Source organism: Priestia sp. SRI_019 (assembly GCF_057586255.1).
Genome location: NZ_JBYCZN010000003.1, coordinates 288,358 through 519,043, shown reverse-complemented (window position 1 = coordinate 519,043; position 230,686 = coordinate 288,358). Strand labels below are relative to the sequence as shown.

Genomic DNA, 230,686 nt, shown 5'->3' with positions numbered 1-230,686 from the left:
GGCGCTGCTTTATCGTTTATTTGATAAACTTTAGCTCCTTGGGAATAATAGATTTCTCCACTATCAGTTGATATAAATTGTACTTTTGAAAAATCACCTGATGTCTCCCATGCTTTTTTACCATTTGACTGTACAGCTGTTAGACTTGTTTTTCCTGCTAGATAGACACTTTGATTAACAGATTCCTTGATGGAAACTAATTCATTTGTCTTCAATGTCCACTTTACTTTTCCTTCTTTGCTAATGGCTTTAATATATGTTTCTTTTGGTGCATAATCGCCTCGGTGAGCCGAATAATAAGTTGTTCCGCTTTTCCCTGTTTCTATAACAGGAGTAGCAGAAGGTCGATAATCACCCATTCCTACTGGAAAAGGAGCATCGCTTTTTACGTTCCACTTTGCTTGTCCTGTTACTCCATCATAGCTGTATAAAATGCCTGCTTCGTTATCTGCTACTAAAAGATTTTTATTAATAGAATCATAAATGGGTGCTGGCCACACATCAACAGTCATTTTTTTTGTCCATTTTGTAGAGCCGTTTGCATTTAAACCATATAAGTTTGACGGATACCCTTCCTGAAAATAGAACATGTTATTTTGTGGATCTGTTGCAAACACAGAGCCTCCCGATTTCTTCCATTTCACTTTTCCAGAAGGATCAAATACCGTTACACCTTCTATACCGTTAGCATACAGGTTGCTGCTTTTATCCACTAGCAATTCAGCAATTCCTATAGCAACAAATTCATTATGCCACTTTAGTTTCCCTTTGGAATCAAAGGCATAAAGGAAGTTTTTTTCTTCAGGCTCTCCTCCTGCCATATAAATCATGCCATTTGGAGCGATAACGCTTTTGCTTAACACAAGTTCTGGTATATTAACCGTTTCTTGTTTCCACGTTGTCTTGCTTATAATATAAAGCTGTTTGGAATTATTATCGTTTCGCTTATAAAAATATAAACTATCTTTTGTATCTCCAATATAGAATAACGTTAAAGATTTAATACTCCATTTTTTCTGTCCATTAATAATGACGCCAAACTCTTGCTCATCGCTATAATTCTCTTGCTGCTTTTGATAAAGTACTCCTCCGTTATCCCACGCATCTATTACGTTATAATTTTGACCTTTTTCTATTTCATAAATAAGCTTTGGTTTTGAAGCTTCAGCATAAGCTGATTGATTGAGTGGAAAAATTGCAGCTCCTACTAATAAAATGAATAATCCCCATACACTTTTCTTCATCATTTTTCTCATAGATATCCCCTTTATTTTTAATTTACCTGCAAAACTATTACTTCCCTCCCTTTAGGTATATGTAACTAACAAATCTATAATATAACAATAATTGGATTTTAGTAATACTAAAGTTTTATTTATTTTAAATATTCTAACTATAAAAGGCCGTTGAGATAAATATCAACGGCCTTTTATAGTTTATACCTCTACACCAATCTCTTTTAAGATTTTAGTAGTACTTCCTTCTAAGTTAAAACACTCCACGTATTGATTTAACGAACGTTTAATTCGATTAATAACAAAGCGTTCTCCGTCAATATTGCACTCTCGTAAATTATGAAATAACGTTTGAATCTCCGCTTTTACTTCTTCATGGTTAAATGCATAGTGACCGGCAATATCTAAAATTTTATCAGTGAGCTCTTTTTGCTGGAGGATATCTCCGATTTGCAGCTCGCGCTGATCCCCTACCATCCACTTTCTCCATCTTTCACTTTTAATCGCTTGAAGCGTTAAGACGTATTCAACATTTGATTGATGTTCAATGAGCCCATCTTGAGCGAGCTGTTCTTCTACTTTCGCTAATTCAATATATGCACGCGTTTCTTCGGTACCAAACTGCGGAGCAACGTTTGTGGCGGTGATGCCAAGCGGCAAATGTTGCAGCAAAATATGATCATCAATATAATCTCCGTTATGTTCTTTTAGACCTACTCCATACTGTTTGGCGATGCTTGCTAGCTCTTGAGCATTTTTAGAATTAAATGTCCCTACATTTTCTGTCATTTTTACAAGCGTTCCTGTTTGACCTACAATAAAGGTTGGAGTAGGCAGCTGTCGTTTCGTTAGCTCGCTGTTTAATGTTTGAATAAACGTTTCATAGGTTTCTCTTGAAGTTAACCCCCCGTTCGTTTCTTCTGTCCCTACTTCATAGCCAATTTCAGCTAACTCTAAGCGCTTTCGTTCATTTTCACAGTACTGAATTAATTCAATTGTACGACTCAACACACTTTCCATTGGAACCACTTTTCCCATTTCATAAGGATCTTTTGTTGGATCAATATGAAGTAAATCAAACCCGTTAATCAAATCCTCTAAGTATGACTGCTTACCTAACTGCATCGCCAGCTCTTCTTCTAAATGATCATTTCTTTCATTGTCTCGCTGCCACGGACCTCCGTGATCTCGGCACGTGTAATACAAGCCGCCAAACCCTGTTTCAGCCGCTGTTTCAGCAATCGTTTGAGTGAACGTTCTTTGATTCCAGTTACAAACGTAGCCTCCGCCTAGTTCTGTTGCATCTACTTGGTTGCGGCTAGCAATAAATAACAGCGGAAAATCTTTTTCTTTTCCTAATTCAAAACAAGCTTTTAATAAAGTTTTAGACATGGGTCCAATTCCTAGAAGCGTAACCGCCTCTCCTTTGTCTTGCATGTTGAGCATTACTTTTACCACTTCGTTAATGTTTACTTTTTGCATGATACTTCCTCCTTTTATGGTTAACACCCCTTTAAAATGGAACGAACAATATGTATACACATATTGTTCATTCGAGGGATTGCTATTGACTTTTAGACGCTGATGCTTTGTTGATCCATCGGTTCTTCTTCAGGCACTTCTTTTGTTACATCTTTCTTTAAAGCATTTACCATAACCGCTGTTACGACTGTTCCTGCTAAAATAGCTCCTATATACCAAAGCTTATGATCGACAACCAATAAAACAATAGGTCCTCCATGAGGTGCATGATCAGTTACTTTAGCAAGGGCGCCAATGACGGCTCCTGTGGCAGACCCTACCATGATAGAAGGCAGCACTCGAAAAGGATCGGCTGCGGCAAACGGAATGGCTCCTTCTGTAATACCTATCATCCCCATGGCGAGAGCTGCTTTTCCCGCTTGTCTTTCTTGATCGTTGTATTTTTTCTTGCTTAATAATGTAGCCAGTCCTAACCCAAGAGGAGGAGTACAAATCGCTATTGCAATAATCCCCATAATGGTATACACGCCTTCTGCCATCATTCCAAAGGCAAACATACAGGCTACTTTATTAATAGGTCCTCCCATATCAAATGCAATCATGCATCCTAGAATAACCGCTAATAAAATCAAACTTGATCCATTCATTTGTTTTAACGTTTCCGTCATAGCTGTCATAAAATACCCAATCGGCTTGGCTAATAAATAGATGTATCCTAAACCAATTACGAGTGAACTAGTAATCGGAATGATAAAAATAGGCATAATTGGCCGAAGCATAGTCGGCACTCTCCAGTTTTTTACCCACTGAACAAAACAGCCGGCTAAAAATCCTAAAACAATTGCTCCGAGAAATCCTGCTTTTACTTCACTATCACCAATCGGTGTATTAGCGATGTACCCAACAATCATCCCCGGCACAAGACCGGGCTTACCGGCAATCGAATAAGCAATATAGCCTGCTAAAACCGGAACCATCATTGTAAATCCAGCTGTACCAATACTTAAGATGTTATTCATTAAAGGGTTGGTGACTTCCATTCCATTTTCTCCAGGTGTTCCTGTAGCTAACGCAGCTGCTATGCAAATACCTCCCACTACAACCGCTGGAATCATGTAGGAAACACCCGTCATTAAATGATTTTTTAAGATCTTAAAAAACTCTTTCATAGCACCACTCTCCCGCTTTCTTTTATACTTCTTGCGTCATAAGCTTTTCTGCTTGTTCCAGTACTTTCTGAGGATTGGAAATGGCTTCTGCTACTCCTACTTTTAATATTTTTTTGCCGTTAAATCTTTCTTCTCTTTCAATGGCACAGCCTACAGCTAAAATAACAACATCCGCTGAGTCAATCTGTTTTTTCTTTAGTTCATTTTCAATGCCCATTGCTCCTTGCGTTTCTATCATCACCTTATGTCCTAATTTCTTTCCAGCCTTTTCTAAAGCAGATTGAGCCATATATGTGTGTGCAATTCCTGTTGGACAAGCCGTAATTCCTACAATATTCATGTTTATTCCTCCTCAAATTTTATAGTGCTATTGCTTTAAGTGTTGAACATACTTCTCTTACACCAGGAGCGTGAATTAACTCTTCGCGGAATTCTTCATCCATAAGCTCCCGGCTAATATTAGCTAAAATTTTCAAATGAACATCCCCGCTTTGAGCTAAAGGAACGCCTATTAAGAAAATTAATTTCACTTCTTTATCATCGTCTTCATCCCATTCGACATGCTCGCTTACTCTCCCAAATACAATAAATGGCTCGACTACTTGATCGGACTTTCCGTGCGGGATAGCTATTGAATATCCGATAGCCGTAGAGAACTCTTCCTCTCTTTTTAAGACGCTATCAATATACTTATCGATTGATTTGATTTTCCCAGACGAATAAGCTAAATGCCCTAGCTCTTTAATAATGTCTAATTTATCTTTGGATTTTAAGTCAAGTGCTACTAAGCTTTCACTAATAACCATTATGTCCCCTCTCCCAACAGCGCCATCACTTCTTCTGCCGTTGTACATTCTGTTAATCTAGTAAGGGTGTTCTCAGAATCAAAGATACTGTACAGATCTGTAAGTATATCTTTGACAACAATTTGTTCACCAAATTTTAAAGCAAGCAGAAAGATAATTTTCACTTCTCCTTCTTCCCAGTCCAGCGCATTTGAGCACGTGGCAATAATAATTTTAGAACGCTCTACATACTGATCTTCTCCGTGAGGGATTGCTACTGTATTTCCCAGTGAAGTAGAAGCTATGTTTTCACGTTGAACAACTGATTGTTGGAAACCTTCCTTGACGTATCCTTTGCTTTGAAGCTGGTGACATAAATAATCAATCAGCTGTTCTTTATGCGTAAAGTCCAACTTAGGAAAGATCAACTGCAGATCTAGCATTTTAAATAAATTGGCACATGTTATACTTGCTTCTTTTTTAGAAAATGTATCTTCCCAAAAAAAGTTATTAATATTTTTAATGTCCACTTCACTTACGAGCGAAGAGATCGTAATGACCGGCTTCACTTCAATATGTAAAGGAACGGTTGAAATAATAAAATCAATGTTGTTTAAATCAAAGCGAGATAGCCTGCCTAAGGAGATAACTTCTGCTATTTCCAGCTGAGGAATAAGCCGCTTGATTCGATTTGCGATTAGCTGAGATGTGCCAATACCTCCAGGACAGACGACAATTGCTCTTTTTAGCCCTACGCATCTTTCGATTGCTGCTTGAAAATGAAGCGTCACGTATCCAATTTCATCTTCATTTACTTTTACATTCAATTTTCTTTCAATAATGGAGCAAACAAGCCACGTCATGCCAAATGTTGCGGAATACTGATGCTTGATTTCTTCTAGAAGCGGGTTTTTGATGTTAATTTGATATTTTAAGCGGTTAACCATCGGTTTAATATGCATGAGCAGACCTGTGTACAGCTCTTTATCACCTTGCAGATTCAGATTCATTACCTTGGTCGAAGTTTGAACCATCTCGTCTACTAACTCTTTTAACGAACTATCCGCGTGGTTTACAAATAGTTCAACATTACTTGGTGAAATATCTTTTTCCATCCCGGAACATAATAAATACTGCTTTATATAGTGGATTTCATTTTCCGGTATATTGATATCGAAACATTCAGATATTTCCCCACTTACTTCTTTAGCAATGGTATACATTTTCAAAACATGATCGGTTTGATGATGCAACTCTGGCTCATTAACAGCTGCTATACGCTGATGGGAGCGAACACGCTTAATCAAAATTAAAATATGAGTGACTAAATTCAAAAAATACGTATGACTGATGCGATACTGAAGCTTTTTCTCTGCACGCTCAATGATGTGTTCTACCTGTGTGACTTCAAGGTCTTCAAACAAGTTGGATAGTCCTGAGAAAGTCGCGGCATCCAGTCTGCTGCTTGATTGAATATCGTAATCCTGCTGATAATTTAAATTTAAAAGTTCATTTGTAATACCAGCAATTGCTCTTCGGGTGCTTTCTTCATTTCCTTTTACCCTTGTGCCTTCGTGATTTTTTACTAAAAGTAAGCCATAGGGCTTTAACCATTCTTTTACTTTCTCTAAGTCTTTTACAATCGATGTTTTACTTACCATAAATTCTTCTGATAACTTTTGAAGAGAAGTCGACTGATTTGCATATAACAGCTGCAGTATAATTTTCATCTTTCTTATTTTAGTTGATAGAGGATCGATTTCTTCTTTTTTTAAATCTAAATCATTTAACAGCATGAGTTTATAATCTGGTTTGGCCTTGATTTTAATTCCTACTCCAGGTTTTTTATGAAGAGTGGCGCTTCCTTTTGATAGATAGCCGGAAACTAGCTTTAAATCATTATGCACCGTTCGCTCTGAAACCTTCATTTTCTGAGAATAGAAATCAATCGTTTTGTACTCTTCTTCGCTAATGATTAACTGTAATAACTTCTTTTGTCGTGTTGTTAACATCTCCATTTCTACAAACCCCTTTTTTATAAATCATGGATTGTAACTGTACTTGTTTTTATTTTTTGTAAACGTTTTCTTGTTAGTTAAATCTTATCACCTTCTTTTGATAACGGGTATATCAATTCTTTGCAACTTCACTGTTGAAGAAAGAGCACAGAACTATGATAGAGAGTACCTTGTAGCTTAAATAAGCCTACTTCATACAAAAAACATGGAGCTAGTGCTCCATGTTTTTCTTAGATTTTAAATCTCCCAATCAATTCTTGCAGTTCCTCCGACATATTTGCTAAATCCATCGCAGATGAAGCAATTTCCTCCATAGAAGCAAGCTGTTCTTCCGTTGTAGCTGATACATTTTGCGCCCCGGCTGCTGCTTCTTCAGCGATACCGTTGACTTCACGAATCGCCTGCTGGACTTCAAGCGTATCTTTGGCTAGATTATGAATAGCGCTTCCGATTTGCTGAATTTGATTCACTACGTGCTGTACCGCTTCGTTAATTTGTATAAACGATGTACCCGCTTGTTCGACTACTGCTAGGCCTTCTTTTACTTCTTTGGTTGTGGTTGTCATCGACTGCAGCGTTCGAGCTGTTTCGCTTTGAATGAGTGCAACTAGATCTTTAATTTGATGCGCTGAGTTGGATGAGCCTTCTGCTAGTTTTCGTACTTCACTTGCCACAACAGCAAAGCCTTTTCCGTGATTTCCTGCTCTTGCTGCTTCAATAGCTGCATTCAAAGCAAGCAGATTCGTTTGATCGGCAATGGTTGTGATGACATCGTTAATTTGACTAATTTTCGCTGAGTGTTCGCTAAGGCCTTGAAAAACAGATGAGAGTTCAGTGACATTTTCGTTGATTGATTTCATTTGTTTGGCTGCTGTTTCAACGGTCGCTGCTCCGCTATTTGAGATTGCAGCCGTGTCGAGAGCTCGCTTAGTGATTTGCTCGACGTTTTCAACAACTTCTGACGTTTGGTTCGTAATGCGGTGAATAATGGTGGAGCTTTCTTGAATTTGATTCACTTGATGGTTGGATCCTGAGGCTAGTTTTTCAGTAATGCTTGAAATATGTTCAATCGCACTGTTGTTTTGTTCTGCACTGGCGCTTAGTTCTTCTGAAGAAGCTGCCACGGTTGATGAAATGTTTCCAACGGACATAATCATTTCTTTTAATCCGCCAATCATTTTATTAAATGAAGCTGTAAGTAAGCCAATTTCATCTTTGGATTCGTAGGTGCCTTGCACTTGAAAATCCCCGTCTTTTGCTGTTTCCATAAGGTTTTTAATATCATTTAACGGTTTTGTAATCATGCGTGCAATCAGAAGTCCAACGGCTATGGTAAGCAGAATAACCAGTGCGCTAACGAGTAATAGAGTGGTCACGGCTGACTTTACACTTTGCTTATTTTTTTGATAAATGCTTTTTGCTTCGTCATTATTTATCTTTTGAAGATTATCTAGCGTGTTGTTTATGGTCGTACGAAGAGTCACTACGTTTTTTGAAAAAACGTTGTAGGCTTTATCTCCTTTTTCATCTTGAGCAAGCTGTATAGCTTCACTTCTTGCTTGTGTTAAGTCGCCTATATTTTCTTCGTATAGAGCCAGTTTTTCTTTTTCACTATCTAGCAAAAATGTTTTTTTATACTGTGCCATGAGCTTGTTATTTTCCGCTTCTTTTTCTCGAATTTCATCGAGGCGCTTACGCTGATAGTTTTCATCTTTTGATAAAATCATTTCAAGCGTATTGGCATCAATCGCACGGTTATTCGTACGAATTTGCCCTAACTGCCTGATTGGCTGCAGGCGGTCATTGTACATAGACTCCGAGCTGTCAGCAATTCGCTGTGTGTAAAAATAGCTGATCACGGCGACTGCAATAAGTGAAATTGTCGAAATTATAACCATGACTAGCAGCTTTCGATAGATACTCAGATTTCGTAATGCCCCCATAACATTTCCCCTTTTCGCTGATGTATTCTTCTGCTTTCACTTTTACACTTCGTTATATCTATCGGTCATAGGGGGTGTTCTATCCATAGTACGCTCGTGACTTTTTATCGGCATAAAAAATAGCTTCTTATAAAAAGAAGCTGGTTTAAAAATAATTTCTCCACTTAGATTTTTGTCCCTGATACTTTCCCTGTGTTATCGACGCTTAGCTTCCAGCTTTGTCCGTCAGGAGATTTAAGGATCAGGCTGTTTCCTTGCTGAAACTCAAGGTTTCCATACATTTTGCTTCCGGACGTTGCAACCCAAGAGGAACCTGGCATTATAGAAGACGTACCGAAGATGCGGTTAATTCGAAAACGCTTGTGGTCTTTTGTGTATTCACTTAGCGTAAGTCTCATTTTATACAGCGTATTGGCGCGCACTTCTGCCGTTACCGTGTTTCCTAAGTTGTTTTTTACGTCTTTTGCTGTTATCCACGCGCCGTCTAGTACTGTTAGATATTCAAATTTAATATTTTTAGGTGACTCACCCCATCCAAATGAAACGCCGGCCATATTCAGCATTTTAATTGGATTTGCAGTAAAGTCCATTTCAATCACAACGGGAGCTGAAGCCGGCACATCAAGGTAGTTCATGCTTTGTTCATCAACTAAGCTGAAGCAGTTGCTGATGCTACCTCCGTACGGGGCTTTTCCAGCTGTTTGTTTGACGGTGTATTTTTTATCAGCTTGTACGAAAATATCGTCTTGATTGCCGATGATATCAGGTTTTCCTGGAAGACCTGGAGCAAATATATTTCGGGTTTGTTCAAAAGGAGACGTAATGTCATTATACTGTCCGTTGTTTAAAATCGATGTGGATAAAAGGTTAGAGGCAAGCTGATTTCGATGTGAGATACTCGTAAATTCTACAGGCGGTTCTCCTCCGTTCATCAAATACGTATCCCAAATATGCCCTTCAAACGTATTGTAAGCACCTGAACATTTAATTGCTCGTTTCGTTTGGCTGCGGCACTGCATTTGGAAATGAACAAAGCTGTTTCCTGACGTTTCATACGGAACGTCACTGATACCGGCTACGTCAACTCCGTACTGACAGCCGTCAATCGATAAATAGCTAAAGTTATTCGCGTTAATCCATGCAGGTGTATTGATGTTGGTGATTTTTTCAGTTTGCAGCAGCACGCCTCTTTCAAAGTTGCGAAGGTGTACAAAGGATACGTTCACAAAGCTGATAAAATCCCACGCTTTTTGGCAGTAAAAATAAATGCCTTTTCCATTATAAGCGCCTGACGTATTGATCATGCTGATGTTGCTTATCGTCGTTTTATTTCCTGTTTCCAATTGCTGTGATCCGTGAAGGTAAATGACTGAAGATATAAAGGAAGGATCGGTCACTTCAACCGTTCCACCTGAAATGGAGGCATCTTTTTGAAGGGTAAATACATGATAATTTCCCGTTACTTTAAGTTTGGTTCCGCTGTCCATTTCAAACGAAATAGACGGTTTAATCACAATGGGTGATGCGATGGCATACGTATAGTCTCCTGTTAGTAGTACGCGTGATAACTTGTTAGCCTCTGCGTAATCGATTGCTTGCTGTATCGCAGGTGCATCATCCGTCACGCCGTCTCTTGTCACACCAAAACAAGCGGCGTCGACTATTCTTTCTTCACTGCAGTTTTCCATTAAACTCATCTCGCTTTCTCAGCAGCTGTAAAGCATGTACTGCTTCTATTACTTTATGCGTTTTGACTACCTGTGGTTCACTGTTTTCATAGAAAAAAAGCTTCCGGTTTAGAAGCTTTTTCCGCTCATGTTTACGTATTGATTAGCAGTTGATGCAATCATTTGACTCGACGTAAAGTGCTGTTCGACTTTTTTTCTCGCTCCTTTAGCAAATCGCTGCTTTTGTTCTTGCTCAGCATACAGCTCAGTGATTTTCTCAGCAAATGCTTGAGGTGAATAAGTCGGGATTAAGTAGCCCGTGTCTCCGTCTGCTATTGCTTCTTTCACGCCTCCTACATCAATTGAAATCATCGGTGTACCAACGGCCATTGCTTCTAAAACAACCATTGGAAAGACTTCACGATGAGAAGTTAAAAGAAGCATATCCATGTTCGTAATAAATGCTTCTGGGTCTTCTACTTCTCCCCATATCTTTATCTTTTCGGATAAGCCTTGCTGCTGGATAAGCTCTTGAATTCGCTGCAGCTCAGGCCCTCCTCCTCCGATATGAAACTTCATATGTTCGTTACCTTTCAGCAGTGAGGCAATTTCGATAAACAGCTCGTGATTTTTTTCTTTTGAAGCTCGTGCCAACAGGCCAATATGACAGTCGAGTGAAGCAGCTTTTTCTTTAAACACAAACTGATTCAAATCCACTCCGTTATAAATTGTTGTCACTTTGCTGCTATTTACGCCAAGGTGCATTAACTGCTCTTGTTCAAAGCGGCTGACGGTAATCACTCCATGTACAAAAGAGTTTACGAGTTTACAAAATAGACCCTTTGCTTTTTGTTCAAGCACCGTTACATTATGCTTTGTATAAAGTATTTTTACTTTTTTTCTTAGCATTCGATTTACGCATACTGCATACATCACCATACGCAGGCTGTTGGCATGAATGATATCAATTTTACACGTTCGCACTTTTTTCCAAAGCACATAAAGATTGTGAAGATGATTTTTCCTGCTTAAAGGCGTAAACCGCTTTTTATATTGAATTTTGTTGTACAGCTCTCCCATTGCAGCTGCTGTATATACGGTAATATCCGGATGATTCAACTGATTTTCGAGCTTACAAAAATACGTTTCTGCTCCGCCTGTAATCAATTTATCCGTGATCAAAAGTACGTTTTTCAAGACTTCACATCCTTTACGATTTTGAGAGGTTTTTACTTTTAGCGTACGCATTTACGCTGTACTGCACAAAATAAGTTGCGCTTTTCCATAGAGGCAGCCGCTCTTGTTTGCGCAGGAGCTTCCAATACCTTGTCGCTGCTTTCAGCTTGTTTCTAGAAACGGAGCGAGATACAAGACGATAATAAGCAAGTGACTCTTGAAGGCCGTAAGCAGTATAGCCTTTTCTCAGCAGCGACAGCCACAGCGCCGTGTCTTCAGGCTGAATGTTTGGCATTGAAATCTCGGAAATTTGTTTTTTATCCAGCATGACCGTCAAACAGCCGATAATGGTGTTCCCCGCTAGCATTCTATAGTTAACGCTTTTCGGAACGTTTACTTCAACGCTCGTTTTTTCACCTTTTTCGTTCATTATGCTGTACCCTGTATAGGAAAAAGCGCAGTTTTTTTCAAGCATGAATGCTACTTGTTTTGTAAGTTTTTCCGTGCGCCACACATCATCACTGTCTAAAAAAGCAAGGAAACGTCCGCTTGCTGCGCTTATACCTTCGTTACGCGCGGCTGCGGCTCCTGAATTCTTTGTAAGCTGAAGCAGCTGAATACGATGATCTTTTACACTAAACTTTTTTACTACTTTAGCCGTTTCATCTGTCGAACAGTCGTCAATCACAAGCAGCTCCCAGTTGAGGTAGGTTTGCTGCTGAACGGATTTTATGGTGGATGAAATAAAGGCTGCACAGTTATAGGCAGGTGTAACAATTGAAACGAGGGGCTGATCCGGTTGAGATTTGAAGTTATTCATTTTGCACTCTCCTCACTTTGGTGATTTCGTAAATAGCCTGACAGCAGCGCTAAGTATAAAAAGAACAGCTCATTTACAATTAACGAAAGTGACATCATTTGAAGCAAAAAACCAACAAACGTTAAAAATAAGTAAGGTTCTTGTTTATGAATTTTTTGTTTTAAAAGCTGAAGCAACACAAGAAGCAAAAAGCTAAAATATAAGCAAAAGCCAATCATACCCGTCTCTGATAAAATCTCTAAAAATGTGTTATGAACGTACAGTGCTTCGCCGTAGTAAAACAAGTTATACTCTGAAAAGTTAAAAGCGCCGATTCCGGCAAACGGATGCGATGAAAAAAACTCGAACGCCCGGCTCCACAGCGAAAACCTTCCGCTTCCTCCGTCGTGTAAAAAATCATCGGCTCGTTCCGTTAAAATGGTGAACACGTTAAAGTTCGTCATAAAATGAGCAATAAGAGCAAGCAAACCAAATAAAAACACAAACGAAAGAGCTGTTTTAAGACTGTTAAGCGAACGAGTAATGAGCAAGTACAGAATCAACACAGCGACCATGGCGATTAATCCGCCTCGGGAAAACGTTAACACGCTTGCTAATGTGCTAAGTAAAAGTCCGACTTTATTTTTAGCACTATAGCTATTCGTTAAAAAGTAAGTAAAAAACAGCGTATTATAAAATACATAAATATTAGGATCATCCAGTACACCAATCAAACGCGGATAGCTGCGGTCAATCATGACGCCCCATTTAATGATTTCTACATCGGAGGCAAATTGAAAATGAACGGCTTGAAGACCTGCAATATAAAGCAGCAAGCTCACGCCGTTAAAAAGTATGCCGGCTCCGGTTAACGCACGCTTGATGCTTCCGCTATGAAACTCTGCTATCACATATTTCATTAAAAAGTAGCAGGCAAGGATAAGCAAAACGCCTAGCATAATACGAAGACTCGCTTCTGGGTACAGAGAAAACGCTCCGGTCATACAGTAAAAAAGATAAAATAAAAGCAGCAGCACTTCATACGCCTGGAGCTTATAGACGTAAAAAGAAGCAAAGCTCAGCAGCAGAAGCGCAAATAAAAAAATCATGTACGGCTTTAATGAAAAGCCAATATTCACGTTATATTTACTTAACGTAACAAGAACAAAAAGGCAAAACAAAACGGTCGGTTTTCGATTTCGCACGTATACACTATCCATTTTGCGCCTCCTTTCTGTTCTCTACGTTTACTAACTTACTTTTTTGCACATAGCTCAGCGCTTGATTTCTAATCTCTCTATCTAGCAGCGTTAGTAGTAACACAAGCAGCATGTTTACACACAGCGCAATACACGGGTGTTGCGAAAATAGCAGCGTGGTAAGCACAATCGTACTGCCAAATAAACAAACAAAGATTGGAAAAGTTTTGCGCATAATGATGACTCTTTCTGGATTGCATAACCAGCAGCCGATAAATAAAATTCCTTCAATTAAAAGCGCGGCATACACGGCTCCCATCACAGAATAAGCAGCGCTTAAAAAATAGTAAAAAGCAATTCCCGATACAACAGCAACTAGCTGAACCCCCGTTCTTCTTCCTTGAAGTCCTTTTGTTGTTAAACCATCTGCTAGTGCTACGCTTAAGCCTTGGAAAATCAGCATCAGCGACAGCCACTTTAACGCATCTCCGGCTGCAGCCCATTTATCTCCGAACAATAACGACACGGCAAGATCGGATAAATGATAAAAAGGAAGCGCCGTTAGCATCCCTACTAAACTCATAAGCTTCACTTGAAGAATGTTTAACTTTAAATGTTTGTCTGTCTGCTGGTGATTATAATGGCGAAATAACACCGGATAAAAAGCACCTGCCACAATTCCCGGAACCTGATACAGTGCCGATGGAATGCGGTACGCAACGGCAAACACGCCGACGGCTGCAAGCGGAATTGTATTTTCTAATACGATTGGGCCAAGCTGCGGCAGCAGCATAATCAGCAGTCCACTTACAATAAATGAGCCGATATTTTTTAGCAGCCCGCGTTGAATTTTCTTTTTTAAATTAAACGATACTCTTTTCCCCACCATCCACAGACTGTACACTCCTGCTAAAAGATAGGAAAAGCCAAACAAAAACGAAATAAAAAACGCGCTTGTATGCATCAGCATTCCAATTGTCAGCAGAACCACCAGCAAAAGAGCTGAATAGATGCGAATAGCTCCTAAGTGATGCATTTGTTCAGTAAGCTGAAAATACGTAATCCCGATGCTTTGCATTGCAAGGCCTGTTACCATCGGCACAATCAAGTAGTACATCATTTTTACAAGTGATGCTTCGTGATAAAACAAGGAAATTACTATATATGCCCCTGCAAACGTCGCAAGCAAAAGTAAAATTCTCATTTTCACATACGAGGATAAAATATGATCCACGTCAGCTCGCTTTTTAGAGCCTTCGCGAAGCACAGTGTTACTTAAGCCAACGTCTGTAAAGTAGCCTAATATCATCGCAAAAGCTAGCGCTACGCTGAACCTTCCGTAACTAGCTGCGCTTAAATACTGTGCCAGTACGATAAGCGCAGCTGCATTTAACAAACGTGATACAACGGTACTAATAAATAAGTGAACAATGTTTTTCCAAATGGAATTTTTCTTCATACATTCCTCTTACTCCATCGTTTTAGCAAATCGCTGAGCTAGCGTTTCATGATAATAGTCATACGTTTTAGCTAAGCCTTTTTCAAGCGTAAAAGCAGGCGACCATTTTAATAATTTGATACTTTCTTTGTTGCATAGTCTGCTGTCTGCAATATCACCTTCACGCACGCTGTGATAAGCAGGTGTTAAGTGACTGCCGGATATGCTTTTCATCGTAAAAAAGAGTTCGTTAATGCTGATGCTGCTGTTATTGGAAATATTAAACGTCCCGCACCCTTCATACTGAATGGCACGTAAACACGCCTGGCTCACGTCTTCTACGTAAATAAAATCTCTTGTTTGACGGCCGCTTCCGTAAATAATCGGCTGCTGGTTCGTAACAAACCGGTCAAAAAAGATTGAAATCACGCCGCCTTCCCCCTGTGAATTTTGCCGTGGACCGTATACGTTGCTGTAGCGAAGAATAACGTAGTCAATATCATACAGCTGTTTGGCAAGCTTCAAATATTCTTCAGACGTAAACTTGGACAGTCCGTAAGGTGAAGCTGGACTCGTTGGGTGAGTAAGCGTAATTGGAGTAACGTCCGTATTTCCGTACACGGCAGCTGATGAAGCAAAAATAATTTTTTCAGCTCTGTGCTTTTTGCATGCATTAATAATGTTGATCGTTCCTTGAATATTAACATTGGCATCATGATGAAAATTAGTAACGGAATGAGCCACGCTCACTTGAGCCGCTTGGTGAACAACATAATGAGGTTTAAACTCGGCAAATACTTTATCTAATTCTTCACTCACAATATCTCCGTAGTGAAAAGAAATGCCTCGATTTTCTAAATTTGCTATTTTCCCCGTTGAGAGATTGTCAATAACCTTTACTTCAAATCCATTTTGATAAAGAAGCTCTGCCATGTGGGAGCCAATAAAACCGCATCCGCCTGTAACTAATACTCTTTTCATGTTATCTCTCTCCTATCTTGATCCGTCTCCTGTTACAATGACTCTTAGCGTTTTTATCATAATTTTCATGTCAAACCGTATATTCGTATGTTGAATGTAGTAAAGATCGAGTTCCAGCTTTTCTGCTGGCGTTAGCTCATATCCTCCGTTAATTTGCGCCCAGCCTGTTAGGCCCGGCTTAACAGCAAGCCGCTGGCCAAATGCAGGAAGTGTTTTTTGGAATTCTTCTATAAATACGGCTCTTTCAGGTCTTGGACCGACAATCGACATATCACCTTTTAACACATTCCACAGCTGAGGCAGTTCATCAATTCGCGTTTGGCGAATCAGCTTTCCTACTCTGGTAACGCGGCTGTCATTTTTAACGGCCCACTGCGCCCCATTTTTTTCCGCGTCACTGTACATCGAACGCAGCTTCATGATGGTAAATGGCCTGCCGTTTTGACCCAGACGCTCTTGAAGAAAGAAAGGTGAACCCGGTGTTTCAATCATCACAATAAGCGCAAATAACAAAATAACAGGCAGTAATACCACAAGTGCCATAAGCGAAATTGCAATATCACATACGCGTTTACACAGCGAGTAAAAAAGCGGAAATTCTTTTTTTAGCACATCGGAATCACCTGTCGTTTTCGAGACAATTTGATTCATCGTTTCACTTCCTTCTATATAAAGTGAGGAGCTAGTGAGACGGACTCCAAATAACGCCTAGCACATGAATGCGCGCTTTTTCCAGCATATTTTTCGTTTTGACAACGGCATCTAGTTTCGTTTTGCGTTCTTCCACAACAAGCATGGTTGCATCACATTTTGCTGCAAGAATATGAGAATCCGTCTCTTCCAAAAACTGAGGCGTTTCAAAAAGAAGCAAATCGTATTCTTCTTTCCATCTTTTTATGAGCTCATCAAAGTACTTGGAAACAAATAGTGTGGATGCGTTTCGAAAGTGAGATCCGGCCGGAAGCACGTCCAGTCCTTTGTATAACGTTTGTTTAATGGGTACATACCGGCCTTTCCCGTTTACTAATACATCCGTTAATCCTTCTGAACTTCCAAGATCAAAGAGCTGATGAAGAGAAGGACAATGCACGTTTCCGTCAATAAGAAGAACGTTTTTTCCTTGTTCGGCAAATGAAATCCCTAGCTTTGCCGTTATAAGAGGCTTTTTATCGTTCACTTCCGCTGATGTGATTGTCAGGCATTTGACTTCATTATTCAGCAGCACCTCAACATTTTTTCGAATCATATTTGTTTGGTTAATCGTTTTGGCATCTTGGTACAGTGAAAATGGATACTTTTTTCGTTTAAAACTCAAGGTTCTCCCTCCTAGTCTTTGCCTCATCACTGCCTTGCTTTTGGTTTCGCTTCATTTTTCGAGGCTCAAGCTCGATATGTCCAATAATCGGAAGTCCGATAAGTTCTTGAATATCTTGTTCGTTTCGTACTGTACTATCAAGATATTCTCTCAGCATTGCTCCCGCTATTCCTACCAACAGACTGACCAAGATAGTAATAGCTGCAACCGGCAGCGGCTTTGGAAATACTTTAAGGCTCTGCGACGGCTCGGTTAATACTTGAATGTTGCTTCCTTTCATTAGCTTCATCGCTTGATCTTTTGAAAGAAGAGCTACTTTATTTGCGATTTCACTTACTGTTTTCGAATTCTCGTTTCTTACGGTAATCGTGACAAATTGAGAATTTTCGTTATGATCAATCGTAATTTGTTCACTCAGCTTTTTGTTAGAAATAGTTAAATTTAATTCGTCTTTTACACCGTTTATGATCATCGGACTTTTAATAAAATCGATATACGAAGAAATTAACTGGGTATTCAGCTGCGTAATATTAGCAATCTCATCTACATTCTTAGATGTTGCTTGATTAACAAGCACTTGAGTAGATGCTTGATACGTAGGTTTTAGTAGATAGAAACAGATAGTTGTGATGCTCATACTCGCAATGACTATGACTAAAAGCATCGTAAGCCATCTTCTTTTTAAAATTCGAAAAAAATCCTTTAGCTGAATTTTATCCTGCATCGTAGACTCACCTCCATACGCTTTATTTCTCTGTTACTTACGACTCACTGCTCCGCCGAAAACAACTTTGTTTCTTGTGAGGAATTTCCCTAATTTGCTGGAAGGCTTTTCAACAAAATGATACGTGACGGAAGCCATCGCCAGTGATACAAGGAAACAAATGCTTAAAATGCTCCAGTACGGCAAAAGCCCGTGTAACAAATACATCAACGAAAACAACACAATGAGATGAGTTAAATATAAGCTGTACGAAACTTTACCTAGAAACGACAGCACTCCTGTGCGTAAAACCTTTGAAGCTGCCGGCGATGCTAAAGCGATAATAATGAACATACAGCTCCCTACCATCACTGCCAGATTGCGGCATAAAAAGTTATTGGTAATCGCGTAATTTCCCATAATGCCTTCAGATAAATAACAGGTAAATGCAATCAGAACGATAAGACCCTTTTTAAATGTGCCAATTTTCAGATAAAGTCGAATAAAAAAATCTCGGTATTTCGCCGTAACTGCACCCGCGGCGAATAAAAGCAAATAATGATAAGAAAGCAAGAAGTTCGTAGGCTCTAAGTTTGATTGATTAAGCAGTAATAGCGCTGATGATGAAACAAAAACGAAAAACAATAGCATTACGATTTTTTTTGCGTCCATTCGCAGCAAAAGAATCATCAACAGAGGAAAAATAATGGAAATTCTCATTTCATGAACAAGCGACCAAATAACATTGTTGTAAGCGTCTGTGTTAAATGTGCCAATTAAAAAGAAGTGCTGAAGAAGTAAACTTGGCGACTCGTTTGTGATCCATGAGTTATTAAACCAGTGGCTTACCTGTGAGATCCCGCCTTGGCTAAATAAGATTTTACATAGAATAGCCACACACACCGCAAACAAGTATGGAAGATAAATTCGGCAAATTCTTCTTACAAGATAGTTCTCATATCGAAAAGAAGAACGTCCATAAAACGGCAGTGCTAAAACAAATCCGCTTAAGACAAAAAACAAAACCACTGATTCATTTCCACTGCTGAATAATAGCCGCAGCGGACTCTCTTTTACCATGGACAGTAAAAAAGAAGAATCACCGTCATACCTATACTCACTGAAGCTTGGATAAATCATGAGATAATGATTTATCACAACAAAAAGAGCTGCTAATCCTCTTAACGCATCAAGTTCTACATATCTTTTTTCCATGTAATCTCCTATCCAAAATGTAATAAATGATGTCATCCCTTCATCGCACAGCGCTCATCTTAAATAGTGCTAGCATACTATACAAAACGTTCACTATAACGAATAAAAAGGCGATTAATCGACAAATGTTCTTAATAAAGAACAATTTGTAAGTGAAGTATAGCATAATATACCTGCACCAAAAATAGGTATTTGAACTCATTTTATTCTTTATAAAGAACAAAATATTATTAAATTTATATTTTTTATCTACACAACGTGTACGTTTATGCGTTATAATGAACAAAAAATCCATAAGCAGAGGATGAACTGAATGTGATAGGGAAAAAGATTAAGAATTTGCGACTGAAAAAAGGCTATTCTATTACACGCTTAGCTGAAGAAGCTAATATTTCAAAATCATATTTATCTCATTTAGAAAAAGGGTTAAACAATAATCCTTCCCTTCAAATGCTTGATAAAATTGCGTCTTCTCTTCATACAACGATTGACGAATTAATCGAAGGAGACATCAGCTGTCCAGCTCTAACTTCAAAATCAGTCCTCAATCTAGAGTGGCTTCATTTAATTGAGCGAGCCATTCAAGACGGCATGACCAAAGAAGAATTTATTGAATTTCAGTATTATTTAAAGTTCCGTAAAACAACCTGATAGGTCCATTCATGAACGTTTAATTTTTTTGTTATAATCGACCTATTTCGACATCTTTTACAAATATTATCTTGTAAAATAACTGTATACTAAGAATACTATTACAAATTATCCAGATAAGGGCAAAACTATTGAAAAATAGTGACGCAAAGCTTCAGGTCTAAGGCCGCTTTTGGCTACGATAGCTGGGTTCCCTGGCAAAGGGTGGATGAATCGTAATGAAAAAAGAACATGTACTGTCAATCGATCAAGAGTGGGTAAGTCTTATGGAATCAGCTCGCGCGCTGGGGCTGACTATCGAAGAAGTCCGGAGGTTTTTGTCGGAGCTTAAGCGGAACTAAATTTAAAAAGCACGCTCAAATTAGAGCGTGCTTTTTTTAGTTATTATTATTCTTCTAACATTTTCTCGTAGAACTGATCGTCCTTATCGAGCTGATCGAAAAATGCTTGAAGAGAGTCTGAGATACGTATATCCATAAAGTACACCGGTGAAGCATCTGCTGTGCCCCACCTTACTTCAAAATACAATCCTTCTACAACTTCAAAGAAAATAAAGCCTTCTCTTTCATCATACATATCTAAATCAGGATCATGGTCATAAAAGTCTTCACGTAAATGCAAGTCTACTGCGCTGTCTGGATCCATAATTCGCTGAAAAGCAGTTGTTTCATCCCTATTTGCAAAGCCATATCCTATTTCCAAATAAAATTGACGGAGCTCTGCCGGGAATTTCGCTCCTAATCTTTGCTCCGCGGCTTCTATCTCTTTTTCTTTCAACGTAAGAAATTTATGCTTTCCATTATGAAGAAAGTCAAATACAACACTCCTATTAAATACGCATTCCTTTTGGCTTGCGTTGATCAAACGTATAAACATGTGTAAATCCGCACTGTTTTGCCATTTCAACTGCTTCTTTCATATGTGCTCCTACCGTTTCGGAAAAGTGTGAATCAGATCCAATCGTTAAGATTTCTCCGCCCAAATCGCGGTACAGACCAACAACTTCCAGTGCCGGCAACGCTTCGCCCAGCTTCCCTCTCATACCTGAAGTGTTAATTTCAATTCCGATATTACGATCAATTGCTTTTTTCAAAATATCTGCAAGAATATCTTTGAACTGATGAAAGTCGTAAATGCCGTACTGTTCAAACGCATAGCGCTTCATTAAATCTAAGTGAGCCAACACGTCAATGTCCGCTTCGCTTACTAGCTTGTACATTTCATTAAAATAAGCGCGGTAAATTGCTTCTTTATCGTTCAGCTCCAAATGTTTACGAAGCTTGATGTTATTAATGTTATGAACCGATCCTAAAATAAAATCAAAGTTCTCTTGTTTCATCGTTTCTTGATACTTCTCTTTTAAATAGTGCGGCTCACAAATTTCAATTCCTTTTTTAATTACTAGCTGGTCTTGAAATTGATCTCTGCATTCCGCTAGTTCTCGTTCATATTTATCAAAATCCATATGACCATACGTTGGCGCTAATGGATTTAATGAAAAGTGCTCGGTAAAACAAATTTCGTTTATGCCGTTTTCTACAGCTTGTTTGCACACTTCTTTCATGACTGCCTGAGAGTCAAATGAATTATTCGTGTGATGATGGTAGTCTACTAGATACATAATTTCGTCACCTCTAGGTTTATTATACATCGACTAATGTCATTCTGCATTTTCACGACTAAAATACCGGCAAAAAAATACCAATGTCTATTTTTGTCGAAAAAATTAAATTGCTATATATTCATAGTCAAATTAAAATATAAAAATGGAAATTTTTTTATTTAAAAGGAGACTATAGTATGAAAAAAGAGTTAAAGTATGGATTTTTTTCTTTTTTTTTGATGGTTACGCTCATTCTTTTTGGAGGCACTTTTCTTCAAACAGCTTCCGCAAGCAGCGACACGTTTTTAAGTTCACTAGAGCCTGTTGATTCTCATGGTTTTTACTCATCTCAGTGGAGCTCTAATCCTTTTTCCGACTCATCCGGAAAAAAAGTTTCACATGCTGTGGGCTTAAGTAATGATTATAGAGGAACTGCTTACGCTACATATAAACTAGAAAATAAAAGTTTTAAAACTTTCCAAGGAAAAATAACCCTCGATGCAAAATGGCTAAAAGGTGATTATGGAAAAACAACAGTTGCTTTCTACTCTGATGACCGATTACTTTATGGGAAAGCTTTAACAAGTACGACACCTAGCGCTGATTTAAAAGTTTCATTACCTAAAAATATTGAGCACTTCTATGTCATTGTAAGGCAACAAGCCGGGAGTAAAGGAACTCATGGAGTAATTGTACAAGAAGGTAAATTTCTAACGTCAGGTTCTTATTTAAACACTCCAGAAACTGCTTATGACTCAGCGTTAACTGTTAATGCATCATACAAGAGTTCTAATTATTCTGATACCAACAACTCTTCTACTGACTTTAAAGATATAAACGGAAATTTAATAACTGAAGGAATTGCATTCTCAAGACCATATGGAGGAGGAGAATATGCCACTTTTGATATTAAAGATGCAAGTTACACGAAATTTGAAACGAAGCTATCGTTAGATGCAGATTATATCAAAGGAAACTACGGACGTACCGTTGTGGGTATCTACGCGGATGATTACCTACTATATGAAAAAGAACTTACCTCTAAAACAAGCGTTCAAACCGTGAAAACAAACATTCCAAAAGGCACAAATCAACTCACACTAGTAGTTAAACAGTTAGGAGGTTCTAAGGGGGTCCATAGAGTAGTTTTTATTAACCCTGTTTTTAAAGCGATAGGAACACCTATTACGGTTCCTTACACAATCTCTCCTATGACCGTAACTGGTGAGAGCAGCTCCTATTTCCAAGAAGGAGGCATATACAACACAGATGAGAGTTCAATCCCACAGTATTCCAACCGTTCTTTAGCTACAACTGGTATGATATTTAATCAAGGTTATAGCGGACAAATGTACGCTAGTTATAATATGAGCGATACTGACGTTAACTTCTTTAAAGCAAAGTTATCTGTAGATAGTCGCTATATTAATGGAGATTACGGTACTTCCGTGATTAAAATTTATGCAAATAACCAGATAATCTATTCAAATACTTTAACGAAGAAAACCGGCGTCATAGATCTTAATTTAAAATTACCTTCACATTTAAATACCTTTAAAATTGTTACCGACCAAAAAGCTGGTACTAAAGGTGACTTACGTGTTACGCTTGGCAACCCAGTGTTTCAGAAAATGCCTACTTCAGCTAACTTAGCTGCTAAACAAATTTCAGTTGTCAATAACTATAATAAAGCTGATACTGTAACTGTTAATTCACTGTCAAAAGGCGACAAAGTCAAAGTATACAATACTAAAGGGCAGCTACTAGCTACTTCGGCTGCGGCGGCTAAAGACTCTGTCACTGTATCTATTAATCAATTAGGCACTGGAAAAGGTACGGTTTTAGTGTCTAGAATTACAGGCAGTAAGTTGGAAAGTGATAAAACATCCGCAGCATATGGAGCTGAAGTGAAACCGGCTGTTTCTTCTGCTATTGTAGCAAAGAATGTAACAGTCGTGAATAACCGTGGCAAAGATGATGTAATTACCGTAAAAGGGTTAATTAAAAACGATATAGCCAAAGTATATGATAGTAAAGGCAAGCTTTTAGCTACTTCAAAACCAGCTGCTAAAGATAGCGTAGTTATGTATGTTAAACAACTTGGAACAGCTAAAGGTACTGTATTAGTATCCCGTACATCTATAAACAAACTGGAAAGCAGCAAAACTTCTGTTAATTACGCTGCAGAACCATCAGTTTCTACCAAGTTAGTAAACAGTCAAGTTAAGGTCATCAATAACCGCAATAAAAATGACATCGTCACTGTAAACAAACTGGCTAAAGGAGAAAAAGTAAAAGTATATAATGCAAAAGGCCAGTTATTGGCTACTTCCGATGGGGCCGCTAAAGATACTGTAACTGTTTCTATTAAACAATTAGGAACAGGTAAAGGTACAATATTGGTGTCACGAATTAGTCCAAGTAAACTAGAAAGTGATAAAGTATCTGTTAACTATAACGCAGAATAAAACTAGTAAAAAGACGTTTCCTTATAGGTGACGTCTTTTTATTGCTACCTTTTCGTCATTTTAAGATTCACTTTCTCCTTCACATAGAGACCCTTTTCACAGCCTAATTCACCTTTTTTCGTTCACCAAAAGTATTTCCACTAAAAAAAGATATTTTTCCTCTTCCAGTAATCCTTCTTTTCTTATAAACTAACTTAATATAGCAGATGTTCTGACATACAACTTGACAAACAACTTTCATTTACAAAAGAGAAAGGAAAGAAGAAATGCAGATTGAAAAAAGTTTCTCTCAAACAAAAAGTCCCTTTCTATCTTACTTAAGCTCTTATGCTAAAAAGATGAAAGGAGAACTAAAAGAAGAACCGAAAATCAATTATAGAGATGCGGTCGTTTCTTCTATTGGAGGCTTAATTGCGATTATCATCAGCAGCGCGATTGCACTAGCGCTTGGTTATCCAATGGCGCTTGCTCCGATTGGTGCAAGCTGCGTACTTGTTTTCGGGGCACACAAAGGTCCTTTATCACAGCCGCGCCACGTGCTTGGAGGGCACTTGCTCGCAACAGTTTCCGCACTTATTATTTGGAGCTTATTTCATCGAAGTCTAATTACGATTGCGATTGTGCTTGCTTTTGTTCTTATTTTAATGATTCTTACAAAAACCGTTCACCCTCCCGCTGCAGCTAGCGCGATTGTCGCCATTAATACTCAGGCAGGCTGGGGATACTTAGGTATTATTATGATTTGTGCATGTGTGGTCGTATTGATTTCTACTGCGTATAACAATTTATTTCAAGATCGGCAGTATCCCAAGTATTGGGTTTGATATTGGACTCATACATAAAAAAGACGTCTTCTCATAGAAGACGTCTTTTTTTATTTGTTTTTACCTACTGTGTTTTTTGCTGTTTCAGGGTCTACATGCAGCTGAATATCAGACGTTAGCTTATGCGTTAAGATTCGTTTTACTGACTCATCAATTCGCTTCTCTGATATCTTTCCTTCTTTTACTGCTTGCAAAATACCGTTATACATCTTTTCCTGGCTGTCGAGCGTATGACAGACTAACAGAACATCTGCGCCTGCTTCTACAGCTCGTACGCCTAGTTCTTCATACGTAAAGTATTTACTCACAGCGCCCATCTCAAGGTCGTCAGTTACCACAAGCCCTTTATATCCAAGCTGTTTACGCAGTAGCTCTTGGATAATAACCGGTGAAATACTTGCCGGGTTTTCTTTATCATAAGCCGGATATTTGATATGTGTTACCATAACGAAGAAGTTATTGTTATCTACGTTTGTAATCATCTGTTTAAACGGATAAATATCTCCATTCTCTAAATCCAGTTTATCTGCTTTAACAGATGATGTTTCTAGATGAGGATCAATATTGCTTCGTCCGTTGCCCGGAAAATGCTTGAGCGCAGCAGTTAAACCGTTGGCATTTAATCCTGACACAGCAGCTTCTCCAAACTCAGTCGCCTTTTTGGGGTCTGTGCCGAACGAACGCGTGTCCGTGTCAGACAAATCTAATACAGGCGCAAAGTCTATGTTAAAACCCATCGCTGCAAGTTCTTTTCCGTTGCGGTTTGCAGCCTGATATACTAGGTCTTTATCATTCTTCTGCCCTAGTTCTTGCTGTGAAGGAATCGGTGATACTTGCTCCTTCATGCGGACAATATCACCGCCTTCTTGATCAACTCCCATCATCAGCGGTATTTGATTGTTGGTTTCCTGCGCTAAATCTTGTAAACTATTTGTTAACGTCGCTACTTGCTTTGGCGTTTTCATATTTCGATCAAATAAAATAACGCCACCTGCATGATAAGTTGAGATCATCGTTTTAATATGCTCATCCACTTCTTCTGTTTGAAAACCAACGACCATCATTTGACCGATTTTTTCTTGAAGCGTCATGTTACTCATAAGTTCTTGTACTTGCTGATCTGTACTTTTAGGCTGACTTTTATTTTTTTCTGCCGAAGCTTTTATTGGTTTTGTGCTGATTTTTTCTGTAGTTGGCGCTTTTACGGCAGAAGAAGCAGGCTTTGACATAGACTGATAAGCCCAAACTGCTCCTGTGATTAATACAACTGCGATTACTGCGTATAGAACGCGAAAGATAGGTTTTTTCATTTTTATTCAGTCCTTGAATCTACTTTATCAAGATGAGCTTCACTTAAACGCCATTTTCCATTCTCTTTTACAAGATCCCAGCTGCCTTCCCAATCTTGAACTAACGTGCTTCCATCTTCATTATCGTCGTAAGACGTCATTTCGATATAAGCAGTTGCTTCGTTTCCATCTACTTCTGTTACTTGTACTTCTGTTACATCATCTCTAGAGTTCGCTTGTAGCCCTTTTGACCAGTCTGCCAAATCCACTGAGCTTTTTCGGCTCGAAGCAAAGTAATTATAAGCTGATGAAAAATCATCACTGGTAATAAGGTTGTAGTGAGACGTGATTGCATCTTTAATATCTGCTTCTTCTGCAGCCGCTGTATCGTTTTTAGCTTCAATTTCCTCATGGTTTCCAACATCATCTGAATCATCAATGTTTACTTCATTTTCCGAATCAAACATTAAATTGACTTCACTCGTATTTTTTCTAATCTCTACAACCTTCGTCTTCTTTGTACCCGATGCAAAATTTCGTTTTGCATACACTTTGACAGATCCGTCTATTGGTAAAGGTCCTAAATAATCAAGGTCTCCTATTTCAGTATCGGTACTTTTTCCGTTCACATACAGCGTTGCATCATCGTAATCTGAATAGACGTACACTTCATAATCAGACCAATCAAAATCAACTCTTGCTGCTTCTTCTTCAGACGTATCAATGCTTTGCTCATTAGACACTGTTCCATATTCGTTTTTAATGACCGCTTTAATTTTATGAGTTCCCGGTAAGAAAGGACCCACATTTTTCTCTTCTTCATCGCTATTGACTTTACCCACTTTTTGGTTGTCGACATACACAGTAGCGCCTTCTTCATTTGACGTTACAGCCGCATAGGCAGGATTTACACGAACGGTATAGTGGTCAAAGATGCCCCATTTCTTCCCGTCTTTTTGCAAATGCGCATATGGTGAAGACATGTCATCCGAATCATCACCAAGAGGAGCTTTTGCTTCATAAGATGCCGTTTCTTTTAATAATCCATCATTAATAGATGAAAGAACCTTTGGATTATGATGTAAATATTCTACAAAAGACTTAGTTTGTTCATCATTTGCGCTAAGCTCAATTTGTCCTTCATTTACATAGCTTTTTACCTTGTCAATATCCTTCTCTTTGACCGCGTTCACAAATCCTTCCGAAACGGCTCGAGGTGACATCACCATTTTATCTACTGCATAATATCCCCCACCTAAAACAATAGCTGCTGCCAGTATAGAGGCAGAAAGAACCTTTGTTTTTTTACTCATAGGCTTGCGTGGATTCGAACGCTGCTGTTGCTCATAGTGAGGCTGCTGAGCAGATGTCACTTCTTTATTTGTCGAAATGCTTTGACCGCATTCTGGGCAAAACCCCTGTTCTTTTGTTAATTTATGTCCACAGTTACTGCAAAAATCCATCTTTACTCGCTCCTTTATTGTGCTATACATAGCTAAAAAGCATCGCGCTAACGATGCTTTCTAGTGCTACTTCATCCTTTAAAACAAACTATCGATTGCATCTCCTGTTATATTAAGAACAATGGTTTTGATTTCTCCTACGAAGCCTTTACTTACCATGTATAAAACGATGATTGTTACCACGTAAGTAAGAAGAATGCCATACACTTTATCTAGACCTTCTGCCACATTGCTTTTAAAGCTCGTAATCGTAAGTGGTATAACAAATAAAATGCCTAACAACCCTACTAGTAAGAAGTATAGGAAAATATCAATATGTAAAAGTGATAGAACAATTCCCACAATAAATAAACCGGTCGGCACAATTAAAAATGTACCAAAGCGTGCAAAAAAGGATTTGAATGAAATATCTAACTTAGCTAGTTTCATAGCACCGTAAGCAACTGCAACGATTACTGCTAAACCGATAAACATAAAAATACTTTGTTTTAATACAACATCCACAAAGCTGACCTTACCTGCTTCTCCGACCAAATCTGAATCTAAAAGCCCTGAAACTAGACTATCACCAGCATCTTCACCTGTTATCGCGCTAGAAAGTCCTCCAAAGATCTTAACAAGCATCGTCTTCCATCCAAAATACATCATAAGAGGAATACTGATAGCGTATAAAATAAATGTAATAAGAGCATTAATAAACTGTTCTTCTCGTACTCCCTGAGCTGTAGCAAGAGGTGCTTTTAATCCTTGCATAAAATAACCGATATACATTTTTGAAATATGTTTAGCATTTTCCACATGCTGATTTGGCTGAGCAGGTTGACTGGCAGGCTGAGAATATGTATGAGTGGCTGAATGATCGGCTGTTGCCGCTACTTGCTCTTTTACACCTTCCTCTCCTAATTTTGAACCGCACTTGACGCAAAACTTGCCACTTTTATTAAGATGGCCACAATTTGAACACTGCAAATTTCTTTTCCTCCTTTTAAAATTTAAAATTTTTCCTAGAAATGTAGAAAAGCTAAAATCTACCTTTCTAAAAAAACACATACTTTAGGATTATACACTATTTCCAGTTATTTAGTACTATTTATTTTATTTTTATGTATTTTTTTCTTTTATTTTAGTAAAAATAAGAATTTGTTAGTCTTTTATATCTATGTTTTTAACATTTTATTATTCCCATGATCTTAAAGACATATTATAATGAGTGAAAATACTTTGTAATAATTTCCACAAAACTTCGCATCATGCAGGATAGAAAGGGAGAAAACACTTGGGAAAATTAGATAACGGGCAAACAATTTATATTCAAAAAGAAACAAACGGAGCTGCTGTTACCGCACTTGTTTTAGGAATTATTGGGTGTGTAATAGGCTTCCTTCCCTATTTAGGGTGGTTTATGGCACCCGTATGGGCACTGGCTGTTTTATTTGGACTAATTGGGCTTCGTAAAAAATATCGCAGAGGGATGTCAGTATTAGGCCTTCTATTTGGGGTAGGAGGAGCTGCATACAAAATTGGCTTTTGGGTAGTGGCAGCTGGTGGATTTATGAGCTTTCTTAGCGGTGCTGCCGACCTTGACAGTACTTCTTCCACTTCTGTTTCCGAAGAAGTATCAGCAGCAGAAGAAGATACGGACGATTCTACGGCACCTTCTGCAGAAGAATCTTCAGAACAAGCTGATACAAGTATTGTTAAAAGAAAAGATGCCGCTTCAAATGATAGCAAGGAAAGTGGAGAAGACTCTGAAGAAGACAGTACAGACACTGAATCTAAGCAAACAGAAAATGAGGCTGAGGTGTTAGAACTTACATCTTTTGACTTTAGTCGTACTAAAGACGTCATTGCTGGACGATCTAATCAACTATTTTTATTTGTATATGTTACTGCAGAATTTGAGGCAGAGGAACCTTTTTTAAGTGAAATAAATAGTCAAATGTCTAGATTTAGAAAAGCAGACATTGAAGTGATTGGAGTAACAAACGCTTCAGCCAAATATGCAGATAAACAGGCTATTCAAAGAGAATCTTTAAAATTCCCCGTTTATTTAGATAAATTAGGTCAGTATGATGAACGAAAAGGTTCTTTCTTTGTTCCTGCCGTATACTTACAAAGAGGAGATGGGACAGAACTTTTAGATATAGGCGAAAATGGTATTGAAGAGATGACAACTGAAGAACTAGCTTTAGAGATCATTGACAAATCCAAACAGTAAGAAGAAAACCCTCGAGTATGACCGAGGGTTTTCCTGTGTGTTTTACTTTGCTTCAGTTGAGCTAATTAGCTGGTAAACTCCTAAGCTTCCATCGTCTAATACTTTTACTTTATGAATACTGTTGAACTTTTTGTATTTAACAGATCCATCTCCGTATGAAATATCATACTCTTCTGATGTATATACTTTATACATAGAATCATCAAGTTTTGTTACTCTATTTACATTGAAGCTTAATAAATCTTCTGTTATTCCTTTGTTGCTTAAATAAGATGTATACTCTTTCTGCTCTTTATACTTGGGGCCATTTGGATCGATAAAAGGCTCTGCGATAGAAAAATCTTCGTTGTCAATCGATGAAATTGTAGCATCCATATATTGTTCCATGAAACTAGACACATCACTATCGGACACTCCAGAAGTTGCTTCGGACTTTTCATCACTCGACTCTTCTTCCTCAGAAGAAGCCGATGCTTTTGCCGCAGCTTCTGTTGTATTTTCTTCGTCAAAATTAAGTGCCACATCTTCCATTCCCTTTTTGATTGACACTTCTTCCGTTTTCTTTTCCTTAGAATCAAATTCACGTTTGGCATATAGTTTTACAGAACCATCCATTGGCAATGGACCTAAGTAATCAATATCGCCAATTTCTGTTTTTGTATCCTTATCATTAACGAATAGGGTGGCGTCATCATAATCTGAAGAAATGTATACCGCGTAATCTGACCAATCAAAATCTACATTCACTTCTCCGTCAGTGGCGTCAATTTTTTGTTCATTTTCAACTTTTCCATAATCATTTTTAACTTCACCTTTTACAGCATGTGTTCCAGGTAAGAGTGGCCCAATTTTTTTAGAAGAGTCACTGCTTACCGATGCAGCTTTTTGACCGTCAATGTATACTGTTGTTGCATTTTCTGTAGACTGTACTTTAGCATACACTGGGGCTATTTGTACGGTGTAATGATCAAAGATTCCCCATTTCTTTCCGTCTTGTTCTAACTTAGCGTATGATGAGTGGTCTTCGTTTGGGACACCTGAACTGAGCGCTTTGCTATCTGCGGCGAGTCCTTCAGAGATAGATTTCATTACATCGGGGTTTTCATTTAAATATGTAATAAATGATTTTGTTTGCTCGTCATTGGCTTTTAGCTTCGTTTGACCATCATTTACATATCCCTTTACTTTTGAAACGTCATTTCCTTTCACGGCTGTGACAAACCCTTCTGATACTGCTTTAGGCGCCATAATTGTTTTATCTATTCCGTAATAAGCGCCTCCCAGTATAGCAGCTGCTGCTATAACTGAAATTGTTATAACCTTTGTTTTTTTATTTGAAGGCTTTACCGATTGTCTCGTATCCTCTACTGAAGAGGATACAGGTTCTACGTGACGCTGTGATTCCACTTCTTCGCTAGAAGCAGCTTTTCTTTCTACAGGATGTCCACACTCTGGACAAAATTCATGCTCATTTGTTAACTGATGGCCACACTCTCTACAATATCCCAATTTCTACACTCCTTTTTTCGTATTCGTAATGGTATGAAAAAGCATCGTTAAAAACGATGCTTTTTGTCAAATTAAAAGAAGTCACTCAATTCAGTGCTTTCTCCCATTCTTGTAATAATTGCTTTTGCTTCTTCTCCTAAGCCATTTGCAATGAATACCGATACAATCGTAATGACTACGTATACAATAAGAGTACTATAAATACGATCAAGCCCATTTGTTGCACTTGGCTTGAAGCTTGCAATAGTAAATGGAACTACAAGGAAAATGCTCAATAAACCAAAGTTCATAAAATATGAAAAGAATTCAACGTGAAGAAACGCAAGTACAAGCCCAATTAAAAGAAGAGCTGTCGGAATAATTAAAAACGTGCCAAAGCGTGAGAAAAACTCTTTAAAGGAAACGTCTACTTTTCCAAACTTTGCGGCCACATATGTTGCTCCAATAATGACCGCGAGTCCAATAAAAATAAAAATCCCTTGTTTAAAGACAAAATCAGTAAAGTTGAAATGAATAATACTATTAATGTCCGTAGCTTTTATAAAACTAACTCCCATATTAAATTCCTCTATATCAGATGGATCCATCTCTGCACTGATAACAGGCAGTTTAAACATACTTCGAACGAATTGAATCAATAGTAGCTTCCAGCCCACATACAGCATAATAGGTATACTAAGAGCATAAAGAATGACTGTGATAAGAGCATTGATAAATTGGCCTTCGCCTGCTGCTTGTGCTGTAGCTGTTGGATTTTTAATTCCTTCTACAAAATAACCCAAAAATGATTTTGACACCTTTTTCGCCTGCTGCACACGCTGATTAGGCTGTTGAGGCGCATACGCTGTTTGCGGCTGAGGTTGAGGCTGATATTCAGATGCAGCTGCCGTCTGACTTACAGCTGCTTCTTCTTGCAGTTTATGACCACACTTCACGCAAAACTTTCCGCCATCATTAAAATGGCCACAATTCGAACAATTCAAATGTTCCTTCCTCCTTCAATAAATTGTTTAAAATATAGTTATATAGATTCACCTAGACAAAATCTATATAATTCTATATTCACACCTTTTAGCATTATACACCATTTTTGGTATTTTAGGAGTGTTATTTTCTAAATATATCCGCTAAAAAAGCTCTGTATAAACTTTGATACAGAGCTTTTTTAGCTATGACTTTATATTTAGTTCACTTCAGTCGAGCTAATTAATTCATTTACGCCTAAGCTTCCGTTAGCCTGCTGCTGAATTTTGTGCACACTTTTGAATTTTTTATGCTTCACGCTGCCGTCACCATATGTAATGTTATATTCTTCTGAAGTATTTACTTGGTAACCGTTTGGTATAGGTTCTACTTTCGTCACCTCAAAATTTAATAAATCTTCTGTAATATTCTTTTGATTTAGATATGCGGTATACTCTTTTTGTTCGCTATACTTTTTCCCGGCTGGATCAATATACGGCGCTGCAATTGAAAAATCATGACTTTTAATCGATTCCATCGTTGCATCCATATACTCTGTCATAAATCTTGTAAGGTCGGCTGTATCGGAAACATCTTCCTCTTCCGCCGCGGCCATATCTTCTGTGTCTGTACGAACACCTTCATCCGCATTTTCAGCGTCTGTATCATCATCTATTACTTCACTATCATCATTACGACTTTCCTCAGATTTAGCTGTTTTCATTTGATATACCATTGGATGCTCTTCTTTAACTTCCTTCACATTCTCTGAAAACGGACCATATGCGTCTTCTACATCATCAAGCAGCCATTTCTTTTTCGTTTCATCGTACACTAAACTGTATTTAAGAACTTTTTCCTCGTTTTCAAACCCTGTACCATAGTCAATACCGTACAATTCTTTACCGACGATGGTAGCTTCCCAACTTCCTTCATCCGTGTAATTCAGTTCACCTGTATTCAAATCAAACGTTGAACCTGCGTATTTAACTTTTAAGTACTCTGTGTCCATTCCATCGCCAATAGATTGTGCGACTGCACGCTTGTAACGATTCGTAATGTTCTCTAATGCATTGGGCTTACCCGTGCTATAAACCTTAAATAAGTTTTTATTTTCAGCAGCTGCTATTTTTATTAATGCATTTTCTAAATCTTTATCTCTACCAAAGTTGTAATAGATTTCATCGCTATCAATGGGAATATCCTTACTTGTCATTTCTCCCCAAGGAAAGTTAGCTGCTACTTTCATACTCATTGAACCATCCGTTACAACAGGACCAAATTCAGGTGTTTTAAAAGGATTAAGCTTTACCTTTTTCCCGTCAATTAACAATTTCCCTTTCATATCTGGAGGATTTTCTCCCAAATCAATGGCAATGTCTTCGCCTTTCAAATCCAGGGAGACTGTTTTTTTGTTTATATTATCCATAAATGAGACTGTGTCTTTTGTGACCAAATCGACAAACTCAGTTTTATATCTTCCTTCTACTTTGTGCATACCAGGTACGTAAGGTCCATACGTCTTCGAAAAATTATTGGAAGAAGCAGTCCCAACTTTTTTCCCGTCTACATAAATGGCTGTATTTTTATAATCCGTTTCTACTTGTAGATACATGGGCTTTACTTCAATCGTATATTTATCAAAAAGAAAAGCTGTTTTCCCGCGTTGTGCTAACTGAAAAGGAAGAACCTCCGGATCATCTTCGTAGCTGCTGCTTAACTCTTTATCTAGATTAATTCCTTTATCTAATGCTTGAGACTCTACTTTTAATACGTCTATCATGTCATTTATTTCATCAGGATGCTTTTGAAAATATGTCATAAATCCTTTAACATTTTCTTTACTTATTTCCAAATTTGAATCCTGAGAACTTAACAAATGAGCAACAGTTTCTTGATCATTATTATGTACGGCTGTTTCAAAGCGTTCAATAACTCTATCTTTATCAGTAAAATGCTCCCCTGCTTTATATCCGCCTATTAATAGGACAATCGCTACTCCTGCAGCAATAAGTTTTCCTTTTGTCTTTTTAGACATTTGCTTAGGTGGCTCGGGTGATTGATTTGATATTCGCCCACCGCTATAATTCCCTTGAAGCGAAGTCTGTTGTGCGCTGTTTTGCTCAACAGGTCGCCCGCATTCCTGGCAAAATTCCGCTCCTTTCTTTAGCTGCTTGCCACATTCTTTACAAAATAACATGTATGTATCCTCCTGATGAAAAACTTTATACTCCTCTATGTTTATCGGTTTGCTTTTGCTTATGTTTACTTTTTATATAATCGATATAAAAATATATAATTCTATATTCATACCTTTTAGCGCTATACATCATTTTTGGTATTTTAGGAGAAGTATTTTTAAACCACTCGAAAAATTATCTTATACAAAACTTATCTGTTTCTTTGAATAGACAACCTGTTAATAAAGTTATAAAAAAGGCTTCGGAATCGTAATTCCAAAGCTTTTTTTAACATTATTTATTCATGGGCAACTACTCGTTATGCTGCTTGTTTTTCAGATGTAGTTTTTGCTTTTTTTCTCTTTCTGACTACAAAAACAATTCCTATTCCTGCAGCTGTTAGAAGTGAAACTGTCAGCGACTCTTTAAAATAAGGCGTTGTATACTTCATCGAAATTTCATGATTGCCTTTAGGCACTCGCACTCCGATAAATGTTCCGTTTACTTGTTCAAAGTCAGCCTCTTTTCCATCTACTTTTAGATGCCAGCCTTTGCTGTATGGAACAGATAGAAATAACATCCCTGCTTTTTTAGCATGTATGTCACCCTGTAAAGAGTTTTCATCATACTTCACATGTTGAAGCGCAGACTGTTTTAACTCATCAACTGATGCTGCATAGTTTTTATAGGAGTTAAAAAGCACTTCCATGTCATCAAACTCATACTGCCCAGGTGATAGCCCAATTGTAATTTCTCCGTTACGCTGAGCATTTTGAATATTAAATGCATAACTGTCTTTTGGATATGAATAAATGTTATTGACCGAACGTTTTTCAAAATTCCTTCCGTTGATTACTAAGTTTAAAGAACCCGTTGTAAGGTTTTTAAAGGTCATTTTAAGAATCGTTTCGCCTGAATTTGTTTCTTTTGTTGTTAACGGAATTCGCATAACTGCATTGTCGCGTGCTGTGTACACATTTCCGTTTTTATCGATATTTTCAAGCTTTACATGTTCCATTCCTTCAAACAGCTGCTTGCTTTTAAGCTTTTTCACATCAAACTGCGGTAAGTTCCCTTGCTTTTCAACTACTGCAGCTTTTAACATCAGCTGATCTTTTTGTACTTCATTCAGTGTATTAAATTGATTTGTCGAAACTGCTTGATTGTACATAAATCCAACAGGAAGAAAATGATCATTTTTATAAATTTTATATCCGTTTAACTCTTTTAGTAACGTAAAACCGTACGGCTGGAAGGCATCACTGCTTTTAACGATATAGTATTTGTTCATAAGCGCTGTTTCTAAATACAGGCGCTGATCTAAATTACTGTACCGGCTTGGTGAGTCCATTTGCGCGATATTATACGTTTCTTTAAAGAAGCTGTGGACATTATCTGGAATCAAGCTTTGATAGCTGCTGAATCCATGATAATTATAATACAGCGGGATATTTTCTTTATTAATTTGATTCCACATCACGCGATAAAATGAATCATCTCTTTGCGTAATATAGTTAATGACTTCTTGATCCGTTTCACTGTCATATCCGCTTCCTGAAAACGTTTGAAGCGTCGACTCTTTTTGAACAAGCACGTCTCCCAGATCCTGCGTAAACATCATAAAGTTGTTGTAGCCAATACTGCCAATAGCAACGGCTGTTACGCATACAAAAAAGACAGCTTTTTTCAGTTGAAAACGAAGTAAAAAAGCAACCAGTACAATTACAAAAAAGATAATTTCAACGCCATCGTTCGGAAGCTCTTTTGGTGATGGCACGTAGGTTGTGTACCATAAAAAGCCCAGAAGAAGCAGCAGTAAATAAATCGTTCGTACTTTTGATCCTTTTTTATCATAGTCAATTGCATATGCCGCTACCATTCCACAGGTAAAAATCAGCATGTAAATCCATCTTGGCTGCATAGCCGACAAACCGTTAAAGAATGAATAAGCATACGGAAAGAAATACAGTCCGATCATAAAGAGTAATAAACATACTCGAATCAGCATTTCTTTTTGTTTGATATACAGTACGCTTAACAAAATAGCAATCAAACCAACAATCGACATTCCAAGCGTTTGCGAAGCCGAGTAAGGATAAAAGAAGTTATACACCACATTATGATAAAAAATATTTGTATAAAATAGTGGAATATCATACTCTTTATCAAATCGTCCTGCATGTAAAAATGCATATACAGTTGGAACAAACGCAAAAGCTGAGAGTAAAAACCCAACAATATAGTATTTAATGAGCGTTATATAATACTTTACAAAGCTTTTAAATGAATAAGATGACGAAGCTAAAAAGTATTTGAACACGGCATAAATATTTAAATATACGCTGCTCATGAAGCCAAAGTAGAAATTTGTTGTTATCACGACAAATACTGCAAAAATGAACAGCCCTTTTTTACCTTGATCCACTAAGCGGTCATATGAAAGAATCAACAGCGGCAGCCATACAAATGCTTCTGCCATAAAATCAAAACGGTTGGAATAGCCGGCAAAAAAGCTAGAACCTCCGTAAATCATTGCTCCTACAATGGAAGCAGTGTACGAACGCTTATTGTATTGAAGCAAAGCATACATAAACATCATGGCGCAAAAAAGCTTTAATGCGCTGATGATTGTATTTAACGCTAGCACATCTTTTAACGTATCTAATTTTAGAAATAAAGTAAGGAGGAAAAAGACGGACGTTGAATAATAATAGCTGAAATTGGCAAACACATCTCCTCCTAAACCGTACTTCCATGACCAAAAGAAATCACCATGTAAAAACTGTTCATGTAAAAAATAACGAAAGAACAGCAGTTGAACCGTTGCATCCGTATTTCGTGTGGTCATATAACCTTCGGATAAGTAGAAATAAAAATACACGCTAAAGATGGTCAGCATAAAAATGACAGCTGCCACAACGTGCACCCCAATTTTCTTTCGATCAAACATAACTAATTTACCTGCCTTTTATTTTTAGCCAAAGCTAACACTGCATATAAAAATCTGACAAAAATACGCCCTTTGTCAGATTTCTACTACTCTATGCTTTTTGAACTAAGATTTTTTTTGAAATAACAAACGTAAAAGGAATAGCAATAACCGAAGCCAAAATAGGCGATACGGTTTCATTCATATGCATTAAATCAACCAATAAATAGAGCGCGCTAGTTGATACTGTGATGTTCACGACATAGGTTAAAGGGAATTGGAAAAACTGCGCTAGCGTCGGTTTGATCTTGTATGTAAAATAAGAATTCAAAAAGAACGAGCCAATCATACTAATCACAAAGCCAATAATATGCGAAACTAAGTATTCAAAATGAAAAAGATAATTGCAAATTAAATAAATTACGTAGTAATTAAATGTATTTAAAAATCCTACAATCACAAAACGTATAAACTGAGCATTAAGCATGGGTATGCCACTTTTGATGATTTTCATGTTTGGCCGTCATTGTCTCCTCTTCAATAATATAGTGCGGACGTTTTTTAGACTCATAGTAAATGCGTCCAATATATTCCCCGATAATCCCTAAAAACGTCAGCTGCAAGCCGCCGATAATTAAAATAGCGGATATTAATGTAAAATAGCCTGGTACGTCAATTCCTGCAAACAAGATTTTCACAAGCATCGTCAGGACATATACAAACCCAAGAACCGTTACACCCATTCCCATATAAATCGATGCGCGCAGCGGCTTATTATTAAAAGAAATCACGCCGTCAATTCCATAGTTTAATAATTTACTAAACGTCCATTTGCTTTCGCCTTCTTCTCTAACTACATTTTCATAGTTAATCGTGTATTCTTTAAATCCGATCCATGAAAACAATCCTTTTGAAAATCGGTTATATTCATTTAAAGAAAGCAAGGCATTCAGCGCTTTTCTGCTTAAAAGGCGAAAATCTCCCACTCCATTCACCAAGGAAACATCAACAAATTTATTCATCATTTTATAATACAGCTTAGACAAAGAAGACTTAATGACCGCGTCTCCTTTTCGATTTCTCTTGGCAATGACTTGATGATAGCCTTTGCTATAATAATGAACCATTTGTGGAATTAATTCTGGAGGATGCTGTAAATCTCCATCCATTAAAACGACCGCATCTCCTTCTGCGTACTGCAGCCCAGCCAGCATTGCCGCTTCTTTTCCAAAGTTTCTGCTGAATGAAATATAAGACACTTCCTCGTATCTATCTGAAAGTTCTTTTAAGCAGCTAAGCGTATCATCCGAGCTTCCATCATTCACAAAAACCAATTCATACTGAAAATCTTCTCTTGCTAAAATGTTGGTCGTATATTCATAAAATGAATGAACGTTATTTCCTTCATTAAAGCAAGGTACTACTACTGACAAAAGCATATCATTCCACCTAACTATGTAATTTCTCGTATTGCCTACATGACAATACATGCCCCTTCCTTCACCAGCCAACACAACTATTTACCTTATATTTCAAAGAAATACTCTGATTATCAGACAAATAGATAGTTCTTTCTCTCTATTTTTTACTAATCCACTAGAAGGAATATTCATACTGGATAGATTTATTTTAGAAATCCAGTTATCATTTTACTATTTATTCATTTTTATTCAATATGTATATCGTTTTTTTCTTTAAAAAAGTATCCCCCTCATTAGTACAAAACCCTTTAATTTCCATTTAAAAACTTCTTTTTTCTACAAAATTATGAATTTCTAGTCAAGTAGACAGCCAGCGGCCTTTAACAGCCAGTTGTTTTTGTTTTACTGTTTAAATAATTTTGTGCTTTAAGCATCTTGTTTTAATTTTCAGAATTGTTTATACTCAAAACATCTTTGTTTTTTTAGAAAAGCAATGGAGGTGACTTTGCAGCACGGTCTATACATACTGGAGGGGGATTTTTTATGTTGAAATTAATTGGGGTTTTGCTAGTGGCAGTGGGATTTTTATTTCGTTTAAACACGCTGCTTGTAGTGACTGTTGCAGGCATCGTGACGGGCCTTGTATCAAGCTTGTCACTGCATGAAGTAATCACGATGTTTGGACAGTTTTTTGTAGATAACCGCTATATGTCTATGGCTATTTTACTTACTCTTCCTATCTTTGGCGTGTTAGAAAAATACGGATTAAAGGAACAAGCGGAAGTATTAATCAAAAAAGCCAAAAACGCTTCTTCTGGAAATGTTTTACTTATATATCTTTTTATCCGTGAAATCTCAGCCGCAGTCGGATTAAATATCGGAGGGCATGCTCAGTCCGTGCGTCCGTTAGTGGCACCTATGTCTGAAGGCGCAGCACGTGCTAAATACGGAGAGCTTCCTCCTAAAGTAAAAGAAGATATTCGCGCTCACGCAGCGGCAGCTGAAAATACGGGCTGGTTTTTCGGAGAAGATATCTTTATCGCAACGGGTGGAATTCTTTTAATGAAAGGATTCTTCGACTCTGTAGGCATTCACGTTGACGTCTGGGATATGGCGCTTTGGGGTATTCCAACAGCCATCGCAGCGCTGTTGATCAGCGCCATTCGTTTCCGTCAGTTAGACCGACGTATTCACAAAAAAATGACGAAACACAAACCAACATCATCTTCAAAGACGGAGGCGAGTTAAATGAAAAGCATCCTGACGCTTGATACGATTTACTACTTACTCGGTATTATTGTTGCTTTTATCGCGATTCGAATCGCACGCGACCACAACCATCCTAACCGTTTAGGTTCTTCTCTATTTTGGGCGCTGTTCTCTATTACGTTTTTATTTGGCAACGTCATTCCGCCTTTTTATGTAGGATGTTTAGTCATTATTATGGTGCTGCTTGCTTCATTTAATCGTGTAACTAAATCGAATGAAGCCGAAACACCTGCTGAAGAACGAGTGGCTCACGCGCAGCGATTAAAAAACAAAATCTTTTTACCGGCTTTATTTATTCCTATTTTTACGATTATCGGCACTCTTCTTTTTGGAAAGATCAAGTTTGGAAACTGGGCATTGATCGACCCAGAAAAAGTCACGTTAATTTCACTAGCAATCGCTGCTGTGATTGCGTTTATCGCTTCAATGGGCGTTACCAAAGCAAAAATGGACGTGCCTGTTAAAGAAGGAAGCCGCTTGCTTCAAGCAGTGGGCTGGGCGGTTATTCTCCCGCAAATGCTCGCAGCGCTCGGCGGTATTTTTTCAAAATCAGGCGTTGGAACAATCGTTTCAGATATTGTGAGTGACGTGCTTCCAACTAACTATGCGTTTGTTGCTGTGCTTGCTTATTGTCTAGGAATGCTGCTATTTACAATTGTTATGGGAAATGCCTTTGCGGCGTTTGCTGTCATTACTGGAGGTATTGGACTACCGTTAATTGTACACATGCACGGAGGTAATCCGGCGATTATGGCAGCGCTCGGCATGTTTGCCGGCTACTGCGGCACGCTTCTTACGCCAATGGCAGCCAACTTTAACATCGTACCTGCTATGCTACTTGAATTAAAAGACAAAAACGCCGTAATTAAAGCTCAAGTGCCGATTGCGCTATCCGTTTTTGTTGTTAATACGTTATTAATGTACTACCTTGTATATCACTTTTAAAGGAGAGTAATAGAATGACAACTGTATTACTAACTGGCTTTGAACCGTTTGAAGGTGAAAGTATTAACCCGTCTTTAGAAGCTGTAAAAGCCTTAGACGGTGTAGCTGTTGAAGATTATCACATTATCGCTAAACCCCTTCCTACTGTTTTTGGTGAATCAATCGCAAAGCTTCATACATATATAGAAGAAATTAGCCCCTCTATCGTCATTTGCGTTGGACAAGCAGGCGGCCGAGAAGGAATTACCGTAGAACGCGTTGCGATTAACGTAGACGACGCGCGAATTCCTGACAACATTGGCCAGCAGCCCATTGATCGTCCTATTATCCAAAACGGCCCCGCCGCATACTTTTCGACACTGCCCATCAAAGCAGCTGTCGAAAACCTGCGCCAAGCTGGCATTCCAAGCAGCGTCTCTCAAACTGCTGGAACGTTTGTCTGTAACCACGTGTTTTACGGACTCATGAACATGATTCAAAACTGCTGTATTAAAGGTGGATTTGTCCATATTCCTTACCTTCCTGAACAGGCTGTCAATCATCCAGGGAAAGCGAGTATGTCGTTGGATTTGATTGTGCAAGGACTGCTTTCTATTGTAAAAACCACAATTGTAACTGAAGATGATGTTTTAGTTTCAGGCGGCGCTACCCATTAATGCTAAAAACCAGTTCATATAAAGAACTGGTTTTTTCTATATGAACTGGTTTTTCATTAAATAAAATCAATAACAGCTATAAACAACCTTCCCTCTCAGTCGATATATAGTATGAACATATTTTCCAATGATGTTCAATAACTTTTATCCCGTCTCAAAGCGGGACACTTCTTGCATACAAGGATGTAAACCAAGAAGTAAAACCATTATACGGAGGTAAGGAAAATGAGAATTAATCACAACATTACAGCTTTAAACACGTACCGTCAGTACAACACGGCAAATAGCGCTCAAGCAAAATCTATGGAGAAATTATCTTCAGGTCAGCGTATTAACAGTGCCGCTGATGACGCAGCTGGTTTGGCTATTTCGGAAAAAATGCGTGGACAGATTCGTGGATTAGATCAGGCGACACGCAATGCTCAAGACGGTGTTTCTTTAATTCAGACAGCCGAAGGTGCTCTAAATGAGACTCATGATATTCTTCAACGCATGAGAGAGTTATCAAACCAATCCGCTAATGGAACAGCTACTGATTCTGACCGTACAGCTATGCAAGATGAATTAAATCAACTAACATCTGAAATTAATCGTATTGGTAACACTACAGAGTTTAACACTCAAAAATTACTCAGCGGAGGGGTTAATTCAAACTCTGGAGGAAAAATCACCAAAACTACAAGTGCTACAAGTGCTACTATTACTTTAGGGACTGTAGCTAACGGAAACACAGCTGCAGGAACATCTATTAAAGTAGATGGTCAAACTTTTGATATTTCAGGTATTACAGTAGGTGGTACTACGGATGCTGATGCTCAAGCAGCCGCTTCTGCACTAGGTGAAAAAACTTCTGGTGGAACAAAGTTATCTGATTTAGTTGACATCCAAACTGACGGTACAGGAAAATTAATATTCACGGCTAAATCACAGGGTTCAAACAGCAGTATTGAATTCAGTTCAACTGCTTCTGCCCCTATAGGTTTAACTGCTTCTACTGCAGCTGTAAAAGGAAATGATGCAACAGTTGAACGCGCTGGTTTACAAAGCTCTGCAACACTTGCAGGTGGTGCTATAACTATTAGCTCTGGTAATGTTCTTAAGATTGCAATTGGAAATGAAAATGCTGTTGATGTGAAATTTGATGCAACAAAGACTTACACAGATACGGAGTCTGGACGCAATGATTTAGTTAAAGACTTAAATGTAGCTTTACAAAAAGCTGGTTTGGACGGAAAAGTAACAGCTGCTTTATCTTCAGATAACAAGTTGCAGCTTATCTCTGAAACTGGTAAAGACTTAGATACTACTGGTTCCACAGCTCCTTTATTAACATCACTAAAACTTACAGGGCAAAAACCTACTAACGTTAACCAAGTAGTAGGACCGAGTGTACAAGGAGCTGGTTATAATACCAAATTCCAAATTGGTGCTAATACAGGACAGAGTATTTCTTTATCTATAAATGATATGCGTTCAGCTGCTCTAGGAGTTGCAGGCACTGCTGGACAATCAGGTTTTACAAAGACTAATTCAGTGACAAATGGAACAGATAATAATGAATCAGAAGCTGCTTTAAATATCTCAACCAAAGAGGATGCAGGAAAATCGTTAGAAAAACTTGACAAAGCCATTGCTTCAGTTTCTAGCGAGCGGGGCAAATTAGGTGCTGTTCAAAATCGTTTAGAGCACACAATAAATAACCTAAGCACATCATCAGAAAACTTAACAGCTGCTGAGTCACGTATTCGTGATGTAGACATGGCAAAAGAGATGATGGAACAAACAAAGAATTCAATTCTATCTCAAGCTTCTCAAGCTATGTTAAGTCAAGCTAACCAACAGCCACAAAACGTACTTCAATTATTACGTTAATTAATAGGTTAAAAGAGTCTCTGTGAAGGAGGCTCTTTTTTATGAAGCTATTATATTTTACTTATTAGTTTATCGGGATCTTATTATTTCTAAATACCAACCATAAAATTGAATAAAAAGGAAAATAAAAGTTACTTTTTAACTATTTATAAGGTACTATATTAGTTGTATTTTAACTTCTTATGAACAAGAAAGATTATTGTAAGAATTAGGATTTAACCCTATAAATCACTACTATTTATAATTAAAAGGAGAATTATATGAAAAGAAATTGGAAAAGTTCGGTGATTACATATTCTGTGGCTGCTTCTTTACTTGTATCTATGTCGGCTTCAGTGAGCCCTGCTTATGCAGCGTCAAATGCTAAAAGTTCATCTGCTGAAACACCGTCGGTTAAAAAGGTTAATTTGTTTAAACGAGTTAGTTCAAACTCTCAAACTGTAGGTATTGCAAATAAACTGCTAAACAATGAGCTTTACGTTAATAGCAACTGGGCTCCTTATAAATTTAATGGGAAGTTAACATGGAAAGAAAATCCTTATAAAGATGACACCTGGTCTTTTTATTTTCAAAGCCTCGATATGGTCGGCTACTTGACGACTGCCTATGAACAGACTCATTCTCAAAAATACTTAGAAAAAGCACAGTGGTACATAGAAAGTTGGATGAATGCCAACCCTTCTCCTCAAAAGCAAGCGAGCCGCTTTGCATGGAGAGATCACAGTACAGCAAACCGAGTAGTTAATATGGCGCAATTTTTGGACCAATATAAAGGTTCTTCTATTTATAATAAAAGTTTTGAAAATAAGGTATTAAAAATGTTAGAAAAGCACGGCGATTTTTTAATGGACGACAAAAATTATTCGTTTGGCAGTAACCACGGCATCTTTCAAGATCGCTCTTTAATTGAATTAGCGTTACTATTTCCAAACATGTCTCACAGTCAGCAATGGTATAAAAAAGGTATGGATCGCTTGCTTGTACATGTAGAAGAGGATGTAACAAAAAGCGGGGTTCACAAAGAGCATAGTCCTGCTTACCACCTGCTTGTCCTTAATTTATTTAAAAATATCAATGGTTTTATTAAACAATTTAATGTGAAAGAACCTAGACTCACAAGCGGTATTTCGAAAATGGAGGATTATTTAGCATACCTTGGGGATCCATCTGGACAGTTACCAAATTTGGGAGATTCCGAACCTTATGACCTTTATTCTTTAAGCCCTAAGGCTCTTACAAGTGATAAACTTCTATATGTTGTTACAAAAGGCAAACAAGGAAAAAAACCTGACAAAGATATTGTATATACAGATGGCGGCACTGCTGTTTTTAAAAATGATTGGAGCAAAGAAACACCTTTATATCTTTTATTTACATCTGCCTTTCACTCTACTACTCATAAACATGCAGATGATTTATCTTTTCTTTTAAGCTATGGAAAAACAAATTTCTTTGTGGATTCAGGAAAGTACAATTACAGCTATACAGACCCTTACCGAGAATATGTTAAGAGTTCCTTGGCACATAATACGGTAACTGTAGACAAAAAGTCTTTTCCTATAACAAAAGATCAAGTAAATAAATCTAAAATTAATACGTCTGAAATAAGTAAAGCGTACAGCTACGTTACCGGCAGCCATGAACTGTATAAAGGAGTAAAAGTAAAAAGAACGCTTATTTATTTAAAAAGCACCAACAGTATTATTGTGCGTGATGTAATGGAATCAAATAAAAACCATACATACACCGATACATTTAATATTGGAAAAGATGTAGATGTAAAAAAATCTGCAGCCAGAGTGTTCACTCTGACTAGTAAGCTTGATAAAAAACAAATTGAATTAATTCAACTCACGAAAATGAACACTATCAAAAATTATAAAGGCTCTTCTTCCCCTATTGCTGGATGGCAATCTTTAGAGTTTAATAAAAAACTGCCAATTACTCAGCTTCAGTTTACGAATAATAATCAAAAAAATGCTGACTATAAGTTTATCATTAACACAGATACCACAAACGGGATAAAGAATTATACGGTTAAAAGTACCCCTACGCATGATATTTATACAATTGTATTAAAGAACGGGAAACGTACAAATGTACAGGTAAAAAAATAAATACAAAATATAATTATTAAAACCTCTCTAATCAATTTAAGTTTATTAGAGAGGTTTTTTACGTTTCTTTTAAAAACCTTCCCCATTCGTTTTCTATTGTACAATTCTGCCCAAACCGGATTTAAGCTCTGGTCATTAGCAAGTAGCCTATCTGCAAGATTATATAGAGTCAGAAATCAACCATCACCTTTCTTATTTTCATCGCTTCTTCTCTCCAACTTTTAACTTACATAAACGAGACTATATACATAACCAATATAAGCCCCTATCTGTATTTTTTAATTTACTTCTATCGAAATTTGTCGAACATTTTTAGGGTAATTCAACCTATTTTTATGGTAAAATCTAAAAAAGATATTCGTTATATAGTATCATTTTAGGTATTTCGTTCTTTAAAGAAAACAAAGAGTAGTGAAGTTAACTTGTTCAGTTAAAGGCAAACCAGTCGAAAGGCTGGGACGCAAAACCTCAGGTCTAAGGTCTTTAGGACTAGGATGGCTGGGTTTCCTGATACATCAGGGGGTAAAGGAAAACATGAACAATCAGCGTGTTGTTACTGGAAGTATTGGAGCTTCGTATATGAGGCCGCGCATTGTGGCTTTTATTCCGGCGCACAATGAAGAGAAATCAATTCGCGACTGCTTGGCGGGGTTAGGCGATCAGCTTCTTCCGAATAATGTGGAGCTTGATGTATTTGTAATTGCAGATAACTGTACGGACCGCACAAAAGAAAAAGCGGAGCTGGCCGGAGATGAATTTGATTTAAATGTAAAAGTACTAGTGACTGAAGGCAATAAACAACGAAAAGTCGGCGCGTTAAATACGGCTTGGAAAAAGATATATGGAGATACACTGGACTTATATAATACGACGCTGACGAAATATCAGCAGCTGTATAAAGAGTCGATTAAAGCGATTTTAGGGATGGATGCAGACAGCCGCTTAGCTCCGAAAGCACTCATTAATTTATGGGAAGATTTAATGACGTCGCGAAACATCGGCGGCGTGATGGCCAAATATACCATGAGAATGCCTAAAAAGAAAAGCTCGCTGTCAAAAGATGATGTGCACTACGAGGAAAAGCTTGCAAGCGGCGAGTACGGCGGACCGATAGCCCGGTGGTGGACCCATCAGCAAAAGCAGGATATGGCAAGCTGGCTGTTGGATCTTCAGTACCACGGCGGAAGCACGTACGTACTCGGCGGTCAGGCTACGCTGTTTCGTCCTGAAGCGCTTCAAAATATAGTAGAAGAAAATAAGCTTGACGGTCCTTGGCAAAATGACAGCGACGTTGAAGATATGTTGCTGACGTGGCAGCTGCAAAAGTCCAACTGGAAAACGTTAATCAGTCCAGGTGCTCGATGCTTCGTGGACTCAATGAGAAGCTATCACACGTATCGTGAACAGCGTAATAAATGGAAGTCGGGAACCGTTGATTTACTGACAAACGGAAACTTGGACGTCAGAACCAAGCATAAAGGAAAGTTGTGGCGTTCACAGGTTAAAACGCTGTGTGATTTACTTATTCGCCTGCTGTTTATTGTATTGTTATCGGCTGCGCTTGCGACCGATCAATTTTACTGGTCTTGGCTTTGGGTCATTCCAATTGCTTTAGCTTCTGTCTTAAATATTATGCTCGCTGTCAAAACGCCGATGCACAGGCCGATTGATGTAATACTGGCCGGTCTTTTGATTAGTCCGGAAATTTATTTATGGGTGAATTTAATTACGTTTGGTCAAGTATGGATGGAAAGGCTTGCGGCTAATAAAAAAGACGGCTGGGCGAATCAATACAACGCAGAAAACGGGAAAACGCGCAGTAAATTAGGGCAAGGGATTTTAACGGGCTTTGCGTTTACAGGCATGATTGTTGTCCTGTGTATTTATTTCCGTGACTACTTAACGAGTCCTTCTGTACAGCAAGCTATTTACCCGTACTTAATGAACGGCTGGATCTTACTGACGTATTTGACCATCTATCAGTCTCTTTATATGTTTTACCAGATTTGGACGCTGCGAAAACGAATCGAAGCTTAACAACAAGGGTGATGCCTCTATGAAGAAGCATCACTCTTGTTTTACAGAAATCTGACTCTTAAATACTCTTCTATTTTCTCTTTCCCAACTGGTTTACTAAAAATAAAGCCTTGAATAAACGGACAGTCATGCTGCAGTAAGAAATCAAGCTGTTCTGTTGTTTCTACACCTTCTGCGATGACTTTCATGTCAAGTGCATGTGCTAAGTATAATAGACTTTTTGTAATCGCTTGATGCTTTCCTTTATCACCGATGTTCTGGATAAAGGTTTTATCAATTTTCAGTACATTAAACTCTAAATCTTTCAGGTTTGACAAAGAAGAAAAACCGGTGCCAAAATCATCTAAAGCGAAGGTAACCCCTATTTTTTTTAGTTCTTCCATCACTTTTTTTACATGTTCTTCATGTTGAATGATGGAGCTTTCCGTAATTTCAAATTCAATAAATGAAGGCTGTATTTCGTATTTTGCCAGCGTCTTTTCTACGTACTCCACAAAATCCCGTTTTAATAATCGTTTGGAAGGTACATTCACAGAAACCGGTACCACTTTTCTCCCTTGTTTCTTCCATCGCTGCAGCTGCTTACAAACATGTTCTAATACCCAATCGCCAAGATCAATGATCAAATTGGTTTCTTCCGCTAAAGGAATAAAGTCTCCTGGCGATACACGGCCCCATTCTGGATGATTCCAGCGAATCAACGCTTCTAAACTATCAATCTCTCCGCTTTGTGCATGAACTTTTGGCTGATATTCAATAAAAAATTCGTCTTGAAGAAGTGCATTTCTTAAGCCTTTTTCTAAATGATAACTTTTGTATGCAGCGCTATCCATTAATGGAGAATACAGCTGCCAATCGCTTCTCCCTAATTCTTTTGCGCGGTGCATGGCAATATTTGCATTTTTATATAGCGTTTTAGCATCTTCTCCGTCATGCGGGTAAATACTGATCCCCATACTTGCTGTTACGCAAAGCGAAAAATCGTCAATCATGATTTCTTTTTCTATTTCTTTAAACAGGATGGCAGCTATTTTTTTACACTCGCCAATTTGTTCAAGCGATGTGGAGCAAACGGCAAATTCGTCTTCACCTACTCTGGCTAATATGGCAGTTGGTTCCAAACGTTCTTTTAGGCGTTTCGCTATGTTCATTAATAACTGATCACCTATATCGTGGCCTAACGTATCGTTGATATGCTTAAAGCGATCTAATCCAAAATGAAAAACAGCTAATGAACCGTCGTTTTCTTTCATTTTACTAATGGACTTTTTCACTTCTCTTTCAAACTTTATTCGATTAGGCAGGTTTGTCAAGTAGTCATGAGTAGCCAGATATTCAATTTTATCTAAATACCTTTTTTCCTCCGTTATATCTTCTATAATCCCATCAATACGAATTAAGTTACCATGCTCATCACAAGTAGGGATACAATGGTCTCTCACCCACTTGATTTCTCCTTTTTTCGTTTGAATTCGATAGTGGGGACGAATGGATTTTCCTTGCATTAGTTTTATGTACTCTTTTGTAGTAGTCGGCCTATCTTCTGGATAAACAAAAGCTTCCCATAGATGCCTGTTTTCAAGAAATTTTGCAGAGTTCTCTCCGTAGATGTTCAATACGGCATCTGAGCATAAAATCACTTTGTTGCGTGTCACATCAACTGACCATATTCCTGCATCTAAGTTATTGTAAATAGTTTGAAACTGATGCTCTTTTTGTTTTAATTCATTGGTAATCACCTTGGATTCCGTGATGTCATGCACAACGCCAAGCAGCTGTACTACTTTTCTCTTCTCATCAACTACAGCATCTGCTTGTTCGAACACCATGCGCTTTTCCCCATTTGGCCGTATAATCGTATATTCAATTTTATAACTTTCTCCTGTAGCTAATGAATGACCAACTGCATCCTCCAATCTTTTTCGATCACGTGGATGAATAAAACGAGCGCCTTCTTTAAAGGAAGGAACGAATCGTTGGTCATGCTTCACTCCGTAGATTTTATAAAGCTGATGAGACCAATAACTTTCATCTTCCATAACGTCATAACACCAGCTTCCTATGTTTGCTAGCTTTTGTTCCATTTTCAAATGAGTTTCTAACTTAGATAGTTGTGCAAACTGCTCTTGCTCTTTTGAATAATCCCGGCACACTGCATAAACACCTAGTACTTGATCGTCTACGATACTTGGCAGAAGAGTAATACATAAGTGCATTTCATTGTTTGTCTTATGATAAATAGTTGTACCAAATTGAACTTTCTCTCCCTTTAATGCACGTTGAAAGTAAATTCTCACTTCTTCTTGCTTTGCCTCATGTATAAACTCTGTTAACTGCTGACTTTTTTCTTTATAATCATTTCCTATCAGTCTTAGCGCAGCTTTATTGCTAAAAATAACGTTTCCTACACAATCTATAAAAAAGATGCCCTCATTATATTCTTTTAGAAGCTGTGTATTCATACCGTCAAAATGCTTAATAATCTGTTTGTCAATTGACTGTTTCTTCAACTCTCGTTTATCTTGCAAGACGCTTTTCTCCCTCCTTTGTTTGCCTTGTCTCTGTAAATCATTAAATAAAAAACCCCTTTACTTCTTCTTATAAGCTACTATTGGTAACATTCGACATATATTTTACCCTAATTTAACCAAATGAGGAACTTTCGAATCAAATATATAATAAGGGCTCATTAGCGTAAACACATTTGGTAAAATAAAACATATATTTACCTAGTAAAAGGAGGCCCTGAATGAACAACCAACGAAAAAACCTTCGTCTATTTTCTAGAGGTTCGTTTCAAATTCTTACTTTTTTGCTTCTGTTCTCCCCACTTTTTACACGGATGTTTCGAGAAAACGTATTGCTTTATGTCATGTTTTCTTTAATTATTCTCCTCTTTGATCTTATCATTGAATATATTCTCATCAAAAAGCGAGGATCCGTCCCCCAAAGCTATATGGCTTTTTTTCAAACCGTTTGTATGCCGGTGAACGTGTTTCTTTTATGTTTATTTTACATTGCAAGCTAAAAAGCATCTATCGCTAAAGATAGATGCTTTTTATTTTTATATCCAAGGCTTTGTAAGATATATCTAGCAAAACGTTAGATATTGAACATGCTCGATAACTGTTTAGCTACAATCGCTCCTTGACCGGCTGAAGAGCTGATACTAGAAAACAAGGGAGTCGTGCAGGCGTCTCCAATGGCATAAATAGCTGGATTGCTACTTTGATGCACTTCATTGATGACGATGAGCCCGCTTTGCGTAGTGGTGACTTTTTCTTTAATAAGTTCAACATTGGGCGCTATGCCTAGTCTAATCAGCACTGCGTCTACCAATAAATTCTCGCATTCACTGTTTTTACTTTTTAAATCGATCGATGTGACGTGATTTTTCCCGTGGATAGCCGTCACTTCGGTATCTGTCATCACTTTAACACCGGGGTCGGAAAGAACTTTTTCAACGTATTGCTCTCTTGCTTTAAAATGCGTAGAACGATGAATCAGATATACTTCTTTTGCTTTTGATGCTAAAAGATGTGCTCCTTCAAACGCCCGGTCTCCTCCGCCAATGAGAGCAACCCTTTTACCTTTTAACCGTTCTCCGTCTGCTGAAGCAGAATATACTTCTCCTCGGTCAATCATTTGCTGCTCACCCGGCACTCCGAGCTTTCGCTGACTAGAGCCCGTTGCTAAAATAAGATACGTATAGCCAATTTCTTTTTCCGTTTCTTGCTGCTTTACTTTTACTGTTTTAGAACGTTCATCAATGGAAATTACTTTTGTATTCGCTTCATATAAGCAGTCCATATCGATAAAATGCTGAACCATTTTACGCTGCATTTCGATTCCATTTTCCGCTTGTATTCCGGGATAATCAATAATTTCATTATAAATCTTAAACAGCTGTCCGCCTAACTGTGCCTGCTCTTCAAGAAGCAAGCACTCAACGCCTAGCCTCTTACACCACACGGCAGCAGAGATGCCAGCGGGCCCTCCGCCAATAATCAGTACGTCAACATGTTGCATACAGCTCACCTCGCTTCTGCTTCTCAGCTTATATGGCTTTGTGTTTCTTTACATTTGTCGCTGTAAAAGAGATAAAAATTCTCCTCGAACCTCTGGTTTTTCCATAAATGTTCCTCGAACGGATGAAGTGGCTGTAGAAGCTGAGGACTTTTTGATTCCTCTTCCGCACATGCACATATGCTTCGCTTCAATAATCACCATAACTCCTTTTGGCTCTAACACTTCTTCGATTGCATCTGCAATTTCATTTGTTAGACGTTCTTGAACTTGAAATCTTTTTGCATATCCTTCTACCGTACGAGCAATTTTAGATAGACCTGTGATTTTTTTATCCGGTATATACCCAACGTGCGCAACGCCAAAGAACGGCGCAAAATGATGTTCACACATTGAATGAAACTCAATGTCTCGTATTAACACCAGTTCGTTGTGATTCACATCAAATGTTTTTTCCAAATGAGCTTTCGGGTCTTCTCGGTAGCCTTCCGTGTATTCTAAAAACGCCTTTAACACGCGGTACGGCGTCTCTTCAAGGCCGTCTCTTTCCGGATTATCTCCGCATAAATCAATCAGTTCTTTCACCGCATTCATAAATGTGTCAGCTTGACCGATTTTTTTATCTATTTCAGTTGAATTTGTGCCTAGTGTTTCTAAAAATTTTTGAGCAATTAAATTTTGTGTACTAAGTGCCATCTCTTTATGTCCTCTTCCCTTTTCTTAGTAAGTTTATTTTCAAATGATGGTTTTGTTTCAGCTATTTAAAAACGCTGCTTCAAAATCTTCCGCAGCAAGAGGCTTGCTAAACAAGTATCCCTGCATATGATCACAGCCATTTTCCATTAAAAACGCTTTTTGATATTCTTCTTCCACACCTTCTGCGATTACCTGCAGCTTTAAGCTTTGAGATAAGCTGATAATCGCCTGCGCAATTTCACTATTGCTGTAATCTTCTTGAATATCCTGGATAAAAGACCGGTCGATTTTCAAACAATCGATTGGTAATTTTTTTAAATAGCTCAATGAAGAATATCCGGTTCCAAAATCATCGATAGAAATTGATATACCATATTTCTTTAGCAGATGTAAAGCTTTAATCGTTTCTTCCGCGTTCATCAGCAATGTACTTTCCGTAATTTCCATTTCAAACCATGTGGGATCAAATCTATGGAGCGAAAGAAAGTGCTGTATTTCATTAACCAACACAACTGGATCTTGAAACTGCCGCGGAGAAAAGTTAACTGCTAGCGTCATTTTTTCGTTTCGTTCCTTGTTCCATTTGCTGACTTGAGAACAAGCTTTTCTCATGACAACTTCCCATAGAGACTGAATCAAACCAGCTTCTTCTGCTATAGGGATAAATACTTCCGGAGAAACAAATCCAAGCTCTGCGTCATTCCAGCGAACTAATGCTTCTACTCCGGTGATTACATTGCGATGCGCTTCTATTTTCGGCTGATAGTAAACGTCAATGTCACCTTTTTGAATTGCTTTTCGCAAGCGCGTTTCGATGTGAACTTTCTCAGCTTGTTTTTGATTTAACGAATCATGATAAATACTTACTTTGCTGGCGCCTTGTCTTTTTGAAGCATACATGGCGACATCTGCATACGTAATAAGCGTGTCCAAATTCGTAGAGTGCTCCGGATAAAAGCTTAACCCGCTGCTGATACTGACGAAAACTTCATCATTGTCAATGTAGCAGGGCTGTTGAACATACGCAATGATCTTCTCAGTGATACATTTAACTTCTTCCGGTGTAAAATCACTGAATAAAATGACAAACTCGTCTCCTCCTTGCCTTGTAAGAAAGCTGTTAGCAGGAGGCAGACATTCTTTAATACGGTTGGCTATCAGCTGTATAAGCTGATCTCCTTTTGAATGCCCTAGCGTATCATTAATATCTTTAAACCGGTCTATATCCATAAATAACACGGCTACGTGACGAATGGACTTTTCCTTCGACTCAATTAAGCGCCTGTTTAATTCTTCTTTAAAATATCTTCTGTTTGGCAACCCTGTCAAAAAGTCGTGGTAGGCATGGTACTCACTTTCTTCCTGACTTTTCTTTAAATCGTCCACATATGTTTTTAAAAAGTGAGAAAGGTGGTTGATGTTTGCTACAAGTCCTCCCAGCTCATCTTTTCTTCTTACATTCAGCACCTTGCCAAAATTGCCTTTGGCGATTTGATTTACGTGTTCCATAATATGTTTAATCGGCCGCGTAATGGATGTAGAGAAGACAAAGCTGATAATAAGGACAATAAAGATAAACGGAAGAGACAGCAGTAAATGTTTGATTAATTCTTGCTTCAGCTCTTTTTCAATAAGCCCGTAGTCATACACTACGCCTATCACGTAAGCTGGAGAGTTTTTTTCTTTAATCGGTACCAATGTTTTTAATACTTTTTTATGGTTGATTTCAGCAGTATAGCTTTGTGATTTCCCCGTTTTTAAGGCCTTTTGAATAGACTTTTTATCACGTTCGGTATTTCGATACGTGTAGGTACCGTACCAAATTGGCTGATCTTTTATTCTAATATATTTATTACCGTTTAAATATACGTTTTGATTTCTTTTTCCGAAATTTTTCGGGTTAAAAGCCGTTAGTTCAAGAACGCCTTCAAGATTTTCCGTAAAACGGTCCATCACGTTCGTAGGGCCAAACTTTTTTTCAAAATCGAGGACGTGCTGATCCCGGAAATAAGGATCAATAATATAATTAGTAGACCCGTCGTAATAATAGCCCCATTTGTCAATGTGATTAGGGTTGCTAGAAGCTACCTCAATCGGCCCGCTCCAATAGTGAGGTAAAGTCAGTCCTTTTGTTGTCGTGACCGGCTGCTGAGAAAGCAGCTGCTGAAAAGATGTATACCAATAGCCCCACTCTTTTGTAGACATATTGATTTCCTTAGGGTCAGAAGATTTTACCCCTATAATATCACCTGCTACGGGTGCTAATAATGTAATATGAGATACCATCAGTTTTTTAGCCAGTTGTTTTAACTGGTCGTTGCTGATGTCATGATAATCAGCAGGCAAAGACTGTTGAATCGCAATTGAAGCCGTTCGTAATTCTTGTCCCATTCGATCTTCCATATAGGAAGCACTATTTTTGGAATTTTCGACTTCGTACGCAATTTCTTCTGTGACCAGCGTGATTTCCCTTTGGTTAAATTCTGTTAATCTATTTTTTGATCGAATGTAGTGCAAGGTGTTATTCGCTAGTAGAATACACAATACCAGCAAAGTAAAGAATACGGACAACTTTTTCTTTATCGACACTAGTGATGGCCTCCTGTTTAAAGAACTGATCCGACAGTTTTAAAACCTGCCTATATGCTCTAGCTTTACATCGGATACTATACTTCAATTTCCACAAAAAAAGAATGAACTCATGCAAAAAACCAACCGCTTTGGTTGGCTCTATTCATAGCTAGTATAAAACATATTAAATAAATACTTTTATTTACATGGATAGGGCAAATTTGTATTCTTATAATATTTTAACTGCTTCTGTCAAAATATCAATGCGTAAATTTTAACTTTCTTTATCGATGCTGCTACTTTTTAAACTTCTTCAAAATCCGGTGATACCAATAGATTCCGACTCCCGTTAGCAAAATAATGAGGCCCCACTGATGCGGTAAAAACTTCAGCAGCCATATGGACATGATAATAGTCGCTACCGTTAAGTTACTCAGCCACTGTTCTCGGCTTAGCTTTTTCTTATTCACGATTACCGCCACATAACCAATGGGTGGCGCAAAAAAACACAGCAGCAGCAGAAACTTTTCTGAACGGTACCAGGGCTGTTTTTTCATGTTCTTTTGCTTACACTTCTTCTATTTAAAATGAACTGATAGCCAAACGTCACAATGATCCCTGTCCAAAACATAGAAGATGACGACACTAACTCGGCACCATTATAGGCATACATTATTGTGTTCACAAACAGCAGCAATAAAAGAATATAAAAACCTACCGACACAGCTTTATTCCAATTTTGATGCTCCTGCTTAGAAGCATCTTTAAACAACTTCATCAAAACTCTCCTTTTACATCTGATACATCACTTGTCCATTTAGGAATTCTATATTTATGTTAGCATATTGGGTAGTTTTGGAAAATAGATAAAGGGAATTTTATGGAAAATCCATAATCAATAACATTAGAACTACAAAAAAGATAATAAATGTAAATAAATAATCCTTTTTGGCTATTGTTTTGCACACAAAACGTTCATATTAGTATACAATAATCTCAAAATATGTTTTTTAAGGAGATAAAAGGATGACAACAACTCATAATCAGCTAACAAACGCTTTTCACCGTACGCCGCACGATCAAAACACATTTCATTTTCTTGATGAAAAAGTAACGCTTCTTGTATCAGGTGAAGACACAAACGGAGCTTACGCCGTGGCACACGTAGTGAAACCAGCAAACCAAGGTCCCCCGCTTCACCTTCACGAACATGAAGATGAAACGTTTTATGTAAAGCGCGGCTCCATGATTTTTTACGTAGGAGAAGAAATAATTGAAGCAAAAGCGGGCGATTATGTTTTTGCTCCTAAAGGTATTCAGCACCGCTTTGTGACCGGACCAGAAGAAACGGAATTCATCCTTACTGCTTCTCCTGCAGGCTTTGATTCATTCGTTAAAGAACTCGGTACTTCCGTTCCACAAAATGCTCCTCTGCCGCAAGTGGGACCACCTACTGAGGAAGAAATTATCGGTTTAGTTACCGTCTCTAAAAAATACGGCATTACCTATCCTGAAATTGAAAAAGCAATGAATAAAAAATAAACCAATACATAAAGATCTGCTCTTTACCGAGCAGGTCTTTTTTCTATTTTGATCCCAATTCATCAATGGAATAATTTAACACAATCTTGTTCACACTATACTTATCTGTTTTTTATAAATACGTACCATTTTTATAGATAGGAGGAAAGCCAATTGAACGCAGAAAGCAAGCGTTTGACTTCGCCTGAAATAACGAGTCTATGCGCGCAGTATCAGCAGGATACGCTGGCGGTTTGTGTAGCAAAACACGTTCTTGCAACCGTAACAGACGACGAGATTCGGGCGCTGTTTGCCTTTTCTCTGGAGTTATCGAAAAAGCATATTGAGCTGCTGACTGCCATTTTTCATGCTGAACATTTTCCGCTGCCGAAAGGATTTACAGATGAAGATGTGGACTTGCACGCACCTCCGCTTTTTACAGACTCTTTTTGGCTGAAGTATCTTCACGACATGACCATTCACGGCTTGTCAGGGTACGGCATTTCATTTAGCGTGTCAGTTCGCCGAGATCTTCGAGATTATTATCATCAGTGCAATTTAGATGCCATGGAAATCTACAATCGATCGCTCGACCTGCTTTTAGCGAAAAATCTTTATGTGCCAGCTCCTTATTTTTTAACCCCGAAAAAGCAAGAGTCGATTACAGAGTTGACTTACGCTCTTGATTTTGTAGGGAAGCAGCGTCTTTTAAACGCAAATGAAGCTGGAAATATTTATTTTAATTTACGCAAAAGCATGGCAACCAAAGCGCTTTTAATTGCGTTTAAACAAGTGACCAAACGAAAAGATGTACGGAAAGTAATGGAGGCAGGGCTTGATGTAGCACACAAGCATATTGAGCTTTATTCTTCCATTATGCACGAAGAAAACCTTCATACTCCTCCGCTTTTGGATAATGAAATCACAACGTCTACGCACGCGCCTTTTTCAGAAAAGCTGATGACGTTTCACGCAGGCGCAATGTTTAAAGTAGCCATTACCTATTACGCAACGGCAATGACTACCAGCATGAGGCTTGATATTGTCGGGCACTGTGAAGCATGTATTTTACGAGACTTAAAAGTAGCCGGGCGCTGCAGCGAAGTGATGATTAAAAACGGCTGGATTGAAAAGCCGCCTGAAGCAAGCGATCGTAAGCAAATGTAAGTTTTTTCATAGCAGCTCTTGACCTGAAACGCGTTTCATACTTTATGCTGTATTTATTCCCATCAGCCGGCGTGACACGAACGGTGGCGTTACGGCTGATATATTATCCATAAAAAAATCCGGTATGTTCACCGGATTTTTTTGTATGCTTACATATTCATTTCTTTTTTATACGCCACGTACGAATACAGATAAGGAACCGCCACGCACAGAACGATACTACCCCACATGATAAATGACTTGTATCCATTAGGTAAAAAAGCGCTAATAAGAATCAACAGGCCGCCGATAAAAAAGATCTTTCCAGATAAACGATGCGTCTTTTTCCATACGTTTTCATTGCTCAATGTCCACGGTGTACGAATCCCCATAAAGTAGTTAGAGCGCACGCGCTGCAAGTAGTTTCCGATAATGATAAAAACGAGTCCAGCCATAATCGGAGCAATGTACGACATCGGCACGTTATAGCCCAGCCCCTGTAAAATAGTGCTCATATTTACAAAAAAGAATAATAGCAGTACGGCGTTTAACACGATGTTATACGTTTTTGAAAAGTACTTATAATTTTCTTTACGCGGGTCAATTCGCGGAACAAATGCGATGATAAAATAAATAAGTACCATGATGCCTATTGTTAAGATCATTGCATTGATCTTCGTTGCAAATCCGTCTGCTTCTCCATTTGCTCCCCAGTGAATGGGCATCGTAGCTGGAAGATGCGGCAGTGCAATCAGCCAAGCAACCAGTGTTAAAAGAGTAATGCTTAAAGGAAATACGTGTTTTTTCATTTAACTCTCTCCTTTCTGAAAGCTGAAAAACCAGCCGATTAAATCTTGAAAAACGGTTGTATTTAACGAATAAATCACAAACTGCCCTCTTTTTTCATCTTGAACGAGGTCCGCTTGCTTCAAGATTTTTAAATGATTTGAGATGCTTGGTTTGGTCATATTAAAATACTCGGAAATTTCTCCTGCGGTTAAATCCCGCTCTTTTAGCAGCTCTAAAATCTTTCTGCGAGTGGGATCCGCTAAAGCTTTAAACGTTTCATTCAATTGAAGTTCATCTCCATCACATTTAAGTATTTAGATAATTATCTAAATATTAAACTATAAAGTATAATATGTCAATATCTTGAAAAGGAAACACCTTTGACTCATTTTTCTGTTTTTTCAAAGCAGTCCATGCATACAAACTGCGCTTCTTGATGTAGAAAAGCTTTAATTTCGGTCATGCCTCTTTTACTCGGATACTTCCTCCGCATCCATACTTCTTCATTCGGCTGAATTTCTTTTTGACAAACAGAACATCGCTCTTTTATTTCAAACATACTATCCCTCCATTTCTTTATCTAACTATACGTTTGACTAGTCAAAAAGTTTCATAAAAAAGAGGCTGGAACGTACCCAAATCAATTCCAGCTAAAGACAAACAAATGAGAGAATGAGCTGAGCCGCTTGTGACACCGCTGGTGATTTCCATGCAAGACTTCGCTTTCCGCGGGCGGACGATGAGCCTCCTCGTCGCTTGTGCTCCTGCGGGGTCTCACCTGTTCCGCTTTTCCCGCAGGAGTCTTCGTCTTGCCCTCCAATCACCAACTAAAAGCAACTAGAGACATGAAACCTACGTTCACTTTACCAATAAAAAAATCCGAACGAGTCGGATTCTCTCTCAAGAATCTCAATTCATCGTTCGGATTTTTCTTCAACTAAAATACTTGTGTCCTAGCCTTTTTTAAACATTATAGCGGCGCTACGTCTTCCTGCTGTTTTTGCTGTATTCTCTGTTTTTTCGATTTTCTGAAATGAAGCAGTTCATATACAACCGGAATAACTACGAGCGTAAGAAGAGTCGCAACGGCCAATCCTCCGATTACAACGACTGCTAGACTTTGAGAAACGAGGCTTCCGCTTTCGCTTTGTTTAAATAAAAGCGGCAGCATCGCACAAATCGTAGCAGCAGACGTCATGACAATTGGACGCATACGCGTAGCGGCTGCTTCGACAATCGCATCTCGCATAATCATTTTCTTTTCATTTTGCTTCACGCGGTCTAATAGTACAATGGCGTTGGTTACAACAATACCAATCAGCATCAGTGCTCCCAGTAGAGCCGTTACGTCTACTGGAATACGGCTGATTAATAATCCTAAAACGGCACCGATTGCAGCAAGCGGAAGTGAAAATAAAATGGCAAACGGCGTGCGGATCGTTTTAAACGTGATCACCATAATTAAGAACACAATACCAATCGACACGAGCATTGTAATGAACAAGTCAGAGAAGTCTTCTCCTTGCTGCGTGCTTGCTCCTCCGATTACAACGTCAACATCTTTTGAAATCGACAGTCCTTTATTCTTACCGTCTCCAAAAATCGCTGTTTGGATGTTTTTATTAATCTCTGAAAGATTTTCTGGATTGACATCCGCTGTTACTTGAATATACGGGTCTCCATTTTTATGAAACTGATTTGTTGGCTTTTCAGCTTGCGTTAGCGAAGCTACTTTTGAAACAGGCGACGGTCCTGTCTCTGTCATAATGGAAATATCTTTTAACTCTTTTGGTGATGTGGGATTTAGGACAGATTCAAGAAGTACGTTTGCTTGCTTGCCTTCTAAATCTATCGCTCCAATCGGCGTTTTGTTCAGCATAACGCCAAGCTGCTGTGCTACTTGCTGCGTATTCGCTTTTGTTGGATCTACGTTTAAAGAGTAAATCGTTTTCTTTTCGTCTTGGTTCGTAGAAACTTTGTCTACTCCTTTTATATTGCTGATTTCTTTCTTAATGCTGTTTGCCGTCTTTTCTAACTTGTTCATGTCATTTCCAATTACATCAACGGTAATGGAAGTAGTAGACGCTCCCATTAGTGAAGCAGCACTTACGCTAAGATCTCCTCCGTCATAGAGCTTCTTTTGATTTTGGATTCGTTTCATTAGGGAATCCGTGTTTCCACTGTCTTTTACGGTAATCGTATACGTAGCTTCAGTAGGTGAACCAACGTCTCCCCACTTGGCTCCTTCGTCCGTATTACCAAGCTGCATGTATACTTCTTTTACTTCTTTTTGAGCTAAAATATAGCGTTCAAGCTGCAGTGATTTTTCTTCTACGGTTTTAATTGGCGTGTTATTTGGATAGCTTAACGTTGTGCCTACAAAGTCAGATGAAGAGTTATCAACCGCTCCTTTAGGCATCATCGTGTACGCGCCAATAGATCCGACAAATAAAAGCAGCGAAAGCAGCAGCACAACCCATTTATGATTAAGCGACCACGTAATGACCTTTGTAAAACGAACCGGCTGCTTGTGCTTGCGAATTTTTTCATTTTTTAATAATCCCGCACTCATTACCGGTACAACCGTAAGTGCCACAATTAGTGAAGACAGCAGTGAATACGTCAGCGTTAGAGCAAATGGAAGCATAAAGTCCTGAAGCCCTCCGTTTACAAGGCCGATTGGTAAAAAGACGGCTACTGTCGTTAGCGTAGAAGCGGTAATAGCAGAGCCTACTTCTTTTGTCGCATCAATAATCAGTCCAAGCGAAAACTTTTCTTTTTGCATTTTCCGGAAGATGTTTTCAATAACAACGATACTATCATCTACCAATCTCCCAATCGCTACCGCTACTCCTCCAAGCGTTAAAATATTGAGCGTAACGCCTGATTTAGATAATAGGAAAAGCGTAAAGCAAAGTGATAAAGGAATGGATACAATTGTGATAAACGTAGAGCGAACGCTGCGTAAAAACAGCATGATGACAATAGTCGCAAAAAGTGCGCCTAGCAACACTTCTTTCATCATGGAATGAACAGAATTTTGTACGCTGTCCCCTGTTGCAAAAAATACAGAAGCATTCACATTGTTATAGTCTTTGTTAATTTGCTGAGACAGTTTTTTTACTTCTTTTGTAATGCTAACGGCATTTGAGTGACTGTCTTTTGTCACAATAAGTAAAAGTGCATCTTTTCCGTTAATATGCGTCACGACGCCTTCAGGCTTTTTGACCTCTACTTTTGCAAGGTCGCCTAGCGTTACATTCTGTGCAACCGGCAGCTTTTTTACTTTGTCCAAGCTGTCAATTTTACCTGTTACATTGATGTTGCTCGACTTGTTATTAATGACTTTTTCTCCAACTGCAAGCGACGTATTTTTTCCTTCTAACACGCTGATGACTTTATCAATAGTTACGTTCTTTTGTGACAATTTTTTATTGTCCACTTTAATAGACACGTAGGAATCCGCTGTTCCATATGTTTGAACACTGGCAATGCCTTTAATGTCTTTATATTTAGGGATGAGTTTTTTCTCTGCAAGATCCAGATTGTCTCTTGTTAATCCTTCTTTAAATGTGAGTGAAATATCTGCGATGGGAATCATAGAGGTATTTAATTGAATAACATTAGGCTTTGATACGCTGGCTGGAAGCTGCACCGAAGACAGCGCTTCTTGGACGTTTGTTCTTGCTTCTTTCATATCCGTTTTGGATTCAAATGAAAGATCGATTTTGGAATAGCCGTCTCCCGTCGTTGAATACACGTTGCTTTTTCCTTTAACACCGGCTACCGCTTCTTCAATCGGTGACGTCACTTGTTTTTCCATAGAATCCGCATCCGTTCCTTGCCCCATAACCACTACTGATACTTGAGGCTGATCAGCGGTCGGCAGGAACTCCATCGGAAGTGTAAAATAACTAATGACTCCTAAAGCTAAAATTAAAATAGACATAATGGTAATAGCCGCTTTATTTTTGAACGACCATTTGGTGAGCCAAGACATGAAATATCCCCTTTCACTTTTTCGTACAAACTTAGCCAAACATTTCTAAAATATGCTAAATGACTACTAAATTATACCTAATGTTTTTTGCCATTTAAAGACTTATTTTTGTAAAAAGTCCCATTATTTGAACAAAATCGTTTATGTATATGCTTTTGCTTAGATAATCAGTCTCTTTACAGCACAAAAAAAAGACGCCGATACCCGGCGTCCCACATGTAGTAAGTGAAAGAAGAAGAAGAATATGCCTACGATTTCTCAGGCAATTCTATGACCTTATTTGGTTTTTTCCCGTTTTTTTATGAAATAAACATATTTAGCATAAATTCCCTTAACTAGCAGCTCGACTGTGCTTTGTTTCCGTATCGTTTTGAATCTTTAACGACGTTAATAAAGCCACGATACTTCCGGCAAAGCCAAATAAAAACAAGTGATGAATGCCTGCCATAAAGCTTCCGCCTGAAGTCAGCAACGCACCCATAATCGTAACGCCGATGGCTGTTCCCATGTTTCTGCAAAACATAAAAAATGACGTTGAAATACCTCTTTCATGTCCTCCTACTAATTGCTGTACACCAATGACGCCAACCGTAGACAGCAGACCAAACGATAGCCCTTGTACAATCATGACGCAAAACACGTAGAAGAAACCGTGGCTTTCATTTAGCATCAGCAGAAGTGTTCCTGAGCCAACGAGCAGCACATTCCCGATTAACAACAGCTTTCTGTAGCCATGTTTTAAAATCCATTTACCTGCAGGTACGGACACAGACATCCATCCGACCGCTGTTCCTAACAGCGCAACTCCGCTCATAAACAGTGACAAATGCGCTACTCGCTGTAAAAATAACGGAATGTAGCTTGACGTTCCGAATAAAGCTACCGTTCCAATAAACGCATTGATATTAATCCATGACAGCGTTTTGTTTTGAAACATAGACAGCGGTACAATCGGAGAAGCATGTTTTCGTTCATGGAGATAAAAAATCACTAATAAAATAAGTCCCGCTACTGCATACACAACTCGGTTTTGTTCCACTACCGTCACAAGCAGCAGTGACGTAACGCCAGCTCCAAACAAGATAGCACCGATGTAATCGACTTTTGCTCTTTTCGGCTCATAGCTTTCCTGATACGGCATTAACGCTAGAAATGAGACGATACATACCGGTAAATTAATAAAGAAAATCCATCTCCACGTTAAATAATCCACAAAAAAAGCGCCTAAAAGCGGAGCCAACACAGCTGATAATCCCCACATCGTTGTAAACAGCGCCTGAATTTTCCCTCGTTTCTCAACTGGAAATAAGTCTCCGGCAATAATAGCGGGAAACGCCACCATAAAACCGGCTCCTATTCCTTGGACCGCACGAAAAAGAACAAGCTGAATCATCGTATTCGCCACGCCGCAAAGCATCGAACCAATTAAAAAAGCAATAATTCCAAACCCAAATACTTTTTTGCGGCCAAATAAATCCGATAATCTTCCCGCTACTGGAGATAAAATCGTACTTGCAATCATGTACGAAGCAAACGACCACGCGTACAAATCAAATCTTCCAAGCTCTTTTGCAATAACGGGCATCGTCGTATTCATAATCGTTGAATCAAGCGAAGCCACTAGCATTGCCAGCACAATACTAACCATTACAGACGTTCTGCTTTTCATGTAACAATCTCCTTATCCCTATAATCTGAGCGTCTAGTGTACTCCTCCTTGCCGTTTGTTGTCTATACTTATGCATACAAAATGCTAAAAAGCTTCTCACTTTACTATGAGAAGCTTTTTAACCCCTTATTCACATATCTTCTTGAACCTTTTCTTGATCAGACAGTTCTTTGTTTCGAGCCATAACCGCAAATCCAGCCATTACAATGATGCTGCTTGAAATTCCGTATAGGATTGGCGTAGTAGAAGAAAGTCCTTCAATCAATAGACCTCCAAGTACTACTAGCGTACTGACAACAATCGCTGAAACTCCGGCTTTTGGATGAATGTCTTTCCAAAACAGCGACACAACAAATGGAACAAAAATCGCTCCTGATAAAATGGCATACGCCACGTCTAAAGCAACAAGCACGTCTTGAATCCAAAGAGCAAAAATAATAGCAAGCACGCCAACAATAAGTGTATTCACGCGCGTTAAAATTAAATAATTTTTCTCTGAAATATTCTTAAGCCACACTTTTTTAATAATATCATTACTAATCAGCGTAGAAGACGCAAGCAGCGTTCCTGAAGCAGTGGACATCAGCGCCGAACAAACGCCTGCCAGTACGAGACCTAATAATCCTTGAGGCAGGATTTGAACTGCAAGCGTCGCAAATATGCTTTGACTGCTTTCTGCGTTTGGCAGCAGCAAATATGCACACATTCCAATTACACTTCCAGCAATCGCGTAGGCAATGCTGTACACACCTGCAAAAATGGAGCCGTTTCGCGCAATTTTTTCTGTTCGCGCCGTAAATACCCGCTGCCAAATATCTTGAGAAACTGCCATACCAAGCGTATACAAGAGGAAATACTGAAAGATTTGACCGTATCCAATGGATGAAAAATCAAAATAAGATGATGGCAAATCTCCGGCAAGGGCTTTGAAACCTCCTGCTTCTGATACGCTCATTGGAAGCATAAATCCAAAAATCGCCACCGTCATCACAACAAACTGAATAATATCAGTGACCGTTACGCTCCACATTCCGCCTAAAATCGTATAGAACAAAACAATTGAACCGCCAATTAGCATCGAGGCCGTCATGTTCCATCCAAGCAGCGCATGAATGATCGTTCCCATGCCAATCACTTGAGTGACAGATACCATGAGTGTATAAATAGCGGCAACAACGGCGCTGATAATTTGCGCTTGAGCGTTATATCTTTTTCCTAACAGTTCGCTGATAGTTGTCACTTTCAAGGACGAAATCCGCTTGATAAAAATCGTGCCAAGCGTAATGATTCCAAGTCCAATCATCGTCACAAACCAAATGCCGGACAGCCCGTGCTCATAGCCAAGCTGAGCCGTTCCAATCGTTGAAGCTCCGCCTAAAATAACGGCAGACAAACACCCTAAATACATGAACATCCCTAAGTTTCGTCCGGCTAAAATAAAATCTTCTGATGACTTTGCTTTTAACGAGCCAATAATACCAGCTACAACCAATACGCCAAAATAGACAAACATAACCGTCATATCCAGTCCGTTCATAACAGATTCCTCCTTATTATGGGTCAATCTATCTTTCATTGAAACAAAGAGCTTCTTAAAGCTTTAGATCACGTGAAGACTTGTGATTTCTGTTAATGCTTCGTCTAACACGCGAAGCCCGGCATCAATTTCTTCTTTTGTAATCGTTAAAGGAGGAATCATTCGAATCACTTCTCCGCTATTTCCGCAAAGGTAAAACAGCACCCCTTTTTCCAAACATTTGTCTAGGATCTCAAGAAGAAGATTTCCGTCACCTTGCTTTGTTTTTGGATTAATAATTTCAATTCCAATCATTAGTCCTACTGAACGAATGCTTCCGATAACTTCATGCTTCGCTTTTAAATGCTGAAGGCGATCCGCTGCATATTTCCCCATTGCTTTTGAGTTTTCAATCAGCTTTTCTTCTTTTAATACGTCTAGTGTCGCAAGTGCTGCTGAACAAGCAATGGGATTGCCTCCAAAAGTTGTTCCGTGTGTACCAATCGGCCACTTTTCCATTAGCTGTTTGGAAGCCACGGTCGCACTTAACGGAAGTCCTGATGCTATGCCTTTTGCGATTGCCATAATGTCCGGCGTCACGTCAAACGTTTGAGCTGCAAACCACTCGCCGGTCCGTCCAAAGCCGGTTTGCACTTCGTCAAAAATAAGCAGAATGCCGTGTCTGTCACACACTTCTCTTATTTTTTGCAGCCACGCTTTCGGAGGGATCACGTAGCCGCCTTCTCCAAGAACCGGCTCTACAATCATGCATGCTACTTCTTCCGGCGTTACTTGATGCTTAAACAAAGTGGCAAAATCTCTTTCCAGCTTTTCCACGCAGTAGATTTCCGGATCTTCTCCTTTCGGACACTGAGTCGCGTCTGCATAAGGCACTTGATACGTTAAGCCCCATGGCTGAAGAAATTTCCGGTATTTGCTTTTTGACGTTGTCACACTAAGCGCTCCGAGAGAACGGCCGTGAAAGCAGCCCATAAACGAAACCGTATAAGGTCTTTGCGTAACGTACTTTGCCAGTTTTAACGCTCCTTCAATTGCTTCGGTTCCGCTGTTGGCAAAGAAAAAGCAGTCCAACCCTCTTGGCAATACTGTTTTTAATTCTTCGGCAAGCTGTAAAATAGATTCGTACATGATTACACCCGACGGGCCGTGCATAAGATGGTCAACGCTATTTTTAATCGCTTGTACAACTTTAGGGTGACGATGACCTGTATTCGCTGTTGCAATACCTGATGTAAAATCTAAATACGTTTTTCCGTCAGCTCCGTAGTAGTAGCAGCCTTCTGCTTTTACCACCGGTAAATTAGGGTGATCTTTCGCCATGCTTGGTGCTAGTAAATCGGGTAAACTGTTCATTAACTGTGTAAGTGATGCCTGCGTCATCTGACTTCCTCCTCGCAATCTATCAAGTAATGTGTTTGTACTTGTTTTACATGCAAAGAGCGTGCCAAAGACGTTAAAAAACGGAATGTTTTTTTAATTTTCTAACAACTGAAGGCTGACTGATTCCAAGTGCTTCCCCTATTTCTGTTGTCGTTTTATACTGTTTTTTGGCTTTCACTAATATCTCTTTTTCCAGCTCGTTTAACGCGTCATTAAGCTTTATTTCCCCATGTTCTTCAACGTGCTGAATCCGTTTTTTTCTATGCAGAGAATGCGGCAAATGCTCCATTGTAATCAGCGTTTGCGAAGACACAACCACAGCGTGTTCAATCACATTGATTAACTCTCGTACGTTTCCTTTCCACTCATGTGCAAGCAGTGCGTGAATAACCGCATTATCAAACGTTCTTTTTCGGTTGTATTTCTTTTCAAACTGCTCGGCAAAATGTGTGAGCAGCGGAAAAATATCTTCAGGGCGCTCGTTCAAAGATGGAATGGTAATCGGTACGACGCTTAGACGAAAGTATAAATCTTCTCGAAATTCTTTTTCAGCAACGGCTTTTTCTAAATCTTTGTTCGTCGCTGCAATTAAGCGAAAGTCCACGGTTTTAGGCTTTCTTCCTCCAACGGAATAAAACTGTTTCTCTTGAATGAGCTTTAAGATTTTTACTTGATGCGCCGGTGACAGTTCTCCGACTTCATCTAGAAAAAGCGTACCTCCATCTGCTAATTCGACCAGTCCCACTTTTCCATTTTTAGATGCACCGGTAAAAGCACCCGCTTCGTAGCCAAACAGCTCAGCCTCAAATAAATGATCTGGAATCGCTCCGCAGTTCACTTCAATAAATGGCCCTTTGCTTCTTGTACTTTTGTTATGTATCAGCTTGGCTAAGTGCGTTTTTCCTACTCCTGACTGCCCTAAAAGTAAAATATTTACGTCTACATTCGACACGTGAACAGCCGTACGAAGAACGTGCTGCATCTTTTCGCTGTTGCATACAATTCCTTCTGTTGATAGATTTTGGTTCCGCAGCAGCATAAGCTCGCTCTTTACGCGCTGCATTTCGCCTTCCATCGCATCAAGATATGTTTTCATTTCCATCAGCTCCGTCACATCATGAGAATAGCTGACGATTCTTTTAATCTCTCCTTTTTCATCTTTGACCGGAATGCCCGTGACGAGTACCTGCTTGCCTTGTTTAGTTGTTTGTACAAGCGTAATTTTCTTCTTTGTTTCAAGCACAATTGGGGTAACGATTGGGGTAAACAACCCTTGTTTTTCAAGTTCATAAACAGACTTTCCCAGCAGTTTTTCAGCTTTTACATCGTAAATGTTTCCCGTTCCTTCATGGATTCGGACAATAATGCCTTTTTCATCGGTTACAAGCAAATCATCTTTTAATGAATGAAGGATCCACTGATTTTCATTCCATTCTGAATTCATATATGCTCCCCGCTTTCTATTCATTTTTGAATAAAATACAATTCGTTTTTGAATAACAGCATTTATTTTTGAATAATCAATTTATTATATCACGAGGGCTTCTTTTTATTTTGAAACAGCAATTGAAATGAAGTTAAAAATGCATTAATATGTTTTTATGAAGTTATAACTTCTTTTTTTAGGAGGCTATATGAATCCATCATTTCAAGAATTAATTAAACATAAATTCCCTGACCTTTCTCGCGGTCAAAAAAAAGTGGCGGAGTTTCTCGTCAATTTTATGGAAAAAGGCTCGCTGTACACGGCCGGGCAAATTGGCAAAGAAGCAGGTGTCAGTGAAACAACCGTTATTCGTCTAGCTTACGCACTTGGGTTAAATGGTTTTTCCGATTTGCAGGAGCTAATGCGAAACGAATGGCTTTCATCTACTGAATCAAAAGAAGCAGCTAGCAAGCCTGCAGCGGAAGAAAAGAAACCTTTTAGTGAATGGCTTTCCCCTGTTGACGAAAAGGAATTATCTCAAGCTGTAGATGCGCTTATCAAAAGTGATCAAGTGTATATTGCAGGTTTCCGTGAATCTCATACGGCAGCCTACTGGCTGTATTATAAAATGAATCAGCTTCGCAATCATGTTCTTTTATCTTTTCCAACTGGATTTTTGCTTGAAACGCTATGCAATCTCACGAGCGCATCAGCCGTTGTTGTATTTTCACTGCCGCGCTATACAAAAGAAGCGCTCGAAGTAGCTCAGCAGGCTAAAAGACAAGGTGCAAAAGTAATTGCCATTACAGACCGCCGTCTGTCTCCGGTAGGTCAAATCGCTGATATCACGCTTTTAGCCGGCACAACCGAACATATTTTATCGCTTCTTGCCCTATCTCAAATTGTCATTAGCAGCATGCAAAAAAGAGATGAAAAAACGGCTGGAAAACGACAAGAACACTTGGAAAAACTCTATGCCGAGCAAGGCATCTTTTTAGAATAAATGATTAAAAGAAAGGAAGTAAACAAATGACTGAAGCTTTAACGATTCGTTCACTCAAAACAACGGCTGAACTAGAAGACGTACGCGCATTAGAAAGCCGCGTCTGGGGAGAAGAAGAAGCAACGCCCGTTCATCAAACCTTAACCGCTGTTAAAAACGGAGGTCTTGTTCTCGGTGCGTTTCTAAATGAAAAGCTGATTGGCTTTCAATATAGTTTTCCAGGGTTTGACGGAAATTGCGTCTATTTATGTTCTCATATACTAGCAGTTGACCCTGCCTATCGCAGCATGGGTATCGGTGCCAAACTTAAGCATGCACAGCGCCAGGAAAGTAAAAAAAAGGGCTATTCATATATCAGCTGGACGTATGACCCTTTAGAAAGCGCCAACGGGTATTTAAATATTGGAAAGCTTGGAGCCGTTTGTTCTACCTATATTGAAAACTGCTACGGAGACATGAACGATCCGTTGAATGCTGACTTGCCTTCAGATCGATTCGTTGTGGAATGGGCATCCGCAGAAGATACAAAACAAGCTCAGCTTCTTTATACGCCAGATCAAATAATGGACGCATCGCTCATTCAATGGACGTTAACGGATGAAGGGTTCCCTTCTGTTACAGATATTGATGAAAAATGGTTGGATCATGACGTCGTGTCTGTAGCTATTCCGTCTGCTTTTCAGCAAATGAAAGAAGTCTCTCCTTCTCTGGCATTAGACTGGCGTATGCGAACAAGACGCGTATTTCAAACGTGTTTTGCTAAAGGATTCCAAGTAACAGACTTCATGAAGTCTCCAGAAAGCAGCGCACCCGTTCATTTTTATATTTTAACGAAAAAAGAGGTGCAAAAATGAACATAAAACGCGTCATTTTACGGCATTTAAAAATGGATTTACTTCATCCGTTTACCACAAGTCTTGGAAAAGAAGTGGATCGAGATTTTATTTTAGTTGAAATTCAAGACGAAGACGGACGATCGGGCTGGGCTGAATCCGTAGCGTGCGCCGATCCTTTTTATAAAGAAGAAACGCTCAAAACAAACTGGCACATTATGGAGGATTTTTTAATTCCTTTGCTTCAACAGAAAGAAATTCAGCATCCTGACGAAGTATCTGAACGCTTTGCTCATATTCGAGGCAATTACATGGCAAAAGCGGCGTTAGAAGGCGCAGTTTGGGATTTGTATGCGCGCAGGAAAAACCTCTCTCTATCTAAAGCGTTAGGAGGCAGTAAAAGTCAAATTGAAGTTGGTCTTAGCGTTGGCATTCAGCCTACGATTGACGAAACGCTTCGCAAAATTGACGCCGGCTTGAATGAAGGATATAAGCGGATCAAAATTAAAATTAAGCCAAGCTGGGATCTTAACTTGACGCGCGCAGTTCGAAACGAGTTCCCTTCTATTCCGCTGATGGTTGACGCGAACTCTGCTTATACGCTTGCAGATGCTGATCACCTTGCTCAGCTTGATGAATTTGATTTAATGATGATTGAACAGCCGTTGGCTCATGATGATTTAATTGATCACGCTGAACTGCAGGCCCGCATGCGCACGCCCATTTGCTTAGATGAAAGCATTCATTCAGCTGAAGACGTTCGAAAAGCTATTAAACTTGGAAGCACACAAATTATTAACATTAAAATTGGACGAGTAGGCGGACTGACAGAAGCCAAAAAAATTCATGACCTTTGTCAAACTCACGGTGTGCCCGTATGGTGCGGCGGTATGCTGGAATCAGGTGTCGGACGAGCACATAATATTGCCATTACCACACTTGCCAATTTTACGCTTCCCGGAGATACAGCCGCATCCTCTAAATACTGGCCGCGTGATATCGTTCATCCGGAAATCACGGTCGACAACGGGATTATTTCCGTTCCTGATACACCAGGCATCGGCTACGAACCTAATCACGATCAGATAAAAGCGCTAACTTTACACGAAAAAATCTATACTTGCTAATCTTAAACAGGCTGGAACAAAAGTATGTTAGTTAAAGGAAGATCCGAACGATGAATGGTTCGGATTTTTTTATTGATATGGTGAGCGTAGGTTTCATGTATATAGCGGCTTTTATCTGTGCAAGACGAAGACGCCTGCGGGACAAGCAGAAAGCAAAGGCTGGTATGAAAATCAACAGCAATATAAAAAGCAATGCCTGCTAACTCCTTTCTCCAATTGATTTTTCTTTAGATTGGATAGATTTAGTTATGTCCCAGCCTCTTTTTCATAGGCGTCTCTCCCAATATGACACGTGCCTTGGCAAGATAAACAAACATATTAGTAAAAATGGTCTTATGCACAATCCTTCTAGTAATAAATGAATATAAATAGAGTGTAAGGGACATGCAAGGGTATATTCATTACAAATTTTAGAAGAAAGGAGCATACTGATGAATATTGAAATTGGAATTGCCATTTTCGTGTTTACAATGACAATGCTCGTCATTTTTTGGAGGCCAAACGGCATCAACGAAGCATGGCCGGCATCCATAGGAGCAGCCATTATCCTGCTTACAGGCATTGTATCCAAATCAGACATTGTTGATATTTTCGGAAAGATAAGCGGCGCTTCTATCACCATTATTGCCACCATTGTCATGGCCGTCATATTAGAAAGTTTCGGATTCTTCCACTGGGCAGCTGCACGACTAGTGAGTTTATCCAAAGGCTCAGGGTACCGATTATATTGGTACATTCAACTGCTTTGCTTTTTAATGACTTTACTATTTAATAATGACGGCAGTATTTTAATTACCACTCCAATTTTAATTCTACTTTTGAAAAACCTTCAGCTAAAACCCCACCAGCAGATCCCCTACCTTTTAAGTGGAGCGCTTATTGCTACCGCTTCCAGCGCGCCTATAGGTGTAAGTAATATTGTCAATTTGATTGCCTTAAAAATTGTTCATATGTCGCTTTATATGCACACGGCGATGATGTTTGTACCGGCGACACTTGGTTTATTATTTATGTCTTGGCTCATGTATACGGTCGTAAAACGCCATTTGCCAAAAAAACTGCCGCATGCTTCAAAAGATATAGAAGAGAGTTTCTTTACGAAACAGTTTCACCCCTTAAAAGGAAGCATTTCTGTTGAAACAAAACGTAAACGCACACAATTTATGCTGAAAGTTTTATTATTTGTGTTTGTTATGCGCTGTCTCCTATTTGTCGCCTCTTATTTCGGCATACCAATCGAATTGGTTGCTGTACTGGGCTCACTGATCTTACTTATTTGGAGATGGTATCACTTACGTACAAACCCGATTGATATTTTAAAGAAAACGCCGTGGCACATTTTCGTTTTTGCATTTTCAATGTACGTTATTATTTACGGATTGCATAACGTAGGATTGACAGATCTACTTGTGAAAATTTGCGAACCAATTGTGAATCGAGGGCTTTTTGAAGCAAGCTTTATCATGGGAGGACTTGTTTCCATTCTCTCTAACTTGTTTAACAATCACCCTGCTTTAATGGTCGGAACCATTACCTTGACTGAAATGGGGCTCGATCCTATTACTCTCAAAACTATTTACCTTGCTAATATTATTGGAAGTGATATGGGCTCGCTTTTATTGCCGATTGGAACACTGGCTTCTCTTATTTGGATGCATATTTTAAAAGAAAATCATATCAAGGTAAAATGGAAAGATTATTTAAAAGTATCACTTATCGTTATTCCGCTTACCACCATCGTTACGCTTTTCCTCCTATTCTACTGGGTTCAGCTCATTTTTTCTTAATACTGATTTACAGGACGGATTGTACTCTTTCGAAGCTTACAGTCCGTCAGAAACAAACAAATGTCTCTCATAAAAACCCACTATATTTTTCTATTGTTTTTTATAGATACACATTCACCCAATAAAAACATTTTTTTACATTCACTAATTATTTAGAACAATTTAAAAAGAAAATCAATAAATATATTGAATCGAATTTCGTTCATGTGATAAGATATGGTTATATTGTTACTTTAACAATACATAGAGCGAATGAAGTAGAAAATATGCAATTGCATAGAACTTTCTAAACCCCACACGCAACATTTAGAGAGTGACATTCATTTTCTCAGTAACACCCATACCTTTCTGAAAAGAGTGAGTACATTAGACTTGCTCTTTTTGTCTGTTTACTAGTAAGGTGCACCTCTTATGTAAGGCTTTGTTTTGCAATAAGACGACAAAAAAACAGGTAACTAAGCATGCGGCTTCTTACCTGTTTTTATATGCTAAAATGATAAAATCAAATTCTATCACGCGAACGCCCTTTACGAAATTGATTTTAATTCTTCAATTAATTGAAAAAATTTCTCTTTGTTTCTTTCTTCTAATGTTTGATCGACTTCACGTAAAATTTGATCTCTTCTAAAATCTCGGATAGCCTTATTTAATACCATTTTAGCAAATATAGAATCGAGGATATCCATGCGGATGGGCTGCGAGTCTGTCGGGTGCTTTTCGATATAAATCAACTCCTATCCTTTCCTCTATTATAACAAATTCTAGCAATGTATCAAAATTTCATTGAGATATGCGCTGCTGTGCAACAGCTTCGTATTCTGATTCTAGTTCTTGAAGCGTAAGCTCGTATAGCTGCTTATTTCCTTTTTTATAAACCCCTGCATCCAGCAATAAATCAATCATTGATGTTTTTTTACATTGTATGTGAGAGTAAGCTTGTTTTGTCATCGTTACACCGCCTATTTTACACTTAAAAATGAAATGATTTCTCTACCTTTCACGACCTTTCTTTATGATACGGCCCGTCCTTTAGCTTACTGTGAAGAAAATGTTAAATTTATGTAATAATGCATAAAAAGAGGCCGGGACATAACTAAATGAATCCAATCTAAAGACGAACAAATAAGATACATGAGCTGAACCGCTTATGACACCGCAGTTGATTTCCCTGCAAGGCTTCGCTTTCCGCGGGAGTCTTCGCCTTGCCCTTCAATCAACTGCTAGAAGGCACAAAACAGATGAAGCTGTATTCACCATAACAAAAAAAACGAACCACTCATCAAACTAGTTGATCAATGGTTCGTTTTGCACTTGGGCTAAAATACTTTTCTCCCAGCTTCTTAGTTCTTCTATTAAAAATCAAAGTTGTCCGGATCTGGACCTACTCGGTGATTTTGGTTTAATTCATTAATTTTACTTACATCTTCAGCATCCAATTCAAAATCAAACACAGATGAATTTTCAACAATACGATGTTCTTTTGTCGATTTTGGAATCGTTACAACTCCGTTTTGCAGATCCCATCGCAGAATAATTTGAGCAACTGTTTTACCGTGTTTTTCAGCAATTCCTTTTAACACATCGTTATCTAGCAATTCTCCTTGCATAAGCGGAGACCATGCTTCTAGCTGAATATCGTGCTTTTGACAAAAAGCATGCAGCTCTTTTTGCGTCAAACGAGGATGATACTCCACTTGGTTAATAACAGGTTTAACGTCTGTATCTTTCATTAAGTCTTCTAAATGATGAATTTGAAAATTACTTACGCCCACGGCTCTTACTTTTTCTTCTTTATAAAGCGTTTCTAATGCTTTCCACGCTGCTTTATACTTACCTTCTACTGGCCAGTGAATTAAGTATAGATCTAAATATTCTAAGCCAAGCTTTTGTAAGCTTGTTTCGTAAGCAGCCAGCGTCTCTTCATAGCCTAAATCTGCGTTCCAAACTTTTGATGTAACAAAAATGTCTTCGCGTGAAAGATCTGCTTCTTTCAGACCTTGGCGAATTCCTTCTCCTACACCTTCTTCATTTCCATAAATAGCTGCCGTATCAATGCTGCGATAGCCTTTGACGATAGCTGTTTTCACCGCGTTCACTAATTCAGGCCCTTCTTCTACTTTAAATACACCTAGTCCAAGCCAAGGCATTTTGACTCCGTTGTGAAGTGTTACTGTATCTTGCAAATGATTACTCATTATAAAAAACCCCCTGCTAATTTCTTTACATTTGTTATTATGAAACAGAAAAAAAGAAAAAGATAGAACCCACTTTAAAGTAAGTTAGGCACTTCAAAGTTCTAAGGTAACTTTTTAGTAACCTGCTATTTTACTTAAAAACCGCTAGAAGCACTTACCTACATGATGCCTACGTTCACGATAATCATAAAAAAAACACGAACTATCCATCAGTTTTCGATAGATAGTTCGTGTTTAACTTTAACTAAAATACTTTGTCTCAACCTCTTTCTATTTAACACTTACGTTCGTTGCTGAACTTGTATTTCCAGCGGCATCTTTTGCCGTCACAGCCAGCTTTACGCCTGTTTTTTGTTTTGGAATAGTTACTTTAAACTGCCCTTTGCCATCGGCTTTGCCCGACGCGATCGGCTTTGTACCGCTTTTAATCGTAATCACGGCATTTGCTTCCGTTTTTCCAGAGATAAAGGTGGACAAAGACGTAACGGCATTCACTGCCGGAGGTGCCGGCGGCGTTGTGTCTTGTACTTTTACAATTTTATACGGACTGTATCCCACTTTATTTTGCAGCACGGCCGTCACTTCTGTTCCTGCTTTTTGAGCAGGAATTTTTACGCTGAACTTGCCGTTTCCATCAATTTTCCCGCTCGCAATAATCTTTCCGCCTACTTTAATATAAATAGACGCATTTTTTTCTCCTGTTCCCGTTACCGCTGTACTTTTTTCAGTAAGCGTATTAACGGTTGGAAGCGCTGGTTTTGTCTGCGCAGCACTGACTGTTACAAACGTATTAGAGCTGTAGTTATTGGCTGCATCTTTTGCCGTCACAGCCAGTTTTACGCCTGGTGTTTGTTTTGGAATAGTTACTTTAAACTGTCCTTTGCCATCTGCTTTGCCTGATGCGATCAGCTTTGTACCGCTTTTAATCGTAATTACGGCATTTGCTTCCGTTTTTCCAGAGATAAAGGTGGACAAAGACGTAACGGTATTCACTGCCGGAGGTGCCGGCGGCGTTGTGTCTTGCACTTTTACAATTTTGTACGGACTGTATCCTACTTTATTTTGCAACACGGCCGTTACTTCTGTTCCTGCTTTTTGAGCAGGAATTTTCACGCTGAACTTGCCGTTTCCATCAATTTTCCCACTCGCAATAATTTTTCCGCCTACTTTAATATAAATAGACGCATTTTTTTCTCCTGTTCCCGTTACCGCTGTACTTTTTTCAGTAAGCATATTAACGGTTGGAAGCGCTGGTTTTGTCTGTACGGCACTAACCGTTACAAACGCATTGGAGCTGTAGTTATTAGCTGCATCTTTTGCAATAACAGCTAATTTTGTAGCAGCAGGCTGCTTTGGAATGGTGATGCTGAACGTTCCATCCGATTTGGCATTTCCTTTGCCAATTACTTTTTTATCAATTTTCACATGCACTTCCGCGCCTGCTTCTGTGCTTCCCGTTACGACTGTATCTTGATTGCTTACAGCGTTCACTTTTGGTGTAACGGGTGCTGTTTTATCCTGCACGGTTACCGTTACAACTGGACTTACGCCCGCTGCGTTTCCAGCCGTTACAGACAGCGTGCTTCCTGCTTTTTGTTTTGCAATCGAGATGCTGTAATTTCCTTTAGCATCTGCTTTACCAGCTGCAAGCTGAAGACTTCCGTTTTTAATGATAACCGCCGCATTTGCTTCTGCGGTACCCGTAACGGCTGTACTTCGATCACTCACTTCATTAACTGTTGGTTTGACCGGAGCTTTTGGCTTTGCCGTAACGGTTATAGTCGATACAGTACTGCTATTTCCTGCTGCATCTTTTGCTTGTAAGCTTAGCTTTGTATTCGCTTTTTGCAGAGAAATGGCAACAGAAAACGCTCCGTTTGCACTTGCTTTAGCCGTTCCCACAGTTGTTGTTCCCACTTTTACAGTAACCGTCGCATTTGCTTCTGCTGTACCTGTAACTTTTGTATCTTGATCACTTACTGCGTTTACTTTTGGCGCAGCTGGTGCCGTTTTATCCTGTACGGTTACCGCAGTGGCTGAGCTTGTTCCACCTGCATTTTGAGCCGTTACAGAAAGCGTGCTTCCTGCTTTTTGTTTCGCAATTGAGATTCTGTAATTTCCTTTGGCATCTGCATTGCCTGCTGCAAGCTGAAGACTTCCGTTTTTAACGATGACCGTCGCATTTGCTTCAGCCGTTCCTTTAAGCATTGTGTCTTGATCACTTACTTCATTTACTTTTGGTGCAAGCGGTGCTTTTAACGTAGATTTAACCGCAAAAGAAGGCGCTTGGCTTTCGTTTCCTGCTTTATCTTTTGCACTTACCGCTATTGTTGTTCCACCTATTTGTACTGGAATTGAAACAGTAAATGTACCGTTACCATCCGCTACTGCAGAGAACGTTGCATCGCCCGCTTTTACCGTCACGGCGGCGTTTGCTTCTGTTACGCCTGTTACGGTCGTATCTTGGTCACTTACTTCATTTACAATTGGAACAGAAGGCGGCGTTTGATCCGTTACCGTCACTACTGTGGCCGTGCTTTCATTTTCAGCTGCATCTTTAGACGTTACAGACACTTTTGTATCTGCTGGCTGCTTGGCAATCGTAATTGCAAATTTTCCAGCTTCGTCAGCAAGGCCCGTTCCAATTACTTCATTTTCCACTTTTGCAATAACAGAAGCATTTGGTTCTGTCACGCCCGTAAGCGATGTTTCGTTGTCTCCTAGTGCATTAACTGAAGGTGCATCAGGTGCAACCGTATCTTTCGGTGGTTCTTGCTCCTGCTCTTTTCGCGGATATTTTGTTGTATAAAAACTTAAAAGAGTAGTTGTTGGATAGTAAAAATCTAAAATTTCACGATAGTCTTTGCCTAGGCTTGCCATTTTTTGAGCACCGTATTGACTCATTCCAACACCGTGTCCATTTCCTTTCCCATTAAAAGTTGTGGATGTGCTTGTTTCATTTGTTTCCGTTACAAGCAGGCTAAGCATCGCACGGCTGTTTAACATCGATTTTAGCTTCGTCGATGTTAAATTCGTTAATTCCAAATGATGAACCACTAGTTTTTGCGAACTGTCTATATCTCCTTTAACGAGGTAGTCCACTGTAATCGCACCTTTAGTCACACGGCCTCCTGATGAAGGAGCATAAAAACTCACCTTTGGAATAGACGTAATTTTAATCGTTTTACCAGGATGCTTATTGGCTACTAACCATGACTTCAAATTATCCGTAACGGTTTTATCTTTTTCAGAAACCGTATTCCACCAAGCGCTATAGTTAGCTAAATCTTTTCCGGTTAAATCAATTTGCGTTTTTTGAACAGCTAACGTCCACGGCGTCTGCTTATCGTATGGATCTTCTTTCACCGGGAAATAAGAAAGCTGAGTTCCTCCCCAAGCGTTGCTGTTTGATTCGGTTCTCCCACCGTTGCTTGATGAGAAAACGGCGTTGATTAATTTATTGTTGTATGTGACTACTTGTCCGAATGTCTCATCTACTGCTTTGTTTGTGCTGTCGTACCACGTATAGCCACCGTATACTTGATAGCTTACCGTGTCATTGATTACTTTTCCTGCATAGCTCATTGCGTATGTTCTCGCTGCTACTGCCTGAGTTTTTAAAGCTTGCAGATTCCAAGATGTATAGACTTCATTTGGCACAACGCCTTTTAAATAGTCTTCAATCGGCAGCGTATTAACAGGTCTGACGTACGTTCCTTTTTCATTTGTAAACGCAACGTCCCCTAAGTACTGTCTGCCGTTAATAGATACGGGATTTTTATAAAGAGACGGTGTAATTTCAAAGCTTGTAAAATCACCTAAGACAGTGCTTCCTTGTTTTAGAGTGACACCTTGAGTTGTTGCTGTTACCGTATACTCTGTATTTGCATTTAAGACCAAATCCGAGTTTTTAATAGTGTATAAATAAGACGGCTTAATTGTAATTGCATGATGATCTCCTAAATAGTTTACTAATTTTACAGACACAACTGGTTCTACCGTTTCAGCTTTCACGCTAGCAAGCGGCGTGAATTGAAACAGCAGTACGCTTAGTACTAAAGCAAATGCCGTTAACTTTCTCATCTTGTTCCCCCATTTTCATGTACTGTCTAACGCATTTTAATATCACTCGTTATATCGACACAGTTTTATAAAAATTAAAGCATTTTACCTAGTTTTCTTTTCTGCTCGTCCACTTTTTTGTCGAAAAAACGCTTTTTTATATCATATGAACGACAAAAAAAACGTGTGACATAAATCAATTGATTTAGTCACACGCTTTTATAGGTCTTTTCACCTTTTATTTTTTCATTTCTTCATATGCCGCTATACCATCTGCAACATGATTCATCAGCTTTGTAAGGTAAGCTCGATCGGACAGGTTACGGTCTTCTTCTGGATTCGTCATATACCCCAGCTCAACTAGCGTTACGGGTACAGTCGACCAGTTAAATCCTGAAAGATCACTGCGATAGCGAATGCCGTCTGCTTCGACAAACTGATCTTTTTTCACCTCTGTCAGAATAGCTTGAGATGCCTGCAGACTGCGTTGATAAATAGACTTTGTATAGGAATTATCTTCTGCAGGAGTAAGCACAGAAAATCCTTTTACAGAAGCATTTTCAGAACCATCCGCATGTATACGTACATGTAAGTCAGCTTTTGAATTATTCGCAAGCTCCGCTCGTTCCCGGTTGCTGATATCTACATTATCAGCACTCCGAGTAAGCTTTACGGTTATGCCTTTTTCTTCGAGCAGCTGTTTTAATATCATGGAGGCTTCCAACGTCAGCTTGTATTCCGGCTTCTTGGTCACTACGCCTGATGTGCCTCCGGAAACCTTTATTTTTGTTTCTGCTGATCCCGGTCCGATTGGCTCTTTCTCCAGGTTAGCCTGAGATTGATGACCAGGGTCAATGTAAACTAAAAAAGGAGGAGGATCCGCTTTTTCAGGCATGTTGTTTTTTACATTTTTCACTTCATTACCTGCTTCATGAGGCTGTACTGCTTGGAACTGTGAGATGGGGTGCTTCACTCTTTCTCCCTGCGCATGAGCTTTTGGTACATTTCCGCTAACGACGGGTTTCTCTGTTTGACCTTTCATCATAAAGAAAAATGAGAGTACTGCTACTATTGCAACAATACCTATTCCATAACTCCATACTAAGCGCTTCATCTTCGCTCACCAAACTTTCGAATAAAGTGGGATATTCCTTATGTTAAAGTACAAAATGTGTTAACGTTATTATCTCACAGAATATGGATTTTTTTGTATAAAACGTTAAAAATAATATTGGCAATATGTTATGTATATGCAAACAAAAACAACACTACATAATGTAGTGTTGTTTTCCAAAAAAATGACGGATGATTAAATCCGTTTTGCACCAATATAACGTGCTTTCCAGTAGCTGTTGCTAAGAGATGTAATCGTCACTCCTTTAGACGTAGAAGCTTGAAGAAACTGATTATTTCCTAAGTACACACCTACATGTGAAGCACCTTTTTTATACGTTTGAAAGAAAACTAAATCTCCTTTTTGAAGCTTTGCTTTTGAAACGCTTGTCCCTACTCGATACATTTGTTCCGTTGTGCGCGGAAGTGTTTTTCCAGCCTTTTTGAAAATGTATTGAATAAATCCCGAGCAGTCAAAACCTTTTGTTGTTGTGCCTCCCCATTTATAAGGAACACCCATTAATTTTTTACCAGTAGCAATAGCCGTATCTTTGTATGAATATGACGCTGCTTCTACTGTTTGAGCAGGTGCAATAAACGGACTGGCTCCGCTAAATAAGACTGTCGCTGCCGTTATAGACCCAATGATGGCTTTTTTCATTTTTCTCCTCCATTATGTAACCGAACGTTACGTTTCTATAGAACTTATTTTTCAATATGTTCGGTTTAATTATAATGAAAAAAGCCTCAAAAACTATTACGCTATGATTAAATAATGTTACAAAATGGTTACTAAGGTATTTTTATCTTTAGATATGTATAAAAGAGATTGAAACATACCTAAGTCAATCGAATCTACAGACGAATAAACGAGCTAGTATGAATCGCTTGTTACGCGGCAGTTGATTTCCGTGCAAGACTTCGCTTTCCGCGGGCGGCCGCTGAGCCTCCTCGTCGCGTAGGCTCCTGCGGGGTCTCACCTATTCCGCTTTTCCCGCAGGAGTCTTCGTCTTGCCCTCCAATCACAAGCTAGAAGCAACTATAGAAATGAAACCTTCGTTCACTCTGCCAATAAAAAATCCGAACGAGTTGGATTCTCCATCAAGAATCTCCATTCATCGTTCGGATTTCCCTTCAATTAAAACACTTTTGTCCAGCCTCTTTTTCTCTTACTTTTCTTTTTGCTGTTTCAAAATTAAGTCCTGTTTCGCTTTGGCATCATGATGCTGCGCTAACTCACGTGAAAATTCTTCATTTGCTTGATCCGGAGCAATTTTTAACTCTTTTGGTGTTTGAGGCAGTGACCCTTTGTTGTTATGTGATGATTTGTGATTATTTGCTCTTCCCATGTTGAGACCTCCTTGTATCAATCATTTGTTTTTCATCTTTAGTTACTATTCCCAATTTTTCAAAGCAAATTCAAACGAAAAAAGATCCGAACGAATAATCGTTCGGATCTTTTTTCAACTACAATGCTTTTGTCCCAGACTCTTTGTTGTTACGATACTTTTTTTGTTACTTCGTTAATGTAAGCTTCCTTGTCTTTATCGTTAAATTGACCTTCCCACTTCGAAATGACAATCGCACCAAGTGAGTTTCCAATTACGTTTACCGCTGTACGTCCCATATCTAACAAACGGTCGATTCCAGCGATAAAAGCAAGCCCTTCTACCGGAAGTCCTACAGATCCAAGCGTTGCAAGCAGTACAACAAACGATACGCCCGGAACTCCTGCAATTCCTTTAGATGTAACCATTAAAATTAATATCAGTGAAATTTGCTGTGTGATGCTCATATCAATACCGTACATTTGCGCGATAAAAATCGCAGCAAGCGCTTGATAAAGAGTAGATCCGTCTAAGTTAAACGAATACCCCGTCGGAATAACAAAAGATGTAATGGCTTTAGGACATCCGAACTTTTCCATTTTCGCAATAATACGCGGCAATACCGTTTCTGAACTTGCAGTTGAAAATGCTAACAGCAATTCATCTTTTAACACTTTTAATAAGTGGAAGATGTTAACGCCTGCCCATTTAGCTACAAGTCCTAGTACAACTAATACAAAGAAAATCATTGTGCCGTAAGCAACAATTACAAGCTTACTAAGCGGAATTAGAGACGCTAGTCCAAATTTTGATACGGTTACACCGATTAATGCAAATACGCCAAACGGTGCAAACTTCATAACTAAATTCGTTACCCAAAACATCGCTTCTGCCGTGCCTTCAAAAAATCTTAAAACCGGCTTGCCTTTTTCACCGATTGATGCAATTCCAAGTCCAAATAGGACCGAGAAGAAAATAATTGGCAGCATGTCGCCTGCAGCAATTGACTCAAATACATTCGTTGGAACGATGTGAACAAATGTTTCTACAAATCCTTTTTGCTCTGTAGCTTCTGCCGTTGATGTGTAGCTGCTGATATCTGATTTTTCAAGACCGCTGCGGTCCACACCAGTACCAGGGTGAAGCAAGTTAGCTGCTAATAAGCCTACAACAATGGCAACCGTTGTAATGATTTCAAAGTAAAGAATTGTTTTTCCGCCTAATTTACCAAGCTTCTTAATATCACCAACACCCGCAACGCCCACAATGATACTAGATATAACAATCGGCACCACAATCATTTTAATTAAATGAATGAATACGTCTCCAATTGGCTGCAGCACTTCAACTGCTTTAGGATTTCCGTAAAAAATGGCCCCTACAATAATACCTGCAATCAAACCAATTAAAATTTGTCCTGCTAATCCAAGCTTTTTGAACATATCTTTGCACCTTCCTTCTTTTTTCTAACAGCTCGAAGCTGTTTATTTGCACTTACTGTATTCAACAGATACAATTCCATTAAGAACTGTTTATTAAGTAGTTCTTTTATTCATAAGATTACATTATCATAGGCATCACAAAATCTAACAAAAACCTACTGAAACTAACAAAAAGTTTTTAGAAAATTACAAAATGAAAACGCTGTAGTTTTTTTACTACAGCGTTTGTTTGACTTCATAATAGAGCATTTGAATAAATTTTTTTACGTTTATACGACTCGGAGTGCTGCTTTTTCCCGTCCCTTTTTCTATATCTCTCATGCGCTGATGCACCATTGAAAAATCGAAAAACTTAGAAGCGTAATTTTCAAATTTAGGATTAAAGAAGTCAACCATACCAAGAGAGGTCAAATGATTTAAAGACTGATAAATAGCTCTTCTTACTCGCTGCTCGGCTGCTTTCATTTCTTTTTGCAGCACGTCTTCTGAAAAAGATGAACCAAGCTTTCTCACGGTAATTTTCTCAAAAATCTCTTTGAGAGAAGGAAAATGCTGTTCATACATCGTGCTTTTTTCCGTTTGATGCAAGTAATTGATGATTTCAATCAAATCTTTACTTCCGCTTTCTCCTAAAATCCCAAGTTCTCTTAAAACAAACCTGCAAGCTTCTGCCGGATCGCTTTCTTTTTTATCAAAAGAAGGCGTTTTTTGCTGATTTCCTACATTAAGTACGGTATTTAACGATTCTTGAATTTTCTCCATCGATTGTTGAACATGAATTCGTTCAATTACTTTTTGAATGACCATGAGCACTTCCATACGATTAAGCGGCTTCGTGATATAGTATTCAATGCCAAGCGAGTAGGCTTTTCCAATCAAATCTTTCGTTTCTACCTGTGACATCATAATAATTTTCCCTTTAAAACTATCCTTTATTTTGCGCACGGTTTCAATTCCGTCTTGAATCGGCATTAATAAATCAATAAATAAAATATCGATCTGCTGCAATAAAGAAACTTGATCATTTAACACGATCCCGTCTTCTCCTTCTCCTATAACCTCCCCCAGATCATTATCTTCAATAATTTCGGCTAACATTGAACGAAAGACTTCGTCATCATCTATGATATAAAATCGCATATTAGTCCTTATCCCCCATTAACGTAGAAATAGGTAAATCTATAGCAAATTGAACACCGGGGCTTGGAGACAGATTAACAAATTGAATATTCCCTCCCAGCTGCTCGGTCATTTGCTTAACGTAGACAAGCCCAAGACCCGTAGAAGGCGTTCCGTCCTTTGCATATTTGGATGTAAATCCCGCTTTAAAAATGAGACGTTCATGCCTTTTTTTCACTCCGGGACCGCTGTCTCTTACATACAATAAAATGCGGTCTTCTTCTCGACATACATCGATAATAATCGCGCCTTCTTCTTCAATCGCTTCGACCGCATTCGTTACTAAGTTATTAATTAATGATAAAAACAAGTACACGTGATAGCGAGGATGCTCTCCTAAAATCGAATATGAAAAATGAATATCTTTTGCTAACATCGCCGCATATTTTTCGTTGCTGCGCATGACGATTTGAAGCAGACTTTCGATTTCCATATACTCAGAAAATTCTTCTTTTGTAATGACCTTGGACAGTCCTGCTGATATCCGCTGGTTGTCTTTTTTAATATCATGTACTTCTCCTGCAATTTGTAATGCTTTTTGGCTAAAATCGTGCAGTGAAGTAAGCTCGTGGATATCCGCTTCGTGTAATTCTTCATACAAATCATACGACTTTTTCGTAATTCTTTCAGCGTCCTGCAGCGTTTTTTTCAAATGAATGGATTCCTCATATAAATTTGAAAGCACAACAAGCAGCTGATCATTTTTTTGAGAGATTTGTCGTTCTCTCAGCTGCCCTTCGTAAAGTTTGATCATGCTAAACAGGCATAAAACAAAGAAACTTCGAAAGACGCCTACAATAAAAATTTGCATGAACTCTGGAAACACAATATGATGGTGAACCATCACATACATACAAAGCAATTCCATCCCGCCTGAAACCGTTTCGATAATGATGCTCCATATGCCAATAATCCAAGGCTTTGAATGAAAATCGTTAATTTTAAACCACGAAAAAGAAATGGCATAAACGAGATAATAAATCCCCGCTGAACACCTGATCTGCAAAGAATGCAGAAAATCAAATGATTCGTAATTATACCAGTCAAGGTACATCCGAAAGCCCACTATAGCACTCGCAACTAAAATACCTGGTATTACAGGAGAAACTCTTCTTAAAAGAAGCAGTGAAAAGAAAAAAATGGGCACAGCAAAGCTAACTCTATACGTATCATGAAAAGGATAATATTTAAGCTCTCCTGCTAGCGGCACAACGACTATCATCACTAGAATGAGTAAAACATCTTTTTTTACTACCGTATCAACTTTCATCGTTCACTTCCTGCACTTTTTGAACATAAGTATATAGTTTAGCAATCTAAAAGACAATCGCTCTTCTCTATATTTTTTACATTCCTACTTTCATTTATAAATATAGCCCATATATAAACAGTTATTTATTCTCTTTCATTATTCTCTGTAGTTTTTTAGATTTTCTTGTTTTATTTTGTAATTTTTGTTGTATAGTAGAAGTACCTTTTAAAATGTGAGGCTGTATCACAACTATTCAATTATTATTACATCACCTGATAGCTACACTAAAAAGGAAAACTATTATTTTATAAGGGGAGCTTATTTTACAATGTGGATCATTACCGTTTACTCGAAAAACCAAAGTCCGACTATGTTTGAATTTGAATCAGAGGTAGAGGCAAAAAAGACGTTTCAGGAGATTAAAGGGTGTAAGATCCTATCGGAAGTTATTTACTATAACGACCGAGTTCCCGCTTTAGCGTAAATCAGTTGATGTAGGAAATTTTACAAATTATCGGTTAAAAGCCACGTAAAGAGCCAAAGGATGGAACTATTCCTTTGGCTCTTTGCTGTTTGATTAGAAAAAACGAGGCTGAGACATAATGACATGAGCTGAACCGCTTTTGACACCGCAGTTGATTTCCATGCAAGGCTTCGCTTTCCGCGGGCGGCCGCTGAGCCTCCTCGTCGCTTGCGCTCCTGTGGGGTCTCACCTGTTCCGCTTTTCCCGCAGGAGTCTTCGTCTTGCCCTCCAATCAACTTCTAGAAGGGTCTAACGTTGACCCTAATAAAAAAACGAACCACTAATCAAACGTGTTGATCAATGGTTCGTTTTTCACTTCGTCTAACATACTTTTGTCCCAGCCTCGTTTTGCTTTGTGAGCATACTGACTGCCCACATTACAATAAAGTTGACAAGCAGCGCAATAAATCCGACATTGATATCCTTCATTTGCTGAGGCAGTGACGGGAACAACGTCCCAATAGTAGATCCGCTGATTGTAATATAGGCTACTACAATAATTCCAGCAACAATCCCCCACGCTGCTCCTTGTTTCGTTACAAAGTTATTTTTCTTCAAGCTGAAAAGCAGAGATGGAAACAGCTGTGTCATTAGACTATAGCCCATTAAAATAATTGTTGACAGCGTCGTTCCTCCGTTTAACGTAAAGTAAACAGAAATAAGAGCCACAACCGGTACAAAGCTTTTCGCTAAACGAGCAATACGCGCTTCGCTTGCTTGAGGCGCAAACGGTTTGTATATGTTTTTAGCCAGCAGCGTTGACGCACTCATTAACAGCATCGATCCCGGCACAAGCGCTGTCAGCAAACCCGCTCCTCCTATAATTCCAATAAACCAAGGGTCAAAGGTTTGGATTGAGATCCGTAATAGCGCAAGATCCACGTCTCCTCCGCTTAAACCAGGAACTTTTAAAATAGCTGCAAATCCAACAAAAAATACAAAGAGCAGCATCAGCGTATAAAGAGGACTAATGATTGCATTTTTACGAAATACCTTTGCATTTTTCGCTGTATAGCTTGAACTAAACACCTGCGGCCACATATAAAAACCAAGTACTAGTAAAATAACGGTCGAAATAAACCACGAGACGCTTAATCCTTGCTCAGGAAACTTTAAAAATCCTGGCTTCGCTGTATTCACGGCTTCAAACATCGGACCGTATCCTCCGTAATAATGAAAAGGTAAATAAATGCCTAAAAATCCAATCACAGCAAGCATCATAATATCTTTAATAACGGCCGTCCATGCAGAACCGTGGATACCGGATATCATCACATACAGCGTTAAACTGATAGCTCCCATCCAAATGGCTGCCGGCATTGAAATGGCTCCGTAGGATGCTTGTGATACAATAATACCCAATCCTTTTAACTGCACAACAATAACAGGAATGACAGCAATCACTCCTACAGCAGCTACAAGCACACCAAGGTAAGGGCTTTTATATTTGCTTACAAAAAAATCAGGCTGCGAAACGAGCTTATGATCTCTTGCATACTTCCAAATAACAGGAAGAAGCCAATATGATAAGACATATGATAAGCTAATATAAATTAAGACATAAAGTGCAGGAGCTCCTTTTCCATAAGCCCATCCGCTTCCGCCTAGAAACGAAAACGTTGTATAGATTTCTCCGGCCATCAGCACAAACACTAAAATAGCCCCGAAACCGCGGCCGCCTACCGTCCACTGCTCCAAGTTCATATCCTTGCCTTTGGTTGATCGTATGCCAAGAAAAATAGCGGCCACTAAAAATAGTAAAATAATAATAAGTGCACTATTCATTCTTCTTCCCCTTCCCGATTTCTGGGATCAAGCTTGTACATAACCCCTAAAATAATGGACGTAAGCACCACCCATATCACCATCCAAAACATATTGAACGGCATACCGAGAACAAACGGAGTGACTCGATTAACAAAAGGGAGAAAACCTAATATGCCTACGAACGGAAGGACAGACAAAATATAGATAAATTTCATGACTAAACTCCTCCGACTTTCTAAAACTAACTTCTTTATATTACCACATATTCCGTGTATTCAATGAAGGAATGCTTGCATTTAAACTGAAATAATCTCCAAAAGATAAAATATTCTGTACTATTTTACAAAAATACTGTTTTCATTTTTCTGAATAAATAGTATAATTTCTTCTTATAGTTCGCAGGAGGTATCGTACAGATGAAAACAATAGAGAAAATCAGTACATTTGCAGGAAAAACATTTACGCTTTGGGTTATTTTAATTTCCGTTATTGCCTACTCATTTCCAGAGCATTTTGTATGGATTGGAAAGTACATCGTTCCGCTCTTAGGAATTGTCATGTTTGGAATGGGATTAACGCTGTCAGCGTCTGATTTCAGTGAAGTGTTTCGAAGACCGAAAGAAGTAGCACTAGGCGTGGTGGGACATTTTATCATTATGCCGCTTCTCGCATTCGGTTTGGCGATTGGCTTGGATTTACCAAAAGAAATAGCAGTGGGCGTTATTTTAGTAGGCTGCTGTCCAAGCGGCACATCATCAAACGTAATGGTCTTTTTGGCTCGAGGAAACGTTGCGCTCGCAGTTGCTATCGCTTCTGTTTCAACCATTTTAGCACCGATTGTTACACCGCTTCTTATTTTATTATTTGCAAGCAAGTGGGTCGATATTGATATCATGTCTCTTATTATTTCCATTATACAAGTTGTCATCATTCCGCTTGCTCTTGGATTTACGATCAAAAAGTTTTTTGGAAAAGCTGCAGAAGCAAGTTCCAAAGCTCTACCCCTTGTTTCAGTAGTCGCGATTGTCTTGATCGTATCTGCCGTTGTGGCAGGAAGCCAAGCTCAGCTTGCTAAAACAGGCGGTATCATTTTTGCCGTAGTCGTGCTTCACAACATTCTTGGTTTCACAATCGGCTTCTTCTTTGCCCGCTTATGCGGAATGGATCTAGCCAAACAAAAAGCAGTGGCAATGGAAGTTGGCATGCAAAACTCAGGGCTCGGCGTCACTATCGCTTCCACTCACTTTTCGCCGCTAGCCGCTGTCCCAAGCGCCATCTTCAGCGTCTGGCACAACATCTCAGGCTCAGTTCTTGCCTTTATCTTCAGCAAACTAAAAGACAAAAACCAGCCCTCTTCTAACAAAAAAATGGCTGGCTGATACAATAAACTTATAAGGGAAGCACAAAAAGCTCCCTTGGCGAATGCCACCAACCGAAAGGGGGGTGGCATTCGCTTAGGTATAGAAAAAAGAGACATGGCGCTTTTGCCATGTCTCTTTTTTCTGCATCGATTAAAAACTATTAGCCTCTTCCTGCTTGGAAAGAAGGGTATTTCGTCATACCGCCATCAGCAAATAATGTAATACCTGTTACATAGCTTGCTTGTGATGATGCTAAGAATGCTGCAACTGCTGCTACTTCTTCTGGTTTACCGATGTAACCCATTGGAATCATGCTTTCTACGTCTGCACGTTGTTCTGGATCTGCAAATTTCTCTGCGTTAATTGGTGTGTTCATCGCACCTGGTCCAATGTTATTTACGCGGATACCTTTTGGCGCATATTCAAGAGCCAATGTTTCCGTCATTAGTTTCATACCGCCTTTACTTGCTGCGTAGTGAACAAATAATGGCCAAGGAATCATTTCGTGAACGCTAGACATGTTAATAACGTTTCCTTTAATGTCGTTTTCAACGAAATATTTAATTGCTTCACGGCTTCCTAAGAATGCACCTGTTAAGTTTGTATCAATAACTTTGTTCCAGTTGTCTAAAGATAGCTCATGAGAAGGAACTGGGTTTTCAACACCAGCATTATTAATCATTACGTCTAATGTACCGAATTCTTTAATAGCTGTTTGAACAAGATTTACAACGTCTTCTTCTTTTGTTACGTCGCCTTGAACGATGATTGCTTGTCCGCCTGCTTCTTCTACTTCTTTTTTCGCATCTAAAGCTTCTTCTTCATTGTTATAATAGTTAATAACAACTTTTGCTTCTTCTTGACCGAAACGAACAGCCATTGCACGTCCTAAACCTGTTGATCCACCTGTAATTACAACTACTTTATCTTTTAAATCTGTATACATAATAAAATCCTCCTAGTGTTTTCATTTATTCATACATACTATCATTAACTTTTACGTAAACGTTAACTTTTAGCCATTCCGAGGAATACGCCACCTAAAATGATGAGCACAATACCAATCGTAATTGAAATAAGCTGACGCTTTGTTTTCTTTTCTCCAAGTAAGAAGATACCGCCAAGCGTTGAAATAACGATTCCCATTTGTGATAATGAGAAGCTTGTTGCAACCCCTACTTTAGGTTGAGAAATAAATAAGAACATGTTACCAGCTGCCCAAATCAGGCCTGGAATAATGTTGCGAATTGCGTATTTATTAAACGGTTTGTGTTTATAAGTAAGTATAAGTCCACCAATTAACATACCAATTGCTTGTGGGAATAGTGCCGACCAGCCGTCTACATTAAATAAACGCGCGACAACTACATACACTAAGTATCCAATTGTTGAAACAATAAGGGTAATAATCCCTTTTTTGAATTGTCCAGATTGCTCTGGGTTTTTTTCGCTTTCTAGTGATGTTAGCACGATACCAATAACAATGAAAATAAGAGCTAACACGCCTAAAATAACGGTTGTTGTTGTTGACCACTCGTGAAATACGATAACACCGAACAGTGATGTTGTCACAAGCTGCATACCAGTTGAAATTGGCATGGTTTTTGAAACACCAATATAATCAATCGTTTTCAACTGATTACTTTGCCCAACTGCCCAAAATAATCCTGAAACGATTCCGACAATAAAAATAAGCGGCGTCAACACTGGATGAACTACGAAATAAATAACGGCTGAAAAGATCAGCGCACCAATTGTAGTTCCAAGCGTTTGACTGTAAGGACCTCCGCCCAATTTAACGTTGAACAGGACAATACTTCCCCAGAAAATCGCAGGAAGAATAGCCAAAAGGATATCCATTTGATACTAACCTTCTTTCTCAAACTCTTGATGTAATTGTAAATTTAAAGTACCTTTTATTTAACTAGGTAACTTTATGTAACCAATCTTAGACCTTTTTTCTTGATACGTCAATAATAATATGTCGATTCTGTGACTTTTTTTAAAAACTTTACAATACAGCGTTTTCAAGCTACTGAAAGTTTTGAAAATAAAAAAAGATAGCCTTTTCATTATCCAAATGCTAGTATATAATAACATTATAAGGGTTACTTTTAATATCCTATATACAATAAAGTAGGTGGCATGAATGAATGAATTTGATGAGTTATGTCCAAAAGTGTGGAAAACGTTTGATATAATAGGAAAAAGATGGAACGGACTAATTATTTATGTCCTGATGAGCGGTCCTAAACGCTTTAGTGAAATTCACAGCAGCATTCCCTCTTTAAGTAAACGAATGTTAACCGAACGAATGAAAGAGTTAGAAGAAGAAGGAATTGTAATCCGGCACGTTATTCCTGAACGTCCGGTTCGTATTGAATATATCTTAACTAAAAAAGGATCAGAGCTTGGTATGATCTTGGGACCCGTCAGCAAGTGGGCAAAAACATGGATAAAATAAAAAAGCCTCCAGTGAGGCTTTTTTTATGTTTGGTAGAGGATATAATTATTTTTCCCTTCTCTTTTCCCTTTGTATAACGCATCATCTGCATTTTTTAATAATAAAGCAGCCGATTCCCCGTCCTCTGGATAAATAGAAACTCCGATGGTAGTTGTTGTGCGCAAACAATAGCCCCGTACGTTCCAGCTTTGCTGAAGAGATACGTGAATTCGCCTAGCAATTTGTTCAATTTCCCGTCCATTTGTTACATTTAAAATAATGATAAACTCATCTCCGCCCAAACGATAAATGCGATCGCCTTTCCGTACACAGCTTTTTAATCTCTTCGTGTATGCTTTTAGAAATTCGTCGCCTATATGATGGCCATATTCATCGTTAATCTGCTTAAAATTATCACAGTCAAGAAACAAAAGCGCAAAAAACTCATCGCTTTTTTGCTGCCCTTTTTCAATCACTTTGTTTAACTCTTTTAATAACATCGCCCGGTTGGGAAGACCTGTTAAACTATCGTGAGTGGCTTCAAAATGAAGTTTATTTTCTAGCGCTTTTTGTTCTGTAATATCATTATGAATCGAGACATAATAAGTAATATTTCCGTCTATATCTTTTAACGGCACAATTGTGTTCGATACCCAGTATGACTGATGATGCTTCGTCCACATTTCAAGCTCCCCTCGCCATACTTTTCCGCTTTTTATTGTCTCACGCAGCTCAGAAAGGTCATGACGAAGCCCTGCATCTCGATAATACTTCCCCAATAAATCTTCTTTTTGATAATCTGAATAACGTATATACATATCGTTTATATAAGTGATAGTTCCATTTGCATCTAGAATCATAACGCTAGCTGATTCATCAAGCGCATATTTTATATTTTCAAGTTCTTTCAGCGTATAAGCCAGCTGTTCTTCTGCTTCTTTTTGAGGCGTAATATCGTGTAAAATTGCGTAAGCACCAACCGTTTGATTATTGACCTTGACAGGAATGGTTGTAATGTACACATGTTGTATAGAACGTTGGCTTCTGCGGAATGTTAGTTCTGTACTATAGCTAATTTCTTCATATACATTCCAAGACTTGTAATTACAGACTCCCAGCCTTTTAGCAATATCTCGGTAATTTCGGTGCAGCACATCGCTTGCAGAAAGCTGCAGCGTTTCTAAGAATGCGCTGTTAATATTTAAAATCGTACCGTCCATATCCAGCATACAAACTGCGTGGTGGTGGTTGGTAAACAGCGACTTGTACCACTGTTTACTTTCAATAAGCTCCAGTTCTAACTTTTTAATCGGTGTAATATCTCGGTAAATCACCGAATAGGCGACCAGTTGATTTTGATCATCATAAATCGGTGAACAGCTGACAGATACACACACGCTTTCGCCGCTTTTGGTGTACCTGACTGTTTCATAAGGAGGGAGCGTCTTGCCATTTTTTAATTCTTCGATTAATTTAAGGTTTTCTTTTCCCTCTTCTTTTGATACGATGTCCATCTCTTGACGGCTTTTTCCTATAACTTCTTCTTTTCTCCACTGAAATAGCTTTTCAAATGCTCCATTGACTGTTAAGACCTTCTCATCACAATCAGCAATTAGAATGGCATCTACCGTGTTTTCTAGAAACGCATCGAGTAAACGCGTACTCTCTTCCTGCGTTTTTTTATAATGAATTTCTTGAGCCATGACAAGGACATGTGAAGGGGCTGTCGCTTGATTAAAAAGAGGGGTAAATGTTACTTCATATGCATGCCTGTCGGGCTGAAAAAGCTGTATGTATTGATATTGAATCGGTTCTTTCGTGGCAATAGCTTTTTCACAAAGTGTGTAAAAAAGCAGATTTTCTTCTTTATTGATTATCTCTTTTTCCATTTTGTCAAAGAATTGCTGAGCTGCTTTGTTACATTCTTTATAATACAGCTGATGTTTTTCTTGCTGAATTAAAATAACAGGCTGCGGCATATTCATAAAATAAAATTGAAATACCCCTTCACTATACATACTAAATATCCTCCATCTGCCTTTGGAATTTCACTAAACGTCTTGTTTTGATATGCAATTCACTCATTCTACCAAGCCAACACATCTTCTTTATCCCTTAAAATATTTTAACAATCCCACAAAATCACATAATTTTATAAAAATTCAAGACATCTGCGTTGCATGTAAGTCTAATTTTACCCGTTCTCATATTACGTTAAATTATCTATTTAGTGAATTGTATGGTTTAAGAGTTCAGCAGCCTTTCTCGTCTGAATAAACTGCGGTACTTATTATAAGTTAAGTAGGAAGAGATCGACTGCGGCGTGCCTAGTAAATAGCCCTGAGCAGCATGTAGGTTTAACGAAATCGCTGCGGCTAAATCTTTATCTCGTTCAACGCCTTCTAAAATAAGATTCGTATGCGGATAATAGTTAACAAGCAAATCAATCAGATCTTTCTTTTGCTTGCAGTCGGCTAGCCCTTCCGCATAGCTTCGGTCCAGCTTCATATAGTGAGGCTCATACATGCTCACTTGTCTCATCGCTGCGGCTCCTGCTCCAAAATCATCAATCGCAATTTTGAATCCTGCCTCTTTCAAACTCACTACGCGGGCAAAAAGAGCAGGCGATTCCCATAATATCTTTTCATGAAGCGTTTCATTTAACTCCCATACAACGCGATGCTTCGCATTTTTATAGGTGTTCAACAGATACGTTAAAAACAGTTGAAAATGCGGATGGAGAAGAGTAGATGGAAACACATTGATAAATACATCCTCTGATTTCAACACATCAAACGGAAAGTGCTTGATCGCTCCTTCAATTGCCATCGTATCAAGCTTGTACAAATAATTATGGCGTCTTGCCAGTGAAAACAACTCTTCAATCTGCCCTTTTGCGAAAGCCGTGCGCAGCAAAGCCTCAAAACCCAGCGTCTCCCACGAATTCAACGCATAAATAGGCTGATATACAAACTGAAAGTCTTCATACGTCAGTTCCTTTAACACATGAGCATCCATTCTTTCGTTTAATCACCTTTCGTTTTCAATATACTATTTCTTCCATAACCTAAACTTATAAAAATATATCCTAAAAAAAGATAATTGTCCATTAAAAGTAAGATATTCCATTAGGCGATTTAGATGTTTTGAGACTTGCTGGAGGCTTATGATAGCAACAAAGAAGTGTTTTAGAGGCTTTTATGCTTTTGATAGATAGGCTGTAAAGGATGTTTCAAAAAAGAGATTAAGACATAAGTAACTCACCCCCCATCTAAAGATGAGTAAATTAGATAAATGGACTAGTGTAGATTGCTTGTAACACCGCGGTTGATTTCCGTGCATGGCTTCGCTTTCCGCGGGCGACCGCTAGAAGCACCTAATATGTGAAATTTACGTTTACCATAACAACAAAAAAATTCGAACGATTAATTAATCGTTCGAACATCTCTTCGACTAAAATACTTTTGTCCCAGCCTCTTTAAAACAAGCGGGATTTACATGTCAATCTTTATACACTCGAGGCCTGAAGCAAGCCATGAATGAAACAATAAGGGCCCCGACCTCAAAAATAAATATGTAAACAGCTATTTGATTTGTGTTAGGTTCCCATTGTTGCTTAGAAACTAATAGCATCATATACGTTAATACAAGAAATAAGTTTGCTTGTATTAAGCTTTTCAAGCCGCGATATACTGAGAATTTTTTTAATAACGACGTTCGCTTTACTTTATTAGGAGAATACGAGGATACTTCCTTTTTAAGCAGTTCAACTTTTGCATTTTCAATCAAACTTAAAAAATCATCCAATTTAGCACTTACAAAATGGACTTCTTTACTTTCCTCTTGAACATCTGGAAGCCAGCAATAACGGTTCCCAGGAATAAAAGAAAGGACAGTTTGGACGTGCTGATCGTTTTGGAACATAACGTGGACAATTTCTTGACCATTATCCTTAAAGTCTTGTAAAAACTTTTTCATTTGTATCTCTACTGAATCATCCTCAATCATTTTATTTAAAGCTTTTGATGACATATGATGAAGAGAATCATATGTACTATCAGATAAACTAACTTTAGTTTTGAAAACACAATTCTCTCCCTGATTTAACTTATAAAAATTTGTAACCTCTTCTTCAAAACCTAGAAGAGAATGAGTAAACGAAAAAATATGTTTTTTCTGGAATTGTTGCTCTATGATTATATGATTATTATTTATCCAATAGAAATTCAGACTCTTACCTTTGTGCACAAACTTAATTTTCTTAGGTGCCTCTACTATGTGTTGAATGAGGCTGACCATTGTTTCATTTATTCCTACATCAGTTTCGTCATCCCATAAGTTAAATTTTTGCATAATAAAGTCCGGCCCATATAATATCTGGTCAAGCTCCATTTTTTTGATTTCTTGTTGTTTTCCTACACTTTGCGCTTCTTTTTCATATCCGCATAAGGTTAAGGCTGCGATTAGTTGATTCGTGCTTAAAGTAATAGGGCTCTGTGTCATTTTTTAAACTACCTTCCTTTATCAAATGTTATAAATCATCCCCGTTGTAAAGCCTAATATCCAAAAGCAAATGACAAAAATTAAGGCTAATAAACGATTCACAATAAATGGAGCTCTGTTAATCCTTTTTTGCACGTAATAGTTAGGTGTAAATACAGCCATAACTAAATATTTAGCGCAATAACCTCTTATCGTTGGCTTATAATCATAGACAAATTGCTCATATTGATAAATAGACGCTCGTTGGAAAATTAACGATAATAGCCCATATAAAGCATTACAAAAAAACATGGCAAATAAATAGGCTGACAAGAAAGGGAAACCTCTTCCGTTTCCCCAAAAAAACATTGTACCTACAGCTAATATACTGACAGCTAAAGCAAATCCTATAACTTTCTTCATTTAATGCGCTACCTCTTCTTCTCTATAAATTCACTACTATTTCTCCTAGCTAAAATGTATATTTTCTAGCATTTTCAAAAACCATTCTTGTTTTTTGTCTTCATCACTGCTTTTATATTTATCGCTGCTATCGAAGGAAATCTGTACTATTTTATTAGAACGTTTATCTGCTACATATGCCAAGTATGTATTAGGAATATGTTTCTTTTTATCTACTATTACACGCTTTTCTGTTCCTTTGAAATAAATATAAGCTGATTGGTAGTAAATCCTCGTCTGTGAATTTTCAATCTTATTAGGAACACTTAATCCAAATCTTCTCTTAAATAAAGCCTCCACGTGAATACTCTCATCTGCAGGATTACTGGTCAAAAACTCAGTTTTTATGTAATTTACTTGTGTTTTACCTTCAATTTCTTCATTGTAAACAGCCCACCAGCTCTCGTAAGAATCATTATTTACAGCATAATCCTCTCTATTTTTATGTAAAACTTGATACTCTTCCGGAAACCACATCGTATACTGACCTGTCTTCGACTTAAACTCATAAAACCCGCTGTCCACTTTTTTATCTTTGTTCAAGAACTTGCGCGTAAAGTGGTCATCAAACGCTGGAACGTTGGGGTAGCGGCTTTCGTTTATTAGCCATACGGCTCCTATTAAAATTGATGCTCCTGTAATAACTATCATGATAACTTTCGAACGTTTTTCCATCGGCGTCCCCTCTACTTTATCGTTTGGAACAAACTTTAATCTTTATATATTGAATAGTCTTTAGCATTTTGATTTGCTGCGCTTATGCTAAAAAAAGCTTTTGCTTATAATTAATTCTCCTTAACAAATTTAATATTTTGCAACATTTTTAAAAACCATTTCTTTCTATCCATTTGATTTGTTTCTGTATTTTCTCCTACACTATCGTATATTAATTTGATTACCTTATCAGAGCTTTTATCTGCTACATATGCTACATAAAGGTTGGGTGGATTTTCTTTACTGTCATGTACTATATGTTGGTTAGTACCATGAAAATATGTATAGGCTGAATCATAATAAATTCTTGTATTAGAGGTTTCTAACTGTTTAGGTTTTTTACTGTCTAATTGTTCTTCAAATAAACTCTCTACATAAATTAATTCTGATTTTGTGTCGTTCTCGGAAAATTCAGCCTTGATAGCGTACGTTTGTTGATCATTTTCATAGGATTTAATATAAGCGGCTGACCAATTTTCATATGATTCGCCATTTCTAGTGTAATCTTCGCGATATTTATGTAAAACTTGATACTTCTCCGGAAACCACATCGTATACTGATCTGTCTTAGACTTAAACTCATAAAACCCATTATCTGCTTTTTTATCTTTGTTCAAGAACTTGCGCGTGAAGTGATCATCAAACGCTGGCACGTTTGGGTAGCGGCTTTCGTTTATTAGCCATATTCCGCCTATTAAAATTGATGCTCCTGCAATAACTGCAACAATGGTCTTGGTACGTTTTTTCACCGTTACACACTCCTTTCATTGCTTGAAATAAACCATATTTATGTAAGTTGAATAGTTTTATTTAAATTTGTTGTTATGTATGCTGCATACTACTTACTCATCTCAATGTCTGAGCAATAGCAGTACCTTTTATATTCATTCACTTTCATCCATATAATCCACTGTACTCAAGCAGCCTTATTTTATTTCTTATATCGTTACTTAATAAAGATTTTCACTCACGACTTTTATCCTCGCTAAAATTAATACTTTTTAATATTGTCAAAAACCATAACTTCCTTTTTTCTTGGCTAGTTTCTGTACCTTCACCTATACTGTCGTATGAGAATTCTATAACCTTATTAGAGTTTTTATCTGCTACATAAGCTGTATAAGTGTTAGGTAAATGGACTTCACTGTTATGGACTACATGCCTTTCAGTTCCCTCAAAGTATGCATAAGCGTAGTTATAATATATGCGAGTACGTGAAGTTTCTATTTCTTTAGAATTACTATCGTTTAATTGCTCTTCAAATAATTTCTTCACATAAATAGGTTCAGATTTCCTATCATTCTTTGAAAATTCAGCTTTAATATAGTAGATTGATTTATTTTTTCCAGTGATCTTCCTATATGAAGCAGACTAATTTTCACATAATTTCCCATTTGCAGAGTAATACTCTGAAGCATCATGCAGCATTTGATACTCCTCTGGAAACCAAATTGTATACTGCCCTGTCTTAGACTTAAACTCATAAAACCCGCTGGCCACTTTTTTATCTTTGTTCAAGAACTTACGCGTAAAATGGTCATCAAAAGCTGGGGCGTTGGGGTAGCGACTTTCGTTTATTAGCCATACGCTTCCTATCAAAATAGCTGTTCCTGCAATAACTGCAGTAATGAGTTTTATACGCTTTTTCATCGTTATACCCTCCCTTCATTCTTTTGAAATAAACGGGACTTATTATGAATTGGATAGTATATATTTTTTTGATTCGCTCTTATTCCACAAAAAAAGATTTTAATTTCTAGTATCTTTAAAATCATCAAATTGAACACTTTTTAAGATTTTCATAATCCTCTTATCTTGCTCTCTTCCTTGCCTCTCATTTAATTCTGCTTTTACGTTATCAAAATAAAATTTAATAACTGAATTAGAATGTTTATCTGCTATATAGGTTACATATTCATTAGGTACATAGCCCTCTTTTTCTTTAGTTACTTGCCTATGGGTACCTTTAAAATAAGTATAGGCCTTATCATAATAAATACTCACATTTCTGGTTTCTATTTTATAAGGTTTATTTGAATTAAATTGCTCTTGAAACAGTCTTTCAACGTAAATAGATTCATTTTTTTTTATTTTGTTTGAAAATTCAACTGTCATATATTCTAATTCATTGCTATTAGATACAGCTCTATAACGTTCATATACCTTTCCTTCTTTAACATACTGTTGTTCATTTTCATGCAACAGCTGATACTCCTCGGGAAACCACATCGTATACTGCCCTGTCTTTGACTCAAACTCATAAAACCCGTCGTCTACTTTTTTATCTTTATTCAAGAACTTACGCGTAAAATGGTCATCAAAAGCTGGGGCATTGGGGTAACGTTCTTCATTTATCAGCCATATTCCACCTATTAGAATAGATGACCCTACGATTGCTGCAACAATAGTCTTTTTACGTTTTTTCATCATTCCACACATCCTTTATTGCCCTTGCTCGTACAAACTTTAAAGTTAAGAAATTTTCTTAAGCTATTGTTTAAAACAGAGTGAGTAGACGTTGTTTTTATTCTGTTTTAAAGGTAATATTCTTTAATATCTTTATAATCCATTCCTCACGTTCTTCTGCTGATTTTTCAGAAAGGTGTTCTGTACTATCAAAATAAAATTCGATTACCCGCTCAGAGTTTTTATCCGCAATATAGCCTGCATATGTACTTGGCGTACGTTTATTAAAATCCGTAATTACTCTTTTATCTGTGCCTTTAAAATAGATATACGCGCTATCGTAATAAATTCTTGTTGTATCTGTCTGTAATTTTTGAGGATCATTAATATAAAAACGGTTTTTAAATAAGCCCTCTACATATATCTTTTCTTTATTAGTTTTTTTTTCAGACAGCTCAATATCAATATATCCTTTATATCCATCGCGGCTATTGTTAGCAGCTTTCAAGAATTCATAATATGTATCGTCTTTAACATAATCCGAAGCATCCTTATGTATAATTTGATATCCTTCTGGAAACCACATCGTATACTGACCTGTCTTCGACTTAAACTCATAAAACCCGCTGGCCACTTTTTTATCTTTGTTCAAGAACTTGCGCGTGAAATGATCATCAAAAGCTGGAACGTTGGGATAGCGACTTTCGTTTATGCCCCATATTCCACCTATTAAAATAGCTGCCCCTACAATGATTGCGGGAAGGGTCTTCGTACGTTTTTTCATTGTCATACACCCCCTTTATTATTCTTTTGAAATAAACGGGACTTAATGTAATTTGTTCAACATATAAAAATCCCTCAGACCACTGTCTGAGGAATAGCAGTATCCCTTATGTTAATTCACTTTCATCCATTGATTCTTTATATCGAAGTTCGTACTCTCTCTTATGCATATCTTTAACAGAATGCATAAAACTCATAATATGCTGAAATGCTCCAGTATCATACTGCTGAGCCCTTAGCGTATATCCCCGCTCAGCTGCTTCTAATTTACTTTTAACCGCATCCGCAAACTCACCCGTTTGGTTTTCTAAATAGCTTTTAGCATGCCAAAGCTTTTCATTTACTTCTTGATCCTTTTTGATTAACTCTTTAATCCTTTTTGCCTGCTCGTCTTTGAAGTCATCACTATCAAATTCAAACGTGTATTTACCGCTCGTTGTTCCTGTGTGTGTAAAATCAAAATCAAACAATTAAATCCCCCCTACTACTTCTTTCATGCTTTTAATATCTGAAGCTACCGATTCGTCAGCTTCCATCATCTTCTCGAAATTTTGGAAGAACGCTTCAAGAAACTTTTGATAGTATGTAACTTCCTCTTGAATAGAAGAAATAATCTCTTCAACAGGAGTAAATACACTATCGTCTAGCGGGTCAAACGTTTTGTCAAACGTCACTTTTTCAGCCACACGCTTTTGTCCAAACCATGCGAGGGTAGCGCCGTCTTTATCTGCCTTTTCCATAAATGACTGGGGAGAAGCTTCTTCTCTGGATATTTTCATTTTTAACTTTTTCTTCTTAGCTTCGAAGACTTCGTTAATTTCACTATGTAAATACTGCTTTAGTGCATTTAAGTTTGCTTCTTTGTCTTTGATGGCATTAGCACAGTAATAAACAAACTTCTTCATTTGTTCATAATCTAGCAAGATTTCTTCCTGAGATCCTGAATCAAAAACCTGATAATACGTCTTCATAGCATTAGCTTCTGTGTATTTGACAACGTAATTAATTCCGTGGAGTTTTGCTTGATTTCTTTGAGATATTCCTTTAATCCCTTGTACTAAAACTCCAGGACTTTTTATCGCCTGTTTCGTCAAGAAAAATGCACCTTCTGTTCCTAGCACAATCCCAGGAAGATGCTTAAGCGGCTTTTCCTTAACATCATCAACATATGATGGAATATTGAGAAGAACACTGTCGTCTACATGGGCGTTTGCCAAAGATAATCCTCCAATTATATTGGATACTCCAGAGTTATATCTGACTTCGTCAAGTTTTAAAAACAAGTTCCATTTGGCTAACCTTTTCAGAGGGTATTCTCCAATATTAATCATTTCTTCTGTATTCATATTTCCAAGCATGGTTACTTTATTACCTGCATACCAACTGCCAGGGAAAGATTGCGCATGCATAGGTTCACCTTTTACCCAGGTATGACTGATGGTAGCTTTCTGCTTTTTATAATAGGAGTTGGCTAAAACTACTAATTTTTTTGAAGACACTCCATTTCTTTTACCAGTTTGTTGTTCTACATAATTTGCAAACTTCCTATCTAACCTTTGCAACTGCTTGACATTAACTGGAGCATCATTTAAGCCTCTTATGTTTACAAAATTCTTAGTTATAAGTCCAAGGGTCACTATCAGATGTCCCCCTAAAGAATGACCATCCCCATACCTTTTTATTTTTGAATTTGAGCTTTTAATTTTTTTCTCAACTTCCTCATACATAACTTTTGCATCTTGAACTTGATTATTTCTCTCTCCGCTTCCAATTCCTAATGCGTCATACACGACATCTCCAAAATCTTTAGAGGGTTCCGTTCCTCTAAAGATATAATATACTTCGTTAATGTGATTTTTTTTGTCATAAAAGTGGACAGCGGCACCATCGAACCCTGAATTTTCTCCAATACCCATTTCTTTACTACTATAAATCTCAAAATTTGGAGGTTCTTTCCCTGTAGTTTCCTTGTATATTTCCTTAATTTCTTTTTCCTTACCGGCTAACCCCGTGTACTCAAGTTGAGTAATCTTATTTCTTAAATTATTGTCCAACACGGGTTTTTTACTCATTTTCATTGCCCTCACGGAATCTGATATTTTTTAATATTGTTAGCAACCATTTTTTTTCTGTTACTTTATTATTTTTTTGGCCCCCTTTACTTTTATCAAACCATAATTCGATTGCATTATTGGATTTTTTATCAACTATATATGCTATATATGTGTTTGGAGCATGTTCTTTGCTGTTATGCTTTACTACTTCTTGTGTTCCTTTAAAGTATGTATAAGCTGCATCATAGTAGATCCTGGTACTAGCAGTTTCAAAATTATTAGGTTTATTGGTATTTAGCTGTTCTTTAAACATATTTTCTACAGTAAATGATTCATTTTCAGCCTTTCTTGCATTTGAAAATGTTACTTCGATATAATCTCCCCCAGTATCTCCAGCTTTGTCATTAACATCTTTCGCTATCCACCTTTCATAAGAATTATCATTTATTACATAATCTTCCTCGTTCTCCTTTATAAGCTGATACTCCTCCGGAAACCACATCGTATACTGCCCTGTCTTCGACTTAAACTCATAAAACCCGTCATCCGCTTTTTTATCTTTGTTTAAGAATTCACGCGTAAAGTGATCATCAAAAGCAGGGACGTTTGGGTATCGGCTTTCGTTTATCATCCATATTCCTCCTATTAAAATAGCAGCTCCTGCAATGACTGCAATAATGGTCTTCGTACGTTTTTTCATTGTCGCACACCCTTTTAGTTATGTTATAACCTATGTTTTATACATGTTCGATACTATCATACTTATAATGGGAGAGTCATAAGCAGAACGAATCAAAGAACCATAATTAGGAAGTGGTTATTTTTTACTATCACTTACCCTTTCTATTAAAGAAATAATCACTTCTTTTTTATTATTGTTACTCTTATTAATGATTTCTCTCAATAAAGAAAACCCCACTTTCAAAAAAGTGAGGTTGATTACATAATATAGGCCATTTACTGAACGTTTCGCTCTTCTTGTGCCAGCACATCAATTTCAGCGTCAATTTTCACGCTGTGGGTTTTCCCATCAAGTCCAAGAATCACAATTTCGTATTGCTTGTTAGCAAGAACAACCGATTCGATAATACCTTTATGCTGTCTTAATGCGTATGCTTTTGCACGGCTTTTAGTTAAAGGAATCGTTTTTTCTTTCAAAACATTGCCGGTTTCGGCGTTAATTTTTACTTTGTGCTCTTCTCCGTTTAACGTAAGGATGTCTACTATATAAATAGGAAGAGAGAGTATTTTACTCAGCGATATGGATTGACAATGCCTTTATATTCTTTTAACGCGAGAAGCTTTGCTTGTTCTTTCAACAAAAGTGATCGTTTTTCAGAAATCATTTGACGCCATCCTTTCTAGTTTATAAAACGGACTGCTGTTTCAATTTCTTAACGTACCATATTCTATGTATACGTCTACTAACTAGTATAGCGGGCTTGTCTTAAATTTCTCTTAATATTACATGAAAGATAGCTGAAGAAAGCTGTTATTCACTGAAAAAACTAGACCTGATTAGATCTAGCTTCTTATTGGTGAATGTGAATTCTACATCTTTTTCGTTTCGAATCGTTCTACGGCTCTCATTTGTTTGATTGATGGGGATTTGTGTACGCACATGCCCAGATGAACTTTTTGAAGCAAATAGGGATCAATGTAAAAACCATTTTGAAAGATGTTTTCTTTTTCCTGTTCGTCATGAAATTTGGAGCATCTTACACAGTAATACATATCATAACCTCCTTGCGGACTATTTTATAAATGGGGATAGTTGTGAGTGGTATATTTACCTATAGGATATGGAAAAGAATAAAAGTCGTGCTTGTTTAGCGAAAATGTCCGAAAAGGAGAAGGATTGTCCATGAGCTAAACCGCTGGTTTTTCAAAAGGATTATTTAGAACATAAATCAGTTTGATTGTAACAAAAAAGCCTCTTTCAAAGAAAAAAGAGGCACTTTTTGTTAATTTGTTACTTTTGCGCTGTTTTGATGCCAGTTCCAAGCTGATGCGATGATTTTATCTAATGAAATTCGCGCTTTCCAGCCTAATTCTGCGTGAATTTTATCAGAAGATGCAACTAGGCGTGCCGGATCTCCAGCGCGGCGGTCTGCCATCACAACATTCGCTTTTTTACCCGTTACTTTTTCACACGTTTCGATCACTTCTTTTACAGAGTAGCCAAGGCCGTTTCCAAGATTGTACGTTGCTGTTTTCTTCGTGCCGTCTAACAGTGCTTGAAGCGCTGAAATGTGAGCATTTGCTAGGTCCGTTACGTGAATGTAGTCACGGATGCACGTTCCGTCTTCAGTATCGTAGTCTGAGCCGAATACAGAGATGTTTTCACGTTCACCAAGCAGGTGCTGAAGAATGATTGGAATTAAGTGCGTTTCAGGATCATGGCACTCGCCAATTTCTGCTGTTTCGTAAGCACCCGCTGCGTTGAAGTAACGAAGTACCACATATTCCATATCGTAGGCACTTGCAAAGTCAGCTAAAATCTGTTCGATCATTAACTTTGAACGTCCGTACGGATTAATTGGGTTTGTTGCCGTATCTTCTGTAATGATATCTACAGAAGGAATCCCGTATGTAGCAGCAGTAGATGAAAAAATAAACTTTTTCACATTGTGCTTCATCATCGTTTGTAAAAGTGTTAACGTCGCAGCTACGTTGTTTTGATAATATTTAAGAGGATCTGTTACTGACTCCCCTACTAAACTATTAGCAGCAAAATGCATGACAGCATCAATTTTATGATTTGTGAATACGCTTTCTAAATCTTTCTCATTACCTAGATTTCCTTCTACGAATACCGCTTTCTCATCGATTGCCCAGCGATGACCCGTTGATAGATTATCAAGTACCACAACTTCATTTTTTTTTACTAATTCTTTTACTAGGTGGCTTCCGATATAGCCTGCTCCTCCGATGACTAAAATCATACTGTCAGTCAGCTCCTTTTTATTAAGTGTCGCTACAGATATCGTACCCGTTTCTTTTCCATTTGTAAATATTTCATTTTTCAGTCTCCTGCAGCGATACGATTATATTTTTTATTAGTATAGACAATCAATATGAACTCATTATGAAGAAAAGGGAAGGAAATTTTTATTGCTCTTTTTCACAGAGAATTAGATAATATAGCAGGAACTAATTTACTTATTAAAGGAATGAAAGCTTAATGAGCAAACACCATTCATGGCTAGATGCGCTAAAAGGAGTATGTATTCTTACAGTAGTTGCAGGGCATTCTGGCAACCCTTTTTTTCATCATTATTTCTTTTGGTTTCACATGCCTCTCTTTTTTATGATTAGCGGCTATCTGTTTCACCCACGTTCTAGAATACAAGAAGTACGAGAATGGATTTCGAAAAAATGGATGCGTTTACTTATCCCTTATTTTTCATTTGGCCTGTTAATAGCAGCCCTTATCTTTGTTCAAACATTTAACGTTCGGGAAGTGTTACTGAACATCTACCATTTATGTATTGGCGGGAGAACTCTCGGATATTATTACGGTGTTTTTTGGTTTGTCACTTGTTTATTCTTAACTCACCTTGTTTTTGCCTATGCATCTCTACTGATTAAAAGAAAAAGGTCAATGGTTCTTTTCTTAACTCTATGCTATTTTATCGCTCATATTTATGTCAGCTTTCCATTTCTTCAGCAAAAAAACATTATATGGAGCGCCAATTCCGTTTTGCTATCCATTTGTTATTACGCAATTGGATATTACAGCAGACAAGCTTTTTCGTTTGTTGAGAGAAAAAGCACTGTAATATTGAGCAGCTTGATCATCTTATTGATTGTAGCTTTAGAAAAGCTCAACGTTCTTTCTTATATATTAGATATTAAAGCAAACATTTATACATGGCTGCTTGATTTGATTATTCCTCTTTGCGCAGCAAGCATCCTTGTATATATAAGCAAAAAAATGAGCTTAACAAAGTGGAGTAAACCTTTTGAATACGTAGGAAGATCCTCGTTTACCATTATGTTTTTGCACGTACCGGTTACTATTTTAATAGAAAAATATACTGGCATATCTACTGTCTTTTTGTACATAGTAATGGGAACATTGATTCCTTTAATGTTTCATCTATTGTTCAAACAATTTCTACTTACTAACGCATTATTTTTGGGTGCGTTTCCCATTCCAAAAAAAGACAGCGGACAAACGCTTCCAGTTTCGAAGTAAACAGCAATGTAACCCCTGCAAAAACAGGGGCTACGCTGCTAGATTTGCTGAGGCACTTTCTTCATATCTTTTACTTTATTTTTTAATGGAAGCATCCCTTCAATATGACATTCAATACAGTCCCCGTCTTCAATAACAGCCGGTCCCGGCGTTCCGGTGAGGATGATGTCACCTGGATGCAGCGTCATGACTTTTGAGAAAAATGAAACACAGTATGCGATGTCGTAAATCATATTAGACACTGTATTTTCATGCTGCATGTCTCCATTTAGCAATGTGCGCACTTGAAGTGATTTTACGTTTGATATACTTTCTTTTGTAACAAATTCTGAGCCTATACTGCAAAAGGTATCAAAGCTTTTCGCTCGCATTAAGTAGCGATGATTCGCCGCATGAATATCAGCTGCGGTTACGTCAATTGCTGACGTATAACCAGCAATTACGTTTATGGCTTCATCTGGCTCTATATCCTTACACGTTTCGCCGATTACCACCGCTAGCTCCGCTTCAGCCGTTGTTTTGTAGGACTGCTTTGGAATACGAATGCTGTCTTCTGGTCCAATAATGGCGGTTGCAGGTTTTAAAAAACTAACTGGATCAATGGCACGGTCGTAGTCTTTTAGTTTTTCTTCAGAAGCGGCATAATTAAACCCAATGCCTAATAATTTCGACGGATTACTAATGATAGGAGCTGTTTTTCTGCCCTGCAAGTGCATTACAGGAAAAGAGCTGTTCATACCAAATTTATTATGGGCGTACCATGTTTCAAGGTGGCGAAGTTCTTTATATTGAATCAGAGCCCAAATTGTTGTAGACCAGTTTGTTAAATATTTAGTATTAATATCTTCTATAAGCAGAATGCTGTCATTGTCTAAAATGGCTGCTTGTTCTTTCCCTTGCTCTATTATATTTACTAACTTCATGATACGCTCCTTACCGATGCTTGAATGATACGATCGCTGTTTTCTTTTACCCAATTTAATAATTTTTCATCTTGGTTGTATCCTGCAATAAAAGATAAACCGATTGGCAAACCGTCTAGTTCTCCTGCAGGTATCGTAATTTGGGGAAGACCGCTTAGGCCGGCAATACACGTCATTTGAAGTGTTCGCAATCTTCTGTTTTCTAACTCCGGTCCTTTTGCATCTTTTACAGGCGCGGGTCCTGGAGCTGTAGGAAGTACTAATATTCCTTCTTCTCCAAGCTGTGAGTACATAAAATAGCGAAGTTCACGACGCTTTTCTTCTATATAATTCATATTTAATAATGTAAGAGTGCTCGCCCATTGAAAGCGGCTTCCGATGTCTTCTCCAAACGTTGGATTTTCTTTTTGAATCCACTCTCCGTGCGTTTGCCAGATTTCTTTTCCTTGCAGCAAACGGAAGGTTTCCATATATGTAGAAAAACCCTGAGGAGCAATCGCTATCTCTTCTATAGTAGAGAAAGACTCTATTACGTGATTTATAGACGGCGCAAGAGCTCGCATGCTTTGTTCATCCACAAGTTCCATCACATCTGTTGGTACATAAAGCCGTGTAAATCCACTAGCACGCGACGTTGAATTCAATAAAACCGCTCCTACTTTTTGCAGAGTGTGGCCGTCTCTAGCCATTACACCCACTGTATCAAAGCTTGGAGCAAGTGGAATCAGACCGTTTGTAGAAATGCGTCCGTGAGAAGGACGATACCCGAAAATACCGCAGTAGCTTGAAGGAATTCGAACCGATCCTCCCGTATCTGTTCCGATCGCAAAATCAGTTATTCCCGCTGCGACAGCAACCGCTGATCCGCTTGAAGAACCTCCCGGAATTCGATCTGCGCTTTTTGGGTTTACCGGTGTTCCGTAATGCGCGTTTTCTCCATTTAATCCGTACATAAGCTCGTCAGTATGCGTAACTCCCTTTAGTGCAGCTCCTTCTTTTAAAAGAGCAGCTACTACGTCTGCATGTTCACTTGCAGGCTGATGCGTGGAGAGCCAATCTGGATTTCCCGCACTTGATATATGTCCTTGTACATCAAATACGTCTTTTAACGCAAAACTCAAGTTATTTAACATTCCCGTTCCCGTTGGAGGTACGTAAAGATCACTGTCTACAAATGCGTTCCACGTATCTTTCATTCAACCATCTCCTCATTTCTTATATCTGTTTAGAATATAAAATTTGGAATAAGCTGGTCAATGAATGTGTCAGGTCTGTTAACATTAATATTATGCAAATCTTCCAGCTTCTCTTTTCCTAGAGAAACTAGCCGTTTTATTTCCCTTTTAGCACGTTTGCGAGTAAAGTAGAAACATATCATTTTACGAAAAGGACTATCGCGATGGAACAATCTACTACGCTTTTCTTCTTTATTTTATTAGCTTTTGTGCTAACAAGAGGCATTCCATTTATAGGTTCATTTGCTCCTAGCATTAATCAGCTGCTTCGGCATATTGGACGTTATTTTTCAAATTTAAATACGATGTTTCATGAAGATGGCCACGCGTTAATGGGGCTTATTGTCGGAAAAGGCGTCAATCGTATTGAGCTGTATACCAATAATGAAGGCATAGCTGTGACTGCCACCTACGCGGGATCCCGTGGATGGCTGCCGCGCGTCATTATTGCTTTAGCCGGGTACCCGTTCAGCTCAGCAATGGCTTATTTGTTTTTCTACCTGCTCGTTCACCATCACTACGACTGGCTTTTTTACGGGTTAGGAAGTGTGGTTGTTATTAATTTACTGCTTTGGGTACGTAACGGATACGGAATTGCGTGGCTTTTTTCTATCGGTTTGATCCTCGGTGGTATTTATTATTTACAAGACCCACAGCTTACGCGCTACAGCATGATGTTTGTTGGTGCGCTGTTACTTGTAGAATCTCTATTTTCTGCCTTTATTATTTTTGTGTTAAGCATCAAATATCCACACGATGCAGGTGACGCTACGAGTTTAAAGCAGCTTACCCATCTTTCAGCACGCTTTTGGGGTTTTTTATTTTTCGCACAGGCCGTCTATGTGGCTTATTTGATTTTTCAACTGATTTATTAAAGACAAAATTATAAAATCCCCTAAGAAAACTTTGGGAATTTTATAATTTAAAGGAATAATTTACTTTCATGCACTAAATAATGGTTTACGAGTTCCCTAAATGAGGTATATATTGGGTACTATGAAGTCGTAAAGAGGTGTGGGATACTTGTCATTATTTTTAAAGTGGAAGCAAAAGAAGCAGGAAAAAGAAGCAGAGCGTGTTCTTGAGGAATCAATCTCAAAAAGAAAAGACTACTGGAACACAATTGGACATGTCGACGGAGACGTATTAACTCATTTGTTAAATCCCATGTTTTTTGGCGGGCCTGCTTGGCCATCTGGACGTCAAACATTTATTCGCGTCCAAAAAACAGAGACGGTTATTCTCGCAAGCGACGGCTTGTCCGATCCGTTTCAATCCCCCGAAGAAAAGAGCCGAAAGCAAGGAAAAGGTTTAGAATTCTATATCGAATGCGATGATGAATCTCTGCGCGGACCTTTATCTGATATTCAGGATCACTGGGCATTTGACCTTCTTTATCAAGTGAGTCAAAATGCTGCCGCTCACCCTAATATGCTCGAACTATTTATGAAGCACGATATTCTTTCAATTGAATTTACTGATTTGGACGTACCGTCTCATTTTGTAAATGAAAATGGAGAAATTGGTGTATTGCTAGGCGTTCAGTCTCCTTCTGTTTCAGCTAGCCTCTCTTTACCTTACGAATCTATTAAACTGATTAGCATGAAGCTTCTTACACCAAACGAATTAGAGTATGTACGCGAACAAGGAGCGCAAGGACGCAGGCAGCTTGCTGAAACATTTCAGCTGTCAAAAAGTTATCATATTACCATGACTAAAAGAGAATCTCTTATTTAGAAGAGGTTCTTTTTTTATTTTTGCTATTGAAATAGAGCCCTGTAGAATATACTCCTTATTTACATGTAACTCAAGTTCACATACTTTTTTAAAGCTGCTTTTCATATGAGCGTACTATTTTTGATTCATGGTATATTTTGCTATAGTAAAAAAGAAGATATAAAAAAGGAGATGGACGTTAGACATGGCAGAAAAAGTACAGATTGGAAAATCCGAATTATATGTTAATCCTATTGGACTTGGAACAAACGCTGTAGGAGGACATAACTTATATCCTAACCTAAACGAAGAAGTTGGCAAAGACCTTGTTCATAAGGCGCTAGATAATGGCATAAACCTCCTTGATACAGCGTTCATTTATGGTCCAAAACGTTCTGAAGAACTAATTGGTGAAGTGCTAAAAGAACGTGGAAATCGTGAAGAAACGGTTATTGCCACAAAAGGAGCACATAAAATTGTTGGAGATGAGGTACTGCTAGACAACTCTCCTGCGTTTTTAAAACAGTCAGTTGAAGATAGCTTAAAACGCCTTCAAACAGATTATATCGATTTGTATTATATTCATTTCCCAGACAAAAACACACCAAAAGACGAAGCAGTTGGTGCATTAAAAGAATTAAAAGACGAAGGTAAGATCCGTTCTATTGGCGTATCAAACTTCTCGTTAGATCAGTTAAAAGAAGCAAATAAAGATGGTTATGTAGACGTGGTGCAAGGCCAATATAACTTAATTCAGCGAGAAGCAGAAAACGATATTTTACCTTATACGGCTGCAAACCGCATTTCATTTATTCCATACTTCCCGCTAGCTGCTGGTTTACTTGCTGGGAAATACGATAAAAACACAAAGTTTAATGACCTGCGCGAAGATATGCCTCATTTTATCGGGGAAGCATTTCAGCAAAATCTAGAAAAAGTAGAGCGTCTTCGTCAAATCTCTAGCGCAAAAGGTGTAGAAGTAGCTCATCTTGTTCTGGCTTGGTACTTAACGCGCGATTCAATTGATGTATTAATTCCAGGAGCAAAACGTGCTGATCAAGTACTTGATAACTTAAAAACATTAGATGTTCAGCTCACTTCTTCCGAAATTAAAGACATTGATCATATTTTTAAATAATATAAAAAGAGCTTTGCCATAGGTAAAGCTCTTTTTTCTATACAATTCCGCTGACTAATAGAACAAAAGCCGTAAAGAAGAAGCCCATCTGTACAAAGCTTGTTACGTATTCTTTTGTTTCTTGTTTATATTTCCATTCATCTATGCTTTTCAGCAAAATATGCATGCCTAAAAACCACCAAGTCACGATATAAGGCTCCACCACCATAAAAATCACATCGAGTACTAGAAAAAGAACAAAAGCTACCATGACATATTTGTCCCAACGTTCTAAAGCTAGACTTTCATACTCGTATTTGCCCCAAAATTTGCTGCGAGGTATATGAAGCACTTTTCTTAAAATTAAATCTACTACGACCGCTGCTGCTACTAGCATAATCAGTATATACATCGGCATCCCCCTTCCTTTTTATGGTATCATTTCAGCTCGTTTCTGTTAAGGTCTCAGCTACAAAGTGCTTAAACTGCTTTATTTCTTCTGTTTCGCCTTTTGTTACGATATACGTGTGTGAAGAAGGCCGGATAATTTTTTGCTGTGAAATTACGCTTAACGTTTGATTTTCAACTTCCTTTTTCACCATAGAAAATGGCAAATAAGATACGCCTAAACCTTCTTCAATAAAGCGCTTTGTAATTTCTACTTGCGTCACAGGAAGCAGCTGAATGTGAGGATAACAAGCCTTGATTTGAAGGAGTAAATCTTCCCAATAAACGGGATGATTACTCGTGAGCAGCCGGTAGGAAGATAACAGCTCCTGTTCCGTACGTGCTCCTGCAGAAAACGGAGCGACTAAGACTGCTTTTTCTTTGTGAATTAACTCATAAAACACGTCTGCCTGACCTGGAATCATCCTTGTTAATCCAATATCTGACCTTCTGTCGCTGATGTCTTTTCCCACCTGAAACGAATTTGTGATATTAACCGTGACTTCAATATGGGGATATCTCTCTACAAATTGTTTGATTAGACTCGGCAAAACTGATGCTGCTATTTGAGGAGCAGCGGATATAGTCAGTTTTCGGTTATATCCTTGCTTCCATAACTTAAAATTCCCTACTCCTTCTTCATATGCTCTCACCATTTTTTGAGCATGAGGCAAAAAAAAGCGTCCTGCCTCAGTCAGCGCGATATATTTACCTTTTTTTTCAAAAAGCTCAGCGCCTAGCTCTTGCTGCAATCGCTGAATATGCTTTGATACAGCAGGCTGCGTTAAAAATAAATCTTCAGACGCTTGTCTGAAATTTTCATAAGAAGCCGCTATGATGAATGTTTTTAACCATTTGATCTCCATTTTTTTCTCTCCATCTCTTTCTATTCATAACAAACTGGAATCAATACTGCTTATTTTTGTTTATTTTCTTTTCTATCAAACTTCTATACGATATATGTATCTCAATATTACCAAATAAAGGAGCTGTAAAAATGAAAAATAATGTGAAAGAAAAATTTAATGCTCATGCTTCTCAGTATGATGAGCAGCGCCGCAAACTCATTCCTTGTTTTTTTGATTTTTATTCTATTCCCGTTTCGCTTCTTCACTTTTCGAAAAAGCCGCTTCGCATACTTGATATCGGAGCAGGTACAGGCTTGTTTTCTTCTTTTGTTAAAGAAAAGTATCCGGATGCGCATTTCACGTTGATTGACGTCTCAGATCAAATGCTTGAAAAAGCAAAGGAGCGCTTTAAAAATGAACAGCATATGGAATTTATCGTATCAGATATAACAAGCTACGAATTTGAGCACTCATTCGACATTGTGATTTCTTCACTTGCTATTCATCATTTAGAAGACAAACAAAAACAAAAGCTGTATGAACAAATTCATAATTTACTGCATACAGGAGGAATATTTATTAATGCAGATCAAGTATTAGGCCATTCTTCTATTATTGAAGAGTTATATAAAAAAGACTGGAGCGAACGAATTGCCGCAAGCGGATTAACTCATGAGCAACTTGAGGCTGCTCATGAACGTACGAAGTTAGATAAAATGGCAACCCTACATGATCAGTTAAATTGGCTAACAGCAAGCGGGTTCAGCACAGTGGATTGCATTTATAAATTTTTTAATTTTGTTATAATGTATGCTCAAAAATAACGGTTTAAAAACTACTTGTCTCTTTGCAAGTAGTTTTTTTACTTTTTCCCTCCCTATATTCGAATAAGAATATTTATCTATTTCCGCAAAACTACGCATACTTCTTTTCCAGTTTCGTATATCTAATAATAGCTTCGTTCTCCTGAACTTTTGAATTTTTTGTACATAAAACCCATATAAAGTATTTTTATACTATTTTATGTCTTTTTATGGTATAAAAAATACAACTATGTTACAATATGATTACAAAATAATCTGTATAACGCTTTCATTTCTTTACACGAAAATGAAGAACTGGAAAGGATGTGCTGCTTATGTAAATATAAATCCGCTAGATTAGTAAACTTATATTAGTAAAATTATGCAAAACATCAAGAAAAACTTAGTTATTCTTATTATTATAAATTCCCGCTAGTAAAGTCTTTCTACTTAATGATTTCCTTATTAAGCGCATACATACAGGTATAGAAAATGCAGCTATTCGTCTTTTATTTTATTAGTGAAGAATTTATAGCACTGCCGCACCATACGTTTTTCATTAATGCAGCCTAAGGAGGCGCAGCACATGGCAAATAGAATATCAAGAACAACAATCGTACTCATAGCGGCTATTCTAGCTCTAGCCTGCTTGTTTGTAGGGGTTCCAAAAACAGAAGCTGCTTCAACACCATCTCATTTAATTATCATTAACAAAGCAACAAATAAACTCGCTTATTACCAAAATGGTTCACTGGTCCGAACGTTTTCAGTCGCAACAGGGCGCACGCAGTCTCTTACACCAGAAGGGCATTTCAAAGTAGTGAATAAAATTGTCAATCGCCCTTATTACTCAGGGAACATTCCTGGTGGAGATCCTAGAAACCCTCTTGGCAATCGCTGGCTAGGTCTAAATGCGAGAGGTACATACGGCACGACGTATGCTATTCACGGAAATAATAATCCTGCTTCCATTGGCAAATATGTAAGCAGCGGATGCGTTCGTATGTACGATGAAGAAGTGGCATGGTTATTTAGTAAAGTGACCGTCGGTACACCAGTTGTGATTACAACTTCTTCTAAATTGTTTAACGACATTGCAGCAGCAAACGGATACAATGTTTCTGGAAACTCAGGTTCTACTCCAGCTCCTTCTACAGGAACTGTTTTAAAGAAAGGCAGTAAAGGAAATGCAGTTAAAGAACTTCAGCAGAAGCTAACTTCACTTGGCTATAACACAAAAGGTACGGACGGTGTGTTCGGTGCCAATACAGATTCAGCTGTTCGTAAGTTCCAAAAAGACCACGGCTTAACCGCTGACGGCATTGTTGGTCCATCAACATATAAAGCTTTAGGAAGTTCAGGAACGAAACCGAACCCGACGACACCAACAAACCCAACAAATCCAAAGCCAACAAATCCACCAGCAGATACAGCAATTAACACAAAACAAACGCTTAAAAAAGGAAGCAAAGGCAGCAATGTTCAAGCTCTTCAAAAGAAATTAACGTCGCTTGGCTATGATACAAAAGGCACGGATGGTATCTTCGGTGCCAATACAGAAGCTGCTGTGCGTAAGTTTCAAAAAGACAATAAGCTAGCAGTTGACGGGGTTGCCGGACCTAATACTTTAACTGCTATTTCTAAACGCTAATAGAGCCTGAAATCAGGCTCTGTTTTTTTATTTATAAACCTCTTTTTACATTGACTCCTTAGTGAACCATTACGCCGTCTTTCTTTTCTATCACATACTTAATCAACTGATAAACGTTTCTCATAAGAATTTGCTGCTGATAGATATCATTTTTGGCAGGAATTACGTTTTCTATCAGTCTGCTATATTTGTAGGCTTGATCGTCTTCTTTTTGTTTATAAAGAGCGAGCCAGTCATTACGGGATCTTTCAAGCAGCTGTTCGTTGAAATAGGAATAAACGACGGTTGCAAACTCACCCGCCAATTCTTGAATAACCTGCTGTCGGTCGGTGACGGAATGATAGGTACTTGACCACCCAGACGGCTGGCTTAGAAAATGCTCGTAGACAGATGAAATAAAAGCGGACGCAATGACTGGCACCGGCCCTTCATGCTCTCCTAAGGAAATGTTCAAACATGTTTCTCTATCCATATAAGGAATGTTCAGCGACTCCATCGCTTCATAAAAAGCCTGAGAGACAGTCAAGTTTAAATAAATAGGATGCAGCTCTTGCTGCTTTTTTCTCGGTTCTGATACTAAAGCTGCCTTTAAGTCTTTATACAGAAAGTGACTCTCTTTGGATTCCTCGTGTACACATTCTAAAATAGACGTATTCCCTACTGTTAAATAGTAGTGAAGCTGCTTTTTCATAAGAGGTGAAACGCTTTTAAGCGCATAATCTATCATTTTAGCCATGGCATGTTTTTTAGCATAATCCGTACGGCAGCTTGGAGAGTTAAGCAAATCTCCGTGTGTAACACAAACGTTTACCTTAGCACCGTGACCATGTACGATGAGCTGTTGAAGAAATTGAATATTTAATTCTTTAAGCCCATGATGTACGTATAAAATAGAAGCTGCTTGTTTAAAAGAATCGTGGATGGCGCTCCTATATTCAAAACACGCATGCTCGCAAATCGCTACTCCTTTTTTAAAAGAAAAAGGGCCGCAAACTTCAATTCTACGAAACAATGGATAAATAAGACGTCCGTTATTTTCTTCTTCTTCATTTGTTAGCGCCCCAAAGGAAGACAGCTCTTTTGCTGTGAGACGACAGGATATTGGCCAGTCGTCTTCTCCTACTTCCCACGTTCCTTCCTTGTATTCTTTCAACCGTGATTCGATTGCAAGAAGCATTTGCTCGGTGATTTTCCTACATTCAAGCCGCTTGTGCCATCCCTCTGCAAAATCTCTTCCTTCTTGATCAACAGCGTCTTTTACTATTTCACTTTCTCGTTTAATTGCATCTACAAATTGTTTGAATGAACTATTTTCGTCGCTCATTCTTAAAGGAACATCATCATTAAAATAACGGGCTTTGTATGGGATATCTCCCAAAAGAGCGCGCAGATTAAAAGAGGAATCTCCGTGTAACAACTCAAAGACCAAGTCATAATCCGTGCCTCCTTCAGCATACACTTCAGCGCTTCTTAGTAGGATATTCTCCAATTTCTTTTGCACTTCACTTCGCGTAAAAAAATAGACAGCAGCTTCATAGTGTTGGGAATCCTTCACCTTATACGTAGCAGAATAAGCGCCTTTACTGCCTATTCTTAGAAAATCACATTCCTTTTTTATACCAAGAAGCTGGCGGATTAAAGCTGTTTTGCCGCTTCCTTGTTCTCCGATTACATGAATGTACTCATACTCGCTGTCAATTTGTTCGCTCGTCCTTTTTTCAATATCGTTATAAAAAGCGTTCACTACTCGTTCATCATATCTTGCTTTTGCTCTTCCTTTTGCAGTACTTGTCCAAAAATCCTGCACTCTCAGCAGTTCATTCATCTCTTCAACCAGAATGTCAATTTCATCGTGTTGCTCTGTATACATAAACCGTTTAACAAACGGGTGCGATCTTCCTCTTTCATCTTTTTTAAACGGATGCTGAAACATAATTGACCAGCCTTTTCGCATAGGAGATTGACAGGCTTTTGCACGAAAAACTTTCATTCATTTCCCCTTCTTTCCCTAACATTGTCCTATTTGAAATGTATGGCTTTTAAAGGGGGGATATGTCTATGATTTTCCTCTTTTTAGAAGGATTTTTCCTTCATTTATCGAAGTAATTAATTGAGGTGATGGGAGAATGTTGACAAAGATTGTGAAATGCAGCATACCGACTGATAAAAAAGCATCTTTTTCATATACGCAACAGCATTGGGCTGCTCTTGCACACGTGAATGGTTTCATTGGCCAACTAGGGGGTTGGAACGTGGAAGATGAAACAGATGCTTGTATTTTAGCTCTGTGGGAAGATGGAAAAACTTATCAAGAATTCATGAAGCATACTCATGATTCTATTTTTTATAAAAGCAAGCAGGATCAAACATATACAAGTTTGGACGTTTCCACATCAGATCCGTCCTACTTCATAGGAGCACGCTACAATTATTATCGAAGCAGCGCCATTGAAAGCCGTTATTTAGTAAAGACGGAAATTGAAGTCGATTTTTACGACAAAGAAGATATCCATGAGATGGTAAAAAGCTTGATAAATCCTTCTTATCGCTGTTTATCTCACGTCGTATCACCAATCGAGCATAGCAAGCTTGTCATTTTTTCATTATACGGATCTGCTTGTCCGCAAAAAACAATTGATACCTTCGTTCATCCAAATGTACTGAACGCGTCTCAATACATATATCAATTAGAGAAAAATTGGAACGTTCTTTCCAATTAAAAAATAGAAGCCTAGGCCCGACGCCAAAGCTTCTATTTTTTTATGATATGAACATCTTGATTTTGTACGGTAATGACTTCCTCCGTCATTCCTACAAACAAACCGCTTTCTACTACGCCTGGAATCCTTATCAACTGTTTTTCCAACTCAGCAGGATTTTCAATTTCCGAAAAATGGCAGTCTAGAATGTAATTTCCGTTATCGGTGATAAACGGCGTATGATCATCTAAAAGCCTAAGCTGCGGTACACAACCTGCACTGCGAATATGCTTCGCCGTCATTTCCCAGCCAAAACGTATAACTTCAACAGGAAGAGGAAAAGCTCCTAGCGTCTTCACTATTTTTTTAGAATCCGCAATCACGATAAACCGCTTCGCTGCGTACGCAATCATTTTTTCTCGAAGCAGCGCGCCTCCTCCTCCTTTAATTAAAGAAAGTTCGCTATCCACTTCATCTGCTCCGTCAATTGCTATATCAATATATTCAACATCTGCTAAGGTAACAATGGGAATACCTAGTTTCCTTGCTAGCTCTTCTGTTTTTTGAGAAGTAGGCACCGCTTTGATGTTTAATCCATTTTTTACTCGTTCACCTAGTTTTACAATTGTATAATAAGCTGTTGAACCTGTCCCTAGCCCTACAATCATTCCATCTTCAACAAATTGTGCTGCTTTTTCACCAACTGCTTGTTTTTCAATCATACAAAGGCCTCCTTACTCATATTGTACCCGTTTACATAAAAAAGCAAAAGCATTATGAACCCTTACGTAAAAACTCAGCTGACTATTCAGCTGAGTTTTTTTGAAACTGTGTATTTAGAAGAATTTTCTCTACCCAATACTGCTGTTTTGTACTGTTTGTCTGTTCGCTGCTTTTTAGTTCAAACGTATAGTAAATATACTTGTCTGAATAATCATCATTCACATAAGCATGATAAATGCTATGTTTTCCATCTCTTGTTTGTTTTTTCACATAAATCGTTGCGTTTTTACCTTTTAACATGTAATCAGGCTGAAACGCATCCATTTTATTTTGAGCTGCTTTGCTTTTTTTCTTAGAAAATAAAGCCGTTATTTTCCCAGCATTGTATGAATCATTTTCCTTCGTTGATGCTGTCCATACTTCACTTTCATCTTCACTGCTTTTATAAGAAGATTTATGAATAACATACTGAAGCGGAAACCACATTCTATATTGATTGGTATCCGAAGTAAATAATTCAAATCCATTGTCTGTTTGTTCATGATCGACCAAAAACGTACTCGTAAACTTATCTGCCTGCGCTTCACTTTTAAATTTCCCGCTTTGAAACAGCCAAATTCCTACGGCAATGACCAATGCTCCAGCTACTGATGCGGCTTTTTTTCGATCCATTGTTTCCACACACCTTTTAATACCCCTTTAACTTTTGATAATACCATATTGACGTTTATATCGTCATAAGGAGAAATAACCAAAGGATTATAAGAGCGCACATGCTAATTTAACTAGAGAAAATAAACTTTTTTACAATAGTAAATTTGATAACAGACGCTGAGCTAACAGGCGGTTAGCCTCACCGGGCTCTATCGTATACGTTAGTAGTTCTTGCCCACAAAATGATTAGACCGAATTCATCCACATACATTGTGCAAAAAATGTACTCAATAAAAAAGAAGTGCTGTATGCACTTCTTTTAAGAGTTAATCTTTAGTCTGCTGTTCCATTGCTTCTCCAATGGCTTTTTTTAAATGTCCGTCATGCTTATCAAGCAGCCGGTGCACCTCATCACCTTCTGTAGAAGTAAGAAGCGCAAGGATGGCGGCTTTTGGCGTTTTGTAGGTTTGTAAAATTTCCGCTGCCTCTTCTGATGAGACGCCTGTTAGTTCCGCAATAATATTTTTAGCACGCTGTACGAGTTTATCGTTAGTCGGCTGTACGTCTACCATTAGATTGCTATAGACTTTACCAATTTGAATCATAGAAGCGGTCGTCAGCATATTAAGAACAAGCTTTTGAGCAGTTCCTGCTTTCATTCTGGTTGAACCTGTCACAACTTCCGGCCCTGATTCTGCTACTATTGCATATTTTGCTTCTTGTTCCATAGGTGATTGAGGAGAATTGACAACGCAGCCCGTTACTGTCCCCAGGCTGTTTGCATACGCAAGCGCTGAGAGTGTATACGGAGTTCTTCCACTTGCAGCTATACCTACAAGAATATCTTTATTTGATAAATTAATTGCTTTCAAATCTTCTATCGCTTGTTTTTTATTATCTTCTGCTCCTTCTAACGCATGCCGGAGCGCTTTGTCTCCTCCGGCTATGATCCCAATTACTTGTTCGGCAGGTGTACCGAATGTTGGTACACACTCAGATGCATCTAATACACCTAGCCGCCCGCTTGTACCTGCTCCGATATAAATAAGACGTCCGCCTTGTTTAAAAGCACTGACAATTTCATCTACTAACAGAGCAATAACAGGCAGCACCTTATTGATTGCCTGAGGCACTTGATGATCTTCTTCATTAATTTTTTTTACAATTTCCAGACTTGATAATTCATCAATGTTTAAGGTTTGCGGATTGCGTTTTTCTGTTAAGATATGATTTAAGTTCACTGTGATCCCCTGCCTTTTCCACCATCATTTTTTCTCTATTTATACTCGTTCATGAACAGCTGATAAGCTCCTTTAGCAGATGATACTTGCTGTGTTGCCCACTGGATATGCTTTATTTCTTTTTCACATGCTTTTTTATAAACATCAAACACTTCTGGAATTTCCGTTAAAATGCTGCCTTTGCAGGCCAGTAAGCAGCTCCCTTCAAAGCGCTGTTTCTTATATAAATGAAGAGTCATGTTTGCAAGGTTCTTTCCAGCCTGTTGAAGAATGTCACTAGCTTCTTGTTTATGATTTCTCGCTTGATTTACAACAAGCGGAGTGAGTGAAGCAACTTCTGATTTAGGAGATGAATAGACAAACTTTTTTATATCGTGTATGGTATCTGCTTTTACATGTTGCAAGATTGTCTGACTAAGGCTGCTGTAAGGAAGGCTTTGATCATGCTCTTTCGTCAGCAATATCAGTGCTTGAAGACCAATCCAATATCCGCTTCCTTCATCTCCAAGAAGATGTCCCCACCCTCCTCCGTATTCGTACACTCCGTCTTTTTTCCCAATGCTGACGGCTCCAGTTCCTGCAATGGTTAAAATCCCGTCTTTTCCATGCAGTAGTGCTTCATGTGCAATCATGGCGTCATCATATAAACCTACTTCTACCTGATAACGATCGTAAAAATATCTTTTTATTTCTTCTTTAGATAATGCTTTACTTCCAGCAAGCCCTAGTGAAATGCCTTTACATGTATGACCAGCAAGCGCAGTTTTGCACGCCGTAATACATTCATCAATATGAGTAATAGCCGTATCGTAATGAATAAGCAAATTTCCATAGCCACTTTTTGAAGCAGCGAGCTCTTGACCGTCTAAGCTGTACGCAGCGCCTTCTGTTTTTGTTCCCCCGCCGTCGATACCAATAATATAGTCCATTTTATCACCGCTCACAAAAAGCAAATTTGTCCCATGGCTGCAGTTCATTTAATAAGAATATTTCCTCTTCTGCAATGCGTCCTACTACGTTTGTTTTACCTGAGTTCTCCATGTCTAACAGCGCAATTTGCAGCTCTCCTTTGTACTGTCCGTAGAGTTCATTTTCTATTAAAATATCGCCTCTTCGAATGGAAGGAGTATGCGTAGGCTTGAATTCTTCTTTTTTATATTTTACTCGGCTTTGCGTAGAGCGAATTAAATAATCGGATACGTCTCCGCGGTAAAAATGAAACTCTTCCAGCACAATTTTTTTCTCAAGCTCGGTAATCGTATCATACAGGTTCACGTTAAAAGTAAAGCGCTCTTGCTGAACAACATCACGCAGCGCCTTCATTTCTTCTTCTGATGCATAAGCATTGGCGATAATTGCACAATCAATTAATCCCGTTTTAAAAAGATGCTTAGCCTGCACGTCGATCGGAAGCGTACGGTGCATTTCAAGCGTACAAAGCCCTTCAGTAACAGGCCACGGCCCAAAAGTAGCGCTTGGTGAATTAATAAAGGCTGCTGTTTCAAGGTTATGTTCTTTAAACAATGCTGAACACTTTACAAAGTGATCATACGACAATCCCGCGTATCGATGAGGATAAAAATTATGCGACCCGAGCAGCTGCTTTCGATTCGGTCGGTAACTTAAAATATTATCCACATACTTCGTCGCATTGCTCATATTAATTTCAATTTTTAAGCCGTATGGATTAAAAGTCATAATGGACTCTTCATTTCCCGTATACCCTAAATCAAGACGAATAGCATAAGCCCCTAATTCGTGAAAAAAAGATAAGTCATCATAAGAAATGCCAAGCGCTCCAAATACGCGAGGAGCGATGTCCACTACTACTTCCATCTCTAGCTCATTAGCAAACTCAATGGTTTCTTTAAAATTTGCCATTACTTTTTTCTGATCGCCTTCAACAGAAAGCAAGCATGTAAAAATGCGGGTAAATCCGTATTGATGCGCAAGTGCTATATACGCTTTATCTTTTTCGACAGTCGAATGTTCCGGATAAATCGCAATACCTAGCTTTTTCATTGATTTTCGCCTTCTTTTTTAAATTTTTTAATAAGCTTAATCATATGCTCAATTAATTTTTGCTCTGAAATAGCCGTCATTAAATGGTCTTGTGCGTGAATTAAAAGCAGGGACTTTTCAATTGTTTTTCCGTTTAATTCACGTTGAATAAGCGCGGTTTGCGTTTTATGAGCATGACTAAGCTCTTCTTGAGACTGTTTTAAAAGTTCGTCAGCTTTAGTAAAATCATAGTCTTCAGCTGCTTCTAACGCTTCATATGCAAGTGACCTAGCATTTCCTCCATATGCAATAAGTTCAAAAATTTCATTTTCCATATTTGCTGCTTCTGTCATTTCTTCCATCCCCTTTTTTATAGTGGTGCAGGCGTAATGTTTCCTAATATTACAGGAGACAAGGCGCCGGTTGCACTTGGTACATTGCTTGCATAACCTGAAAGTGTTTCATTTGCGAGCAACGCAAAAGCTACGGCTTCTTTTGCTTCTGAAGACATTCCAATTTCTTCTTGTGTATACACGCTGCAGCGCTTCCCGAGCTGCGTTTTAATCATATTCATCAGCGTATTATTATAACTTCCGCCTCCTCCAATAATCACTTCGTCAATAGAATAGGCAGGAAAAATAAATATTTCATAGTGATGTACAATGGATGATGCCGTGAACATAGTAATCGTGGCTAGCAGATCTTCTTTTTTATGTTTGCTATATTTCTCTAGCAGTCTCTTTGTGTACTGTGTACCGAACAGCTCTCTTCCCGTCGATTTAGGAGGAGAAAACTTCATGTAATCATGATTCATACAGTCTTCTAAAAGCTCTGAAATAATCTTTCCTCCAGCTGCTAAACGCCCATTTTCATCAAATGAAACATTAAAAAGCTGCTGACACGCTTCGTCTATCATCATGTTTCCCGGCCCCGTATCAAAAGCTACTACCGGTATAGGAGATTTTTTTGGCGGAATTAACGTTACATTTCCAATACCTCCAACGTTTTGAAGCAGCCTTGTACGGTCAGCGTGGCTGTACAAAATCCGTTCCGTGTGAGGAACTAACGGAGCACCTTGCCCGCCTGCTGCCATGTCCATCACTCTGAAGTTTGCTACTACCTTCGTTTTGGTTTCATAGGCAATAACAGCCGGCTCTCCAATTTGGAGTGTAGACATCGCTGTACTTCCCGAAGCATAAGGCTGATGGTAAATGGTTTGACCATGCGATCCAACAACATCTATTTGTTCAAGAGAAAAGCGAGCTTCTTGGCACACTTTTTTCACTGCATCCGCAAATGCATAGCCAAGTTTAAAATTTAAGCTGCAGATCAGCTGTACATTTGAATGTTCAAAAGAAAGCGCCTGCTCAATTTCTTTTTTTAACTGCGATGAAAACGGCATGGTAATGAAATGAAGAAGCTTAACTTTACTTTCATAGCCGCTTCCTTCAATCTCCACAAGAGCTGCATCAATTCCGTCGAGTGACGTTCCTGACATAAGTCCAACAGCATACATACTACGCGTTCACTTCCTTAAAAAAAACGGGTAAATACTTGCGATGAGCTTGAAGCAGTTCATCTAAGACCGTCTTAGCCAGCTCGTCACTTGGAACAAGCGGATTAATGCTCAGCGCAACCAGTGCTTTTTCATAAGATCCTGTAACCGCAGCTTCTGCTCCTACTCGTTCAAACGATTTAATTTGCTGCACAAGTCCATTCACTTCTACCGGAAGTTCACCGACAGCGAGCGGTACTGGCCCTTGCTTTGTTACTACACAGTTTACTTCAACCGCAGATTGGTTTGGAAGTGAGGAGATAGCGCCATTGTTTTTTACATTCAATGTTTGAATATCGCCTTTATCGTTATAAATGGATGAAATTAAATTGCATGCGGCATCGCTGTAATAAGCGCCCCCTCGTTTTTCCAGCTGCGGTGGCTTCATTTCTAGATTTGGATTTTTATAGAGTTCAAAAAGCTCGGCTTCTAATGCTTTGACCACTTCAGCGCGTGTGGTACCTGACTGAAAGGTCAGAAGCTCTTCTGCTAATATTTCTTTTGTTTTGTAGTAGTAGCGGTGATAAGGACATAAAATCACGCCAAGAGCTTCCAAAAAGTCCGGTTGCCATGGAATAGGAGCTATGTTTCTCATTGTTACTTGAGACTTGGGATCACTTAATCGCTGAATGACTTCTTGCGTTACTTCCTTTCCTTTGACATACACATGCAGTCCATATACCAAGTGATTTAACCCTGCAAATTCAATGTGAACATCTTCTTTTTCTACTTGAAGCAAGCCCGCGATGGAGTTTGTCATATGTACAGGCAGGTTACAAACTCCTACTACCTTAGAGTGCTTTCCGTAGCGAAGCAGCGCCTCCGTTACCATACCTGCAGGATTTGTAAAATTAATAAGCCAGGCGTTTGGACAAACTTCGTGTATTTCCTCGGCAATTTTCAACAAAACCGGTATCGTTCGTAAACCCTTAAATAATCCTCCCGCCCCGTTTGTCTCTTGACCAATCATTCCGTACTTAAGAGGGATGCGTTCATCTTGAATACGCGCATCAAGCTGACCTACTCTAAGCTGTGTCGTTACAAAATCAGCATTTATCAACGCTTTTTGTCGATCAAGCGTTAAATGAATTTCCATATCAACACCTGCTTTTTTGACCATTCTTCTCGCAAGTGCTCCTACAATTTCAAGTTTCTCTTTTCCTTCTTCAACATCTACAAGCCATAGCTCTCGAATTGGAAGCTCATCATATCGTTTAATAAACCCTTCGACCAATTCAGGTGTATAGCTTGATCCTCCCCCTATTGTCACTACTTTCATTTTTTGCCCCTCCTTGTTAAAAAACGGCTAAATATGTAACGGCTGTGCACCCTATTCCAAGCAGAACAAAGCGTATACAAACGGCGGTTATAGATAAAGCTGCGGTTGAAAGCCGAATGGAAATAAATGTTGTAAGCAGCGCTGCTGATAGGCTTGTAATGGCAAATAAACTATGCTGCGCTGATAAACCAGCATACTGCAGCAGAGGTGTAAAAATAACGTTGCAAAGAACCATGGTTAGCAGAAATAAAAACACAGTTTTATATCGAAACCGAACAAACATTGACCCTCACTCCTACTAAAGAGATAGAAGCCAAACAAGTTGGCTTCTCTTTCTTTACATTTGAACTGAACTATCGGATGGTGCAACCGTTGCTTCATCGCTTTTTTCCATTTCGACCATCTTTCGATCATACATTTTAAAGAACGGAAGATAAATGACAACAGAAATAGCAATATTAATAACGACTAGCACAACCGCCCGCCAGTCTCCTCCGGTTGATAGATAAGCTCCGATCGGCGCCGGGAGCGTCCATGGAACCATTACGTAGGTTGGCGTAATAAGACCTGTCGCCGTTGCTGCGTATGAAATGATCGTTGTAATAATCGGGATAATGATAAATGGAATAATTAAAATAGGATTTAAGACAATTGGCAAACCGAAAATAATTGGTTCGTTAATATTAAAAACCGCTGGAATAAAAGATGTTCTAGAAAGCGCTTTCGAATATTTAGATTTTGAGAAAAACAGCATCGCTAAAACAAGGCCCAGCGTTGCTCCAGATCCTCCGATCCACACAAACCACTGAAAGAACGTTTCAGGTGCAATATACGGAAGTGTGGAAGCTCCATCTGCTACCGCTTCAGCATTTTTCGCTAAGTACACTTCCCATACAGGACGTGCCACTGTCCCAACAACAGAGACGCCGTGTATTCCAAATGACCAGAAAAACGTAATTAAGAAAACGGGTATTAACACTCCTGCTAAACTATCTCCAGCTTCTACAAGCGGAGCAACTAGTTTATCAACTAAATGGTGAAGATCGATACCTAAAACAATCGTAATAATCGTCATAAGTACAACAACAATCGCAACCGGTATTAGTGCTTCAAAAGACCTCGATACCGAAGGCGGCACTTGTTCCGGCATTTTAATGGTGACATTTTTTGCTTTACAAAACCTGAGAATCTCGACCGATAAAATCGATACAATCATCGTTACAAATAAACCGTGACCTCCCAGATTGGTCATTGGAAGCATAAACCCTTCTTCTTCAATCAGCTTTGGAGTCAGCGTAAGAAGTAGTGCAGCTACTGCAATTTGTGCTCCTGACAGCGGATCGAGATTATAGCTTTTGGACAAGTTATACCCTATCCCAAAGGCTATATATAAAGACATAATAAACATCGTTACTCGATACGGTATTAAAATGTTGGCGCTGTTGTCAGCTGCCCATTTCGCAATTGTGCTATCTTGAGGCACAGGCGGAAATGCTAGAATCAAGAAAAAACTTCCAATAATAATAAACGGCAAAGCGGAAATAACACCATCACGAATGGCTTGAAGATGCCGCTGTTCTGATAACCTGGCCATGGGTCCCGATAAATTGTTCTCTAAAAACGACACAAATTTGCTCATATACCCTTTCCCCCTCTATATTCTCCCCTTGTGTAATAAATCCCCTATTTATTTAAAAAGCAGGAATACACCTGCTTTCCTCAGCTAACGAGCTGTTGAACCGTTTTATAAAGCGTCGGACCTCCAAGCGGCGTATAAGCCTGCGGCGGAATGGGCCCGCATGGAACAGAAGCTTTATCCGCTTCCGCTTTCACTGCGTTAAACCGGTGACGAATCTGCGGTGCAACCATTACAACGTCCCAGCCCTTTTGAATTTCCTCTGCCACTTCATTTGTCCCAATTGCCAGCACTTCCATATCTGTTCCGTGCTTTTGTGCTTCCGTTTTTAATGCTTTTACCACAATTGAACTTGACATTCCTCCAGAACATACAAACAATACCTTCATTTTCTCGTTTCCCCCTACCTCTTTATTTTTTGAATTACATTATGTGTATCGATTATGCGTTCAAACACTTGATTGCCTTTTTGAATACATAACCGTATAAACATCGCATCTACAATGGCTAACTGAGCAATACGAGCGCTCATCGTTCCAATTCGAATATGCTGCTCTTCTACTGAAATAGCCAGCAGAATATCAGCTAATCTAGAAGCTGGAGATGATCCGTGCTGCGTTAGCAAAATAACCGCTGCTCCTTTATCTTTGGCTATTTGCATCAGTTCCACCACTTCTTTTGTTTGACCAGAAGTTGATACTACAAACAGCACATCATCTTTTGTCATATTCGTAGCCATCACCATTTGAACATGACTATCTAATGAAAACAGCGCTGAAATATCAATTCGAAGCAGTTTATACTGAGCATCTAGTGCAACCACTGATGACCCTCCTGCTCCGTATAAAAACACTCGCTTCGCTCCATGAATAGCTTCCGCAGCTTCATCAATTGCAGAAGAGCTCACTAAACGACTCGTGTTCATCAGTGCGCTCATACTTTTGCTCATGACTTTTTCAAGCACAGCTTCGGTATCGTCTTCAAAATTAACCGGAAGATTCGGCAGCTGCTCGTTATTCACCTTATGGGCATCTTTTGCTAATTCAATCTTTAATTCTTTAAAACTATTGATCCCTACACGCTGACAAAAGCGGATAATCGTAGCTTCGCTGCACTGACACTGCTTAGCTAGCTGTTTGGTCGTTAAGTTCAACGTGGTCGTAGGATTTTCTAACACGTAATCAGCTACTCTTCCTTCAGCAGGACTGTAATGATTCATTTGTGCATCGATTAAAGTAAGTACGGAAAATTGGCGCATGAATTCCTCCATCGTTAAGTAACGTATTTCTAAAATATTCTTTAAATTACCATTATTATATTTTTTCTGAAGTTTAATTTCAATATTTTTCTGATATTTTTAAAACTTTATTTTATTTTTCAGAATATTTTATTAAAATCTATTGTGAATATAACGACCGCATGCTATATTATGAAAGAAATTTTATCTCAACCAAAAAAGAAGGAGGAACGAACATGCATATTAAAAAATGGGTTGGAGGCATCTTGTTTTTGCTGCTGTTTTGTTCGAGCACATTGCCTGCTAAAGCAGACGTACCTACTACGTATCAAAAACGGGAGCTTCGAGCCGCTTGGATTGCAAGCGTATACAACATTGATTGGCCTTCTCAGCCTGGCCTTCCGGCTGAACAGCAGAAAAAAGAGTTTACTTATTTGCTAGATGAAGTAAAAAGGATGGGGATGAATGCTGTTGTTGTTCAAATTAAACCGACCGCCGATTCCTTTTATCCGTCAAAATATGGCCCGTGGTCAGAATATTTAACCGGTACACAAGGAAAAGATCCCGGCTATGATCCTCTGGCCTTTATGGTAGAGGAAGCACATAAGCGCAACTTAGAATTCCACGCATGGTTTAACCCTTACCGCATTACAATGAATCATACTGATTTAAACAAACTAGCCGATAATCATCCTGCCAAACAACATCCTGATTGGGTCGTCTCCTACGGAAAACAACTCTACTACAACCCAGGTATTCCAGAAGTAAAAAACTTTATTATTGAAGAAGTGCTCGAAGTCGTAAGAAACTATGATATTGATGCTGTTCATATGGACGACTATTTTTATCCTTACAAAATTGCAGGTCAACCGTTCCCAGATCAAAAAACATATGAAGCCTACGGTGCTCAAACGTTTTCCAATATTGAAGACTGGCGGCGTGACAATGTTAATCAGCTTGTTCGAGATTTAAATAAATCTATTAAAAAAACAAAATCATACGTGAAATTTGGCATCAGTCCGTTCGGCGTATGGCGAAACATTGCTAATGATCCAACCGGCTCTGAGACGACTGCTGGACAAACAAACTACGATGATTTGTATGCCGATACGCGTACGTGGATTCAAAATGGATACATTGATTACATCACTCCGCAAATTTATTGGAATATTGGATTTGAACCCGCTGCTTACGATACGCTGCTCAACTGGTGGAGAGATGAAGTCCGCGGAAAGCCAGTTCACCTTTATATTGGACAAGCTGCTTACAAAATTAATAACAACGCGGTGGAAGCTTGGTCTGATCCCGATGAGTATCCAAGGCAAATTGCTCTAAATCACCAGTTTCCAGAAGTACAAGGGAGCATGCATTTTAGCCTGAAAGATTTGAACCGAAACCCGCTCGGAATAAAAGACAAGCTGCAAAACGATATTTATAAACACCCTGCGCTTATTCCAGCAATGCCTTGGCTTGATAATACGGCCCCAAAAGCACCAAAATTAAAAAACGCGGGCCCTCATACAAAAGAAGCAGCGTTTGAAATTCGAGATCACCAGCAGAATGATTCGGCTTATTATGCCATTTATCGCTTTCAAGGCAATAAAAAAGGCGACATTAACAACGCAGAAAACCTGCTGACAACCGTTCGAAAAACAGGAGAAACACAATTGTTTGTAGATCAAAATGCACTCAAAAATCAAACGTACACATATGTTGTAACCTCTGTTGACCGTTTGCATGACGAAAGTGCCGTTTCCCGCACGCTTACTGTAAAAGCAGCTCATTAAAAAAGGTTCTATAGCAAAATGTATGGTAGGATAAAGAAATCCAATGATGCTTTATCAAGCCATTCTGTTATAGAAAGTAGTGAAAAAAGATGGAACCAAACTATGATCGCGCTTTTGGCGTATATGGAATTTGTATGCGAGATAACAAGCTGCTTGTTATTCGAAAAAATAGAGGTCCGTATATTCATCGCTTTGATTTGCCAGGCGGACAGCTAGAGCACGGTGAAACATTAACGGAAGCAATGAAAAGAGAATTTGTGGAAGAAACAGGCTTTGAGATTAACATTGTTTCTCAAGCGGGTACAACAGATTTTCAGTATCCTTGTAAGTGGAAAGAATTTACTCACGTGCATCACATTGCTGTATTTTATTACGTAGACATTGCCGGCGGTGAGCTTCTTTCCCACCCCGTACAGTTTGAAGGCCAAGATTCTTTGGAAGCATTGTGGATTGCACCGCAGGATTTCAACATCGATAATGCTTCGCCTCTTGTTCTAAAAGCAGTGGAATCTTTAAGCTTATTATCATGGCCTTATGAATCTCAGATTTATGATGATTGGGAGCTTAAAACCTCCAAACAATAATAATGATAGTGCCTATAAATTACTCCTGAATATCGTACGCTTAGCTTCTGTTTAAGTTGAAATCAGAAAATATGTTTAATTTCTTTCTAATGGTGGAACAGACAAGTAACACTACTTAATTACTAATAGAAAGGAAGATTAAAATGAGTAAAGGTTTAGGAGATAAAGTTAAAGGAAATGTATCAAAAGCTAAAGGTGAAGTAAAAGATCAAGTGGGAAATGCAACGAATAACCGCGACCTTCAGCGTGAAGGAAAAGCTGAGAAAACAAAAGGAAATGCTCAGAAAGCAGTAGGCGAAACAAAAGATACATTTAGCAATAAATAAAAAAGGACGAGCTTAAATGCTCGTCTTTTTTTATTTAATAAGCTGATTTAAGCTTTTAATGATTACGTTTGGCTGCAATTCTTTATGTTCAGCTACATTTCCTTTTCGGTTGACCCAAGCCGTTGCGAACCCGTAGTTTTTAGCACCGGCAATATCCCATGTATTCGATGACAAAAATAATACTTCTTCTCTTTTGGCGTTCATTTTGTTTTTTGCATAGTGATAGCTTGCCATCGTAGGCTTGTACTGTTTGATTTCGTCTATGGAAATAACGTCTTCAAATAAATGATTCATATTATGATAAGAAACAAGCGGATCAATCATGTGCTTAGGACCATTCGTAAAAATAGCCAGGCGATACCCTTTTTCTTTTAAATAGGCGAGCACCTCTTTGACTTCATCGTAGACATTCAGCTTCATGTAGGCACTCATCAGCATTTTTTCTTCGTGTTCCGTTAAATCAATATCATTTGCTTCTGCTGCATATTTCAGGGATTGATTTGTTAATGTATAAAAGTCAACGTATCGTCCCATCAGCTGATATTGCATGGCGTATTCAATTTGCTTCAAACGCCATAAATGACTAATGCTTTCTCCCCGCTCCGGATACAGCTTATCACACGTTTCAATAACGGTATGTACATCAAACAGTGTTCCATATGCATCAAATAAAATCGTTTTAAATTTCATCTGTGTTCGCCTCCTTCTTTCATTTTACCCACTCGCAAAAAAACATAACGTTTTTTCTGTTAAAAAAGAGGCCTATTAACAGCTGAGGTATGCTCATTTCTTATGAAAATAAAAAAACAGCAGGCTCTCCTACTGTTTATAATCCCACACGACTTTCCATTCTCCTTTTTCACGAACAGCATACACTTTCTGCACCAAATCAAAGTTTCCATATTTCCCTTTATACGTTTGGATAACGGTCATTTCGTAAACAACAGGAAACGCTTTACGATCATTTTCCATCTTCCAGCTCTTTCTTTTTTCAACATCTTCAATGGAATAAGTAAAGGTGTCTACCCCGAAATGATTGAGAAATACGTGTGCTCGATCTTGTATGTATGCACCTTTTGTCCATTTCTTTTTCATGGATGAATGAAAAAGGTCCCATGATTCCGAAAAGTTTCCTTCCTGTTCTAGCGTATAAAATTCTTTTACGGCAGATTTGGCTTGATGACTTGGAGAAAAGAATGTAAATTGAAACACCCAAACTCCCAGCGCAATAACAGAAAGAAACACAGCTACTCCTAAACTTCGCTTCAAAAGCAGTGTTTTTTTTCGATACAAGTAAAAAGCCCCTTTATCAAAAATGCAGTATACAACAGCTTATTCGATATCCAAGCTTTTTAGTATTGCCGGACTGAACTTATCCGGCATATCTTTAAAAAAGGGATTGAGACATAAACATAAAAGATCCGAACGATTCATCGTTCGGATCTTCCTTCAACTAAAATACGTTTGTCCCAGCTTCTTTCGTCGCTATACAATGTGAAAAGCCATTTGCATGGCTGCTAAAAAGCCCACGAACACAAGGCCCGTCACGAGACCCTCTTTCCAATCTGGCCGGTCTCCTCGAACAAATTTAGCAATATCATACGATAGCATCGCTGCTAAAAAAATTGATAAGACAATATACAGCGGCTCCATCTTTTATCACCCACTATTTCTTTTCTTCAGTGTAACAACTTTTTCATAAGTATGCATGTAAGAAAAACAGCTTAAAATTCTTGACGAATGTGTGAAATTTCTCTTTTTTATGCATAAACTACTTAAAAGCGTGAAAGGAAGATGCCGTTTGTCTGCTTTTAATCCTCAGCAATTTAGCGTCACATACCGGCAAGGAAGCACGCCCACCTTTCCTTTTATTGGGCGACGCTATACGCTCACACATTCTGAACAAACAGACGATTTATTTCTTTGGATCGACGAAAAGTTTGCTGTTGATCAATTAAATGAACAGCGAAATGAGCTTTTTGCCGAATGGCTCCACAAAGACGGTGTTGATACGCTGTATGTATACGTATTTATTGGCAATGAACAAACGGAAAAGTCCGTTCAAGCCATACGGCACGCTATTTTCAAACAGGAAATGCCTTACTTGCTAAAAGCATTGCGCTACGGTGATGCCACGTTTTTCAACGCTCACCCTGCTTTAGATCGTTCCCCCATTTACGTACATTTTCATTCCAGCGACAAAGATTTTCATTCCATTCGATATTTTCAAACGCCTTCTCACTATGCCTAAGCATATGAGAAGGGATCTTTACTTCGTTAATCTCCTGTTTTCCAAACTCCATTTCTTCTAGGGTCTCCGGCTCCTTCCATTTGTTTATCTTGAAAATTAATGGTTAACGCTTGAATACCTCCATAAAAGACGTCGCTTTCCTTTGTTTCTATTCGAAACGCAGAAGGAATATTTTTGGTATTTAAATCGGGCTCTACATAAATAGTCGAATCGTCAAAAATAAAGCGCGGTTCGTTTACAGCTTTTTGAAGCGATTCATTTCCGTCAAGGTTTTTAGAAAGTACCTGAGTTAAAATTTGAGGAATCCGCGTTCCGCCCGGAGAACCTATTCCCATCGCCCACTCGCCTTTTTCTCTTATAATAGTTGGAGCCGTAAAAGTTCTTGCTCTTTTTCCCGGCTCGCGATTATTCGGTTCTTTGCTTCCAAACGTATCAGCATTGTTATTAAGAAAAAAGCCGTCAACTTGTTCGCCTGTACCAAAGAAGTTACTCAACGTATTAGTTGTAGATACGACGGTTCCTTCTGAATCAATAACCACAAAATGTGTTGTACTTTCGTGTTCTTCATCGCCTTCACCTGAAGAACGTGTCGGGTGATTGACCAAGTTTGTTATATAATCATCACTGACTAATTCACTTGAGTTTTGATTATGAAAGTCTGGATCTCCGATTTGTTTTAACCGGTCGGAGTAAGCTGCCTTTTTAATTCTGTTCATCGTTTCGTAATATTCTTTGTCAGGCATTGTTTCAAGATTTTCTTTCTCTGTCATTTTTAACATTTGAATCAGTGTAATTCCGGAAAAAGGCGGAGGCGCTGAAATCACTTCCGTTCCATTGTAAGTTGAAACGACAGGCTTGGTTTCTGTCACTTGATAGGAAGATAAGTCTTTTTTAGAAATAGGCGTTGCATCAGCAAGATCTTGTGCCACATCTCCTTTATAAAATGCAGACGCACCCTCTCGCTGAATCTTGATTAGTGTTTTAGCTAACACGGGCTGCGACAGAGTTTCTCCTTCTTCGATTGCTTCTCCCTTAGGATAAAAAGCAGATAGATCGTCTACATCCATCCTTCCTCTAGAGTAATACAATCGAGACGATAAAAGAGAGTCTACTTCAAACCCTTTTTCAGCGTATTCAACAGCCGGCTGAATCAAATCACTCATTGATTTTGTCCCATACTTCTGCTGAATATATTCCATACCAGCGACAAATCCCGGCACCCCGTTTTTACCACTCATAGAAGTTGGAGCGGTTTCCCGGTAATCGATAAAAGTAGCAGGCTGATCTTTTTTGGCAATCAGCATACCTCCACCTCCGCCAATTCCAGATCCAAAAGGTTCGACTACGTTAAGGGCATACGAAATAGCAATGGCCGCATCTACTGCATTCCCGCCTTCTTTTAATACGTCCATCCCTACATTTGCTACCAGAGAATTAGAAGAACTCACACCATAAGAATGATCATTATTTTTTTTAAGCAGCTTTTCAGGACTAAGATCTGTACTCGATTGAGTCATAAAAAAAGCGGCTATAACACAAATTAATAATAAAAAAGCAATAATATTAAACAACAGTAATTTTTTATTCACATATTACCCTCCATTTTTACTCATCTGTATATTTTGTGAAGCGCTTTCATTTTTATCCATAGATTACATTGCACACAAAAAAGACATCGTCTAGGACGATGCCTTTTTGTTACTACGTAAGATTTATTTTCCAGCAGCTGCCGCAGCATCATTTACTGCATCTGCAGCAGCTGATTTTGTTTGTTCAATCATTTTTACGTTATTTTCAATTTTTTGCTGTTCATCTGTTGAAAGAGTAGCCGGATGTTTTAAAGCTCCAAGTCCTGCCACTACTCCTGCTACAATAGCAATTGGTCCTACAATCCCTACGATACGTTTTGCGATCATTTTCTATTCCTCCAATTAAGTTAGTCTGTACTTTTTTCCCATAAACCGTGGCGGCGCGGATCAGCGTCACCTTGAATCTTATTTTTCTTTAAGTCTTTCACAAGAGCTTGAACGCCTCCGTAAAACATCGCGTTATCATTGTTTTTTAAGTCATAGCCGTACGTTTTTAAACCATCCTTCGTTGACTGTTTAAGCTTGGCTTCTGAATAAAACTTATGAGAATCAAAAATGACACGCTTGTTTTCTACTGCATTTTTAATGGAATCTTTGTCTTCAAAATAATCCCCAATTACTTGCGTTAACACTTGAGGAATGCGATTTCCTCCCGGTGTGCCAATGGACATTACCCATTCATCACCTTCACGAATAATAGTAGGGGCTGTAAATGTTCTTGGACGCTTGCCAGTTTGACGCTTATTAATTCCTTCCCCAAACGTATTGAGCGTATTATTTAAAAAGAACCCATCTACATATTCACCGCTGCCGAAGAAATTACTCAGCGTATTCGTTGTTGATACAACGGTTCCTTCACCGTCCATGACAACAAAATGAGTGGTACTTTCATGTTCTTCGACGTCGCTTACTTTGGTATGATCTGTTTCAGTATTATTTAATTTATTACGAAGTAAATGCACGTAATGGTCGTCGATCCAATCATTTGGCGTTTCTTTTATAAAAGCGGGATCAGCAATTTTTTTCAAGCGGTCTTGATAAGCTACTTTTGAAATTTGACCAAGAAAATGATAATAAAGACTAGGATGCGATTCCTTCAGCTTCCAAATATCTTCTTGATCCGTCATTTTTAACATTTGAATAAGCGTAGCACCAGCAAAAGGAGGAGGTGCTGAAATAATTTGATGACCTTTATAATTCGTCGATAGAGGTTTCCGTTCAACAGGCGCATACTTTCGCAAGTCTTTGTGACTTACTTTTGTTTCTTCTGTAATATCGTCTGCAATTTTCCCTCTATAAAAAGCATTTGGCCCTTCTTCCTTAATCTTTTGCAGCGTGTTCGCTAATTCATGCTGTTTCACAATTTCACCTGTGTTGATAGCGTCCTTATCTGGATAAAAGCTAGGAATTTCATCTTCATTCACATTACCTTTGTATGAAACCAGCCTATCGTGCAAATCTTTGTCCACTTTATACCCATTCTCAGCATAGTTAATGGCCGGGTCGATTAGTTTGCTCATCGACATAGATCCGTAATGGTGCTGAATATAATCCATACCAGCAACGAACCCTGGTACGCCAATCTCATCTTCTTTATCATTCTTAGGTGCAATTTCTCGGTAGTCAATAAATGTTGGAGAGGCATCTGCTGGATCAATCAGCATTCCGCCGCCTCCCCCAAGTCCTGATCCGTAAGGTTCCACAACACCAAGCGTATAGGAAATGGCAATAGCCGCATCAACTGCTGTACCGCCTTGTTTAAGAATTTCCATACCTACTTTTGTGGCCCGAGGATCTGAAGTACTTACTGCATATTCTTGTTTTGGAAACATAAATTGATAAACACATACACCTACTATGAGTGAAAAGATGACAATGGAAACAATAATCGTATTACGTTTATTTATCATCTTTTACCTCCTCTGTGTATGACGGGCTATTAGTTAGCTTGCGCTTCGTTCTTTTTGCGCTCCTCTGCATGTTTTATAATGCGAGAATGATCTAAGTTTAATTCAAACTTGTTTCGTTCTTTTTCTAACAGTTCAGGGTTTGAAGAAAACTTGTTTAAATCGTTATAAATACGCTTCATGCGCCAAGGGTTATCTGTTGGAGTTGGTGTACCTGCTTTAATAACCATTGGAATAACATCAATTTTAGCTTGGCCCTGCTTGTTTAAATGATACTGAACCATCGCTGTATTTTTTGTACTTGACCACCCTTGGTCAAAAATAAAGTTTCCTAAGCTATAGAAAATAACCGAACCTTTATATACATCATATGATTGTAGAACGTGCGGATGGTGACCAATGATAATGTCCGCACCAGCGTCTACCATCGCTTTTGCTAGTCCTTCTTGACGAGGACTTGGCTGTGCATCGTATTCTTCACCCCAGTGGGCATTTACTACAACTAAATCAGCATTTGCTTTCGCTTGCTGAATCGTGCTGAAAATAAGATCCGGATCTGCTTTTAAAATACCTGGGTTGTTTTTTCCAGCCGACATTCCGTCTGAATATACATCTGTAAACCCTACGGTTGCAATGCGGATACCGTCAGCATCTTTATACGAAATATGCTTTGCTTCTTCAGAGTTACGGCCAGCACCAACAAAATCTAATTTGTTTGCTTCAAAAGTAGAGATCGTATCTTCTAACCCTTTTGCACTGTAGTCCATTGAATGGTTGTTCGCTAAGTTTAATACGTCGAAACCTGCATTTTTAACAGTCGCTAGATCAGCAGGCTTACTATATAAATGAATACCTTTTTCCATTGCTTTATATGAATCTACGTCGTTTGTTAAAATCGGCGTTTCGTAGTTCCCGCTTACGTAATCCGAATTTTTAAAGAACGGCTCCACGTTGCGGAATACAAAATCTTCTCCGTAGCGTTCAGTTACTTCTCTTACATGGCGACCCATCATAATGTCTCCGACCATAGTCATCGTTAAATCATTATTGGCCTCTGGATTAGCCGTTTCAGGGTTTTCAAGAGCATCCGAACGCTCCATCCATCCTGAAAGAGCTAAAATTACGATTAAAATTGGCGTTAAGATAAGAGCTTGCTTGCCCGTTGTAGGCTTTGTTTTCTTTATAAACATCAATACTTTTTCTTGAAAGTTTAATTTTTTCTCTTTCAACGCTTTCACCTTCCTTTACCAGCTGCGGTTTGTTTGTGTATTAAAATAAATAATAAACTTGCATAATTCCAAATGTTACACCACTTAATAAAACCGTTGTTCCAACTGTTAAAGGAAGACCTTGCTTTTGCATTGTATTTGCAATTAAGCCCGGTACAATGATACCAATTCCGCGTAATTCAAACACTTCAAACGGCAAGATCGGGAAGAAATAATCAAATGCAACTTTAATCACAATACCCGTAATTAACATCGCTGTAAATTTGCGACGTCCATATAAAATAACTACTTTTGAGATTCCGTACACGACAATAACATACGTTAAAATACTAATTAAGAAAATCATTAAAATGGTAATTGGCTGATCAAATACAAGAGCTAAATACCCCGGTACGATAAGACCTGCTGGCAATACGCCCGTTTTTTCTGTAAAAATTAAGCTTAGTGTAACCCCTAACACAAGGGCAATATATAAATCTGATCCGAACATGAAATGGCCTCCTAGATTAAACTGCTTTTCTCATCTTTTTCATTTCAATAATAGCTTCAACAAGCGGCTCGGCTGAACCGTGGATATTTCCGACACCGTATACAATACGATCTTTTAAATAAGGCTTCATGCGCTCTAAAATTTCTTCTGTAGAAGCGCCTTCCATATCCCAGAATTCTTTTGTTGGCAATTCGCCTCTTTGATGTGCAGCAGCGATTGGTGAGGTCGTCTGACCAATTGCAATCATTACGTCCGCTTCAATGTATGGCATTACATCTTCAGCAAATTGCTCCGTGCGATCTACACGGTCCGGACGGCAGTTCATAATGACAATAGGAAGCTTTTCACTATAGTTCATTGAATCTACACGTTCCCAAATACGAAGCGTGGAAGAAGCGTCGTTGGCAGCAAATCCATTTACTAAAAATGCTGGATTTTTTTCATCGCCAAACGTTGTAATTCTCATAGCTCCTGGGTCAGGCTGAGCATTTAACATTCCTCTCATCGCTGTTTCAGCATCGATACCAAGTGCTTCTGCTACTGCTAAACCGATGGAAGCATTATCAGGGAAAACCATATAATCAAATTCACGTAAATACGCTTCAGATACTTTATCATTGTCAGCTACAATAACTTTTGTGTTGCGCTCTGCGGCTATTTTTTTATAGTATTCCAAATATGGACCTTCAATTGTAACAAGGTGACCATCATAAGGAATAGTAGCAGTGAACGCTTGAGCAACTTCATCTAGAGTTGGACCCATTACATCCATGTGATCTTCTAGTACGTTTACAATAACGCCTACCTTGGCTTGAATCAGCTGATTTTGGAATGTGATTTGATAATCAGGCTGTACAGCCATACATTCACAAATAAGAGCTTCCGCGCCAATATCGGCAACTTCATTTACCACTCGTCGCTGTTCTCCAATGTTCGGACCTTCTTTACGACGAATAATTGGTTCTTCTTCACTTGTATGCCAGTAGATCATACGCGCTTGTGTTCCTGTCGTTTTTCCTACTGTTTTGTAACCTGCTTCTTTTACAATACCTGTAATCAATCGTGTAACGGTGGATTTTCCGCGAATACCATTAACATTCACTCGTACAGGAATTGAATGCAGCTTGCGTAAATGTCTGCGATACTCCCAAACGCCATACCCTACTAAAAATAGGCAGCATAGGATAATTAAGATCATGTTTCATTCTTCTCCTTCCAAACTTCTCCTGTTGGATACGTTATGAATGCTTTTGATTCATAATGATAGATATACGATTTCATAGTTTCACTCCCTTTATATATGTATGGGAGCTAATCAATTAACAGCGCTAGCATGCTGCTAAAACACCTGCTTTGAAAAATGGACTCGAGCACCAATTTCAACAGCTCTAAAACTATCATCTGCGCTCATTAGTGGTCAATAGCTCAAATGTTATATATTCTTACAATTCCGATTGTCTATTTACAGAATTAAAAACTCATCGTTTTATTGAAAATTCACAGAATAGGTCTAAAGTTTATTTACCTAGAAAAATCCCATCGATACCTTTTTTTACCATAACAACAGGAATATTTTATACATCACTCTTACAATTAACACACTAAAATATTACGTAATTAAAAATTTCTTAACTTTAGAAAACGTTTTGTAATATAAAGGTGGGATAAAAAATATTTTATCCCATAAATTACTTTTTATGGATATACCAATTGGATTTGTCTAACAACCGTACTTGTAAGGATGATAGATAGATATAAAAGTAAGAAAAATACATTTATTTATCATTTTCTGCTTACATTTAACTTACTTAAATAGAAAGGACATTAAATATTTTTTTCTAAATATATAAGTATTTAGCCTCCATATGCGTCTAGTTCTTTTGTTGTTGTTTTATAGATTTCCTTTATTTAATAATCAATTCAGTAAATCTAAATCTCTTGACTATGGCCTCTTTTCCTATTTTCATTTCAATATTTTCTGAATCTTTCTACCGATAAAGGCAGCTTTCGTCCGATAAGATTGCCTAGAAAAATGCATGATTTCTCACTTTTTTGGCATATGATGTTATCATAAAAAGAAGAAGTATCATCAAAAGGAGGAAAACAATGGTTGATACAATCCTTTATTTTCTATTTTCTTTTTGCTATATTGTCCTGTTTTTCTTTAGCATATATGTAGTAAGAAAAAACACTTCGCCGTTTTACATGCTTTTTCTTCCTTTAGTAATAGCTGGACTAATTTACGATAATATAATGATTGGGATTGGTTCATTTATCGGTGAAGGCGATACTTTGCGTTCACTCAGCATGCTTCGATTTTGGTTTCACGCTTTATTTACCCCTACTTTGGTGCTCTTTGCATATGGCGTAGCAAAATATTCGACGATTACATGGGCTAAAAAACCTGTTGCCGGCATTCTTTTTTTGCTAACTACGTTTGCCTTAATTAGCTATGAAATAATCGAGACGATTAGTCAGCGCATGGAAGTTGTACGCGAATATGGCATTGTTCGCTATACATTAGTGGGATCATCCGGTCCCCCTCTTATGGTTCTCATTGTGGCGATTATTTTGCTTTTTGTTGGAATTTCCTTATTTCGCAAGACGCGATGGAGCAGTATGATGATTGGAGTAGCCGTGATGATTGTAGGAAGTGCCGTGTCAATTCCTATACCAAGCACAGCCGTAACAAATACGTTTGAGCTTATTTTTATCTTCTCTTTATTTTTAACTCAGCGTCATTTAGTGAAAATACATTAAAAAGAAGCGATTCCCTTGCTTCTTTTTTTTATATTTGATATCTTTTACCTAACGACCGTTAGTTAGATTGAGGAGGAGCTTTTCTTGAGTGAATTATCAACTGTAGAAAAAATTAGAGCTGCAGCAATGGAGCTCTTTGGAGAAAAAGGCTATACAGAAACATCGCTTGCTGATATCTCATCAAAAGTAGGCATCAAAAAACCTTCCCTGTACGCTCATTTTAAGAACAAAGACGACTTATTTTTACTAACCGTGCATGATTTAATGAATTTATTTTTAACAAAGTTATCTGTTATATACGAACAGCATAAAACAAAGTCTGCTAAAGAACAGCTTCACTGCTTTGTTGTAGATTTCTGCACGATGATTGAAAAAGATTCTTTTGGCCAGATGTACCGTCGTCTTATTTTGTTTCCACCTGAACATCTACAGTCAGAAGTAAAAGCTATTTTCTTAAGAAGCGAACGATTGTCTGATCAAATTCTGCATGCTATTTTTACAAAGGGAATGGCTGAAGGCGAAATAATTGAACGTCCGATTGATTTGTATATCAATAGCTTTTATTGTTTAACCGACGGACTGTTCATTCAGCGCTTTTATTATGAACCAGAGTATTATGACCAAAAAATTCACGATGCTTGGACAATATTTTGGGAAGGCATACGTGCTAAATAGGCCCTGTAAAAAGGGCTTATTATTATGCAAGGAGGAATTAAAATGGCTTGGATTTATCTTATTATCGCTGGTTTGCTCGAGATTGTATGGGCAATCGGTTTAAAATATTCACACGGATTTACTGAATTAACTCCAACAATCATTACGATCGTTACAATTGTCATCAGCTTTTATTTCTTTTCAAATGCCTTAAAAAAAATTGCTGTCGGAACAGCTTATGCAGTGTTCACTGGTATAGGAGCTGCTGGCACAGCGATACTCGGAATGACCGTTTTAGACGAAGGCGCAAATATTGGAAAGATTTTATTTTTAGGATTAATGATCTTTGGAATCATCGGTTTAAAGTTAATTTCTACTGAAGAAACAGAAAGAGAGGAATCTTAACATGGCTTGGATTGCATTAATAGCTGCCGGTTTTTGCGAAGTGGGATTTGTGATTTTCTTAAAACTTTCAGATGGATTTAAGCGATTGTTTCCTTCGATTGGATTTATCCTTTTCGGTGCAGGAAGTTTTTATTTTCTCTCCTTAGCGTTAAAGGAAATACCTCTTGGAACAGCTTACGGTATATGGACGGGAGTAGGAGCTGCCGGAAGCGTACTTCTTGGCATGCTTTTCTTTCGCGAAGCAAAAGATATGCGTCGAATTTTATTTATTTTTTGTATTGTAGCAGGTGTAATCGGCCTTAAAATCACTGGATAAGGGTGTACTACTTCCTTTCTTTTCGTGCTATACTAAACTTGTAAACACTTTCAAAAAATAGGAGACGATGACAATGAACCTTGGGTTTGGAGAAATTGCCTTAATTGTATTTGTCGCTCTATTGCTTTTTGGTCCAAAGAAACTGCCGGAATTAGGCAAAGCTGCTGGAAAAACGTTAAAAGAGTTTAAAAACGCTACAAAAGGAATTATGGAAGAAGACGAAAAAGAAAAAGCTCCTCCTAAATAAGAGGCTTATATCTCTTTTAAAAGCTGACTCAAACGTTTGAGTCAGCTTCTTTGTGGTGAGAATATACTGAAATTTGATTTCGACCCATACGCTTTGCTTCATATAAAGCCTGATCTGCTCCATGGACAATTGAAATGGGCTGTACGTTTTCGGATGGAACGACTGTAATTATTCCAACGCTGATTGTGACACACTTAAACACGTCAGAAGCCTGGTGGACAATTCCACGCTCCTCCACTTGCTGTCTAATAGCTTCTGCCATTTTTATCGCTTCATATTGATTAGCTCGAGGAAGCAATATACCAAACTCTTCTCCTCCGTATCTTGCGACAAAAGCCGATTCGTCAAAAACAACGCTTTTAGCGATTTTCGCTACTTCTTTTAAGCATTCGTCTCCTTGAATATGGCCATAGGTATCGTTATACGCTTTAAAATAATCAATATCAAATAAAAGAAAAGAAAGCGGCTCTTTTTCTTTCCGTGCGTATTCCCACTCAATTTCCAGCTGTTTATCAAGAGATCGGCGGTTGTTCAGGCCCGTTAAGCCATCTTTCATGGACAGCATTTCAAGCTTTTTATTGGCTTTGCGAAGATCACACTCAGCCTTCTTTTTCTCCGTAATATCTCGATATTCCCAATAGTGGCCAATATACACATGACCTTCATAGATTGGAATGTAGTCACGCGCATAAATTTTACCGTTAATAAACGTAATTTCTTCATCTACTATTGACTCTTTTGAATAAACGGTGCTTTCTACCGTTTTTAAAAACCTAGCAGGATCTTTCAACATAGGAGCGTGAGATAAAAACAGCTGATTACTTTTCAATCCAACGTATTGATGAGGAGGTCCGGGTATATCAAACATGTCACAAAAAGTTTGATTAATAACGGCTACTTCGCGCTCTGACGTTTCAATCATGGTGCCTGTCTTTGCATTTTGAACCATAACCGAAAACATTTTAGACAGCTTTTTATGCTGACTTGTCGTTACTCGAGATACATATATATATCTGCCTACCAGATACACTAAACACCCACCTATAAAAGAAGCAGGCAGTAAATAGACGATAATTGTAGCAGCGTGCTTGATATCTTTAAAAAGAAAGGACAGTGAGAAAAATACGCAAAGCAAGCTGATAGAATTCATTAATTGAAAACGAATAAATGGACGATAAGGTAAGCGAACCGTCCACCCAGACAGTAAAGCCATTACGATAATTGTAGCAGCGCCTATTATTCCGCTTGCCGTAATTCCAAACAAAAGCAGACGCATTACCCCTATAATACAAGCCGCCATGATAGCGGGTACTATTCCTGCATAAAGACAAACAATTGTCACTGCTAAAAAGCGAAGGTCAAGAATAATAGTAGAATCTATTTTAATTGTATATACCATTAAAATGCTGCCTAATAGTCCGTAAGAACATCCGTAATAAATTAAGCGATACATATTGTACCGTTTTATCCCTTCTACTCTATAAATGATTTGCTCTCGAACTATACTTGCAGCAAACATGAAAGAAATAATTAACGTGATATTAAAGAGAAGTTGACTCACTTTATTCTTCACCTCTTTCCAAAAAGCTAAAACAAAAAACAATAGGCTTCTTAGCTTACATATTGTTTACTGCCGCTTTTTTATAAATCGTACTGTTTGATTTATCGAACAGCACGATTTTTTCCTTCATTAAATAAAACTCTTCTATCCTCTATTCGTCGCCGACAATCCTTTCTATATAAAGAGTGATTATCTTCCTTTTATACAAGAAATTCTACTTGTTAGTATACTACTAAACTCTATTCTTACACATCACCTTTTACCTTTTTTTAATATTTATCCATTTTCTATTTTTGTATTTTTTACTGTAAGGTACGTAGTCGAACTGCAACAAAAATAAAAAAAGAGCGTCGATACAACGAGCGCTCTTTTTTATTTTTGGCGTAAAAATTCCCAAAATCCTGGCGTTTTGGAAAAATCAAACGTCTTAACAGCGGAAAGAATTTTAATCTTTAAATCTTGCTTTACGTCTTCTCTCTCATGCAGTGAAAAGCTTTGGACAGCTTTATTTAGTTTTGGTTCCAGCTTTTTTAATAGACGCCTTGACGCCTCTTCATCTCCAGCTTTCACTTTATTTACAAGCTCATATAGAGTTTCCATTTCTTCACTTCTTTCTTAAGTCAGTTGTTAGTTCTTCCACTTTTTCTTCAAGTCGCTTTATATTGTTTTCTACACGCAGTAATAAATAAAAAGAAAGGACAGCGGGAAATCCTACGTTTCCAACAAGTTGAAGCCACTGAGGATCAAACATATCTATCACTCACCTTCATAATTTTTTTCAACTTGCTTAGCGCACGTTGATAATGATTAGAAACCGCTTGCTGAGAAATAGAAAAATAAGCAGCGATTTCTTTATGAGTCCAGCGTTCGACAATAATCAAGTGCAGCATACACTGCTGCTTGGCCGTTAATTGTCGAAATGCATGATGAAGAATACGATTTTCAAGTTGATTTCCTAAAAATTCATGCTCCCATACAACCACGTCCTGTACTCCTAGCATATCTTCAACTGTTCGATTTTCATCTAGCGCAGCCGGCTGCTGCAGGCGAAGAGGAATATAAGAACGCTCTTTTTCTTTTACACGCATAACATCTCTGGAATAATGTCTGCAAAGCTTGTTAATATAATGAAGCAATCTAACTTCGCTATAAAACTGATGAAATTCTTTGTTTAGAAGTCGTTGTTCTTTTGTATCATTTTTAACAACCGCTTTTTGTAATCGCTCATAGCGTTCTGGTGTCAAAAATGTATTCATTATATGAGTCTGAAGAGTTGCGCTGTGGTTTGTAAGAAATGTATGAAATGTACATTCTTTGTCGTGCCGCTTTTCTTGCTGCGAATAGAGCTGAGTCATTGTGCAAATCTCCTCCTTTTTTTCCTATACTTATTAAAAAGGGAGAAAAGAGTAAAATAACAACACCAAAAACGAACATTTGTTCTTATATAAATTTAACTATATTAGATTTTTTATGTCAATATGATGAAAGGCTTATTAATGATTGAAAAGACTCCGTAAAAAATAAAAAAAGAGATTGAGAGATAACGAAATGGATTCAATTTAAAGACGCACAAATAGGATACATGAGCTGATCCGCTTGTGACACCGCCGTTGATTTCCGTGCAAGACTCCTGGGGGAAAAGCGGAGTCTTCGCCTTCCCCTCCAATCAACTGCTAGAAGGAACGAAACAGATAAAATCTATGTTCATCACAACAAAAAAAACGAACCGCTAATCAAATATTTTGATTAGCGGTTCGTTTTTCACTTCGGCTAAAATATTTTTATCCCGGCCTTTTTATTTCTTCTTCATGTAGAGATTATTCTTCGCCTAAAACGCGGTTAATACGTTTGCGAAGCATCGGCATTCCATTTCCACCCGCTTGGAAATGACGAAGCTGACCTTCTTTATCAAATACATAATATGCTGGTACATATTTATTTTCAAAAGCGTCTGTTAACTTATGCTCACTGTCTACGTAAATTGGCTGAGTAATATCGTGTCCCATTGCCATTGCCTCAATAACACCCATATCTAAGTCATCTTCTGAACGAGGCATATGGACTGCTACAACATTCAATTGATCATCATACTCATCACGAAGATCATTAACTTCAGGCATTGCTTCTTTACATAAATGGCAGCTTACTGACCAAAAGTGGATAAGCGTTGCTTTATCACCTACTAAGTCTTCCTTTGTTACTTCGTCGTTAATCCAAGATGTTGCTCCAGTTAATTCAGGCATTTGTTCACGTAATTTCATGTTAAAATCCTCCTCCATATTAATTAAACTGAATATTCTGTTTTTTGTAGTTAGAAAACTGTCTTTTCTATTTTAATGGCAGCAGTAGAGGAATTTCTCCTCTACTCCACCACTATTTATTAAAGTGTTTTTTGACCTGGTTTCCAGTTAGCTGGGCAAAGTCCGCCAGTTTGAAGGGCTTGAAGTACACGTAATGTTTCTTCTACGCTGCGGCCGATGTTGTTATGGTTTACAACTGCGTATTGCAATTCACCTTCTGGATTAATAATAAATAATCCGCGAAGCGCTACGCCTTCTTCTTCAATTAATACGCCGTAATCACGTGCTACTGCATGAGTTGGATCTGCAGCTAATGGATAATTCAAATCTCCAAGTCCATTGTCTTTACGATCTGTGTTAATCCAAGCTAAGTGAGTATGAATTGTATCTGTAGAAACACCTACAACTTCAGCATCTAGATCTTCAAACTCTTCGTAGTGATCCGATAGAGCTGTAATTTCTGTTGGACATACGAATGTAAAGTCCATTGGATAGAAGAACAATACTGTCCATTTACCGTTTTTCATATTTTCTTCTAAACTTACTTTTCCAAATTCCTTATTTGCAAGTACAGCTTCCATTTCGAAGCGTGGTGCTTGTTTTCCTACCATACGTTCTGCCATGTCAAAATCTCTCCTTGTACAATGTATTTCACAAGCTTATGCTTGTATGTATTATTTTTAATGCAATCAATGACAGCTTCTATTTGATAACGATTATTAGTATCATTATAAACTAGTAATGACTATTGATTACATTCTTTATTATACACGAGCTATTATTATAGTCAATACTTTTTTATAATCATTTTAATCTAGGATTAATTATCGAATGTTTTCCACTCTTTTTATTCTTTCTCTTGATTAATCCTATGTATGCAGGGATGAATAAAGATAGAAGATACTAAAAAACTTCCCTTGTTTCAACATATTTGCTTTTAAAATGTGCTGCGGCAAGATTTTGAATCTCAATTATGCTCTTTATAACCACAATAAAAGAGAATGAGACATAACTATCTCAATCTAATTTAGAGACGAACAAATTGGAAAATGATCTAGCATGGATGACGGGTTACACCGCTATTGATTTCCGTACAATAGCTAGAAGCAACTTCATACATGAAACCTACTTTTACCCTATCAATAAAAAAATCCGAACGAGCTTGATTCTCCATCAAGAATCAAAATCGTTCGGATCTTTCTTCAACTAAACTACTTTTGCCCAGCCTCTGTTATTTATTATCATTTGGATATACAAGACCGATTTGCTCTCGCACTTTATCCATCACGTGCATTGTTAAATATGAATTCTCATAAGAATTTGTGTCCGATTCCATCTTTCCTTGCTTTAACAGCTCTACGAATTCATTTATTTCATAGTACATAGCAGGATAAGGCTGATCGACCGTTAACTCTTCTACCCGTCCGTCATTGTATCGAATTTCTACCTTTTCAGCGGTATGTATTTTGTCAATAACCATACTGCCTTTTTCTCCTTGAATTTCACTTGGCAAATGCGAATTTGTAATTTTAGAATACATGATGACCGCGTCTCGATCTTCATATTCTAAAGCAACTGACCCTTCTCCATCTACTCCAGATTCTAGCATAAACGCCGTTGCCTTTATTTTATGAGGTCCTCCAAACAACGTAATCAGAGGATAAAGACAATATACACCTAAATCCATCAGTGAACCGTTGGCAAGCTCTGGCTTAAAGGCATTAAGCACGATACCTTCTTTGTATTTATCATAACGAGAAGAATACTGACAGTAAGATGCAACGTATTTCCGAATTGGACCAATTTTATGTAAGTTCTCTTGAATCACTTTGAAGTTAGGAAGAAGGGTTGATTTCATCGCTTCCATTAGCAATACCTTGTGATTTTTGGCTGTTTGAATCATGCGAGTTACTTCTACTGCATTGGCTGCGAGCGGTTTTTCACACAGCACATGCTTGTTATTTTTCAAAAATAAGATAGCTTGTTCCGCATGATAAGCATTTGGAGTAGCAATATACACTGCATCAATTTCAGCACTCACTGCCATTTCCTCTAAATCAGTAAATATATGAGGAATATCATATTTATCTGCAAATTCTTCTGCTTTTTCAATCGTTCGAGAATAAACAGCTGCAAGCTGAAAGTCGTCTACATACTGAGCTGATTCTAACAGTCGATCTGTTATCCAGTTTGTTCCTATTACGCCAAAACGAATCATCTTTTCATCTCCTTTTTATCATCTATATTGTATTGTATCGTCTTTAAAAAGAAAAACGAAGAAATAATAAAAAATCTATACCATTTCCAAGTGCTTTATATCTATTTTGTTTTATATAAAAAACAGCTCACAACAAATGTAAGCTGTTTTTTATATGACTCAAACGTAAGCTTATGCTTTCTCACCCACTACAGCAAAACGTTCATTCACATGGTTTTTATTCTCTAATTCATCTATTAAAGCAATCACATAATCAGCATAGCTAATATAGCTTTCATTTTGACTATTTGTGATCACATGATCTTTTCCTAATTGATAGGCTCCCGTGCGAGCACCTTCTGCATCAAAAAAGGCTGCTGGGCTTAAATAAGTCCAATTTATAGTCGATTTTTCAAGTTCTTTTAAACCTTTACCCATGTTTGAAGCCGTTGGATAATAAGCTGCTGGAAAACCTTCTGTGCTCATTAAAGGCGTTGTTTTTTCTGCATCTACAAATAAACTTCCCGCTCCGCCCACTACTGCGAGTCGCGTTTGAACACCTTGAAATACTTTAATAAGTGATTGTATAGACTCAACGTGGAGCTGTTCGCTTCCAGGAGGTGCATTAAATGCATCTACCACAGCATCGAACTGTTTAATGTCTTTTGAAGTAATGGCAAAAATATCTTTTTCCATTACGTTTGTTTGATTTTTTAGTTTAGAAGCATTTCGAACAATGGCTGTTACTTCATGTCCTCTCTGTTTTGCTTCTTCCATAATTAATTGACCTGCTTTGCCTGTTGCTCCAATAACACCAATTTTCATTTTTATTCTCTCCTTTTATTTTAGTTGTAACCATTACAGTTACATGTAACACAAAAAAATTTGAGCTTTTTATTTTTATAGCACTGCTAATTCTTCTCAGCTCGTTGTAACCATTATAGTTACACATCACTCAATTTGTCAACCTCGCTATTCATTTTTTTACGAGATAAAAGATTTTAGCGATTGCTAAAAAGCCACAAAATAATAGTTCATTTACCATTTCAAAATATATCCATATTTTCAACTTATTTTTATCTCAGAGTACTTTTTTATGAAAAAAGGTTTCTTTTTTATAAGAAAGTGTTATAATAGGTATATTATTTCTTGTTCGGTGTTAACAAATAGAAAGACTTTCTTTAAAGTGATTCTTATTGAAATTGAGCAGAGATAGTAATATATTCGTGGATTTTCCACACAGGAGGTACTACAATGGTACAAGGTAAAGTAAAATGGTTTAATGCAGAAAAAGGTTTTGGATTCATCGAAGTAGAAGGACAAGACGACGTATTCGTACACTTCTCAGCTATCCAAGGCGAAGGTTTCAAATCACTTGAAGAAGGTCAAGAAGTTACATTTGAAATCGAAGATGGAGCTCGTGGACCACAAGCTGCTAACGTTCAAAAGTAATTGATTAAGAAGCTGTCACTAATGTGACAGCTTCTTTTTATGTCTATTTAACCAATTAAAATTTGATTTTCCTGCCAAAGGTTAGTCAAATTCGTATCAGCGAGCCGCTGATGCGTCTCTTTTACGCTAAGCCAACGATGCTTGTTGAAAACAAAGCGAGTTTCGGGAAGTTCAGTCCATATTTCCTGTACAGACTGGACATTTAATAGAACAAAGTTTGCTTCGTTTCCTTCTTCCACTCCGTACTTTTCTTTTCCAATCAGCCGGGCTGGTATACTTGTAATCATTCGGAGCAACTGTCGCTGATCATCCGGACTTCCCATATGTGCAGCATAGGCAGTTAGCAACCCTACTTGCAGCAAGTCTGCTTTTCCAAACGGATGAAAAGGGTCGTTCACGTTATCAGATGCAGTAGCAATTGGAACCGCTGCTTTTTGTATGTCGCGAATACGCGTTACGCCTCGTCTTACAATTCCTTTATCTTCTCTTCCCTGTAAATATAAATTAGAAGCAGGTAATGTGACAACTCCAATTTTCGCCTGTTTCAAAAGGTTTAAGATTTCTTTCACTTTTGCATCAGTCATTCCTGCAAGCGAGCAAAGATGCCCCACTACCACTTTTCCTTCCATATCTAATTCAATTGTTCTATGAGCAATATTAATTATTGTATCAACAGACGGATCATCGCTCTCATCCACATGTAAGTCAAGAGGTTTATTATAGGCTTGAGCCAGCGAAAATAGAGCATCAATCTCTTTTTCTGGATTTCTAGCTAAATGAGGACAGCCTCCAATTGCATCAATTTCAAGGTCGAATGCTCGTTCAATTTTATTCATCTTGTGCATATCATCAATGTCTAGGTTAGAGAATAGCGGAACAACCTGCACGTCCATATACGGGCTTAATTCATCTCTCACTTCGACAGCTGCTTGTAAACTTCGAAATAAACTATCTTCTTCCATGCTGCAGTCAAAATCAATATGCGTTCGAATCGTAGTCGTACCGTTAGCTAATGCCTGCAAAGCAGTTTTTAACATTCGCTGCTTAATTTCTTCTTCTGGAAATGCCGGCAGGCTGCTGCTGTAATTTTTAATGGCTTCTTGAAGAGTTCCAGATATATTGGGCACTTGAGGAAGCGAATGAGCTTTGTCTAAATGCATATGCATATCTACAAATCCTGGCAATAGCACACGACCCTGTGCATCAAGTGACGTTTCTTTTCCTAACACGGCCGCGTGCAGCGGAAAAAACTCGTCACCTTCAAGATAACCGTTTTGTAAAACGATAGAAGTATACATTCCATTTGAAATTTTCACTTCAAAAAGAGCGTGGTCGTGCATAATTGGCAAACGAACATTAATTAAGTGAAGCAACATAATTCCCTCCTCAATTTTTCAACTTCTTCATTTTTCATAGACCGCTTTATCTTCTCTATCATTTATTGTTTAAAGCATTAATTCGCCAAATTTCGCAAATCACCTTCTCTTTAGAGACCTTTATTTACAGAGAAAAAAGCAAGAACAAAAAAAGGAGCAGCGTCCCCACGCTGCTCATCAAAGAAAAAATGCTAGAAAATAGATAGAATGTACTTCCCATGGTTAAATGAGGGCTTACAGATAAAGCTTCAATGAGTGATTTCATGCTTTACATCGCTATTCTCCCCAGAAAGCAATGCAGATACAAACAAGAAATTTCCATCACTCGCTCATACTGTAAATAGACACATAAGAAAAAGCCCAAACAAAGGCAGGTCTCTCAAATACAATGAGCAAAAACCTACCCGCCTGGGCTTTTATCCCTTCGGTGTCATATCCATTTCTTTTCAAAAATGAATATGTGAATCGCTTGGACCAAACTTTCTACTAACGTAAAAATGGGAACCTAGATTCACTTTTTACTCATAGTCCTATCATTTACGGTGATAAGGTAGAAACGTCTGAGCCATATTCTCAAACATATATGAGTGAACCGTATTTAGCTTTTTCTTGTCTACAAATATACTACAGGTCTTTCTGTAAGTCAACTATAAACGAATAATCTTTTTAATAAAATTGTATATAGTTCGCCTTTTACAAAAGTTTACTTTTTAAAAAAGTTTGTTAAACTATCTAACACAGTAGTTGCATCTTCTTATAATCCTGCTTATACTTCGAACTACTTACATTACCTATAAAGGTCTTCACTCTGTTGAAGACAAAAAAGCGATCTAGGGTTCCGTTTAACACATGTTAAAGACTGGTCCAAGAGAGAGCGTACGGAACGGTCCGTATACACGGAGGGATAAAAGCCTGGGAGAATGACATCATTCTCCCAGGCTTTTCTTTTTTACTACTATAAAATAAAAATAGAGGAAAGAAGGGATTTATATGAACAACCAACCAGCGTTAAGTAAATCGCTAAAGGTATATCAAATTGTGTTTTTGGGTCTTGCCTGGATGACTCCAATGATTTTCTTTACGGTTTACGGAGTAGCCTACGATGCGGCTGGAGGGCAAATGGTCATTGCTTATTTAATTGCTTTTTTAGCTATCTTTTTTACAGCATATAGCTATAGTCGAATGGTAAAAGCATATCCGATAGCGGGATCTGCTTATACGTATACGAAAAAAGCTATACATCCTCGCCTTGGCTTTTTAGTAGGCTGGGCACTTCTTTTAGACTATATTTTCTCCCCTATTATTGCTATTTTAACATTTGGTATTTTTATGCATACGGAATTTCCTTCTATTCCTGTATACGTATGGGTCATTGTCATGAACATTATCTTAGCTTTAGTCAATATTGTTGGTATTAAATCTGTAGCTCGTATAAGCGGCATCTCTGTTGTAGTTCAGATTCTCTTTATAAGTTTGTTTTGTTTATTTATCGTCAAAGATATTGCAACAGGCCAAGCTAGTTCTTCTACTCTTTTTTCACTTCATCCTTTTTTGGCTTCAGATGTACCGTTTACGACTATTTTTTCTGGAGCTGCGCTCATTTGCTTTTGCTTTTTAGGATTTGATGCAGTTACAACAATGGCGGAAGAAACGATTCAACCGGAAAGGACAATTCCAAAAGCCATTTTCCTTATTGTTTGTATCGCAGCTGTTATGTACATCGCTATCTCTTATTTCACACAGATTGCCTATCCGGGCTTCACGTTTACTAACCCTGATAATGCATCCTACACCCTTGTAAAATTAGTGGGCGGAAATCTTTTAAGCAGTCTATTTATTACGGTATTAATTATTGCAACCTTTACTCAAGGAGTTTCTTCAGTCACAAGCGTTACTCGCTTTTTATATGCTTTAGGCCGTGAATCCGTACTGCCTCAAAAGGTATTTTCATATATTCATCCAACGTTTAAAACGCCCGTGGTGAATATCTTGCTTGTTACCGCTTTTTCGTTTTTGGGAATGTTCATTGATTTAAACACAGCCGTCACTTTTGTCAGTTTCGGTGCCTTAACCGCTTTTACATTTGTTAATGTATCAGTCATTGCCCATTTTTATATTAAGTTAAAGAAACGGTCGTTTACTGAAACAATACTCTATTTAATCTTCCCTTTGATCGGAGCAGCATTTATCGGATGGCTGCTCACACTGTTAAACACAGACACTCTTTTGATTGGTGTCGCCTGGCTTACTATTGGATTTCTCTATTTATTTGTAAAATCTCGACTGTCGGCTCCTTTTGTAAAGAGAGATCATTCAAAAGGGACGGTCCCTGAAAAATAAACTGAAAAATCAGTTTTCATGTCAGATATTCTAACAAACTGCTTGTCAACTCATTTTCACTCGTACTATACTACGGTTAATCGAAAGCCACAAATGGATAAAGGTTCTTACAGCCGTTAAGAACAAAAAAGCTGTCTAGGGTTCCGTTTAACATATGTTAAAGACTGGTCCGAGAGAGAGCGATATAGCGCTACGCTGTATAACACGGAAGGATAAAAGCCTGGGAGACTACTCTCCCAGGCTTTTATCTTTTTTTATTCTAAGGAGGTTATTTTATGAGTTCTATCTGGAAGCAAACAATCCCGGCTGGTGGAAAATGGTCAGGCCGAATTGGAAGAGGAAAATCGGTGACGTTTACCGCACAAGAATCCGGTGCAAATGTATCCCTACTATTATACAACGCTTATGATTTAACAGAACGATATAACATGCCCGATACCTTAAAAGCTCAGCACACTGCTCACTTAACAAAAGGACACGTTCTGATGAGTGACAACGGCAGAGCATTTGCAAGCATCACTGCTGACACCACCGGCTGGCATGATACCATTTCAGGCTACACTACGCGCAGCTTAACTCACCAAAAATACGGCGCATCTACTTATCAAGAATCTCGAAACGAATGGCGAAGAAATGGCGAAGAAAATTTTTCAATGGAGCTTTTGCGCAACGGTTTAACAACACGGGATCTAGTCCCTAACCTTAACTTATTTTCAAAAGTATACTGCGACGAAAAAGGCAATATGAATTTTGTTTCTTCTCATTGTAAAAAAGGAGATTTTATTACACTTAGAACAGAAATGGATTTGCTTTTTCTACTGTCTAATACACCTAACCCTCTAGACCCGAGCGGAACGTACCCTTCTGTTCCGATTGAAATAACCGTAGATGAAGCAGCTCCTGTAAGCTCAGACGACTACTGTTTAAATTTCAGACCTGAAAGTAAACGAGCGTTTGAAAACACATGGTCTTATGATCTATTGCTTGGAAATAAAACACTATCAATGATTTAAAAATAAAGGAGGCTTTATAATGGCTGTATTTAATCGAGCGGAAAGCAACAGAAAAATAGAGAACGCAATTTATGATGAAACGGTACTGGCTGGAGATGGCTGGATGCACGAGCTCAAACCCGGCCAAACGCTTAGAATAATAGATGTAGAAGGCAATCAAGCAGCGGATACTTTATTCTTTGATGCTGAAAACCTAGAAGATCATTACAGTGCAGTATCTACGATTGCTAATCAAGGAAATATTTATTTATCCACCGGCACAGTGCTGCTTTCTCAATCTGGCAAAGAACTAGTCAAAATTGTTGCTGACACGTGCGGACGCCACGACACCTTAGGCGGAGCTTGTTCGGCACAAAGCAACACCGTACGCTATGCACATGACACGCTTCCGATGCATAACTGCCGAGATACATTTATGCTTCAGCTATCAAAATATGATAGCCGCTACACCAAAAGAGATTTAGCACCAAACGTAAACTTTTTTATGAATGTACCTGTGACGCCAAGCGGCGGATTAACGTTTAATGACGGGGTATCTGCCCCTGGATACTATGTGGAAATGGAAGCTATCCATCCTACACTTGTATTGATCAGCAACTGCCCTCAGCTTAACAACCCGTGCAACGATTATAACCCTACCCCTATTCGCTTAGTTATTTGGGATTCATTATAAAAAGGAGTGTTCATCTATGTTTACAAAAGTATTAATTGCGAACCGAGGAGCAATTGCCGTTAGAATTGAGCGAACATTACGACATTTCGGAGTGGAATCTGTAGCTGTTTATACAGAAGCCGATCAAGACAGCCTGCACGTTGATGAAGCAGATGAAGCCATTTTAATTGGCAGCGGCCCGGTCAAAGAAAGTTATTTAAACGAAGACCTTATTCTAGATATTGCAAAGAAAACAGGCGCGGAAGCTATTCATCCAGGCTACGGTTTTTTAAGTGAAAACGCGGAATTTGCTCGTCGCTGTCAGGCTGAAGGAATTGTATTTATGGGTCCTACACCTCAGCAAATGGAAATATTCGGATTAAAACATTCAGCTCGGGAAATTGCGCAAAAAGCCGATGTGCCTTTGCTGCCCGGTACACCTCTTATTACAGATGTATCAGAAGCTGTACGTGCTGCTGAAGAGATTGGCTATCCCGTTATGTTAAAAAGTACAGCTGGCGGGGGCGGAATTGGAATGCGTGTTTGCCAAGATGAAAAAGCGCTTCAAGCAGCTTTTGACTCAGTTTGCCATTTAGCACAAACAAACTTTAAAAACAGCGGTGTTTTTTTAGAGAAATACATTCAAAAAGCTCGCCATGTAGAAGTTCAAATCTTCGGGAATTCTTTTGGAGAAGTAGTGGCTTTAGGAGAACGCGACTGCTCTATTCAACGAAGAAATCAAAAAGTAATTGAAGAAAGTCCAGCTCCAAACTTCCCTTCATGTATACGGGAAAATATGCTGCAAGCAGCTACGCGACTAGCTAAAGAAGTCGGATATAGAAGCGCAGGAACGGTAGAGTTTCTTTATGACGCCGAAGCGGAGGAATTTTATTTTTTAGAAGTAAATACTCGTCTTCAAGTAGAGCACGGCGTTACAGAAGAAGTGTTAAACGTTGATTTAGTAGAATGGATGCTTAAAGAAGCATGCGATGAGCTAGTAAACCTTCCTTCTTTGCTTCCCGTGCCTTCAGGTCACAGTATCCAAGCTCGTATTTATGCAGAAGATTGCTTAAATGATTTTCGTCCCAGCGGCGGGCAAATCGACCAAGCAATTTTCTCTAAAAGTACTCGAGTTGAAACGTGGGTACGAGACGGTATTACTGTAACATCACTTTATGATCCTATGCTCGCTAAAATTATCGTTTATGGAAAAACACGAGAAGAAGCCCTTCTAAAATTGAACGCTGCTTTAAAAGAGACAAGATTATACGGCGTTACTACTAATCTTCAATACTTGCAAGGACTGCTAGAAGAAAAAGCGTGCAAAACAGGCGACGTGTATACTCAAATGCTTAACTCATATAATCCCAGCGAACAAGCACTCGAAGTATTAGACGGAGGCGTTCAGTCCACTGTTCAAGATTACCCGGGACGCACCGGGCACTGGAACGTAGGGGTTCCTCCGTGCGGTCCAATGGATCCTTTTGCTTTCCGCATAGGAAATAAACTTCTCGGAAACTCCCCGGATGCACCAGGGATTGAAATGACTCTCCGCGGCGGCTCTTATAAATTTAGAGACAATGTATCTTTTTGCATTACGGGTGCCAACATGCATGCTACATTAGACGGCGCTGAAATCCCTATGTATAAGACCATTAGAGCAAAGCCGGGACAAATTCTTTCATTTAATGAAGCAACCGAAGGAATGCGTACGTATTTACTGATTGGCGGCGGACTTGATATGCCTAAAATATTAGGCAGTTCTTCTACTTTTACACTAGGAAGCTTCGGAGGACACGGCGGAAGAGCACTTCGTACGGGAGATGTACTCCGTGTCTCTGACCACTCTCACGTTGAAAATGAACTTGCCCTTTCCTATCAGCCAGCCATGACTAAAGAATGGACAATCGGAGTAATTCCAGGACCTCATTGTACAGAAGAATTTTTACAGCCAGAGTACTTACAGCAGCTAACAGATACAAAATGGGAAGTTCATTTTAACAGCTCTAGAACAGGCGTTAGGTTAATAGGTCCCGCTCCTTTTTGGACCCGTGAAGATGGAGGAGAAGCCGGTTTGCATCCATCAAATATTCATGATAACGCATATGCCATCGGCACCTTAGACTTAACGGGAGATATGCCTATTTTACTTGGCCCAGACGGTCCGAGTCTTGGCGGCTTTGTTAGCCCTGTTACCACCGCTTCAGCAGAGTTTTGGAAAATAGGACAGCTTCATCCCGGAGATAAAATTTCGTTTAAATTAATTGACCTTGAACAAGCTGAAAAACTCAAATGTACTCAGGAAGACTTTTTACAGCATATCGGAACATCTGCATCACTTCCTGCACTTACAAATCCAGTAGCACAGCCGCTTAAAAGCGATTATCCGCTGCTGATTAACGAAACGGAAAATAGACGCTTCCCATTTTCCGTCCGCTGCTCAGGCGATGCGTATATACTTGTGGAATACGGAGAAATGGAGCTTGATCTTCTGCTTCGCTTCCAAGTACATGCTTTAATGGAAGCTATCCAAAAGCGTGAGGATTTACCGGTTCTAGATTTAACGCCTGGTATCCGTTCTCTTCAAATTCATATTGATGCAACAAAGATGTCTATTCTTGAACTTTGTCAGCACATTTCAACTATTGATCGCGCGCTTCCTCCTCTTGAAGAAATGGAAGTTCCGTCTCGCATTGTAAAACTTCCACTTTCATGGGATGATCCTGCGACTCAATTAGCTATTGAACGCTATCAGCAAAACGTTCGTCCAGATGCACCATGGTGTCCAAGCAATCTAGAGTTTATTCGCCGAGTAAACGGTCTGAACCACCTTGAAGATGTTAAACGAGTTGTATTTGACGCTAATTATCTTGTAATGGGGCTTGGAGATGTATATTTAGGCGCACCTGTTGCTACGCCTCTAGACCCTCGTCACCGTTTAGTTACAACGAAATACAACCCTGCCCGTACATGGACGCCTGAAAATGCAGTTGGTATTGGCGGTGCGTATATGTGCGTATACGGAATGGAAGGTCCTGGCGGCTATCAATTCGTGGGACGCACGATTCAAATGTGGAACCGACTTCGTCAAACGGAAAGTTTTGAAGCAGGAAAACCGTGGCTTCTTCGTTTCTTTGATCAAATTCAATTTTACCCAGTAGAAGCAGATGAGCTTTTAAAACTGCGCGAAGATTTCCTTCGTGGGAGATTTGAAGCAGATATTACGGAGACAACGTTTAAACTTGGAGAATATTTAGATTTTCTTTCATCTATTGAAGAAAGCACGGCTGCTTTTCGTCACACCCAGCAGGCTGCTTTTCAAACAGAACGAGAAAATTGGAAAGCACTTGGTTTAGCTGAGTACGTCTCTGAACATGAAACAGCTGAAATTACGGAACAAGAACTGCCCGAAGGTACGGAAGCCGCGCGCTGTACAATGCCGGGAAGCGTATGGAAAGTTCTTGTAGAAGAAGGACAAAAAGTTAAAAAAGGCGATACGTTAATTATCGAAGAAAGCATGAAAATGGAGTTTCCACAGCTAGCACCTATGGATGGATATATCAGCTCTATTCATGTGAAACCCGGCGATGAAGTACAAGCTGGACAGCTGATTGCCGGTATAAAAGCCTTTGCTCCAATTACTCATTAAGGACGGTGGATACAATGAAAACAGTGAGCTTGCCTAAAACATTTTCGGTTCAATGGTTACGTGATATGTATATCAAAAAAGAATTAACTCCAGAAGATGTAGTACATCAAATTCTTGCGCGGGTAGAAGCTGACAAAGACATGAATATTTGGATTACCCCTCCCATACTCGGTGAGTTAAAACCTTATCTAGATCGCTTAGCTACGCTAGGCCCTGAAGCGTTACCTTTGTGGGGAATTCCATTCGCCGTTAAAGATAATATCGATGTAGCACATGTACCGACGACAGCCGGATGTAAAGAATATACGTATACCCCTTCTGAACATGCTACGGTTGTGCAACGCCTTATCGATGCAGGTGCTATTCCTCTTGGAAAGACCAACCTGGACCAATTTGCTACAGGACTGGTCGGGACACGAAGCCCGTATGGCGAAACGCAGAATGCGTTAAAGCAAGAGCTCATTAGCGGCGGATCGAGCTCAGGATCAGCTGTATCCGTAGCTCGGGGGCATGCTGCTTTTTCTTTAGGCACCGATACAGCAGGTTCAGGGCGGGTTCCAGCTGGTTTAAATCGCCTAATCGGCTACAAACCTTCCCTTGGAGCTTGGCCATCTGCAGGTGTAGTTCCGGCATGTAAAAGCTTAGACTGCGTCACTGCTTTTGCTCATGAATGGAGTGACGTACTGCTCGTAGATTCCATTATTAGAGGAGTAGACGATCGAGACCCATGGTCACGCTCTGTTGTTCGGGCTTCTTCGGCGCTTCCTGAAAAAATTTATATGGTAAAAGAACCGCTTTCGTTTTACGGGCCGTTTGCTGAGCAGTACGAAAAAGCATGGAAACAAGCTGTGAAAAAGATTGAAGATTTATCTATTCCTATCGAATACATGGACGGCTCGTATTTAAGTGAAGCAGCTGCTTTATTATATGACGGTCCTTACGTAGCAGAGCGCTGGGCTGACTTAGGAGAATTTATCACTTCTCATGAAGAAACAGCCTTTCCTGTAACCGAGCAAGTGCTTCGTTCAGGAGCTAAATCAGAATATGATGCTGCTGCTTTATTTCAAGCTTCACATAAGCTTCAATCCTTTAAACATAAAGCATATCATCAGCTTAAAAATGCTGTTCTTGTTATGCCGACAGCAGGCGGAACGTGGACCCGGGAACAAGTAAGAGAAAATCCAATTGAAACAAACAGTGACATGGGGCGTTTTACAAATCATTGTAACTTACTCGACTTGTGTGCTGTCTCTCTTCCATCTCAGGATGCGGATCTTGATTTACCGTTTGGCATTTCATTTTTCTCTACATTTGACGGCGAACAATTCATTTTCGGACTCAGCGAATTATTTTTAAATGGTGAACGAACGGTTGCTTCAAAAAAAGATACAACATTAGTAGCTGTTTGCGGTTTGCATATGCGCGGGTTTCCACTTGAATCTCAAATGCGTGAACACGGAGCTTCATTCGTACGAAAAGACCAAACCGCTCCTTATTATCAGCTTTTTAAACTGCCTACTTCTCCAGCAAAACCGGGGCTGTTGCGAACACATCAACAAGGAGAAAAAATTGAAGTTGAACTTTGGGAAATGCCTTTATCACTACTCGGCTCTTTTGCCGATTCTATCCCTTCTCCTCTCGGACTAGGCAAAATCACTCTTGAAGACGGCAGTGAAGTAGCGGGTTTTCTTTGTGAAGCTCATGCGACAGAAGATGCGGAGGATATTACGTCTTATAGAAGCTGGCGGGCTATTCGTAGTTGAATAAAAGAGCCGCCTCTAAGTCGAATTTTCGACTTAGAGGCGGCTCTTTTGAATTATGAAAACTTTGATTTAAAAACTCTCTTATTTTAAGGAATTGCTTATTTAGGCCGGTCCTTTTTTATGTATTTCTTCTCTTTTTCATCCACCAGCCTGCACCAACTATCACTCCGATTATAAGAATAACAAATATTAAACGATCAACATCATGCAAATATTTTTGGATTTTTTCAATATCTCCAAGTCCTCCTACATAGAGCAAAAAAACAAACCACGGAAAAATACCTAAGGTGCTGTATAAAACAAAGTCCTTAGATTTGATTTTACTAAGGCCTGCCAAATAGGTGATATAGTTTGCGATACTGATGGGACGAGAAATCGTAATGCTCCATTTTCCATATTTATGAAACCATTTTTGGGCACGCTTTATATTTTTTTCACCAAACCAGCGCTTGGTAATAGATTCAAACCTGTATCCCATAACGAACGGAATATAGTTGAATGCGATATAAATAACGGTATTAGCAGCTGAAACAATAAGGATTTTCCATATTGAGAGCTGCAGCACCGAGCCAATGAGCAAAATCGATAACGTACATGGAAAAGGAATTGCCGCAGCTTCGATTGCTGTAGCAATAAAGATGCCCACTATGCCTAAATTTTGTACAAAATCAATAAACCCTTGCACCTTTTTTCTCCTTTCAATCACACAAATTTCACGTTCTTTCATCATAACTCAAACTATTCGAAATTTCACGATTTCAAAGCAATTTTACTAGTAAAAAAAGCTCATACGCATCCGTTTGCTATATTTGATTATCTTCTATCATATGCAGTTCATAAGTGAAGTAACGCAAAAAAAGAAAATAGCAGAAAAAAACTCTTTTATTACAACTAATAAAAGAGTTTTTTTCTGCTATTATTTAACTTTAGCAATGATTTTCCCTTTCACATGGCGTTTTGAAAGCTCTTCTAATGCACTTGGCACTTCTTTTAACGAGATGATGCGCTCAATCATCGGAGCTACTTTCTTCTCTGCTACTAATGCTAAAAGCTCATCGCCCATTTTTGCTAAATCCGCTTGCGCAATCATGTCATCAATGTGGTGTGCAGCATTTAAAGCTACTTCATGATAAGAAATCACCTTTGTAAAAGGCGTTACTTTTGTATAATCAGGTGCACCAGCAATATGTGCTAAATGTCCTCTATAGGCAATCATATCTAAAGAATCCGTTGCGTTCTTTGCACTCACCGTGTCAAGCACAGCATCTACGCCGCGGCCATTTGTCAGCTCCAATACTTTTTCCGCGACGTTTTCCTCGCGATAGTCAATTACATAATCGGCTCCTAACGACTTCACATACTCATGATTATGTGCTGAAGCTGTTGAGAAAACCATTTTTCCAGCGTTTTTAGCAAGCTGCACGCCAAAGCCTCCTACGCCTCCAGCTCCTCCATGAATTAAGATGGTTTGAATATGGTTCATTGGAAGTTTACGAAATAGTGCTTCATACGCTGTGTAACCTGCCGTAGGCAAAGCAGCAGCTTCTTCAAATGTAACAGCATCAGGAATGCGCGAAATTGAATGAGCAGTTGTAACCGCATATTCAGCATATCCGCCCTTTTTCATAAAGTCCCCGTGATAGACAACGCGGTCTCCTTTTTTCCAATCAACTACTCCTTCTCCAACTTCATCAATTGTCCCAGCTACATCTAAACCTAGAATGTGAGGATATGTCCAATGAGGATTTCCATTAGTAGCCGTTTTATAATCTACGGGATTAAGTCCTACTGCGTGAACTTCAACTACTACTTCCCCTTTATTTGGAAGAGGTTTTTCTATTTCTTCTACTTTCATTTCTGTCCATTTATTTTTATCTTGCAATAATAATGCTTTCACAGTCTAACTCTCCTTTTTAAATCATTTTCCTAGCGCTGCTTTTATTATTTTATCTAAAAATGATTTGCTTACTATTTTTATTTTAAAGGGAGCTTGTCTATAATACAAATTAGAAAATAAATAGATATCCATAAATAAATTTATAAGAAAGGATAGCATAAATGATTGATTTTGAATGGTACCGCAGCTTTATTAGCATTTACAAATATCGATCCGTTTCTGAAGCAGCCAGAGCGAGGATCTTAACGCAGCCGGCCATGAGTCAGCACTTAGCTGCTTTAGAAGCTGAAATAGGGGAAGGGTTATTTATCCGTGCACCGAGAAAAATGATTCCAACAGAAAAAGGTAAAGAACTGTACACGCGTATTGTCCCGTTAATTGAAAGTCTAGAAGCTGCTTCAATTGAACTAAAAATGACCGCTTCATCTCCCGACGCGCTGCCGGTCGTAAAAATTGGTTCTCCCGTAGAGTATTTTACCGAACAAGCTTTAGAAAGAATAAAAGATGCAGGTATCCGCTGCTACAGCCAGTTTGGTATTGCTTCTGTTTTGCTTGAAAAGATACAAAGCGACGAAATTGATATTGCGATTACAACCCAAAGATTGCAAATACCTGGAATTGAATATACGGTCATTGAAGAAGAAGAGTTTGTCTTAACCGTCCCTCCTTCTTTTGAAATGACAGCTAGTAAAGACGTAGAAGAGTTTTTATACAACCAGCGGTGGATTAGCTATGGTCTTGAACTTCCTATTATTAGACGTTTTTGGCGGCAGCATTTTAAAAAACGACCTGAAATTCAGCCTCATCACGTGATTCCAAATCTTCAAACGGTGTTAAAAGCCATTCAGCATCACATGGGAATCAGCCTGCTTCCCCGCTATTTAATTCAAGAAGCGCTTCGAGAAAAAAAAGTAAAAATCGAACTTGAACATTTAGCAGTAAAAAATCAGATCTTTCTTGCTTATAAACTTAAGCATCGAGATCATCCAGTCATTCAAAAAACGATACGCTCGTTAAAAAAAGAAGAGGTTGAGAAATAAGGACATGAATCCATTCTAAAGACGAACAAATAGGATAACATGAGCTGAACCGCTTGTGACACCGCAGTTGATTTCCATGCAAGGCATCGCTTTCCGCGGGCGGCCGCTGAGCCTCCTCGTCGCTTACGCTCCTGCGGGGTCTCACCTGTTCCGCTTTTCCCGCAGGAGTCTTTGCCGTGCCTTCCAATCAACTGCTAGAAGGAACGAAAACAGATGAAACCTCCGTTCACCATAGCAAAAAAGAAACGAACCACTAATCAAACATCTTGATTAATGGTTCGTTTTTCACCTCGTCTAAAATCATTTTGTCCCAGTCTCTTCTTTTTTTGACAGTTGCTGTGCTGAATCTACTCCTACCAAATCTAAAAAGAAAATAAAAATAGGAATACCAAGAATTAGCCCCCATACGCCCAAGAAGTGTTCACCAAACACTAAAATGATAAACGTAATGAACGTTGGCAAGTTTGTTTTAGATGACATGAGCTTTGGATTTAATACATAGCTTTCAAGTGCGTGAAGTACTACCACCATAATTAACACAGATAGTACTTTTACACCGCCTCCTAAACTGTAAGCGATTGTACAAAGTGGAATGAGTGAAACAAATACCCCAAGAACCGGCACTAGCCCTAGTAGGAAGACCATAACGCCAAGTGCAAGCAAATTAGGAAACCCTAACACCCACAGCGCAATAACGGATAAAATGCTGTTCACAAAAGCAATAATAAACTGAACTTCTATTACCTTGCCGAAGGAATTAACAAACTTTCTCCCCAAATAGCCAGCTTCTTTGAAAAACCAGCCCAGCCTAGATTGTTCCAATTGGACAAACAATCGGTGAATCCGCGACTTTTCAAGTAAAAAGAATAGGCTTAACAAGAGTGCTAAGAAAACTTGTGCACTTACTTTTCCAATATTAGATAAATAGCTGTATACTAAATCAATATTCTGCTGAATATTCTCCGGTGATTTGAATCTCTTTAGATTATCGATAATGTAGGTGACGAATGTATTATCAGGGGGGTGTTTGTAAAAATACATCAGCTTCTGTACAAGCTCAGTAACTTGCGTCATAATAACCGGGATATATACATATCCTACAATACCGAGGGCCCCAATCAGTGCGATATAGATGACGATGAGTATAAGCGTTGAATTAAGCGGAAGCTTTCTTCTTAACGCTTGTTGAAGACGACCAATTAAAAAGGTAAAAATAAACGTAAATAACAGCAGCTGAAGCATACTTCTAATGCTGACAAGTAAAACTGTAATGATAATAAGCGTAATGATGCGAACAGTAAGTTTGTTGTGAAGCCAACTTCTTGCAATATTCATGAAACCTTCAATTCTCCTATCTCTCTTTTTCCCAAGTCATTTGTATACATATAAATAAAACGGATACGCTAGACGCTCATATCCGCTTTCGCTATATATAGTGTATCATTTAATATTCAAATTTTACTATATTTCGGCGCTTTTTAGTATGTCTTTATTTTCTCTCCGCTATTCTTTTTCATTTTCCCATATATTATGATAAATTAGCTTGTCTAAATCCCTTCTTTTTTCCCAGTTAGCTTGTTCTAAGATTGGTTTCTCAGGGTATTTATCTGTATAGCCAATTGACATGAGCGCTACAGGATCAATATGAGGAGGAATATGTAAAATGTCACGTACATCATTTTTCTTATAAAAACTTACCCACCCCATGGCCAGTCCTTCTGCATATGAAGCAAGCCACATATTTTGAATCGCACATGCAGTTGACATCATATCGGTTTCTGGAATTGAGTTTCTTCCGAGAACATGAGAGCCTCCTCTTGTTGGATCACACGTTACGCAAATAGTTAACGGCGCTTCTTTTAACCCTTGAATCTTTAGCTCTAAAAAATCTTCTTTCTTTTCACCTTCATAATGAATAGCCAGTGCTCTTCTCTCTTTATCTGCTGCCCAGGCAAGTTTATTTTTCACTTCTGTATCAGATACTAATATAAAATTCCAAGGCTGCATAAACCCGACAGAAGGTCCGCTGTGAGCAGCCTGTAGAATGTTATAAACGGTTTCATTCGGAATCTCATCAGACAAAAATGTTCGTACATCTCTTCTTCCGTAAATCGCTTTATATACCGCTTGCTTTTCGTCGTTTGTAAACGAGTTCATCTTCTTCAACCTCCATTAAATTTTCTTTTTAACTATTTTTCTAAAAAACCATTTAAAAAATGTGATCCAAACTTTATGTTTTCTCGTATTACTATATGAATCTATCATAAAGGAGGTTGCAAACATGTTCAACGACGTTTTAATGAACTTATTTAACGCGGTAAGCAGCATCATTAACACAATTGGATAATTTGATTGTACATATTTAGTAAGAGAGGAGGCATATTACATGCTAAACGAGGTACTTATGAACTTTTTTAACGCAGTAAGCAGCATCATCAACACAATCGGATAAAAAAAGCACAAAGAAAAGGGTAACTGCCATTACCACCGTCTTTATGCTTTACTAGTTCAAAATCATATATTTTACAATAAAAAGAACTCTTTGATTAGGAGTTCTTTTTACTTATCCTAACATGTTCCCTTTTATTTGTATATATGCCCTGCCATTTCAACAGATTCACTTATATGTTGCAAGCATACACATAGGTCTGCAGCTCGTAGTGCAGTTCTTTTAAGTCTTCAGCTGCTTGAGTCAATAACTTCTTTCGCTGAGCTGTATACACATCTAGAATAGCTCTTTCTACTTTTACCTTTTCTTCATATAAAATATCTAACTTATCTTCATTTCCTTCAAGGGAAATAGGCTTTAACATAGCAAATTGATAAATGGGTTGTCCATAATCCAATTTTGTTAAAATGGAACCTACTAATACATCCTGCGAGCATTCATATACGAAGTTTAACAGCGTACTTAATTCTTCTAGACGAGAAATATCCAGCTCTGCATTTTCGTTGATCACAGCCCCTATATATTGAAAGCACTCTTCTTCTAGCTCATTATAAATAGTTGTGATGCGGTGCAACACTTCATTCAACTTCATAAAGTTCCCCCTTCACACACGCTTCTTGATACAACCATATGACAAAACTTGGTGTTTTATACTAACGAAAAAGCGAGGAATATAAACCTCGCTTTTTCTCTTTATCGATACATACTGGCAATGTCTTCAATAAACATAAGCGGTTCTTCTTCTGTTAGTTGTTTAATTGGAGAATAATCCTCTCCACCAAAACTTTGATCTATGTCTTCAATAAACGAAGAAACTTCTTCTGACTCTTCACGATTAGCCGGCACTTCGTATTTCTGTAATTCTGTACGGTGCACGACGGATAAAATATGGCGAGGGAATTGCTGCTTCGTTTTTCCAAAACAGTATACCGGCTTGTGTTTCAAAAAGCGTTCTACTTCCTCTTGCCGGTTATAAATGCTTCCATGATCACCCCAAGCTACCACAACCAGTTCAGCATCTTCCACTGCTTTTTGAATATACTCACCTGTTCTTGTTCCAACAGCTTCTTCCTTTGAAAGCATGCGTAAAAACGAAACATGATCGGTTTGATAGCTGAATAAATAAACGATTTCTAAGACTCCAAATCCCCACTTTTGCGCCAGTTCTATACATTTGGATATAGCTGTATCGTCGCTGTATTCATACGTATTTTCTGGAAATGACAAGACAAACGTAAGTTTACGTTCGTTCACTTCACTCCATTTGCATAATAGAGAGTATTTGTATGTGCCTGTTTCATCAAAAATAACTTCTTTTTTCACTGCTTCCATCCCCCTGCCTTCTTACAATCTTGTTACTTATCTATTGCAAATGAGCTAAGCAGTAATCGTAACCTTGACTGTTAAAAGTTTTATTTTATATGTATTTCAAAATCATGCCTTCATGACAACTTTTCAGCCATTTTTTCAAAAAGCATTTTTTTCTTCTATACATGCTTTTTACAGCTAGTGAACATTCACATATACATCTCTCCTCTTTTCGAACCTCCAGTCAAAATAGATAAAATCAAAAGAATGGTCTATAATAAAGAAATAACCAATGAACTTTTCACTCATGTTTTTGACAGTCACGGATTTTTTCTCAGCAGGTATGTTCAAAACTGATCCTCTGAGAAAATAGAAGACAAATTTGTGTAAAGAAAGGATTTTGTAAATGGCTACTACACACACATTTACAAGAGGAGAAGAAATTGCAAATGCGATTACACACGGCATTGGAGCCGTACTCAGCATTGTTGGATTAACGCTTTTAATCGTACTTTCTTCGTTAGAAGGAACGCCTTGGCATGTTATCAGTTTTACTATTTACGGAGTAACCATGCTGCTTCTCTATGTCTCCTCTACGCTTGTCCATAGTTTTCCGGAAGGTAAGGTAAAAGATCTTTTTGAGATATTTGACCACTCTTCTATTTATTTGTTCATTGCCGGGACGTACACGCCATTTTTATTTATCGCAGTTAAAGGAACCACCGGCTGGACACTTTTTGGAATTGTATGGGGCATCGCTCTTGCAGGAATTGTATTCAAAGCTTTTTTTGTGAAGAAATTCCTTTTTATTTCCACTATTCTTTACGTATTTATGGGATGGATGATTGTATTTGCTTGGGATTCGTTAACTCAAAACATTGCCCATCAAGGAATTGTCCTTCTCGTAGTTGGAGGCGTATTGTATACAATCGGGGCCGTTTTTTACGTATGGCGAGGATTTCGTTTTCATCATATGATTTGGCATATGTTTGTTCTTGGCGGAACCGTACTCCACTTTTTAGCAATCATTTTATATGTATTGCCTATAGCCAATTAAAAAAGGGCCTTCTGGCCCTTTTTTAATTGGTTATAGAATTCCTTACCACAGTTTTGCCATTTGAGTCACAAGCGTATAGACTCCTAGCACAGCCATAATAACGACCACAAAACCGCCAAAAACGGTAAGCCAAGTCGGATGCTTGTAATCGCCTACTATCTTCTTTTTATACGCCGCAATAAGCATTGTACCGAGTGTAATAGGTAAGATTAACCCATTTAATGCTCCAGCTAAAATGAGCAGCGTGACCGGCTGACCAATCGTTAAGAAAACCAGGGTTGAAATTGTAATAAATGCAATGATAATCCAGTTTTCATATTTCTCAATCCTTTTACTGAAGGATTTAATAAAGGAAACCGATGTATATGCCGAACCAATAACTGAAGTGATAGCCGCTGCTGCCATGACGACACCGAATAATTTATAGCCAATATCTCCTGCGGCTAACTGAAAAACAGAGGCAGGTGGATTATCAGGATTCAGTTTTAACCCTTGACTCAACACACCTAATGTCGCTAAAAATAGAAAAATTCGAATGATCGAAGCAATGGTAATACCGGATACTGCTCCTCTTGTTACTTCAGGAATCGCGGCTTTTCCTTTGATTCCTGCATCTAATAAACGGTGACCTCCTGCAAATGTAATATATCCTCCTACTGTTCCTCCTACAAGAGTAACAATCGCCATTACGTCAATGTGATCCGGCCAAAATGTTTTAGATACTGCTTCTCCTAATGGAGGAGCGGAAGAAACTGCAACATACACCATTAAAACAATTAATATTCCGCCCATTAATTGAGCAAAACGATCCATTAATTTTCCGGCTTCTTTGACTAAAAAGATTGCGATAGAAATGATGGCTGTAATGACTGCACCCGCTTTAGGAGAAATACCAAATAGCGCATTAAAGCCAAGACCCGCTCCTCCTACGTTTCCAATATTAAATGCTAAGCCTCCAATTACAATTAGAATAGCAATAAATAAGCCGAGACCTGGCAAAACAGTGTTAGCGATATCCTGTGCTCTTTTTTCTGAAACGGCAATAATACGCCATACGTTTAGCTGAACGCCAATGTCTAATAAAATCGACAGTAAAATGACAAAACCAAAACTTGCGGCGAGAGCTTGTGTAAAGACCGTTGTTTGAGTTAAAAAACCCGGACCCACTGCTGAAGTAGCCATTAAAAATGCTGCGCCGAGCAGCACGCTCCAGTTGCGTTCTTTTTTCATGATGTCACCTCATTGTGGTTGAATAATAATTTGTTCTTCTTTTAGCTTGTCACAAATAGCTTTGGCAAATTCAACAGCATGTGCACCGTCTCCATGAATACAAACGGTATCTGCTTGAATGGAAATCTCTTCATTTTGCACAGTAAATACTTTCTTTTCTTTGACCATTTTAATTACTTGAGAAATAGCCGTTTCTTCATCTTGAATCACGGCGTTTTCAACGTTTCTCGGCGTCAGCATGCCGTTCTGTTGATAGGTTCGATCTGCAAATACTTCCTGAGACGTACGCAATCCCATTTCGTTTCCAGCTTTAATCAATTCACTTCCAGCCAAACCATATAGAATAGCTTCCTCACCAACATTATAAACAGCCTCAGCAATAGCTTTAGCTATGTCTCGATTCCCTGCAGCCATATTATATAAAGCACCATGAGGTTTCACATGATGAAGGGTCCCTCCTTCTGCACATATAAAAGCTGAAAGAGCCCCCATTTGATACACCATTAAATCATAAGCTTCTCGAGGCGTAATTTTCATATATCTACGTCCAAATCCAGCTAAATCTTGCAATCCGGGGTGCGCGCCAATCGCCACATTTTCACTCAAAGCCAGCTTTACTGTTTCTCTCATAACCGAAGGATCTCCGGCATGAAAGCCGCAGGCAATATTTGCTGACGTTACATAGCGTAAAATTTCTTTATCATTTCCTAATCTATAGTTCCCAAAGCTCTCTCCTAAGTCACAGTTCAAATCAACAGTAGCCATCTTCTTCTCTCCTTATATTTTCATTCGAAGTGCTCTTTTAATATGATTTATTTTCTTTTCCTGCTCCATATATAAATGCTGCGCTTCATCCAGTGAAATTGCTTGAAAAGAAACCTTTTTCCCTGGAGAAATTTGCGCAAGCGCTGAAAAATCTGCAGTTGCTACCTGTCCGATTCTAGGATATCCTCCTGTGGTTTGATGATCTGCTAATAAAACAATGGGCTGTCCTTCTTTTGGTACTTGAATCGTACCGAACGTCACAGCGCTAGAGAGCAGCTCTTTTTCTTGACCAAGGACTAGTTTCTTCCCTTTTAGCCTATAGCCCATGCGGTCAGATTGAGGGGTAACGTCAAATTCTTGATTAAAGAAATGTTGTTGACTTTCTTTTGTAAACCAATCAAATTCCGCACCCTTCATCGTGCGGATAATAGGCGTCTCGTATGAAGGAATAAGTTTAGGATGAATCGTCCAAAAAGCCTGCTGAAAAGAGCGGTCCGTTTGCTTTTTCACCAGTTTTTTTATAATTGCTTCCCCTGTTTCTGTAGGAGGATGGCTTAATACTTCGTCTCCTGACTGTAATGCTTTACCATGCAGCCCGCCTATCCGAGCGCGAAGTGAAGTAGATGTACTTCCCATAACTGCTGGAACATTAAAAGCACCGGAAACCGATAAATAAGAACGGCACCCTAAAGTCGGAACACCAAACTGTAGCACGCTCCCTTTTTTCACATATAAAGGCCGCCACATCTTTACAGCTTCACCATTAACAGTTGGCGATAAATCCCCTCCTGTCAGGGCAATCAAAGCATCTTGCTGAAATTCAATTTTTGGTCCCATTAACGTAATTTCAATAACCGGCTGATTTTCTTGATTTCCTACTAATAAGTTAGCAATCCTTAAAGCAACTTTGTCCATTGCCCCGCTGACAATCATGCCGTCCTTTTGATATCCATGTCTGCCGATATCTTGAATCGTTGTTAATAAACCGGGACGTATCACTTTAATACTCATCTTCATCCACCTCCTTTTGGGCTTCATATTCCGTTTCAGAAATGGAAACAAATCGGATACGATCACCTGCTTGAAGCAAGCTTGGCGAATCTTTTTTTGGGTTAAATAGTGTAAGAGGAGTACGCCCGATTAACTGCCATCCTCCAGGTGTCTCAATTGGGTACACGCCGGTTTGCATTCCTGCAATGCCAACTGACCCTTTTGGTATGCTGCTTCTCGGTGATTCTTTTCTTGGAGTCGCAATTTCTTCGCTCATCCCTCCCAAGTAAGGAAAACCAGGAGCAAAACCTATCATATACACCAAATATTCTCCACTCGTATGAATGGAGATAACTTCATCAGGCGTTAAGGAATGAAAAGCAGCTACTTTCTCTAAATCCGGTCCGTACTTTCCTCCGTAGCACACCGGAATGTCAATTTGTCTAGCGACCGCTTCAGATTTTTCTTCCTGATGGGAAAGCAGTTCTTCAATATATGTAGATATTGCTGTGTAAGGATTTCTTCTTCCTTTTTCACTCATTATCCAAGGATCATAATAGATTGTAACTGTTGTAAAAGCCGGCACATATTCAATCATTCCCTTACATAATGATTGCTCTAGTACCTGAGTAAACTGCTGAATGCGTTTATGTATGCCAAAATTAATTTCGTCTCCAAATGAAACGACAATGCCGCTGTCACCAAGAGGATAAAGTCGATAATCGTTACTCATTCCGTCTCCTCCTTTTTTACTTAGTATTGTTTGAGCAGCTCTCTTTAATGCTGTAGATAAATACCTTTATTAGAATTACTAATGAAATTATCATTTTCAAATAACAATTTCTTATATATCTAATAAAAAAAAGAACACTAAACCCCTATTCTGTATGAATAACATTATACAAATATAAAATAATTTTATGTTCTACTAAAACAAATTCTAAAGAAAAATTCAACCTTTTTAAAATTTTATCGTCAAAAGGATGATGCTTTTTCAATTTTTTACATAAAAAAACTGCTTTGTTTCTTATACCAAAGCAGTTTTTTGTGTAAGTATCTATACATTCATAGGGAGTAGAACATTATACACCTCTGCGAGCAAAATCTACAAAACGGAATTTATCAAGACGATGACGTGATTCCGTATATTGAAAAAGGCTTGCATCTTCTAGATACACATAGTTTCTTACTACCACAATATGTTCATAGTCTTTCAAATCTAAGTAACATTTATCTTCGTCCGTCAGCTCGTCAACGGAAATTTCTTTTTTAGCAAAGCTGATTTTTAGCCCAAGATCTTTTTCTAAGTATTCATAAATAGAGCCTTTACATATGTCTTTTGTGAGGTGAGGAACATACTTTTTATGAAAAAAATCTTTATCTAAAATAATTTTTTCTCCATCGATTTCACGTGCTCGAATTACTTTCCATATGAGATCTTTTTTTGTCACCCCAAGCTGTGTGCACAGATCTTGATCGGCCTTGACTAATTCAAATTCTTCTACAATAGTAGTCGATGTATGTCCTAGCTTTTCCGCCACTTCTTTGAAGCTAACAAGTCCTGATACTGGAAAATCAAAGCGTGATACGTCTAATACAAAAGAACCTTTTCCTTTCATTTTTTGAATGTATCCATTTTGTGAAAGTAAATTTAACGCTTTCCGTATCGTTTCACGAGACGTTTGATACTGTTCAACAAGCTCATTTTCAGAAGGAAGTTTTGTATTAGGACGCCAGTCACCACGTTTAATTTTATCGACTAACTGTTCGTAAATGCTGATAAATTTATTTTCTTTCAATTGCCATCACCTATTTTACTTTCTATATATACCCAATTGTATAAAAAGAACGATAGATTGTCACCCATCGTTCTTTTTACTTTTTTCTCTATTTTTTTAAATGATACACGATTGATTCATACGGCCGAAGTAAGACTCGCTTGAATTCCTTTGATGAATCTTCGTAGTTAGACAGCAATATTTCACTATGATATCCTTCAAAAGTTATATCTTCTGGCAGTTCAAAAATCGTCTCGCTGCCGTAGAAATTATTTATCACGAGCAGCTTTTCGTCTGCTCCATTTCGGATATAAGCGAAAATCTGCTCGTCTTCTCCAAGAATCAATTCATAGTTTCCATAGGTGATAATCTCGTACTGCTTGCGTAGTGCAATAAGCTTTTGATAAAAGTAAAAAATCGAATCTTTATCATCTAGTGCTTTTTCCACATTAATTTCACGGTAGTTATCAGCCGGATTAATCCACGGCTTTCCTTTTGTAAAACCTGCACTTGGCTCATCGCTCCATTGCACCGGTGTACGGGAATTGTCTCTTGATTTATGTTTTAAAATCTCCAAAATTTCAGTTTCGTCCATTCCTTGTGCACGTTTTATCTCATACACATTTAATGACTCCACATCTCTATATTCATCAATAGAGGAAAATTTCGGGTTTGTCATACCTATTTCTTCCCCTTGATAAATATAAGGTGTTCCCTGCATCAGATGAATTGTTGCAGCGAGCATTTTAGCAGATTTATTATGATAGAGTTCATCGTTTCCATAGCGTGAAACAACGCGAGGCTGATCATGGTTGCACCAAAATAGTGCATTCCAGCCCCCTCCTTTATTCATTTCGGTTTGCCAAGTTGATAAAATCTCTTTTAATTTAATAAAATCAAAATCTGCTAGCGCCCACTTTTCTCCGTTTGGGTAATCGACTTTCAAATGATGAAAATTAAACGTCATGCTAAGCTCGCCCCGGTCCGGATGAGAATATTGAATACAGTGGTCAACAGTTGTCGACGACATTTCCCCAACGGTCATGCTATCGTATTTTGAAAAAACTTCTTGATTCATTTCTCGCATATATTCGTGAACGCGAGGACCGTCGGTATAAAATTTCCGTCCATCTCCTGACGCGATAGAACCATCATCATCTAAAAAGCGCTGATCTTTTGAAATTAAGTTAATAACGTCCAGACGAAATCCATCTACTCCTTTTTCAAACCAAAACGTCATCATATCGTATACGCTGCGGCGCACACGCTCATTTTCCCAGTTCAAATCCGCTTGCGTGACATCAAACAAATGCAGATACGATTGTTCTGTCAGCTTATCATGCTCCCACGCCGAACCTCCAAATTTTGAAACCCAATTCGTCGGAGCACTTCCATCTTCTTTTTGATCTTTCCAAATATAAAAATCTCTGTACGGGTTATCTTTCGATTTTTTAGCTTCTTGAAACCATTCATGTTCAGTTGACGTATGATTAACGACAATATCCATGATGATTTTAAGATCCCGCTTATGCGCTTCTGTTATTAAACGATCGAAGTCCTCCATTGTTCCGTATTCTTCTTGAATAACAAAATAATCACTTATATCATATCCATTATCCCGCTGCGGCGATTTATAAATTGGCGTTAGCCACACTACGTCTACGCCAAGCTTTTTCAAATAATCTAGCTTTTCAATAATCCCAGCTATATCACCCACGCCGTTGCCGGTCGTATCGTAAAAGCTTTTAGGATAAATTTGATAGACAACCGATTTTTTCCACCAAGGTTCTTGCATTTTTAACACCACCATTTAATTCTTTGAATTATGTTGAAACGATTCTGTAGCCGCGACAGTTGATGTAACGGTTGATTTTTTCTGAAGCTTTCCAAGCGTTAACGTTAAAAGAAACGGCACCACAATTACGATGATCATTCCAATAATAAAAGCTGACCAGCTCTGTGGAACAATTGATAACGGAGCAGGGATACCACCGATTCCCACCGATGCTGCTTTTACTCCCGCAACGGATATGACGACACCAGCAATAGCAGAACCAATCACTGCAGAAATAAAAGCAAATCTAAAGCGTAGATTTACACCAAACATTGCAGGCTCCGTAATACCAAGCCACGCTGAAATCCCTGACGTTAAAGACAATCCTTTTAATTTCTCATCATTTTTTGAAAGAATCATTATCGCAAAAGCCGCAGAGCCTTGTGCAATATTCGATAATGCTACCATTGGCCATAAAAACGTACTTCCCACGCTTCCAATCAGCTGTAAATCTACGGCTAAAAATGTATGGTGCATGCCTGTAATAACAAGAGGAGCATATAAGCCTCCGTACACAAGCCCTCCAATAAATGGAGCCGTTTTAAACAGCCATACAACTGCACCTGTAATAACATTTCCTATTGCAAATGTAATTGGACCAATCACAATAAAAGCGAGAAACCCTGTGACTAAAAGAGCTACAGGCGCTACAATCAAAAGTTGAAAACCATCCGGTATTCGTTTTCGTAAAAACAATTCGATTTTTGCCAAGACGAATGAAGCAGCTAATACAGGTAAAACCTGTCCTTGATAGCCGACTTTCTCAACATGCAGGCCAAATAAATTCCACGTATCGATGCTTCCTTTTTTTAATGCTTCTCCGTAAGACCATGCATTTAGCAAATCAGGGTGTACGAGCATGAGCCCAAGGACAATTCCAAATAAAGGGCTTCCTCCAAAACGCGTAACAGCTGACCACCCAATAAGAGCTGGCAAAAAGGCAAAAGCCGTATTCGCAATTAAATTAATCATGCTTGCGAAGTCTTTCCACTGTGTATGAACATCTACGATTGATTTATCATCGTAAAAAATTCCGGCTCCTGTTAGTACATTATTGATTCCCATCAATAAACCCGCGGTTACGATGGCCGGTAAAATAGGAATGAAAATATCAGCTAATGTTTTTATTGCGCGCTGCAGCGGATTTAAGTTTTTAGCCGCTTCGTTTTTCACTTCTTCTTTAGATAGTTCGCCTATACCTGTAAGCGTCACCATTTCTTTATATACTTTATCCACCGTGCCTTGACCAATAACAACTTGAAACTGGCCGTTTGTAGAAAAAGATCCTTTTACTAATTCGTGCTCATCTAGCATACGTTGATTGACTTTACCTTCATCTTTTAAAACAAGTCGAAGACGCGTTACACAATGCGTTGCAGCAGAGATATTTTCTTTTCCGCCAACGGCTTCTACAATGCGCTCAACAGATTCTCGATTCATGTCTTTTCCCCCTTGTTTCCGCTTTCATTTTATTCCTGTATTTCCTATCCCCCATATAAATCTCACCGCAAACCTGTATATACAAGTTTTATGTTTTTATTCTAACCTGTATATACAGGTTCGTCAACAAAAATAAAATTACTTCTTTTTCATTTCATGATATAGTCAAAAAGCAAAGTATATGGAAGGAGACGTTACATGCTGCAAGTAAGATTAATGGGAACACAAGAAGAAATTAATGAAGCAATCAAACAATTTGAACAGAACTACCATATAGAACATCAGTCAAAAGAATATACGCGAAGCGCTAATCCAAAATATGAGCGCAAAAAAGATACTCGTGTTTATCTTTCAATGCACCCTAAAAAATAATTTCCGATTTATTTCAGAGAAGAATAGTAGCTTTTACAAACTAAAGGATTTATATTATAATTTCAGTATTTACTATAACATCCGATTTGTATTTAAAAATCAGAAAGAGGCTTAAAAATGGCATATAACGACATATCTCTTAGAGAGAAAAGTATTGTATTTATCGGCTTTATGGGGGTAGGAAAAACAACTATTGGAGAAATGGTTGCCAAAAAATTGTATAGAGATTTTGTTGATATAGATCAAGAAATCGAAAGAGAATTTAATATGCCTACTTCTCAGATTTTTAAAGAGCACGGTGAAACTTTCTTCAGACAAAAAGAAAAAGAAGTAATAAATCGACTTTCACAGCAGCGTTTAAAAATCATTTCTTTAGGGGGAGGCGCTTTTTTACAAGAAGAAATTCAAGAGATTTGTTTATCTAACTGCATCGTATTCTTTTTAGATTTATCTTGGGATTCTTGGAAAGAACGCATTAGTTTAATTATTGATAGCCGCCCTGTTTTACAAGGAAGAAGCTTAGAAGATATTGAAAAGCTATTTTACGATCGTCAAGCTATCTATTCCAATCACCATTCGAAAGTTGAAACTGATAATTTAGATATTGAAGAAGTAGCTAACTATATCGTTGATTCATTAAAAACAGCTTGGGACATTTATCAACCTTAATGAAATAAAAATTCGTTCCCTTAAAAAGCCTTTACAAAAAAAGACGTAGCTTAATGCTACGTCTTTTTTCATCCCTAATGCGAACTCATATAAAAATTGATAAAAAAGGCAATGGTGATTACATACATCATCCAATGAATTTCGCGACGGCGTCCTGTAAACAGTTTAATCGCTGTGTATGAAATGAAGCCGAATGCTAAACCTTCTGCAATGCTGTAGGTTAACGGCATCATGACAATTGTTAAGAAAGCGGGAACAACTTCGGTAAAGTCGTCGAAGTTAACGTTTCGAATGTCACTTAGCATAAGCGAACCAATAATAATGAGTGCTGGAGCAGTAGCAACGCTTGGGATAAATTGAATGAGCGGTGCAAAAAACAAGGTAAATATAAATAAGATGGCAACCGTTAATGCCTTTAAGCCGGTACGCCCTCCTTCTGCAATACCTGTTGCATTTTCAATATACGTATTTAACGCAGTGCTTCCAAAAATAGCACTCGCCATTGTACCGATTGAATCCGCTGCAAGCGCGCGATTTAAACCTGGAATTTTACCGTTTTTATCTACTAAGTTTGCTTTTTTAGATAGTCCAATCAATGTCGCTAGCGTATCAAATAATTCTACGATGGTGAAAGAAAATACAACTGAAAAAATGCCGTAGGCAACTGCGCCCTTTAAATCCATTTGAAAAAATGTTTCTCCAACGCTTGGCGGCGTAGCGGAAAAGACGTCTTTCAGGGAATGAGGAACCGCTTGTACTCCTACAATCATCGCTAATATTGTCGTAGCAAAAATACTTATAATGAGAGCGCCTTTTACATTTTTAGCCATCAGTACAGCTGCTAATATCAGCCCAAAAATAGCCAGTAAGGGACCTTTATCCATGACATTTCCAAGCCCTACAAAAGTAGACTCGTTTGCCACAACTAATCCAGCGTTTTTCAAACCGATAAACGCAACAAAAAGACCAATTCCAACTGCTATGGAAGACTTTAATACGTTCGGAATGGCATCAATAATCTTTCCGCGTATTCCTGTTACCGTTAAAACAAAAAATAAGACCCCGGATATAAAAACTGCTCCAAGTGCCGTTTGCCATGACAATCCTTGCCCTAATACTACTGAATACGTAAAAAACGCATTTAAACCCATCCCTGGACCGGTTACAATCGGGAAATTTGCCCATAGGGCCATCAGTAACGTACTAAATACAATGGCATAAATGGTAGCTGCAAGAGCCGCTTCTCGGGGGATACCCGCGTCAGACATGATAATGGGATTGACAATTACCATATAACTGACCGTCATAAAAGTTGTAAGTCCTGCTAGTATTTCTTGTTTTGGTGTTGTGTTGCGCTCTGATAGTTTAAACAAGCGCTCTAATATTCCGTTACGCTCCAACACGCGCGCCTCCCTACTTCTAAAAAAAATAAAAAATCCTACCTATTCAAATGTCCTAAAAAAGACACGATTTAGGAGGATTTTACGTTGCAAAGTAAAATCTTTTGTCCTATTATAGTCTTAATTTGTAGATATGCAAAGGCAGAAAACGCTATCATTATAAAAATTTTTATCTTCCGTTAGTTTGGAATTTTGAAAATTTATTTCTCTTATCTTTTTAGTCTGTTGCAAGAGTGCTCTTTTTACTCATTTATACAAAAAAGAGATTGAGACATAACTAAATCAATCCATTCTCAAGACAAATAAATGGAATAAACAATCTAGGCTGCTATTACACCGCTGTTAATTTCCGTACAAGGCTTCGCTTTCCGCGGGCGGCCGATGAGCCTCCTCGTTGCTTGCGCTCCTGCGGGGCCTCATCCCTTCCGCTTTTCCCGCAGGAGTCTACGCCTTGTCCTCCAATCAACAGCTAGAAGCAACTAACCAGATGAAACCTACGTTCACCTTGACAACAAAAAACTCGAATTAGTAATCAATACTCTGATTACTAATTCGAGTTTTACTTTTGTTAAAATACTTTTATTCCAGCCTCTTCTTTGTTTTACATCTTATGAAATCAAAAGTGGAATTCTTTTTAAAAGACGATCAATCGAATGATTTGCTTCTTTCAGCACAATTCCTTGGTCAATGGTTTTTAACACTCGATTTTCCATCACAATTTCTCCATCAACCATCGTTAGTTCTACATCTCCTCGCGTTGCCGAATACACCACTCTGGAAATGGGGTCTACGCCGTAAGACGGAAAGGTATGAAGCTGATTTAAATTTAAAATAGCAAGATCTGCTTTTTTCCCGACCTCTAAACTTCCAATTTCTTTTTCAAGCCCGACTGCTTTCGCTCCGCCGATTGTAGCCATTTCTAGCACGTGCTTTGCATTCATGGCCGTTGGTCCGTGCGAGGGTTTATGAATCGTAGCGGCCAGCCTCATTTCGTTGAACATATCCAAATTATTATTACAAGGAGCACCGTCAGCCCCAAGACTTAAAAATACACCTTGCTCTAATAAACCGGGCACATCTGCGATTCCCGATGCAAGTTTTAAGTTTGAGCCTGGGCAATGACTAACTTTTACTCCTTGATTTTTAATAATTTGCTTTTCTTGATCATTTAGCCACACACAGTGCGCTAAAATAAGGCGTTCATTGGCTAATCCTAAATGATCTAAGTACATGATATTTCTCATACCCGTTTCAGCTTCTACGATGCGAATTTCTTCTTGATTCTCAGAAGCATGAGTATGTACATGAACATTATATGCATCTGATAAATGGCTTACTTCACGCAGCAAATCTTCCGTACACGACAGCACAAATCTTGGGGAGAATGCGTATCGAATACGGCCGTTATTTGAATTATGCCATTTTTCAAGCAGCTCTACACTTTCTTTGATCGAGTCAGCCGTTGTCTCCTGCAGAGCTTTTGGCAGATCATCGCCTTTTTTATCCATCATTACTTTTCCTGCAAGAGCTCGGATTCCACTTTGAGATATAGCTTGAAAAGCAGAGTCCGTATGATGAACAGTTTCCATATCTACAATTGTTGTAGTCCCGCTTTGAATGAGTTCGCCGATCCCTAACAGGGCTGAATAATAGATAGATTCTTCATCATGTGAAGCTTCAAGCGGCCATATTTTCTTCTTTAGCCAGTCTAACAGCTCTAAATCATCTGCTTGCCCTCTAAAAAGCGTTTGACATAAATGAATATGAGTATGTATAAAGCCCGGCACAATCGTTTTATTTGCTGCGTCAATGACTTTATCTACCTTTTCCGGATGCAGGTTTTTCCCGATGGCTGCAATACGATTTCCAACAATATAAAGGTCACCGTAAATAATATCATTCTTCTCATTCATCGTAATAATCTCTGCATTTTTAATTAATGTGTGCGTCATACCTTCTTTCCCCTCTTTCGTAACATCTATCTATTTCTAGCTCAAGCCGAACACTAACATCTTCAAGCAATCTTTCTTACACTGATCTTATATATATATATGATGTATGCTCTGAGTTGAATAAGTGTAGGTAACCTCATGCGCGATAGAGAGTTTGGGTAAAAAAAATTCCTAGCTGATTATACAGCTAGGAGGTTGGATTTATGATAAAATCCCAAGTCCCTTTTTCAAGAGGTTATACGAAATCGCAGGAGAATAATGTGATCTTGTATTTATAATATGGTGTTTTCAGTCTATATACCAGCTTTTTGTCAGAAGTTCTAACATTGTTTTTTTATCCTTTTTCGTTATGTGACTTTTCTTAACACCCTTATTTTTCATGTTATGCAATTTATTTTCGTTTCTTCTATGTAATATTTCCTAAAAATAAAGAATCTATCTTCTGTTTCTATACAAAACAGAAAAGTTATTTTATGATTTGTATGATTAAAAAACTACAAATCTATATTTTAGGGGTGATTAACTTGGAAAAAATAAATGTTGGCTGTCGTTTTACGCTTTCTGTTATGAGTGATAACTTTATCGATATTATTTTAGGCGCACTAAACGAAGTGGATATGTCTAAAGTTCAGCGAAAAACGGACCGTGTTAGTACGTTTATTGAAGGAACTGCAAAAGACGTATTTGAAGTTGTGCAAGCCGTTTATAAAAGTGCTGGAAAATCAGGAAAGCATATTGTGCTGAATGCCACGTTTTCAACAGGGCAGCACGAAGAATATTTCGAAGAAAGAAAAATAAAACAAAAAGAAAACATGTCTTCAAACCAACAGCTTTGTGCTTCGTTCCCTGTATCCACTCAATTCTCTTTGTATCCATTAGATACGCCGCATTATGTAGACATCATCAAAAGCGGAATTGGCGCAGTTAAACAACAGGGAGTATTTGCCGAAACCGTGCCTTTTGCAACAGCTTTAGAAGGAGATGTAGACAAAGTATTCGCTTCTCTATACGAATGTTTTATGAAATCTGTACAGCAAGCTCGTGTCGTGATGACAGTTAATATGTCAGCACACAGTCCTTCTTCAAAACGATAAATTACTTCTTATCTATTTATAAAGATAGAATACTAGAAAGGATTTATATAAATATGGCTACAAAAAGAACGTTTTTTTCTTTTTTTCTGATAAGTGCATTATTATGTCTATTGGTCGTTCCAAACTCTGTTGTGGCTAGCGAAAAACCTGCACATTTAACGGTTGCTTCTTACACGCAGTTCTTGAAAGCGCAAAGTGATAAAAGTTCACTGTATGAATTTTCAAAACTGTCGCGTCAGCAAAAACAAAAAGTTGTACAATCACTAAAGGATCCATCTCTGTTCAAAATGGATATTGAAGAGACCAGCGGCACGGTCGAAGCTGCAAGTACAGCAGCATACGGAGCAAGAACGGCTTCACCTTTATTCAAAACAGCAGCGTATACGGCTTCTTATAAAGCGGCTGGATTTACAACAACAAAACTAACGGTGTATGTAGACTATTACACGAAAAACTCATCGGTGACTTCAGTCAAAAGTGTACGAGGCGTCGTCACGAAAAATGTAAACCCCCTTGTGTCTATTTCAAAAAAGAGTTCAAAATCTTGGGTGCAAAATAATCGAGCGTACGGGCGAATTGACTGGCAGTGGAAAATTGCAGCTAAAAATGCCGGAATTAAAAGACAAACTGCTTACGGTACAGCTTCCGGCGCTTCAGGCGGATCAACAGCTATAGTTAATTGATAAAGAGGAATAAATAATGAAAAAAATGATGTGGTGGATTGTTGGTATTACAATTGGAGTACTTTTACTAGGAATTCTGGTAGGTTATTTATCATTTTACAGCATATAAAAACAGCAGGTAATTTCACCTGCTGTTTTTTATCTAAATGTCATCTTCTTGTCATAAAATTAAAACCTCCACTTACAGTGTCTAAGTGCCTGTAAGAAGAGGTTGGGATCACAATTGTTAGTAAACCTGGTCTCTTCTCATCTTTCAAGCACTGCTTGTGGGAGTTAGCACGGTTCTATAAAGTCCGTTGCCGAGGTTTCAAAGGGCCTATCCCTCCACCTCTCTTGATAAGAAGTTTGTCGAATTTTGTTGATAATTGTTGATAAGATAAATATTATGTTACATGCTGCACAAACAGATGTCAACTACTTTTCAGAAAATTGTTTTCCCTCTAAAACTATGATATCGCTACCATTACTATGACAACTAGGTTACAAATATATAAATTTTTTATATTTTTTTATCACGCTTTTACAGCTGACTTTTTCTCAAAAGAAGTAATAGCCTCATCTAGCATACGAATGCCGGCATCTATCTGTTCTTTTGTTACAGTAAGCGGAGGTACCATACGAATAACTTCACTTGCATTTCCGCAAAAATAAAATAATACACCTTTTTCTAAAGCTAAGTCCAGAATCTCAAATAAGGCGTCTCCATCGCCTTCTCCCGTATCCGGATTAACAATTTCAATTCCAATCATAAGTCCTAAACCACGTATATCCCCAATAACTGAATGTTTGTCCTTTAAAAGATACAGCTTTTCTAACGCATAAGCGCCCATTTTTCTTGTGTTATCCAGCAGTTGTTCTTCTTTCATCACTTGAAGAGTTGCAAGGGCTGCTGAACATCCAATAGGATTTCCTCCAAATGTCGTACTATGTGTGCCAAGGGGCCACTGCTTCATTAATTCTTGAGAAGCTACCGTTGCACTAAGCGGAATTCCAGAAGCAATTCCTTTTGCTATAGCCATAATATCTGGTACAACATCAAACGTTTGTCCAGCAAACCATTCACCGGTACGGCCAAATCCTGTTTGCACTTCATCAAAAATAAGTAATATTCCGTGACGATCACAAATCTCTCTCAACTTCTTCATCCAACTTTTCGGAGGAATAATATAGCCGCCTTCTCCTAATACTGGTTCCAAAATAACGGCCGCCACTTCTTCAGGCGTGACTTGGTGCTTAAAGAGTACTTCAAAATCTTTTTCAAGCTTTTCAGTAAAGTACACATCGCTGTCTAGCTCCGCAGGGCACTCTTTTGGATTGGCATATGGAATTTGATACGTCAGTCCCGAAGGCTGCTGAAATTGTCTATATTTGCTTTTCGATGTTGTAACACTTAAAGCTCCCATCGATCGCCCATGAAAACACCCTAAAAAAGAAATAACATACGGACGCTTTGTGACATGTCTCGCTAATTTCAAGGCTCCTTCAATTGCTTCGGTTCCACTATTTCCAAAGAAAAAGCAGTCTAGATTGCCCGGCGTTACTTTTCCTAACTCATCGGCTAACTTTAATATCGATTCGTACATAATAACACCTGAAGGACCGTGCAATAATTGATCTGCTCCGTCTTTGATTGCTTTTACTACTTTCGGATGTCTGTGTCCTACATTTGTCGTAGCGATTCCGGAAGTAAAATCGAGATATTCTTTACCATCCAATCCATAATAATAGCATCCTTCTTCTTTCACAACGGGCAGATTCGGATGGTCTTTAGCCATCGTCGGTGCTAGCAATTCAGGCATTCTTTCAAATAAGTGACTCCAATCTTTTGACATACTACATCCTCCTTGAAATTATACAAATCAATTAATCTTATTCCGAAATATAGTTACTTATTAAACAATATTAGGAAATTCAGTTATACTAAACGCTTTAATAGAATAGTAATAAAACTTATTTTACTATGCATTTTTATTAAAATCAATTGTATAAATATTTATATATAAAATTAATATGCGGGGTCTCATCCCTTCCCCTTTTCCCGCAGGAGTCTTCATCTTGTCCTTCAATCAACAGCTAGAAGTACTCACATATATGAAACCTACGTTCACCATCACCATAAAAAATCCGAACGATTAATCGTTCGGATTTTCCCTCAACTAAAATATTACTGCCACAGTCTCTTTAAGTATATTTATTCAAGATGTTTGGCATCATTGATCGTTTCAAGACGCCATTTTCCACTTTCATAAGCAAAAGTTGTAATCGATGTATTTTGTAAAATAGTAGTCCCTGTTCCTTGTTCTCCGCTTGTTACATGATGAATGAATGTATTAATTGCCGCTCCGTGACTAACAACTGCTACTTTCTTTCCGATAGACTTCTTCATAATTTCCGTTAACCGCCGAACCATCCGTTCTTGAGCCGCTTCGAGTGTTTCGATATTATATAAAGGTTTTTCTCCCCAATTTGTCGCATAGTTTGGCACAAGCTCATGCAGAACTTCTACGTTTTTTGATTCTAGTTCTCCAAAAGAGCGCTCACGCAGCTGCTCACAAACCTCGACTTTCTCTACCTTAGCAGCTGCTGCAATTTCCCTAGCCGTCTCCTGCGCACGAAGCAAATCGCTTGTATAGATTACATCAATATGGATATCTCGAAAACGTTCCGCTACGCGTTTAGCTTGTTGCTTTCCCGCTTCGTTGAGCGGAATATCAGCATGCCCTTGAATAAGTTTGTTTTTATTCCAATCTGTTTGGCCGTGTCTAATTAAGTAAAGCATCGTAATCCCCCTTTAATCCCGTTTTAAAAATTGATAGACAGCTTTATCAACCTCTGAGCTTTCATGTAAATCCGAATGTGCTTCATGAAACGTTTGGAGATGAATGTGTTCGGTGAACTCTTGCAGTCCGTACGCACTTTCTACTGTTACCACTCCATCTGTCTTATCTCCCACATCTCCTGCTCCTGAAAAAACGTCGATTTCTTTTGAGAAATCTTGACGACTTTCGTACAGCTTGTTTAATGCCATAGAGTGAAAAGCTAAATCACGAGCACCCATAGATTCAATATGATTGCGTGCATGAGGATACATCTCCATTAATTCCTGATAATCTAATCCTTGAATTGGCGATCCTAACGTAACTAACTTTTGAATATATCGAGGGTTAGACAAACTAACAGCTGCTGCTGTTACTCCTCCCATACTATGTCCAACTAAATCAACAGAAGATGCTTTATATGTATCACGTACATCTTGCATAATAGCTTCAATCCATTTTTGCTGCTGTGCAATACTGGCATCTGGCTGTTTAAAGACGATATGAATAAGCGGAAGTTTTCCCTCTTTTGCTTTCATAATATGCTTCCACTGAATAGCTCCATCTTTTTGAACAACGCAGTAAGCTACTTTAGTTCCCCATCCGTTTTGTTCAAATCGTTTAATCATTTTCCCTAAGCTTTTTTGACTACCTAAATAGCCATGAATAAATAAAACCGGCACATTTTTCGATTGGGCACCTCGTTTTATTTGTGGGGCAAAAATATAAAAACAAAGCGAAATAAATAGTATGATACTAATCAATAAAATTAACAGCCGCAAGTTCTCACCCTCCGATCGTCTTGACCATTACACTCATTAATAAAAAAATTTGGAGTAAATTTTATTCTGATACGTCCTGTAAGCTGCAGAACTTGTCATCTTTTTCTTGTCAACGAGCTGCTCAAAGCGCAAGCGCTTTTCCGTAAGCATCTCTGTTAGCCTTTGTTCTTCATTAGCATCCGTGCATATAGAAATCAATTCTTCTATTGTAGCCATATCTCGTTTCAGCTCTTTTTCATCCGTTATCATGTTTGCATTTTTTAATATCCTATACGCTTGGCGCAGTTCTTCAGGTATGTGTGACAAATCTTCTAACTTTAATGGTTTTCCTTCCCCAGGCAGCTTATCAAAGTCACCGTCTTTTATTGCTTGTCTAATTCTTTCTTCAGCAATTATATACGCAATATCCAAGGAAAGACCTCCTTTAAGCAAATATAAAATTCAATCTTACCTTCTATATAAAAGATGTATAAAAAACACAGCTTTTATAACCGTATTTTTTATTATACTATGATTATAAAAATTGAACTACCTTCACTTCTGGGATAGACTATCCTCCCTTTGCGAAATGATTTCCAGAGCTTCACTCCTTTCATTATCAAACTTTCTTGAGCAGTTTCTTAACTAGCTGAACTTCAATAAACGATTCTGCATCAGGTTTTGTTATCTTATCTTACTATATTTATACAAAAAAGCCTCCTTACGCATGTAAGGAGGTGGAAAAAGGTAATTCTAAGGTCATCATGTTATGCCTACTTACTATAAAACCACAATTTGATAGCGTTTTCAACATTTTTTATTACTTTACTAATTTTCTTTTCGTTTAATGAGACTCCGTAAATATAGCGAAGCCTCACCAAATTTCTACTCTTCTTTATCTGATGGAATCATAATTTCTCCTTCATGCTCTTGTTTTTTCAAAAGCAGCTGTAGAATCGTTTTGGATAATTTACTAGGCTGATAAGGTTTAATCAGAAACTCACACACTCCAAGCTCTAACCCTTTGCTTCTTTCGTCTAAAGCAGATGAGATTAAGATAGGAATTTTTTCTGTCTCTGTATTTTCTTTGAGCTGTCTTAAAACATCCCAGCCGTCTAACTTATTTTCTCCTAGCATAATATCTAGAACAACCACTTCAGGCTTTTGCTGATGAATAGAGTTTAATGCGTCTTCTCCGTTGTTAAAATACCGAACATGAAAACCGCTTTCTTTTAATTCTACCTGTAAAAGCGTCGCTAAACTTTTATCATCTTCTACAATCACTACGCTTTTACGGTTATCATTTGTGCTTATCATCTCTTCGTCGTACTGAACTTCATATAGAAGAGGCAGAACAACCGTGAATGTTGTTCCTTTTTTCCATTCCGATTGTACAGTAATGTCTCCGCCATGAGCTTTTACAATTTCTTTTACAATTGCTAACCCTAGACCCGTGCCGCCAATTTTGCGCATATCGGAGTTATCTACTCTGTAGAATTTGGTAAACAATTGACCTAGCGCTTCACTTGGTATACCAATTCCTTCATCTTGAATATCAATATAAACAGCGTGTTCCTTTTGATATACTTTAACTGTAACATTCCCTCCATCGGGCGAATATTTCACTGCATTGCTAATTACATTATTAAACAACTGCAGCAGCTTATCTTTATCTCCCATTACTGTAAAATGCTCTTGATCAGAAATCATATCAAATTCATGCTTATTTGTTTGTATTTTCTGGACCTCAATCACCTGCTTAATAAGCGGCAGAATGTCTTGATACTTTTTATCGTAGGTTTGTTTCCCCGCTTCCATTCTTTGGACGTCCAGAAAATCGTTGATTAAAGACGTTAACCGCTGTGCTTCCTGATAAATAGTAGTTAAATACTTCTTCTGTCGTTCTTCTTTTAATGTTTTATTTAGCATAAGCTCAGTGAACCCTAATACGCTTGCTAAAGGTGTACGCAGCTCGTGACTCACAGTGCTTACAAATTCCGACTTCATCTGATCAACTTCAAATTCTTTCGTAATATCACGATGAACGAACAATACGCCAAACATCTGACGGTTTCGATACACGTATTCGCTATAAACTTTTATAACTTTTCGCTTACCATCCGTGTGCAGGTAATAAACAAAAGACTTTTCTACTTGCTCTCCCTTACAAATGGCTTCAACGTATTGTCTCAGCTGCTGTATATTTTCGACTTTTTGAGAGAGAGCATCTATCCATTGATCGAGAGAAAGCTGAAGAAGGCCGCTTTGATGCTCATATTGAAACAATTCGCTAATCTTCGTATTCACTTGTAGAATCGTACCGCTTGTATCTACAAGCTGCATTCCTTCTTGAATCGAATTTAAAATATCTTGAGATAGCAATCGGTCATGCTCGGACTCTTCGTAAATATAAATTTTTTCAAGAGCAATCGTGATTTGTTTGGCCAGTATTTCAAATGTCTGTAATTCATGTTCTGTGTATTCATCCGCGTAGCGGCTGTAAAACATATAGGCTAGCATATCTCCCTGTGAAGACAGTACCGGTACGATAATATCATACAAATAAAACGTTTGCTGATGATATAGGCGCTCATGTTCTATACACTCTCTTTTTACTACCATACATTTTTTCGTCTTTTGCACATGATCAACGTAATTATTATGAAGATTTGCCACCATCTGTTGAACACTTGCTGAAGATAGACCAAATGAAGCATGTGTCTTTTCATCGGTTAGCATAATAAAACCGTGATCAGCTTTCATCACCCGGCTCATGTTTGTGACAGCACTCGTGAGAACTTCTTGCTTGTGAAGAGAATTTGTTAGTCCATGCACAAATAAATTGCGCAATTCCAACTCTCCTTCTCGTTCCTTTGTTAATTCTAATGCGTGCTGAAGTTCATCTTGCTGACTGTGCAACTCATCTTGCTGTGCAATCAGCTCCTCATTTTGAGCCGTTAACTCCTGTTCATTATTTTGCAAAGTCGATACCATTTTGTAAAAGGCTTGAGATAGCATACCGATTTCATCTCTTCTATGTTCATCAAATGTTATAGGCATTTCTTTTCCAGCAGCAATTTCGCTTGCCGTATATGCTAGCTGACTCAGTGGCTTTACAAACTTATTTAGCAATACCCGTGTAAGCAATAGTAAAATGACCACTGTAAACGCTAAAAATAAAATAAAGAACGTTTGACTTTTCTGCATGTCACTCGACGTGTCATCGTACTGTGTATTTAAGTCTTTAGTTAATTCATTTTGGTAGTCATCAAGTTCTTTTTGCATTTGTTCTATTGATTTAGAAGCAGCCTTCCGCTCAGGGCTAGAGCGGACTCCTTCAATACCTTTTTTGTCGTAAATATTTTTAAAATAAGGAAGCGTTTGATTAAAATACGTGTTTAGCATAACCGTCGCTTCATTTATAAACGTACGTTCACGTCTATCTGCGGCTAGACCTGAAAGTCGATCAAGGTTTTCTTCGATAATTTTTTGCTGACTTGCAGCCTCGTTATACATATCCTCTGAATCAAACGCAACAAACCCACGAGCCTGCAAAAAAGCCTTGTTCATTGATTTATCAATTGTAGATAGCAGCTGTGCCTTTTCCCGTACTTGTGCCCTGTACTGGGCATAATCAGCTGTAATTTCTTTTTGCCGTACAACAAGTACAGTTGAACCCGCCGCAAAAGCAAGTAAAAGGATACTTGCTAAGAGGATGAACTGGGTTGAGATACTTTTTCGTTTTAGTTTATTGTTCATCTAAAATTTCCTCGACACGTTCGGCTAGCAATAGTGGACTAAACGGTTTAGACATAAAATACGCAGCCCCTGCTTCTAACACTCGGCTTTGATCAGCAGCTTGATTCTTAGCTGAAAGCATCAATACTTTTGTATGGCGCTTATCTTTCATTTCTTTCAGCTGCTGAATGACTTCAAGCCCGGTGAACACGGGCATCATATAATCCAAAATAATTAAGTCAAAATCACGTTCTTTGATAAATTCCAAAGCTTCTTCGCCATTTTCTGCTTCCGTCACCTCATGTCCTTCATCTTCAAGCGTATCTACCACTAACATACGAAGCACTTCTTCATCTTCCGCTAATAAAATTTTTGCCATTGTTATTCCTCCGCTTGTAGTCGTCCATACGTTTTTTGCAATATGAAGTAGGACGGCTTTATTCGTTCGTGAAAAGTTGGATACTCCCAATTTTTCCACTTGTATAAGTAAAAATCTTTTAATAAAAGTTCTCCTTTTTTCTGAGTCGGAAACGTATCTTCCACGTCATTGCTCTTCTTATTAACAGCTACGACTCCCACTTGAATTCCTTTTATTTTCTCGCTGGATTCCAATCCTTTTTTAGACCAAATATCTCCCATTATTTCTTTTTGACTCGGGTCTTTTACATTTAAAAGCAACCAAGGAATGCGAAGTTCAGCAATTCCATTTGATTCATTCACTTTAAAATCTGCTAGCGAATCAAATGAAGAAGAGTTAGGATCGCTGTTTCCTTCTTGGAGCTTCCCCGTTTCATAGGCGTCAAAAGGAACGGTTCTCTTGTTTTCCCCTTCTCCAATCGCTAACTCTTTGTTAAGGGCGAGCCTGATTGGGTTAAACATGCCGTTGTCTTTTGTATCGGTTCCTTTTACCGCCGGAATCATTTGAAGCTGATGAGCATATGAAAAATAATACGTATCGTAATAGCTGTCTATCCATAAATGACTGTCTGCTTTCCCGTTTAATTCTGCTACAAAATCAATTCCTTTTGTTTTTAAGGAAGGGATTTGAGGGATCTTTGACTGTCCCTGATTGTTAATCGTGTTAAACAAGAAATAAAGCTTTTGATTTTCCAGTTCTTTTGCACTCACGTGTAGATATAGATAACCTTCATCACTTGTAATGTTCAATGCTTTTAACTTCTTAGACGGCTTATATACCGACTTGCTGTTCAGCTTTTTCCAATCATCTGATTTACCGTCTACTTTGACTTTCAGGTTCGTTCCTGGATCAAAACTCAGCAGTCCAAAATGCTGCTCTCCCGTTTGCAAATTCGTCCAAAATGGCCTGCGGTTCGGATTGTCGTACTCCATCGTATTCCACGTTCGCTTAAACCATTCATCTTGCCATGTAAAGACCATACCGCCAGCCATTTTTTCTTCAACAATGTCTTCGTATAAGAGTGACAGAATCTTTCCTTGTTCTTGTTCCGTATGAAAGCCTTGATCCCACCCGTATACGTTTCTATGGGTGAGTCCTCGCGAAGCCGGAATGCCAAATTCAGCAACAAGAACGGGCATATGATGAACTTCTTTCATATTTTGCAAATAGCCTGCGTAGTTATTTTTCTCTCCTCGATGATCTCGATAAGCGAGGTAACGAGGTTCATAGTTTAAAAAGTCAGGATAGTACGGATAAATATGATAAGAGGCAAATAAGCCCGGCTCAAATTTTTTAGTTATGTGAATTAAATTAGGATTAACAGACACTTTATCTTCGTCTTCAGAAGGCTCATATGGATGAGTAAGCAAATCCGTCGTCACCCAGTTCGTAAAGCTCATAGGCCGCTGCCAATCATATTTATCCTGCTCATAGGAAATTGTTTTTTCCATAAGCTCAGCAAGCCAAATTTCAAAGGGATTGCCTTTTTTGGTATAGATGTACTGCCCTTTAAAATCTTTCATTCCTTTATGTTTTTCATTTGTCGAAAGGGCTACCGTGGGATCCCATTCAACTCCTATAATCCATCCTAAAACATAAGGAGACACGTCTGCTGTATACGTTCCGCTTGCATGTCCTGTTCGTTTTGGCAGTGTTGCCTTTCCGTGAATAACGTTTACAATCCTTTTCATTTCAGCTTCAAATTCTTTTGTATTTTCCTTTGCAAAAGCATCTTGTGAATCATAGAAAACTTCTTCATTCACCCATACCCCATGAAAAAGATAAATAGGTTCTTCGGCTTTTTGGTTATACTCAGCAAGCGCTTCATAAAAGGCGGGAGGATGAATGGTGTATACGCGGATTGAGTTGGCATTCATCTTTCCAATTTCTTCAAACCAGCGCAAATATTCTTCTTTTAAAATAGCAGTCTCACCAGGGAAATGGCCTGGCTTACTAATGCCCATATTTACTCCTTTAATAAGAAAATCTTTCCATTTTCCATTTTGATAAACTTGCAAATAATCTTTTCCTACTTTCCCTGCTACTTTAAGGTCAGCATCTTCATAGATTTCCATATTTTTATTAAAAGTAACAGAAGCAGGCTGCGATTCATTTTGCTGTTGATCGATGATCTTATTCATAAGAGGAAGATAAACAGTCCAGTAAAAAGAAGACTCATCTTCTTTTCCGATTTTCTCTGTCCATTTCTTCCACACCGGGTAAAAAGAGGTTTGATAAATGGAAGGTACTTCTCCTTGATCTGCAAAATCTCCTGCAAAGTAATAAGTATCATATCGCTCTTTGTTATGATGAACGACTGCTGGTATGGACAAAGGGATACCATTTTCCTTTAGCTTGTTTTTTCCTTCCGAATCCAAGTGAAAGGCAAACTGAGCCTGCACATCACTTTTTTGCTGGGGTGTAATTACGTCAAACCAATATTGATAAGCAGATTCATCCTGTAAATTCAATGTTTTCTTTCCTTGTTTTGTATATTGAAACCATACTGGATTTTCTTTTAATTCTTTTTCCGTTATAATAACGAGCTTATTGGATTCATTAACGAATAATAAGCCTCTTCCTGTAAAGCTCCACTCTTTGTTGTACTGCTTTTTGTAAGCACTTTTCACCCAAGCAGGAACTTCTTCACTGCCGAATTCCTCAAAGTAGCGACCAATCCAGCCGGACCACGTAACATTGTATAATTCATACAGTTCTTTGCGAACGTCTAAGGAAGTAGGGCTTCCAAATGTATTAAACTCTCCAATCAGCGTTTTTGTACGTCCATTCAACGCTTTCTTAACGTAGCTCACGTCTTCAGAAGTCATGCCGCCATACACCAATTGAGAGCGATCTCCTCTTTTAGCTTTTACGCCTAAATCTTCTTTGTATACACCATACGTGTCCGTGATATAAATCATATCTGCAGAGTTTGTTTTTGGCAGAGATTTAATGCTGTATGTTTTATCTCCTTTCGGGTAAAACCCTGCATAATCTTTTGAGATTTCATAAGGCTTCCCGTCTTTGCGTACTTTCGCTTGATTCAGCATCCACATTAAGCCTTGATGCTCTCGAAACGTTTGATCTGGCACTGTTTTATCAATGACAAGCATATTCAAATCAGTTGGTTTCTTTAGCTGCCAAATAAGAAATGGAGAAGCCGTTATTGCCATAACCAAAATAATGCCGCCGATTAATAACCATTTTTTCATTGTGAAACTCCTTTTCGCTGCATGTCTCCCCAGCCTTTTTTATTGCGAATAACATCCCACAATCCATGACAGCGCCATATAACAGTTAGAGGTCGATACCAAAAGGATTCCGTCAGCGAAAAAACAAACAGCTTAGCGATATCAGATACTTTTGGATATTTACGAAGGCTCCACTCTTCTAGCAAAACGGCCGCCATCGAATAAAGAGAACCATATACAACCATTAAAAGAAAAAGCAAATAAGCAAATTCCACATAAATCCCGCCTACAACTAGGGAAATAACAATAAACAAATAGCCTAACATTTCCATGACCGGCCCGATTAGTTCAATAAACACAAAATAAGGCATAGAAATCAGTCCGATACTTCCGTATTTCGGATTAAAAAGCATCTCTTTATGCTTCCAAAGACTATCAAATAAACCGCGGTGCCAGCGGTTTCGCTGTCTTCGCAAATATTTGATTTCATCCGGTGCTTCTGTCCAGCATACGGGATCTGGAATATAAACAATTTGATTGTTGGTTTTTTTCTGTTTAATCAGCCGGTGCAGGCGAACGACAAGCTCCATGTCTTCGCCGACTGTATGAGAATACCCGCCAGCTTCAATCACCCAGCGTTTAGAAAATACACCAAATGCTCCTGACACAATAAGTAATAAATTATGGCGACTGAGACCAATGCGCCCCATAAGAAAGGCACGTAAATATTCAATAATCTGCATCACAACAAGCGGCTGCGTATCAAGTCCAATCGATACGACCGCACCGTTTTCGATTTTACATCCGTTTGCAATTCGAATACTTCCCCCTGAAGCAATTACTTCTCCGTCTGAATCAATAATTGGCTTCATAACTTTTAAAAAAGCATCTCTTTCTAACACTGAATCGCCATCGATCGAACAAAAATAAGGATAGTTGGATAAATTAATTCCTGCATTTAATGCATCTGACTTTCCTCCATTTTGTTTATCGACTACATATAAATAATCGTATAATTTAGAACGATATACAGCTTTTACTTCTTTCGTTTCCACTTGCTTTCTCACAACTCGGTTCATTTTCACAAGAGAAAACTCTTCGATGAGCTTTTCTAACGTATCATCTGAAGATCCGTCATTTACTACGATTACTTCATATTCCGGATATTCAATTCCAAGCAGCGAACGTACGCTCCCAATAATCCCGACAGATTCGTTATAAGCGGGAACTAATATAGATAACGGCGTTGTATAGCTAACCGCAAGCAAATCTTCATAAGGTTCTTCATCGTTTAATTGATATTGCTTTCGCAGTTGAAAAGCAGAAATGATAAACATCATAAAATAAAAACAAAGCACAAAAATCATATAAGCAAATACAGCCCATCCGCAAATGGACAATAAAAGATGCCAAACATTATTCCACAACCGTAATTCCTCCTTTTTCAAGCCATTCTGCTGCCATATCTTTCGAAAACCTGTCATCAGTCGTTTTGTATACATGAACTAAGTATTCTTTACCTGTTGGGATTTTCATCATTGACTGAGCAGCATTCGAACGCACAAGAAAATGAGAATCTTTTAGCGACTGCTCGAGAATTGATAACCCCTTCTCATCTCTCGTTTTACCTATTAGTTTTGTAGCCATCATTCTTTCTTGCCAAATACCTGACTGAAGATGGTTCGTGAGCTCCTCTATTCTTAATGGAAAAGATAAAGCATTAAGTGATTTCAACGAACGAATTCGCAGTTCTTCTGATGAACTTTTCATGTGCATTTTTAAGAAATCTATATACTCTAACTTATGATTGATACCAATCATATCGATAAGAGGCAGCTGAATTTCTTCTTGCAGGTCTTCAAATTTATTAATAAATTGCTGAAACTGTTCACTGTTCATAGTTCCAAACAAAGAGCGGTACATAAATTCAGACAGCGGTCTAGAAGCGTTCGTCATGTACACAACAAACTCAGGGCGGTTCAGCTTAACCAAAATCTTTAAAATTTGATTTTTTTCAGCCGCTGTACTATTTTTTTTCTCATACATTTCTACTAATTGGTCTGTTAGCGTAGTTAGACCAAAGTCTTCAATAGCATAAAGGGCATTCATTCTTACACTCCACCTAGAATGATGGAGCTCTTTTTTATATTTGGGAGTAAAAACCTTCTCCGCATAGAGCGTAATGTTATTTAGAATTTCATCGCCTTGCACAGCTGCCGAAAAACCGCTTAATAGTTCCTCTACACCCGCCAGCTCTATTTTATTTTTAGGCTCTACCCGATGCTCTTCATCTTTTCTGAATAAATAAATAAAAAGAGATTCTTTTATACTATCTTTATAGAATTCTACTTTTGCTCGAAAAGCGTTTAAACGCGCTTTTTGAATAAGTAAATAACTTAGAAAACAGACTAAAAGCAATAGCAATCCGCTAAATAAGACATATACCACTTGAAGGGACATCGCCATTTATTTCACCTTCTTCATTAAATGACGTACGCGCGCTTCAAGCTCCATTAACTTAAATGGCTTTGTCATGTAATCGTCTGCCCCAAGTTCTAATGCTCTTTGAATATCTTGTTCGCTGTTTCGTGAGGTAAGCATAATAACCGTATACTGATCGTGACGTTTATTCTGTCTTAATTTTTGCAGCACTTCTAAACCATCCATTTTAGGCATCATTCCGTCTAAAATAACAAAGTACTGATCGCTAGAATGAATCCATCGGGACTCAAAAAATTCGATGCCGTCTTTAAACACTTCTATTTTCACTTCATAGCGATCTCCTACATCAATCTTACTTAAAAGCTCTTTCAGCATCGTTCGAATGATAGAATCATCATCAATAATAGCCATACGAAGCGTTCGCTTTTTAACCAGCTTGCTTTGAGAAGAAGCTACAATTTTTTGACGTCCTGATTCCTTCGCTATATATAATGCTTCATCAGCTTGATGAAGCGCTTTTTCTAACGGCCATTCAGTGTTATGAACTTCTACAACTCCACCGGAAAAGCTGCAATAAAACGAATTGCTTTGATGTGTGAACACTTTTTTCACAAAGAAATCCAACAGTCTATTTAATACTGCTTCTGCCTCTTTTATATTGGTTTTGGGCAATAAAAGAATAAATTCTTCGCCTCCATATCTAAAAATGTGATCTGTTGGACGAATTTCATGCTTCATATACTCTACAAATGCTTGCAGAACCTTATCTCCCATCAGATGTCCATATTGATCATTTATTCTTTTAAAGAAATCTAAATCCAAAATCGCTAAACAAAAAGGATCTTTTAAGCGGTCGTAGCTGGATAGCTGCTGACTGTAGATTTCTTTTAAATACGTTCGGTTATAGGCTCCTGTTAATTCATCAAACATTAAATAGGAGTTAAACATCTGCTTTCGTTCAATATGGTGACCAATTCTAAGCAGACTTTCTTCCATATTAAGAGGTTTAACCAAAAAATCATCGGCTCCTAATTTAAAAGCCTTCAAACGCGTCTCTCTTTGATTATCAACACTCATCATGACAATTGGGACGAACAGTTGCTTTGTTTTATCACGCAAAAATGAAAGAATGTCAAAGCCTGTACCGTCTTTCATATGTACATCTACAACAAAACAATCCGGCTTTAATTCGTAAAAAGCCGTAATAGCTTTTTCTTTAGAGGCAGTTGCTAATACGTACCAGCCTTGTTTTTCAAACTGTTCTTTTAAATACGTCAACATTGAAAGATCGTCGTCAACAAGTAAAATATTCGCTGTTTTTTCACTGATTTCTAGCGGTTTATTTATATCTTCTACCGATTGAATTTCATCTTGATAACAAATTTTAATAATATCTAATAAAAAAGCATTTAACTCCGCGTAATCCCAGGTTTTTTTCTGATTTTTTTCCACCGCTTCCATTAACTCGCGGGAGCGGTCTCCTAAATAATGCAGTCCAATGGTCGCAGCCGTTCCAGAAATTGAATGCAAAAAGCGGTACACCTCTTCATGAGGTATTTCTTTATTTTGATCGGTCCACTCTTGCAGCTGCTTACGGACATTAGCTAATAATGCAATTTGATATTTATCCATCTTATACACCCTTTGTTCGATATAGTTAACACTTACTCCATATTACTCCATCCATTTCCCTATAATATTTTGTAAGTAAATGAAATATTTTCTTACTTTTATTTTAAGTATGTTTTTTTCAAATGAAAAGCAATTCCTTTTTAACCATACTTTTCCTCCAATGATTTTACTTTAAAATGATTCTTTTTTCACTCATTATTTTTTCTTCCCAATAAGCAAAATGACCTGTTACCTTCTTTATAAACGGACCTTCAACCTTATTGACAAAATCAATGAGTCTTTGTTACCCTTATACACGTTGTGAAAAATTTAAAAGTGAATGTTAAGGAAAGCAGCCGTTTTGATGAACGATCAATCAAATCAGGTTCTTTCCTTTTTATATTTTTACTAAGGTAGATACTTTATAAAGTTTCGCTTTATACACCGTGTTCTCTTTGTCATAGGCGCGTTTAGACCGAAAACAGACGGAAAGGAGTATAAAATGTTTACTCAGCTTACAGAAAAAAAACAAAATGCAGACGAACTAAAAGAAACACTTGATGATTTAGAGTTTCAGCTGTTTCGCATGCAGGATAATTTAAAAGAAATAGCCAAAAAGTATGAAGTTATTGGCGTCGATCAGCCTGAAGATAATCAGTTAGTTATTGTATCGGCACAAAATGACGGAAGTGCATGTAAAATTATGCTAAACGAATGCACAAAAGCTTATAGAGGGTCTTGGGATTTTGCTATCGACGGCGTATATGAAGATAATCACACGATTTTTATCGGTGACATTAAAGGGCCTGCTAATAAAGGATATGGCTCTGTATGTATGAATTATTTAAAAGAAGTAGCGGTTGATCAAAATGTTCATGTCATTAAAGGCGATATCGCTGAGCGTGACTGGGATCATCTCGAAAGATTAATTCATTTTTATGAAAAACATAACTTTGAAGTAAATATTGATTATACGAATAAGTGCGGAGAAATTGAGTGGACTCCAGCTTATCAATAAAAAAAACGAACAGACAGCGTCTGTTCGTTTTTTTTATTGATAAGCTTTTTTTAATACTGCTAAGAGGACTTTCTATGCACTGATCTTGTTCAACGATCCACCATTTTACGCCTGCTCTATGTCCTTCTTGCATTACAGCCTTTACATCTACTCCTCCGGTACCAAGAGGAGCAAAAAATTGCTCTCCGTCTGTTGTCATATCTTTTAAATGGATAAAAGGCGTCCGATTTTGATAATGCTTCATCCACTCCACTGGATCTTCGCCTGCTTTAGTCAGCCAATAAATGTCCAGCTCTACGTTTACCTCAGTTTCTTCTAAGATCGTGTGGAGAGCTGACTTTCCAGTTGACAATTTCTTCAGCTCAAAATCATGATGATGATAGCTAAACGACATGCCTTCTTTTTTACAATACGCGTAAATAGAATTTAAAGAATCAATAAGTTCGTAATACCCTTTTTCCGTTTGACGTTCAGGCATTAAATAAGGACAAACAATATGTGAATTTCCAACTTGCTGCTCAAAGTGAATCACTTGCTCTAAATTTGATTCTAATTGTTCAAGAGGCACATGACTAGAAGCTGGCTTCAGCTGCAAATCCGTTAACCATACTTTTACTTCTTGCGCTGTATATCCTTCATACCCTGCAAATTCTACCCCTTGATATCCTAAAGCAGCTACTTTTTGAAGAGTTCCTTTAAAATCTTTTTTCGTTTCTTCACGCAACGTATAAAGCTGAACTCCTACAGGTATTTCTCCCATCTTCTCTCCCCCTGTTCATTGAGAAAGCTCCTATAATAGGAGCTTCTGCTTTTATTTTACTGCACTTCCAAGCATTCCTGAAATAAAATGACGCTGAAGTGCCAGGAAGAAAACAATGATTGGAATGGTTGCAATCGTTACTCCCATCATTACTTGACCGTAATCAATAATCGATAAGCCAATTAAGCTTGAAAGAGCAACTGGCAATGTAGCCATTTCGTTAGATGTAGTCGCAACTAGAGGCCACATAAAGTTATTCCACTGTGTCATAAATAAGAAAATAGCTGCTGCAGCCATAGCAGGCTTCATAGAAGGAAGCACAATAGTTAAAAAGATTCTCATCTCTCCAGCTCCGTCTAAACGAGCCGCTTCAATAAGTTCCGTCGGAAAAGCTAAAAAGTTCTGACGTAATAAAAAGATAGCAAACGGAAAGCACAGCTGCGGAACAATAAGAGCAAAATACGTATCAAGCAAATTAAAATTCGACATCAGCTGAAAAAGCGGAATGAGCGTTGCTTGATATGGAATCATCATAGACAATAAAAGCGTAGTGAAAATTGCGTTTCGGCCTTTGAATTCAAATTTAGATAGCGCATATGCTGCTGTGGAGCAGACCATTAACGCTACAATCACATACACGACTGAAACAAATACTGAGTTAAAAAAGACGCGTCCTAAATCAATTGAAGCATTTAAATTTTGTAGATTTGTCATAAATTGATCGCCAGGCTTCAGCGTTGGAGGGTTTGTAAACATTTTTCCTGATTCATTCGTAGCGCCGATAATCATCCAGTAAAAAGGAAAAATAGAAATAATCGTGAACAGCCCAAGCATGCTGTATAATCCTATTTTGCGCATGATGTTACTTTTCTTTTTAACTTTAGGCACGGTAGCTACTGCGGTTGCTTCTACTCTCTCTAATACACTCATGATTTATCACCCGTAAATTTAAATTGGAAGAACGTTAAAATACCAACTAATAATACAACAACGTACGCAATGGCTGAAGCATATCCAAAATCAAAGTATTTAAAGCCATTTTGATAAATATATAAGCCTAGCGTCATCGTGGAATCAGCAGGGCCGCCTTTTGTTAAGTTAAAAGGTTCGTCAAACAATTGAAGCGTGCCAATTGTTGATAAAATAGTAGCAAATAAGATAACGGGTTTTAATTGTGGAACCGTTACGTGGAAAAACTTTTGAATTCGGTTTGCTCCGTCTAAGTCAGCTGCTTCGTAAACTTCATGAGACAAGCTTTGAAGAGCTGCTAGAAAAATAACCATGTTATAACCTGTCCATCTCCAAGTCATCGCAACGATGATTGAGACTTTAGCCCAGAATGGATCTCCCAGCCACTGAATGGCATCAATACCGAAAAACCCTAAAATAGTATTCATTATTCCTTCATCTTGAAGAATGATTGAAAACAAAATAGAATAGGCAACTAGTGACGTTACTGCCGGCAAGAAAAATGAAACTCGGAAAAAACCTTTTAGCCTTAAAAGCTGACTGTTTAACGCGTTAGCTAGTACAAGTGCTAATAAAATCATTACGGGCACTTGAACGATTAAAATAATGCCGGTATTTCCAAGCGCTTTCCAGAAAATATCATCTCCAAGCAATCGTGTATAGTTTGATAACCCGGTAAATACATACTTTCCACCTTCCATGCTCTGAAAGCTTAGAATAAAAGATGAAAAAATAGGGTAGATGGTAAACAGCGCAAACAGCAAAAGTGCTGGAGCAATAAATAAGTAAGGCAATGATTTATTTGTCTTCATGATGACCTCCTAGTACCGCAAGAAGAAGAGATAGAAGGCAATTTTCTAAAAATCACCTTCTATGCTTCTTGATTATTTTTGAATTCGGTTTTCTAAGCGTTTTTGAGCTGCTTCAAGCGAGTCTTTAACGCCCTTACCATTTGTTACTTCTGACACAGCTTTGACTGCTTCACTGTTTGCAACTGAGTAATTGCCCGTAAAGTTAACCGGCTTAATATCTTTCATTTCATCTGCGAATGTTTTCCAAATCGTTTGATTGTTAAAGTACTCATCTTGTGCAGTGAATAATTTTGAAGAATATACGGTATTTAATGATGGGAATAATCCGCCCTTCATCGCTTCTTCTTGAACTTTATCCGTTGTTGAGAAATACTCCATAAATTTGTACGCTTTATCTGCTTTTTGACTAGTTGCTGAAATCACATAGTTGCTTCCGCCTAAGTTAGAAGCACGGTTGCCTCCTTCTTCAAACGAAGGTAATAAAAACACTCCCCATTTTCCTTTTAAATCTGGAGCCTGCTGCGTAATAGAACCGGATAGCCAAGCACCAGATGGTGAACTTGCTACTTTACCTTCTGCTAAAGCACTGATTGAAGCATCCCAGCCCACTGTATTTTTAACAATGCCTGCTTCTTTTAACTTCTTATTTAATTCCATCGCTTTTTTCGCTTCTTTAGAAGTTAAATTCAATTTTCCTTTGTCATTAAAATAGAATGTCCCTTGCTGCGTCAGCGTCATTCGGAATAGGCCATCGTCATTATTAAAATCTAATCCTAATAAGTCAACGCCAACTTTTTCTTTAATTTTCTTACCAGCCGCAATGTAATCATCCCATGTTTTGATACTGTTTGGATCTACGCCTGCTTTTTCAAAGTAATCTGTGCGATAGAAAACGCCTGTTGGGCCTGCATCAAACGGGAAGCCGTACATATCCCCATCCTTTGATAAAAGAGCTTTCTTAAATTCTGGAAACTTATCTTCTTGCTTATCAAATCCTTTTTTAGATAGGTTTAAGAATGCTTTTGGAAATGCATCCAAGTATCCTTGGAAACGATCGTCTTCTACTAATACGATATCAGGAAGGCCTTTTCCGCCAGCTTGCAATCCTGTTGTTAATTTTGAATAAACGTCTTCACGTCCCATATCCACTACTTTTAATTTAAATCCTGGATTCTCTTTTTGGTATTCTGCTGCTGCTTTCTTTAATACCGGTACGTTAATATTCCAAGCCCATGCAACAACTTCTTTTCCACCGCTACCACTTGTTTCATTAGCGGACTTTCCTCCGCATCCTGCAAGTACTAGGGTTAAAATGAGTGCAAAACTGATTAAACTAAACCAACGTTTCAATGAATACCCCTCCTATAATCTCGTCTCCTAGTGTGGCAAGTTTTTTTGTAAACGCTCATGACTCTTTCTCGAGAGAATTATTGAAAAATAATTCTGTATATTGAAAGCGTATACAATTTACTTAATCTAAATTATATGAATGAATACCTTTTTCCTCAATGGTAAATATAAAAGGCAAAAACCTTACATTTTTGCCTTTTTCTAAATTAGTTTTGTTATTATGGTTTCTATTAACTTTTTCGTTCATAAAAAAAAGCGAATGTACTGTCGTTGTTGAAACAGAACACAATCGCTTATTTAAAAAAATCCAATGTATACTATTTTTTTGCTACATAAGTAACACTTTCTTGCTTATTTGGGACGTTCTAAGGAAAATAATTGCCCCAATTTACTATAGTTAGAACCCGCAAGTCGGCTGACTGGCTTCACACGTTCTGCAGAAACGCGATCGTTTTCTATCACTTTTTCACTAATATGAAACATCACAACTTCACCGATAAACAAATCTGAGCTGTATGCCTCATCCGTTCCTAATGGCACAATTTGGTGAAGCTTACACTCCATCCGAATGCTGGCTTCTTGAATTCCGGGAACCTGCACTTTTTTGCTCGGTGCTAGTGTTAACCCTGTTTCTTCGACTTCACTCACGGAAGAAGGATAAGAAGATGCCGCTTGATTCACTTGTTCCACTAAGTTTTCGTCTACAAGATGAACTACAAATTCTTTAGATGCACTAATATTTTTTGCCGTATCTTTCGTCATTTGACCTTCACTTCTCGAAACCGAAACGGCAATCAGCGGAGGCTCTGCCGCAACTACATTAAAGAAACTAAACGGTGCAGCATTCACTACACCGTCATCATTTTGACTTGTAACAAACGCAATCGGCCGGGGAATGACGACCCCTGTTAACAAATGATAATTGTCTTTTGCACTTTGTACCGCTGGATCGACTATCTTCATTTTACCCACTCCTTTTCTTCCATTTACTTTATTGTATGGTAACGAAAAGAGTATAGATTAGCTAGCAACTTGCTCACCAAATATGCAAAAAAGAGATTGAGACATACCTCCATCCACCTAATTCGAAGACGAACAAATGGGAGTAATGAGCTGGTATCGATCACTTGTGACACCACTGTTGGTTTCCCTGCAATGCTTCGCTTTCCGCGGGCGACCGATGAGCTTCCTCGTGGATTACGGGCCTTCAGGTCCTCATCACTTCTGCTTTTCCCGCAGGAGTCTTCGCCTTGCCCTTCAATCAACAGCTAGAAGCAACTAACTAGATGAAACCTACGTTCACTACAACAATGAAAAAATCCGAACGATTCATCGTTCGGATTTTCCTGCAACTAAAATAGTTTCAGCCTATTTCTTTAATTTAACACCGTAATTTTCACTGTACGACGTCCGAATGCTTTTGCAGCTGACTCAGAAGGTACTAATACGTCAATTCGATATCCTTTAATCGCACCGCCCGTATCACCTGCTGTTGCCACTCCGTATCCTTCTACATATACTTTCGAACCTAATGGAATAACGGATGGATCTACCGCAATAATTTTATGAGTGCCTGAACTTACATTTTGTCCAGTGGCTGTTACGCCGCTACACCCTGCACAATTAGCTGTATAAGCTGTTGCTTCTACATACATTTCTTTTCCAGAATGCTTTTGTGTGCTTTCTTCTTTTTTCGTTTCTTTTGCTTCTGAAGAAACGGCTGCTTTCTTCTCTGTAGCCGCAGCTGTTTTTACTTCTTGTTTTGGCTCTGTTTTTACTTCTTTTTTAGCCGTTGCCAGTTCAGCTTGACGTTTTGCTTCTGCATCAGCCTCAGCCTTTTCAGCTGCCTGCTGTTTTGCCACTTGCTCAGCTTGCTTTTGAGCTGCTTCTTTTTCTTTTGCAATCTTATCTTGAATGCCTGTTAATTCAGACTGAAGGTTTGCTTTTTCTGAAGAAGCTGCATCGATTTCATTTACAACCGTGCTGTACTTTTCTTGCATAGTTGTTAACGTTGCTGTTTGTTTGGCAACGTTTTTATCTAATTCAGCTTGTTTAGCCGCTAAGCTACCTTTTGCTGCTTCTAATACTTTTTCTTGCTTATCAATTTCTTTTTTATCTTTTTCAATTTGATCTAAATCATTTTGATGCTGCTTTAAAATATCATTATCCGCTGACAATAACGTTGTGACAGCACCCATACGTGCAACAAAATCTCCAAAGTTATCAGCATTCATTAATGTATCAATAACAACGCTTGTTTTATCGTCTTGCTGTAAAGCAACTAATCGATTTTCAATAATATCTTTACGACTTAACACTTTTTCCTGAAGCAAAACGATCTCTTTTTTCTTTTTCTCAATCATTTTGTTCGCTTCTGAAATCTGTTTTTCAGTCGATGCTAACTCTTTTTTATTGCTAGAGATTACTGTATGTAATGAATTTAATTGTGATTGAATGTTTTGAACATCTGAATTGATAGACTGTTTCTCTTCCTCTTTTTGTTGAACAGCCTTTTCTGTTTCTTTAATTTTATTTTCAGTACTCTGGAGCGCTTCTTCATTCGATTGGGCGTGAGTCTCTGTAATGCCGGTCATGAAGAAAATTCCTGTGACTGCTGCAAGAGTCATACGCTTAAAAATTTTCATAAAGTAATAGTCCCCTTTCCTCATAGACATAGTTATACCATAAAAAACTATCAGTTTATGTTACAATACAGTTAAAAGTTTCCCATAATCTGTATAACCAAGAATCTCTTTCTGGTAATTCATCACCAAAAAGCCTTGATAGAGAGGTTTACTGTTTATTAAAAGAGATATATTTTTGTCATAAACAGGGCAAAATTGCTCTTTAAAAATAGAAATAAATGCTTATTATTACAGGTATATTACAAATTTTTCACAGAAAATTATGTGTTTTACCGTCTTTTTTCGGTGTTTTTTACTTTTTATTACATAAATTCCACCTACATAATTCCTACACTATTTATAAAGTTGTGACTTTTTCACTTCTTTTTTACACTTTATATACATAAAAAGACGCCCATAAATCAAATGAGCGTCTTTTTTCTACACATGTATAAAACCATTATTTGTCAGAGGTTACTAGTTTTAAAGGCACTGGAATTTGCTTATCTACCTTTTTGCCTTGAAGAACATTTTTAGCAGACTTTACGGCAAGTTTACCGATTAAAACAGGCTGCTGGGCTACAGTTGCTCCTAGCTTCCCTTCTTTTACCGCTTTAATTGCATCGTCGTTTCCATCAAACCCTACTACTAGCACATCTTTTCCTGAGCTGTTAATCGCTTGAATAGCTCCTAATGCCATTTCATCATTATGAGCAAATACGGCTTTGATCCCAGGATTTCCTTGAAGAACATTCTCCATAACGTTTAAGCCTTTTGTACGGTCAAAATCAGCCGACTGTTTAGCCGTAATATCTAGCTTTTGATCTGCAACGTTGTGGAACCCTTTTCCTCGTTCACGAGTTGCTGAAGCTCCGGGCACGCCTTCAAGTTCTGCTACTTGAGCTTTTTCCCCTACTTTTTTCACAATGTAATCAGCAGCCATTTGACCACCTTTTACATTATCTGAAGCTACCAGTGTTTCTACTTTTCCTTTTTCTGCTGAACGATCTAGCGTAATAACTGGAATGCCTACATTATTAGCCGATTGTACAGCTGTTGAAATAGCAGCTGAATCCGTTGGGTTAATAAGCAAAATGTTAACACCTTGCTGCATTAAATCTTCTACATCGTTAATTTGTTTGGCTGAATCATTTTGAGCATCTACTACAACTACTTCCATGCCCAGTTTTTTTGCTTCTTTTTGTACCCCTTCTTTTAGCGAAACAAAGAACGGATTGTTTAATGTAGAAACGGATAAACCAATTTTAATATCTTTTAAATTTTTACTTTCAGATGGTTTCGCCCACTCAGGAGGCTGAAGTGAACAAGCCCCTAACAGTAATAATGAAAATGATAATAGCACGAGCCAAATTTTCTTCATGTTTTTCCCTCCTAAGCTGACTTTTTGCGATCAATTAATACCGCGATTAAAATAACAATTCCTTTTACGACCATTTGGTAAAATGACGAAACGCCGAGTAAGTTTAAACCGTTGTTTAACGTTCCGATAATCAGCGCACCAATTAACGTTCCAACAATGCGTCCACGTCCTCCAGAAAGGCTTGTTCCACCCAGTACTACTGCAGCGATAGCATCTAACTCGTAAGACGTACCTGCCGTTGGCTGAGCAGAGTTCAAACGAGAAGTCAAAATCGCTCCTGATAGCGCTGCCAATAATCCTGCTAGTGAGTAGATCATAACCTTAACTTTTGGTACTTTAATTCCTGAAATAAATGCTGCTTTTTCATTTCCCCCGATTGCATATGTTCTGCGGCCAAACGGCGTTTTATGCAAAATCACCCATAGGACAGCAAACGCTAGTACCATCGTAATTGCCGGAACAGGAATACCTAGAAAATAGCCGCGGCCAAATAACTGGAAGTAATAGTTTTCGCCTAAGCCCGTAATCGGATTTCCATCTGTATAAACAAGCGTTAACCCTCTGAAAATTGTCATCGTTGCTAGCGTTGCAATAAACGGCGCCATTTTTCCTTTTGTAATAAGCAAGCCGTTAATCATACCCATTACAGCTCCTAACACACATCCTATTAAAATAGCTAAAATAGGATCTACACCTGACACAATCATACCTGCCATTAACGCACTTGATAAAGCAAGTATAGAGCCAACCGATAAATCAATTCCGCCTGTTAAAATGACAAATGTCATACCGAATGCAATTAAGGCATTAATGGCTACTTGACGCAGCAAGTTTAAAATATTTAAAGGTTCTAAAAAGCTTGGATTTAAAATCGATACAATGACAATAAGAATAAATAGACCTAGTAACGGACCTAGCTTTTGCATCACGTTATCAACGCGATTTTCTTTTATCGCTGTGTTTGCTTTCATTTTACTGACCTCCTGTTGCAAATGTCATAATTTTTTCTTGAGTTGCTTCTTCACTTGTCAGTTCACCCGTTATTTTTCCTTCATGCACAACCAAAATGCGATCGCTCATACCGAGTACTTCCGGAAGCTCTGAAGACACCATGATAATAGCCACGCCTCTGTCTGTCAGTTCATTCATAAGCTGATAAATTTCACGCTTTGCTCCCACGTCAACTCCTCGAGTTGGTTCATCTAAAATCAGCACTTTTGGTCCAATGCCAATCCATTTGGCAATCACTACTTTTTGCTGATTGCCTCCCGATAAGTTACCCGCACTCGTCTCAGACGACTCGGTTTTGATCGTTAAACGTTTAATAAGTAAATCTACAAATTGCTGCTCGCTTTTTTGTTCAATAAAGCCTTTTGGCGAAAAGCTGAATAGACTTGGAAGCGCAATATTTTCTCGAATAGAAAAATCCAGGACGAGTCCTTCTGTTTTACGATCTTCTGTAATGAACCCGAGACCTAATTTAATGGCTTGGTCGGGCTTTGTGATACTGACCCGTTTGCCATTTAAGATAATTTCGCCTTTTTCTAATGGATCAAGCCCGAAGATAGCGCGCATAATTTCGGTTCTGCCAGCTCCCATTAGCCCCGCAACACCGACAATTTCTCCTGATCGCACCGAAAAATGAACGTCATGAAATACACCTTTTCTCTCCAAGCCTTTTGCTTCAAATACAACGTCTCCCTTAGGAGATGTCCTAGCAGGAAATCGATCCGTTAGCTCTCTTCCCACCATTTTGCGAACCACGTCATCGAAGCTGGTTTCTGGAATCGGCTTTTTGTCTACCGTCTGTCCGTCACGCATGACCGTAATGGAATCACAAATAGCAAAAATCTCTTCCATACGATGTGAAATATACACAATCGATACACCTTGTTTTCGCAGCGCATTAATTACGTCAAATAACTTTTGAATTTCTCTTTCAGTAAGCGCTGCGGTTGGCTCATCCATGATAATGACTTTTGCATTCGTCATCAGCGCTTTGGCTATTTCAATCATTTGCTGCTGTCCGACAGAACAAAGTCCCGCTTCTTGATCAAGAGGAATGGTCACAGCTAATTTTTCAAACTGCTTCTTTGCTAACGCTTTCATTTCTTTTGTTTTTAAAAAACCTAAAGGCGTTTTTAATTCTTTGCCGATAAATAAGTTCTCAAGCACCGTCATTTCAGGCCAAACGTTCAGCTCTTGATGAATAAAGGTAATTCCGTTTTGTTCCGCTTCTTTTGGATTTTGAAAATACGTCTCTTTGCCATCAATCAGAATCTGCCCTTCATCTTTTTTATGAAGGCCAGTTAAAATATTCATCAGCGTAGATTTCCCCGCTCCATTTTCCCCCATTAGTGCGTGAACTTCACCTTCATGTAATTCAAAATCCACGCCTCTTAGTACACGGTTTGCTCCAAAGGCTTTATGAATCCCTCTCATTGCAATATGCATGCTGTTCACCTCTTTTAAAAAATAACTCCCGCTTGTAAAATGCAGTTTGCATAAGGAGTTGCTTCTCCTGTACGAATCACAACTTTCGCTTTGCTTGTCAGCATTTTTAATTGTTCATGCGATACTTCTTCTACTAAGATGTTTTGCTTTTCCATCAACTCGTAAGCCTTTTGATTTCTTTCTTTCATCTCAGAAGCAATCACTATTTTTTCTGTAGCCATATCTTCTAACACAGCTACTACTACATCTTCAAAGCTAGGCACTCCTAGCTTTAAAGATAAATCAATTTTAGGCACGTCACTCGGAACAGGTAATCCTGCATCTGCAATGACAATAGTGTCTGTATGACCTAGATCTGTTAGTATTTTCGTAATATGACTGTTAATCATTCCGTGACGTTTCATTTACAGACTCTCCTCCACTTCTTTTCGAGTCGGCATACCGCCTTGTGCACCAAATTTAGTGACAGATAGCGAAGCTGCGCGATTAGCAAACTGAATTCCTTTTTCAAAACCCATTCCTTCGGCAAGTGCCACGGCAAGCGCTGCGTTAAATGTATCTCCTGCTCCTGTTGTATCAATCGTTTCTACTTGATAAGAAGGAACCAATACTTCTTTCTCGCCGTTAAAATAGCGTACACCTTCTTTTCCTTCTGTAATAAACAATTTATTTGGATACTGTTTTAATACTTCTTCTTTTTCTTTTCCTTCAAATAAAAGCTCTGCTTCATGTTCATTTGGAGTGATGTAAGAAACTTGTTCAATCACTTCTGCTTTTAATGGTCTTGCAGGCGCTGGATTTAACAAAAGCGGTACTTTAAGTTCCTGACAAAGCTGAGCAACATATTCAACCGTTTCTTCTGGAATCTCTTGCTGAATAAGTACGATATCTGCTTCTTTAATTTTTTCTTTTGCTTTTTCTACGTAGTCTGGAGTAATATAATCGTTTGCTCCTTTGACAACTACAATGCTGTTATCTCCTTCAGCGAGTATAATGTGAGCTGTTCCGCTATCTGAATCTGTAACCGGTTTCACATTTTTTACGGATACACCGTTTGATTTGAAATTCTCCAGAATTGCTTTTCCGTAATGATCTTCGCCCACACACCCAATCATACTCACATCAGCTCCAAGACGGGCTGCTGCAACAGCTTGGTTCGCTCCTTTTCCTCCAGGAACGGTTTTGAATGATTCTCCTAACACTGTTTCTCCAGCTCCAGGACGAATATTTGATGTTACTACTAAATCCATTGATGAACTTCCAATCACAGTTACTTTAGCCATGTTCCTCAACCTTTCGTGTCGTATTTCGTTCAATAAACGTAACGGGTAGTTGTACTTGCTTTTGAATTAAAGGTTCTTTCTTAATACATTTCATTAACAGACCTGCTGCTTGCTTGCCCATTTCATAAGCAGGCTGACGAATTGTAGACAGCGCTGGAAACGAAAAGCGGCTTTGCGGAATATCATCAAAACCAATTACTTGCAGATCATCGGGCACGCTTTTTTCTAATCGAAATGCCTCGTGTAAAACGGCTGTGGCTACAATATCATTACTTGCAATAATCCCGTCCGTTTCCGGGTACTTTTGAAAGATTTCCTTTGCCCATTTCTGCGCATCGTCAAACGCTAGAGAATTTGTATTTAATACGTAAAAGTCTGCATCAGACTGACTCAAAACAGACAGAGAGCCTTGAAAACGTTCCTGGGCAGGCTTTACATTTACTGGACCTTTGATAAGTGTAATTCTTTTACTTCCTCTTTTGATTATTTCTTCTGCAGCAAGTTTTCCACCTTCAAAACCATCAGCATAAACGGACGGATACTGATCAGAACTTCTATCTAAAAACACGACGGGAAATGTAAGACCTTCATATAGTTTCTGAGCTAGACTTGTTGTTGCCGTGATCATTCCTACTACATGGTTTTGCGTAAACGTTTGGAGATAGGTTAATTCTTTCTCTAACTGCTCATCACTATTGCCAAGAATTAAACGAAATCCATGGCTATGTACTTCATCTTCTATTCCTCGTGCAAGCTGAGGGAAAAAAGGGTTTGTAATGTCTGGAAGCAAGAGCCCAATCAAACGCGATTCACGTGTATAAAGCGAACGGGCTACCTCGTTAGGGCTGTAGTTTAATTTTTGAATTGTATTCATTACTCGCACACGCGTGTCTTCTTTTACATATCCTGTACTGTTTAAAACGCGCGAAACGGTCGCAACGGACACGCCTGCTTCTTTTGCTACATCGCGAATTGTTACCACTTTATTTCCCTCCCTTCATATATGTAACCGTTTACACAAATAATAACATGGAAAAGTGAAGTTGACAATCTTTTTATTAAAAAAAATCACTTCATTAAGAAGTGATTTTTCTTTCATTAGATATTAGCGTCTAGTTTCTTAAATAATTTCAAAAATTGCTCTTGATCTTTCGGTTCATAGCAAGAAAAGAAATGAGCAATCATCTTTTGCACAATTTCATTTGCTTCTTCAATCACTTGTTCACCTTTAGCTGTTAACTCAATGTTTACTTTACGGCGATCTTCTTTAGAGTGATAGCGTGAAACTAACTCTAAGTCTATTAAACGATTAATAACAGGAGTAATTGCACTAGGCTTTACGCGCATCTCTTCTGCCAGCTTGGTTACCCCAATGTGACTGCACTTACCGATAATTAATAAGATATGATATTGAAAAGGTGTAATCCCTTGTGAAAGTAACCTTTCTTTTATCTCTGTCATTACCTTTTTGTTAAGGGATATCGAAATTCTCTGGACCTCTTCAATAAATGTGAGCTGCTCCATGTTTTGACGTCCCCTTTCTTATAATCAGGGAGTCGATGTTAACATGTCAGCCCCCTGCTGCACTCCAAGCGAAACCGAACCTGGGGAGAGCGGCTGGTTTCGCGGAATGCTTATAACCTATTTTCTATCTATTTTATTCCGTACTATTATAATAGAAGAAACTCATTCACTATCGTTTTTCTTAAACGATCTTAAAGCCTTACGAAAAGCGTCATCATTCATAACGTCACGTTCTTCTTTTGTAAAAACCGTGTCGTCTTTTTCGCCTTCTCTAAACTTTTGCAGCACTTGACGATACATATCATCGTTCATGACATCTTTTTCTTTCTTATGTCTAGATGTTCTTGTTTCCGTCTTAGCCTGCGGCTCTTTTGGCTCTTCTTTTGGTGTTTCTTTTGGTGCTGCAGGTTTTTCTTCTGCTACTTTTTTCTCTTCTACTTTTGGCTCTTTAGGAGCATTTGAAGAAGCCGCTTCTTTTTTAGGTGGAACTGTACGCTGGCGCTTAGAAGATGATGCTTTAGCATTCATTGTAATAATTAGTACAACCAGAATCACAGCTACAACGATCAGTAAAATACCTAACATACTGTCACCTACTGTCCTTGTGTCATTCGTTTAGTCACTTGAACAACACGTTCTCCTAATGCTTTACCTAGCGCTTGGTCGTTCTCTGTTAATAATTCGTCACCTTCGATTGGACAAGTAATTCCCACACCGTAATAAGTACCGTACAGCGCATTTTCTGGAATGTTACCTGGTAAGCCAGCGATAACCATTCCTTGATGAAGCATCGGTGTAATTAAATTTAAAAGCGTTGCTTCTAAGCCACCGTGCGTTGTAGCTGTTGTACAGAACACCGCACCTACTTTATCAATTAATTTACCTTCTGCCCATAAATAACCTAATTTATCAATCCACGTTTTTAACCCTGAACTGATTGTTCCAAAATGCCCTGGGCAACCCCAAATAATAGCATCCATTTCAGGCAGTTCACGTACATCTGCATCTTCGACATGCTTTACATATACAGTTGCTTCTCCAGACAGCTCCGCGCCAGAAGCAATTGCTTTTGCTAATGCCTCTGTATGTCCGCCTTCACTATCATATACGATACAAATTTTCATCCTTTATCCCTCCGTTACTTATGAGTTCATATCTTTTGGTGCCGGTAACATACGAATATCGTCTGTTGTTTCTTTTTCTGTCTCTTCCACTTCTACTACTGCATCTTTACGAACATCACGTAGGAAGAAACTTAAAATCAATCCAATAATGGCAATAATAACTGTCCAATAAAACGCGTCGTTAATTCCTTGTACAGTTGCTTGCGCTTGAACTTTTCCAGCTAATGTTGTTAAAGCTTGTTTTTGGGCCTCAGTTTGAGAAAGGTGAAGCGTTTGAGCAATCTTTTGAACAAATACCTGGAAGTTATTCATAAAGAATGGATCGGATGTAGTCATGGAACTGCTCATTTCATTCACATGATATGTTGTGCGATTTGTAAAGATTGTAGTCATTAAACTGATACCGATTGAACCACTCACCTGACGAAGCGTGTTCGCCATTGATGTACCATGGCTGCTTAATTTTGCCGGCAGCTGATTTAAACCAGCCGTCATAATTGGCATCATCAATAATGACATACCGAATGCACGGATCATATAAATAATAACAATATGACTAAACGGTGTTTCAAGCGTTAATTTTGTAAATTCAAATGTTGTCACAACCGTAATCAACATCCCGACAATCCCTAGTGGACGCGGTCCTAATTTATCAAACAGCGTACCAGAAATCGGTGACATAACTAACATGACAAGTGCACCAGGCAAGATTAATAAACCTGAATCAAATGCTGAATAGCCACGAATGTTTTGCAAGTAAATTGGCAATAAGAACATACCAGCATACATGCTAATTGTAATGGCAATACTAATGATATTAGATAATGAGAAAATACTGTATTTAAATACTCTCACATCAAGTAATGGACTCTTAAGTCGAAGCTGCTGCACGACAAAGATGATTAATAAGACAATACCGCCAATCATCGTTGACAATACAACTGAATCCGTCCAGCCATCGTTTCCAGCTTCACTGAATCCGTATAGAAGTAAAGCCATACCTGCAAGAGATGTAAACACAGAAATTAGATCTACTTTTACATTTTGAGGCGGTTTAATATCTTTTAATTTAAAAGCTGCAATAATAAGTACGAGCGCACCTAGTGGCACCATTCCCGTAAATAAAATGTGCCAGTCATAGTTTTGAATAACCCATCCGGAAAGCGTCGGTCCAATTGCCGGAGCGAACATCATGGCTAAACCAAAGATACCCATTCCTTTTCCGCGCATATGAGGAGGGAAAATAAATACGATAATGGTCATAACTAGAGGTGCTAGTACTCCGCCTCCGACTGCTTGAACAAGACGTCCAATTAGCATAATCGAGAAAGTCGGCGCAATTCCGCAGACAAGTGCCCCTATTGTAAAGCAGGCCATTGCAAATAAGAATAAGCGACGAACGCCAAAACGTTCAATTAAATAGGCTGATAATGGAATAAGTGCACCATTTACAAGCATATATCCTGTAAGCAACCACTGTGCCGTATTAGCCGTAACGCCAAACTCTGTAATCAGATGCGGGATCGCAACGTTTAGCAGCGTTTGGTTTAAAATTGCTAAGAACAATCCAAGCATAAGTACGACTAGCAGCGGAATATGCTTTTTAACTGAGCTTTCCTCTGGTTGTATCGTGTTTGCTGACATCAGTTCCTTCCTCCTTTCTTCTCTTCTTAATCATGTACGTTCTTAGTTTTTAGAGATTTTAACTTCTGCGTTCATACCTGGTAGTACGTTTTCAGAGTAGTTAGAAATAGAGATTTTAACAGGAACTGTTTGTGATACTTTCGTATAGTTTCCGTCTGAATTAGAACTTGGCATTAATGAGAAAATTGAGTTTGTTGCATAACCGATTTCTTCTACTTTTCCATCGATTGTTGTTTTAGTATCTCCGTCAACTGTTACATCAACGTCATCGCCAGCTTCAATATCTTTCAATTTGTCTTCTTTAATGTTTGCAATGATGAATAAGTTATTCATATCTACTTCGCTAGCAATTTGTTGACCAGCTTGAACCATTTGATTTTCTTTTACCTGTGTTTTGATGATTTTACCGTCTTCTGGTACTGTAACTGTTTTTTCTCCATCTTCTGATTGGATTTTAGCTACCTCATCATCTTTTGAAACATCTTTACCTTCTTCAATGTTCCAGCTTGCTACTTTACCTGCCGCTGGCGCTACTACTGTATAAAGGTCGCCGGACACTTTTGCATTGTCTGTGGATACATAATTAGATTTTTGAATATAATAGTATCCCCCACCAATAATTAAAGCTAATACTACAATAATTCCGATAAAGTTCATTAAAATTAAACGCCCTCTTGACATTTATTTTACCTCCTTAATATTTCATTCAGTTAAGTATTACGCTAGATAACTTTATCACAAAGATATTTAGTTGTAAATAACTTTGATTTTAATTTATTTTTAAAACTAAACATTTATGTTTCATAAAGTTTTCCCGACTGAATACTTTACTACATCTTTAACTGAAATACAACTTAAAAGTTTTGGTTTCTTTACAAGTACTTTACTTTACTTTAAAGTTAGATATATAAGCATAGGGTTATACACAAAAACAGCTTCTTTTTTTGGAACAAACTCCCTATATACATAAACCACAATAGGTAACTAGCAGCAATTGTTTAACACCTATAATGATAAAGAAAAGGTGATTATAATGGATCAGCAGTTAATAGATAAACTAGAAAAACTTGACCAAGTTAAAACCTCATTATTTGAACTCAAGCGAAAGCTCTTGGAAGATAAAATCAGTGAGCAGCCCTATAATTTGACCATTACGAAATTTTTAATTCTAAAATTCATTGGAGTCAGCTCTAAACGTATGGTAGCCGAAATTTCTTCAAATCTAAAGCTAACCTCCGGCGCTACTACCATCTTATTAAATCAATTAGAAGATGATGCACTCATTAAGCGCGTACGTGACCAAAAAGACCGCCGAATTGTATGGATATCCTTAACAGAGGCTGGCGAAACATTAGTGAACTATGTAATTGAGCAGCGAAATTTATTTTGGCAAGACATGCTTTTTGCTCTAACTCCTGAAGAACAGGATGAGTACCTCCGCATGCTTGAAAAAATGGAAAAACGCATTAGACAAACTGTGGATCGTTAATACTAAAAAGCGTGTGTTCATTTATTTTATGGACACACGCTTTTTAGGACCCGCTACTATTGACGAGCTTAGGAAGCTTTTTGTTTGCTGCCTTTAAAATTCAGGATTATTTTTCAAAAATCCATTCCAAGCCTGTGCTGTAGCTTTCTCAATTTCTTCTTTGGAAGCATGAAGCCTCTTAGCGCTATCTCCATAGCCAATTTCGATTTTACCTTTTTTCAATTCTTCAAATATCGAATCAGCAAAGTCATCAAGCGGTGCTCCAAATGTATGAAGTCCCGGTCCTCCTAAATCCGTGTTCACGGCTGGAGGAAGAATTTCTATCACTTCGGTATTCGTTTCTTCTAATTGATGTCTTAGACTAATCGTAAACGACCTTAACGCCGCTTTTGTTGCGCTATAGATTGGCACCCATGCTCCAGGTGTTAAAGACAGCCCAGACGTTACGTTAATAACCGCAGCACGTTCTTGTTGAACGAAATGAGGAATCAATAACGACGTTAAATGAATAGGAGCACTTACATTACTCATTAGTTCTTTTTCGTAATACGGCCACTCTTCGTGCGTGTGTAAAAGATTTACGCGCTGCTGAATGCCTGCATTATTCACAATAACATTTAATTTCGGGAAACTTTCAGTCGCCCATTTTACTAGCTCTACTCTGCTTTCTTCTATTGATACATCGCACACTTTTGTATGTAATGAAGGGAATTTTTCTTTTGCTTCTTGCAGCTTTGACTCTCTTCTTCCACAAATAATAACTTCATTTCCTTCATTTAAAAACCGTTCTGCAAGCGCCAATCCAATTCCTGATGCTCCGCCCGTAATTAAAATAGTGTTTTCTGACATCTTCATTACTTTTCCTCCTTGTTCAACCATCCCATTTACTTTTTAATAAACAAAGCGCTACTGCATGAATGACAATAGCGCTTTGTTTATTATTTATCTTACAAGACGTTTTAGTCTTGCTTTAAAAGTCAAAGTTATCTGGATCTGGACCTACGCGATGATTTTGATTTAATGCGTTAATTTTTTCAACTTCTTCTGCATTTAATTCAAAATCAAATACGTCTGCATTTTGGATAATACGATGTTCTTTTGTTGACTTAGGAATAGTTACTACTTCGTTTTGCAAGTCCCAACGTAAGATAACTTGAGCAGTTGATTTTCCGTGCTTTTCAGCAATTTGAGTTAACACTTCGTTATCAAGCAGCTCACCTTGTGCAAGCGGTGACCATGCTTCCACTTGGATTCCTTGTTGTTTGCAGTATTCACGCACTTCTGTTTGCGTTAAAAGTGGATGAAGTTCGATTTGGTTTACCATCGGCTTAACTTCTGCATCTGCAATTAAGTCTTCTAAATGATGAACTTGGAAATTTGATACGCCGATTGCACGAATTTTCCCGTCTTTATAAAGCTTTTCAAGTGCTTTCCACGTATCTTTATACTTATCTTCAACTGGCCAGTGAATTAAGTATAAATCTAAATATTCAAGACCTAGCTTGTTTAAGCTTGTTTCAAACGCTTGAAGAGTTGTGTCATATCCTTGATCTGCATTCCACACTTTTGATGTAACAAATAGTTCTTCGCGAGAAACTCCTGATTCTTTGATTGCTTGTCCCACACCTTCTTCATTTTCATAAATTTTAGCCGTATCAATGCTTTTATATCCAGCTTTGATTGCATATTTAACTGAATCTACCACTTCTTGACCATCTTCTACTTTATAAACACCTAAACCTAACCAAGGCATTTTAATGCCGTTTGCTAAGGTCGTCGTTGATTGTAAGTTTTCCATGTTGCTGTTCATCCCCTTTTTTACTATTGAATTATTCGTAAAGAGTAATTGCTTGTGAAATTTGTTCTGCGCACTGTTTAACAAGTGCAGCATGTTCTTCGTCTTTCTCTTGTGAAATACGAAGAGATGGACCTGATAAAGCAATAGCCGCCATTATTTTTCCTTTTCTGAAAATAGGGGCTGCAATACAGCGAACGCCAGGCTCCCGTTCTTCATCATCGACAGCATATCCTCTTTCCTTACTTAAAGCCAAATCAGCTTCAAGCTCGTCCAGCTCGGTAATCGTTCGATCTGTATAAGCTTCAAGCGAAAGTTCATGAAGAATAGATTTTTGTACGCTGTCCTCTTGATAAGCAAGAATACACTTTCCAATAGCATTTGCATGAAGCGGCTTTTTATTTCCTACTTCGGAATGCGTACGAGTGCTATATTGCCCGTTGACCACCTGAGTTGTAACCATTTGTTTATGATGGAGAATTCCCGCGTAAATGGTCTCTTTGGTCTCTTCACTCAGCTTCTGCATAGCAGGAACAGAGAGCCAATTCATTTCATAGTTCGTATGCATCGTATTTTGCACGAGTGCCAGCACCAGTTGTGGTGAAACCGTATAGCGGTTAGACGGGTTTCTTACAATAAATCCATTTTGCTCAAGCGTGCTCACAAGACGATACATCGTACTCTTATTAAAACCGAGCGCTTCCATCATTTCTGGAATAGTCATATTCGGACGGTTTAAAAGCAAAGAGAAGATATCTAATCCTTTTTTTAAAGTTCCAACCTCGGACATGCCCTTCTTCCTCCTTTTATCCGAACAACAATTTTATTATAAAACAAAGCTCTTTATCGTATCAAATAAGGAAACTAAACTAATGTTTTTTCCCTATACGAGAGAATACATGACATAATTGTTCTTCTTAATCTATTCCACTGTTTTTTCTATTTAAACATAAAAAAAAGCCTTAATAATAGAATTTTTTTACAGTTTTTAAAATTAGTTTTGCTGTTCACTCGTTAACTTCTTCAAATCGCTTCAGCTGCTCCAGCTGATTTTCCTTTTTCATAATTTCTTTCTGACGCTCGCCTAGTAAATCGAAATGAGGATAGCCGGATCGATTATCAATATACTTAGCGGGAATACCATACTTTTTTCCCCACTTAATCAGCTTATTTAAGTCACTGCAACCTACTTTTGTTACGGTAGTTGCATGTGGAAAACGCTCATCAAGCCAATAATGAGTTAAAAATGCGATCTCTCCTCGCTTAACAGCTGCTTTCCATGCGTTTAGTTCCGGGCGTTTAATTCCAAATGCCATTCTTTCACCTTTTCTCTTTTATATAAGTAGTTACATGATTTGTTTACTATAAAGAAAAAATATCATTCATATAGAAATCTTTCATAATATCTTGTCTATTTATAACCATCTCTAAATAATAGCGTACTTTCTCAACCTGTTTCCTATCTAAGCATTATTGTATGCTTATGATTTTATCATCATCTTCTCTTATTTTTCAAAAGATCAAACAAACAAATAACGTTTAAATAATAAAGAAAAGCCTTATATATAAAAGAAACTAAAGATTAATTTCAACATTTCTTTTGCGAATGATTTTTCCTTTGTATTGAATGTTGTTCTTTTTTTATTATGGCAGTATGCATTTAGTTTGAACCTTCAGTATATTAAAAACCTTACACTGTTACCATTCTCACAAAAAGACAGAATTTACTTTTTATTCCGAAAATAATATAATTCAAGTGATATGAAGCTTTTCGCTTCATCTATTTATTATTAAAGGGGGAATTCTGCTTGGCGATGAATGAAAATTCTTTAAAGAAGGTAAACAATGCTTCTTCCTCTCCTGATTACACAGAAATTGCACAGTCTGCTTCATTTCAAAAGCTTTTAAAACAAAAACGCAATTTTATTTTACCGCTCTCTCTGTTTTTTCTTGCTTTTTATTTTACCTTGCCTATCTTAACGGCTTACACAACCGTCCTAAACAAACCAGCTTTTGCTTCTATGACCTGGGCGTGGGTATTCGCTTTTGCACAGTTCGTGATGACCTGGACCCTATGCATTCTATACACAAAAAGAGCCTCGAAATTTGATGAACTTGTTGACACGATTAAAAAAGAAGCTGCAAATTAAACAGGGGGTTAAATGAATGAACGTACTAGCTTTTTCACTTTTTTTAGCCATTGTAGGTCTTACGCTAATCATTACGTATGCGGCATCCAAGCGGACAAAAACGACCAGTGACTTTTATACAGCAGATGGAAGTTTAACCGGCTGGCAAAACGGTATGGCGATTGCCGGAGATTATATGTCTGCTGCATCATTTTTAGGCATAGCTGGAATGGTAGCGCTTTCTGGATTTGACGGTTTTTTTTACAGCATCGGCTTTTTAGTTGCCTACCTCGTTGTGTTATACGTTGTAGCTGAACCACTTCGCAACTTAGGAAAGTACACGATGGCAGATATGATCGCAGCTCGTTTTAACGAAAAGAAAGTGCGGGGAGTTGCTGCGTTAAACACGATCACCATTTCCATTTTTTATATGATTGCGCAGCTTGTTGGAGCAGGAGCATTAATTCATTTATTACTTGGGTTAGATTACGTGTACTCTGTCTTGATTGTCGGCGTCTTGATGACGGTTTACGTTGTATTTGGAGGAATGACAGCGACTAGCTGGGTGCAGATTGTCAAAGCCTTGCTTCTGATGATTGGTACGTTCATTATTTCCATTATCGTATTTTCAAAATTTGATTTTAGCTTAGCTAAAATGTTTTCCGAGATGAAAACTGCAACTCCTCTTGGCGACGGCTTTTTAAATCCAGGAAATAAATTCAAAAATCCGCTGGACATGATCTCGTTGAATTTAGCTCTTGTTCTTGGCACAGCAGGCCTGCCTCATATCCTTATTCGTTTCTTCACAGTAAAAGATGCCATCACCGCAAGAAAGTCTGTTATTTATGCAACGTGGATCATTGGCGTTTTTTACATTATGACAATCTTTTTAGGATTCGGTGCTGCTGCTTTTGTAGGATATGATGATATTATCAAAGCAAATGCAGCAGGAAATATGGCCGCTCCCCTGCTCGCTCAAGTTCTTGGCGGAGACTTTCTTTTTGCGTTCGTTTCAGCTGTAGCATTTGCTACAATTTTAGCTGTTGTAGCTGGACTGGTGCTCTCAGCAGCTTCAGCATTCGCGCATGACTTCTATAGTCATATTCTGCGTAAAGGAGCTGCTACTGAAAAAGAACAGGTAGTAGCTGCACGGTGGGCTTCTATTGGGGTATCCATTTTATCTATTATTCTTGCATTATTTGCTCAAACCATGAACGTGGCATTTTTAGTGGCACTTGCCTTTGCCGTAGCAGCGAGCGCTAACTTGCCAATTATTCTTCTCACTATTTTTTGGAAACGTTTCAATACAGCAGGAGCAGTCACTGGCATGCTGGTTGGACTATTCAGCTCACTGTTTTTAGTTGCTATTAGTCCAAACGTGTGGGCACCTGAGCCGGGAGCTGCTATCTTTGTAGGTGAACCGCTCATCACGCTAACAAACCCTGGTATTATCTCTATTCCTCTAGGCTTCTTAGCTGCTTTTATAGGAACACTTCTTTCGTCTAAAAAAGCAGACGAAAAGAAATTTGATGAAATTTTAGTAAAAGCAAATACAGGTATGGGAATCGAAGAGCCTGTCAAACATTAATGCCCAAAAGCCTTGAAGCAGGTTGCTTCAAGGCTTTTTACTAGAATAAATCTTCTTGTAAACCAATAGCGGCAATTTGTTCATTTCTAAACTTTACAGCTAACATATGCTCTTCTTCCCACGTACATTCAAAAAACAAACCAAGTTCTCTTGTATCATGCCGTGCTTCAGGAACAAAGATTTGAATACACTCAACTAAAAAACCGATGTCTTTTCGCTTTTTCACATTCGGAACTAATAAGTCTACCACGTCTTTTTCAACTTGAGTTCTGTATTCATCTCGCACCTGTTGATAATAATCAAAAAGAGCTTTTTCCGTCCTCTTTAACAATAATTCACCTTGAAGCCAAAATGCTTGAAAGGCCTCTTCTTGTCGTTTTTGAAATGGCTTCTCTTTATCTCCATCAATTGTCAGCAACACGTGTTGTTTTTGTCCAAAGAAAGTGACCTGTTTTTCTCCAACCCAGGCCGAGTCATATAACAAAGATCCAAAAAGCGGATGATGTACTCGTAATGTTTGATTCATTGCATACCTGACCCTCTCAAAAAGTGGATTTCTGCTTACATTGGCGTATAATAAATGGTGCTTGAAACAAACTTCTAAACTTATTCTATGTTACCATATTTTTTACAGAAAGGAGTGCCACAATGTGTGAATACAATTAAATCTTTGTACCCTTACTTAAAACCTTACAAATGGCTCGCGCTGTTTGCCCCGCTATTGATGGTAATTGAAGTGTTAGCTGACCTTCTTCAGCCTACTATTATGCAGCATATCATTGATTATGGCATTGCAAACAACGATCAAACATATGTTATCACGCGGAGTATCCTTATGCTCATGTTAGCAGTCATTGGCTTAGCTGCCGGTATCGTCTGCGCCATCCTTAGCACAAAAGCGGCAGTAAATTTTTCTACCGATATTCGGAAATCGCTTTTTGAAAAAATTGAAAACCTCTCAAACAGCAACAGAGACAAACTAGGGACTGGTCACTTAATTACCGTCATGACAAATGATGTAACGAGTGTTCAAAACGCATTAAATATGACGCTAAAAGTATTAGTTAGAGGTCCTTTACTTTTTGCAGGAAGTATTGTGATCGTGTTATTAACTGCTCGTTCTTTGTTTCCTATTATCGTCGTGGTCGTCCCTATTTTATTTTTATGCATTTGGTTTGTGATCACGAAAGCTGGAAAACTTTTTAAAAAAGTTCAGCAAAGCGTTGATCGTGTAAACACAAAAGTCCAAGAAAATTTATCAGGGATGCGTGTAGTAAAAGCGTATGTAAGAGAATCATATGAAATCAATCAATTTAAAGAAGCAAACAGCTCCTTGACGCGAGCTAATATGAGTGCTGTTCAGCTTATTTCGCTTTTAATGCCCGTTATTTTATTTGTCGTAAATATCGGAATGGTAGCTACTCTATGGCTGGGAGGACTTCAAGTCGAAACAGGAAAAATTGAAGCAGGTGTGATTTTAGCTTTTATTAATTACTTAACGATTATTTTAAACGGACTTATGTCAAGCAGCATGGTGCTTATGCAAATTACACGCGCATTCCCTTCAGCTGAACGAATCGATTCTGTTTTAAAAACAAAAATAGACATCCCTCCAGCAAACTCTGCTGCTCAAATCAACAGACTTAAAGGTGATCTATCGTTTCAAAACGTTACATACAGCTATAGTAAAAATGGCGAAAACGTATTAAAAGATATTTCGTTTACTGCTAAACACGGGGAAACCATTGGCATTATCGGCTCTACTGGAAGCGGAAAGTCGACGCTTGCAAAACTTATTTCCCGCTTATATGATCCTGATGACGGCGAAATCTTCGTAGATGGAAAAAACCTTACGGACTATGACGTAAAAGCGCTTCGCTCATCCATTGGGTTTATTCCTCAAAAAGCTACGCTGTTTACCGGCACGATTGATATGAATATTCGAATGGGAAAAGACCATGCTTCTTCCTCAGAAATTGAAGATGCTGCGGATTTTGCATGCGCAACGGAGTTTATTGAAAAACTTCCAGAAAGATATGAGTATCCTTTAACGCGAGGGGCGACCAATTTATCAGGAGGGCAAAAGCAGCGTCTTTCAATCGCGCGTGCATTTGTTAGAAAGCCCGCTATCCTGGTCATCGATGATGCAACTTCGGCATTAGACGCCGTTTCAGAAGCACAGGTACTAACACATTTAAAAGAAGAGTTTGCTGATGCGACCGTTATCATCATTGCTTCTAAAATTTCGTCTCTTCTCCACGCTGATCATATTATCGTCATGGATGAAGGCAAAATTGCTGAACAAGGGACTCATGAAGAATTGCTTCGTTATCGCTCTCTTTATTACGACATTTACCTTGCACAAGGCGGAAAAGAGGTGTTGCCTAGTGAATAATCAAGGTAAAAATCAAATGAGCTCTATTCGCGGCCCTAGAGGAATGATGAAAGGCCCTGTAGTTAAGCCAAAGAATGCGAAAAAAACACTGTACAGAATCTGGTCATATATGGGGAAACGAAAACCTCCGCTTGCGGCTGCGATAATCTTAGTTATTGTGACTTCCCTGCTTAATTTATTAGGCCCTTATTTAATTGGGATTATTATTGATGAGCATATTATCCCTAAAGATATCAGCGGGACGATACGAATGTCCCTTATTCTTGCAGGAATTTATATCACGACATCTTTATTAACATGGCTGCAAACCTATTTAATGGTGAACGTTTCGTTTACAACTATTGGAATGCTCCGCCAAGATTTATTTGCAAAGCTTCAGACTCTCTCCCTTCGCTTTTTTGACAAACGAGCTCACGGAGAGTTAATGAGCAGAGTCACAAATGATATTGATAATCTAAACAACGCTCTGAGTCAAAGCGTTATTCAGGCTCTGTCCTCTATTTTGTCTTTAGTGGGCATTACCATTGCGATGTTCTCGCTCAACTGGATTCTTGCCATTATCACGCTGATTGTTATTCCATTGATGGTTATAATCGTTCGACAAATATTAAAACGCAGCAGTGAAAATTTTGTCAAACGCCAAAAAGACTTAGGTGAGCTAAACGGCTTTGTAGAAGAAGCTATCTCTGGAGGAGAAGTTGTTACGCTTTTTAGTAAAGAAAAAGAATTTTTAACTGTTTTTAATGAACGAAATGAACAGCTGAGAAGTTCAGCCACAAAAGCGGAAACATTTTCAGGCTTTTTAGGTCCTGTCACAAACTTTATTAACAACTTAGGCTTAGCACTAGTGATCGGAGCAGGAGCATTTATGGCGGTTCAAGGTAGCGTTACAGTTGGTATGATCGCTTCATTTGTTAACTACTCACGTCAGTTCTCTCGCCCAATCAGTCAAATGGCAAACTTAGTAAACACCATTCTTTCAGCTATTGCCGGCGCAGAGCGCGTATTTGCGATTATGGATGAGCAGCCGGACGTCACAAACAAGCCAAACGCTCTTTCTGTTACAAAATTTGCAGGGGACGTTGCTTTTGAGAACGTATCATTTGGCTATAACGATGAAAAAATGATTTTAAAAAATGTTACACTGACAGCAAAAAAAGGTGAAATGGTTGCTTTGGTCGGTCCGACAGGTTCTGGTAAAACAACCATCATTAACTTGCTCACACGATTTTATGACATCTCAAACGGAGACATTAAAATTGACGGACGTTCCATCAGTGACTATAACATCCATGATTTACGAAACCGAATCGGCATCGTTCTTCAAGATACCTATTTATTTTCCGGTACGATTGCGGATAACATTCGATTTGGCCGGTTAGATGCCAGCGATGAAGAAGTGAAAAGCGCCGCAAAGATGGCCAATGCTCATTCGTTTATCAAACATTTGCCGCAGCAATACAATACCGTGATTTCAGCTGGCGGAGGAAATTTAAGTGAAGGTCAAAAGCAGCTTTTATCGATTGCTCGAGCCATGCTTTCTGACTGTGATATTTTAATTTTAGACGAAGCTACTTCCAATATTGATACAAAAACAGAAATTGATATTCAACGAGGAATGAGTAATCTATTAAAAGGAAAAACAAGCTTTGTCATTGCCCACCGCCTTAAAACGATTGAAAATGCAGATCAAATTCTTGTCTTAAAAGACGGACAAATTATTGAAGAAGGAAATCATCGCGAGCTGCTAGATAAACAAGGGTTTTATCACAAGCTCTATACGCAACAGTTTACGATTTAAAAGAGGCTAAAATAAAAAGTATGGTAGTTTAAGGAAGGTCCGAACGAGTAATCGTTCGGACCTTTTCATTGTGTTGGTAAACGTAGCGTTCATCCAGTTAGTTGCTTCTAGCTGTTGATTGGAGAGCAAGGCGAAGACTCCTGCGGGAACAGCGGAAGGGATGAGACCTCGCAGGAGCGCAAGCAACGAGGAGGCTCATCGACTGCCCGCAGAAAGCGAAGCCTTGCACCGAAATCCACAGCGGTGTAATAAATGATCGATACGAGCTCCTTTCTTCCATTTGTTTATTTTTAGATTGAATTGATATAGTTATGTCTCAATCTCTTTTTCGTTCTATCATTTATCTATTACAGCTACAATTTTCCCTTTTACTCGACGAGTCGCCAGTTCATCTAATGCTGTTGGCACTTCGTCTAGTGAAATGACTTTTTCCACGAGTGCATTTAGCTTATTTTCTTGTAAAAGCAAAAGCATTCTATTTCCCATCTCCGCAAGTTTTCGCTGTTCTTTTACGTTATTAGACTGATGTACACTTCCTAATGCAACTTGATGAAACGATAGTGGGTGCGCAAACGAAATCGCATCGTTTACATTAGGCGGTCCTGCGATGAATGCAATTTGCCCATTAAAAGCAAGAGCCTTCACTGACTCGTCTGCATTGTCCCGTCCAACGGTATCCAAGACTAAATCTACACCAATTCCATCAGTAAGCTCGATCACTTTTTTCACAAAGTCTTCTTTACGGTAGTCGATTACATAATCAGCACCTAAACTGTTTACAAACTCCTGATTGGCTGAAGATGCGGTTGTGAGCACTGTAAGGCCTGCATTTTTCGCAAGCTGAATGGCAAACCCTCCAACCCCTCCAGCACCTGCATGAATTAAAATCGTTTGGCCTTTTGAAGCGTTCATTTTGTGAAACAATGCTTGATATGCTGTATATCCCGCACATGGAATAGCTGCAGCGTCTTCGAATGAAACTCCTTGCGGCATAAGAGAAACTGTGTGAGCTGTTGTCACTCCGTATTGTGCAAACCCGCCTTTTTTTGATAAATCGCTATGATACACAACGCGGTCTCCGACTTTGACAGTTGTGACTTCTTCTCCCACTTCCTCGACAACACCAGCTGAATCAAGTCCTAATACGTGAGGATATGTCCAACTAGGATTACCGCCGTTTCCTGTTTTATAATCTACAGGGTTCAGGGCAGTAGCTTTAATTTTAACTGAAATTTCACCTTTAGACGGACGCGGCTTTTGGATATTTCCGACTTTCATCTCACTTACTTTCCCTTTGCCTTCTAGCAGTAAAGCTTTCATCAAGATCTCCCCTTTTACATTTCTTCCTTCAATTAAAAGTTCTTTTTCAGTATAATAAATACATGTTGTTTACAAAAGACGGCACTTTCATGTAACCAGGTACCTTCCCGGTAACCTAGGTCTATGGATATTAAATTATTATATCCATATTTCATATCTGTTTATGAATGGAGGATTAACGGTGAAAGCACCCCACTATAATGTACCTGTTGAAGCAACGCTTGAAGTAATCGGCGGGAAATGGAAAGTCGTTATTTTATGCCTATTAAAAGAAGGCGAAAAACGTTTTAGTGAACTTCAGCGAGCTATGCCTGCTATTACCAAAAAAATGCTGTCTCAACAGCTAAAAGAATTAGAAAAAGACGGTGTGGTTAATAGAAAAGTATACAATGAAGTTCCTCCTAAAGTAGAGTACTCACTCAGTGAAGAAGGCGAAACATTACGAGAAATTTTAAATATGATGTGCGCATGGGGAGATAGAAGAATGGGAAACACCCCAAATTGCAGCTAAGTTCTCCTAGCGGCTCTGTTAAAACAAACGAATAGCTATTGCCAGGAGCTATTCGTTTTTGTTTTATCTATTCTCCTACTCTTTCTTGCGATCAACCCCTGTGTAAGAACATCTGACAACACTATAGAATTCTTTCGCATTTTCAGCTATGATGATGTCGAACGATGCAGCCAGAATTGTCGAAATAAAACTCAAGAATGATAGGTGATTCAATGATGCAATTAGGTTTAGATTTATCCCAAAAACAACTATTGAAATTGGCCATGACACCTGAATTACGTCAGTCTATCAACATTTTAAATTATTCTACGGCCGATTTAGTTCATTATCTTCATCAGCAAGTCAATGAAAATCCTGTAATTAAACTGTCTGCTAGCGACTCTCAGCAAAAAGATTCATTTGATACTCGAGAACAGCGTTCATATTCAAAAGGTTATACCGATGACGAGTATAATCCGTTTAATTATATATCTGATCAAACTGTGACATTAGAGAGTCATTTATTAGAGCAGCTGTCTATGCTAAATCATTTACACACACACCAAAAACACATCGTTCAATTTCTAATTGGAAACTTAAATAAAAACGGCTTTTTAGCAATTGAGCCAAAATTGGCAGCCGAACTGCTGAATGTTTCATTTAACGAAGTCAACGTTATGATTCACGTTTTACAAAGCTTTGATCCGATTGGCGTGGGCGCTCAAAATTTTGTCGATTCACTGCTTATTCAAATTAAGGCCAAAAAGTCAAAGCCTCCTCTTTTATACGACGTGGTAAAACACGATATTGAAGATATTGCTAACAAAAAATATCGGAACATTTCAAAAAAATACTCTATTTCGATGCGTGAAGTACAAGAAATTGTTGACTGCTTGCGGACATTAAATCCTCGGCCAGCAGGAGATTTCCACGTCCCGCTTACGAAGTACATCTCGCCTGATGTAACGGCACAAAAAATTGACGGCCGCTATCATGTTATTCTTCATAGCGAGCTGCTTCCGTCCATCGAAATTAACAGTACCTACCAAAAGCTGGTTCATCGCTCTGCATGCGTAACAACCGATCGATACGTACAGGAAAAAATTCATGAAGCTACTTGGCTAATCAATAGTATTGAGCAGCGTAATGCGACGATTTACAACGTGTCCAAAGCCATTGTGGAACATCAGCAAGATTTTTTTGAAATGGGTATTTCGGGGCTAAAGCCGCTTACCTTAAAAGATATTGCTCAAAAAGTAGACTGTCACGAATCAACGGTAAGCCGTGCAACTAACGGAAAGTATATTCAAACGCCACGCGGGCTGTTTGAGCTAAAATACTTTTTTACCAATTCTTTAGAGCGAACTGATGGCGAACAAAGCAATTCTACTGCCTTTATAAAAGAAAAAATCAAAACATTAATTGCCGAAGAAAATAAGTTAAAGCCTCTTTCAGATCAAAAACTCATGTCTCTTCTTTCCAGCGAAGGAATTCAAATTTCAAGAAGAACAGTAGCTAAATACCGTGAAGAAGCAGGAATTGAAAGTTCTTCTAAACGGCGACGATTTTAATATTGCTTATTCTAAATTACAGCTTTATCCCTACTAAAAAGAACCCGTTGATTTTACTCAACAGGTTCTTTTTATCGGTTTCCAATAAATAAAAGCCATATGATATTGATACGTATATTCATATGTGTCATTTATTTTCTTTACATGCTGTAAAATAATCTTCTCAGTTTCTAACTTGTCAATATCTTTAGAAAGCACCTTTGTCGAGTTCTTCTTGATGAGATCTTCGTATGTCTCATAGGTTACCGTTTTGGTTATAGGAACCAGCTTACAATCTGCGTAAATACCCAGTTCATATAAAATATTTAGTAAGTCAATATATTCCTTACGGCGCCATTTAATTTCGTACCCAAGCTTTCTATGTAACTCTACGTAATGAGGCTTTTCTGGCCCCGTTGACATGCCGATAACCGCCAATCGATTAGCCGAATCATTCATATTTAAGAGACCATCGACAATATTATGCATACGGTAAAAACAGTTTATTCCTACTACGGCATCATAGTTATCTGTTAGACGCTCATACTCCCATTTACCTTCTATGAACTTTAGATTAGAGCGGGCATCTGATTGCGTTTGTAAGTAGCGAATAATGCTTGGCGAACAATCCATACACGTAAGTTCTTTTACATAATCAGCAATAGAAAACGTATAATTTCCCCAGCCAGGGCCAATTTCTATAACAGAGTCAGTTGGATTCAAAAAAGCAAGAAGCTCTTGTTGAAGCTGTTTTACTACAGGGTCATTTACTGAATTAAAAGACATTTTCTCTAAATACTGCTGCCAAAATTCATCTTCAG

216 protein-coding genes, 1 pseudogene and 6 riboswitches (2 of these 223 running past the window's edge) are annotated in these 230,686 nt (G+C 38.3%); of the genes and pseudogenes, 56 read left to right on the top strand and 161 right to left on the bottom strand.

Annotated elements, in window-relative coordinates; translation table 11 throughout:
* From AC2YJL_RS20855 to AC2YJL_RS20775, 17 genes are all read right to left on the bottom strand, one after another.
* Positions 1 to 1,256 carry the 5' portion of an Ig-like domain-containing protein gene (locus AC2YJL_RS20855; protein ID WP_487374962.1) on the bottom strand. It extends 745 nt beyond the left edge of the window, so the window shows 1,256 of its 2,001 coding nt (coding positions 1-1,256); the start codon lies at positions 1,254 to 1,256; the stop codon falls past the left edge of the window.
* 180 nt (positions 1,257 to 1,436) lie between these two features.
* Positions 1,437 to 2,717 (bottom strand): class II D-tagatose-bisphosphate aldolase non-catalytic subunit, encoded by a 1,281-nt coding sequence (locus AC2YJL_RS20850; RefSeq protein WP_487374961.1) that lies wholly within the window; start codon positions 2,715 to 2,717, stop codon positions 1,437 to 1,439.
* A 92-nt stretch (positions 2,718 to 2,809) separates the two neighbouring features.
* Positions 2,810 to 3,886, bottom strand: coding sequence for a PTS fructose transporter subunit IIC (locus tag AC2YJL_RS20845; protein WP_487374960.1), 1,077 nt, complete (start codon positions 3,884 to 3,886; stop codon positions 2,810 to 2,812).
* A gap of 22 nt (positions 3,887 to 3,908) precedes the next feature.
* Positions 3,909 to 4,226 carry a PTS fructose transporter subunit IIB gene (locus tag AC2YJL_RS20840; RefSeq protein ID WP_028414279.1) on the bottom strand — a complete coding sequence of 106 codons (318 nt, stop codon included), beginning with the start codon at positions 4,224 to 4,226 and terminating at the stop codon, positions 3,909 to 3,911.
* Positions 4,227 to 4,245: 19 nt separating this feature from the next.
* The gene (locus tag AC2YJL_RS20835) at positions 4,246 to 4,692 is read right to left on the bottom strand and encodes a PTS sugar transporter subunit IIA (RefSeq protein WP_328171832.1); all 447 of its coding nucleotides are present in this window, start codon (positions 4,690 to 4,692) and stop codon (positions 4,246 to 4,248) included.
* A complete protein-coding gene (locus AC2YJL_RS20830) occupies positions 4,692 to 6,689 on the bottom strand; it encodes a BglG family transcription antiterminator (RefSeq protein WP_487374959.1) in 1,998 nt (665 codons plus the stop codon). The genes AC2YJL_RS20835 and AC2YJL_RS20830 overlap by 1 nt, the downstream gene beginning before the upstream one ends.
* 230 nt (positions 6,690 to 6,919) lie before the next feature.
* The gene (locus tag AC2YJL_RS20825; RefSeq protein ID WP_487374958.1) at positions 6,920 to 8,632 is read right to left on the bottom strand and encodes a methyl-accepting chemotaxis protein; all 1,713 of its coding nucleotides are present in this window, start codon (positions 8,630 to 8,632) and stop codon (positions 6,920 to 6,922) included.
* Between the two features lie 164 nt (positions 8,633 to 8,796).
* A complete protein-coding gene (locus AC2YJL_RS20820; RefSeq protein ID WP_487374957.1) occupies positions 8,797 to 10,329 on the bottom strand; it encodes a pectate lyase family protein in 1,533 nt (510 codons plus the stop codon).
* Positions 10,330 to 10,428: 99 nt separating this feature from the next.
* Positions 10,429 to 11,547 carry a glycosyltransferase family 4 protein gene (locus tag AC2YJL_RS20815; protein ID WP_487374956.1) on the bottom strand — a complete coding sequence of 373 codons (1,119 nt, stop codon included), beginning with the start codon at positions 11,545 to 11,547 and terminating at the stop codon, positions 10,429 to 10,431.
* Positions 11,510 to 12,295, bottom strand: a complete 786-nt coding sequence (locus AC2YJL_RS20810; RefSeq protein WP_487374955.1) for a glycosyltransferase family 2 protein — start codon at positions 12,293 to 12,295, stop codon at positions 11,510 to 11,512. Before AC2YJL_RS20810 ends, AC2YJL_RS20815 begins: the two co-directional genes overlap by 38 nt.
* Positions 12,292 to 13,494, bottom strand: a complete 1,203-nt coding sequence (locus AC2YJL_RS20805; RefSeq protein ID WP_487374954.1) for an O-antigen ligase family protein — start codon at positions 13,492 to 13,494, stop codon at positions 12,292 to 12,294. The genes AC2YJL_RS20810 and AC2YJL_RS20805 overlap by 4 nt, the downstream gene beginning before the upstream one ends.
* Entirely contained in the window at positions 13,487 to 14,932 is a 1,446-nt protein-coding gene (locus tag AC2YJL_RS20800) for an oligosaccharide flippase family protein (protein WP_487374953.1), read from the bottom strand. The genes AC2YJL_RS20805 and AC2YJL_RS20800 overlap by 8 nt, the downstream gene beginning before the upstream one ends.
* Before the next feature lie 9 nt (positions 14,933 to 14,941).
* On the bottom strand, positions 14,942 to 15,892 hold the full coding sequence (locus AC2YJL_RS20795) for an NAD-dependent epimerase/dehydratase family protein (RefSeq protein WP_251567420.1): 951 nt from the start codon (positions 15,890 to 15,892) through the stop codon (positions 14,942 to 14,944).
* 12 nt (positions 15,893 to 15,904) lie between these two features.
* Positions 15,905 to 16,543 carry a sugar transferase gene (locus tag AC2YJL_RS20790; RefSeq protein WP_487374952.1) on the bottom strand — a complete coding sequence of 213 codons (639 nt, stop codon included), beginning with the start codon at positions 16,541 to 16,543 and terminating at the stop codon, positions 15,905 to 15,907.
* Positions 16,544 to 16,574: 31 nt separating this feature from the next.
* Positions 16,575 to 17,207: a CpsD/CapB family tyrosine-protein kinase gene (locus AC2YJL_RS20785; protein ID WP_487374951.1), complete on the bottom strand. Its 633-nt coding sequence runs from the start codon at positions 17,205 to 17,207 to the stop codon at positions 16,575 to 16,577.
* Positions 17,197 to 17,931, bottom strand: coding sequence for a YveK family protein (locus tag AC2YJL_RS20780; protein WP_487374950.1), 735 nt, complete (start codon positions 17,929 to 17,931; stop codon positions 17,197 to 17,199). Before AC2YJL_RS20780 ends, AC2YJL_RS20785 begins: the two co-directional genes overlap by 11 nt.
* Positions 17,932 to 17,964: 33 nt before the next feature.
* Positions 17,965 to 19,125, bottom strand: a complete 1,161-nt coding sequence (locus AC2YJL_RS20775; protein ID WP_487374949.1) for an acyltransferase family protein — start codon at positions 19,123 to 19,125, stop codon at positions 17,965 to 17,967.
* Positions 19,126 to 19,440: 315 nt separating this feature from the next.
* Between AC2YJL_RS20775 and AC2YJL_RS20770 the strand changes: the two genes are divergently transcribed.
* Both AC2YJL_RS20770 and AC2YJL_RS20765 read left to right on the top strand, forming a co-directional pair.
* Positions 19,441 to 19,776: a helix-turn-helix domain-containing protein gene (locus AC2YJL_RS20770; RefSeq protein WP_251387173.1), complete on the top strand. Its 336-nt coding sequence runs from the start codon at positions 19,441 to 19,443 to the stop codon at positions 19,774 to 19,776.
* 111 nt (positions 19,777 to 19,887) lie between these two features.
* Positions 19,888 to 19,974: riboswitch (cyclic di-GMP riboswitch) on the top strand.
* A 20-nt stretch (positions 19,975 to 19,994) separates the two neighbouring features.
* Positions 19,995 to 20,117: an anti-repressor SinI family protein gene (locus AC2YJL_RS20765; RefSeq protein WP_098333700.1), complete on the top strand. Its 123-nt coding sequence runs from the start codon at positions 19,995 to 19,997 to the stop codon at positions 20,115 to 20,117.
* Between the two features lie 46 nt (positions 20,118 to 20,163).
* On the opposite strand, the gene AC2YJL_RS20760 is transcribed toward AC2YJL_RS20765, so the two are convergent.
* Both AC2YJL_RS20760 and AC2YJL_RS20755 read right to left on the bottom strand, forming a co-directional pair.
* Positions 20,164 to 20,553, bottom strand: coding sequence for an SMI1/KNR4 family protein (locus tag AC2YJL_RS20760; RefSeq protein WP_487374948.1), 390 nt, complete (start codon positions 20,551 to 20,553; stop codon positions 20,164 to 20,166).
* 52 nt (positions 20,554 to 20,605) lie between these two features.
* Entirely contained in the window at positions 20,606 to 21,397 is a 792-nt protein-coding gene (locus tag AC2YJL_RS20755; protein ID WP_487374947.1) for a histidinol-phosphatase HisJ family protein, read from the bottom strand.
* Between the two features lie 179 nt (positions 21,398 to 21,576).
* Between AC2YJL_RS20755 and AC2YJL_RS20750 the strand changes: the two genes are divergently transcribed.
* Together AC2YJL_RS20750 and AC2YJL_RS20745 are read left to right on the top strand one after the other, a co-directional pair.
* Positions 21,577 to 23,847, top strand: coding sequence for an NPCBM/NEW2 domain-containing protein (locus tag AC2YJL_RS20750; RefSeq protein WP_487374946.1), 2,271 nt, complete (start codon positions 21,577 to 21,579; stop codon positions 23,845 to 23,847).
* A gap of 266 nt (positions 23,848 to 24,113) precedes the next feature.
* Positions 24,114 to 24,671: an HPP family protein gene (locus AC2YJL_RS20745; protein WP_487374945.1), complete on the top strand. Its 558-nt coding sequence runs from the start codon at positions 24,114 to 24,116 to the stop codon at positions 24,669 to 24,671.
* 50 nt (positions 24,672 to 24,721) lie between these two features.
* Here AC2YJL_RS20745 and AC2YJL_RS20740 read toward each other — a convergent pair whose 3' ends face one another.
* The 3 genes from AC2YJL_RS20740 to AC2YJL_RS20730 form a co-directional block, all read right to left on the bottom strand.
* A complete protein-coding gene (locus tag AC2YJL_RS20740) occupies positions 24,722 to 25,981 on the bottom strand; it encodes a glycoside hydrolase family 3 N-terminal domain-containing protein (protein WP_487374944.1) in 1,260 nt (419 codons plus the stop codon).
* A 2-nt stretch (positions 25,982 to 25,983) separates the two neighbouring features.
* The gene (locus AC2YJL_RS20735; RefSeq protein WP_487374943.1) at positions 25,984 to 27,423 is read right to left on the bottom strand and encodes a zinc ribbon domain-containing protein; all 1,440 of its coding nucleotides are present in this window, start codon (positions 27,421 to 27,423) and stop codon (positions 25,984 to 25,986) included.
* Between the two features lie 78 nt (positions 27,424 to 27,501).
* Positions 27,502 to 28,392 carry a zinc ribbon domain-containing protein gene (locus tag AC2YJL_RS20730; RefSeq protein ID WP_487374942.1) on the bottom strand — a complete coding sequence of 297 codons (891 nt, stop codon included), beginning with the start codon at positions 28,390 to 28,392 and terminating at the stop codon, positions 27,502 to 27,504.
* Between the two features lie 307 nt (positions 28,393 to 28,699).
* Between AC2YJL_RS20730 and AC2YJL_RS20725 the strand changes: the two genes are divergently transcribed.
* Complete coding sequence (locus AC2YJL_RS20725; RefSeq protein WP_487374941.1) at positions 28,700 to 29,641, top strand: hypothetical protein; 942 nt, start codon at positions 28,700 to 28,702, stop codon at positions 29,639 to 29,641.
* A 42-nt stretch (positions 29,642 to 29,683) separates the two neighbouring features.
* Here the strand turns inward: AC2YJL_RS20725 and AC2YJL_RS20720 are convergent, their stop codons facing one another.
* The 6 genes from AC2YJL_RS20720 to AC2YJL_RS20695 all read right to left on the bottom strand — a co-directional run bounded on the left by AC2YJL_RS20720 (position 29,684) and on the right by AC2YJL_RS20695 (position 38,661).
* Positions 29,684 to 31,150, bottom strand: a complete 1,467-nt coding sequence (locus tag AC2YJL_RS20720) for a zinc ribbon domain-containing protein (protein ID WP_487374940.1) — start codon at positions 31,148 to 31,150, stop codon at positions 29,684 to 29,686.
* Positions 31,151 to 31,221: 71 nt separating this feature from the next.
* Complete coding sequence (locus tag AC2YJL_RS20715; RefSeq protein WP_487374939.1) at positions 31,222 to 32,133, bottom strand: zinc ribbon domain-containing protein; 912 nt, start codon at positions 32,131 to 32,133, stop codon at positions 31,222 to 31,224.
* Between the two features lie 200 nt (positions 32,134 to 32,333).
* Positions 32,334 to 34,313 carry a zinc ribbon domain-containing protein gene (locus tag AC2YJL_RS20710; RefSeq protein ID WP_487374938.1) on the bottom strand — a complete coding sequence of 660 codons (1,980 nt, stop codon included), beginning with the start codon at positions 34,311 to 34,313 and terminating at the stop codon, positions 32,334 to 32,336.
* A 299-nt stretch (positions 34,314 to 34,612) separates the two neighbouring features.
* Entirely contained in the window at positions 34,613 to 37,243 is a 2,631-nt protein-coding gene (locus tag AC2YJL_RS20705) for a YfhO family protein (RefSeq protein ID WP_487374937.1), read from the bottom strand.
* A 91-nt stretch (positions 37,244 to 37,334) separates the two neighbouring features.
* Positions 37,335 to 37,709 carry a GtrA family protein gene (locus tag AC2YJL_RS20700; protein WP_053074066.1) on the bottom strand — a complete coding sequence of 125 codons (375 nt, stop codon included), beginning with the start codon at positions 37,707 to 37,709 and terminating at the stop codon, positions 37,335 to 37,337.
* Positions 37,702 to 38,661, bottom strand: coding sequence for a glycosyltransferase family 2 protein (locus tag AC2YJL_RS20695; RefSeq protein WP_487374936.1), 960 nt, complete (start codon positions 38,659 to 38,661; stop codon positions 37,702 to 37,704). Before AC2YJL_RS20695 ends, AC2YJL_RS20700 begins: the two co-directional genes overlap by 8 nt.
* 525 nt (positions 38,662 to 39,186) lie before the next feature.
* Between AC2YJL_RS20695 and AC2YJL_RS20690 the strand changes: the two genes are divergently transcribed.
* From AC2YJL_RS20690 to AC2YJL_RS20665, 6 genes are all read left to right on the top strand, one after another.
* Positions 39,187 to 39,891 (top strand): DUF969 domain-containing protein, encoded by a 705-nt coding sequence (locus AC2YJL_RS20690; RefSeq protein ID WP_487374935.1) that lies wholly within the window; start codon positions 39,187 to 39,189, stop codon positions 39,889 to 39,891.
* The gene (locus tag AC2YJL_RS20685) at positions 39,892 to 40,857 is read left to right on the top strand and encodes a DUF979 domain-containing protein (RefSeq protein WP_487374934.1); all 966 of its coding nucleotides are present in this window, start codon (positions 39,892 to 39,894) and stop codon (positions 40,855 to 40,857) included.
* Between the two features lie 14 nt (positions 40,858 to 40,871).
* On the top strand, positions 40,872 to 41,513 hold the full coding sequence (gene pcp / locus AC2YJL_RS20680; RefSeq protein ID WP_487374933.1) for a pyroglutamyl-peptidase I: 642 nt from the start codon (positions 40,872 to 40,874) through the stop codon (positions 41,511 to 41,513).
* A 225-nt stretch (positions 41,514 to 41,738) separates the two neighbouring features.
* Positions 41,739 to 43,385, top strand: coding sequence for a flagellin N-terminal helical domain-containing protein (locus tag AC2YJL_RS20675; protein WP_487374932.1), 1,647 nt, complete (start codon positions 41,739 to 41,741; stop codon positions 43,383 to 43,385).
* 260 nt (positions 43,386 to 43,645) lie between these two features.
* A complete protein-coding gene (locus tag AC2YJL_RS20670; protein WP_487374931.1) occupies positions 43,646 to 45,502 on the top strand; it encodes a heparinase II/III family protein in 1,857 nt (618 codons plus the stop codon).
* Positions 45,503 to 45,927: 425 nt separating this feature from the next.
* A riboswitch (cyclic di-GMP riboswitch) is annotated at positions 45,928 to 46,013 on the top strand.
* 23 nt (positions 46,014 to 46,036) lie between these two features.
* Positions 46,037 to 47,539, top strand: a complete 1,503-nt coding sequence (locus AC2YJL_RS20665) for a glycosyltransferase family 2 protein (protein WP_487374930.1) — start codon at positions 46,037 to 46,039, stop codon at positions 47,537 to 47,539.
* A gap of 41 nt (positions 47,540 to 47,580) precedes the next feature.
* Here AC2YJL_RS20665 and AC2YJL_RS20660 read toward each other — a convergent pair whose 3' ends face one another.
* The 6 genes from AC2YJL_RS20660 to AC2YJL_RS20635 all read right to left on the bottom strand — a co-directional run bounded on the left by AC2YJL_RS20660 (position 47,581) and on the right by AC2YJL_RS20635 (position 55,610).
* The gene (locus AC2YJL_RS20660; RefSeq protein WP_487374929.1) at positions 47,581 to 50,067 is read right to left on the bottom strand and encodes a sensor domain-containing protein; all 2,487 of its coding nucleotides are present in this window, start codon (positions 50,065 to 50,067) and stop codon (positions 47,581 to 47,583) included.
* A 574-nt stretch (positions 50,068 to 50,641) separates the two neighbouring features.
* A complete protein-coding gene (locus AC2YJL_RS20655) occupies positions 50,642 to 51,568 on the bottom strand; it encodes an NAD(P)/FAD-dependent oxidoreductase (RefSeq protein ID WP_487374928.1) in 927 nt (308 codons plus the stop codon).
* 48 nt (positions 51,569 to 51,616) lie between these two features.
* Positions 51,617 to 52,261, bottom strand: a complete 645-nt coding sequence (gene folE, locus AC2YJL_RS20650) for a GTP cyclohydrolase I FolE (protein WP_013055793.1) — start codon at positions 52,259 to 52,261, stop codon at positions 51,617 to 51,619.
* Positions 52,262 to 52,318: 57 nt separating this feature from the next.
* Positions 52,319 to 54,850, bottom strand: coding sequence for an EAL domain-containing protein (locus AC2YJL_RS20645; protein ID WP_487374927.1), 2,532 nt, complete (start codon positions 54,848 to 54,850; stop codon positions 52,319 to 52,321).
* A 278-nt stretch (positions 54,851 to 55,128) separates the two neighbouring features.
* Positions 55,129 to 55,389, bottom strand: a complete 261-nt coding sequence (locus tag AC2YJL_RS20640) for a hypothetical protein (protein ID WP_487374926.1) — start codon at positions 55,387 to 55,389, stop codon at positions 55,129 to 55,131.
* Positions 55,386 to 55,610, bottom strand: coding sequence for a hypothetical protein (locus AC2YJL_RS20635; RefSeq protein ID WP_487374925.1), 225 nt, complete (start codon positions 55,608 to 55,610; stop codon positions 55,386 to 55,388). The genes AC2YJL_RS20640 and AC2YJL_RS20635 overlap by 4 nt, the downstream gene beginning before the upstream one ends.
* A gap of 248 nt (positions 55,611 to 55,858) precedes the next feature.
* On the opposite strand from AC2YJL_RS20635, the gene AC2YJL_RS20630 reads away from it, so the two are divergent.
* The gene (locus AC2YJL_RS20630) at positions 55,859 to 56,374 is read left to right on the top strand and encodes a cupin domain-containing protein (protein ID WP_487374924.1); all 516 of its coding nucleotides are present in this window, start codon (positions 55,859 to 55,861) and stop codon (positions 56,372 to 56,374) included.
* Positions 56,375 to 56,527: 153 nt separating this feature from the next.
* A complete protein-coding gene (locus AC2YJL_RS20625; RefSeq protein ID WP_487374923.1) occupies positions 56,528 to 57,520 on the top strand; it encodes a DUF3231 family protein in 993 nt (330 codons plus the stop codon).
* A 149-nt stretch (positions 57,521 to 57,669) separates the two neighbouring features.
* Here AC2YJL_RS20625 and AC2YJL_RS20620 read toward each other — a convergent pair whose 3' ends face one another.
* From AC2YJL_RS20620 to AC2YJL_RS20580, 9 genes are all read right to left on the bottom strand, one after another.
* Positions 57,670 to 58,308 carry an SdpI family protein gene (locus AC2YJL_RS20620; protein WP_487374922.1) on the bottom strand — a complete coding sequence of 213 codons (639 nt, stop codon included), beginning with the start codon at positions 58,306 to 58,308 and terminating at the stop codon, positions 57,670 to 57,672.
* A complete protein-coding gene (locus tag AC2YJL_RS20615; RefSeq protein ID WP_013082079.1) occupies positions 58,309 to 58,572 on the bottom strand; it encodes an autorepressor SdpR family transcription factor in 264 nt (87 codons plus the stop codon). It abuts the gene before it with no gap.
* Positions 58,573 to 58,673: 101 nt separating this feature from the next.
* Entirely contained in the window at positions 58,674 to 58,847 is a 174-nt protein-coding gene (locus tag AC2YJL_RS20610; RefSeq protein ID WP_487374921.1) for a Fe3+ hydroxamate ABC transporter substrate-binding protein, read from the bottom strand.
* Positions 58,848 to 58,938: 91 nt separating this feature from the next.
* On the bottom strand, positions 58,939 to 59,112 hold the full coding sequence (locus tag AC2YJL_RS20605) for a hypothetical protein (protein WP_367040951.1): 174 nt from the start codon (positions 59,110 to 59,112) through the stop codon (positions 58,939 to 58,941).
* Positions 59,113 to 59,258: 146 nt separating this feature from the next.
* Positions 59,259 to 62,288: an efflux RND transporter permease subunit gene (locus tag AC2YJL_RS20600; protein WP_487374920.1), complete on the bottom strand. Its 3,030-nt coding sequence runs from the start codon at positions 62,286 to 62,288 to the stop codon at positions 59,259 to 59,261.
* A gap of 331 nt (positions 62,289 to 62,619) precedes the next feature.
* On the bottom strand, positions 62,620 to 63,957 hold the full coding sequence (locus AC2YJL_RS20595; RefSeq protein ID WP_230931942.1) for an MFS transporter: 1,338 nt from the start codon (positions 63,955 to 63,957) through the stop codon (positions 62,620 to 62,622).
* A 130-nt stretch (positions 63,958 to 64,087) separates the two neighbouring features.
* A complete protein-coding gene (locus AC2YJL_RS20590) occupies positions 64,088 to 65,494 on the bottom strand; it encodes a sodium:solute symporter family protein (protein ID WP_230931941.1) in 1,407 nt (468 codons plus the stop codon).
* Between the two features lie 63 nt (positions 65,495 to 65,557).
* Complete coding sequence (locus AC2YJL_RS20585; protein ID WP_230931940.1) at positions 65,558 to 66,874, bottom strand: aspartate aminotransferase family protein; 1,317 nt, start codon at positions 66,872 to 66,874, stop codon at positions 65,558 to 65,560.
* A gap of 73 nt (positions 66,875 to 66,947) precedes the next feature.
* Positions 66,948 to 68,318 carry a sigma-54 interaction domain-containing protein gene (locus tag AC2YJL_RS20580; protein ID WP_230183721.1) on the bottom strand — a complete coding sequence of 457 codons (1,371 nt, stop codon included), beginning with the start codon at positions 68,316 to 68,318 and terminating at the stop codon, positions 66,948 to 66,950.
* A gap of 190 nt (positions 68,319 to 68,508) precedes the next feature.
* Here AC2YJL_RS20580 and AC2YJL_RS20575 point away from each other — a divergent pair, with 190 nt between their 5' ends.
* From AC2YJL_RS20575 to AC2YJL_RS20555, 5 genes are all read left to right on the top strand, one after another.
* On the top strand, positions 68,509 to 69,303 hold the full coding sequence (locus tag AC2YJL_RS20575) for a MurR/RpiR family transcriptional regulator (protein WP_230931939.1): 795 nt from the start codon (positions 68,509 to 68,511) through the stop codon (positions 69,301 to 69,303).
* A gap of 26 nt (positions 69,304 to 69,329) precedes the next feature.
* Positions 69,330 to 70,157: a GNAT family N-acetyltransferase gene (locus AC2YJL_RS20570; RefSeq protein WP_230931938.1), complete on the top strand. Its 828-nt coding sequence runs from the start codon at positions 69,330 to 69,332 to the stop codon at positions 70,155 to 70,157.
* Positions 70,154 to 71,263 carry an o-succinylbenzoate synthase gene (menC, locus tag AC2YJL_RS20565; protein ID WP_407819158.1) on the top strand — a complete coding sequence of 370 codons (1,110 nt, stop codon included), beginning with the start codon at positions 70,154 to 70,156 and terminating at the stop codon, positions 71,261 to 71,263. The genes AC2YJL_RS20570 and menC overlap by 4 nt, the downstream gene beginning before the upstream one ends.
* Positions 71,264 to 71,313: 50 nt before the next feature.
* Positions 71,314 to 71,466 (top strand): hypothetical protein, encoded by a 153-nt coding sequence (locus AC2YJL_RS20560; protein ID WP_407819159.1) that lies wholly within the window; start codon positions 71,314 to 71,316, stop codon positions 71,464 to 71,466.
* Between the two features lie 228 nt (positions 71,467 to 71,694).
* Positions 71,695 to 73,050 (top strand): arsenic transporter, encoded by a 1,356-nt coding sequence (locus tag AC2YJL_RS20555; protein ID WP_025749607.1) that lies wholly within the window; start codon positions 71,695 to 71,697, stop codon positions 73,048 to 73,050.
* Positions 73,051 to 73,577: 527 nt separating this feature from the next.
* Here the strand turns inward: AC2YJL_RS20555 and AC2YJL_RS20550 are convergent.
* The 14 genes from AC2YJL_RS20550 to AC2YJL_RS20485 all read right to left on the bottom strand — a co-directional run bounded on the left by AC2YJL_RS20550 (position 73,578) and on the right by AC2YJL_RS20485 (position 88,126).
* On the bottom strand, positions 73,578 to 73,781 hold the full coding sequence (locus tag AC2YJL_RS20550) for an IDEAL domain-containing protein (RefSeq protein WP_016766443.1): 204 nt from the start codon (positions 73,779 to 73,781) through the stop codon (positions 73,578 to 73,580).
* Positions 73,782 to 73,830: 49 nt separating this feature from the next.
* Positions 73,831 to 73,998 (bottom strand): Fur-regulated basic protein FbpA, encoded by a 168-nt coding sequence (locus AC2YJL_RS20545; protein ID WP_016766442.1) that lies wholly within the window; start codon positions 73,996 to 73,998, stop codon positions 73,831 to 73,833.
* 404 nt (positions 73,999 to 74,402) lie between these two features.
* Positions 74,403 to 75,245, bottom strand: coding sequence for an aldo/keto reductase (locus AC2YJL_RS20540; RefSeq protein ID WP_407819160.1), 843 nt, complete (start codon positions 75,243 to 75,245; stop codon positions 74,403 to 74,405).
* A gap of 270 nt (positions 75,246 to 75,515) precedes the next feature.
* Positions 75,516 to 79,328: an Ig-like domain-containing protein gene (locus AC2YJL_RS20535; protein ID WP_407819161.1), complete on the bottom strand. Its 3,813-nt coding sequence runs from the start codon at positions 79,326 to 79,328 to the stop codon at positions 75,516 to 75,518.
* Between the two features lie 217 nt (positions 79,329 to 79,545).
* Complete coding sequence (locus AC2YJL_RS20530; protein ID WP_407819162.1) at positions 79,546 to 80,421, bottom strand: N-acetylmuramoyl-L-alanine amidase family protein; 876 nt, start codon at positions 80,419 to 80,421, stop codon at positions 79,546 to 79,548.
* A 195-nt stretch (positions 80,422 to 80,616) separates the two neighbouring features.
* Complete coding sequence (locus tag AC2YJL_RS20525) at positions 80,617 to 81,081, bottom strand: C40 family peptidase (protein WP_153251783.1); 465 nt, start codon at positions 81,079 to 81,081, stop codon at positions 80,617 to 80,619.
* Between the two features lie 230 nt (positions 81,082 to 81,311).
* The gene (locus AC2YJL_RS20520; protein ID WP_487374919.1) at positions 81,312 to 81,446 is read right to left on the bottom strand and encodes a hypothetical protein; all 135 of its coding nucleotides are present in this window, start codon (positions 81,444 to 81,446) and stop codon (positions 81,312 to 81,314) included.
* A 143-nt stretch (positions 81,447 to 81,589) separates the two neighbouring features.
* The gene (locus AC2YJL_RS20515; RefSeq protein WP_013055768.1) at positions 81,590 to 81,769 is read right to left on the bottom strand and encodes a YfhD family protein; all 180 of its coding nucleotides are present in this window, start codon (positions 81,767 to 81,769) and stop codon (positions 81,590 to 81,592) included.
* A 149-nt stretch (positions 81,770 to 81,918) separates the two neighbouring features.
* Positions 81,919 to 83,190 carry a cation:dicarboxylate symporter family transporter gene (locus AC2YJL_RS20510; protein WP_028407730.1) on the bottom strand — a complete coding sequence of 424 codons (1,272 nt, stop codon included), beginning with the start codon at positions 83,188 to 83,190 and terminating at the stop codon, positions 81,919 to 81,921.
* A gap of 216 nt (positions 83,191 to 83,406) precedes the next feature.
* Complete coding sequence (locus tag AC2YJL_RS20505; RefSeq protein WP_195695165.1) at positions 83,407 to 84,330, bottom strand: response regulator; 924 nt, start codon at positions 84,328 to 84,330, stop codon at positions 83,407 to 83,409.
* A gap of 1 nt (position 84,331) precedes the next feature.
* Complete coding sequence (locus AC2YJL_RS20500; protein ID WP_407819163.1) at positions 84,332 to 85,639, bottom strand: sensor histidine kinase; 1,308 nt, start codon at positions 85,637 to 85,639, stop codon at positions 84,332 to 84,334.
* Between the two features lie 486 nt (positions 85,640 to 86,125).
* Complete coding sequence (locus tag AC2YJL_RS20495) at positions 86,126 to 86,380, bottom strand: hypothetical protein (protein WP_195697141.1); 255 nt, start codon at positions 86,378 to 86,380, stop codon at positions 86,126 to 86,128.
* An 85-nt stretch (positions 86,381 to 86,465) separates the two neighbouring features.
* Positions 86,466 to 87,929, bottom strand: coding sequence for a sodium:solute symporter family protein (locus AC2YJL_RS20490; protein ID WP_487374918.1), 1,464 nt, complete (start codon positions 87,927 to 87,929; stop codon positions 86,466 to 86,468).
* Complete coding sequence (locus tag AC2YJL_RS20485; RefSeq protein WP_013055761.1) at positions 87,926 to 88,126, bottom strand: DUF3311 domain-containing protein; 201 nt, start codon at positions 88,124 to 88,126, stop codon at positions 87,926 to 87,928. Before AC2YJL_RS20485 ends, AC2YJL_RS20490 begins: the two co-directional genes overlap by 4 nt.
* A gap of 201 nt (positions 88,127 to 88,327) precedes the next feature.
* Between AC2YJL_RS20485 and AC2YJL_RS20480 the strand changes: the two genes are divergently transcribed.
* Positions 88,328 to 89,290: a bile acid:sodium symporter family protein gene (locus AC2YJL_RS20480; RefSeq protein WP_013055760.1), complete on the top strand. Its 963-nt coding sequence runs from the start codon at positions 88,328 to 88,330 to the stop codon at positions 89,288 to 89,290.
* Between the two features lie 142 nt (positions 89,291 to 89,432).
* Here the strand turns inward: AC2YJL_RS20480 and gdh are convergent, their stop codons facing one another.
* Together gdh and AC2YJL_RS20470 are read right to left on the bottom strand one after the other, a co-directional pair.
* A complete protein-coding gene (gene gdh / locus AC2YJL_RS20475; RefSeq protein WP_025749618.1) occupies positions 89,433 to 90,218 on the bottom strand; it encodes a glucose 1-dehydrogenase in 786 nt (261 codons plus the stop codon).
* A 62-nt stretch (positions 90,219 to 90,280) separates the two neighbouring features.
* Positions 90,281 to 91,132: a GRP family sugar transporter gene (locus tag AC2YJL_RS20470; RefSeq protein ID WP_028412283.1), complete on the bottom strand. Its 852-nt coding sequence runs from the start codon at positions 91,130 to 91,132 to the stop codon at positions 90,281 to 90,283.
* A gap of 289 nt (positions 91,133 to 91,421) precedes the next feature.
* Between AC2YJL_RS20470 and AC2YJL_RS20465 the strand changes: the two genes are divergently transcribed.
* Complete coding sequence (locus tag AC2YJL_RS20465; protein ID WP_013055757.1) at positions 91,422 to 91,736, top strand: winged helix-turn-helix transcriptional regulator; 315 nt, start codon at positions 91,422 to 91,424, stop codon at positions 91,734 to 91,736.
* Positions 91,737 to 91,759: 23 nt separating this feature from the next.
* On the opposite strand, the gene AC2YJL_RS20460 is transcribed toward AC2YJL_RS20465, so the two are convergent.
* The 16 genes from AC2YJL_RS20460 to galE form a co-directional block, all read right to left on the bottom strand.
* On the bottom strand, positions 91,760 to 93,733 hold the full coding sequence (locus AC2YJL_RS20460; RefSeq protein ID WP_407819164.1) for a diguanylate cyclase domain-containing protein: 1,974 nt from the start codon (positions 93,731 to 93,733) through the stop codon (positions 91,760 to 91,762).
* A gap of 226 nt (positions 93,734 to 93,959) precedes the next feature.
* The gene (locus AC2YJL_RS20455; protein WP_050688384.1) at positions 93,960 to 94,733 is read right to left on the bottom strand and encodes an EAL domain-containing protein; all 774 of its coding nucleotides are present in this window, start codon (positions 94,731 to 94,733) and stop codon (positions 93,960 to 93,962) included.
* 483 nt (positions 94,734 to 95,216) lie between these two features.
* Positions 95,217 to 96,107, bottom strand: coding sequence for a hypothetical protein (locus tag AC2YJL_RS20450; RefSeq protein ID WP_407819165.1), 891 nt, complete (start codon positions 96,105 to 96,107; stop codon positions 95,217 to 95,219).
* 132 nt (positions 96,108 to 96,239) lie between these two features.
* Positions 96,240 to 96,620, bottom strand: coding sequence for a hypothetical protein (locus tag AC2YJL_RS20445; RefSeq protein ID WP_140451569.1), 381 nt, complete (start codon positions 96,618 to 96,620; stop codon positions 96,240 to 96,242).
* 45 nt (positions 96,621 to 96,665) lie between these two features.
* Positions 96,666 to 97,334: a hypothetical protein gene (locus AC2YJL_RS20440; protein ID WP_487374917.1), complete on the bottom strand. Its 669-nt coding sequence runs from the start codon at positions 97,332 to 97,334 to the stop codon at positions 96,666 to 96,668.
* Positions 97,335 to 97,444: 110 nt separating this feature from the next.
* Positions 97,445 to 98,122, bottom strand: coding sequence for a hypothetical protein (locus AC2YJL_RS20435; protein ID WP_407819167.1), 678 nt, complete (start codon positions 98,120 to 98,122; stop codon positions 97,445 to 97,447).
* A 214-nt stretch (positions 98,123 to 98,336) separates the two neighbouring features.
* On the bottom strand, positions 98,337 to 98,648 hold the full coding sequence (locus AC2YJL_RS20430) for a hypothetical protein (RefSeq protein WP_407819168.1): 312 nt from the start codon (positions 98,646 to 98,648) through the stop codon (positions 98,337 to 98,339).
* A 96-nt stretch (positions 98,649 to 98,744) separates the two neighbouring features.
* Entirely contained in the window at positions 98,745 to 99,023 is a 279-nt protein-coding gene (locus tag AC2YJL_RS20425; protein WP_308201939.1) for a hypothetical protein, read from the bottom strand.
* Between the two features lie 99 nt (positions 99,024 to 99,122).
* A complete protein-coding gene (locus AC2YJL_RS20420) occupies positions 99,123 to 99,803 on the bottom strand; it encodes a hypothetical protein (protein WP_407819170.1) in 681 nt (226 codons plus the stop codon).
* A gap of 94 nt (positions 99,804 to 99,897) precedes the next feature.
* A complete protein-coding gene (locus AC2YJL_RS20415; protein ID WP_487374916.1) occupies positions 99,898 to 100,563 on the bottom strand; it encodes a hypothetical protein in 666 nt (221 codons plus the stop codon).
* Between the two features lie 106 nt (positions 100,564 to 100,669).
* On the bottom strand, positions 100,670 to 101,032 hold the full coding sequence (locus AC2YJL_RS20410; RefSeq protein ID WP_098999737.1) for a hypothetical protein: 363 nt from the start codon (positions 101,030 to 101,032) through the stop codon (positions 100,670 to 100,672).
* A complete protein-coding gene (locus tag AC2YJL_RS20405) occupies positions 101,033 to 102,634 on the bottom strand; it encodes a DUF6792 domain-containing protein (protein WP_154991659.1) in 1,602 nt (533 codons plus the stop codon).
* Positions 102,627 to 103,316, bottom strand: coding sequence for a hypothetical protein (locus AC2YJL_RS20400; RefSeq protein ID WP_230931925.1), 690 nt, complete (start codon positions 103,314 to 103,316; stop codon positions 102,627 to 102,629). Before AC2YJL_RS20400 ends, AC2YJL_RS20405 begins: the two co-directional genes overlap by 8 nt.
* A gap of 257 nt (positions 103,317 to 103,573) precedes the next feature.
* Positions 103,574 to 103,774: a PepSY domain-containing protein gene (locus AC2YJL_RS20395; protein WP_487374915.1), complete on the bottom strand. Its 201-nt coding sequence runs from the start codon at positions 103,772 to 103,774 to the stop codon at positions 103,574 to 103,576.
* 393 nt (positions 103,775 to 104,167) lie between these two features.
* On the bottom strand, positions 104,168 to 104,350 hold the full coding sequence (locus AC2YJL_RS20390; protein ID WP_013055747.1) for a DUF3973 domain-containing protein: 183 nt from the start codon (positions 104,348 to 104,350) through the stop codon (positions 104,168 to 104,170).
* A 230-nt stretch (positions 104,351 to 104,580) separates the two neighbouring features.
* Positions 104,581 to 105,561, bottom strand: coding sequence for a UDP-glucose 4-epimerase GalE (galE, locus tag AC2YJL_RS20385; protein WP_487374914.1), 981 nt, complete (start codon positions 105,559 to 105,561; stop codon positions 104,581 to 104,583).
* 239 nt (positions 105,562 to 105,800) lie between these two features.
* Between galE and AC2YJL_RS20380 the strand changes: the two genes are divergently transcribed.
* Positions 105,801 to 106,817 (top strand): acyltransferase family protein, encoded by a 1,017-nt coding sequence (locus AC2YJL_RS20380; RefSeq protein WP_487374913.1) that lies wholly within the window; start codon positions 105,801 to 105,803, stop codon positions 106,815 to 106,817.
* A 38-nt stretch (positions 106,818 to 106,855) separates the two neighbouring features.
* Here AC2YJL_RS20380 and AC2YJL_RS20375 read toward each other — a convergent pair whose 3' ends face one another.
* Together AC2YJL_RS20375 and AC2YJL_RS20370 are read right to left on the bottom strand one after the other, a co-directional pair.
* A complete protein-coding gene (locus AC2YJL_RS20375) occupies positions 106,856 to 107,740 on the bottom strand; it encodes a fumarylacetoacetate hydrolase family protein (RefSeq protein WP_098333749.1) in 885 nt (294 codons plus the stop codon).
* Positions 107,737 to 108,936 carry an amidase gene (locus AC2YJL_RS20370; RefSeq protein ID WP_230931921.1) on the bottom strand — a complete coding sequence of 400 codons (1,200 nt, stop codon included), beginning with the start codon at positions 108,934 to 108,936 and terminating at the stop codon, positions 107,737 to 107,739. The genes AC2YJL_RS20375 and AC2YJL_RS20370 overlap by 4 nt, the downstream gene beginning before the upstream one ends.
* Positions 108,937 to 109,139: 203 nt before the next feature.
* On the opposite strand from AC2YJL_RS20370, the gene AC2YJL_RS20365 reads away from it, so the two are divergent.
* From AC2YJL_RS20365 to AC2YJL_RS20355, 3 genes are all read left to right on the top strand, one after another.
* Positions 109,140 to 109,850, top strand: a complete 711-nt coding sequence (locus AC2YJL_RS20365; protein WP_487374912.1) for a M50 family metallopeptidase — start codon at positions 109,140 to 109,142, stop codon at positions 109,848 to 109,850.
* A gap of 148 nt (positions 109,851 to 109,998) precedes the next feature.
* The gene (locus AC2YJL_RS20360; protein WP_251567323.1) at positions 109,999 to 110,712 is read left to right on the top strand and encodes a suppressor of fused domain protein; all 714 of its coding nucleotides are present in this window, start codon (positions 109,999 to 110,001) and stop codon (positions 110,710 to 110,712) included.
* A gap of 184 nt (positions 110,713 to 110,896) precedes the next feature.
* The gene (locus tag AC2YJL_RS20355; RefSeq protein WP_487374911.1) at positions 110,897 to 111,829 is read left to right on the top strand and encodes an aldo/keto reductase; all 933 of its coding nucleotides are present in this window, start codon (positions 110,897 to 110,899) and stop codon (positions 111,827 to 111,829) included.
* A 37-nt stretch (positions 111,830 to 111,866) separates the two neighbouring features.
* Here the strand turns inward: AC2YJL_RS20355 and AC2YJL_RS20350 are convergent, their stop codons facing one another.
* The gene (locus AC2YJL_RS20350) at positions 111,867 to 112,220 is read right to left on the bottom strand and encodes a DUF4181 domain-containing protein (protein ID WP_230931915.1); all 354 of its coding nucleotides are present in this window, start codon (positions 112,218 to 112,220) and stop codon (positions 111,867 to 111,869) included.
* A gap of 31 nt (positions 112,221 to 112,251) precedes the next feature.
* Positions 112,252 to 113,121 (bottom strand): LysR family transcriptional regulator, encoded by an 870-nt coding sequence (locus AC2YJL_RS20345; RefSeq protein ID WP_487374910.1) that lies wholly within the window; start codon positions 113,119 to 113,121, stop codon positions 112,252 to 112,254.
* A gap of 131 nt (positions 113,122 to 113,252) precedes the next feature.
* Here AC2YJL_RS20345 and AC2YJL_RS20340 point away from each other — a divergent pair, with 131 nt between their 5' ends.
* The gene (locus AC2YJL_RS20340; RefSeq protein WP_230931913.1) at positions 113,253 to 113,927 is read left to right on the top strand and encodes a class I SAM-dependent methyltransferase; all 675 of its coding nucleotides are present in this window, start codon (positions 113,253 to 113,255) and stop codon (positions 113,925 to 113,927) included.
* 565 nt (positions 113,928 to 114,492) lie between these two features.
* Positions 114,493 to 115,557 carry a L,D-transpeptidase family protein gene (locus AC2YJL_RS20335; RefSeq protein WP_487374909.1) on the top strand — a complete coding sequence of 355 codons (1,065 nt, stop codon included), beginning with the start codon at positions 114,493 to 114,495 and terminating at the stop codon, positions 115,555 to 115,557.
* A 58-nt stretch (positions 115,558 to 115,615) separates the two neighbouring features.
* Here AC2YJL_RS20335 and AC2YJL_RS20330 read toward each other — a convergent pair whose 3' ends face one another.
* The gene (locus tag AC2YJL_RS20330) at positions 115,616 to 117,547 is read right to left on the bottom strand and encodes a hypothetical protein (protein WP_487374908.1); all 1,932 of its coding nucleotides are present in this window, start codon (positions 117,545 to 117,547) and stop codon (positions 115,616 to 115,618) included.
* A 136-nt stretch (positions 117,548 to 117,683) separates the two neighbouring features.
* Between AC2YJL_RS20330 and AC2YJL_RS20325 the strand changes: the two genes are divergently transcribed.
* Positions 117,684 to 118,277, top strand: coding sequence for a YdbC family protein (locus AC2YJL_RS20325; protein WP_050688399.1), 594 nt, complete (start codon positions 117,684 to 117,686; stop codon positions 118,275 to 118,277).
* Positions 118,278 to 118,309: 32 nt separating this feature from the next.
* On the opposite strand, the gene rpiA is transcribed toward AC2YJL_RS20325, so the two are convergent.
* From rpiA to AC2YJL_RS20265, 12 genes are all read right to left on the bottom strand, one after another.
* The gene (gene rpiA / locus AC2YJL_RS20320; RefSeq protein WP_013055734.1) at positions 118,310 to 118,978 is read right to left on the bottom strand and encodes a ribose-5-phosphate isomerase RpiA; all 669 of its coding nucleotides are present in this window, start codon (positions 118,976 to 118,978) and stop codon (positions 118,310 to 118,312) included.
* A gap of 82 nt (positions 118,979 to 119,060) precedes the next feature.
* Positions 119,061 to 119,651, bottom strand: coding sequence for a hypothetical protein (locus AC2YJL_RS20315; protein WP_098600133.1), 591 nt, complete (start codon positions 119,649 to 119,651; stop codon positions 119,061 to 119,063).
* A gap of 308 nt (positions 119,652 to 119,959) precedes the next feature.
* Positions 119,960 to 120,874, bottom strand: a complete 915-nt coding sequence (murQ, locus tag AC2YJL_RS20310) for an N-acetylmuramic acid 6-phosphate etherase (RefSeq protein WP_230931911.1) — start codon at positions 120,872 to 120,874, stop codon at positions 119,960 to 119,962.
* Between the two features lie 35 nt (positions 120,875 to 120,909).
* On the bottom strand, positions 120,910 to 121,803 hold the full coding sequence (locus AC2YJL_RS20305) for a BadF/BadG/BcrA/BcrD ATPase family protein (protein WP_230931910.1): 894 nt from the start codon (positions 121,801 to 121,803) through the stop codon (positions 120,910 to 120,912).
* Between the two features lie 4 nt (positions 121,804 to 121,807).
* On the bottom strand, positions 121,808 to 122,896 hold the full coding sequence (locus AC2YJL_RS20300; protein WP_050688402.1) for a DUF871 domain-containing protein: 1,089 nt from the start codon (positions 122,894 to 122,896) through the stop codon (positions 121,808 to 121,810).
* Entirely contained in the window at positions 122,893 to 123,228 is a 336-nt protein-coding gene (locus tag AC2YJL_RS20295; RefSeq protein WP_195695194.1) for a PTS lactose/cellobiose transporter subunit IIA, read from the bottom strand. The genes AC2YJL_RS20300 and AC2YJL_RS20295 overlap by 4 nt, the downstream gene beginning before the upstream one ends.
* Positions 123,229 to 123,245: 17 nt before the next feature.
* Positions 123,246 to 124,391, bottom strand: a complete 1,146-nt coding sequence (gene anmK / locus AC2YJL_RS20290; protein WP_487374907.1) for an anhydro-N-acetylmuramic acid kinase AnmK — start codon at positions 124,389 to 124,391, stop codon at positions 123,246 to 123,248.
* A 1-nt stretch (position 124,392) separates the two neighbouring features.
* Positions 124,393 to 125,709, bottom strand: a complete 1,317-nt coding sequence (locus tag AC2YJL_RS20285) for a 6-phospho-beta-glucosidase (protein WP_230931908.1) — start codon at positions 125,707 to 125,709, stop codon at positions 124,393 to 124,395.
* A gap of 16 nt (positions 125,710 to 125,725) precedes the next feature.
* The gene (locus AC2YJL_RS20280; protein ID WP_230931907.1) at positions 125,726 to 125,992 is read right to left on the bottom strand and encodes a hypothetical protein; all 267 of its coding nucleotides are present in this window, start codon (positions 125,990 to 125,992) and stop codon (positions 125,726 to 125,728) included.
* Between the two features lie 54 nt (positions 125,993 to 126,046).
* Positions 126,047 to 127,348 (bottom strand): PTS sugar transporter subunit IIC, encoded by a 1,302-nt coding sequence (locus AC2YJL_RS20275; protein WP_221783956.1) that lies wholly within the window; start codon positions 127,346 to 127,348, stop codon positions 126,047 to 126,049.
* 80 nt (positions 127,349 to 127,428) lie between these two features.
* Positions 127,429 to 127,734, bottom strand: coding sequence for a PTS sugar transporter subunit IIB (locus AC2YJL_RS20270; RefSeq protein ID WP_013082023.1), 306 nt, complete (start codon positions 127,732 to 127,734; stop codon positions 127,429 to 127,431).
* A 14-nt stretch (positions 127,735 to 127,748) separates the two neighbouring features.
* Entirely contained in the window at positions 127,749 to 128,603 is an 855-nt protein-coding gene (locus AC2YJL_RS20265; RefSeq protein ID WP_407819183.1) for a MurR/RpiR family transcriptional regulator, read from the bottom strand.
* A 215-nt stretch (positions 128,604 to 128,818) separates the two neighbouring features.
* Here AC2YJL_RS20265 and AC2YJL_RS20260 point away from each other — a divergent pair, with 215 nt between their 5' ends.
* From AC2YJL_RS20260 to AC2YJL_RS20250, 3 genes are all read left to right on the top strand, one after another.
* On the top strand, positions 128,819 to 130,369 hold the full coding sequence (locus AC2YJL_RS20260) for a glycoside hydrolase family 10-like protein (RefSeq protein ID WP_487374906.1): 1,551 nt from the start codon (positions 128,819 to 128,821) through the stop codon (positions 130,367 to 130,369).
* Positions 130,370 to 130,458: 89 nt separating this feature from the next.
* Complete coding sequence (locus AC2YJL_RS20255; protein WP_230931906.1) at positions 130,459 to 130,953, top strand: NUDIX hydrolase; 495 nt, start codon at positions 130,459 to 130,461, stop codon at positions 130,951 to 130,953.
* Positions 130,954 to 131,096: 143 nt separating this feature from the next.
* Positions 131,097 to 131,279 carry a CsbD family protein gene (locus AC2YJL_RS20250; protein WP_013082019.1) on the top strand — a complete coding sequence of 61 codons (183 nt, stop codon included), beginning with the start codon at positions 131,097 to 131,099 and terminating at the stop codon, positions 131,277 to 131,279.
* 30 nt (positions 131,280 to 131,309) lie between these two features.
* On the opposite strand, the gene AC2YJL_RS20245 is transcribed toward AC2YJL_RS20250, so the two are convergent.
* The 3 genes from AC2YJL_RS20245 to AC2YJL_RS20235 form a co-directional block, all read right to left on the bottom strand.
* Complete coding sequence (locus tag AC2YJL_RS20245; protein ID WP_028412245.1) at positions 131,310 to 131,969, bottom strand: haloacid dehalogenase type II; 660 nt, start codon at positions 131,967 to 131,969, stop codon at positions 131,310 to 131,312.
* A 129-nt stretch (positions 131,970 to 132,098) separates the two neighbouring features.
* Positions 132,099 to 132,572 (bottom strand): hypothetical protein, encoded by a 474-nt coding sequence (locus AC2YJL_RS20240; protein WP_230931905.1) that lies wholly within the window; start codon positions 132,570 to 132,572, stop codon positions 132,099 to 132,101.
* Between the two features lie 192 nt (positions 132,573 to 132,764).
* Positions 132,765 to 132,932 (bottom strand): hypothetical protein, encoded by a 168-nt coding sequence (locus AC2YJL_RS20235; protein ID WP_013055713.1) that lies wholly within the window; start codon positions 132,930 to 132,932, stop codon positions 132,765 to 132,767.
* A gap of 148 nt (positions 132,933 to 133,080) precedes the next feature.
* Between AC2YJL_RS20235 and AC2YJL_RS20230 the strand changes: the two genes are divergently transcribed.
* Entirely contained in the window at positions 133,081 to 133,530 is a 450-nt protein-coding gene (locus AC2YJL_RS20230; protein ID WP_013082016.1) for a staygreen family protein, read from the top strand.
* A 26-nt stretch (positions 133,531 to 133,556) separates the two neighbouring features.
* Here AC2YJL_RS20230 and AC2YJL_RS20225 read toward each other — a convergent pair whose 3' ends face one another.
* From AC2YJL_RS20225 to pgsB, 6 genes are all read right to left on the bottom strand, one after another.
* Positions 133,557 to 135,119 (bottom strand): gamma-glutamyltransferase family protein, encoded by a 1,563-nt coding sequence (locus tag AC2YJL_RS20225; protein WP_487374905.1) that lies wholly within the window; start codon positions 135,117 to 135,119, stop codon positions 133,557 to 133,559.
* A 123-nt stretch (positions 135,120 to 135,242) separates the two neighbouring features.
* Positions 135,243 to 135,446, bottom strand: coding sequence for a CapE family protein (locus tag AC2YJL_RS20220; RefSeq protein ID WP_016763265.1), 204 nt, complete (start codon positions 135,444 to 135,446; stop codon positions 135,243 to 135,245).
* Positions 135,447 to 135,466: 20 nt separating this feature from the next.
* Positions 135,467 to 137,029 carry a gamma-glutamyltransferase family protein gene (locus tag AC2YJL_RS20215; RefSeq protein WP_487374904.1) on the bottom strand — a complete coding sequence of 521 codons (1,563 nt, stop codon included), beginning with the start codon at positions 137,027 to 137,029 and terminating at the stop codon, positions 135,467 to 135,469.
* Positions 137,030 to 137,058: 29 nt separating this feature from the next.
* On the bottom strand, positions 137,059 to 138,255 hold the full coding sequence (locus tag AC2YJL_RS20210; RefSeq protein WP_025749659.1) for a CapA family protein: 1,197 nt from the start codon (positions 138,253 to 138,255) through the stop codon (positions 137,059 to 137,061).
* A 40-nt stretch (positions 138,256 to 138,295) separates the two neighbouring features.
* Positions 138,296 to 138,745 (bottom strand): poly-gamma-glutamate biosynthesis protein PgsC, encoded by a 450-nt coding sequence (pgsC, locus tag AC2YJL_RS20205; RefSeq protein ID WP_013055707.1) that lies wholly within the window; start codon positions 138,743 to 138,745, stop codon positions 138,296 to 138,298.
* A gap of 16 nt (positions 138,746 to 138,761) precedes the next feature.
* Positions 138,762 to 139,943 carry a poly-gamma-glutamate synthase PgsB gene (gene pgsB / locus AC2YJL_RS20200; protein ID WP_014461310.1) on the bottom strand — a complete coding sequence of 394 codons (1,182 nt, stop codon included), beginning with the start codon at positions 139,941 to 139,943 and terminating at the stop codon, positions 138,762 to 138,764.
* Positions 139,944 to 140,851: 908 nt separating this feature from the next.
* On the opposite strand from pgsB, the gene AC2YJL_RS20195 reads away from it, so the two are divergent.
* From AC2YJL_RS20195 to AC2YJL_RS20175, 5 genes are all read left to right on the top strand, one after another.
* Entirely contained in the window at positions 140,852 to 141,505 is a 654-nt protein-coding gene (locus AC2YJL_RS20195; protein WP_116515288.1) for a hypothetical protein, read from the top strand.
* Between the two features lie 84 nt (positions 141,506 to 141,589).
* Positions 141,590 to 142,180, top strand: coding sequence for a TetR/AcrR family transcriptional regulator (locus tag AC2YJL_RS20190; protein ID WP_230931902.1), 591 nt, complete (start codon positions 141,590 to 141,592; stop codon positions 142,178 to 142,180).
* 42 nt (positions 142,181 to 142,222) lie between these two features.
* Complete coding sequence (gene sugE / locus AC2YJL_RS20185; RefSeq protein ID WP_025749661.1) at positions 142,223 to 142,564, top strand: quaternary ammonium compound efflux SMR transporter SugE; 342 nt, start codon at positions 142,223 to 142,225, stop codon at positions 142,562 to 142,564.
* Position 142,565: 1 nt separating this feature from the next.
* A complete protein-coding gene (locus AC2YJL_RS20180) occupies positions 142,566 to 142,880 on the top strand; it encodes a DMT family transporter (protein ID WP_013055702.1) in 315 nt (104 codons plus the stop codon).
* A gap of 73 nt (positions 142,881 to 142,953) precedes the next feature.
* Complete coding sequence (locus tag AC2YJL_RS20175) at positions 142,954 to 143,127, top strand: twin-arginine translocase TatA/TatE family subunit (protein ID WP_013055701.1); 174 nt, start codon at positions 142,954 to 142,956, stop codon at positions 143,125 to 143,127.
* 28 nt (positions 143,128 to 143,155) lie between these two features.
* On the opposite strand, the gene AC2YJL_RS20170 is transcribed toward AC2YJL_RS20175, so the two are convergent.
* The 8 genes from AC2YJL_RS20170 to AC2YJL_RS20135 all read right to left on the bottom strand — a co-directional run bounded on the left by AC2YJL_RS20170 (position 143,156) and on the right by AC2YJL_RS20135 (position 150,010).
* Entirely contained in the window at positions 143,156 to 144,688 is a 1,533-nt protein-coding gene (locus AC2YJL_RS20170; RefSeq protein WP_487374903.1) for a diguanylate cyclase domain-containing protein, read from the bottom strand.
* Positions 144,689 to 145,060: 372 nt separating this feature from the next.
* Positions 145,061 to 145,288, bottom strand: coding sequence for a helix-turn-helix domain-containing protein (locus tag AC2YJL_RS20165; protein WP_230931900.1), 228 nt, complete (start codon positions 145,286 to 145,288; stop codon positions 145,061 to 145,063).
* A gap of 4 nt (positions 145,289 to 145,292) precedes the next feature.
* Positions 145,293 to 145,439, bottom strand: a complete 147-nt coding sequence (locus AC2YJL_RS20160) for a YvrJ family protein (RefSeq protein WP_013055696.1) — start codon at positions 145,437 to 145,439, stop codon at positions 145,293 to 145,295.
* The gene (locus AC2YJL_RS20155; RefSeq protein ID WP_487374902.1) at positions 145,432 to 146,043 is read right to left on the bottom strand and encodes a sigma-70 family RNA polymerase sigma factor; all 612 of its coding nucleotides are present in this window, start codon (positions 146,041 to 146,043) and stop codon (positions 145,432 to 145,434) included. Before AC2YJL_RS20155 ends, AC2YJL_RS20160 begins: the two co-directional genes overlap by 8 nt.
* Positions 146,044 to 146,505: 462 nt before the next feature.
* Positions 146,506 to 146,949, bottom strand: a complete 444-nt coding sequence (locus AC2YJL_RS20150) for a TlpA family protein disulfide reductase (protein ID WP_013055693.1) — start codon at positions 146,947 to 146,949, stop codon at positions 146,506 to 146,508.
* A gap of 119 nt (positions 146,950 to 147,068) precedes the next feature.
* Entirely contained in the window at positions 147,069 to 147,611 is a 543-nt protein-coding gene (locus AC2YJL_RS20145) for a peroxiredoxin (protein ID WP_014461319.1), read from the bottom strand.
* A 608-nt stretch (positions 147,612 to 148,219) separates the two neighbouring features.
* On the bottom strand, positions 148,220 to 149,206 hold the full coding sequence (locus AC2YJL_RS20140) for a Gfo/Idh/MocA family protein (RefSeq protein ID WP_195695204.1): 987 nt from the start codon (positions 149,204 to 149,206) through the stop codon (positions 148,220 to 148,222).
* Positions 149,207 to 149,377: 171 nt separating this feature from the next.
* Positions 149,378 to 150,010 (bottom strand): NAD(P)-dependent oxidoreductase, encoded by a 633-nt coding sequence (locus AC2YJL_RS20135; RefSeq protein ID WP_251567295.1) that lies wholly within the window; start codon positions 150,008 to 150,010, stop codon positions 149,378 to 149,380.
* 429 nt (positions 150,011 to 150,439) lie between these two features.
* Here AC2YJL_RS20135 and AC2YJL_RS20130 point away from each other — a divergent pair, with 429 nt between their 5' ends.
* Positions 150,440 to 150,637, top strand: a complete 198-nt coding sequence (locus tag AC2YJL_RS20130) for a cold-shock protein (protein WP_013055689.1) — start codon at positions 150,440 to 150,442, stop codon at positions 150,635 to 150,637.
* A 47-nt stretch (positions 150,638 to 150,684) separates the two neighbouring features.
* Here AC2YJL_RS20130 and AC2YJL_RS20125 read toward each other — a convergent pair whose 3' ends face one another.
* A complete protein-coding gene (locus tag AC2YJL_RS20125) occupies positions 150,685 to 152,013 on the bottom strand; it encodes an amidohydrolase family protein (RefSeq protein WP_369361522.1) in 1,329 nt (442 codons plus the stop codon).
* A gap of 505 nt (positions 152,014 to 152,518) precedes the next feature.
* Positions 152,519 to 152,620, bottom strand: a riboswitch (purine riboswitch).
* A gap of 212 nt (positions 152,621 to 152,832) precedes the next feature.
* Positions 152,833 to 152,934: riboswitch (guanidine-I (ykkC/yxkD leader) on the top strand.
* A gap of 69 nt (positions 152,935 to 153,003) precedes the next feature.
* Here AC2YJL_RS20125 and AC2YJL_RS20120 point away from each other — a divergent pair.
* The 5 genes from AC2YJL_RS20120 to atzF all read left to right on the top strand — a co-directional run bounded on the left by AC2YJL_RS20120 (position 153,004) and on the right by atzF (position 161,430).
* Positions 153,004 to 154,353, top strand: a complete 1,350-nt coding sequence (locus AC2YJL_RS20120; protein WP_487374901.1) for an APC family permease — start codon at positions 153,004 to 153,006, stop codon at positions 154,351 to 154,353.
* A 124-nt stretch (positions 154,354 to 154,477) separates the two neighbouring features.
* Positions 154,478 to 154,582, top strand: a riboswitch (guanidine-I (ykkC/yxkD leader).
* A 46-nt stretch (positions 154,583 to 154,628) separates the two neighbouring features.
* Entirely contained in the window at positions 154,629 to 155,366 is a 738-nt protein-coding gene (locus AC2YJL_RS20115; protein WP_230931895.1) for an urea amidolyase associated protein UAAP1, read from the top strand.
* 19 nt (positions 155,367 to 155,385) lie between these two features.
* A complete protein-coding gene (locus AC2YJL_RS20110) occupies positions 155,386 to 156,039 on the top strand; it encodes an urea amidolyase associated protein UAAP2 (RefSeq protein ID WP_251567286.1) in 654 nt (217 codons plus the stop codon).
* A gap of 16 nt (positions 156,040 to 156,055) precedes the next feature.
* Positions 156,056 to 159,667 (top strand): urea carboxylase, encoded by a 3,612-nt coding sequence (gene uca / locus AC2YJL_RS20105; RefSeq protein WP_487374900.1) that lies wholly within the window; start codon positions 156,056 to 156,058, stop codon positions 159,665 to 159,667.
* 14 nt (positions 159,668 to 159,681) lie between these two features.
* Positions 159,682 to 161,430 (top strand): allophanate hydrolase, encoded by a 1,749-nt coding sequence (gene atzF, locus AC2YJL_RS20100; RefSeq protein WP_230931892.1) that lies wholly within the window; start codon positions 159,682 to 159,684, stop codon positions 161,428 to 161,430.
* Positions 161,431 to 161,548: 118 nt separating this feature from the next.
* Here the strand turns inward: atzF and AC2YJL_RS20095 are convergent, their stop codons facing one another.
* On the bottom strand, positions 161,549 to 162,115 hold the full coding sequence (locus AC2YJL_RS20095) for a DedA family protein (RefSeq protein WP_230931891.1): 567 nt from the start codon (positions 162,113 to 162,115) through the stop codon (positions 161,549 to 161,551).
* Between the two features lie 231 nt (positions 162,116 to 162,346).
* Positions 162,347 to 163,327, bottom strand: coding sequence for a zinc-binding dehydrogenase (locus AC2YJL_RS20090; RefSeq protein ID WP_230931890.1), 981 nt, complete (start codon positions 163,325 to 163,327; stop codon positions 162,347 to 162,349).
* Positions 163,328 to 163,488: 161 nt separating this feature from the next.
* Between AC2YJL_RS20090 and AC2YJL_RS20085 the strand changes: the two genes are divergently transcribed.
* On the top strand, positions 163,489 to 164,367 hold the full coding sequence (locus tag AC2YJL_RS20085; RefSeq protein ID WP_116372071.1) for a LysR family transcriptional regulator: 879 nt from the start codon (positions 163,489 to 163,491) through the stop codon (positions 164,365 to 164,367).
* On the opposite strand, the gene AC2YJL_RS20080 is transcribed toward AC2YJL_RS20085, so the two are convergent.
* The 5 genes from AC2YJL_RS20080 to AC2YJL_RS20060 form a co-directional block, all read right to left on the bottom strand.
* Positions 164,322 to 164,558: a hypothetical protein gene (locus AC2YJL_RS20080; protein ID WP_228116690.1), complete on the bottom strand. Its 237-nt coding sequence runs from the start codon at positions 164,556 to 164,558 to the stop codon at positions 164,322 to 164,324. The two genes, AC2YJL_RS20085 and AC2YJL_RS20080, sit on opposite strands and share 46 nt — an antisense overlap.
* Positions 164,559 to 164,667: 109 nt before the next feature.
* A complete protein-coding gene (locus tag AC2YJL_RS20075) occupies positions 164,668 to 165,702 on the bottom strand; it encodes an AI-2E family transporter (RefSeq protein ID WP_014461337.1) in 1,035 nt (344 codons plus the stop codon).
* Between the two features lie 168 nt (positions 165,703 to 165,870).
* Positions 165,871 to 166,524: a 5,6-dimethylbenzimidazole synthase gene (gene bluB, locus AC2YJL_RS20070; protein ID WP_034269758.1), complete on the bottom strand. Its 654-nt coding sequence runs from the start codon at positions 166,522 to 166,524 to the stop codon at positions 165,871 to 165,873.
* 464 nt (positions 166,525 to 166,988) lie between these two features.
* Positions 166,989 to 167,408: a hypothetical protein gene (locus tag AC2YJL_RS20065; protein WP_014461339.1), complete on the bottom strand. Its 420-nt coding sequence runs from the start codon at positions 167,406 to 167,408 to the stop codon at positions 166,989 to 166,991.
* Positions 167,409 to 167,509: 101 nt separating this feature from the next.
* Entirely contained in the window at positions 167,510 to 168,148 is a 639-nt protein-coding gene (locus AC2YJL_RS20060; RefSeq protein WP_223260294.1) for a DUF1643 domain-containing protein, read from the bottom strand.
* 382 nt (positions 168,149 to 168,530) lie between these two features.
* Between AC2YJL_RS20060 and trhA the strand changes: the two genes are divergently transcribed.
* Complete coding sequence (gene trhA, locus AC2YJL_RS20055) at positions 168,531 to 169,181, top strand: PAQR family membrane homeostasis protein TrhA (RefSeq protein ID WP_251567272.1); 651 nt, start codon at positions 168,531 to 168,533, stop codon at positions 169,179 to 169,181.
* A 42-nt stretch (positions 169,182 to 169,223) separates the two neighbouring features.
* Here trhA and AC2YJL_RS20050 read toward each other — a convergent pair whose 3' ends face one another.
* The 7 genes from AC2YJL_RS20050 to treP all read right to left on the bottom strand — a co-directional run bounded on the left by AC2YJL_RS20050 (position 169,224) and on the right by treP (position 177,218).
* Positions 169,224 to 170,411, bottom strand: coding sequence for an NRAMP family divalent metal transporter (locus AC2YJL_RS20050; protein WP_230931887.1), 1,188 nt, complete (start codon positions 170,409 to 170,411; stop codon positions 169,224 to 169,226).
* A 9-nt stretch (positions 170,412 to 170,420) separates the two neighbouring features.
* Positions 170,421 to 171,176 (bottom strand): LamB/YcsF family protein, encoded by a 756-nt coding sequence (locus AC2YJL_RS20045; RefSeq protein WP_251567269.1) that lies wholly within the window; start codon positions 171,174 to 171,176, stop codon positions 170,421 to 170,423.
* Positions 171,177 to 171,188: 12 nt separating this feature from the next.
* Complete coding sequence (locus tag AC2YJL_RS20040; RefSeq protein WP_251567265.1) at positions 171,189 to 172,187, bottom strand: 5-oxoprolinase subunit C family protein; 999 nt, start codon at positions 172,185 to 172,187, stop codon at positions 171,189 to 171,191.
* Positions 172,177 to 172,899, bottom strand: a complete 723-nt coding sequence (pxpB, locus tag AC2YJL_RS20035) for a 5-oxoprolinase subunit PxpB (protein ID WP_230931884.1) — start codon at positions 172,897 to 172,899, stop codon at positions 172,177 to 172,179. The genes AC2YJL_RS20040 and pxpB overlap by 11 nt, the downstream gene beginning before the upstream one ends.
* A gap of 349 nt (positions 172,900 to 173,248) precedes the next feature.
* A complete protein-coding gene (treR, locus tag AC2YJL_RS20030; RefSeq protein ID WP_042992290.1) occupies positions 173,249 to 173,965 on the bottom strand; it encodes a trehalose operon repressor in 717 nt (238 codons plus the stop codon).
* 88 nt (positions 173,966 to 174,053) lie between these two features.
* On the bottom strand, positions 174,054 to 175,739 hold the full coding sequence (gene treC, locus AC2YJL_RS20025) for an alpha,alpha-phosphotrehalase (protein ID WP_251567262.1): 1,686 nt from the start codon (positions 175,737 to 175,739) through the stop codon (positions 174,054 to 174,056).
* Between the two features lie 15 nt (positions 175,740 to 175,754).
* Positions 175,755 to 177,218: a PTS system trehalose-specific EIIBC component gene (treP, locus tag AC2YJL_RS20020; RefSeq protein ID WP_251567259.1), complete on the bottom strand. Its 1,464-nt coding sequence runs from the start codon at positions 177,216 to 177,218 to the stop codon at positions 175,755 to 175,757.
* A 198-nt stretch (positions 177,219 to 177,416) separates the two neighbouring features.
* Here treP and AC2YJL_RS20015 point away from each other — a divergent pair, with 198 nt between their 5' ends.
* Entirely contained in the window at positions 177,417 to 177,590 is a 174-nt protein-coding gene (locus AC2YJL_RS20015) for a YvzF family protein (protein ID WP_116742250.1), read from the top strand.
* Positions 177,591 to 177,707: 117 nt separating this feature from the next.
* Complete coding sequence (locus tag AC2YJL_RS20010) at positions 177,708 to 178,259, top strand: shikimate kinase (protein WP_025749688.1); 552 nt, start codon at positions 177,708 to 177,710, stop codon at positions 178,257 to 178,259.
* A 74-nt stretch (positions 178,260 to 178,333) separates the two neighbouring features.
* On the opposite strand, the gene AC2YJL_RS20005 is transcribed toward AC2YJL_RS20010, so the two are convergent.
* The 3 genes from AC2YJL_RS20005 to AC2YJL_RS19995 form a co-directional block, all read right to left on the bottom strand.
* Positions 178,334 to 179,659, bottom strand: a complete 1,326-nt coding sequence (locus AC2YJL_RS20005) for an NCS2 family permease (protein WP_028407655.1) — start codon at positions 179,657 to 179,659, stop codon at positions 178,334 to 178,336.
* A gap of 331 nt (positions 179,660 to 179,990) precedes the next feature.
* The gene (locus tag AC2YJL_RS20000; RefSeq protein WP_285852682.1) at positions 179,991 to 180,125 is read right to left on the bottom strand and encodes a hypothetical protein; all 135 of its coding nucleotides are present in this window, start codon (positions 180,123 to 180,125) and stop codon (positions 179,991 to 179,993) included.
* 142 nt (positions 180,126 to 180,267) lie between these two features.
* A complete protein-coding gene (locus tag AC2YJL_RS19995) occupies positions 180,268 to 181,611 on the bottom strand; it encodes a 5'-deoxyadenosine deaminase (RefSeq protein WP_230931881.1) in 1,344 nt (447 codons plus the stop codon).
* 524 nt (positions 181,612 to 182,135) lie between these two features.
* On the opposite strand from AC2YJL_RS19995, the gene AC2YJL_RS19990 reads away from it, so the two are divergent.
* Both AC2YJL_RS19990 and AC2YJL_RS19985 read left to right on the top strand, forming a co-directional pair.
* Entirely contained in the window at positions 182,136 to 182,705 is a 570-nt protein-coding gene (locus tag AC2YJL_RS19990; RefSeq protein WP_230931880.1) for a YkoF family thiamine/hydroxymethylpyrimidine-binding protein, read from the top strand.
* Between the two features lie 53 nt (positions 182,706 to 182,758).
* On the top strand, positions 182,759 to 183,388 hold the full coding sequence (locus AC2YJL_RS19985; RefSeq protein ID WP_195695230.1) for a hypothetical protein: 630 nt from the start codon (positions 182,759 to 182,761) through the stop codon (positions 183,386 to 183,388).
* A gap of 243 nt (positions 183,389 to 183,631) precedes the next feature.
* A riboswitch (SAM riboswitch) is annotated at positions 183,632 to 183,731 on the bottom strand.
* A 169-nt stretch (positions 183,732 to 183,900) separates the two neighbouring features.
* Here AC2YJL_RS19985 and AC2YJL_RS19980 read toward each other — a convergent pair.
* From AC2YJL_RS19980 to AC2YJL_RS19935, 10 genes are all read right to left on the bottom strand, one after another.
* A complete protein-coding gene (locus AC2YJL_RS19980) occupies positions 183,901 to 185,220 on the bottom strand; it encodes an aspartate aminotransferase family protein (protein ID WP_251567256.1) in 1,320 nt (439 codons plus the stop codon).
* A gap of 359 nt (positions 185,221 to 185,579) precedes the next feature.
* Positions 185,580 to 186,167 (bottom strand): histidine phosphatase family protein, encoded by a 588-nt coding sequence (locus AC2YJL_RS19975; RefSeq protein WP_195695232.1) that lies wholly within the window; start codon positions 186,165 to 186,167, stop codon positions 185,580 to 185,582.
* A gap of 12 nt (positions 186,168 to 186,179) precedes the next feature.
* Positions 186,180 to 186,986: an alpha/beta fold hydrolase gene (locus AC2YJL_RS19970; protein ID WP_230931876.1), complete on the bottom strand. Its 807-nt coding sequence runs from the start codon at positions 186,984 to 186,986 to the stop codon at positions 186,180 to 186,182.
* Between the two features lie 36 nt (positions 186,987 to 187,022).
* A complete protein-coding gene (locus tag AC2YJL_RS19965; RefSeq protein ID WP_251567253.1) occupies positions 187,023 to 187,397 on the bottom strand; it encodes a DnaJ family domain-containing protein in 375 nt (124 codons plus the stop codon).
* Between the two features lie 453 nt (positions 187,398 to 187,850).
* Entirely contained in the window at positions 187,851 to 190,724 is a 2,874-nt protein-coding gene (locus AC2YJL_RS19960; RefSeq protein ID WP_251567251.1) for an ATP-binding protein, read from the bottom strand.
* Positions 190,714 to 191,082, bottom strand: coding sequence for a response regulator transcription factor (locus AC2YJL_RS19955; protein ID WP_028412195.1), 369 nt, complete (start codon positions 191,080 to 191,082; stop codon positions 190,714 to 190,716). Before AC2YJL_RS19955 ends, AC2YJL_RS19960 begins: the two co-directional genes overlap by 11 nt.
* A 2-nt stretch (positions 191,083 to 191,084) precedes the next feature.
* Complete coding sequence (locus tag AC2YJL_RS19950) at positions 191,085 to 194,333, bottom strand: hypothetical protein (RefSeq protein ID WP_251567250.1); 3,249 nt, start codon at positions 194,331 to 194,333, stop codon at positions 191,085 to 191,087.
* On the bottom strand, positions 194,330 to 195,739 hold the full coding sequence (locus AC2YJL_RS19945) for a glycosyltransferase family 2 protein (protein ID WP_230931873.1): 1,410 nt from the start codon (positions 195,737 to 195,739) through the stop codon (positions 194,330 to 194,332). Before AC2YJL_RS19945 ends, AC2YJL_RS19950 begins: the two co-directional genes overlap by 4 nt.
* Entirely contained in the window at positions 195,729 to 196,778 is a 1,050-nt protein-coding gene (locus tag AC2YJL_RS19940) for a HEAT repeat domain-containing protein (RefSeq protein WP_230931872.1), read from the bottom strand. Before AC2YJL_RS19940 ends, AC2YJL_RS19945 begins: the two co-directional genes overlap by 11 nt.
* A complete protein-coding gene (locus tag AC2YJL_RS19935; protein ID WP_369361527.1) occupies positions 196,779 to 198,386 on the bottom strand; it encodes a GGDEF domain-containing response regulator in 1,608 nt (535 codons plus the stop codon).
* A gap of 481 nt (positions 198,387 to 198,867) precedes the next feature.
* Between AC2YJL_RS19935 and AC2YJL_RS19930 the strand changes: the two genes are divergently transcribed.
* On the top strand, positions 198,868 to 199,383 hold the full coding sequence (locus AC2YJL_RS19930; protein WP_116742230.1) for a GNAT family protein: 516 nt from the start codon (positions 198,868 to 198,870) through the stop codon (positions 199,381 to 199,383).
* Positions 199,384 to 199,411: 28 nt separating this feature from the next.
* Here AC2YJL_RS19930 and AC2YJL_RS19925 read toward each other — a convergent pair.
* From AC2YJL_RS19925 to AC2YJL_RS19845, 17 genes and pseudogenes are all read right to left on the bottom strand, one after another.
* A pseudogene (locus AC2YJL_RS19925) lies at positions 199,412 to 200,143 on the bottom strand (sugar phosphate isomerase/epimerase family protein); the annotation flags it as partial.
* A 51-nt stretch (positions 200,144 to 200,194) separates the two neighbouring features.
* Positions 200,195 to 201,001 (bottom strand): carbohydrate ABC transporter permease, encoded by an 807-nt coding sequence (locus AC2YJL_RS19920; RefSeq protein ID WP_013055640.1) that lies wholly within the window; start codon positions 200,999 to 201,001, stop codon positions 200,195 to 200,197.
* 68 nt (positions 201,002 to 201,069) lie between these two features.
* Positions 201,070 to 201,924 (bottom strand): carbohydrate ABC transporter permease, encoded by an 855-nt coding sequence (locus AC2YJL_RS19915; RefSeq protein ID WP_014461372.1) that lies wholly within the window; start codon positions 201,922 to 201,924, stop codon positions 201,070 to 201,072.
* Between the two features lie 72 nt (positions 201,925 to 201,996).
* Positions 201,997 to 203,274 (bottom strand): ABC transporter substrate-binding protein, encoded by a 1,278-nt coding sequence (locus tag AC2YJL_RS19910; protein ID WP_251567248.1) that lies wholly within the window; start codon positions 203,272 to 203,274, stop codon positions 201,997 to 201,999.
* A gap of 351 nt (positions 203,275 to 203,625) precedes the next feature.
* Positions 203,626 to 204,237: a flavin reductase family protein gene (locus AC2YJL_RS19905; protein WP_025749707.1), complete on the bottom strand. Its 612-nt coding sequence runs from the start codon at positions 204,235 to 204,237 to the stop codon at positions 203,626 to 203,628.
* A gap of 413 nt (positions 204,238 to 204,650) precedes the next feature.
* Positions 204,651 to 205,919, bottom strand: a complete 1,269-nt coding sequence (locus tag AC2YJL_RS19900) for a 3D domain-containing protein (RefSeq protein WP_251567247.1) — start codon at positions 205,917 to 205,919, stop codon at positions 204,651 to 204,653.
* A gap of 439 nt (positions 205,920 to 206,358) precedes the next feature.
* Positions 206,359 to 207,279: a ribose ABC transporter substrate-binding protein RbsB gene (gene rbsB, locus AC2YJL_RS19895; protein WP_013055634.1), complete on the bottom strand. Its 921-nt coding sequence runs from the start codon at positions 207,277 to 207,279 to the stop codon at positions 206,359 to 206,361.
* A gap of 11 nt (positions 207,280 to 207,290) precedes the next feature.
* The gene (gene rbsC, locus AC2YJL_RS19890; RefSeq protein ID WP_025749709.1) at positions 207,291 to 208,250 is read right to left on the bottom strand and encodes a ribose ABC transporter permease RbsC; all 960 of its coding nucleotides are present in this window, start codon (positions 208,248 to 208,250) and stop codon (positions 207,291 to 207,293) included.
* Between the two features lies 1 nt (position 208,251).
* Positions 208,252 to 209,733 carry a sugar ABC transporter ATP-binding protein gene (locus tag AC2YJL_RS19885; protein WP_050689236.1) on the bottom strand — a complete coding sequence of 494 codons (1,482 nt, stop codon included), beginning with the start codon at positions 209,731 to 209,733 and terminating at the stop codon, positions 208,252 to 208,254.
* Positions 209,734 to 209,747: 14 nt separating this feature from the next.
* Entirely contained in the window at positions 209,748 to 210,137 is a 390-nt protein-coding gene (gene rbsD, locus AC2YJL_RS19880; protein ID WP_013055631.1) for a D-ribose pyranase, read from the bottom strand.
* Positions 210,138 to 211,016, bottom strand: a complete 879-nt coding sequence (rbsK, locus tag AC2YJL_RS19875; protein WP_251567246.1) for a ribokinase — start codon at positions 211,014 to 211,016, stop codon at positions 210,138 to 210,140. It abuts the gene before it with no gap.
* Entirely contained in the window at positions 211,009 to 211,998 is a 990-nt protein-coding gene (locus AC2YJL_RS19870; protein WP_013081939.1) for a LacI family DNA-binding transcriptional regulator, read from the bottom strand. The genes rbsK and AC2YJL_RS19870 overlap by 8 nt, the downstream gene beginning before the upstream one ends.
* 116 nt (positions 211,999 to 212,114) lie before the next feature.
* Complete coding sequence (locus tag AC2YJL_RS19865; RefSeq protein WP_013055628.1) at positions 212,115 to 212,540, bottom strand: MarR family winged helix-turn-helix transcriptional regulator; 426 nt, start codon at positions 212,538 to 212,540, stop codon at positions 212,115 to 212,117.
* 162 nt (positions 212,541 to 212,702) lie between these two features.
* Positions 212,703 to 213,125 carry a hypothetical protein gene (locus tag AC2YJL_RS19860; RefSeq protein WP_230931865.1) on the bottom strand — a complete coding sequence of 141 codons (423 nt, stop codon included), beginning with the start codon at positions 213,123 to 213,125 and terminating at the stop codon, positions 212,703 to 212,705.
* A gap of 8 nt (positions 213,126 to 213,133) precedes the next feature.
* A complete protein-coding gene (locus tag AC2YJL_RS19855; RefSeq protein ID WP_195695241.1) occupies positions 213,134 to 213,664 on the bottom strand; it encodes an NAD(P)H-dependent oxidoreductase in 531 nt (176 codons plus the stop codon).
* A gap of 18 nt (positions 213,665 to 213,682) precedes the next feature.
* Positions 213,683 to 215,308 (bottom strand): DHA2 family efflux MFS transporter permease subunit, encoded by a 1,626-nt coding sequence (locus AC2YJL_RS19850; RefSeq protein WP_195695242.1) that lies wholly within the window; start codon positions 215,306 to 215,308, stop codon positions 213,683 to 213,685.
* 42 nt (positions 215,309 to 215,350) lie between these two features.
* A complete protein-coding gene (locus tag AC2YJL_RS19845; protein ID WP_028412179.1) occupies positions 215,351 to 215,989 on the bottom strand; it encodes a biotin/lipoyl-containing protein in 639 nt (212 codons plus the stop codon).
* Between the two features lie 352 nt (positions 215,990 to 216,341).
* Between AC2YJL_RS19845 and AC2YJL_RS19840 the strand changes: the two genes are divergently transcribed.
* A complete protein-coding gene (locus AC2YJL_RS19840; RefSeq protein WP_016763199.1) occupies positions 216,342 to 216,797 on the top strand; it encodes a MarR family winged helix-turn-helix transcriptional regulator in 456 nt (151 codons plus the stop codon).
* A gap of 93 nt (positions 216,798 to 216,890) precedes the next feature.
* Here AC2YJL_RS19840 and AC2YJL_RS19835 read toward each other — a convergent pair whose 3' ends face one another.
* The 4 genes from AC2YJL_RS19835 to AC2YJL_RS19820 form a co-directional block, all read right to left on the bottom strand.
* Positions 216,891 to 217,652 carry an SDR family oxidoreductase gene (locus AC2YJL_RS19835; protein WP_195695243.1) on the bottom strand — a complete coding sequence of 254 codons (762 nt, stop codon included), beginning with the start codon at positions 217,650 to 217,652 and terminating at the stop codon, positions 216,891 to 216,893.
* 115 nt (positions 217,653 to 217,767) lie between these two features.
* Entirely contained in the window at positions 217,768 to 218,595 is an 828-nt protein-coding gene (locus AC2YJL_RS19830) for an aldo/keto reductase (RefSeq protein ID WP_251567245.1), read from the bottom strand.
* Positions 218,596 to 218,626: 31 nt separating this feature from the next.
* A complete protein-coding gene (locus AC2YJL_RS19825; protein WP_014461387.1) occupies positions 218,627 to 219,382 on the bottom strand; it encodes an IclR family transcriptional regulator in 756 nt (251 codons plus the stop codon).
* 217 nt (positions 219,383 to 219,599) lie between these two features.
* A complete protein-coding gene (locus tag AC2YJL_RS19820; protein ID WP_013055618.1) occupies positions 219,600 to 219,908 on the bottom strand; it encodes a hypothetical protein in 309 nt (102 codons plus the stop codon).
* A gap of 498 nt (positions 219,909 to 220,406) precedes the next feature.
* On the opposite strand from AC2YJL_RS19820, the gene AC2YJL_RS19815 reads away from it, so the two are divergent.
* Complete coding sequence (locus AC2YJL_RS19815; RefSeq protein WP_034655296.1) at positions 220,407 to 220,742, top strand: DUF485 domain-containing protein; 336 nt, start codon at positions 220,407 to 220,409, stop codon at positions 220,740 to 220,742.
* A 16-nt stretch (positions 220,743 to 220,758) separates the two neighbouring features.
* Positions 220,759 to 222,309 (top strand): solute symporter family protein, encoded by a 1,551-nt coding sequence (locus AC2YJL_RS19810; protein WP_195695245.1) that lies wholly within the window; start codon positions 220,759 to 220,761, stop codon positions 222,307 to 222,309.
* Between the two features lie 40 nt (positions 222,310 to 222,349).
* On the opposite strand, the gene AC2YJL_RS19805 is transcribed toward AC2YJL_RS19810, so the two are convergent.
* Positions 222,350 to 222,835, bottom strand: coding sequence for a DUF6985 domain-containing protein (locus tag AC2YJL_RS19805; RefSeq protein WP_195695246.1), 486 nt, complete (start codon positions 222,833 to 222,835; stop codon positions 222,350 to 222,352).
* A gap of 126 nt (positions 222,836 to 222,961) precedes the next feature.
* Between AC2YJL_RS19805 and AC2YJL_RS19800 the strand changes: the two genes are divergently transcribed.
* Together AC2YJL_RS19800 and AC2YJL_RS19795 are read left to right on the top strand one after the other, a co-directional pair.
* Complete coding sequence (locus AC2YJL_RS19800) at positions 222,962 to 224,704, top strand: ABC transporter ATP-binding protein (protein ID WP_308201937.1); 1,743 nt, start codon at positions 222,962 to 222,964, stop codon at positions 224,702 to 224,704.
* 16 nt (positions 224,705 to 224,720) lie between these two features.
* Entirely contained in the window at positions 224,721 to 226,505 is a 1,785-nt protein-coding gene (locus tag AC2YJL_RS19795; RefSeq protein ID WP_195697115.1) for an ABC transporter ATP-binding protein, read from the top strand.
* Positions 226,506 to 226,841: 336 nt separating this feature from the next.
* Here AC2YJL_RS19795 and AC2YJL_RS19790 read toward each other — a convergent pair whose 3' ends face one another.
* Positions 226,842 to 227,825 carry a zinc-binding dehydrogenase gene (locus AC2YJL_RS19790; protein ID WP_251567244.1) on the bottom strand — a complete coding sequence of 328 codons (984 nt, stop codon included), beginning with the start codon at positions 227,823 to 227,825 and terminating at the stop codon, positions 226,842 to 226,844.
* 163 nt (positions 227,826 to 227,988) lie between these two features.
* On the opposite strand from AC2YJL_RS19790, the gene AC2YJL_RS19785 reads away from it, so the two are divergent.
* Both AC2YJL_RS19785 and rpoN read left to right on the top strand, forming a co-directional pair.
* Positions 227,989 to 228,336 (top strand): winged helix-turn-helix transcriptional regulator, encoded by a 348-nt coding sequence (locus AC2YJL_RS19785; RefSeq protein WP_034668472.1) that lies wholly within the window; start codon positions 227,989 to 227,991, stop codon positions 228,334 to 228,336.
* Between the two features lie 212 nt (positions 228,337 to 228,548).
* On the top strand, positions 228,549 to 229,886 hold the full coding sequence (gene rpoN, locus AC2YJL_RS19780) for an RNA polymerase factor sigma-54 (RefSeq protein ID WP_487374899.1): 1,338 nt from the start codon (positions 228,549 to 228,551) through the stop codon (positions 229,884 to 229,886).
* A gap of 57 nt (positions 229,887 to 229,943) precedes the next feature.
* On the opposite strand, the gene AC2YJL_RS19775 is transcribed toward rpoN, so the two are convergent.
* Positions 229,944 to 230,686: the 3' portion of a class I SAM-dependent methyltransferase gene (locus AC2YJL_RS19775; RefSeq protein ID WP_230931862.1), read on the bottom strand. The gene runs 109 nt beyond the window's last position; the window shows 743 of its 852 coding nt (coding positions 110-852); its start codon lies beyond the right edge, outside the window; the stop codon is at positions 229,944 to 229,946.

Excerpts from the sequence above, each read along its gene's own strand:
- rpoN (WP_487374899.1), top strand. The coding sequence starts at position 228,549 with ATGATGCAATTAGGTTTAGATTTATCCCAAAAACAACTATTGAAATTG.
- AC2YJL_RS20480 (WP_013055760.1), top strand. The coding sequence starts at position 88,328 with ATGAAAACAATAGAGAAAATCAGTACATTTGCAGGAAAAACATTTACG.
- AC2YJL_RS20700 (WP_053074066.1), bottom strand. The coding sequence starts at position 37,709 with ATGCTTAATGCTCAGTTTATACGTTTTGTGATTGTAGGATTTTTAAAT.
- AC2YJL_RS20685 (WP_487374934.1), top strand. The coding sequence starts at position 39,892 with ATGAAAAGCATCCTGACGCTTGATACGATTTACTACTTACTCGGTATT.
- AC2YJL_RS20805 (WP_487374954.1), bottom strand. The coding sequence starts at position 13,494 with ATGGATAGTGTATACGTGCGAAATCGAAAACCGACCGTTTTGTTTTGC.
- AC2YJL_RS19960 (WP_251567251.1), bottom strand. The coding sequence starts at position 190,724 with ATGAACAATAAACTAAAACGAAAAAGTATCTCAACCCAGTTCATCCTC.
- AC2YJL_RS20580 (WP_230183721.1), bottom strand. The coding sequence starts at position 68,318 with ATGAATTCAGAATGGAATGAAAATCAGTGGATCCTTCATTCATTAAAA.
- AC2YJL_RS20365 (WP_487374912.1), top strand. The coding sequence starts at position 109,140 with ATGGAACAATCTACTACGCTTTTCTTCTTTATTTTATTAGCTTTTGTG.
- AC2YJL_RS20180 (WP_013055702.1), top strand. The coding sequence starts at position 142,566 with ATGGCTTGGATTGCATTAATAGCTGCCGGTTTTTGCGAAGTGGGATTT.
- AC2YJL_RS20840 (WP_028414279.1), bottom strand. The coding sequence starts at position 4,226 with ATGAATATTGTAGGAATTACGGCTTGTCCAACAGGAATTGCACACACA.
- AC2YJL_RS20845 (WP_487374960.1), bottom strand. The coding sequence starts at position 3,886 with ATGAAAGAGTTTTTTAAGATCTTAAAAAATCATTTAATGACGGGTGTT.
- AC2YJL_RS20305 (WP_230931910.1), bottom strand. The coding sequence starts at position 121,803 with ATGGACTATATTATTGGTATCGACGGCGGGGGAACAAAAACAGAAGGC.
- AC2YJL_RS20340 (WP_230931913.1), top strand. The coding sequence starts at position 113,253 with ATGAAAAATAATGTGAAAGAAAAATTTAATGCTCATGCTTCTCAGTAT.
- AC2YJL_RS20065 (WP_014461339.1), bottom strand. The coding sequence starts at position 167,408 with ATGAAGTTGAATGAAGTGTTGCACCGCATCACAACTATTTATAATGAG.
- AC2YJL_RS20595 (WP_230931942.1), bottom strand. The coding sequence starts at position 63,957 with ATGAAAAGCAGAACGTCTGTAATGGTTAGTATTGTGCTGGCAATGCTA.
- AC2YJL_RS20275 (WP_221783956.1), bottom strand. The coding sequence starts at position 127,348 with ATGAGCAAATTTGTGTCGTTTTTAGAGAACAATTTATCGGGACCCATG.
- AC2YJL_RS20045 (WP_251567269.1), bottom strand. The coding sequence starts at position 171,176 with ATGGCTACTGTTGATTTGAACTGTGACTTAGGAGAGAGCTTTGGGAAC.
- AC2YJL_RS20755 (WP_487374947.1), bottom strand. The coding sequence starts at position 21,397 with ATGTATCTAGTAGACTACCATCATCACACGAATAATTCATTTGACTCT.
- AC2YJL_RS20425 (WP_308201939.1), bottom strand. The coding sequence starts at position 99,023 with ATGAAAAAGCGTATAAAACTCATTACTGCAGTTATTGCAGGAACAGCT.
- rbsC (WP_025749709.1), bottom strand. The coding sequence starts at position 208,250 with ATGAAAGCAAACACAGCGATAAAAGAAAATCGCGTTGATAACGTGATG.
- AC2YJL_RS20795 (WP_251567420.1), bottom strand. The coding sequence starts at position 15,892 with ATGAAAAGAGTATTAGTTACAGGCGGATGCGGTTTTATTGGCTCCCAC.
- AC2YJL_RS20665 (WP_487374930.1), top strand. The coding sequence starts at position 46,037 with ATGAACAATCAGCGTGTTGTTACTGGAAGTATTGGAGCTTCGTATATG.
- AC2YJL_RS20485 (WP_013055761.1), bottom strand. The coding sequence starts at position 88,126 with ATGAAATTTATCTATATTTTGTCTGTCCTTCCGTTCGTAGGCATATTA.
- AC2YJL_RS19815 (WP_034655296.1), top strand. The coding sequence starts at position 220,407 with ATGAATGAAAATTCTTTAAAGAAGGTAAACAATGCTTCTTCCTCTCCT.
- AC2YJL_RS20510 (WP_028407730.1), bottom strand. The coding sequence starts at position 83,190 with ATGTTCAAAAAGCTTGGATTAGCAGGACAAATTTTAATTGGTTTGATT.
- AC2YJL_RS19955 (WP_028412195.1), bottom strand. The coding sequence starts at position 191,082 with ATGGCAAAAATTTTATTAGCGGAAGATGAAGAAGTGCTTCGTATGTTA.
- galE (WP_487374914.1), bottom strand. The coding sequence starts at position 105,561 with ATGATTTTAGTCATCGGAGGAGCAGGCTATATCGGAAGCCACCTAGTA.
- treC (WP_251567262.1), bottom strand. The coding sequence starts at position 175,739 with ATGCAAGAACCTTGGTGGAAAAAATCGGTTGTCTATCAAATTTATCCT.
- AC2YJL_RS20075 (WP_014461337.1), bottom strand. The coding sequence starts at position 165,702 with ATGAATATTGCAAGAAGTTGGCTTCACAACAAACTTACTGTTCGCATC.
- rbsD (WP_013055631.1), bottom strand. The coding sequence starts at position 210,137 with ATGAAACGTCACGGAATGATTAACAGTCATATTACGAAAATACTAACA.
- AC2YJL_RS20140 (WP_195695204.1), bottom strand. The coding sequence starts at position 149,206 with ATGATTCGTTTTGGCGTAATAGGAACAAACTGGATAACAGATCGACTG.
- AC2YJL_RS19820 (WP_013055618.1), bottom strand. The coding sequence starts at position 219,908 with ATGGCATTTGGAATTAAACGCCCGGAACTAAACGCATGGAAAGCAGCT.
- AC2YJL_RS20125 (WP_369361522.1), bottom strand. The coding sequence starts at position 152,013 with ATGTTGCTTCACTTAATTAATGTTCGTTTGCCAATTATGCACGACCAC.
- AC2YJL_RS20345 (WP_487374910.1), bottom strand. The coding sequence starts at position 113,121 with ATGGAGATCAAATGGTTAAAAACATTCATCATAGCGGCTTCTTATGAA.
- AC2YJL_RS19840 (WP_016763199.1), top strand. The coding sequence starts at position 216,342 with ATGGATCAGCAGTTAATAGATAAACTAGAAAAACTTGACCAAGTTAAA.
- pgsB (WP_014461310.1), bottom strand. The coding sequence starts at position 139,943 with ATGATCTTAATTATCCTATGCTGCCTATTTTTAGTAGGGTATGGCGTT.
- AC2YJL_RS20830 (WP_487374959.1), bottom strand. The coding sequence starts at position 6,689 with ATGGAGATGTTAACAACACGACAAAAGAAGTTATTACAGTTAATCATT.
- AC2YJL_RS19940 (WP_230931872.1), bottom strand. The coding sequence starts at position 196,778 with ATGGCGATGTCCCTTCAAGTGGTATATGTCTTATTTAGCGGATTGCTA.
- AC2YJL_RS20820 (WP_487374957.1), bottom strand. The coding sequence starts at position 10,329 with ATGAGTTTAATGGAAAACTGCAGTGAAGAAAGAATAGTCGACGCCGCT.
- AC2YJL_RS20750 (WP_487374946.1), top strand. The coding sequence starts at position 21,577 with ATGAAAAAAGAGTTAAAGTATGGATTTTTTTCTTTTTTTTTGATGGTT.
- AC2YJL_RS20745 (WP_487374945.1), top strand. The coding sequence starts at position 24,114 with ATGCAGATTGAAAAAAGTTTCTCTCAAACAAAAAGTCCCTTTCTATCT.
- AC2YJL_RS20085 (WP_116372071.1), top strand. The coding sequence starts at position 163,489 with ATGATTGATTTTGAATGGTACCGCAGCTTTATTAGCATTTACAAATAT.
- uca (WP_487374900.1), top strand. The coding sequence starts at position 156,056 with ATGTTTACAAAAGTATTAATTGCGAACCGAGGAGCAATTGCCGTTAGA.
- AC2YJL_RS20530 (WP_407819162.1), bottom strand. The coding sequence starts at position 80,421 with ATGAAGCGCTTAGTATGGAGTTATGGAATAGGTATTGTTGCAATAGTA.
- AC2YJL_RS19860 (WP_230931865.1), bottom strand. The coding sequence starts at position 213,125 with ATGTTAGGTATTTTACTGATCGTTGTAGCTGTGATTCTGGTTGTACTA.
- AC2YJL_RS20705 (WP_487374937.1), bottom strand. The coding sequence starts at position 37,243 with ATGTTTGATCGAAAGAAAATTGGGGTGCACGTTGTGGCAGCTGTCATT.
- AC2YJL_RS20740 (WP_487374944.1), bottom strand. The coding sequence starts at position 25,981 with ATGAAAAAACCTATCTTTCGCGTTCTATACGCAGTAATCGCAGTTGTA.
- AC2YJL_RS19920 (WP_013055640.1), bottom strand. The coding sequence starts at position 201,001 with ATGCGCAAAATAGGATTATACAGCATGCTTGGGCTGTTCACGATTATT.
- AC2YJL_RS20175 (WP_013055701.1), top strand. The coding sequence starts at position 142,954 with ATGAACCTTGGGTTTGGAGAAATTGCCTTAATTGTATTTGTCGCTCTA.
- AC2YJL_RS19830 (WP_251567245.1), bottom strand. The coding sequence starts at position 218,595 with ATGGAAAACTTACAATCAACGACGACCTTAGCAAACGGCATTAAAATG.
- AC2YJL_RS20400 (WP_230931925.1), bottom strand. The coding sequence starts at position 103,316 with ATGAAAAAACGTACGAAGACCATTATTGCAGTCATTGCAGGAGCTGCT.
- AC2YJL_RS20800 (WP_487374953.1), bottom strand. The coding sequence starts at position 14,932 with ATGAAGAAAAATTCCATTTGGAAAAACATTGTTCACTTATTTATTAGT.
- AC2YJL_RS20780 (WP_487374950.1), bottom strand. The coding sequence starts at position 17,931 with ATGCAGGATAAAATTCAGCTAAAGGATTTTTTTCGAATTTTAAAAAGA.
- AC2YJL_RS20165 (WP_230931900.1), bottom strand. The coding sequence starts at position 145,288 with ATGGAAACTCTATATGAGCTTGTAAATAAAGTGAAAGCTGGAGATGAA.
- AC2YJL_RS20405 (WP_154991659.1), bottom strand. The coding sequence starts at position 102,634 with ATGAGTAAAAAACCCGTGTTGGACAATAATTTAAGAAATAAGATTACT.
- AC2YJL_RS20010 (WP_025749688.1), top strand. The coding sequence starts at position 177,708 with ATGGCATATAACGACATATCTCTTAGAGAGAAAAGTATTGTATTTATC.
- AC2YJL_RS20790 (WP_487374952.1), bottom strand. The coding sequence starts at position 16,543 with ATGAATCAAATTGTCTCGAAAACGACAGGTGATTCCGATGTGCTAAAA.
- trhA (WP_251567272.1), top strand. The coding sequence starts at position 168,531 with ATGGCTACTACACACACATTTACAAGAGGAGAAGAAATTGCAAATGCG.
- AC2YJL_RS20640 (WP_487374926.1), bottom strand. The coding sequence starts at position 55,389 with ATGAAAAAACAGCCCTGGTACCGTTCAGAAAAGTTTCTGCTGCTGCTG.
- AC2YJL_RS20370 (WP_230931921.1), bottom strand. The coding sequence starts at position 108,936 with ATGAAAGATACGTGGAACGCATTTGTAGACAGTGATCTTTACGTACCT.
- AC2YJL_RS20500 (WP_407819163.1), bottom strand. The coding sequence starts at position 85,639 with ATGAAAGTTGATACGGTAGTAAAAAAAGATGTTTTACTCATTCTAGTG.
- AC2YJL_RS19930 (WP_116742230.1), top strand. The coding sequence starts at position 198,868 with ATGTTTACTCAGCTTACAGAAAAAAAACAAAATGCAGACGAACTAAAA.
- AC2YJL_RS19950 (WP_251567250.1), bottom strand. The coding sequence starts at position 194,333 with ATGAAAAAATGGTTATTAATCGGCGGCATTATTTTGGTTATGGCAATA.
- AC2YJL_RS20590 (WP_230931941.1), bottom strand. The coding sequence starts at position 65,494 with ATGAACGGACTGGATATGACGGTTATGTTTGTCTATTTTGGCGTATTG.
- rbsK (WP_251567246.1), bottom strand. The coding sequence starts at position 211,016 with ATGGCTAAAGTAACTGTGATTGGAAGTTCATCAATGGATTTAGTAGTA.
- AC2YJL_RS20555 (WP_025749607.1), top strand. The coding sequence starts at position 71,695 with ATGAATATTGAAATTGGAATTGCCATTTTCGTGTTTACAATGACAATG.
- AC2YJL_RS19845 (WP_028412179.1), bottom strand. The coding sequence starts at position 215,989 with ATGTCAAGAGGGCGTTTAATTTTAATGAACTTTATCGGAATTATTGTA.
- AC2YJL_RS19900 (WP_251567247.1), bottom strand. The coding sequence starts at position 205,919 with ATGAAAATTTTTAAGCGTATGACTCTTGCAGCAGTCACAGGAATTTTC.
- AC2YJL_RS20670 (WP_487374931.1), top strand. The coding sequence starts at position 43,646 with ATGAAAAGAAATTGGAAAAGTTCGGTGATTACATATTCTGTGGCTGCT.
- treP (WP_251567259.1), bottom strand. The coding sequence starts at position 177,218 with ATGAATCGAGAATCTGTTGAGCGCATTGTAGAAGCCGTTGGCGGAAAA.
- AC2YJL_RS20835 (WP_328171832.1), bottom strand. The coding sequence starts at position 4,692 with ATGGTTATTAGTGAAAGCTTAGTAGCACTTGACTTAAAATCCAAAGAT.
- AC2YJL_RS20270 (WP_013082023.1), bottom strand. The coding sequence starts at position 127,734 with ATGAAGGTATTGTTTGTATGTTCTGGAGGAATGTCAAGTTCAATTGTG.
- AC2YJL_RS20600 (WP_487374920.1), bottom strand. The coding sequence starts at position 62,288 with ATGTCTTGGCTCACCAAATGGTCGTTCAAAAATAAAGCGGCTATTACC.
- AC2YJL_RS20545 (WP_016766442.1), bottom strand. The coding sequence starts at position 73,998 with ATGACAAAACAAGCTTACTCTCACATACAATGTAAAAAAACATCAATG.
- AC2YJL_RS19855 (WP_195695241.1), bottom strand. The coding sequence starts at position 213,664 with ATGAAAATTTGTATCGTATATGATAGTGAAGGCGGACATACAGAGGCA.
- AC2YJL_RS20765 (WP_098333700.1), top strand. The coding sequence starts at position 19,995 with ATGAAAAAAGAACATGTACTGTCAATCGATCAAGAGTGGGTAAGTCTT.
- AC2YJL_RS20335 (WP_487374909.1), top strand. The coding sequence starts at position 114,493 with ATGGCAAATAGAATATCAAGAACAACAATCGTACTCATAGCGGCTATT.
- AC2YJL_RS20060 (WP_223260294.1), bottom strand. The coding sequence starts at position 168,148 with ATGGAAGCAGTGAAAAAAGAAGTTATTTTTGATGAAACAGGCACATAC.
- AC2YJL_RS20570 (WP_230931938.1), top strand. The coding sequence starts at position 69,330 with ATGACTGAAGCTTTAACGATTCGTTCACTCAAAACAACGGCTGAACTA.
- AC2YJL_RS20450 (WP_407819165.1), bottom strand. The coding sequence starts at position 96,107 with ATGGAGCTTGACCAGATATTATATGGGCCGGACTTTATTATGCAAAAA.
- rpiA (WP_013055734.1), bottom strand. The coding sequence starts at position 118,978 with ATGATTGAAAAACAAGCAGTTGGTGAAAAAGCAGCACAATTTGTTGAA.
- pxpB (WP_230931884.1), bottom strand. The coding sequence starts at position 172,899 with ATGAGTAACGATTATCGACTTTATCCTCTTGGTGACAGCGGCATTGTC.
- AC2YJL_RS20150 (WP_013055693.1), bottom strand. The coding sequence starts at position 146,949 with ATGAAATTACGTGAACAAATGCCTGAATTAACTGGAGCAACATCTTGG.
- AC2YJL_RS20695 (WP_487374936.1), bottom strand. The coding sequence starts at position 38,661 with ATGCTTTTGTCAGTAGTAGTACCTTGCTTTAATGAAGGAAATAACGTT.
- folE (WP_013055793.1), bottom strand. The coding sequence starts at position 52,261 with ATGGCACTTAGTACACAAAATTTAATTGCTCAAAAATTTTTAGAAACA.
- AC2YJL_RS20260 (WP_487374906.1), top strand. The coding sequence starts at position 128,819 with ATGCATATTAAAAAATGGGTTGGAGGCATCTTGTTTTTGCTGCTGTTT.
- AC2YJL_RS20490 (WP_487374918.1), bottom strand. The coding sequence starts at position 87,929 with ATGAATAGTGCACTTATTATTATTTTACTATTTTTAGTGGCCGCTATT.
- AC2YJL_RS20560 (WP_407819159.1), top strand. The coding sequence starts at position 71,314 with ATGAATGGTTCGGATTTTTTTATTGATATGGTGAGCGTAGGTTTCATG.
- gdh (WP_025749618.1), bottom strand. The coding sequence starts at position 90,218 with ATGTATACAGATTTAAAAGATAAAGTAGTTGTAATTACAGGTGGATCA.
- AC2YJL_RS19795 (WP_195697115.1), top strand. The coding sequence starts at position 224,721 with ATGAGCTCTATTCGCGGCCCTAGAGGAATGATGAAAGGCCCTGTAGTT.
- AC2YJL_RS20375 (WP_098333749.1), bottom strand. The coding sequence starts at position 107,740 with ATGAAGTTAGTAAATATAATAGAGCAAGGGAAAGAACAAGCAGCCATT.
- AC2YJL_RS20315 (WP_098600133.1), bottom strand. The coding sequence starts at position 119,651 with ATGGATCGAAAAAAAGCCGCATCAGTAGCTGGAGCATTGGTCATTGCC.
- AC2YJL_RS19915 (WP_014461372.1), bottom strand. The coding sequence starts at position 201,924 with ATGAAGACAAATAAATCATTGCCTTACTTATTTATTGCTCCAGCACTT.
- AC2YJL_RS20380 (WP_487374913.1), top strand. The coding sequence starts at position 105,801 with ATGAGCAAACACCATTCATGGCTAGATGCGCTAAAAGGAGTATGTATT.
- AC2YJL_RS20155 (WP_487374902.1), bottom strand. The coding sequence starts at position 146,043 with ATGACTCAGCTCTATTCGCAGCAAGAAAAGCGGCACGACAAAGAATGT.
- AC2YJL_RS20470 (WP_028412283.1), bottom strand. The coding sequence starts at position 91,132 with ATGGATATCCTTTTGGCTATTCTTCCTGCGATTTTCTGGGGAAGTATT.
- AC2YJL_RS20145 (WP_014461319.1), bottom strand. The coding sequence starts at position 147,611 with ATGGCAGAACGTATGGTAGGAAAACAAGCACCACGCTTCGAAATGGAA.
- AC2YJL_RS19980 (WP_251567256.1), bottom strand. The coding sequence starts at position 185,220 with ATGTCAAAAGATTGGAGTCACTTATTTGAAAGAATGCCTGAATTGCTA.
- AC2YJL_RS20285 (WP_230931908.1), bottom strand. The coding sequence starts at position 125,709 with ATGAAAGTAGTGACAATAGGGGGAGGATCAAGCTATACACCTGAATTG.
- AC2YJL_RS20350 (WP_230931915.1), bottom strand. The coding sequence starts at position 112,220 with ATGTATATACTGATTATGCTAGTAGCAGCAGCGGTCGTAGTAGATTTA.
- AC2YJL_RS20255 (WP_230931906.1), top strand. The coding sequence starts at position 130,459 with ATGGAACCAAACTATGATCGCGCTTTTGGCGTATATGGAATTTGTATG.
- AC2YJL_RS20110 (WP_251567286.1), top strand. The coding sequence starts at position 155,386 with ATGGCTGTATTTAATCGAGCGGAAAGCAACAGAAAAATAGAGAACGCA.
- AC2YJL_RS20215 (WP_487374904.1), bottom strand. The coding sequence starts at position 137,029 with ATGATAAATAAACGTAATACGATTATTGTTTCCATTGTCATCTTTTCA.
- AC2YJL_RS20815 (WP_487374956.1), bottom strand. The coding sequence starts at position 11,547 with ATGCGTACGCTAAAAGTAAAAACCTCTCAAAATCGTAAAGGATGTGAA.
- AC2YJL_RS20675 (WP_487374932.1), top strand. The coding sequence starts at position 41,739 with ATGAGAATTAATCACAACATTACAGCTTTAAACACGTACCGTCAGTAC.
- AC2YJL_RS20325 (WP_050688399.1), top strand. The coding sequence starts at position 117,684 with ATGTTGACAAAGATTGTGAAATGCAGCATACCGACTGATAAAAAAGCA.
- AC2YJL_RS20390 (WP_013055747.1), bottom strand. The coding sequence starts at position 104,350 with ATGTATTACTGTGTAAGATGCTCCAAATTTCATGACGAACAGGAAAAA.
- AC2YJL_RS20775 (WP_487374949.1), bottom strand. The coding sequence starts at position 19,125 with ATGGAAAAAAGATATGTAGAACTTGATGCGTTAAGAGGATTAGCAGCT.
- AC2YJL_RS20235 (WP_013055713.1), bottom strand. The coding sequence starts at position 132,932 with ATGGAGCCGCTGTATATTGTCTTATCAATTTTTTTAGCAGCGATGCTA.
- AC2YJL_RS19850 (WP_195695242.1), bottom strand. The coding sequence starts at position 215,308 with ATGTCAGCAAACACGATACAACCAGAGGAAAGCTCAGTTAAAAAGCAT.
- atzF (WP_230931892.1), top strand. The coding sequence starts at position 159,682 with ATGAAAACAGTGAGCTTGCCTAAAACATTTTCGGTTCAATGGTTACGT.
- AC2YJL_RS20535 (WP_407819161.1), bottom strand. The coding sequence starts at position 79,328 with ATGAGAAAGTTAACGGCATTTGCTTTAGTACTAAGCGTACTGCTGTTT.
- AC2YJL_RS20505 (WP_195695165.1), bottom strand. The coding sequence starts at position 84,330 with ATGCGATTTTATATCATAGATGATGACGAAGTCTTTCGTTCAATGTTA.
- AC2YJL_RS20250 (WP_013082019.1), top strand. The coding sequence starts at position 131,097 with ATGAGTAAAGGTTTAGGAGATAAAGTTAAAGGAAATGTATCAAAAGCT.
- AC2YJL_RS20525 (WP_153251783.1), bottom strand. The coding sequence starts at position 81,081 with ATGAAAAAAGCCATCATTGGGTCTATAACGGCAGCGACAGTCTTATTT.
- AC2YJL_RS20735 (WP_487374943.1), bottom strand. The coding sequence starts at position 27,423 with ATGGATTTTTGCAGTAACTGTGGACATAAATTAACAAAAGAACAGGGG.
- AC2YJL_RS20300 (WP_050688402.1), bottom strand. The coding sequence starts at position 122,896 with ATGAAAAAGCTAGGTATTGCGATTTATCCGGAACATTCGACTGTCGAA.
- AC2YJL_RS20465 (WP_013055757.1), top strand. The coding sequence starts at position 91,422 with ATGAATGAATTTGATGAGTTATGTCCAAAAGTGTGGAAAACGTTTGAT.
- AC2YJL_RS20655 (WP_487374928.1), bottom strand. The coding sequence starts at position 51,568 with ATGCAACATGTTGACGTACTGATTATTGGCGGAGGGCCCGCTGGCATC.
- AC2YJL_RS20160 (WP_013055696.1), bottom strand. The coding sequence starts at position 145,439 with ATGTTTGATCCTCAGTGGCTTCAACTTGTTGGAAACGTAGGATTTCCC.
- AC2YJL_RS20415 (WP_487374916.1), bottom strand. The coding sequence starts at position 100,563 with ATGAAAAAACGTACGAAGACCCTTCCCGCAATCATTGTAGGGGCAGCT.
- AC2YJL_RS19995 (WP_230931881.1), bottom strand. The coding sequence starts at position 181,611 with ATGACGCACACATTAATTAAAAATGCAGAGATTATTACGATGAATGAG.
- AC2YJL_RS20355 (WP_487374911.1), top strand. The coding sequence starts at position 110,897 with ATGGCAGAAAAAGTACAGATTGGAAAATCCGAATTATATGTTAATCCT.
- pcp (WP_487374933.1), top strand. The coding sequence starts at position 40,872 with ATGACAACTGTATTACTAACTGGCTTTGAACCGTTTGAAGGTGAAAGT.
- AC2YJL_RS20195 (WP_116515288.1), top strand. The coding sequence starts at position 140,852 with ATGGTTGATACAATCCTTTATTTTCTATTTTCTTTTTGCTATATTGTC.
- AC2YJL_RS20135 (WP_251567295.1), bottom strand. The coding sequence starts at position 150,010 with ATGAAAATTGGTGTTATTGGAGCAACAGGCAAAGCAGGTCAATTAATT.
- AC2YJL_RS19905 (WP_025749707.1), bottom strand. The coding sequence starts at position 204,237 with ATGAAGATAGTCGATCCAGCGGTACAAAGTGCAAAAGACAATTATCAT.
- AC2YJL_RS20620 (WP_487374922.1), bottom strand. The coding sequence starts at position 58,308 with ATGAAAAAACACGTATTTCCTTTAAGCATTACTCTTTTAACACTGGTT.
- AC2YJL_RS19985 (WP_195695230.1), top strand. The coding sequence starts at position 182,759 with ATGGCTACAAAAAGAACGTTTTTTTCTTTTTTTCTGATAAGTGCATTA.
- AC2YJL_RS20610 (WP_487374921.1), bottom strand. The coding sequence starts at position 58,847 with ATGTTTGAAATAAAAGAGCGATGTTCTGTTTGTCAAAAAGAAATTCAG.
- pgsC (WP_013055707.1), bottom strand. The coding sequence starts at position 138,745 with ATGTTCGGATCAGATTTATATATTGCCCTTGTGTTAGGGGTTACACTA.
- anmK (WP_487374907.1), bottom strand. The coding sequence starts at position 124,391 with ATGTATGCTGTTGGACTTATGTCAGGAACGTCACTCGACGGAATTGAT.
- AC2YJL_RS19885 (WP_050689236.1), bottom strand. The coding sequence starts at position 209,733 with ATGCATATTGCAATGAGAGGGATTCATAAAGCCTTTGGAGCAAACCGT.
- AC2YJL_RS20710 (WP_487374938.1), bottom strand. The coding sequence starts at position 34,313 with ATGTTATTTTGTAAAGAATGTGGCAAGCAGCTAAAGAAAGGAGCGGAA.
- AC2YJL_RS19935 (WP_369361527.1), bottom strand. The coding sequence starts at position 198,386 with ATGGATAAATATCAAATTGCATTATTAGCTAATGTCCGTAAGCAGCTG.
- AC2YJL_RS20575 (WP_230931939.1), top strand. The coding sequence starts at position 68,509 with ATGAATCCATCATTTCAAGAATTAATTAAACATAAATTCCCTGACCTT.
- AC2YJL_RS19810 (WP_195695245.1), top strand. The coding sequence starts at position 220,759 with ATGAACGTACTAGCTTTTTCACTTTTTTTAGCCATTGTAGGTCTTACG.
- AC2YJL_RS20635 (WP_487374925.1), bottom strand. The coding sequence starts at position 55,610 with ATGAAGTTGTTTAAAGATGCTTCTAAGCAGGAGCATCAAAATTGGAAT.
- AC2YJL_RS20050 (WP_230931887.1), bottom strand. The coding sequence starts at position 170,411 with ATGAAAAAAGAACGCAACTGGAGCGTGCTGCTCGGCGCAGCATTTTTA.
- AC2YJL_RS20220 (WP_016763265.1), bottom strand. The coding sequence starts at position 135,446 with ATGATCGCAAAACGTATCGTAGGGATTGTAGGACCAATTGCTATTGTA.
- AC2YJL_RS20330 (WP_487374908.1), bottom strand. The coding sequence starts at position 117,547 with ATGAAAGTTTTTCGTGCAAAAGCCTGTCAATCTCCTATGCGAAAAGGC.
- AC2YJL_RS20810 (WP_487374955.1), bottom strand. The coding sequence starts at position 12,295 with ATGAATAACTTCAAATCTCAACCGGATCAGCCCCTCGTTTCAATTGTT.
- AC2YJL_RS20540 (WP_407819160.1), bottom strand. The coding sequence starts at position 75,245 with ATGAGTAATCATTTGCAAGATACAGTAACACTTCACAACGGAGTCAAA.
- AC2YJL_RS19865 (WP_013055628.1), bottom strand. The coding sequence starts at position 212,540 with ATGGAGCAGCTCACATTTATTGAAGAGGTCCAGAGAATTTCGATATCC.
- AC2YJL_RS19825 (WP_014461387.1), bottom strand. The coding sequence starts at position 219,382 with ATGTCCGAGGTTGGAACTTTAAAAAAAGGATTAGATATCTTCTCTTTG.
- AC2YJL_RS20690 (WP_487374935.1), top strand. The coding sequence starts at position 39,187 with ATGTTGAAATTAATTGGGGTTTTGCTAGTGGCAGTGGGATTTTTATTT.
- AC2YJL_RS20130 (WP_013055689.1), top strand. The coding sequence starts at position 150,440 with ATGGTACAAGGTAAAGTAAAATGGTTTAATGCAGAAAAAGGTTTTGGA.
- AC2YJL_RS19805 (WP_195695246.1), bottom strand. The coding sequence starts at position 222,835 with ATGAATCAAACATTACGAGTACATCATCCGCTTTTTGGATCTTTGTTA.
- AC2YJL_RS20120 (WP_487374901.1), top strand. The coding sequence starts at position 153,004 with ATGAACAACCAACCAGCGTTAAGTAAATCGCTAAAGGTATATCAAATT.
- AC2YJL_RS19785 (WP_034668472.1), top strand. The coding sequence starts at position 227,989 with ATGAATGGAGGATTAACGGTGAAAGCACCCCACTATAATGTACCTGTT.
- AC2YJL_RS20445 (WP_140451569.1), bottom strand. The coding sequence starts at position 96,620 with ATGAAGAAAGTTATAGGATTTGCTTTAGCTGTCAGTATATTAGCTGTA.
- menC (WP_407819158.1), top strand. The coding sequence starts at position 70,154 with ATGAACATAAAACGCGTCATTTTACGGCATTTAAAAATGGATTTACTT.
- bluB (WP_034269758.1), bottom strand. The coding sequence starts at position 166,524 with ATGAACTCGTTTACAAACGACGAAAAGCAAGCGGTATATAAAGCGATT.
- AC2YJL_RS20265 (WP_407819183.1), bottom strand. The coding sequence starts at position 128,603 with ATGCGCCAATTTTCCGTACTTACTTTAATCGATGCACAAATGAATCAT.
- AC2YJL_RS20440 (WP_487374917.1), bottom strand. The coding sequence starts at position 97,334 with ATGGAAAAACGTTCGAAAGTTATCATGATAGTTATTACAGGAGCATCA.
- AC2YJL_RS20585 (WP_230931940.1), bottom strand. The coding sequence starts at position 66,874 with ATGACGCAGGCATCACTTACACAGTTAATGAACAGTTTACCCGATTTA.
- AC2YJL_RS20280 (WP_230931907.1), bottom strand. The coding sequence starts at position 125,992 with ATGTTTGTTCGGTTTCGATATAAAACTGTGTTTTTATTTCTGCTAACC.
- AC2YJL_RS20295 (WP_195695194.1), bottom strand. The coding sequence starts at position 123,228 with ATGACAGAAGCAGCAAATATGGAAAATGAAATTTTTGAACTTATTGCA.
- AC2YJL_RS20420 (WP_407819170.1), bottom strand. The coding sequence starts at position 99,803 with ATGATGAAAAAACGTAAAAAGACTATTGTTGCAGCAATCGTAGGGTCA.
- AC2YJL_RS19975 (WP_195695232.1), bottom strand. The coding sequence starts at position 186,167 with ATGCTTTACTTAATTAGACACGGCCAAACAGATTGGAATAAAAACAAA.
- AC2YJL_RS20850 (WP_487374961.1), bottom strand. The coding sequence starts at position 2,717 with ATGCAAAAAGTAAACATTAACGAAGTGGTAAAAGTAATGCTCAACATG.
- AC2YJL_RS20015 (WP_116742250.1), top strand. The coding sequence starts at position 177,417 with ATGCTGCAAGTAAGATTAATGGGAACACAAGAAGAAATTAATGAAGCA.
- AC2YJL_RS20115 (WP_230931895.1), top strand. The coding sequence starts at position 154,629 with ATGAGTTCTATCTGGAAGCAAACAATCCCGGCTGGTGGAAAATGGTCA.
- sugE (WP_025749661.1), top strand. The coding sequence starts at position 142,223 with ATGGCTTGGATTTATCTTATTATCGCTGGTTTGCTCGAGATTGTATGG.
- AC2YJL_RS20040 (WP_251567265.1), bottom strand. The coding sequence starts at position 172,187 with ATGAGTATTAAAGTGATACGTCCCGGTTTATTAACAACGATTCAAGAT.
- AC2YJL_RS20245 (WP_028412245.1), bottom strand. The coding sequence starts at position 131,969 with ATGAAATTTAAAACGATTTTATTTGATGCATATGGAACACTGTTTGAT.
- AC2YJL_RS20460 (WP_407819164.1), bottom strand. The coding sequence starts at position 93,733 with ATGTATAGTGAAGGGGTATTTCAATTTTATTTTATGAATATGCCGCAG.
- AC2YJL_RS20515 (WP_013055768.1), bottom strand. The coding sequence starts at position 81,769 with ATGGGAAGAGCAAATAATCACAAATCATCACATAACAACAAAGGGTCA.
- rbsB (WP_013055634.1), bottom strand. The coding sequence starts at position 207,279 with ATGAAGAAAATTTGGCTCGTGCTATTATCATTTTCATTATTACTGTTA.
- AC2YJL_RS19835 (WP_195695243.1), bottom strand. The coding sequence starts at position 217,652 with ATGAAGATGTCAGAAAACACTATTTTAATTACGGGCGGAGCATCAGGA.
- AC2YJL_RS20825 (WP_487374958.1), bottom strand. The coding sequence starts at position 8,632 with ATGGGGGCATTACGAAATCTGAGTATCTATCGAAAGCTGCTAGTCATG.
- AC2YJL_RS20455 (WP_050688384.1), bottom strand. The coding sequence starts at position 94,733 with ATGGATGCTCATGTGTTAAAGGAACTGACGTATGAAGACTTTCAGTTT.
- AC2YJL_RS19790 (WP_251567244.1), bottom strand. The coding sequence starts at position 227,825 with ATGAAAGCTTTACTGCTAGAAGGCAAAGGGAAAGTAAGTGAGATGAAA.
- AC2YJL_RS20630 (WP_487374924.1), top strand. The coding sequence starts at position 55,859 with ATGACAACAACTCATAATCAGCTAACAAACGCTTTTCACCGTACGCCG.